The 230,686-nt window shown below is 37.0% G+C and carries 198 protein-coding genes, 4 tRNA genes, 1 other RNA gene and 1 pseudogene (1 of these 204 cut by a window edge); 132 read left to right on the forward strand and 72 right to left on the reverse strand.

What is annotated here, in order from left to right; all coding sequences use genetic code 11:
* Positions 1-21: 21 nt before the first annotated feature.
* The 4 genes from GM552_RS02895 to bfr form a co-directional block, all read right to left on the reverse strand.
* On the reverse strand, positions 22-744 hold the full coding sequence (locus GM552_RS02895; RefSeq protein WP_370533591.1) for a M16 family metallopeptidase: 723 nt from the start codon (positions 742-744) through the stop codon (positions 22-24).
* 32 nt (positions 745-776) lie between these two features.
* Positions 777-2,030 carry a hypothetical protein gene (locus tag GM552_RS02900; RefSeq protein ID WP_155565199.1) on the reverse strand — a complete coding sequence of 418 codons (1,254 nt, stop codon included), beginning with the start codon at positions 2,028-2,030 and terminating at the stop codon, positions 777-779.
* 80 nt (positions 2,031-2,110) lie between these two features.
* The gene (locus GM552_RS02905; RefSeq protein ID WP_155565200.1) at positions 2,111-4,825 is read right to left on the reverse strand and encodes a pitrilysin family protein; all 2,715 of its coding nucleotides are present in this window, start codon (positions 4,823-4,825) and stop codon (positions 2,111-2,113) included.
* A 232-nt stretch (positions 4,826-5,057) separates the two neighbouring features.
* Complete coding sequence (bfr, locus tag GM552_RS02910) at positions 5,058-5,546, reverse strand: bacterioferritin (RefSeq protein WP_110438757.1); 489 nt, start codon at positions 5,544-5,546, stop codon at positions 5,058-5,060.
* Between the two features lie 219 nt (positions 5,547-5,765).
* Here bfr and GM552_RS02915 point away from each other — a divergent pair, with 219 nt between their 5' ends.
* The 3 genes from GM552_RS02915 to GM552_RS02925 all read left to right on the forward strand — a co-directional run bounded on the left by GM552_RS02915 (position 5,766) and on the right by GM552_RS02925 (position 7,476).
* A complete protein-coding gene (locus tag GM552_RS02915; RefSeq protein WP_155565201.1) occupies positions 5,766-5,945 on the forward strand; it encodes a bacterioferritin-associated ferredoxin in 180 nt (59 codons plus the stop codon).
* Between the two features lie 159 nt (positions 5,946-6,104).
* Positions 6,105-6,629 carry a hypothetical protein gene (locus GM552_RS02920; RefSeq protein ID WP_155565202.1) on the forward strand — a complete coding sequence of 175 codons (525 nt, stop codon included), beginning with the start codon at positions 6,105-6,107 and terminating at the stop codon, positions 6,627-6,629.
* Positions 6,630-6,717: 88 nt separating this feature from the next.
* Positions 6,718-7,476: an STM4504/CBY_0614 family protein gene (locus GM552_RS02925; RefSeq protein WP_155565203.1), complete on the forward strand. Its 759-nt coding sequence runs from the start codon at positions 6,718-6,720 to the stop codon at positions 7,474-7,476.
* Here GM552_RS02925 and ccmI read toward each other — a convergent pair.
* The 7 genes from ccmI to GM552_RS02960 are packed head-to-tail and all read right to left on the reverse strand — an operon-like array spanning position 7,473 to position 12,640.
* Entirely contained in the window at positions 7,473-8,201 is a 729-nt protein-coding gene (gene ccmI, locus GM552_RS02930; protein ID WP_196424842.1) for a c-type cytochrome biogenesis protein CcmI, read from the reverse strand. The two genes, GM552_RS02925 and ccmI, sit on opposite strands and share 4 nt — an antisense overlap.
* A 15-nt stretch (positions 8,202-8,216) precedes the next feature.
* Complete coding sequence (locus GM552_RS02935) at positions 8,217-8,675, reverse strand: cytochrome c-type biogenesis protein (RefSeq protein ID WP_155565205.1); 459 nt, start codon at positions 8,673-8,675, stop codon at positions 8,217-8,219.
* A 3-nt stretch (positions 8,676-8,678) separates the two neighbouring features.
* Positions 8,679-9,227, reverse strand: a complete 549-nt coding sequence (locus GM552_RS02940; RefSeq protein ID WP_155565206.1) for a redoxin family protein — start codon at positions 9,225-9,227, stop codon at positions 8,679-8,681.
* On the reverse strand, positions 9,224-11,218 hold the full coding sequence (locus tag GM552_RS02945) for a heme lyase CcmF/NrfE family subunit (protein WP_155565207.1): 1,995 nt from the start codon (positions 11,216-11,218) through the stop codon (positions 9,224-9,226). The genes GM552_RS02940 and GM552_RS02945 overlap by 4 nt, the downstream gene beginning before the upstream one ends.
* A 15-nt stretch (positions 11,219-11,233) precedes the next feature.
* On the reverse strand, positions 11,234-11,728 hold the full coding sequence (gene ccmE, locus GM552_RS02950) for a cytochrome c maturation protein CcmE (RefSeq protein WP_155565208.1): 495 nt from the start codon (positions 11,726-11,728) through the stop codon (positions 11,234-11,236).
* On the reverse strand, positions 11,718-11,858 hold the full coding sequence (locus tag GM552_RS02955) for a heme exporter protein CcmD (RefSeq protein WP_196424223.1): 141 nt from the start codon (positions 11,856-11,858) through the stop codon (positions 11,718-11,720). The genes ccmE and GM552_RS02955 overlap by 11 nt, the downstream gene beginning before the upstream one ends.
* 2 nt (positions 11,859-11,860) lie before the next feature.
* Positions 11,861-12,640, reverse strand: a complete 780-nt coding sequence (locus GM552_RS02960) for a heme ABC transporter permease (RefSeq protein ID WP_155565210.1) — start codon at positions 12,638-12,640, stop codon at positions 11,861-11,863.
* 127 nt (positions 12,641-12,767) lie between these two features.
* Between GM552_RS02960 and GM552_RS02965 the strand changes: the two genes are divergently transcribed.
* Entirely contained in the window at positions 12,768-13,061 is a 294-nt protein-coding gene (locus tag GM552_RS02965; RefSeq protein WP_122123336.1) for a YciI family protein, read from the forward strand.
* 6 nt (positions 13,062-13,067) lie between these two features.
* Here GM552_RS02965 and GM552_RS02970 read toward each other — a convergent pair whose 3' ends face one another.
* The 3 genes from GM552_RS02970 to GM552_RS02980 are packed head-to-tail and all read right to left on the reverse strand — an operon-like array spanning position 13,068 to position 16,562.
* Entirely contained in the window at positions 13,068-13,832 is a 765-nt protein-coding gene (locus GM552_RS02970) for an ABC transporter permease (RefSeq protein ID WP_155565211.1), read from the reverse strand.
* Positions 13,829-14,569: an ABC transporter ATP-binding protein gene (locus GM552_RS02975; protein WP_155565212.1), complete on the reverse strand. Its 741-nt coding sequence runs from the start codon at positions 14,567-14,569 to the stop codon at positions 13,829-13,831. The genes GM552_RS02970 and GM552_RS02975 overlap by 4 nt, the downstream gene beginning before the upstream one ends.
* Entirely contained in the window at positions 14,562-16,562 is a 2,001-nt protein-coding gene (locus tag GM552_RS02980) for a glycosyltransferase (protein WP_155565213.1), read from the reverse strand. The genes GM552_RS02975 and GM552_RS02980 overlap by 8 nt, the downstream gene beginning before the upstream one ends.
* 187 nt (positions 16,563-16,749) lie before the next feature.
* Between GM552_RS02980 and GM552_RS02985 the strand changes: the two genes are divergently transcribed.
* The 3 genes from GM552_RS02985 to GM552_RS02995 all read left to right on the forward strand — a co-directional run bounded on the left by GM552_RS02985 (position 16,750) and on the right by GM552_RS02995 (position 21,578).
* Positions 16,750-18,291 carry an OprO/OprP family phosphate-selective porin gene (locus GM552_RS02985; RefSeq protein ID WP_155565214.1) on the forward strand — a complete coding sequence of 514 codons (1,542 nt, stop codon included), beginning with the start codon at positions 16,750-16,752 and terminating at the stop codon, positions 18,289-18,291.
* A 209-nt stretch (positions 18,292-18,500) separates the two neighbouring features.
* Positions 18,501-19,895 (forward strand): OprO/OprP family phosphate-selective porin, encoded by a 1,395-nt coding sequence (locus tag GM552_RS02990; protein ID WP_155565215.1) that lies wholly within the window; start codon positions 18,501-18,503, stop codon positions 19,893-19,895.
* Positions 19,896-20,075: 180 nt separating this feature from the next.
* Complete coding sequence (locus tag GM552_RS02995; RefSeq protein WP_155565216.1) at positions 20,076-21,578, forward strand: OprO/OprP family phosphate-selective porin; 1,503 nt, start codon at positions 20,076-20,078, stop codon at positions 21,576-21,578.
* Positions 21,579-21,582: 4 nt separating this feature from the next.
* Here the strand turns inward: GM552_RS02995 and GM552_RS03000 are convergent, their stop codons facing one another.
* From GM552_RS03000 to GM552_RS03010, 3 genes are all read right to left on the reverse strand, one after another.
* Positions 21,583-26,157, reverse strand: coding sequence for an AAA family ATPase (locus GM552_RS03000; protein ID WP_155565217.1), 4,575 nt, complete (start codon positions 26,155-26,157; stop codon positions 21,583-21,585).
* Positions 26,158-26,178: 21 nt separating this feature from the next.
* Positions 26,179-26,811 (reverse strand): thioredoxin domain-containing protein, encoded by a 633-nt coding sequence (locus tag GM552_RS03005; protein WP_122123344.1) that lies wholly within the window; start codon positions 26,809-26,811, stop codon positions 26,179-26,181.
* Between the two features lie 153 nt (positions 26,812-26,964).
* Positions 26,965-27,309, reverse strand: a complete 345-nt coding sequence (locus tag GM552_RS03010; RefSeq protein ID WP_155565218.1) for a DMT family protein — start codon at positions 27,307-27,309, stop codon at positions 26,965-26,967.
* Positions 27,310-27,569: 260 nt separating this feature from the next.
* On the opposite strand from GM552_RS03010, the gene GM552_RS03015 reads away from it, so the two are divergent.
* Positions 27,570-28,529 (forward strand): carbohydrate kinase, encoded by a 960-nt coding sequence (locus tag GM552_RS03015; RefSeq protein WP_155565219.1) that lies wholly within the window; start codon positions 27,570-27,572, stop codon positions 28,527-28,529.
* Positions 28,530-28,559: 30 nt separating this feature from the next.
* Here the strand turns inward: GM552_RS03015 and GM552_RS03020 are convergent, their stop codons facing one another.
* From GM552_RS03020 to GM552_RS03040, 5 genes are all read right to left on the reverse strand, one after another.
* The gene (locus GM552_RS03020) at positions 28,560-29,543 is read right to left on the reverse strand and encodes a hemolysin family protein (protein WP_122123346.1); all 984 of its coding nucleotides are present in this window, start codon (positions 29,541-29,543) and stop codon (positions 28,560-28,562) included.
* Between the two features lie 2 nt (positions 29,544-29,545).
* Positions 29,546-30,043, reverse strand: a complete 498-nt coding sequence (gene ybeY / locus GM552_RS03025; RefSeq protein ID WP_155565220.1) for an rRNA maturation RNase YbeY — start codon at positions 30,041-30,043, stop codon at positions 29,546-29,548.
* Positions 30,044-30,057: 14 nt separating this feature from the next.
* On the reverse strand, positions 30,058-31,143 hold the full coding sequence (locus tag GM552_RS03030) for a PhoH family protein (RefSeq protein ID WP_370533584.1): 1,086 nt from the start codon (positions 31,141-31,143) through the stop codon (positions 30,058-30,060).
* A 12-nt stretch (positions 31,144-31,155) separates the two neighbouring features.
* Positions 31,156-32,538: a tRNA (N6-isopentenyl adenosine(37)-C2)-methylthiotransferase MiaB gene (gene miaB / locus GM552_RS03035; protein ID WP_155565221.1), complete on the reverse strand. Its 1,383-nt coding sequence runs from the start codon at positions 32,536-32,538 to the stop codon at positions 31,156-31,158.
* Between the two features lie 275 nt (positions 32,539-32,813).
* On the reverse strand, positions 32,814-33,593 hold the full coding sequence (locus GM552_RS03040; RefSeq protein ID WP_196424843.1) for a 1-acyl-sn-glycerol-3-phosphate acyltransferase: 780 nt from the start codon (positions 33,591-33,593) through the stop codon (positions 32,814-32,816).
* Positions 33,594-34,159: 566 nt separating this feature from the next.
* On the opposite strand from GM552_RS03040, the gene GM552_RS03045 reads away from it, so the two are divergent.
* Positions 34,160-36,091, forward strand: coding sequence for an autotransporter assembly complex family protein (locus GM552_RS03045; RefSeq protein WP_155565223.1), 1,932 nt, complete (start codon positions 34,160-34,162; stop codon positions 36,089-36,091).
* Positions 36,091-40,371: a translocation/assembly module TamB domain-containing protein gene (locus tag GM552_RS03050; protein ID WP_155565224.1), complete on the forward strand. Its 4,281-nt coding sequence runs from the start codon at positions 36,091-36,093 to the stop codon at positions 40,369-40,371. The genes GM552_RS03045 and GM552_RS03050 overlap by 1 nt, the downstream gene beginning before the upstream one ends.
* Before the next feature lie 146 nt (positions 40,372-40,517).
* Here the strand turns inward: GM552_RS03050 and dld are convergent, their stop codons facing one another.
* From dld to GM552_RS03065, 3 genes are all read right to left on the reverse strand, one after another.
* Complete coding sequence (gene dld / locus GM552_RS03055; RefSeq protein WP_155565225.1) at positions 40,518-42,248, reverse strand: D-lactate dehydrogenase; 1,731 nt, start codon at positions 42,246-42,248, stop codon at positions 40,518-40,520.
* Positions 42,249-42,453: 205 nt separating this feature from the next.
* A complete protein-coding gene (locus GM552_RS03060) occupies positions 42,454-43,041 on the reverse strand; it encodes a CarD family transcriptional regulator (RefSeq protein WP_122123352.1) in 588 nt (195 codons plus the stop codon).
* A gap of 94 nt (positions 43,042-43,135) precedes the next feature.
* Positions 43,136-44,017 (reverse strand): bestrophin family protein, encoded by an 882-nt coding sequence (locus GM552_RS03065; RefSeq protein WP_155565226.1) that lies wholly within the window; start codon positions 44,015-44,017, stop codon positions 43,136-43,138.
* A gap of 407 nt (positions 44,018-44,424) precedes the next feature.
* On the opposite strand from GM552_RS03065, the gene GM552_RS03070 reads away from it, so the two are divergent.
* The 3 genes from GM552_RS03070 (at position 44,425) to GM552_RS03080 (ending at position 48,952) form a co-directional block, all read left to right on the forward strand.
* A complete protein-coding gene (locus tag GM552_RS03070) occupies positions 44,425-45,819 on the forward strand; it encodes a site-specific DNA-methyltransferase (protein ID WP_155565227.1) in 1,395 nt (464 codons plus the stop codon).
* Positions 45,820-46,035: 216 nt separating this feature from the next.
* Complete coding sequence (locus GM552_RS03075; RefSeq protein WP_155565228.1) at positions 46,036-46,296, forward strand: hypothetical protein; 261 nt, start codon at positions 46,036-46,038, stop codon at positions 46,294-46,296.
* 10 nt (positions 46,297-46,306) lie between these two features.
* A complete protein-coding gene (locus GM552_RS03080) occupies positions 46,307-48,952 on the forward strand; it encodes a DEAD/DEAH box helicase family protein (protein WP_155565229.1) in 2,646 nt (881 codons plus the stop codon).
* Between the two features lie 94 nt (positions 48,953-49,046).
* On the opposite strand, the gene GM552_RS03085 is transcribed toward GM552_RS03080, so the two are convergent.
* Both GM552_RS03085 and GM552_RS03090 read right to left on the reverse strand, forming a co-directional pair.
* On the reverse strand, positions 49,047-49,766 hold the full coding sequence (locus GM552_RS03085) for a GNAT family N-acetyltransferase (protein ID WP_155565230.1): 720 nt from the start codon (positions 49,764-49,766) through the stop codon (positions 49,047-49,049).
* A gap of 112 nt (positions 49,767-49,878) precedes the next feature.
* Positions 49,879-50,790: an AraC family transcriptional regulator gene (locus GM552_RS03090; protein ID WP_155565231.1), complete on the reverse strand. Its 912-nt coding sequence runs from the start codon at positions 50,788-50,790 to the stop codon at positions 49,879-49,881.
* A gap of 187 nt (positions 50,791-50,977) precedes the next feature.
* On the opposite strand from GM552_RS03090, the gene GM552_RS03095 reads away from it, so the two are divergent.
* The 3 genes and pseudogenes from GM552_RS03095 to GM552_RS03100 all read left to right on the forward strand — a co-directional run bounded on the left by GM552_RS03095 (position 50,978) and on the right by GM552_RS03100 (position 52,916).
* Entirely contained in the window at positions 50,978-52,003 is a 1,026-nt protein-coding gene (locus GM552_RS03095; RefSeq protein ID WP_155565232.1) for an aldo/keto reductase, read from the forward strand.
* Between the two features lie 77 nt (positions 52,004-52,080).
* Positions 52,081-52,440, forward strand: coding sequence for an aldo/keto reductase (locus GM552_RS08995; RefSeq protein ID WP_255487941.1), 360 nt, complete (start codon positions 52,081-52,083; stop codon positions 52,438-52,440).
* Positions 52,428-52,916: pseudogene (locus GM552_RS03100) on the forward strand (aldo/keto reductase). The gene GM552_RS08995 and the pseudogene GM552_RS03100 overlap by 13 nt, the downstream one beginning before the upstream one ends.
* Positions 52,917-53,201: 285 nt before the next feature.
* Here the strand turns inward: GM552_RS03100 and rlmN are convergent.
* The 3 genes from rlmN to GM552_RS03115 form a co-directional block, all read right to left on the reverse strand.
* Entirely contained in the window at positions 53,202-54,407 is a 1,206-nt protein-coding gene (rlmN, locus tag GM552_RS03105; RefSeq protein ID WP_155565233.1) for a 23S rRNA (adenine(2503)-C(2))-methyltransferase RlmN, read from the reverse strand.
* Between the two features lie 35 nt (positions 54,408-54,442).
* Positions 54,443-55,678 carry a bifunctional glutamate N-acetyltransferase/amino-acid acetyltransferase ArgJ gene (gene argJ / locus GM552_RS03110; RefSeq protein ID WP_155565234.1) on the reverse strand — a complete coding sequence of 412 codons (1,236 nt, stop codon included), beginning with the start codon at positions 55,676-55,678 and terminating at the stop codon, positions 54,443-54,445.
* A gap of 251 nt (positions 55,679-55,929) precedes the next feature.
* On the reverse strand, positions 55,930-56,880 hold the full coding sequence (locus GM552_RS03115; RefSeq protein ID WP_155565235.1) for a peptidylprolyl isomerase: 951 nt from the start codon (positions 56,878-56,880) through the stop codon (positions 55,930-55,932).
* Between the two features lie 286 nt (positions 56,881-57,166).
* On the opposite strand from GM552_RS03115, the gene secA reads away from it, so the two are divergent.
* The 16 genes from secA (at position 57,167) to glmM (ending at position 74,873) form a co-directional block, all read left to right on the forward strand.
* Positions 57,167-59,809, forward strand: a complete 2,643-nt coding sequence (secA, locus tag GM552_RS03120; protein ID WP_155565236.1) for a preprotein translocase subunit SecA — start codon at positions 57,167-57,169, stop codon at positions 59,807-59,809.
* 63 nt (positions 59,810-59,872) lie between these two features.
* On the forward strand, positions 59,873-60,622 hold the full coding sequence (locus tag GM552_RS03125) for a YebC/PmpR family DNA-binding transcriptional regulator (RefSeq protein WP_155565237.1): 750 nt from the start codon (positions 59,873-59,875) through the stop codon (positions 60,620-60,622).
* Between the two features lie 5 nt (positions 60,623-60,627).
* Entirely contained in the window at positions 60,628-61,134 is a 507-nt protein-coding gene (ruvC, locus tag GM552_RS03130; RefSeq protein ID WP_198193336.1) for a crossover junction endodeoxyribonuclease RuvC, read from the forward strand.
* Positions 61,131-61,757 (forward strand): Holliday junction branch migration protein RuvA, encoded by a 627-nt coding sequence (ruvA, locus tag GM552_RS03135; RefSeq protein WP_155565238.1) that lies wholly within the window; start codon positions 61,131-61,133, stop codon positions 61,755-61,757. Before ruvC ends, ruvA begins: the two co-directional genes overlap by 4 nt.
* Positions 61,754-62,812 (forward strand): Holliday junction branch migration DNA helicase RuvB, encoded by a 1,059-nt coding sequence (gene ruvB, locus GM552_RS03140; RefSeq protein WP_155565239.1) that lies wholly within the window; start codon positions 61,754-61,756, stop codon positions 62,810-62,812. Before ruvA ends, ruvB begins: the two co-directional genes overlap by 4 nt.
* Before the next feature lie 5 nt (positions 62,813-62,817).
* On the forward strand, positions 62,818-63,282 hold the full coding sequence (locus GM552_RS03145; protein WP_196424688.1) for a YbgC/FadM family acyl-CoA thioesterase: 465 nt from the start codon (positions 62,818-62,820) through the stop codon (positions 63,280-63,282).
* Positions 63,283-63,434: 152 nt separating this feature from the next.
* On the forward strand, positions 63,435-64,160 hold the full coding sequence (gene tolQ, locus GM552_RS03150; RefSeq protein WP_110439004.1) for a protein TolQ: 726 nt from the start codon (positions 63,435-63,437) through the stop codon (positions 64,158-64,160).
* A gap of 5 nt (positions 64,161-64,165) precedes the next feature.
* The gene (gene tolR / locus GM552_RS03155; RefSeq protein WP_110438801.1) at positions 64,166-64,621 is read left to right on the forward strand and encodes a protein TolR; all 456 of its coding nucleotides are present in this window, start codon (positions 64,166-64,168) and stop codon (positions 64,619-64,621) included.
* Positions 64,622-64,646: 25 nt separating this feature from the next.
* Complete coding sequence (locus GM552_RS03160; RefSeq protein ID WP_370533585.1) at positions 64,647-65,648, forward strand: energy transducer TonB; 1,002 nt, start codon at positions 64,647-64,649, stop codon at positions 65,646-65,648.
* Positions 65,649-65,703: 55 nt separating this feature from the next.
* Positions 65,704-67,062, forward strand: coding sequence for a Tol-Pal system beta propeller repeat protein TolB (tolB, locus tag GM552_RS03165; protein WP_155565242.1), 1,359 nt, complete (start codon positions 65,704-65,706; stop codon positions 67,060-67,062).
* Between the two features lie 224 nt (positions 67,063-67,286).
* Complete coding sequence (pal, locus tag GM552_RS03170) at positions 67,287-67,772, forward strand: peptidoglycan-associated lipoprotein Pal (protein WP_155565243.1); 486 nt, start codon at positions 67,287-67,289, stop codon at positions 67,770-67,772.
* 149 nt (positions 67,773-67,921) lie between these two features.
* Entirely contained in the window at positions 67,922-68,860 is a 939-nt protein-coding gene (locus tag GM552_RS03175) for a hypothetical protein (protein ID WP_155565244.1), read from the forward strand.
* 14 nt (positions 68,861-68,874) lie between these two features.
* Positions 68,875-70,155: a tRNA lysidine(34) synthetase TilS gene (tilS, locus tag GM552_RS03180; protein WP_155565245.1), complete on the forward strand. Its 1,281-nt coding sequence runs from the start codon at positions 68,875-68,877 to the stop codon at positions 70,153-70,155.
* A gap of 200 nt (positions 70,156-70,355) precedes the next feature.
* Entirely contained in the window at positions 70,356-72,329 is a 1,974-nt protein-coding gene (ftsH, locus tag GM552_RS03185) for an ATP-dependent zinc metalloprotease FtsH (RefSeq protein WP_155565246.1), read from the forward strand.
* Between the two features lie 118 nt (positions 72,330-72,447).
* The gene (folP, locus tag GM552_RS03190; RefSeq protein ID WP_155565247.1) at positions 72,448-73,467 is read left to right on the forward strand and encodes a dihydropteroate synthase; all 1,020 of its coding nucleotides are present in this window, start codon (positions 72,448-72,450) and stop codon (positions 73,465-73,467) included.
* 50 nt (positions 73,468-73,517) lie between these two features.
* Complete coding sequence (gene glmM, locus GM552_RS03195) at positions 73,518-74,873, forward strand: phosphoglucosamine mutase (protein ID WP_155565248.1); 1,356 nt, start codon at positions 73,518-73,520, stop codon at positions 74,871-74,873.
* A 9-nt stretch (positions 74,874-74,882) separates the two neighbouring features.
* Here the strand turns inward: glmM and GM552_RS03200 are convergent, their stop codons facing one another.
* Entirely contained in the window at positions 74,883-75,578 is a 696-nt protein-coding gene (locus tag GM552_RS03200; RefSeq protein WP_155565249.1) for a type 1 glutamine amidotransferase, read from the reverse strand.
* Positions 75,579-75,708: 130 nt separating this feature from the next.
* On the reverse strand, positions 75,709-76,245 hold the full coding sequence (locus GM552_RS03205; protein ID WP_110438811.1) for a peroxiredoxin: 537 nt from the start codon (positions 76,243-76,245) through the stop codon (positions 75,709-75,711).
* 117 nt (positions 76,246-76,362) lie between these two features.
* Here GM552_RS03205 and GM552_RS03210 point away from each other — a divergent pair, with 117 nt between their 5' ends.
* Positions 76,363-77,280 carry a hydrogen peroxide-inducible genes activator gene (locus GM552_RS03210; protein ID WP_155565250.1) on the forward strand — a complete coding sequence of 306 codons (918 nt, stop codon included), beginning with the start codon at positions 76,363-76,365 and terminating at the stop codon, positions 77,278-77,280.
* Positions 77,281-77,366: 86 nt separating this feature from the next.
* The gene (gene ykgO / locus GM552_RS03215; protein WP_110438813.1) at positions 77,367-77,492 is read left to right on the forward strand and encodes a type B 50S ribosomal protein L36; all 126 of its coding nucleotides are present in this window, start codon (positions 77,367-77,369) and stop codon (positions 77,490-77,492) included.
* Positions 77,493-77,579: 87 nt separating this feature from the next.
* On the opposite strand, the gene GM552_RS03220 is transcribed toward ykgO, so the two are convergent.
* The 4 genes from GM552_RS03220 to GM552_RS03235 form a co-directional block, all read right to left on the reverse strand.
* On the reverse strand, positions 77,580-78,320 hold the full coding sequence (locus tag GM552_RS03220) for an OmpA family protein (RefSeq protein ID WP_155565251.1): 741 nt from the start codon (positions 78,318-78,320) through the stop codon (positions 77,580-77,582).
* Positions 78,321-78,379: 59 nt separating this feature from the next.
* Complete coding sequence (locus GM552_RS03225) at positions 78,380-79,207, reverse strand: inositol monophosphatase family protein (protein ID WP_198184981.1); 828 nt, start codon at positions 79,205-79,207, stop codon at positions 78,380-78,382.
* Between the two features lie 172 nt (positions 79,208-79,379).
* Positions 79,380-79,946 (reverse strand): elongation factor P, encoded by a 567-nt coding sequence (gene efp, locus GM552_RS03230; RefSeq protein ID WP_110438815.1) that lies wholly within the window; start codon positions 79,944-79,946, stop codon positions 79,380-79,382.
* A gap of 86 nt (positions 79,947-80,032) precedes the next feature.
* Entirely contained in the window at positions 80,033-81,064 is a 1,032-nt protein-coding gene (locus tag GM552_RS03235; protein WP_155565253.1) for a lysine-2,3-aminomutase-like protein, read from the reverse strand.
* Between the two features lie 105 nt (positions 81,065-81,169).
* On the opposite strand from GM552_RS03235, the gene epmA reads away from it, so the two are divergent.
* Both epmA and GM552_RS03245 read left to right on the forward strand, forming a co-directional pair.
* Entirely contained in the window at positions 81,170-82,156 is a 987-nt protein-coding gene (gene epmA, locus GM552_RS03240) for an EF-P lysine aminoacylase EpmA (RefSeq protein WP_155565254.1), read from the forward strand.
* A 139-nt stretch (positions 82,157-82,295) separates the two neighbouring features.
* Positions 82,296-83,033 (forward strand): fasciclin domain-containing protein, encoded by a 738-nt coding sequence (locus tag GM552_RS03245; RefSeq protein ID WP_110438818.1) that lies wholly within the window; start codon positions 82,296-82,298, stop codon positions 83,031-83,033.
* 508 nt (positions 83,034-83,541) lie between these two features.
* Here the strand turns inward: GM552_RS03245 and thiE are convergent.
* Positions 83,542-84,177 (reverse strand): thiamine phosphate synthase, encoded by a 636-nt coding sequence (gene thiE, locus GM552_RS03250; protein WP_155565255.1) that lies wholly within the window; start codon positions 84,175-84,177, stop codon positions 83,542-83,544.
* Positions 84,178-84,298: 121 nt separating this feature from the next.
* Between thiE and GM552_RS09045 the strand changes: the two genes are divergently transcribed.
* A complete protein-coding gene (locus GM552_RS09045) occupies positions 84,299-84,673 on the forward strand; it encodes a GtrA family protein (RefSeq protein WP_196424105.1) in 375 nt (124 codons plus the stop codon).
* A gap of 66 nt (positions 84,674-84,739) precedes the next feature.
* Positions 84,740-85,696 carry a glycosyltransferase family 2 protein gene (locus GM552_RS03260; RefSeq protein WP_155565257.1) on the forward strand — a complete coding sequence of 319 codons (957 nt, stop codon included), beginning with the start codon at positions 84,740-84,742 and terminating at the stop codon, positions 85,694-85,696.
* A 73-nt stretch (positions 85,697-85,769) separates the two neighbouring features.
* Here the strand turns inward: GM552_RS03260 and GM552_RS03265 are convergent, their stop codons facing one another.
* A complete protein-coding gene (locus GM552_RS03265) occupies positions 85,770-86,684 on the reverse strand; it encodes a class I fructose-bisphosphate aldolase (RefSeq protein WP_155565258.1) in 915 nt (304 codons plus the stop codon).
* A gap of 112 nt (positions 86,685-86,796) precedes the next feature.
* Complete coding sequence (locus tag GM552_RS03270; RefSeq protein ID WP_155565259.1) at positions 86,797-87,039, reverse strand: hypothetical protein; 243 nt, start codon at positions 87,037-87,039, stop codon at positions 86,797-86,799.
* Positions 87,040-87,342: 303 nt separating this feature from the next.
* Here GM552_RS03270 and GM552_RS03275 point away from each other — a divergent pair, with 303 nt between their 5' ends.
* The 5 genes from GM552_RS03275 to GM552_RS03295 all read left to right on the forward strand — a co-directional run bounded on the left by GM552_RS03275 (position 87,343) and on the right by GM552_RS03295 (position 89,578).
* Entirely contained in the window at positions 87,343-87,618 is a 276-nt protein-coding gene (locus GM552_RS03275) for a hypothetical protein (protein ID WP_155565260.1), read from the forward strand.
* Between the two features lie 39 nt (positions 87,619-87,657).
* Positions 87,658-87,999 (forward strand): cell division protein ZapA, encoded by a 342-nt coding sequence (locus GM552_RS03280; RefSeq protein WP_122124259.1) that lies wholly within the window; start codon positions 87,658-87,660, stop codon positions 87,997-87,999.
* An 8-nt stretch (positions 88,000-88,007) separates the two neighbouring features.
* Positions 88,008-88,164, forward strand: a non-coding RNA gene (gene ssrS, locus GM552_RS03285) — 6S RNA.
* 20 nt (positions 88,165-88,184) lie between these two features.
* A complete protein-coding gene (locus GM552_RS03290) occupies positions 88,185-88,757 on the forward strand; it encodes a 5-formyltetrahydrofolate cyclo-ligase (protein WP_155565261.1) in 573 nt (190 codons plus the stop codon).
* A gap of 2 nt (positions 88,758-88,759) precedes the next feature.
* Positions 88,760-89,578: a TIGR00282 family metallophosphoesterase gene (locus tag GM552_RS03295; RefSeq protein WP_370533586.1), complete on the forward strand. Its 819-nt coding sequence runs from the start codon at positions 88,760-88,762 to the stop codon at positions 89,576-89,578.
* 13 nt (positions 89,579-89,591) lie between these two features.
* On the opposite strand, the gene GM552_RS03300 is transcribed toward GM552_RS03295, so the two are convergent.
* Positions 89,592-90,848 carry an energy transducer TonB gene (locus tag GM552_RS03300; protein WP_155565262.1) on the reverse strand — a complete coding sequence of 419 codons (1,257 nt, stop codon included), beginning with the start codon at positions 90,846-90,848 and terminating at the stop codon, positions 89,592-89,594.
* A 150-nt stretch (positions 90,849-90,998) separates the two neighbouring features.
* Here GM552_RS03300 and GM552_RS03305 point away from each other — a divergent pair, with 150 nt between their 5' ends.
* Positions 90,999-91,667: a DNA-3-methyladenine glycosylase gene (locus tag GM552_RS03305; RefSeq protein ID WP_155565263.1), complete on the forward strand. Its 669-nt coding sequence runs from the start codon at positions 90,999-91,001 to the stop codon at positions 91,665-91,667.
* A 2-nt stretch (positions 91,668-91,669) separates the two neighbouring features.
* Here GM552_RS03305 and GM552_RS03310 read toward each other — a convergent pair whose 3' ends face one another.
* Complete coding sequence (locus tag GM552_RS03310; protein WP_230882743.1) at positions 91,670-92,686, reverse strand: NAD(P)H-quinone oxidoreductase; 1,017 nt, start codon at positions 92,684-92,686, stop codon at positions 91,670-91,672.
* 157 nt (positions 92,687-92,843) lie between these two features.
* Between GM552_RS03310 and ruvX the strand changes: the two genes are divergently transcribed.
* Positions 92,844-93,311 carry a Holliday junction resolvase RuvX gene (gene ruvX / locus GM552_RS03315; protein ID WP_155565264.1) on the forward strand — a complete coding sequence of 156 codons (468 nt, stop codon included), beginning with the start codon at positions 92,844-92,846 and terminating at the stop codon, positions 93,309-93,311.
* Here ruvX and GM552_RS03320 read toward each other — a convergent pair.
* Positions 93,297-93,674 carry a hypothetical protein gene (locus GM552_RS03320; RefSeq protein WP_155565265.1) on the reverse strand — a complete coding sequence of 126 codons (378 nt, stop codon included), beginning with the start codon at positions 93,672-93,674 and terminating at the stop codon, positions 93,297-93,299. The two genes, ruvX and GM552_RS03320, sit on opposite strands and share 15 nt — an antisense overlap.
* A gap of 315 nt (positions 93,675-93,989) precedes the next feature.
* Between GM552_RS03320 and GM552_RS03325 the strand changes: the two genes are divergently transcribed.
* On the forward strand, positions 93,990-95,627 hold the full coding sequence (locus tag GM552_RS03325) for a chloride channel protein (protein ID WP_196424486.1): 1,638 nt from the start codon (positions 93,990-93,992) through the stop codon (positions 95,625-95,627).
* 77 nt (positions 95,628-95,704) lie between these two features.
* Here the strand turns inward: GM552_RS03325 and GM552_RS03330 are convergent, their stop codons facing one another.
* The 5 genes from GM552_RS03330 to GM552_RS03350 all read right to left on the reverse strand — a co-directional run bounded on the left by GM552_RS03330 (position 95,705) and on the right by GM552_RS03350 (position 102,014).
* On the reverse strand, positions 95,705-96,370 hold the full coding sequence (locus tag GM552_RS03330) for a transaldolase family protein (RefSeq protein ID WP_122123392.1): 666 nt from the start codon (positions 96,368-96,370) through the stop codon (positions 95,705-95,707).
* Between the two features lie 357 nt (positions 96,371-96,727).
* On the reverse strand, positions 96,728-98,116 hold the full coding sequence (gene glnA / locus GM552_RS03335; protein WP_370533592.1) for a type I glutamate--ammonia ligase: 1,389 nt from the start codon (positions 98,114-98,116) through the stop codon (positions 96,728-96,730).
* Positions 98,117-98,318: 202 nt separating this feature from the next.
* Complete coding sequence (locus tag GM552_RS03340; RefSeq protein ID WP_110439010.1) at positions 98,319-98,657, reverse strand: P-II family nitrogen regulator; 339 nt, start codon at positions 98,655-98,657, stop codon at positions 98,319-98,321.
* Positions 98,658-98,948: 291 nt separating this feature from the next.
* The gene (locus GM552_RS03345; RefSeq protein WP_155565269.1) at positions 98,949-100,466 is read right to left on the reverse strand and encodes a hypothetical protein; all 1,518 of its coding nucleotides are present in this window, start codon (positions 100,464-100,466) and stop codon (positions 98,949-98,951) included.
* 39 nt (positions 100,467-100,505) lie between these two features.
* On the reverse strand, positions 100,506-102,014 hold the full coding sequence (locus tag GM552_RS03350; RefSeq protein ID WP_155565270.1) for an aminotransferase class V-fold PLP-dependent enzyme: 1,509 nt from the start codon (positions 102,012-102,014) through the stop codon (positions 100,506-100,508).
* A gap of 255 nt (positions 102,015-102,269) precedes the next feature.
* Here GM552_RS03350 and GM552_RS03355 point away from each other — a divergent pair, with 255 nt between their 5' ends.
* Together GM552_RS03355 and GM552_RS03360 are read left to right on the forward strand one after the other, a co-directional pair.
* Positions 102,270-102,824 carry a cysteine hydrolase family protein gene (locus GM552_RS03355; protein WP_196424487.1) on the forward strand — a complete coding sequence of 185 codons (555 nt, stop codon included), beginning with the start codon at positions 102,270-102,272 and terminating at the stop codon, positions 102,822-102,824.
* Between the two features lie 26 nt (positions 102,825-102,850).
* Positions 102,851-104,113, forward strand: a complete 1,263-nt coding sequence (locus tag GM552_RS03360; protein ID WP_155565272.1) for a hypothetical protein — start codon at positions 102,851-102,853, stop codon at positions 104,111-104,113.
* A gap of 2 nt (positions 104,114-104,115) precedes the next feature.
* Here GM552_RS03360 and GM552_RS03365 read toward each other — a convergent pair whose 3' ends face one another.
* Together GM552_RS03365 and uvrA are read right to left on the reverse strand one after the other, a co-directional pair.
* The gene (locus GM552_RS03365; RefSeq protein ID WP_155565273.1) at positions 104,116-105,054 is read right to left on the reverse strand and encodes a GlxA family transcriptional regulator; all 939 of its coding nucleotides are present in this window, start codon (positions 105,052-105,054) and stop codon (positions 104,116-104,118) included.
* Between the two features lie 46 nt (positions 105,055-105,100).
* Complete coding sequence (gene uvrA / locus GM552_RS03370) at positions 105,101-107,965, reverse strand: excinuclease ABC subunit UvrA (protein ID WP_155565274.1); 2,865 nt, start codon at positions 107,963-107,965, stop codon at positions 105,101-105,103.
* Between the two features lie 141 nt (positions 107,966-108,106).
* Here uvrA and ssb point away from each other — a divergent pair, with 141 nt between their 5' ends.
* From ssb to GM552_RS03400, 6 genes are all read left to right on the forward strand, one after another.
* On the forward strand, positions 108,107-108,625 hold the full coding sequence (gene ssb, locus GM552_RS03375; RefSeq protein ID WP_155565275.1) for a single-stranded DNA-binding protein: 519 nt from the start codon (positions 108,107-108,109) through the stop codon (positions 108,623-108,625).
* 377 nt (positions 108,626-109,002) lie between these two features.
* Positions 109,003-111,795, forward strand: a complete 2,793-nt coding sequence (gene gyrA, locus GM552_RS03380) for a DNA gyrase subunit A (RefSeq protein WP_155565276.1) — start codon at positions 109,003-109,005, stop codon at positions 111,793-111,795.
* A gap of 3 nt (positions 111,796-111,798) precedes the next feature.
* Complete coding sequence (gene coaD, locus GM552_RS03385) at positions 111,799-112,320, forward strand: pantetheine-phosphate adenylyltransferase (RefSeq protein ID WP_110438841.1); 522 nt, start codon at positions 111,799-111,801, stop codon at positions 112,318-112,320.
* Between the two features lie 37 nt (positions 112,321-112,357).
* Complete coding sequence (locus GM552_RS03390; protein WP_155565277.1) at positions 112,358-112,843, forward strand: peptidylprolyl isomerase; 486 nt, start codon at positions 112,358-112,360, stop codon at positions 112,841-112,843.
* 97 nt (positions 112,844-112,940) lie between these two features.
* Positions 112,941-113,016, forward strand: a tRNA-Lys gene (locus GM552_RS03395).
* A 443-nt stretch (positions 113,017-113,459) separates the two neighbouring features.
* On the forward strand, positions 113,460-115,151 hold the full coding sequence (locus tag GM552_RS03400; protein WP_155565278.1) for an alpha-keto acid decarboxylase family protein: 1,692 nt from the start codon (positions 113,460-113,462) through the stop codon (positions 115,149-115,151).
* A gap of 69 nt (positions 115,152-115,220) precedes the next feature.
* On the opposite strand, the gene GM552_RS03405 is transcribed toward GM552_RS03400, so the two are convergent.
* Together GM552_RS03405 and GM552_RS03410 are read right to left on the reverse strand one after the other, a co-directional pair.
* Positions 115,221-115,982, reverse strand: coding sequence for an ABC transporter ATP-binding protein (locus GM552_RS03405; protein WP_155565279.1), 762 nt, complete (start codon positions 115,980-115,982; stop codon positions 115,221-115,223).
* Positions 115,983-115,987: 5 nt separating this feature from the next.
* Positions 115,988-116,836 carry an ABC transporter permease gene (locus tag GM552_RS03410; protein WP_155565280.1) on the reverse strand — a complete coding sequence of 283 codons (849 nt, stop codon included), beginning with the start codon at positions 116,834-116,836 and terminating at the stop codon, positions 115,988-115,990.
* A 337-nt stretch (positions 116,837-117,173) separates the two neighbouring features.
* Here GM552_RS03410 and mqo point away from each other — a divergent pair, with 337 nt between their 5' ends.
* Positions 117,174-118,661, forward strand: a complete 1,488-nt coding sequence (gene mqo / locus GM552_RS03415; protein WP_155565281.1) for a malate dehydrogenase (quinone) — start codon at positions 117,174-117,176, stop codon at positions 118,659-118,661.
* A 45-nt stretch (positions 118,662-118,706) separates the two neighbouring features.
* Here mqo and GM552_RS03420 read toward each other — a convergent pair whose 3' ends face one another.
* The 3 genes from GM552_RS03420 to GM552_RS03430 all read right to left on the reverse strand — a co-directional run bounded on the left by GM552_RS03420 (position 118,707) and on the right by GM552_RS03430 (position 121,472).
* Positions 118,707-120,008 carry a multidrug effflux MFS transporter gene (locus tag GM552_RS03420; protein WP_155565282.1) on the reverse strand — a complete coding sequence of 434 codons (1,302 nt, stop codon included), beginning with the start codon at positions 120,006-120,008 and terminating at the stop codon, positions 118,707-118,709.
* A 172-nt stretch (positions 120,009-120,180) separates the two neighbouring features.
* The gene (locus GM552_RS03425) at positions 120,181-121,002 is read right to left on the reverse strand and encodes a fructosamine kinase family protein (protein WP_155565283.1); all 822 of its coding nucleotides are present in this window, start codon (positions 121,000-121,002) and stop codon (positions 120,181-120,183) included.
* On the reverse strand, positions 120,999-121,472 hold the full coding sequence (locus GM552_RS03430; protein WP_155565284.1) for a low molecular weight protein-tyrosine-phosphatase: 474 nt from the start codon (positions 121,470-121,472) through the stop codon (positions 120,999-121,001). The genes GM552_RS03425 and GM552_RS03430 overlap by 4 nt, the downstream gene beginning before the upstream one ends.
* 309 nt (positions 121,473-121,781) lie before the next feature.
* Between GM552_RS03430 and GM552_RS03435 the strand changes: the two genes are divergently transcribed.
* The 5 genes from GM552_RS03435 to GM552_RS03455 are packed head-to-tail and all read left to right on the forward strand — an operon-like array spanning position 121,782 to position 127,916.
* Positions 121,782-124,256: an adenylate/guanylate cyclase domain-containing protein gene (locus tag GM552_RS03435; RefSeq protein ID WP_155565285.1), complete on the forward strand. Its 2,475-nt coding sequence runs from the start codon at positions 121,782-121,784 to the stop codon at positions 124,254-124,256.
* Entirely contained in the window at positions 124,253-125,281 is a 1,029-nt protein-coding gene (locus tag GM552_RS03440) for an ABC transporter permease (RefSeq protein ID WP_155565286.1), read from the forward strand. Before GM552_RS03435 ends, GM552_RS03440 begins: the two co-directional genes overlap by 4 nt.
* 2 nt (positions 125,282-125,283) lie before the next feature.
* Positions 125,284-125,973, forward strand: a complete 690-nt coding sequence (locus GM552_RS03445; protein WP_110438850.1) for an ABC transporter ATP-binding protein — start codon at positions 125,284-125,286, stop codon at positions 125,971-125,973.
* A 45-nt stretch (positions 125,974-126,018) separates the two neighbouring features.
* On the forward strand, positions 126,019-126,975 hold the full coding sequence (locus GM552_RS03450; RefSeq protein ID WP_110438851.1) for an MlaD family protein: 957 nt from the start codon (positions 126,019-126,021) through the stop codon (positions 126,973-126,975).
* Positions 126,972-127,916 (forward strand): hypothetical protein, encoded by a 945-nt coding sequence (locus GM552_RS03455; protein ID WP_155565287.1) that lies wholly within the window; start codon positions 126,972-126,974, stop codon positions 127,914-127,916. The genes GM552_RS03450 and GM552_RS03455 overlap by 4 nt, the downstream gene beginning before the upstream one ends.
* A gap of 17 nt (positions 127,917-127,933) precedes the next feature.
* Here GM552_RS03455 and GM552_RS03460 read toward each other — a convergent pair whose 3' ends face one another.
* A complete protein-coding gene (locus tag GM552_RS03460; RefSeq protein WP_155565288.1) occupies positions 127,934-128,332 on the reverse strand; it encodes a DUF423 domain-containing protein in 399 nt (132 codons plus the stop codon).
* A gap of 409 nt (positions 128,333-128,741) precedes the next feature.
* On the opposite strand from GM552_RS03460, the gene GM552_RS03465 reads away from it, so the two are divergent.
* The 4 genes from GM552_RS03465 (at position 128,742) to mdoH (ending at position 134,091) form a co-directional block, all read left to right on the forward strand.
* Positions 128,742-129,263, forward strand: coding sequence for a hypothetical protein (locus tag GM552_RS03465; protein WP_155565289.1), 522 nt, complete (start codon positions 128,742-128,744; stop codon positions 129,261-129,263).
* Positions 129,263-129,871 (forward strand): NUDIX domain-containing protein, encoded by a 609-nt coding sequence (locus tag GM552_RS03470; protein WP_155565290.1) that lies wholly within the window; start codon positions 129,263-129,265, stop codon positions 129,869-129,871. The genes GM552_RS03465 and GM552_RS03470 overlap by 1 nt, the downstream gene beginning before the upstream one ends.
* Positions 129,872-130,109: 238 nt before the next feature.
* The gene (locus GM552_RS03475; RefSeq protein WP_198193298.1) at positions 130,110-131,666 is read left to right on the forward strand and encodes a glucan biosynthesis protein G; all 1,557 of its coding nucleotides are present in this window, start codon (positions 130,110-130,112) and stop codon (positions 131,664-131,666) included.
* 220 nt (positions 131,667-131,886) lie between these two features.
* Positions 131,887-134,091 carry a glucans biosynthesis glucosyltransferase MdoH gene (mdoH, locus tag GM552_RS03480; protein WP_155565291.1) on the forward strand — a complete coding sequence of 735 codons (2,205 nt, stop codon included), beginning with the start codon at positions 131,887-131,889 and terminating at the stop codon, positions 134,089-134,091.
* Positions 134,092-134,280: 189 nt separating this feature from the next.
* Here the strand turns inward: mdoH and GM552_RS03485 are convergent, their stop codons facing one another.
* Entirely contained in the window at positions 134,281-135,546 is a 1,266-nt protein-coding gene (locus GM552_RS03485; RefSeq protein WP_155565292.1) for a DNA adenine methylase, read from the reverse strand.
* 114 nt (positions 135,547-135,660) lie between these two features.
* Positions 135,661-136,554 carry a phosphoserine phosphatase SerB gene (serB, locus tag GM552_RS03490; RefSeq protein ID WP_155565293.1) on the reverse strand — a complete coding sequence of 298 codons (894 nt, stop codon included), beginning with the start codon at positions 136,552-136,554 and terminating at the stop codon, positions 135,661-135,663.
* Between the two features lie 195 nt (positions 136,555-136,749).
* On the opposite strand from serB, the gene miaA reads away from it, so the two are divergent.
* The 4 genes from miaA to ilvC all read left to right on the forward strand — a co-directional run bounded on the left by miaA (position 136,750) and on the right by ilvC (position 141,299).
* A complete protein-coding gene (gene miaA, locus GM552_RS03495; RefSeq protein ID WP_155565294.1) occupies positions 136,750-137,766 on the forward strand; it encodes a tRNA (adenosine(37)-N6)-dimethylallyltransferase MiaA in 1,017 nt (338 codons plus the stop codon).
* 112 nt (positions 137,767-137,878) lie between these two features.
* Positions 137,879-139,657: a biosynthetic-type acetolactate synthase large subunit gene (gene ilvB / locus GM552_RS03500; RefSeq protein WP_370533587.1), complete on the forward strand. Its 1,779-nt coding sequence runs from the start codon at positions 137,879-137,881 to the stop codon at positions 139,655-139,657.
* Between the two features lie 41 nt (positions 139,658-139,698).
* The gene (gene ilvN / locus GM552_RS03505) at positions 139,699-140,253 is read left to right on the forward strand and encodes an acetolactate synthase small subunit (RefSeq protein ID WP_110439014.1); all 555 of its coding nucleotides are present in this window, start codon (positions 139,699-139,701) and stop codon (positions 140,251-140,253) included.
* 26 nt (positions 140,254-140,279) lie between these two features.
* Positions 140,280-141,299 carry a ketol-acid reductoisomerase gene (gene ilvC / locus GM552_RS03510; protein ID WP_155565295.1) on the forward strand — a complete coding sequence of 340 codons (1,020 nt, stop codon included), beginning with the start codon at positions 140,280-140,282 and terminating at the stop codon, positions 141,297-141,299.
* Positions 141,300-141,376: 77 nt separating this feature from the next.
* Here ilvC and GM552_RS03515 read toward each other — a convergent pair whose 3' ends face one another.
* A complete protein-coding gene (locus tag GM552_RS03515) occupies positions 141,377-143,125 on the reverse strand; it encodes a tetratricopeptide repeat protein (protein WP_155565296.1) in 1,749 nt (582 codons plus the stop codon).
* Positions 143,126-143,364: 239 nt separating this feature from the next.
* On the opposite strand from GM552_RS03515, the gene GM552_RS09000 reads away from it, so the two are divergent.
* Positions 143,365-143,487 (forward strand): hypothetical protein, encoded by a 123-nt coding sequence (locus GM552_RS09000; RefSeq protein WP_255487943.1) that lies wholly within the window; start codon positions 143,365-143,367, stop codon positions 143,485-143,487.
* 525 nt (positions 143,488-144,012) lie between these two features.
* Here the strand turns inward: GM552_RS09000 and GM552_RS03520 are convergent.
* Complete coding sequence (locus GM552_RS03520) at positions 144,013-144,945, reverse strand: DMT family transporter (RefSeq protein ID WP_155565297.1); 933 nt, start codon at positions 144,943-144,945, stop codon at positions 144,013-144,015.
* Positions 144,946-145,219: 274 nt separating this feature from the next.
* Between GM552_RS03520 and rpmI the strand changes: the two genes are divergently transcribed.
* From rpmI to GM552_RS03600, 16 genes are all read left to right on the forward strand, one after another.
* Entirely contained in the window at positions 145,220-145,426 is a 207-nt protein-coding gene (gene rpmI / locus GM552_RS03525) for a 50S ribosomal protein L35 (protein WP_110438865.1), read from the forward strand.
* A gap of 15 nt (positions 145,427-145,441) precedes the next feature.
* Positions 145,442-145,798, forward strand: coding sequence for a 50S ribosomal protein L20 (gene rplT / locus GM552_RS03530; protein WP_110438866.1), 357 nt, complete (start codon positions 145,442-145,444; stop codon positions 145,796-145,798).
* Between the two features lie 88 nt (positions 145,799-145,886).
* Positions 145,887-146,954 carry a phenylalanine--tRNA ligase subunit alpha gene (gene pheS / locus GM552_RS03535; RefSeq protein WP_122123425.1) on the forward strand — a complete coding sequence of 356 codons (1,068 nt, stop codon included), beginning with the start codon at positions 145,887-145,889 and terminating at the stop codon, positions 146,952-146,954.
* 3 nt (positions 146,955-146,957) lie between these two features.
* On the forward strand, positions 146,958-149,417 hold the full coding sequence (pheT, locus tag GM552_RS03540) for a phenylalanine--tRNA ligase subunit beta (RefSeq protein ID WP_155565298.1): 2,460 nt from the start codon (positions 146,958-146,960) through the stop codon (positions 149,415-149,417).
* 115 nt (positions 149,418-149,532) lie between these two features.
* Positions 149,533-150,432 (forward strand): DMT family transporter, encoded by a 900-nt coding sequence (locus tag GM552_RS03545; RefSeq protein WP_155565299.1) that lies wholly within the window; start codon positions 149,533-149,535, stop codon positions 150,430-150,432.
* Positions 150,433-150,513: 81 nt separating this feature from the next.
* A complete protein-coding gene (gene lepA, locus GM552_RS03550; RefSeq protein ID WP_122123428.1) occupies positions 150,514-152,319 on the forward strand; it encodes a translation elongation factor 4 in 1,806 nt (601 codons plus the stop codon).
* A 366-nt stretch (positions 152,320-152,685) separates the two neighbouring features.
* The gene (locus GM552_RS08870; protein ID WP_255487944.1) at positions 152,686-153,051 is read left to right on the forward strand and encodes a DUF2726 domain-containing protein; all 366 of its coding nucleotides are present in this window, start codon (positions 152,686-152,688) and stop codon (positions 153,049-153,051) included.
* 248 nt (positions 153,052-153,299) lie between these two features.
* Positions 153,300-153,390 (forward strand) — tRNA-Ser (locus GM552_RS03560).
* Between the two features lie 158 nt (positions 153,391-153,548).
* Positions 153,549-153,716: an Arm DNA-binding domain-containing protein gene (locus tag GM552_RS03565; protein ID WP_155565301.1), complete on the forward strand. Its 168-nt coding sequence runs from the start codon at positions 153,549-153,551 to the stop codon at positions 153,714-153,716.
* A 272-nt stretch (positions 153,717-153,988) separates the two neighbouring features.
* Positions 153,989-154,786 (forward strand): TIR domain-containing protein, encoded by a 798-nt coding sequence (locus tag GM552_RS03570; RefSeq protein WP_155565302.1) that lies wholly within the window; start codon positions 153,989-153,991, stop codon positions 154,784-154,786.
* Positions 154,787-156,286: 1,500 nt separating this feature from the next.
* Complete coding sequence (locus tag GM552_RS03575) at positions 156,287-157,654, forward strand: glycerophosphodiester phosphodiesterase family protein (protein ID WP_155565303.1); 1,368 nt, start codon at positions 156,287-156,289, stop codon at positions 157,652-157,654.
* A 14-nt stretch (positions 157,655-157,668) separates the two neighbouring features.
* Positions 157,669-158,499, forward strand: coding sequence for a hypothetical protein (locus GM552_RS03580; RefSeq protein WP_155565304.1), 831 nt, complete (start codon positions 157,669-157,671; stop codon positions 158,497-158,499).
* Positions 158,500-159,787: 1,288 nt separating this feature from the next.
* Positions 159,788-160,306 carry a hypothetical protein gene (locus GM552_RS03585; protein WP_155565305.1) on the forward strand — a complete coding sequence of 173 codons (519 nt, stop codon included), beginning with the start codon at positions 159,788-159,790 and terminating at the stop codon, positions 160,304-160,306.
* Between the two features lie 699 nt (positions 160,307-161,005).
* The gene (dcm, locus tag GM552_RS03590) at positions 161,006-162,208 is read left to right on the forward strand and encodes a DNA (cytosine-5-)-methyltransferase (RefSeq protein ID WP_155565306.1); all 1,203 of its coding nucleotides are present in this window, start codon (positions 161,006-161,008) and stop codon (positions 162,206-162,208) included.
* Between the two features lie 58 nt (positions 162,209-162,266).
* Positions 162,267-162,680 (forward strand): very short patch repair endonuclease, encoded by a 414-nt coding sequence (locus tag GM552_RS03595; RefSeq protein ID WP_230882745.1) that lies wholly within the window; start codon positions 162,267-162,269, stop codon positions 162,678-162,680.
* The gene (locus GM552_RS03600) at positions 162,681-163,901 is read left to right on the forward strand and encodes a type II restriction endonuclease (RefSeq protein ID WP_155565308.1); all 1,221 of its coding nucleotides are present in this window, start codon (positions 162,681-162,683) and stop codon (positions 163,899-163,901) included. It abuts the gene before it with no gap.
* Positions 163,902-164,075: 174 nt separating this feature from the next.
* Here the strand turns inward: GM552_RS03600 and GM552_RS03605 are convergent, their stop codons facing one another.
* Together GM552_RS03605 and GM552_RS03610 are read right to left on the reverse strand one after the other, a co-directional pair.
* Positions 164,076-165,341, reverse strand: a complete 1,266-nt coding sequence (locus tag GM552_RS03605) for a Y-family DNA polymerase (RefSeq protein ID WP_155565309.1) — start codon at positions 165,339-165,341, stop codon at positions 164,076-164,078.
* A gap of 28 nt (positions 165,342-165,369) precedes the next feature.
* On the reverse strand, positions 165,370-165,819 hold the full coding sequence (locus GM552_RS03610; RefSeq protein ID WP_110438882.1) for a LexA family transcriptional regulator: 450 nt from the start codon (positions 165,817-165,819) through the stop codon (positions 165,370-165,372).
* 523 nt (positions 165,820-166,342) lie between these two features.
* Here GM552_RS03610 and GM552_RS03615 point away from each other — a divergent pair.
* Positions 166,343-166,492 (forward strand): hypothetical protein, encoded by a 150-nt coding sequence (locus GM552_RS03615; RefSeq protein ID WP_155565310.1) that lies wholly within the window; start codon positions 166,343-166,345, stop codon positions 166,490-166,492.
* Positions 166,493-167,235: 743 nt separating this feature from the next.
* Here GM552_RS03615 and GM552_RS03620 read toward each other — a convergent pair.
* Together GM552_RS03620 and GM552_RS03625 are read right to left on the reverse strand one after the other, a co-directional pair.
* The gene (locus GM552_RS03620; RefSeq protein ID WP_196424844.1) at positions 167,236-168,207 is read right to left on the reverse strand and encodes a restriction endonuclease; all 972 of its coding nucleotides are present in this window, start codon (positions 168,205-168,207) and stop codon (positions 167,236-167,238) included.
* A 420-nt stretch (positions 168,208-168,627) separates the two neighbouring features.
* Positions 168,628-168,714 (reverse strand) — tRNA-Leu (locus GM552_RS03625).
* Between the two features lie 127 nt (positions 168,715-168,841).
* Between GM552_RS03625 and GM552_RS03630 the strand changes: the two genes are divergently transcribed.
* The 7 genes from GM552_RS03630 (at position 168,842) to GM552_RS09050 (ending at position 182,777) form a co-directional block, all read left to right on the forward strand.
* Entirely contained in the window at positions 168,842-169,804 is a 963-nt protein-coding gene (locus GM552_RS03630; RefSeq protein WP_155565312.1) for a complex I NDUFA9 subunit family protein, read from the forward strand.
* A gap of 100 nt (positions 169,805-169,904) precedes the next feature.
* Positions 169,905-171,338, forward strand: coding sequence for an NAD(P)-dependent oxidoreductase (locus GM552_RS03635; protein WP_155565313.1), 1,434 nt, complete (start codon positions 169,905-169,907; stop codon positions 171,336-171,338).
* A gap of 47 nt (positions 171,339-171,385) precedes the next feature.
* A complete protein-coding gene (gene gltB, locus GM552_RS03640; protein WP_155565314.1) occupies positions 171,386-175,906 on the forward strand; it encodes a glutamate synthase large subunit in 4,521 nt (1,506 codons plus the stop codon).
* Between the two features lie 265 nt (positions 175,907-176,171).
* On the forward strand, positions 176,172-178,811 hold the full coding sequence (locus GM552_RS03645) for a cation:proton antiporter (protein ID WP_155565315.1): 2,640 nt from the start codon (positions 176,172-176,174) through the stop codon (positions 178,809-178,811).
* Between the two features lie 48 nt (positions 178,812-178,859).
* The gene (locus tag GM552_RS03650; protein ID WP_110438888.1) at positions 178,860-179,324 is read left to right on the forward strand and encodes a (2Fe-2S)-binding protein; all 465 of its coding nucleotides are present in this window, start codon (positions 178,860-178,862) and stop codon (positions 179,322-179,324) included.
* Positions 179,314-181,479 carry a xanthine dehydrogenase family protein molybdopterin-binding subunit gene (locus GM552_RS03655; RefSeq protein ID WP_155565316.1) on the forward strand — a complete coding sequence of 722 codons (2,166 nt, stop codon included), beginning with the start codon at positions 179,314-179,316 and terminating at the stop codon, positions 181,477-181,479. Before GM552_RS03650 ends, GM552_RS03655 begins: the two co-directional genes overlap by 11 nt.
* A gap of 125 nt (positions 181,480-181,604) precedes the next feature.
* Positions 181,605-182,777 (forward strand): cytochrome c, encoded by a 1,173-nt coding sequence (locus GM552_RS09050; protein ID WP_196424845.1) that lies wholly within the window; start codon positions 181,605-181,607, stop codon positions 182,775-182,777.
* An 18-nt stretch (positions 182,778-182,795) separates the two neighbouring features.
* Here the strand turns inward: GM552_RS09050 and lpxB are convergent, their stop codons facing one another.
* Both lpxB and hisI read right to left on the reverse strand, forming a co-directional pair.
* Positions 182,796-183,965 (reverse strand): lipid-A-disaccharide synthase, encoded by a 1,170-nt coding sequence (gene lpxB, locus GM552_RS03665; protein WP_155565318.1) that lies wholly within the window; start codon positions 183,963-183,965, stop codon positions 182,796-182,798.
* Entirely contained in the window at positions 183,965-184,372 is a 408-nt protein-coding gene (gene hisI / locus GM552_RS03670) for a phosphoribosyl-AMP cyclohydrolase (protein WP_155565319.1), read from the reverse strand. Before hisI ends, lpxB begins: the two co-directional genes overlap by 1 nt.
* Positions 184,373-184,543: 171 nt before the next feature.
* Between hisI and GM552_RS03675 the strand changes: the two genes are divergently transcribed.
* The 17 genes from GM552_RS03675 (at position 184,544) to leuB (ending at position 201,363) form a co-directional block, all read left to right on the forward strand.
* The gene (locus GM552_RS03675; protein WP_155565320.1) at positions 184,544-185,482 is read left to right on the forward strand and encodes a glycosyltransferase family 9 protein; all 939 of its coding nucleotides are present in this window, start codon (positions 184,544-184,546) and stop codon (positions 185,480-185,482) included.
* 29 nt (positions 185,483-185,511) lie between these two features.
* On the forward strand, positions 185,512-186,552 hold the full coding sequence (locus GM552_RS03680) for a glycosyltransferase (protein WP_155565321.1): 1,041 nt from the start codon (positions 185,512-185,514) through the stop codon (positions 186,550-186,552).
* The gene (asnB, locus tag GM552_RS03685; RefSeq protein ID WP_155565322.1) at positions 186,552-188,330 is read left to right on the forward strand and encodes an asparagine synthase (glutamine-hydrolyzing); all 1,779 of its coding nucleotides are present in this window, start codon (positions 186,552-186,554) and stop codon (positions 188,328-188,330) included. Before GM552_RS03680 ends, asnB begins: the two co-directional genes overlap by 1 nt.
* 15 nt (positions 188,331-188,345) lie before the next feature.
* Entirely contained in the window at positions 188,346-189,665 is a 1,320-nt protein-coding gene (locus GM552_RS03690; RefSeq protein ID WP_370533588.1) for a dihydroorotase, read from the forward strand.
* 42 nt (positions 189,666-189,707) lie between these two features.
* Positions 189,708-190,085 carry a hypothetical protein gene (locus GM552_RS03695; RefSeq protein ID WP_155565324.1) on the forward strand — a complete coding sequence of 126 codons (378 nt, stop codon included), beginning with the start codon at positions 189,708-189,710 and terminating at the stop codon, positions 190,083-190,085.
* A 50-nt stretch (positions 190,086-190,135) separates the two neighbouring features.
* Positions 190,136-190,819 (forward strand): tetratricopeptide repeat protein, encoded by a 684-nt coding sequence (locus GM552_RS03700; RefSeq protein ID WP_155565325.1) that lies wholly within the window; start codon positions 190,136-190,138, stop codon positions 190,817-190,819.
* A gap of 2 nt (positions 190,820-190,821) precedes the next feature.
* On the forward strand, positions 190,822-192,198 hold the full coding sequence (locus GM552_RS03705) for a PQQ-binding-like beta-propeller repeat protein (RefSeq protein ID WP_155565326.1): 1,377 nt from the start codon (positions 190,822-190,824) through the stop codon (positions 192,196-192,198).
* An 18-nt stretch (positions 192,199-192,216) separates the two neighbouring features.
* Positions 192,217-193,593, forward strand: coding sequence for a ribosome biogenesis GTPase Der (der, locus tag GM552_RS03710; RefSeq protein WP_155565408.1), 1,377 nt, complete (start codon positions 192,217-192,219; stop codon positions 193,591-193,593).
* Positions 193,594-193,738: 145 nt separating this feature from the next.
* Positions 193,739-194,284: a Spy/CpxP family protein refolding chaperone gene (locus GM552_RS03715; protein ID WP_155565327.1), complete on the forward strand. Its 546-nt coding sequence runs from the start codon at positions 193,739-193,741 to the stop codon at positions 194,282-194,284.
* A 197-nt stretch (positions 194,285-194,481) separates the two neighbouring features.
* Positions 194,482-195,870 carry a signal recognition particle protein gene (gene ffh / locus GM552_RS03720; protein ID WP_198209907.1) on the forward strand — a complete coding sequence of 463 codons (1,389 nt, stop codon included), beginning with the start codon at positions 194,482-194,484 and terminating at the stop codon, positions 195,868-195,870.
* 40 nt (positions 195,871-195,910) lie between these two features.
* The gene (rpsP, locus tag GM552_RS03725; protein WP_155565328.1) at positions 195,911-196,270 is read left to right on the forward strand and encodes a 30S ribosomal protein S16; all 360 of its coding nucleotides are present in this window, start codon (positions 195,911-195,913) and stop codon (positions 196,268-196,270) included.
* A gap of 31 nt (positions 196,271-196,301) precedes the next feature.
* Complete coding sequence (gene rimM, locus GM552_RS03730; RefSeq protein ID WP_155565329.1) at positions 196,302-196,859, forward strand: ribosome maturation factor RimM; 558 nt, start codon at positions 196,302-196,304, stop codon at positions 196,857-196,859.
* On the forward strand, positions 196,843-197,556 hold the full coding sequence (gene trmD, locus GM552_RS03735; RefSeq protein ID WP_110438905.1) for a tRNA (guanosine(37)-N1)-methyltransferase TrmD: 714 nt from the start codon (positions 196,843-196,845) through the stop codon (positions 197,554-197,556). Before rimM ends, trmD begins: the two co-directional genes overlap by 17 nt.
* Before the next feature lie 27 nt (positions 197,557-197,583).
* Entirely contained in the window at positions 197,584-197,970 is a 387-nt protein-coding gene (rplS, locus tag GM552_RS03740) for a 50S ribosomal protein L19 (protein ID WP_110438906.1), read from the forward strand.
* Between the two features lie 127 nt (positions 197,971-198,097).
* Positions 198,098-199,501: a 3-isopropylmalate dehydratase large subunit gene (gene leuC, locus GM552_RS03745; RefSeq protein ID WP_155565330.1), complete on the forward strand. Its 1,404-nt coding sequence runs from the start codon at positions 198,098-198,100 to the stop codon at positions 199,499-199,501.
* Complete coding sequence (leuD, locus tag GM552_RS03750) at positions 199,501-200,136, forward strand: 3-isopropylmalate dehydratase small subunit (RefSeq protein WP_155565331.1); 636 nt, start codon at positions 199,501-199,503, stop codon at positions 200,134-200,136. Before leuC ends, leuD begins: the two co-directional genes overlap by 1 nt.
* Positions 200,137-200,253: 117 nt before the next feature.
* Positions 200,254-201,363, forward strand: a complete 1,110-nt coding sequence (gene leuB, locus GM552_RS03755; protein ID WP_155565332.1) for a 3-isopropylmalate dehydrogenase — start codon at positions 200,254-200,256, stop codon at positions 201,361-201,363.
* 295 nt (positions 201,364-201,658) lie between these two features.
* Here the strand turns inward: leuB and rpsU are convergent, their stop codons facing one another.
* A complete protein-coding gene (gene rpsU, locus GM552_RS03760; RefSeq protein ID WP_084440514.1) occupies positions 201,659-201,862 on the reverse strand; it encodes a 30S ribosomal protein S21 in 204 nt (67 codons plus the stop codon).
* 164 nt (positions 201,863-202,026) lie between these two features.
* On the opposite strand from rpsU, the gene GM552_RS03765 reads away from it, so the two are divergent.
* From GM552_RS03765 to GM552_RS09055, 3 genes are read left to right on the forward strand one after another with little or no spacing between them, the layout of a single operon-like run.
* The gene (locus GM552_RS03765; protein ID WP_162988571.1) at positions 202,027-202,575 is read left to right on the forward strand and encodes a MarR family winged helix-turn-helix transcriptional regulator; all 549 of its coding nucleotides are present in this window, start codon (positions 202,027-202,029) and stop codon (positions 202,573-202,575) included.
* Positions 202,562-203,284, forward strand: a complete 723-nt coding sequence (locus tag GM552_RS03770) for a response regulator transcription factor (RefSeq protein WP_110438910.1) — start codon at positions 202,562-202,564, stop codon at positions 203,282-203,284. Before GM552_RS03765 ends, GM552_RS03770 begins: the two co-directional genes overlap by 14 nt.
* A gap of 29 nt (positions 203,285-203,313) precedes the next feature.
* Positions 203,314-204,714, forward strand: coding sequence for an ATP-binding protein (locus GM552_RS09055; protein ID WP_155565334.1), 1,401 nt, complete (start codon positions 203,314-203,316; stop codon positions 204,712-204,714).
* 2 nt (positions 204,715-204,716) lie between these two features.
* Here the strand turns inward: GM552_RS09055 and GM552_RS03780 are convergent, their stop codons facing one another.
* The gene (locus GM552_RS03780; RefSeq protein WP_155565335.1) at positions 204,717-205,343 is read right to left on the reverse strand and encodes an outer membrane protein assembly factor BamE; all 627 of its coding nucleotides are present in this window, start codon (positions 205,341-205,343) and stop codon (positions 204,717-204,719) included.
* Positions 205,344-205,448: 105 nt separating this feature from the next.
* Here GM552_RS03780 and GM552_RS03785 point away from each other — a divergent pair, with 105 nt between their 5' ends.
* From GM552_RS03785 to GM552_RS03815, 7 genes are all read left to right on the forward strand, one after another.
* Positions 205,449-205,979 carry a DUF177 domain-containing protein gene (locus GM552_RS03785; RefSeq protein ID WP_155565336.1) on the forward strand — a complete coding sequence of 177 codons (531 nt, stop codon included), beginning with the start codon at positions 205,449-205,451 and terminating at the stop codon, positions 205,977-205,979.
* Between the two features lie 227 nt (positions 205,980-206,206).
* Positions 206,207-206,410 carry a 50S ribosomal protein L32 gene (gene rpmF, locus GM552_RS03790; RefSeq protein ID WP_155565337.1) on the forward strand — a complete coding sequence of 68 codons (204 nt, stop codon included), beginning with the start codon at positions 206,207-206,209 and terminating at the stop codon, positions 206,408-206,410.
* A gap of 80 nt (positions 206,411-206,490) precedes the next feature.
* On the forward strand, positions 206,491-207,531 hold the full coding sequence (gene plsX, locus GM552_RS03795; protein ID WP_155565338.1) for a phosphate acyltransferase PlsX: 1,041 nt from the start codon (positions 206,491-206,493) through the stop codon (positions 207,529-207,531).
* Between the two features lie 35 nt (positions 207,532-207,566).
* A complete protein-coding gene (locus GM552_RS03800; protein WP_155565339.1) occupies positions 207,567-208,532 on the forward strand; it encodes a beta-ketoacyl-ACP synthase III in 966 nt (321 codons plus the stop codon).
* Between the two features lie 112 nt (positions 208,533-208,644).
* Entirely contained in the window at positions 208,645-208,950 is a 306-nt protein-coding gene (locus tag GM552_RS03805; RefSeq protein ID WP_155565340.1) for an integration host factor subunit alpha, read from the forward strand.
* A gap of 11 nt (positions 208,951-208,961) precedes the next feature.
* A complete protein-coding gene (locus GM552_RS03810; protein ID WP_155565341.1) occupies positions 208,962-209,516 on the forward strand; it encodes a MerR family transcriptional regulator in 555 nt (184 codons plus the stop codon).
* Between the two features lie 51 nt (positions 209,517-209,567).
* Positions 209,568-209,641: transfer RNA gene (locus tag GM552_RS03815), tRNA-Pro, on the forward strand.
* Between the two features lie 6 nt (positions 209,642-209,647).
* Here GM552_RS03815 and GM552_RS03820 read toward each other — a convergent pair.
* Both GM552_RS03820 and GM552_RS03825 read right to left on the reverse strand, forming a co-directional pair.
* Complete coding sequence (locus GM552_RS03820) at positions 209,648-210,754, reverse strand: AI-2E family transporter (protein WP_198184922.1); 1,107 nt, start codon at positions 210,752-210,754, stop codon at positions 209,648-209,650.
* A 22-nt stretch (positions 210,755-210,776) separates the two neighbouring features.
* Positions 210,777-212,870, reverse strand: coding sequence for a S9 family peptidase (locus GM552_RS03825; RefSeq protein ID WP_155565342.1), 2,094 nt, complete (start codon positions 212,868-212,870; stop codon positions 210,777-210,779).
* 160 nt (positions 212,871-213,030) lie between these two features.
* Here GM552_RS03825 and glf point away from each other — a divergent pair, with 160 nt between their 5' ends.
* Both glf and purU read left to right on the forward strand, forming a co-directional pair.
* On the forward strand, positions 213,031-214,185 hold the full coding sequence (gene glf / locus GM552_RS03830; protein WP_155565343.1) for a UDP-galactopyranose mutase: 1,155 nt from the start codon (positions 213,031-213,033) through the stop codon (positions 214,183-214,185).
* A 322-nt stretch (positions 214,186-214,507) separates the two neighbouring features.
* Positions 214,508-215,386 carry a formyltetrahydrofolate deformylase gene (purU, locus tag GM552_RS03835; protein ID WP_122123480.1) on the forward strand — a complete coding sequence of 293 codons (879 nt, stop codon included), beginning with the start codon at positions 214,508-214,510 and terminating at the stop codon, positions 215,384-215,386.
* Here the strand turns inward: purU and GM552_RS03840 are convergent, their stop codons facing one another.
* Entirely contained in the window at positions 215,387-216,235 is an 849-nt protein-coding gene (locus tag GM552_RS03840) for an NUDIX hydrolase family protein (protein ID WP_155565344.1), read from the reverse strand.
* Positions 216,236-216,360: 125 nt separating this feature from the next.
* Between GM552_RS03840 and GM552_RS03845 the strand changes: the two genes are divergently transcribed.
* The 4 genes from GM552_RS03845 (at position 216,361) to GM552_RS03860 (ending at position 221,662) form a co-directional block, all read left to right on the forward strand.
* Positions 216,361-218,184 (forward strand): ABC transporter ATP-binding protein/permease, encoded by a 1,824-nt coding sequence (locus tag GM552_RS03845; protein WP_155565345.1) that lies wholly within the window; start codon positions 216,361-216,363, stop codon positions 218,182-218,184.
* A gap of 149 nt (positions 218,185-218,333) precedes the next feature.
* On the forward strand, positions 218,334-218,636 hold the full coding sequence (rpmB, locus tag GM552_RS03850; protein WP_110438924.1) for a 50S ribosomal protein L28: 303 nt from the start codon (positions 218,334-218,336) through the stop codon (positions 218,634-218,636).
* 156 nt (positions 218,637-218,792) lie between these two features.
* Positions 218,793-220,880 carry an elongation factor G gene (gene fusA, locus GM552_RS03855; RefSeq protein WP_122124265.1) on the forward strand — a complete coding sequence of 696 codons (2,088 nt, stop codon included), beginning with the start codon at positions 218,793-218,795 and terminating at the stop codon, positions 220,878-220,880.
* Between the two features lie 173 nt (positions 220,881-221,053).
* The gene (locus GM552_RS03860) at positions 221,054-221,662 is read left to right on the forward strand and encodes a GNAT family N-acetyltransferase (protein ID WP_196424493.1); all 609 of its coding nucleotides are present in this window, start codon (positions 221,054-221,056) and stop codon (positions 221,660-221,662) included.
* A 99-nt stretch (positions 221,663-221,761) separates the two neighbouring features.
* Here GM552_RS03860 and GM552_RS03865 read toward each other — a convergent pair whose 3' ends face one another.
* Together GM552_RS03865 and GM552_RS03870 are read right to left on the reverse strand one after the other, a co-directional pair.
* The gene (locus tag GM552_RS03865) at positions 221,762-222,028 is read right to left on the reverse strand and encodes a GlsB/YeaQ/YmgE family stress response membrane protein (RefSeq protein ID WP_155565347.1); all 267 of its coding nucleotides are present in this window, start codon (positions 222,026-222,028) and stop codon (positions 221,762-221,764) included.
* Positions 222,029-222,112: 84 nt separating this feature from the next.
* The gene (locus GM552_RS03870) at positions 222,113-224,938 is read right to left on the reverse strand and encodes a phosphoenolpyruvate carboxylase (protein ID WP_155565348.1); all 2,826 of its coding nucleotides are present in this window, start codon (positions 224,936-224,938) and stop codon (positions 222,113-222,115) included.
* A gap of 126 nt (positions 224,939-225,064) precedes the next feature.
* On the opposite strand from GM552_RS03870, the gene GM552_RS03875 reads away from it, so the two are divergent.
* The 6 genes from GM552_RS03875 to GM552_RS03900 all read left to right on the forward strand — a co-directional run.
* A complete protein-coding gene (locus GM552_RS03875; RefSeq protein ID WP_196424846.1) occupies positions 225,065-226,348 on the forward strand; it encodes a DUF445 domain-containing protein in 1,284 nt (427 codons plus the stop codon).
* Between the two features lie 98 nt (positions 226,349-226,446).
* A complete protein-coding gene (locus tag GM552_RS03880) occupies positions 226,447-226,869 on the forward strand; it encodes an Rrf2 family transcriptional regulator (protein ID WP_110438929.1) in 423 nt (140 codons plus the stop codon).
* 38 nt (positions 226,870-226,907) lie between these two features.
* Positions 226,908-228,395 carry a Fe-S cluster assembly protein SufB gene (gene sufB, locus GM552_RS03885; RefSeq protein WP_155565350.1) on the forward strand — a complete coding sequence of 496 codons (1,488 nt, stop codon included), beginning with the start codon at positions 226,908-226,910 and terminating at the stop codon, positions 228,393-228,395.
* Between the two features lie 8 nt (positions 228,396-228,403).
* Positions 228,404-229,186: a Fe-S cluster assembly ATPase SufC gene (gene sufC, locus GM552_RS03890; RefSeq protein WP_122123487.1), complete on the forward strand. Its 783-nt coding sequence runs from the start codon at positions 228,404-228,406 to the stop codon at positions 229,184-229,186.
* Positions 229,179-230,435: a Fe-S cluster assembly protein SufD gene (sufD, locus tag GM552_RS03895; RefSeq protein WP_155565351.1), complete on the forward strand. Its 1,257-nt coding sequence runs from the start codon at positions 229,179-229,181 to the stop codon at positions 230,433-230,435. The genes sufC and sufD overlap by 8 nt, the downstream gene beginning before the upstream one ends.
* A 12-nt stretch (positions 230,436-230,447) precedes the next feature.
* On the forward strand, positions 230,448-230,686 hold the start of the coding sequence (locus GM552_RS03900; protein ID WP_155565352.1) for an aminotransferase class V-fold PLP-dependent enzyme. It continues 1,009 nt past the right edge of the window; the window shows 239 of its 1,248 coding nt (coding positions 1-239); it begins with the start codon at positions 230,448-230,450; the stop codon falls past the right edge of the window.

The raw sequence follows: 230,686 nt of genomic DNA on the forward strand, positions 1-230,686 counted from the left end.
AAATAACAATAATATATAATTTTATTTCTGGTTAATTGGCCCTTTGGTAATCTGGGCGAGATCATCAATTCTGATCCATGTTTTAAAGGCTTTCCGAATATCGCCGGCACTCATCCGATAATAGATTTGGGCTGATCTTTGTGGTGTGTCCAGGGGCAATCCCAATTCGCTGAAGGTCAAATATTGTGACGCGAGTTTGTCAATGCTGGAACGTTGCAATGGGATGCTCCTCAGCAATGACGCCTTGGCCAGTTGCAGTTCATGTTCGCTGACGGGTTGCGTCTGCATGGCCTGCAAGTCTTTCAGGGCTGCCTTGCGGGCGAGATCAACCTTGTCAGGATCCGCGCCAAAACTGATGTTATATCCCGCACGTGTGCGGGACCAGTCAAAAGAGCTGTTTACGTTATAGACATATCCTGTCTTAACCCGCAAGTCTTTGTAAAACCGCCCTGCAAATCCGCCACTTAATATTTCATTGCCAAGGTTCAGGGCATAATGATCCGGATGGTAAACGTTCAGCGGGATGGATTCAACCAATGCGACGCTGCTTTGCACTGCGCTTTTATCGGGAACATGAATGTAGGAGGTCTTGCTATTTGGACGTTGAGGCAAATCAAGATTGGGCCTGACACCTTTCGCCTTCCATGACCCGAAATATTTTTCAACGGTTGCCTTCGCTTTTTCAGGCGTTATGTTGCCTGCCACAACAATTGTTGCAAGGTCTGGAAGAAAGGATTGCTGAATTTTTTCAGGTCAAAACCGGAAATTACTGATATTTAAATATTATATTTTTCTTTTCTCAATTTTACATATTCATTGATAAGTAATTCTGTATTCATATGAGATTCTTGTGAATAAAAACTTAAATGAGAGACAGTAAAATCGGAAAATAAAGCTGTTTTACGATTTAAATATTGTGGTGTATTGCTTGTTAAAATTTGTTCATCATCGCATTGAAAAGGCAACATCATAAAGCGTAAATCTCTTCCTTTCCAAGATATAAAATTAATTGATAACCTTTTGTCCCATTCTACAATTTTTGATGTTAAAGGTAGGGGCTTTCCACGATTTTTAATGAAATAAGAGTGCAGCTTTTCAGCTTTTTCTCCATTTTCCCATAAACTACCCTTAAAACCGTTAGGTGGAAGTTCAAATTCACCTACCTCATCAGGGATGGATAAATTCTCTTTTTGAAAATAGGCACATACGCCGTTGTTGACAACGTTTGCTGATAACAGGAAATATTCATCATTTCTTCGTCTGAATTCAATAAATTCCTTCAGTTTTTCAAGTTCAATATAAACTATATCATCATCACATTTCAGGAAAACATCATCTTTGAAAAGGTCAATTCTTGAAGCATAATATCGATAGGCATGATAATAGGGATAAGATTCGTTTAAGTTGCCTATGAATTGTTTTATTCTGTCATTGACATAACAGAACTCTAGCCATGCACCAAATCCGCCTTGCAAGTATAGTTTTGGTATATTGTCTCTATTAAGAAGGTTGAATGTTGGAAATTCATATCCGTTGATTGAAATATTTATGTCGTTATCACTTCCCCTGCTGATCGTGAGGATATTATCGCAGTAAGCGTTTAGGAGAGTGAAAAATTCTGTTTTAAAAATTTCCTCTGTATTGTCTCTATTATTGTCATATAAATTTTTTGAATCAACTCTTCTTATTTCCGAACCGGAGTTACCCCATCCACCTATGACAACCTCTGTAAATTTATCCTGGTTTTTTTCTACAAATGCTATATGAAGATCATTTGATATTCTTAAAGGAATGGTAAGTTTAGAATTTTTGGGTAAATCTTTATAAAATTGGTAACCGGCATTATCTTGCATATATGCTATTGGTCCGTAATTGTTTCTGACATATTCTTTATCAGTTTTATTACGGGTAAAATCCCATATATGCCATTCATCTAATAAATTATTGTTTAGTGCATATCGTATATATTGATTTAAATTTTCCATTCTGTCTTGACGACCGGCAAATGTAATTAAAATATTTTTTGACATATAAATTCCACTACTTAATTTTTATAAGATGAAGGGTAAAGATTATAATTTTTAATTCAAAATAACAATAATATATAATTTTATTTCTGGTTAATTGGCCCTTTGGTAATCTGGGCGAGATCATCAATTCTGATCCATGTTTTAAAGGCTTTCCGAATATCGCCGGCACTCATCCGATAATAGATTTGGGCTGATCTTTGCGGTGTGTCCAGGGGCAATCCCAATTCGCTGAAGGTCAAATATTGTGACGCGAGTTTGTCAATGCTGGAACGTTGCAATGGGATGCTCCTCAGCAATGACGCCTTGGCCAGTTGCAGTTCATGTTCGCTGACGGGTTGCGTCTGCATGGCCTGCAAGTCTTTCAGGGCTGCCTTGCGGGCGAGATCAACCTTGTCAGGATCCGCGCCAAAACTGATGTTATATCCCGCACGTGTGCGGGACCAGTCAAAAGAGCTGTTTACGTTATAGACATATCCTGTCTTAACCCGCAAGTCTTTGTAAAACCGCCCTGCAAATCCGCCACTTAATATTTCATTGCCAAGGTTCAGGGCATAATGATCCGGATGGTAAACGTTCAGCGGGATGGATTCAACCAATGCGACGCTGCTTTGCACTGCGCTTTTATCGGGAACATGAATGTAGGAGGTCTTGCTATTTGGACGTTGAGGCAAATCAAGATTGGGCCTGACACCTTTCGCCTTCCATGACCCGAAATATTTTTCAACGGTTGCCTTCGCTTTTTCAGGCGTTATGTTGCCTGCCACAACAATTGTTGCAAGGTCTGGACGAAAGGATTGCTGATAGAAATTTTCCAAATCATTTAAGGTTAATTTCATAACTTTTTCAGGGACTGGCTGACGTAAACTTGGGTCATTAATGGGATTGACCGCTTTTGCAACGGATCTGTCAAAATGATAACCTGGGGACTGGTATAATCCTTTTAGGGACTGCGCTGTTTGTGATTTGACGATATCTAGGTTTTCTTGTTTGAAAGACGGATTTAACTCGCTATCAGCCAATAACTGCATACCACGGTCAAAATAGGGCGTAAGAACAGATAATGAAAAGTCGCTTCCTGTATTGATATCGGCAGCGATGTCATCAATCTGTTTGCGAAAAGCCAGACGATCATAAGTCTTGGTCCCATACTTGAACATCTCATCTGTAATGTCTGAAATACCTTCCTTATCTTTTTCCTCTTGCAGACTTGAGTTCTGTCGAATGGCACCGAATACACTTATGGTATCACTGACATTGATTGGCTGAACAATCAAACGAATACCATTTTTCAGGGTTATATCTGTAGGTAAAGGGGATGCCTTGGGTATATTAAGTTTTTTCAGTGCCTTATCAGCCCATTCAGGCAAGGGGACAGGTCTATCAGGAATTGAGGCAAAGGATTCAGCACCTCCATAACCTTTTTTCGATAGAGGATTTCCGGAATCCTCAGGTGTGAGAATCGCCGTGATCGCTTCTTCCGGTTTTAAAATCCTTTTTGCCAATTGGTTAACTTTTTCTGGAGTGACTGCTTTAAGAGCGGCAATCATATCATCAGGACTATTTAATTCCTGAAAAGCCAAGGCATTTGACCAGCTGCTGGCCAATCCCGTGATACTGTTGGCAGAGAATTTGAGGGATGCAATCTCCTTGCGTTTTGCCGCTTCAACAAGTTCGGCCGGAACACCATTTTCATGAAAATATCTAAGGATTGTCTGAACCTCGTTCAAAAGGGATTGATAATTCCTGTTTTTTGGAAATGCTGCAATAGCCACGCCAAAGCCCGTATTGCCTTTGGGAATATATTCAAAATCAGCTGACAGGGCCTTTCCCTGTGGCACTAAACCATATAACTTTTCCCGCTGGCTTGAAATAACGTCACTCATAATGGTCGCGGCGGCATAATCACTGGATTTTTCCCCAGGCATACGCCATGCCATTGTTATAAGTCCAGCTGGGAGATCCGTTGGAAAATGTAATGTTTTGGCTTTTATTGGCTTTAATTTGAAAGAGGTTTGTTTGGGTAGATTTTTGCGAGGTAGGGAAGAAAAATTTTGTTTGACAGTTGCCAGGGTTTTTTGGGGATCAATATCGCCTGAGATAACAAGGATTGCATTATTGGGTGTGTAGTAAGTTTCATAGAATTCACGTAAATCCTGAACGGTTGTTTTATCAAAAGATGGACGGGTTCCCAAAGCATCATGTTCATATGGGGTGTCCTTGAATAAAATCTTTTGTAATTCAGAAACATATTTATAAATTGGATTGGACAAATCCCTTGAAACTTCTTGTTCAATCGCTCCACGTTCCTTGTCCCAATCCGCGGCATTTAGGCTTAATCCATTCATTCGTAAAGCTTCAATTTTCAGGATAACATCTAAATCTTCGGCAGGAGCTGTGTAATAATACTGTGTGACGTGTTCTGTGGTAAAGGCATTATAGCTTCCGCCCAATTGTGCCCCGATAATTGCCAGCTGATCCTTGTCTAGACCTTTGCTTCCACGAAACATCATATGTTCCAATGCGTGTGCAGTTCCCGGGAATCCCTTTGGCGTTTGGTTGGAACCGGCAAGATAGTTGACTTGCGCCGTAACAACAGGGGCCAAATTATTTTTAATGATAATCACCCGTAATCCATTTTTCAAAGTGGCGCGAATTACCTGCTGTTTTGAAGAAGGTATATTTTTTGATGAAATATGATTGGTGGGAACAGAATAGGCAGGATGAAGAAACCCGCTAAAAGGGGTGGTTGCAAGCAAAGTCAAGCTTAGTGTCAAAGGGGGTAGGATTGATCTCATGTCTTTGATTTCCTGTTCGGGTCTTGTCTATTGAAATATTTAAAACAGGGTTGTTTAATTTGTAAAAGCTAATCTTGCTTAATTACAGAGGATCTGTCAAAGACAATCTATTGTAAGATTGGATGGATATATTAACTTGATTTGTATGAAAAAGGATAATTCGTAATTTTCTTAGAAAGTAAGATAGTAACATCTTACTTTAATAAGATATCCATATTGAATAAAATCTGAATTACGATTCTTGTTCCGTTGCGTGATCGGAATTTAAAGTGATGTATCGACCTATAGAAATTTGTTTGATCAGATCAAATTGTTTGTCAATGAAGTCAATATGTTTTTCTTCAGAATCCAAAATTGAAACAAAAATATGACGAGTCACGTAATCCTGTATCTGTTCACAATAGGAAACTGCCTCGCGTAAATCTTTGCAAGCCTTCATCTCCATCTGGCGATCAGCATGGAGGATCTCTTCAACTGACTGACCAATCTGTACGGTGTTTAGTCTTTGCATATTGGGCAATCCGTCAAGCATGAGAATACGTTCAATCAGCGAATCTGCATGTTTCATTTCCTCAATGGATTCCTGGTATTCTTTTTTGCCAAGAATGGTGACTCCCCAATGACACAGGGTTTTGTAGTGAAGATAATATTGATTGATGGCTGTTAATTCATTTGTAAGTTGAATATTCAAATATTCAATTACTTTTTTATCTTTGATCATTAATGAAATCCTTAGTTGGTGTATGTTTAAATTACTTGATATTATTAAAATAATCTTTGTGATTATTTAGTTAATTATATGTTTTTTTTATAAATAAAAAAAGAAATAAATCCATGATCAAAAAAAGTTTAGATACGTAATAAAAAAATTGTAGACATAGTTATTAAGAATGGTTATTATAATCATTATTAACAACCTAGTTGTGATGGGGCCTTGGCGATGTATATTTGTTCATGTCGTGCATTAACCGACAAGGATATAGGAAATGCTATTAAGGATGGTGCAGACTGTCCAAGCAAAGTCTATAAATCTTGTGGTTCAAAACCCGACTGTGGCCGATGTATTCAACGGATTTTGAGTATGTTGAAAGAACATAGGCAAAACGCGATCCAACCCTAATTTTGTATGTTTGTTTCTTGATATCCTTTAACCCGCTTTTTTTAATTAAAGCGGGTTCTTTTTGCGAAGGTTAAAATATAATTTTTGGAAATGTATATTGTTTGATTAAGCTTGATATAATGCTATAACTTTTTTTAAAAGTTGCTGGATAAAAGTTTCATGTTTTCAAATAATAAACCCCCCGTTTCTGATCGAATCCTCGCTTTTGATCTATGGTTACTGGATCGTTTTTTCCAACCAATTGCTGACCGTCTGCCAGAAAAATGGTCAGCATTGAAAATTGGAATGAGTTTACAGCTCGGATCGCTGGTTTTTTCAGCCGGTTCCCTGATTCTACTTGTTCTTTATTTTGAAATGAGTATTTTTTCTGTGCTTTTTAATGTAATGGCATGGTGTCTTGGCGTGTTATTTTATTTCTCCATTTATCGTATGCAATCCATTATTCGGGTAGGATTTCTCAATCCGTTTCGTATGATGCTGGCAGGCATAAGAATTATCTCGATTCCATTTGCAATCTATTCAATCTATCTAGGAATCGTCGCGGATCAGCGTTTTCAGGAAACATTATTATTGAACAGCATCAGTAATACAATTTTTGTATTTGGCATCTATCTTATCTCCTGTCAGCCCAACCCTCCGCCAGAAAAGAAACGTCAAACCGCTTTTTCATTGAATACAATGTAAAAAATATTTTAATTTCATAAAAATAATTTTTTAAAAATGGTAATCATAAATCTATATTCAAATCGTATTCAATTATTATCCAATAAACATGGATAGTAAACAGTTGTGGATTTTGACTTATGAAATTGTATCAAGGGAATGGGGAAAAAAATTTTTAGACCCTTATTCACCAAGTTTTATTGATCGATTCGAATCTTATATTGTTAGTAATGATAAATATGAACATGTTTTAGATTTAATTGAATGTGTAATTAATATAAGGATAACAATTCTCTTAAAAGTTGATCCTAATTACAAGTTCATTAACGATGAAATCTTAATTAAGTTGATTGAGGAATTGAATAAACGTTTTCTTTATGCAGGCGTAGGGTATCAGATTGATCATCAATATGTTCATAAGGAAATCGTTAAACCTGCATTGGAGATTATTCATAATAAGGCTTTTGAAAAGGTTAATGGAGAATATAGTAATGCACATAAACATTACTGGAATCAATATATCAAGGATTGTATTGTCGCATGTAATCGTGCTTTTGAATCTTTGTTGAAATCAATTTGCAATGAATGTGAATGGGAATATGATCCAAACAATCGGGCCAGTGACCTTATAAAAATTATACACAACAATGGATTGTTTCCTGTTGGGATGGAAAAGACAATCGACAGTTATATCATGACTCTCAAAACAGGGGTGCCAGAATTGCGAAATCATTTTGGTGGTCACGGCAGTTCATCTCAATCTCCATCGCCATCAATTTTTATGGCGGAATATGTTTTACATCTTACCGCGACAAATATTGTTTTTTTATATAATGCTTTCAGAAATTATCAATTCAAACAGAATTAAGGATTGTTTTTCTGATATTCCATGACTCTCTGTTCAGCCATATTTCGCCACGGTGCATCTGAAGGTGCGCGTTGTAGGGCCTGTTGAAAAAGAGTGAATGATTCTTCGGTCATATGACCATTTTTTTGAATTATCAGTTCGGCAATTTGCGCGGCCAGATAAGGGTCAAAACGTTGGTCAAGAGCTGTTTCCCAGGCTTGAATAGCATTGTCTAACTGACCTTGTTCAGCTTCAATCCGGCCTAGTAAGAGGTAACCTTCTATCCGTTTCGGATCATTATAAGCAAGCGTGACAATTTTTTCTTTTAATTGTTTTACATAAGGTACGAGATCTTTATTCTGTTTTTGCTGTTCAGCTATTCTTGTCCATAAGGGTTGAGAAGGCAAGGCAGGTACACCATTAAGCAAATAGAGACCTATGGCGGTCAGGGGAATGCAAATCAAGCCGCACAGAATAAAAAAATGATCATTGGTTGCCGGATCACAAGATATGGAATTATTTTTTTCACTTTGATCGTCAGAATTTAAAAGCCGGCGTTGAATTTCAAGTTTTGCCTGATGATATTCTTCTGGTAAAATCAATTCCTGCCGCAATTCACTTTCCAGTTCTTTAAGTTGTAACTGGTAAAAAGCTATTGAAGGATTATTCGCTATTGAAGGATATTTTTTTTGGTACAGACTTATAAAACAGGGTATCAAACTGATAAGACTGATTAAAATCATCATTATCCATAACATGGATCAAGGTTCTTTCATCAATTTTTCAAGACGTTTTTCTTCATCTTTATTTAAGGGAGATGGCTTCAACCCTTTTTTCCTGAAATTTATGAGAGCTATTAGACACCCTGTCAAAAGGGCAAGTAAAGGCATAAACCACAATAATGCGGTTGCAAGATTAAGGGGAGGACTTAACCGCACGAAATTGCCGTAACGGTCAACCATCCATTGGATGATTTGATCATCGGTTTCACCAGCCTGAACATGTTGGCGAACGACTTTTCTTAGATCCCTTGCCAGTTCGGCATTACTGTCTTCTATGGATTCATTCTGGCAAACAAGACAGCGTAATTGCGAGCCAATTTCTTCGGCTTTTTTTTCCTGCCGTTGGTTTGGCAATATTTCATCAGGGCTGTCGAGACCATAGATGGGAATAGAAAAAAAGTTAATGATTATCAGGACAAGAATGATAACTAATCGCATTGATCAGGTCCCTACAAGTGAAAGCAGGGATGAAACGGCAGTTTTATCCAAAGGTTTGGCATAATGCCAACGTATAATTCCCCCCGGGATAATAAGAAAACTTTCAGGCACGCCAGAAATTCCCCAATTGATTCCAATCATCCCCTCATCATCCTGTCCTAGATATTGATATGGATTTTCATGACGGTTTAGAAACTGGTCTATCGTATTATATTTGTCTTTATAAGCTATGCCCCATATGGAAAGCCTGGTGGAAAGCTGATTCAAAATTGGCATCTCACTGATACAGGGTAGACACCATGAAGCAAAAAAATTGATTAATACGGGTTTGTGCTGTTGCTTTAACAATAGACTGTCAAAATTTTTGTAGGATAATATTGGCTTGAGTTTGAAATTTGGAATAGGTTTGTTCAAATTGGGAAGTTCTATTTTATGCGGATCGAATTTTCCATTTTTTAAACTGGAAAGCATCGTGGCAAACCCTCCACCTGCAAGAACGGTTGCACCCAGTGGTAATCCCCATATCAATCGTCGTCGGGTAATGGATTTCATGATGATTGTTCCATATTTTGCATAGAAAATTTTTTATTGTTCTTATTGGCGCAAAGATCAATAAGGGTGATGATACCTCCTAATATCATAATGAAACCACCGATCCAGATCCAGGGTGCCAAGGGGTTGAAATGTAATCTCAGGACATAGACGCTAGCTTTGTCATGATTGTTCCTGTTATCTCCAAGAACAGCGTACAAATCAGCGATAAAATTGGTATGAATGGCTACATCTGTTATGACCTGTTGCTGGCGAGGAAAAAAATGTCGGGCAGGAAACATCCAGCATATTGTTTTATTATGTCTACTGATTTTAAGAACCGCCTCCTCGGATTGATAGTTGGGTCCATTTTTTTTCTGTACAGATTCCAGGGTCCATTCATAACCCGCCAGATGCAGAGTTGTCCCAATAGGTACCTCAACAATTTTTTGTTGACTATAGGCCATTCCCACAATCCCCAATAAGGTAACAGCAACGCCAATATGAGCAATATAGGCAGCATAAAAGGATCTGGGTAAATTTTTCATCCGGCTGATATTATTTTTGAAAGAGGTATGAAATAAAGATAATTTACCGCTGAAATCTGTGAGGGCACCCATGATTACCCAGAATGAAACCCCTGTCGCAATCGCTGGCAAGAAACGATGTAAATAAATAAAACTTGCGATAACGATAATGATCGTAATAATTCCCATAATGGATAAAGGACGAAGCAAATTTTTTATTTTTGCTTTTTTAAATGCCAACCAAGGTGCAAATGCCATAAAAAAAATAGCAATAAGGGCCGGAGGGATAAAGGTTTTGTCAAAAAATGGTTTTCCAACGGAAATAGTCTCTCCATCAATCATTTGTAAAACAGGAGGGTAGAGGGTGCCAACCAAAATAATGGCAGCCAGGGAGCAGAATAATATATTATTGAGAATGATTGAGCCTTCTCGAGATAAAGGCGCAAATAATGCCGTGAATAAAAGAAGTGGAGCCTGCCACGCAAACAGAACCAAAGCGCCTCCACAAATAATTGTTAGTAATACAAGAATGAAAATTCCACGGGTTGGATCTGATGCAAATGCGTGTACGGAATTTAATATGCCAGAACGCACCAGAAAAGTTCCACATAATGCAAGAGAAAAAGTTATAATGGAAAGAAAAATCGTCCATGCTTTCAGGGCTTCACGTTTTTCAACGATCAAGGCTGAGTGTAATAAGGCAGTTCCCGTCAACCATGGAATTAATGCGGCATTTTCGACAGGATCCCAAAACCAGTAGCCTCCCCATCCAAGAACATAGTAGGACCACCATGATCCAATTGCTATACCAGCGGTAAGAAAAACCCATGCAGTAATAACCCAGGGTCTAATCCATCGTCCCCAGACTGCATCAATTCGTTTTTCCATCAATGCGGCAACAGCAAAGGCGAATGGGATTGAAAAACCTACATAGCCAGTATAAAGAATTGGGGGATGAAACGCCAATCCCGGGTCCTGAAGTAGCGGGTTCATTCCTTGACCTTCCATCGGGGTAGGCCAGATTCGCAGGAAAGGATTTGATGTAATCAGGCAAAAAAGTTCAAAACCAGCTGCGCATCCGCCAAGAATGGCAATGATTTTTATTCTCAATGAAAATGGAAGATGATGACTGAAACTTGAAAAAAGAACCCCGAAAAAGGAAAGTATAAATGCCCACAAGAGAATTGAACCTTCGTGATTTCCCCATATGCCTGTTACTTTATAAAGAATGGGTTTGTCACTTGCACTATTCTGTAAGATATTTTGCACAGAAAAGTCATTATTCAATGCTGCTGTAACCAAACAAATAAATGTTATCAACAGAGTGAAAAACTGTCCCCATGCCAGGGGGGACGCTAGATTCATTAAATGAAAATTATATTTTTTGTTTCCTAGTAATGGCAGAACAAATTGAGCCCCCGCCAAACAGCAGGCAAGTGCCAATGCAAAATGACCAAGTTCGGGACTTAGAAGAATTGAAAACATTTGTCATTCCATTGCTTATTGGGGTTTTATCATGTGGTTCCAGCTGTCTGGATCGGGTGGTGGACCAAAACGCGGATCCCACTTGCCATTTTTGCGCAAAGCGTCGGCGATTTCTTTAGGCATGTAAGTTTCATCATGTTTGGCCAATACTTCAGTGGCGATGAATATTCCTTGAGGATTTAAGTAACCAATGGCAATAACGCTTTGTCCCTCTCGAAATAGATCAGGTAAAATGCCTCTATATTTTACATGAATGGCAGCTTTTCCATCTGTAATATCAAATATAGCGATTGGTGTGTGATGGTCATTCTGATGATGAAGGGAGTTGGCTACAACCATTCCTCCCAATCGTATTGTGGTAGAATTAGATATGGATTGGTTTATGAGTTGGGAAGGAACTTTGAAATAGACTAAATTACTTGAAAAAGCTGATAAAATCAATGCGATTGCAATCGCGAAGCCTATCATGCAAGTTAGGATTATCCATAGACGTTGAGTTTTACGTTTCATGACTAAGTTTTTTCATAATGTCCAGTTTATTTTTTGCCTGGTGAAACCGTCTATAAGTGGTAAGCCATAGAGCCAAAACAGTTAACAGGGTAATTCCATAAGCGGAAATCAAGTAGGGGAGATGCGACATGATCATTGCATTGACAAAGATTGTGAATTGATAAGTAGGCGATGGATCTGGTTTTCAAGAATGGCGGTTCGAATTCGTGTAAATAGTATACCTATAAATCCAAGGGAAAAACCCAGCGAACAGAAAATCAATGGGGTAGCAATGGAAAGAGTGATTGAAGAGGCATGGGTTAAACTGAATGTATTTGGCTGATGTAATGTGTTCCACCATTGAACACTGAATTTGATTATAGGGAGATCAAAAACGCCTGCAAGGGCAAGAATGGAAGCTGCCTTATAACCCTTTTGAGGTTCATCAAAGGCATGACATAAAGTGATATGTCCTAAATAGAGAAAAAACAATATCAGAACTGATGTTAATCGTGCATCCCAAACCCACCAAGTGCCCCACATGGGTTTTCCCCAAATGGACCCCGTTATTAAACATAGGGCAGTTACAATAGCTCCAACAGGTCCAATTTCTTTGGCCGCTAGATCGGCTAAGGGATGTTTCCAGACTAGGGATGAAAAACCGCAAAAAGCAAGTAAAATATAACCGGCACTGGCAAGCATGGCCATGGGAACATGAATATACATAATTCTTACGCTATCTCCTTGCTGCCAATCTGCTGGGGAGATAAAAAGGCCCCATATTATTCCAATGACGATGAAAAACAAAGCAAACCCGTTGATCCAGGGCTGAAGTTTTGTCGTAAACTGAAAAAAAAATTTCGGATTTGCTAATCGATTGATTGAAAAAAATCGATTATTTCTTGGTTTTGATAGAGTTCTTGAATCAGTCATTGAAAAATAATCAGGGTTTATGGAAAATAAGAGGATATTTTATATTTAAAAAACTGGCAAGCTTATCCATTCTTGGTCATAATATGTTTTTTTATTTATGATTTGTAAAGTAGTGATGGGAGAACAAATGTTATTTGTAATAATGTGTAATGACAAACCTTCGTCTCTGGAAATGAGAATGGCTGTTCGCTCTCAACATCTGGCGTATCTTAAAACTTATGAAAAACAAATAAAAATTGCTGGCCCCTTATTGGATAATGAGGGAAAAAGTTGTGGCTCACTCATTATTTTGAATGTAGAAGATCGAGCAGCTGCCGAGGGATTTGCCATCAGTGATCCTTATGCAAAAGCAGGTTTATTTGAAAGTGTCATAATTCGTTCCTTTAAGGAAGTTTGTTCCGAAGGTCAGATGCTAATATAATTAAGTTTATTCATTTGACCAGGGAATTAAGGTTTTCGTTGTTAATGTAACGATTCCCCACAAACTCATTGTCATGAATGATAATATCAAAAGAGCGGCAAACATCAAATCTGTTTGAAAACGGTTGTTGGCGTTTTGCATTAAATATCCCAAACCGGAAGACGCGCCGACCCATTCTCCAATGACCGCACCAATGGGAGCGATAGCTGCTGCGATTTTCAAACCTGACGAAAAAGCGGGTAAAGCAGCAGGAATACGTATAAATAAAAGTTGTCGTAAGGCAGATGTATTCATGGTTTTGCTTAAATCAAGATATCCTTGAGGTGTTCTGTTTAGGCCGTCAAAAAAGGATGAAGTTACGGGAAAAAAAATCATTATAACGGTCATTACAACTTTTGAACTTATTCCGAAACCAAACCATAATACGAGTAAAGGGGCTAGAGCAAAGGTGGGAATTGATTGACTGATAATGATGATGGGCATTAACCAGTGACGGAGAAAAGGAACAAGTATCATAAAAAGAGCAAGAAACATTCCAAAAAAACATCCAATTACCAACCCTATTATGGTTTCTTGTGTTGTTGTAAGCGTGGCTTGCCATAAAAGCTGATGATTATTGTTTAGAGCCTGAACGACCGCTGAAGGTGAGGGTAAAAGATAAGCGGGGACGTAATTGAAAAAACTGATCAACCACCAGATAAAAATCAAGCTTCCGATTAATGAAACAATGCGGATACTTATTAACAAAGATTCATGTAAATGAGTTTTCATGATTGTGTTTTTTCTATCAAAAGAGATAACAAATGGGCTTGGGCCTTTTGTAAGTCGAGATTTTCCAGCGGATGAGGTATAGATCCAGGAACTACCAAAGAATCGTATAGTTTTGCAGGAGTTCCTGCCATAATCTGAATTTGTTCTCCCAATCGACAAGCTTCGAAAGGATCATGTGTGATAAGAATAACTGTTTTACCTTTCAACAATTTTGCCGTATAGGTTTGCATGTTGGTTCGTGTTACACTATCCAATGCTGAAAAAGGTTCATCCATTAAAACGATGGGGCGATTTTCATACAGTGTTCTTGCAAGAGCGATACGTTGACGCATTCCGCCAGACAGTTCGGATGGATATGCATTTGCAACATGGGATAGGCCTACTTGTTCAAGGATATCTAAAGCTTTATGCCGATTTGGTTTTTCACCACGGAGTTTACTGCCTAGGGTGACATTATGTAGTATTTTTGCCCAAGGCATTAACAGATCCTGTTGTCCCATATAACTGATCCGTTTTGATAAAGATTTGTTATCATCCGCTTTTACGCTTCCCAGCTTACAAGGTTGCAATCCTGCAATTATTTTTAAAAGACTACTTTTACCCACACCACTTGCACCAAGAATAATACTGAATTTTCCGGCTGGAAAAACAGTGTTTAGATTTTTGAACAATTGACAATTATTGAAGGTTAATGAAATATTCTCTATCAAAATGCTTGGGGGATTGGAATCAGACATTATTTTCAGTTAATCCAAATGGAATTGAAATGCGAGGGGGAAAGGCAAGCTGGTAATCTCTTCCACGTTGCAGGGAATAATTGGGATTATAAAATGGATCATGATTTATGATTTTAAAATGTTTTTTCTTCAGGGAAAGAATTTCCTGTCGTTCTTTTCCGGCACGTTCACCCTTGTAATGATTTCCGAGTGAAAGAGATTCGTAATGGATCAGTTGTGCATTCTGACACTGGATGATATGATGTTTTTTCTCTCTTAAACGTAAACAGAAATCAATATCGTTATATGCTATTTCAAATGTCTCATCAAATCCATTTACCTCGTTAAAAGCCAGACGACGAATAACCATACAGGCACCCGTCACGGCACTGACCTCATGATCATGCGTCAGGTAAAAATTATCTGACTTGTGAAAACGACCGGCATGTTCACATAAATTAGCGGCACCCATTATAACGCCCGCATGCTGAATATTTTTATCAGGATAAAATAGTTTTGCACCAACAGCACCTACTTTTTCATTTTGCATATGACCCATCATTAAGGATAACCAGTTTTGATCCAGAGGTTCAATATCATCGTTTATTAGGGCTATAAAAGGGTATTTAGAATGCCTGATGGCAACGTTGCAACTTTTCGAAAAATTGAATTGATCCGTTTCAACAAATAGAACTTTTAAATGTTTATGATACTGGAATGAACTGAGAAATTTCTCCTGTTGTTTTGTCAAGGGTTTATTTTGCGAGATGACAAGAATAATTTCTAATCTTGGGTAAGAGGTTTTTTTTATTAGTTTTGTAATACATTGATGTATGGTTTCGGAACCGAGGGTTGTCGGGATGATGAGGCTTACGGGATCTTGATAATTTATATAATTTATATCAAAGGGAAATGTATGGGTATTAACGTTAAATTGCCAATTCAGTTTAGTTTTGAAAATTTTGATGATTTCAATTGTTTCATTTTTATCATGTAATGATATTTTTGCAGTCCTATGACTTAAGATCAGAGGGACATGATAAATAAAATGATTTTTTTTCCATAAATAAAGAGCCAAAGCCATTCTAATGGCATGGATGGAACGAATTGGAGAATCAAATTCTTTTATGAAATCATCAAATATATCTTTTCTGATAATCCATATATCTTGGGTAAGAAAACCTGTCAGTAGAATCGACAAGTTAAAATTTTGCTTGAATACAGGGTTGCTGCGTTCATTCAGATTATTGATTTCATCTGAATCAGCGTAAAGTGCGGCCGGATAATGTTGACGAGCAGCCTGATCGGCAAAAACAGCCAAACTGTGTTCTTCTAAAATTTCATTTGAATTTTTAAGAATGATATAATGTGCTTGGGAAGTGGTTCTTCCTCTAGTATTCGGATGCTGGTAAAAATTGTTCCAGTCAATTTCCATGATTTTACCATAATATGTAAATAATGAAAAAACAGGCCATAGATGAATATAAGTACTTTCATATAGTTTCTTTATCTCGTTACCATTCCAGTTTTCATATAAATTGTACCAATATTTATATGGTAAATTAGGAAAAAATATTTGTTGATTTTGTAATAATCCCATTCGAATACGTTTGTTTAGATGAATGAAGGGATAACAAAAAATTTTTATAAAAGTAAAAGGATTTATAATAATTAATATTAAAGCCGTCGTTAAGCGGCTCAGAGCCCGAATTTTTACTGATGAAACTGATTGTAAAGCGGAATTAAAAATTTTGGCGATTGGATAGATTCGTAAACAGTTCGTTTTCTCAGGAAGATAAACAAGAGATACACGCCAAAAGTTGGGAAGAAACCTACCGGAGACAAGATAAGTTAAAGGTTCAAATGTTGGGTCATCCCTATGGTTTATATATAGATACAATGGGATCGTTTTGGGTAATTTTTTATGTAATTTTACGGAAATCAGGCACCATTTTTTTTGATATTTAGAGGGTAATAACCTTTCAAAATAGAAAAAATCTCGGAAAAGTGACATCTCATCTCACGTTTGTTATTCGACAATTATTTTAAATTATAAAATTATTAAAAACTTAATTTGGTTTATTTTAACATTTTTGAATAAAAATTGAAATATTTGTGAAATTATATTTCAATCTTGAGTGGCTTATAAATGGGTATTGAGCTTATTTTCGTCTAATAAAATTATATAGGGGTCATTGATAATGGTAAACAATATTGAAGCCGTACAAAGTAACCTCTCATATGGACGTAAAAAAGGGTTTTTACGATCATGTACAATGGGTATTCTTTTTTTGAAGATCTCGATTTCATTTTCTTATGCAAATGTCTATCAGACTAACCGATGGAGATCAAATATAACTCCTTTTTTAAATAAAGAAAAAGAAGAAAAAAAAGACAAAGATGAAAATGATCAACAGGCTGAATATATTTGTTATGAAAAATCCATCCGTTGCACAATGTGGAATGCGGATAGGGTCGTAAATGTTGATCCATATAAAGACCTTCATTATCAAGTAGGTTATTCAACGCTTGCCTTTCCAAAGGGAAGACCGACATTTTATTCAGCGAGTAAAAAACTTAGTATCGCTTTTGGTCTTTATATTAATTACGACATTGGGGCTTTATTAGGTCCAAATAAACGAGCAAATGGACCAAAAGTTTCAAGTTATCAAGGAACTTTACGTCGTGGACGTCCGATTATTGTTGTAAAATATACTGATTTCGCCTTAACGGTTACACCAGATATTGGACGTTTTGGACTTGAACATCATGATCTGTTCGGAGCGGATTTGAAATATACAGGTATTAAGAATCTGGTAATTGGAGGGGGTTTACTCCAACCCACTTTATCAATGTTGGATTCTGAAACTTCCAGGGGATTTTTTCTTGCAGAACGACCCATGGTTATCGATATGTTAAGAAATGTTGCCGGAGGGGAACCTCGTGCTGGTTTCAATGTTATTCATTGGGGGCAGCGATACCTTATCAGTGTTGGCTATACAGGGCAACGCGTTGGTAAAAAATTTACCAATTTTCAACAGGGGCAGAAGGGAGGCGTTTTAAGATTGGCGGGTCGTCCAATAGCTTCAAGAAATATTGATCTTCATTTGGGCGTAACAGGAACATTTGCCGTTCATGGTGAAAATAGAAAATATTCTATTGTAAGTTATAATGAATCCCGTCTTTTCCCTTCCGCGGCAGATTTTAAGACAGGAACCATCAATGGTGTCAACAGTATATGGGCTGTAGGTCCTGAATTTGCCTTACGATGGAAAAGGTTGATTTTTCAAGGGGAATATTATTCATTTTTTATGCCAAGGAAGAATGAGGGATATGGACATAATGATAATCTTCATTTTTGGGGATGGTATGGAAGTTTAAATTACGCGATTTTCGGGGCTCATCGTCATTATTTACCCTCTCGCGCTATTTTTGCAGCACCAGAAGGTTCACTGTTTAATCCTGCCGCTGGGGATTGGGGAGCTTTGGAATGGTCAGTCCGTTGGAGTTATCTGAACCTCAATAGTCATGCTGGGGATTATGAAAATAACAAATATGCAGCAGGAGTGCAAGGTGGAAAACAGAAAGTCATAGCAACGGGGTTTAACTGGTATCCGTCACCACATTTCAGGGTGATGATTGATTATAATCATATAATTTCATCACGTGCTAGAAACAATTTATGGCATTTAAGAAAAAAGGATAGCAATCTAATAATTTCACGTTTACAACTAACTTTTTAAGGTTTTGAAGTGCTATTTTTAAAATTTATTTAACATGAAAAATTATTTTTTCTAAATATAATACTATATTTTAACGTAAATAAAAATTTATTACAAAAATATTGTATATATAATCAATACTAGATACATTAATATTTGAAAAAAATAATTGAAAATTCTTTCAAAGATTAAACAGGTCTTTATTAAAGAAAATCCATGGAAATTGTAAAATGCGAAAATCTTATGAAACTTCTATGGCTTTTTCAAAATTCGGGATTTATTCAATATCATTATATTTTTTATTGAATTGGGTTTCAGCCGCGAAAGCCAATGATGATTCTTTATTCCAAACAAATCAGGTTACTTATTTGGATCCATATAAAAATATAATTTATGACATGGGTGATTTTAAAATCAGCTTTCCCAAAGGTAGATTTTTATTAAAATCAATGAATAATCATTTCAGTCTATCAATTGGAACGTCCATTCAATATGATATTGGTGGTTTCATAGGATCCGATAAAAAACATAATCAACCCGATATGGGTGGGTCACAGGCTGTATTGAGGCGTGCAAGATTTATCATAACAATTGCCTATGATAACTTTAAAATTATTGTTGCTCCTGATGTTGGACGTGGTGCATTGGTTAATGATTCATTTCATGAGATTAATCTTAATTATATCGGGTTTTATCATACAGATTTATCCGTTGGTTTGATACAACCATCAGTCACTTTGCTGGGATCTGAAACATCTGCAGGATTTACCCTGGTAGAACGCCCCATGATCATTGATCTTGTAAGAAATATAGCTGGTGCGAATGCCAGAATAGGATTTACAGCCTCTCATTGGGGAAAAAATTATTATATTGGCGCTTCAGTTACCGGACAGCGTTTTGGTAAATTTTATCAGGATTTTCAAAAGAATCAAAAAGGGGGAATTATTCGTGCTGTCATCCATCCAATAGGATCTCAAAATTATGATTTGCATATGGGAGTGAGTGGAACGGTCGCATTTCATGGAGATAATCGGAGATATTCCATGAATGCACTGCCAGAGGCCTTTATCTGGCCGGGGCGTCCCTATATTCGTACCGGAAAAATTAACGGGGTAAACAATGTTTGGGCAATAGGTCCTGAATTCGCCTTTAGATTCAACCGTTTTATTATTCAGTCAGAATATTACTCAATTGATTTGCAAAGAAATTCGGAAAATAATTCACGCCGATCAAATTTAAAGTTTGCTGGATGGTATGTCAGTACAAATTATGTCTTGTTCGGTCAACCAAGACAATATTTTTCCGAACGTGCTTATTTTTCCGCACCAAAAAATGTGCTTTTTAATCCAGCGGTAGGGGATTGGGGAGCACTGGAATGGACAGCACGCTGGAGCACCATGAATTTAAACAGCCATCGATACGATTGGGATAACGGCAAAGTAAAAAATATACATGGTGGAAAACAGCACGTTATCGCAACAGGTTTCAATTGGTATCCAGCTGATCAGATGCGATTTTCGCTTGAATATAATTATGTTTTTGCCACTCGTTCAAGAAATAATTATTACAATAGTGCTGGTCGTAAAAGTAATATTCTCATTTCTCGTATCGAATTTAATTTTTAGAAATTTAATTCTCCCAAGGGCTTGATTTTTAGAGGTAAGGCTTTAAGCTGTTTTTGAGAATATACAAATTTAAAAGGATTTGAATGATTATTCATTACTGAAATGAGACAAAATTTATAAACAGAGCTGCTCTGTTTAATCTTTCTTCAGTTTAAGGCTGTTAATACAGTAGGATCCTTCATGGTTCAAAAAAATCGAATAAATAGTGTAGAGGCCTTATATAGGAATATAAGACCTATTTTGTCATGTTCATTTAATATTATTGTTTTAAAAGCTACTATTTCTTTTGCCTATGCTCAAACAGAACGTGTTTCTAATTCATTGATTTCTGCATTTCCTAATTCCAGAAACAAACAATCCATTTACCTATGTTTGGATCATAAACAGGATTGTACAATGTGGAATGCTGACAAAATTCGAAACATTGATATTTATAGGGATATTTCTTATCAAATAGGTCATTTCAATTTGAATTTTCCCAAGGGACGTCCAACTCTGGTATCCAGTGATCGTCGATTTAGTATCTCTCTTGGGGCAAGTTTACAGTTTGATATTGGTGGAATTATAGGTCCGGATAATAAACGCAATGGATCCAGAATGGATGGTTCACAGGCATTTTTGCGTAGGGGGCGATTTAATGTTGCTATCCGCTATGATGATTTCATCATTAATATAACACCGGATGCAGGGCGCCCAGCATTGGTTAATAATTCCATTTATGAGGCCTATTTAAAATATGTCGGATTTGAAAACACCATTATCGCTATTGGTCTGTTACAACCTCCCATAACTATGCTGGATACTGAAAGCTCAAATGGATTTATTTTGGTTGAACGTCCAATGATTGTTGATCTGGTTAGAAATTTAACAGGATCAGATGCCCGTCTTGCCTTGATGATGACTCACTGGAATAAACGGTATTATCTTAGCGCTTCAGTTACCGGACAAAGGTTGGGAGGAACCTATCAGGATTTTCAAAGAAATGAACTTGGCGGTATTGTAAGAGCGGCGGTAAGACCTTTAGCTATCAATCATTATGATATGCATTTGGGTTTATCAACAACTTTTGTGACACATGGTGATAGCCGAAAATATTCATTAAGTACGGGACAGGAGGGGCAAGTTTGGTTGGGCCGTCCTTATTTGCGAACAGGAACCATTCAGGGTGTAAATAATATATGGGCAATAGGACCTGAATTTGCGGTAAGATTGAATCGTTTTCTGATACAGTCTGAATATTACTCCATGTTTTTGCAACGGGTTGCGGAAAAGTCAGGCAATAGGCCCAATTTGCATTTTTCTGGCTGTTACATTAGCGTCAATTATGTCCTGTTTGGACAACCAAGATCCTATGATGAAAGTAAAGCTGTTTTCACTCCCCCTGTCGGGAGCTTTTTCAATCCTGTCGCGGGAGAATGGGGAGCTTTGGAATGGTCAATCCGATGGAGCAACATGAACCTTAATCATTATAAATATCGTATGAATGAAAACGGTCATTATCTTGGGGTTCAAGGAGGAAAACAAAATATATTTGCAACAGGGTTGAATTGGTATCCCTCGTCACATATGCGGATATCACTTGATTATAATCATGTAATGGCGACACGGTCTAGAAATAATTACTATAATTCAACTGGACGCACAAGTAATCTGATTATGTCCAGGGTACAATTTACATTTTGACAAACTAATAAAGTTCCAGTTGTTCATGTTGTTTATTTTGTTGAATTTTAATAGCATCTTCAAGATCAATTGAAATCAGTTGGCTTATGCCGCGTTCCTGCATCGTAACACCATAGAGGCGTTGCATGTGACTCATGGTAAGTTGATGATGGGTTACAACTAAAAAACGTGTCCCTGCCTGTGACATGTCAGACAACAATTTACAGAAACGTTCAACATTGGGATCATCTAGAGGGGCATCAACTTCATCAAGAATACAAATTGGAACAGGATTACATCGGCTGACAGCAAATACAAGTGATAAGGTTGTCAACGCTTGCTCACCACCAGAAAGTAAAGAGAGCGTTGAAAGATTTTTTCCTGGAGGTTGAGCATAAATTTCCAAACCGGATTGTAATGGATCTTCATGAGGTAAAAGCTTAAGATAAGCTTGTCCGCCATTAAACATACGGGTAAATAATTCCTGAAAATGATGATCCACCTCCTTAAAAATAGCGTTTAATTTGCTTCTTCCCTGTTTATTAAGTTTACAGATAGATTCACGTAACTGTTGGATTGCTGTGGTTAATTCATTGAATTCGTTTTCAAGATGGTTAAGTTCTGTCAGTTTTTCCTGATATTCGAGGTCTGCCCGCAAATTGACAGCTCCAAGTACTTCCCGCTGTGCCTTTAATGATGCAATTGAATTTTTTAATTTTTTTTCTGCCTGATCATCCAGATCATGATCATTTCTCTCGTTTGACAGGTTTTTGATTTCGTCGGTAATGTCGCTATCAAGTTGAGCAAATACAATCTCGGCTTGTTCTTTTTTGGTTTCGGCTTTTATAAGTTGTTCTTGAATTTTATTTTTTTCCAGCTTTATATTTTGTAAATTCTGTTCGGCATTTTTTTTTGCTTGATCATATTCTATATTTCTTTTTTGCAATTCTTGATAATTTGCAGTAGATTGCCGTTCTGCATTTTTAAATTCATTAAGTTTGGATTTTAAGATCTCAGGTAGTTTATCTATATCTTTAAGTTGATTTTCAAGATTCAGTATTTTTTTAAGAATTTGCTCTTTTTCGTTTTGTCTTTCCCTGAAATGTTCTTGCCATTTGTCCAATTGCTGAGCAAGGGATTTTTTTTGAATGTCCAGATTATCTTTTTCTTGAAGAATTAAATGATAGTCAAGCCGTTTTTTTTCTTTTTCTGTTTCATTAATTCCATAGTCCTCTTTCAGTTTTTTTAATTTATTTTCCATTTCTTCACAATTAATGCGATGATTAAGATTATATTCCGCTTGATGAAAAAGAACGGAAATTTCTTTTAGATCGTTTTCAAGTTTCTGACATCGTGGAGTCAGGGCATCCAGCCGGCTTTGCTGCTGAATAGTAATTTCCTTAAGAGATTGATAAGAAAGTTGAGCCTGATTTAATTCAGTTTCCGTTTTTAGAAAAAATTCATTTTCATTATCTAACTTTTTGCTAAGCGTATTGATCGTATCTTCAATAACATGAACAGATTGAAACATTTCTTTAGGATTTTCTGCTTGATTAAGTTGTCTTTCCAAATTATTTAAATTTTTCCTGTTTCTATCAATCTCTATTTCAAGATGTGCAAGTTTTTCCTGTAGAGATTCAATCTGGATTTTGTTTTGTGCATTTTGGTTCAAGCGTTGTTGATATTGTTCCTTGACTAAGGAATATTGATGTTCATATCTATTGATATCCTCTTTTTTTTGCTTAACAATCTGTTCTTTTTCTCTTTCTATACGTAAATATTGATAAATTTTCTCTTTATCTGGCAAGGGTATCTGGGTCTTTTTTTGTGCTTGTTCAAAATATAATTTTTTTGTTTTAAGTTCGTTTTGAGCCTGTTGGACAGCAGGTTCAATGGCGTTAAATTGCGTCTCGGCCATTCTGGCTTCATTTTGCAAAGCGTAAAAATCCTGAGTAATTATTTGTGCCCGTTTTTCAATATCCCTATATTCGCTTTTGATTTGCAATAATTTATTTTTAAATTGTATTTGTGTATTTTTTAATTGTTCATACAACTTTTCTATCTGTGGTGATTTTTGTAAATGACGTTTTAAATCCTCTTCGATATTTTGCAGAAGGTGTTTTTGAACCAATCGTTGTGCAGATTTGTTTTGAATGGCATGTGTTTGGTAATAACCATCCCAGCGCCAGATATCTCCTTGTTGAGTAGCCAGCATTTGCCCTGGTAAAAGATGGGGAAAAAGTTTATTCCCTTCTTCAACTGAATTTACAATTCCAATTTGCTGAAATGCTCTTTGTAAGGGCGGCGGCGGGGAAATAACATCAAACAGGGTTGGCAATGCACCTGTTAATGTTGTCTTGATATTACTTAGGGTAACCCAGCCCCGGGATGCATCAAGACCAGTTGGTGCATCAATAGTGTCGTCAAAAATTGCAGCTATAGTTTTTATCCATTTCTGAGGTATTGATAAAGGATCAAGAACGGCTGGTAATTCAGTATTGATGTTTTCCTCTGATGTTTGTTTAAGGATTTGTGCCAATCCTTGCTGTCTTGCTTCTAAATTACGAATTTTACTTTCATGTTGTTGGACAATGGAAGACTGTTTTTCCAAAGCTTCTGTATTTTTCTTTAGGTCATTTTCAATTTGTTCAATTAATTGATGCTGTTTTTTTAATTGTAAATTAATATTTTCAAATTGTGTTTGTTGTTCCTGAAGATATTCAGGAGCAATTAGCTGTTTGGCCAGATATTCCTGTTGTTTGGTTAAAGTCTCGAATGAATTCTGTGCCTGTTGCAAGTTGGTATGAATTATGTCAAGATTCTTTTTGTTTTGATCATGGATCTGTAATGCTTGATTATAAGAATTTTCCTGTTCAAGGCGTTTTTTTATGGCTGCTTGATGATGCTCGAGTGCCAAATCAATTTCTTTTTTACTTTTTTCAAGAGTAATTTGTGTGTTGATTAACTTTTCCTGAAATTGTTGTTGTTCTTCTGTTGCTAAAGACTGACTTTGCAGTTGAGTGATTTGATTTATAGTATTTTGATAATCATCATTTAATCGCTTTTCTTGTGATTTGATTTGTCTTATTGTCTGATTGAGATCATTATAATTTTTTTCTACTTGTTGGGCATGATAAGTTTGTTTTTCCTTTTCAAATTCCTTGGACTGAATGGTTTTCTGAAGAATTTGACGGTTTGCTTCAATCTCCTCTAGTTTTTTTTCGAGAATATTTAGTTCCTCTCGTTTTTTTTGCAGTTTTTCAGCTGAAGGAAGTTTTTCAAGACAACTTTTTTGTTCGGATAAAAGCTGTTCATATTCGGATTGAAATTTGGTTTTTTCATCATTCACCTGATTAAAATATTGTGTTATCTCATGATTTTTATTTATAGATTCAGACAGTTTTTTTTCATCTTCATGGATTAAATCAAGCAGGATAGCACTTTTTTCTTCTAGGGTTTTAACCTCCTGTTCAATCTGGAGAATTTTTGTTGGATGATGGTCAAGTTTTTCATTAATTGTGTTGATTTTGATTAGAATATTTTCCTGATCGGATTGATTATTTTCAAGATGAGACTGTATGTCAATCAATTGGGTTTTGTTTTCTCTCAGCCGGTCATTCAATTGCTTTATTTCTTGTGTTTTCTGATTGAATTCGTTTTCAAGTCTAGAAATCTGCTGGCGCTGATGATCACAATGAACGCGCGTCTGAATTTCCTGTTGATGCAGGGTAGCAGATTCTTTTTCCATAGCTTCCAGATTGTTGTGCAAATCCAGAATACAATTTTCTTTTTCCCCAATTCTATTTAGAATAATTGAAATTTGCGTTTTAAGATCAAGAAGCTGTTTTTGCGCCCTTTGGTAATAAAGTATCTGCAAATTGGTTTCTTTATCGCGTACAGCTGTAGATATCTCACGGTATCTAGTGGCTTGTACAGATTGTTCTTTAAGTGTTTGGGTTTGATTTGTCAGCTGCTCTTTCAGGTCATTTAATCTGTCTAGATTTTCTTCAGTTGCTTTTAATTTCAGCTCTGCCTCTCGTCGACGGTTATATAACCCAGATATCCCTGCAGCCTCTTCTAGAACCTGTCTTCTTTCCTCTGGTGAGGCGGAAATAAGTTGTGCTATGCGATTTTGACTTATAATTGCTGTTGAACGTGGACCTGATCCAAGATCAGCAAATAGGGTTTGAATGTCCCTGGCGCGTTGTATTTTTCCATTAAGGCGATATTGACTGCCTCCTTCCCGTTCAATTTGGCGGGAAATCTCAATTTGATTTTGGTTATGAAAACAGTTTGGAATAACCTCATCAAACCCGTTTTCGGTTTGGTTTTTAATATTTTCAAGAGTTATTGCAACTTCGCCAATGTTAAAGGCTGCACGTCGTGCAGTTCCTGCAAATATGACATCATCCATTCCTGTACCCCGCAGGGAACGGGCGGAACTTTCCCCCATAACCCAGCGAATAGCCTCTACAATATTTGATTTACCACATCCATTGGGACCAACTATACCAGTTAATCCAGGTAAAATATCAAGTGAAGTCGTATTTGCGAAACTTTTAAAACCAGAAATTTTTAAATGGGTAAAATATATTGGCATATAAGTCTGTTGGTAATGAAATTATGAAGGTACAGTTCTTGTCAACGCATCATTAACTTCCTGATCAAATTTATCAAGCGTTAATTCACCGACAACCTTTTTACCGTTGAAGATAAAGGTTGGTGTACTGTCTATTTTGAAATGTTTTTCAGCGTAATTGCTTTCTTCCAATATTATTTTTTGAATTGCGTCATCATGAGTTACCTGCTGAAAACGCTCTTTGGACATACCAGCCAAAATTGAATATTTTTGCAATTCTTGCAAGGGATCAGCATTTTCATTGAAAGCCCATTGATCAAGATTACTCAGGAGGGCTGTAATAAACGGTTTATATTGATCTACTGGTAGGGAGCGTGCCACAATCGCGGCTTTTAGAGCTACTTTATCCAGGGGAAAATCTTTAAAAATGTAGAAAACTTTTCCAGTATCAATATATTTTTTTTGTATTTGGGGAAGTATATCATGTGCAAAACGTCCACAATGCACACAGGTTAGCGAAAACCATTCTTCAACATGAACTTTTGCATTGGAATTCCCGAGTGTACGAGGAGTTGAAAAATTTTTAGGTATTTCCGCATGAGTCGGAATTTTGGTTGCCATAATAGTCAAAACAGGCAAAACTGAGGCTAGTAAAGAGCGTCGTGTTATGGACATGATATTATTTCCAGTAAAATAAGTTCAAGTATGAGATAAATTTCAATTTAGATAATATCCCAAAGGATTGGTAAAATTATTAATTATTTCTCATTTATAATTTTTATAACAAAGAAAAACCATACAGTTCTGGAAAGCAAGTTAAAAAAATTCTCAACCACCACGAAATATAAAGTATACAGCTCCCATAACGCATAAACCGGCCCATAAATAATCAAGCTTAAAAGACTGATGCATGAAAAATATGCTGAAAGGGATAAATACGGAAAGAGTTATTGCTTCCTGCATGATCTTTAACTCACCAAGGGATAGTTTTGTAAACCCAATCCTGTTGGCAGGAACCTGGATAAGATATTCTCCAAGAGCGATGCCCCAGCTGATTAATGCAGCTATATACCAGGGTTTGCCGGATAATGTTTTCAAATGACCATACCATGCATAGGTCATGAATAAATTTGAGCAGACAAGCATCAATGCTGTAATAAGCCAAACAGGCATATATTTTCCTTATGTTCGTAGGTTTGTTGGTGATATCAATCTTGGAATGATTGAAATGAATAAGGTGTAAAGAGTAATATTATTTCCAATATAATTTATTTAAAAATGAATTTTTAAATAAATTGGGATTGTTATTTGTGTCTCGATTTCTATTTTTTAAAATATTAATACTGGTTTTTTAATTTGTATTCCCTAATATAATGTTGGTAACATCTTGGTGATTCATCAAAATATGCAGTATTTTCAAAAAGGAGATTTGGATGATTATTGTTTGTGGTGATGTTTTAATTGACTTCATTCCCGATAAAACAAAAGATGGTGCAGATTGCTATTGTCCAGCCCCGGGCGGATCTTGTGCAAATATATCTGTTGCAATAGGTCGTCTTGGTGGCGCTGTCGGATTTATGGGAGGAATTTCCACTGATTTTTGGGGTGAGAAATTGATGGAATTTCTCGAGACATCCAACGTTGATGTAAAATATGTTGCCAGGGGAAACCAACAAACAACCCTTGCCTTTGTTGAATTGGGCAATGAAGAACCCGCCTATGCCTTTTATGATGAAAATACTGTATCGAGATTATGGGTTCGTTCACAATCCCCCGGATTTTCCGACGATGTCAATTTGATCCATATTGGTTCTACTTCTCTGATTGAACCTCCTATTTCTGAATCTTGTGAGCAGATGTTCAGAATGGAAAAAGGAAAAAGAATTTTATCAATTGATCCAAATTGTCGACCCAGCAATACACATCATCCAGCTGTTTATAGAGCACGTATGGCACGTCTGACTGCCATGGCGGATATTATTAAATTATCCAAATCTGATCTGGAATTCTTATTGCCTGACACCAGAGTTGATGATGCTGCCAAACATTGGATCAATCAGGGTACTTCCATTGTTATCATTACACGTGGAAGCGAGGGTGTTCTTTGTTATCTGCCAGGTCATGAAGTCATTGAGATTCCACCTGATTATATTGATAATGTAGTGGATTCAATCGGGGCAGGGGATACTTTTATGGCGGCAACCCTGACCTATTTACAAAAAAATGGATTTTTGACACTTGACAAAATTAAGACTATCACGCCTGCTGAAATTACCAAAGCCTTACAATATGCATCGGTTGCTGCGGCAATGATTTGTGAACGGCGTGGAGCCAATCCTCCTTGGGAACAAGAAGTTGATGAACGGATTAAAAAGAAAGCTATAAAATTATAGAGTGATATGAACCCTGTTTGATAACCAGGGTTATATATTGTTTGAATTGGTTTCTGATAGGGTGTCTGAATCGTTGGATGCGGGTAAAGACCAGTTCTGAGGGATATGCATTCGCAGACGACGTATATGTCGCGGGTCAGCCTCCAGAACCCTGAATATCAATCCAGATGGGTGAGTTAATACCTCTCCCTTGGTCGGAATATGTTCAGCCAGATGGAAAACAAGTCCACCCAACGTATCCATATCTGAATTTTTTTCTTCTTCGGTCAAGAATGATCCAATTTTTTCCTCAAGATCTTCAAGATGTGCTCTTGCATCCACATCCAGCGTATTGTTTCCCCGTTCGATAATCATGTTGGCCTCAGGTTCATCATGTTCGTCAGCAATATCGCCCACGATTGTTTCCACCAGATCTTCAATCGTTATCAATCCATCAATGCTGCCATGCTCATCAATTACCAGCCCCAAATGAATCCGGTGTACACGCATTTGTAGCAGGAGATCAAGAACTGGTATTTGAGGTGCGATAAAAAGGGGCTGTCGAATGACTGTACCAAAATCGAAATCTTCACTGTGTCCAATATAGGAAATAAGATCCTTAACGTGCAACATCCCCTGGATATTGTCTAATTCCTGATGATAGACAGGAACTCGGGAATGATTTTCATGCTGCATAATTTCCAGTGCCTGCTTGAAACTGATTGAATCATCAATGGCAAATATATCAGCCCTTGGTATCATTACATCATCAGCCGTTTTATCTTTCAATCTTAATATATTGGAGATCAGTAATCGCTCATGCGGATTGAATTCCTCCTTGTTGTCATCGGGAATTGTAGGTAAATGATTGTTTCTGTCATCTACAAGGTTGACAATTGATTGTCGCAAATTGTGCTGATGTCTTTGATGGAACCAACGTTTAAAAAAAGATTTGTAACGGTTTGGCTTTGTATTTGATTGTGACTGTTCTGATGCGGTATTATTCGGCGCATTATTACCTGGCGCACGAAACATGGCTATATACTCCCAAAAGACGAGTTTTTCCAGGGATTCGGGATCCCGATTTTACCTAAAAGATAGGATTCCTTCATTTCCATGGTTTTTGTTTCATTACATTTAAGGTGGTCATATCCCTCTAAATGCAATAAGCCGTGAAAAATAAGGTGTGTCAAATGATGGCGCATTGGTTTTCGGGCTCGACGGGATTCTTTTTGAATGGTTTCCAGGGCAAGAATAATGTCCCCTCCATAGGATTGGGGATCTGGATGCTCAAAAGTAAGAACATTTGTAGGTTTATTTTTATTCCTGAATTGGCAATTCAATTTTTGTATTGTCTGGTCATTGGCAAAACAAAGCGTGGTTTGTTCAGCAAAAGGTTGCAGGGTATAAATACGGTATATCAATTCCTTGAGATCAGGAATCAGTTTATACCACCTCTTGTCTTGTATAATTATTACTTCACTAAAAAGAAAATCAAGAATTTGATATCGATATTGCCGGAAGAGGAACGTCATCAGGAAATTTCTTTCTAGGATTTATTCTCGGAAGATATTTTTAATTTTGCTGACTGTTTGTCATAAGCCCTTACAATACGATTAACAAGAGGATGTCTGACAACATCTTCTGCCTTGAAACGAAGAATCTCAATACCGGAAACACCCTGTAACGTATCAACAGCATCCTTTAATCCTGATTTGATCATGGGTGGCAGATCAATTTGGCTAAGATCGCCGGTTATGACCATTCGTGAACCAGCCCCTAACCGTGTCAAAAACATTTTCATCTGAGCAGGAGTGGTATTTTGGGCTTCATCAAGTATGACATAGGCATGTTCAAGTGTTCTACCTCGCATAAAGGCAAGAGGAGCCACTTCAATTTCCCCGCTGGTCAGTCTTTTGACAACTTGATCTCCTGGCATCATGGCGTATAGAGCATCGTAAAGGGGACGAAGATATGGGTCAATTTTGTCTTTCATATCTCCAGGAAGAAACCCCAATCGCTCGCCAGCCTCTACAGCGGGACGAGATAGAATAATACGATCAATCTGACCAGATAAAAGCATGGAAACTGCCTGGGCTACAGCAAGAAATGTTTTTCCTGTTCCAGCGGGGCCAATTCCGAAAACCATTTCATTTCTTGCCAGCATTTTCAAATAGTTTGCCTGTCCCGTTGTGCGAGGTGAAATGGTACCTTTACGTACAGAAATTGTTGGAATTGATTCTGGTTGTTTGAGTTCCATGGATTCAGGAGGTTCATTTTGTTTTGATGGATAAAGAATGGATAAGAGTCCGTTATAGGCCATGCGTATGAAATTATTAACGATGGTAGAGTTAATTTCATTATGAGTATATATATGTTGATACAGATTGCTTACTACTGTTTTGGTAAGTTCAACCTGTTGGATATCCCCTTCAATGACCAGATAGTTTCCCCGACAACCCATGTTGACCTGAAGTTCGTTTTCAATCTGAACCAAATAGCGGTCATGATCTCCCAACATTTGAGCCAGTAATAAATTGTCAGGAAATTGCAGGGTTGTTTTTAAAAAAGATTCGTTTTTTACTTCTTCTGATAAAAGAATGGGATGAATCTGTAGGGAAACTTTATTATTCAAAATGGTTCCTTTTTAAACTAATGTTCCTGAAAGCGAATTTGTCAAAGATTTATCAATTCTAACTTGACATTCTCGACCGATTAGCGATGTGTCACCCTGAATGTGAACCGCTTGCAAATAGGGGGACTTTCCCGTTATCTGACCTTGTTTTCGACCTTTACCAACAAAAAGGATGGGAATGGTACGTCCGACCGTATTCTGGTTAAATTGATCTTGCTGTTCTCTTAACAAAGCCTGTAAGGCCTGAAGACGAGCATCTTTTTCTTCTTCCCTAACCTGATGCATGGAAATAGCGGCAGCCGTTCCGGGTCGGGGGGAATATTTAAAGGAAAAAGTTTGTGAAAACTGAACGTCACGGACAAGCTGCATGGTATCTTCAAAATCTTTCAGGTTTTCACCAGGATGACCGACAATAAAGTCTGAAGATAAAGCAATATCAGGACGTGCCTTGCGCAATTTATCAATAATCTTACGGTATTCATCAGCTGTATGTCCACGGTTCATGGCCTTGAGAATACGGTCTGATCCGGACTGAACCGGCAAATGCAGAAATGGCATTAATGCAGGTAAATCACGATGTGCGTTGATAAGGCTGTCATCCATATCCCTTGGATGGGAAGTCGTGTAACGAATACGGCTTAATTCTGGTAATGATGAAAGTTTTTCTGCAAGACGAGCCAGATTCCAAATGTTTCCGTCAGGACCCTCTCCATGATAGGCATTGACGTTTTGACCAAGTAAAGTGATTTCCTTTACGCCAATACTGCAAAGATGAGTAGCTTCATCAAGAATTGCCTGTACAGGACGACTGACTTCGGCACCACGTGTATAGGGAACAACACAGAATGAACAAAATTTGTCACATCCCTCTTGAATTGTTAAGAAAGCACTGTAACCTGTATTTTCCTGAGGTATGGGCAAAAAATCAAATTTGCTTTCAACAGGAAAATCGGTTTCGATTATACTCCCCGATTGCCGGGCCACTTCCAAAATCATTTTTGGAAGACGGTGATAAGTTTGAGGACCTAACACGATATCAACATAGGGAGCCCTCTGAAGAATGATATTTCCCTCAGCCTGAGCTACACATCCAGCCACTGCTATAAGGGTGGGGTTCCCCAGCTGATTGCGATATTCCTTTATCTGTTTCAAACGTCCTAGTTCGGAAAAAACCTTTTCAGTGGCTTTATCGCGTATATGGCAAGTGTTAAGAATGAGAACATCCGCCTGTTCAGCTTTATCCGTTACTTTGTATCCTAATGGACGCAGCAAATCGACCATTCTGTTGCTGTCATAAACATTCATTTGACATCCCCATGTGATTATATGCAGATATCGCCGTGATGTTTCATTATCTAAATTTGCATTTGTCAAAGTAAAGTCTCGTTGAACCATATCAGGATTTGGCCTTGGTATTAGGATATTTTTGAATTACAATAAAATACACTTTTTATAAAAAGACAGGAATAGATACAAGCTATTTATCCATTAATATATGAAAATTAATATTCAAATTGAAGATAAGTAAAAGGTTTTTATTATTTAAATATGAATTAATATTTTGTATATCCAGAAATGTTGCAAGAAAAAATTGAATTAGTTCATTAACATTTATATAATTTAATATAGGTATGATAAATCGTAATTCATATTTTATCAGATAAAAAATATTAAATTATTTTCTTTATTTCATCTTTAGAATGATTTGATCTTAATGCAACAGTACCCTTGGCAATAATATCCCAGGTTTCCTGCGCAAGATGTTTACGGGTCTTGAAATTTTCTGGATATAAAGGATCATGAAAAATAACGGATGCATGCATATCGGAATATTGACTAAGATTCCATAAATGTGGTGCCAATTCCATATCACCATACCAGCAGTAAATGGGTCGGGTGAACCTGTTGACAGGTAACATGTCCAAACGATCATATGTAATTGAAATTGGTTGAATAATGGGTGTTTTATAAGTTATGGTGTTCTTACCATGGGGTTTTGCCAATGCAAAAAAAGAGGACATAAAAGGGTATAAATGCGATCCATCAGAAGAGGTGCCTTCTGGAAATAAGATTAGGCTATCATTGTTTCTTAATCTTGATTGTAGTACAATTTGTTCTTTAGCTGTTGAGTGTCGTTGTCTGCTGACAAAGGAAACGCGGCCAAGTTTACATAAAATACTGATAAGAGGCCAGGTTCCGACCTCCTTTTTTGCAACAAAACATCCAGGCAATAATCCGCCTATAGTGACGATATCCAGCCATGAACAATGATTGGCAATGTATAAGATTGGACGATCCTGTCCCTTTTTTGAGTCCAGGGCAATAATCTTGCCGAAGGTATGAAGGCGTAGCCCCAGTAATTTTCCCACAATATACCAATAATACCTTGCAAAATTGGTTTTTAATTTTCCAGGGAGTTTGACAAAGATTGATTGTACTGGAATAGCCATTCCAGTCCATCCCAAAATGGTGAAGATTCTGAGAATTGCCCTAATTTTTTTCAGAAATTTAGGATTATAGGTATTAACTGCATTTTCATTATTGTCAAATAATGAATTGAAATCTATACGTGACCTATCTCTAATTTTTTTATTATTTGACTGAAAAATAATATTCTTAATTTTGGATAACATAAATAACAAAATTCATAATTTTAACAAAAAATAAAATACAGTTTTCTCAGTATTGTAATATAAAAGTAATAATCACGGGCTTTATAATTGTTATCTGAAAATATGTGTAACGACAAGATTTATTCATAAAGAAAAATTTAAAATAATTTACCAAATTTTTGGCGTTTTTTTATTTTAATGTATTTTTCTTTTGAAGAGTTCCTTTAATTTTTATAAAAGAAAATACTTTTTATAAAATCCAATTTTTATTCAGTATACTATAGGGAATATGCGTTTTGTCATCTTTTTTGTTTTGGTTTGAAAACGAAAAATCCATACAATATAAAGGTGATAATAGAAAATTAGGCATTCGTGATTATTTCATATTTATAGTGTTATTTATTTTGAGCTGTTTTAAGCAGGGAGTGGCTGCAGATCCTCAATATTATAGAGTGAAAATATATTCAATAGGAAATGAGACAATTGATAAAGTTTTGTCAAACACATCCAATTTGGTTACTTTACAAAAAACAAATGCTGTAAATGCGTTTGCGTTGGCTGGTCGAATTAAAAGTGATTATGTCCGTTTTAAAAATGCTATGGACAGTTTCGGATATTATGATGCGAAAATCAGTATCAAGGTTGGAACTGCGGCTGCGTTACATAATCAAAAAAATGTAAAATTGAATAAAAGAGAGCAATCCGATGATATATTCAAACATGAAAAAGATATCATTGCCAATGGAATAATTGATGGTGCAAGTACGGATTTACCAAATTTTATTGATAAAGTGCCTGTCCAGCAGGATGTTATCATTATTGTTCATATCCAAAAGGGATCCCAATATCGCATAGGTCAGTTAGAGTTCAAGAACTTACAAAAAAATGAAATCATCCAGTTATCAGCTAGGCAGCAAAGGGAATTCGGATTGAAAATTGGTGATCCTGCCGTTTCCGCTGATATCGTTGCCGCTCGGGACAAACTGATCAAGGGGTTGCAGGAAGAGGGACATGCCTTGGCTAAAATGGGAGAGCCCGTTGCCTATCTGCATCCAGACAATAAAACCTTGAATGTTGTTTTTGATATGAATATGGGTCCTGTAGTGGACATAGGTGATATCGATTTCAAGGGTTTGAAAAAGGTCAACGCGAAATATATTCGTCGCCGGTTGTTATTGCATGCTGGACAGTTATATCAACCCTCAACTATTGAAAACGCACGCATGGATCTTTCTTCAACTGGTGTTTTTTCGAGTATTGATATGCACGTTGCAGATCATGTTGATCAATCGGGTCGAATACCATTAACCATAACCTTTAAAGAGGCTAAACGAAGAACCGTAAGTGTTGAAGCGGGATATTCGACGGATCTTGGGGGAAGGTTAGGTGCAAAATGGACGCATCATAACATATTTGGTAATGCCGAACAGTTAAAATTGGCAGCCATAGCGACGGGTATAGCAGGAACAGCCCAACGGGGACTGGGATATGATGTGTATGCGGATTTTACCAAACCTGATTTTGGACATCGTAACCAGGATTTTAATGCACGTATTGAAGCTGTAAAACAGAAGCTGTACTCGTATAATCAAACAGCGTTTCTTGCAAAGGTTGGAATGACAAGAAAATTTGGTAAACGCTGGAGCATGTCAGCTTATTTGGGTGGAATACAAGAACATATTATTCAGCGAGGTGAAAGAAACAATTATACCATGATCAACCTTCCACTGGGTGCGGCATATGATGGAACAGACTTGGTCAATCCAATGATGTCTCCAGATCACGGAATGAAAGCGTCTGTATCTATAACGCCGACGGAATCTTTTGGAGACAAGACTATATTTTTTGCAATCATGCAAGGAACAGCCTCTACCTATTTTGATTTAACGCATCTGGGATTAACGAAACCTGGTCGTTCAATTTTTGCATTTCGTGGAAACATTGGCAGTATTCAAGGGGCCTCACGAATGAATCTTCCCCCTGACCAACGTTTATACGCAGGAGGTACTTCAACTGTAAGAGGATTCCGTTTCCAGGGTGTCGGTCCTCAATTTAAGGGGAGTAAATATGCAAAAGGGGGAAAGGCAATGGATACGGGAACGGCTGAATTCCGGCAAAGAATACTTGGACAATTTGGTGCCCAAGCCTTTATTGATGCCGGTCAGGTCAGCAGTGACAGTATGCCTTTTGAGGGGAAGGTTCAGGTAGGTGTTGGTGGTGGATTTCGATATTATACGCCCATGGGGCCCATACGTTTAGATATCGCAGTACCCGTTAAGCGACCATATCGAGGAGATCGGTTCGAAGTTTATATAGGTTTGGGGGAAACCTTCTAATGTCTCAATCTAGTAAGGAACCTGAAAAGAAGCAATCCATCGACAAAGTATCAAGGAATATAAAGGTTAGAAAAGTCAAATATTCTATAATCAAGGGTATATTATGGTTTCTGGCAAGCATACTCATATTGCTTGTAGCTATGGTTTTTGCATTATTCATTTATCTTAATACGCAGAGTGGAAAAGAATTTCTTTCAGATAAAATTGATGTTTGGACCGATCATTCCATAAATGTTAAGGGAATTCACGGGAATTTTCCTAATCATCTGATTGTTGAAGAAATCACGTTGAAAAAATTGCCATCAACGGATAAACCGTGGTTAATATTAAAAAAAGTCAAACTTGATTGGTCTTTTTTTGAATTACTGTATAAAAAATTATTTATTCAAAGTCTTTTGGCTGAAGAAATTGATATTGAGGATTTACCAAAATCCACACAATCACCAGACGCATCATATTCCACATCATCCGATTTGTCATTTTTATGGTTATCTGCCTCGATTAACCATTTACAAATTAATAAATTGCATCTTGCTCAGACAATTTTTTCAAAAACGTTAGATTTAAAGGTTAACGGAAAACTATCGACTTCTAATATATTATTCTTTCTAGATGAATTTAAACTGAATGCATTGCCTGACACAAATCTGGAGCTTGATGGTGAAGAACTTAATAAATCAACAAATCTTTTCTTGAAGTTAACAGTTAAAAATCATCAGGTTTCAAAAGGACAGTTAACTTTTTTGGCAAAATCCAATCCAGATGGAATTCTTGAACGTTTATTAAAGTCCGATCAATTAACTCCCTTATCATTTAATTTGTCGCTTGATGGACCGTTTGATTCATTGAATACAAAAATGGAACTGAAATCAAATCAGACGTATTTAAGGGAAAATGGACATATTGACCTTAATCATTCAAAAATGAATGTTGATTTATCCGGTCATTCTCCAGCAGTGACCTTGAATCCGCAAATTCATTGGGATGGATGGGATCTAGATGCCAGATTGACTGGATTATTGACAAAACCAATCGGTCAGGGAAAATTCAAACTGGTCAATCTAGCGGCTGGTAAAACGTTTTTGAATAATCTTATTGTTTCTTTTTCGGGAGAGCAAAATGATGATTTGCAAGCCATAAATTCAAGGCAAATCGATAGAGCTCATATACATTTAATTGCAGAGGGGTTGCGTGTTCCCGGAAAACATCCAATGATGTTTGCCAAAGTCCCAATTATAGCTGATGCTGTATATGGAATAAATGAACCTGAACAATCAATTGATTTTCGAGTTCAACATGACCTTGTGAAGGCTGTGGGACATATCTTTTTTCACCCTGTCTTAAAAGGATCGATTGATCTGGCTCTACCACATTTAAGTGATATAGCCGAATTGACAGGTGTTAGGTTGGGAGGTCAATCAGTATTCAATCTTGCTTTTACAATGCCAGAGCATGCAGATAATCCAATTGTATTTGATTTGGATGGTCCCATACAGGTTAATCAAGGATTACCTGCAATGGTAAATATGGTTGGATCCAAGGGACATCTTGGTATTCATGCACGTATTTTCCATAAAGAAAAACCTGATATCTATTTGGATAATTTGACAATATCAGGTCAAAATTTATCAATTCAAGGTAATGGACATTTATTGGATCAACAGGTCAGGGCGGTTGTTAATCTTAATATAGATAATCTTATGGCACTTTCCCCGTTATTGACGGGTCAGGGAAAGGCGGTTTTAAAAGCTGATGGATCTCTGGAAGATCTGGGTTTGAGATTTGAAATGGCTACTAAATTTCAAACATCATCAAAAAGAGATTATGTAATAGCGCCAAGCGATTTAAAAATGAAGGCTGAGCTGAATCATTTATTTGCGCTACCAACGCTTTTGGTATCCTTGAATGGAAATCTTGACCGTTCACCGATAGAAATGGAACTGTTGGCAAGTCAAAAGAAAAATACTGATAATTATTATTTTAATTTAAGAAAATTGAATTGGCGATCCTTGAATGGTCTCGCTGATTTTAGTATTTCCGGTAAAAATATAATTCCTAATGGTAACCTTGATATAAAAATAACTCGACTGGCCGATTTTAAAAAACTGGTTCGACAGAATATTGAGGGCAATCTTGCCTTACAAATCCATTCCTCACCGCATACAAACCAAAAATTATTCGTTAATGCAAGCAGCAAAGTGAATATGCCAAATTACAGGTTCAATAATTTGCTTTTAACGGGTTATATTGATCATCCATTAGAGAAGCCCTTAATCAATTTAAAGGCGCAAATTTCGGATTTTCAGCTTCCACAGGCAAAAGGTAATATCCGGTTAAGTGCCAATGGTTTTATCGATAACTTGAAAGTAATGGCAAATGCTGATTTTCCTTCGTTAATGCAAAGTAAAGGTGCATTTGATACGGCACTACTGTTGGATTTGAAGAAAAAAAATGTTTTTTTGCAAAAACTAAATGCATTGGCAAAAGGTGAAAATATACACCTGACTGCTCCAGCCAAGGTGGATTTTGGGGAGAAAATAGCCATAGATCATTTTCGTTTAACCTTGGCTCCTCCAAATGCGCCCTTGGCCATTATCGATTTGGCTGGAGTAATTATGCCAGCATTAAATTTGAATGCTAGTATTCAAAATGTGACTCCTGCCATTTTAAAACCTTTTTTACCTCAGTTACAGGCGAATGGAATCTTAAATGCCCAGGCCAGGTTAAAAGGGACGTTGGAAAAACCCACAGGTTCAATTCAAATTAATGCAACGAATATTAAAATGCTTACAGGAGAAGCCGCCTCTCTACCTGTTGCACAATTGATTTCTCGGACAAATTTGATGGGTAAAAATGCCCAAACGCATACGCATTTACAGATGGGAAAGAAATTTGATTTGAGTATGAATGGTTTAATACCTTTAAATTCAAATGGTAAGATGGATTTGAATCTCGAAGGGAAAATTGATTTGGGATTGGGAAATGCGATTGCGGGTGCCTATGGTCAGCAAGTCAAGGGCAATATCAATCTTGCCATGCAAATTGCGGGTAGTTTTATGGAACCGATTGTTAATGGAACTGTAAAGCTTTTCAAAGGAAGTTTTAGAGATTACGCACAAGGGACAAGTATTCAGGATATACAGGCAAAGCTTGTTGGGAAAAAAGATCATATAACCCTTGAATCACTTACTGCCAAGGCGGGACATGGGGATATATATGCCAATGGACAAATTGGAGTTTTTCAACCGGGTATTCCGGTAAGCTTGCATATGAATATGAAAAATGCCCGTCCATTGGTTAGTGATTTGTTAACAGCCATTCTTGATGGCGATATCGATGTTAGTGGAATGGCAAAATCAAAAATTGATATGAAGGGAATAATTCGGATCAAACATGCCGAGATTAATATACCGCATTCTATTTCAAGTTCTGTTGTTCCATTAAAAGTAATTCGTCCAGGTGACAAGATTGAAACAGAAAGCAGGCCAAATCTTCCAGGACCCATTATCGGTTTGGATTTAACCATTAAATCTGCCGGTCAAATCTTGGTTCAAGGTTTCGGACTGTTTACAGATATGGCAGGCGCATTGCATATCACTGGAACAGCTGATGCGCCTTCAGTTGCGGGGGGAATGAAGATGCAAAACGGTCATATTGATCTTTCAGGAATATCATTGGATTTCACAAGGGGTGTGATCGGGTTTCAGGGAAGTAATGTAGATCGCAAGATTGATCCCTCTCTGGATTTTGAGGTAAAAAAAACGGTTGAAGGAAACACGGCCAGATTATTGATTACAGGTTTTGCAAGTTCACCCAAAATCACGTTAACCTCTTCTCCTCCATTGTCACAAGACAGGGTTCTAGCCATTCTATTATTTGGTGTTGATTCACAAAGTCTTTCGGCAACCCAAATGGCAGAAATAGGATTGGCATTGGCAACGTTGGGAGGACAAAGTGCAGGGATTGATCCCTTGGGTACCGTGAGAAAAAGCCTTGGATTGGATCGACTTTCTTTAGGAGGAGGGAGTCGTAGCAATGAAAATGGAGGCTCCAATAATGGGGCAAGTGTTGCTGCAGGGAAGTATGTGGCAAAAGGTGTCTATATTGGTGCCAAACAATCTACAGGCAATGCAGGTACACAGGCCGAGATGCAGATTGATATCACCAAACACTTGAAAGCTACTGCAGCGGTTGGAACGGGAAAAGACAATTCAAGATTTGTTACCCCAGATAATGATCCAGGTAGTAACGTGGGATTGCTTTATGAATTTGATTATTAAGGCAAATCAGAAAATATAAATTTTAATTTGATATCAATAATTTATACAACCAATCAGGAATTCGCTTATTTAACATTAAAAAGAAGACGATTTGAATATGTTTTGAAACGGTATTATTATTCAAGCGTCTTTTTTTCTTAAAGCTGTTATTCTTTCCAGTTTTTTAATTTGCTAGTTTTTCCAATGCCAGGATTGAAAGCATTGCAAGGATCAAGATCTTTGTAAAAATTCTTCAAAGGATCTTTAGCTGAATAAAGATGACCGACATTATGTTCAGCGGGATATTCCGCTCCTCTTTGATCAAGAATTCTCAACATTTTTTCTTCAAGTGCAAATACATCATATCCTTTTTGAATAATATAATCCTGATGAAAAACGTGACAAAAGAAATGACCGTAATATAATTTATGGAGAATTGGTTCTTCTATTTCTTCAGGCAAATGTTCCACCCATTCTTTATCATTACGACGTAGGGCAACATCAATGGCCAGAATATTTTCAACCGTATCCGTATGGACATTCCTGTAACGAACAGCAGCCCCTGCCACAGCAAAGCGATGCAGGAATGCTTTGCGACCTTCTTCGGTATTGCATTCAAAAAAGCTTCCCAATGTTTTTTCCTTAAAATAAGATTTTAAATGGGAACGAACAGGTTCAATTTCTTCTTTGCCCACTTTCAATAGCAAATGATGTTCATATTTTTTTGCATATTCGTTCATTCGTTCCGGCAAATGCTGGGGAAATAATTTACTAAAAAACTGCATTGCCTTATCACTGAAATGTTTTGGGAAAAACGGGATTTTATTTGTAATAAAATCAAATTTGTTTTTCAGGGAGAATAATTGTGGAATATGTGCAGTACCCAGATAATTTATAAAAATGAATGTATCTTTTCCGTAAATAGCGGCAATATTGTAAGCATCTTGATGGATATACTCACCGGATATGGGAACTATTTTCTTGCTGAGCATATTATATCGAATATTGGTAAGATCATTTGGATCGTTTGTACCGATATAAAAAACTCTTGTTTCCTTTTCCTGTGGAAATGTATCAAGGCGTACAGCAAAAATTGAGAGTTTACCGGCACATCCAGAGGCTTCATATAAATGATTGGGATCGGCATTATAACGGGCGGGTGTAGGGGCATCAACTTCGCAGACATGATCCCTATAATGATGGTCTGAACAGCATTTATCAGATTGTTTTATCAATTCATGATCGAAATTACCGTGATCAAGTCGTCTCAGGATTTCCTCAGGTGTGTTTCCCAACTCAACGCCAAGATGATTAACAAGTTCTAATTTACCATCTTTATTACATTGGGCATAAAGGGCCATCTCGGTATAGGCGGGGCCTCGCTGTACTAATGCCCCACCAGAATTATTGCTTATTCCTCCAAGAACTGAAGCACCGATGCATGATGATCCGATTACAGAATGAGGATCACGATGATAGGGCCTTAATTTTTGTTCAAGTTCATTTAAAGTCGCCCCGGGAAGACATATTACCTGTTCACCATTATTAATCACATAAATTTTTTTCATTTTCATGGTGTTAATAATGACAATGTCACGATCATAATCATTGCCATCGGGGGTAGATCCACCGGTCAGTCCAGTATTGGCGGCCTGCATGATAATTATTACATTTGATTCTATACAGGACTTGACAACATTCCACTGATCCAGAATATGCTCTGGCGTTACAATTGCTATTGCTTTCCCAGATCCATATCGAAAACCATTACAATATAATCCCATTTTGGATGGGTCAGTTATAACGTTTCTGCTTCCAGATATTTTTGTTAATTGAGCAATCAAATTTTGATTGGATGTATTATGAGAGGCAGAAATCGATTTTTTTTGAAAAAACATTTTGTATACGCTTTTGACAATCTAAAAATTATTCAGGTTCTAATAATCTTTATAAATAGTTAACAAGCCTTTTATCATACTCGTTTAATATCAATTGTAAAGGATAACAAAATGTCATTATATATTCATTTATTATAAATAAAGACATGAAAAAAAGGAGAGCAACTCTCCTTTCGTTGTAATTGTAATGATCAATTGATAAATTCTAAGCTGTTTTCATCACGTTTGTTAATTCGTTGAGAACGTCTTCTGGTTTTTTTGATTCCAAAACGGCCACCTCGGTTACAAAACGGTCTTGAGCCGCTTCAAATAGTTTTCTTTCGCTAAAACTGCCATCAAGACTGTCAGCGTTTCTGCGTAGATCCCTTAAAACTTCAGCAATCTGCATCAGATCACCAGAATTGATTTTTTCCTGGTAAACCAAAGCCCGTCTTGCCCACATACCTTTGCTGGTTTGCGGCTTGCTTTTGATAATTGACATGGCTTTTCCGACAATTTCACGGGAAGCAATTTTGCGTAATCCAGCTTTTTTTGCTTTATCTAAAGGGATACGCAGGGTCATCTGATTATCTGGAAAAGAGATCTGGATCATTTCCAGTTTCGTGCCTGCAATCTCTTCCACGCCAATACGATCAATTCGGCCTACACCATGTGCAGCATAGACAATGGCATCGCCTTCTTGAAAAGGAAAAGAGGTTTTACTATTGGATTGTTGTGCGGCGGTTTCTGCGACGGCTGCTTGAGCCATTTCGTCGGTTACACCACCTTTGGAAGAATTTTTCAATACACTCATTTAATATACTATACCATATTCAGGATAAATTGTCATTTGATATTTTAGAAAAAAAATTTTATATAATGTGTATATATAGGTATTTTATTTTAATTTACCATTGAATTCCGTTAATGGAAGGAATAGGGCGTTGAGAAGATTGATTGATTTGTTCAAGCAAATCGATCTCGATGCTGCGTGACATTGTTAACATGGGCAAGGAATGCGGACTTTCATCAAAGGGATCTTGCAAATCATTTCCAATTCGGTCCAGAGCCAAAAATAAGAAACCCACAAGTGCGGATCCTAATGGTGTGATCCACCCAAGTGTATCCACCATTGAAAAAGGAAGAATGATGCAGATAACTTCACTTAGTAAACGGGGCAGGGTGGAAAACTGGATTGATAAGGGTGTATTTTTAATTCTTTCCAAGGCTCCTTGAGCATTGGCCAAGTCAGATAAAATTCTGTCGATTTGAGAGTGAAGGGCGCCGTCAATGTTTTTTTGGCGACTTTCCTGGGTTACCATATAGCCGATCTGAACGAGAATGCCATTAGGCTGGTTGCGCTGATTTTTAATATAGGTTTGAATGGAATGGGGCAATATTTTTTTAACATTATAGCTGGTCAAGGAATTTTTACCTCTTAAATGATAGGATAGACTGTATGCATATCCGGCCATGGCATATATAAGCTCGGGTTTGCTATCGAGAATACTCATGCATTGCCTGGCAAATGATCGACAGTTATTTGTGACTGACCCCCAATGTATACGTGCCTCCCACCATCGATTATATGCCGTATTGTTTCTGAAATTCATAAAAAGGACGAGCACAGATCCAATCAGGGCGGTTGGTAATGCGGATTGATCAAACCAGTGTAGATTAAAAATCTTATATCCAATGACGACTAGCATGTCCCAAATAAATAAAATGAGTAAAGGTTTAAAACTTGTCTGTATAAGAAAAAGAAGTCCACGTTTCGGGTTTACAATCATAGTTTAATTTTCATCATTATAATGGATAGTTATTGATTTTATTAAATAAATTAATGGAAAACTATGGTTTATTTTTGTTGATTGTATTTTTTCTTTAAAAATTGATAAGATTAAAAAAATAGCTGATTTACTTTCAAGCGCATAAAATCACCAAAAACTAGACAAAAAACGAGTATAAACATTTTGAATTGATTCAAATTATCTTATAAAATTATGCTGATTTTAAATCTGTATAATTATAATACTAAAACATGTTTAATTTGTGTTTTGATGCTAAATTAAACTATTTTTGTATGTAGAATTCAAACCGGATATATATTGTAGTAAAAAAATTAGTATACAATCAAGTTTGTTTAAAAAATTCTCCATTCATAAGAAGATTTTTTATTAAAGGGTTAATTATTTAAATGAAGAATTCTTTGTCTCCGCAACAAGAAAAATTAGAACAACTAAAACAATTGCTGCCAGAGGTTTTTACGGAAGGTAGGGTTGATTGGGAAAAGCTAAAATTATCTTTGGGAGAAGATATTAATATTGCAAATGAACGTTATGTTTTGAATTGGGCGGGTAAGAGTAATGCTTATAAAGTATTGCAAGAACCGACATCTAAAACACTCTCCCCAGACAAAAATGAATCCGTTGATTTTGATAAGACAGAGAATTTATTCATTGAGGGCGATAACCTAGAAGCCTTGAAAATACTCCAAAAAAGCTATTTTGGCAAAGTTAAGATGATTTATATTGATCCTCCGTATAACACGGGTAATGACTCTTTTATTTACCCGGACCGTTTCAAAGAAAACCTTGAGGACTATCAAAAAAATGTGGGGGATAAAGACGAGGATGGATATTTAATACAAAATTCTATTTTTAAGAAAAACAGGAAAGAGAACGGACAATATCATAGTAATTGGCTTAATATGATGATGCCACGATTATATCTCGCCAAGAACTTACTGAGAGAAGATGGCGTTATTTTCATTTCTATCGATGATAATGAGGTTCATAATTTACGCCTGTTGATGAATGAAATATTTGGAGAGGAAAATTTTCTGCAGCAAATAATATGGAAAAGACATAGTGGAGGAGGGAATGATGCGAAATTTTTTGCTTTGGATCATGAGTATATTTTGTGTTGTGTTAAAAATATTTCAAAAATAAATAATTTTAGACTATCTTTAACTAGTAAAGAAAAAAAAGAATTCAAATTACAAGATGAATATTTTGATAAATTAGGTTTTTATAAAACAAAATCTTTTAACAGAATGAGACCTGATGATCCTAGACCTGGATTACAATATTTAATTAAATGCCCAGATAACTCCACAATCTTCGGAGAATGGAGGTGGGAACAGGATTTATTTTTAGACGCTTATAAAAAGAATAAAATTCTCATTAAAAAAAATAAAGATCACAAGTGGATAGTTGAATATAAATTATATGAAAAAAATGAAAATGGAGAAATAAGAAAAAAGGTTCCTCGTTCTATGATATTAAATGAGATTGCAAATAGTAAAGGTAAGAGTTTATTAGCAAAAGTTTTGAGCGGTAAAAGTATATTTAATAATCCTAAACCTGTTGAGTTAATAGAGCATTTGATTAGAATAAATGCTTTTGATACAGATTCTATCATTCTTGACTTTTTTGCAGGATCAGGAACAACAGCACATGCGGTGATGCAATTGAATGCTGAGGATAACGGTCATCGCAAATGTATCTCTATTCAATTACCAGAAATATGTGATGAAAAGTCAGAGGCCTTTAAAGCTGGATATAAGACCATTGCTGATATTGCCAAGTAACGTATTCGAAGGGCTGGTAAAAAGATCAAGGAAGACAATAAGGATAAAGAAAATATTGATCAGCTTGATATTGGATTCAAAGTCTTAAAAGTTTCTGATAGCAACTTTAGAGAATGGCGAACCGATATATCCAGTGAAAAACTTGATGAACAATTAGATCTTCACGTTGATCCCATTGCGGAAGATGCTTCAACAGAAAATATCGTTTATGAATTAATGCTTAAAAATGGCAAGGATTTAAATAGTCATATCAAGCATCATAATCATATCTATTCTATATCCGACCAAGAAAATCATGATGAAAACATCCTCGTTTTGCTTCTTGAAGAGGTGAATGAAGATGTTATTGAGAGTGTTCTTCAAGAAAATCCCAATAAGGTTATTGCCCTGGATAAACTTTTCAAGAATAACGATCAATTAAAGACAAATACCGCATTACAAATGCAAGATGCAGATATCAAGTTCGAAACAATCTAAGGGTGTGGTTATGAAGTTAGAATTTGAATCAAATCTAGAGTATCAAAAAGATGCGATATCTGCTGTGGTTGAGTTGTTTAAAGGGCAATCTAAGCATACAGCATGGTTTAACCTATATTCAAATGGAAATAATGATCCAATTAATCCGGTAAAAAATAATTTGGATATTGATCAAGCACAAATCTTTCAAAATTTACAGGAAATTCAAGAAAAGAATGGTGTTGCAAAATCTCGGTCGTTAGACAGTATGGACTTTTCTGTGGAAATGGAAACAGGCACAGGAAAGACCTATGTTTATTTAAGAACGATATATGAACTCAATGCCCACTATGGGTTTAGTAAATTCATTATTGTTGTACCTTCTATAGCTATTCGTGAAGGCGTTCAGAAAAGTCTTGAAATAACACGTGAACATTTCCAGAATATTTATGCAAGAGAGCCTCTGAATTATACTATTTATAATAGTAAGCGACCTGTTGATATCAAAAATTTTGCCCAAGGAAATAATATAGAAATCATCGTTATGAACATTGATTCATTTGCTAAAGATCAGAATGTTATCAATAAAATCAATGAAACAGGTCATAAGCTTATTGAATATATTCAGGCAACCTCTCCTGTCGTGATTATTGATGAGCCTCAGAATATGGAGACAGAAAAGCGGAAGGAAGCGATTAAAAGCTTAAACGGTTTATGTCATCTACGATATTCCGCAACCCATAAGCATCAATATAATTGTGTCTATCAGCTTGATCCGGTAAAAGCTTATGACCTGGGATTGGTTAAGCAAATTGAAGTTGATTCCATTTACAGTGATGCAGCTTATAATGGTGCTTATGTTTTTGTCGGTGATTTTAAGACAGCCAAAACCAGTTGTTCTGTTAAACTTACTATTCATGTGAATGATAAGGTTGGTGTAAAGAAAAAGACCATTTCTGCAAAGGTTGGTGATGATTTATTCGAATTATCCAATCACAGAGAAGTTTATAAAGATGGATACATTCTTAATGAGATGAATGCACAAGATGAAAGCATTACATTTTCTAATGGTCATACTCTCCATAAGGGGCAGGAAAACGGTAATGATGCAAAAGATGCTATTAAAAGATGCCAAATTAAAAAAACGATCATAGAGCATTTGGCTAAAGAAGCCAAATTAAGCAAAGATGGTATAAAGGTCTTATCCTTATTTTTTATAGATAAAGTATCTAATTATCGAGACTATGAAGAGAATCAAGCAGTAAAAGGTAAGTATGCACTTTGGTTTGAGGAAATTTATAGAGAGGTATTCAAGGAATGTTATAAAAAAGATATTTCAGATGAGGAACTTGATCGATTGCATAATGGTTATTTCTCCCAAGATAAAAAAGGAATATTAAAAGATACCAAGGGAAATACAAAAGATGATGATGATACCTATAGTTTGATTATGAAAGACAAAGAGAAGCTTTTAGATATTAACGAGCCGTTACGGTTTATATTTTCTCATTCTGCATTAAGAGAAGGTTGGGACAATCCTAATGTTTTTCAAATATGTACTCTGAATGAAACAACCTCTGAAATGAAGAAACGCCAGGAAATAGGGCGAGGATTGAGATTGGCCGTTGATAAAGATGGGAAAAGAATACGGGGTAAAAATATTAATCGTCTGACGGTTATTGCCAATGAATCTTATGGTGATTTCGCAAAAGCTTTACAAAGTGAGATTGAAGAAGATTGTGGCGTTAATTTTCAAGGCCGGATTAAAGATAGGGCACAAAGAACGAAGGTTATTTATAAAAAAAATTTTCAGGCAGACCCGTTATTTTTAGCAATATGGAATAAGATTAAATATAAAACAACCTATCGTGTTCATTATGATACCAATCAATTAATAGACAAAGTTGTCGAAGCTATCAAAATTTTACCTAAAATAACAGAACCTATTCTTTATATGGAAAAGGTATCTTTGAATATTGATGAGGAAGGTGTCCAGACTAATTATTTGGCAAGTGAGCGTAATAAAACTCAAATAATTGCTAAAAATATTCCTGATATATTTGCTTATATTGAAAATAAAACTCAACTGACGAGGACAACAATTTTAGAGATATTGAAAAAATCTGAACGAATTGGTGATATTTCCAAAAATCCTCAAGATTTTCTTGATAAGGTTTGCGATGTTATTTCTAGAGAAATGCAGGAATTAATGATAAATGGTATTCGGTATCAAAAAGTTGGGCTTACTGAATATGAAATGAAGCTGTTTGATAGTAAAGAACTTGAAATCTATATGAATGACAATTCTTTTCAGGTCATAAATACTGGCAAAACCATTTATGAAAATATAGTTCCTTTAGATTCAGAAACAGAAAATCAGTTTGCTAAAGAGTGTGAGACTAGTGAACAAGTTAAATATTATTTTAAACTTCCAAATTGGTTCAAAATAAAAACGCCTATTGGAAATTATAACCCTGATTGGGCATTAGTGTTTGAAAATGATGCAAAGATATATTTTGTTGTGGAGACTAAAAATACAGGAAATGATGTTGTTGATTTATCAAAACTATCTAAAAGTGAGCTATTGAAAATTAAATGTGGCAAGGCACATTTTAAAATTATGGATGATGTTAGGTATGAGGTTGTAACGAAAGTTTCAGATCTTAGTCATATTTAAAATAATTATTACATCTTGTAATTAGACGGTAATTACAACTCATCGTCTTTTTTTAACAATCGGTATGTTTGTGTATTGATTTGATTACATGTTTTTATTTAACATAATAATTCATCAATTTTTGTAAGGATTTCTTCTGAATTCCTTCAGAATCAAAATTGTCAGGATCAAGCCAGTCATTAAATGCCTTGGAAAGTTTTGGAAATTCAAGGTCAAGAATTGAATACCATGCTGTATCCCGGTTACGGCCATGAATAACCAAAGCTTGACGGAATATTCCCTCGAATGTGAAACCGTAGCGTAATGCCGCAGCGCGAGAGGGTGCATTTAAGGTATCACATTTCCATTCAAGACGACGATAACCAAGTTCCTCGAATGCATATTTCATTAAAAGATAGATTGCCTCCGTGGCCATTGTTGTTTTTTTTAATCGTCCAGAAAAAATAACGCTACCAATTTCTATCACTCCATTTGTTGGATCTATTCGCATGAGAGCAATTGAACCGATTGCTTGATTGGAATTCTTGTCAAGAATGGCATAATGAAATGGATCTTTGATATTTTCTAATTTAAGTAGCCATTCCCGATATTCATTAAAATCATTAAACGGACCGGATAAAAGATAGGTCCATAGCCCTTTATCAGTACCGTTAAAAAAGGCATCATAAAGTTGCAAAGCATGTTGTCTGACATTTATGCGTTCAAGCTGGCAATATTGTCCCGTGATTGTTTCTTTTTTGGGAAGCTTTGCTTTTTTCCATGAAGGAAGAGCTTGACCAATCGGTTGTTGATAAGCATTAAAACGGATCGACATCGTGGACCTTTCTATGAGGAGAATAATTCCAGTCAGGCAAAATTACTGTTAGAAATTGAATAAGCATTTTTTAGTGGAGCTATACGAAAGAATGACATTCTGGAATGAAAAACTATATTTGATTAAAATTTTTTATATCTTTTTGGGGAGACTTGCCAAATATGGCTTTGTAATCACGACTAAAATGTGAGGGACTTTCATAACCAACCTGATAGGAAGCAGTGGCAGCGTTAAGATTATTATTGATCATCAGACGTTTTGCTTCATTAACGCGTAACCATTTTTGATATTGTAACGGGCTTTTTCCGGTTAGTTGGCGGAAATGATGATGCAAGCTTGAGGGACTCATGTTAACAGCACTGGCAAGATGGCTTATTTTCAAGGGTTGAGAATAATTTTGTTTAAGCCATTCGATTGCTTTTCTGATATTAGATCCTGTATTACCAGTTGTTATAATCTGTAAAAGAATTGGGGCGGCATCGCTGGTTAGCAGTCGATAGTAAATTTCCCTGATGACTAACGGGGCAAGAACTGGAATGGTTTCGGGCTCATCCATTAAGGATAGAAGCCTGTACATGGGTTCCAAAAAGGATACATTAACACTGCAAATAGATACACTGCTACATTTCGTTTTGTTTGAATTCCTAAGATCAATTTGTGTACTTAACTCTGCAATAATATTGCGTTCCAAATTTAAGGAAATTCCAAAACAGGGTTTAATAGGGGATGCTTCCATTATTTGGCTGTTCGTAGGGATGTCCAGAGAAGTAATGAGCAAATGATGTTTGTCGTATGGAAAGATATTTTTATCAACGATTATCTGTTTAGTACCCTGGCATAACAAACTGATACTCGGTTGATAAAAACAGGCACATGCTTGACGAGGTATCTCTTTTCTAAAAAGTTTGAGATCTTTAATCAGGGTGGTATGTGCACCCGGTGTTTTTACATGTCGTTCAAGAATATTGATTATTTTTTGATAAAATAATTCGGTTTGACTGTCTGAAGACTGATTGAGTGTCATTATAATGGATTAGACAAATTGATGATTATTCAGATTTTATAACTAAACATAAATTATTTGCAGGATCAGGTAATTATTACGGAATATCAAGATATTATACAACGCTTTTTTTATCGTATTATTTATTTGAAAATCAAACAATAAAAAAGATTTTCGATAATTTTCATATCATATTTGAGATAAAAAAATGAAGTATATAAATCTAGGTCGTACAGGTCTTAAAGTATCGAGATTATATTTGGGATGCATGAGTTTCGGTGAACCCAACCGGTTGCCACAAGCCTGGTCAATTGATGAAACTGCTGCACGCCCTTTTTTTAGACAGGCCATTGAGGCGGGAATTAATTTTTTTGATACGGCAAATATTTATTCTGGAGGCAGTTCAGAGGAAATAACGGGGCGAGCATTGAATGATATGGCACGGCGAGAAGAAATTGTGGTGGCGACCAAGGCTTTTTTCCCTTGGCGGAATTCGCCTAATACAGGTTTTCTATCGCGTAAAGCTCTTTTTCAATCAATTGATGACAGTTTGTCACGATTAAAAATGGATTATGTAGATCTTTACCAAATTCACCGTTTTGACCATGGAACCCCGATCGAGGAAACCATGGAGGCCTTGCATGATATCGTGAAATCAGGAAAGGTTCGCTATATTGGAGCATCCTCTATGGAAACATGGCGTTTTGCCAAAATGCAACATATTGCAAGGCAAAATGGATGGACACGTTTTGTTTCCATGCAGCCTCAATATAATTTGCTTTATCGGGAAGAGGAACGGGAAATGTTGCCTTTTTGTGCGGATCAAGGTATTGGTGTCATTCCTTGGAGTCCAATGGCAAGGGGACGATTGACTCGTGATTTTGATGAAGTTACACGACGTACTCAAAATGATGCTTTTGCTTTGAAAATGTATCAGGATGCAGAACAGCAGGATCGAAAAGTCGTGGAGGTTGTCGCAAAGATTGCCAACTTGCATCATGTCCCTCGTGCATATGTCGCATTGGGCTGGTTATTATCAAAAAAATACGTAACGGCACCTATTATTGGGGTAACAAAGGCTGAACATTTGACAACGGCTATAAAGGCGCTTGATTTTTCTTTAACAGAAAATGAAATAAACAGTCTTGAAGCACCTTATGTACCGCATCCTGTAAATGGAATTATTCCTCCATTGTCAAAGGAACCTATGACGATTACACCGCCCAAGGTTTAGATATTCCAATTCATTTGAATTGCATTATCTGCAAAATCAAAAATATTTAAAATTGCAAACAAAAAGATTGAGCTATCATGAGATATCGATTTTTGGGAAGAACAGGTCTGAAGATAAGTGATTTATGTCTTGGAACCATGAATTCTGGTGATGTCACGGATGAAAAAGAAAGCTGCATGATTATGGATAAGGCAATTGATGCAGGAATTAATTTTTTTGATACGGCAGATGTTTATGGAGGATTACAATGGCCAGAAATTCCTAGGGGATATGGCATTTCTGAAGAAATTATTGGACGATGGCTTAAAAAGAGCGGTCAGAGAGACAAGGTTGTATTGGCTACCAAAGTTTACCAGCCTATGGATTTTGGGCCGAAGGCCGGCATTTGTCAGCTTATCATATTCGAAAAGCGTGTGAAGACAGTTTGCGACGCTTAAAAACTGATCATATTGATCTTTATCAAATGCATCATATTGATCGAGAAACTCCATGGGAGGAAATATGGCAGGCAATGGAGTTATTGGTTCAACAGGGAAAAGTTTTATATATAGGAAGTTGTAATTTTGCTGGTTGGCAAATAGCCACAGCTCAGGGATTGGCCAAGGAACGTCATTTTTACGGACTGGTTTCTGAGCAAAGCCCCTATAATCTGACAGAACGTACAGTTGAGCTGTAAGTCCTTCCATCCTGTCGATATCATGGTCTTGGATTTATTCCCTATTCTCCATTGGCAGGTGGATTGCTTGGGGGTGTCCTTTCGAAACAGAAAAATGGCGAGCGACGTTTTAGAGAACAGGAACTGAAAATAATTGATAAATTAAGATACCAACTTGAAAAATATGAGAATCTTGCTGCTGAACTTAAAATAACTCCTGCAAATATTAGCCCTTGCCTGGTTAAGACATCAACCTGATGTCACAGCACCGATTATTGGACCTCGTACTGAAACACAGCTGGATAATGCTATTGAAGGGCTTTCCATTGCATTGTCAGATGAAATAATACATACTTTAAATGATATTTGGCCCGGTATGGGGGGTGAGGCACCTGAAGCCTATGCCTGGTAGAAATTTTTCAAGTCTATAATTATTGATGATAAATTCATATAATCATGTGAATTAATTTATTTCGAAAAATTGTGAAAATAAGATTAAATAAATTATTTTCACAATTTTTATTTGATTTTAAAACAATGTTGTCAGTCAGAAATTGTTTCGTTATGTTTTAAATTTTTAGAAATTTTGGCTTTTTGGCTTTCAGTGCGTAATTGTCCGCATGCTGCAAGAATATCACGCCCTCTTGGGGTGCGGATGGGCGAGGAATAACCTGCCTGCATAATGATATCGGCAAACTTTTGCACCTGTTCAGTTTTGGAGGGTTTGTAATCACTGCCTGGCCATGGATTAAATGGAATTAGATTAACCTTGGCATGAATACCCTTTAATAGATGCACCAGTTCACGTGCATCTGATTCACTATCATTAATTCCCCTTAACATAATGTATTCAAACGTTATTCGACGTGAATTACTTGCTGCAGGGTATCGACGGCAGGCTGCCAGAACGTCTTTTATAGGATATTTACGATTTAAGGGAACGAGCTCATTTCGTAAATCATCCCTGACAGCATGAAGGGAAATGGCTAGATTAATTGCCAGTTCCCTTCCACATTGATCCATCATGGGAACTACACCGGACGTTGACAAGGTAATCCGGCGACGAGAGATTCCAATTCCCTCATCATCCATAACGATACGCATTGCCTTGGCAACATTGTCATAATTATAAAGAGGTTCGCCCATTCCCATCAGAACTATGGTTGATAGAAGACGGGGTCTTCCAGCGGTCGGGGTTGGCCATTCATTATAACTATCCCTTGCCGCCATGAATTGACCTACGATTTCTGTTGCACCAAGATTTCGAACCAGATTTTGCGTGCCGGTATGACAAAAACGGCAGGACAACGTACATCCGACCTGTGAGGAAATGCAGACAGCACCACGATCTTCTCGACGATCTGGAATATAAACTGTTTCAGCTTCTTGTTTATCCCTGAAGCGAAAAAGAAACTTGCGGGTATCATCTTTTGAGGTTTGTTGCATAACCAGTTCCGGTCGGCTGATCACACAATGTTTTGCCAATTTGGCTTGCAAGGGTTTACTGATTGAACTCATCAAAGAGAAATCGGTAACACCTTTATGATAAATCCAGTGCCATAACTGTTTCGTGCGGAAGGATTTTTCCCCCATATCCATTAGGACCTCTTCCAATTCTTCCCGTGAAAGTCCAACAAGTTCCTGTCTTCCATCTGATAATTTCAAGGACGGAGGACTGAAAAGTGCTGACTTTGCTAGAATTCTTTTTTTTTCTTCTTCAGAAAAATCGGAGATAATAGGGGTATTCATAAAGAAACGATTCAATTGATAATAAATAAAAGAAATTAGGAACGCAGATAAGAGCCGTTAATTTCAATATAACCTTGTGTTAGGTTGCAGCTCCAAATTTTTGCGTGTCCCTCTCCCAGATTCAGGTTGACTTTAATTTTTATGACTTGTTCTTGCATATGCTTGTTAACTTTATCTTGGTCATAATCTGATAAAACCTCACCTTGTTTGGCAACCCAAATATTATCTATTGCCACTGACAAAAGGTCACGGTCGGCTGGTTCGCCGGCTTTGCCTACCGCCATTACAACACGTCCCCAATTGGCATCCTCACCTGTTATTGCTGTTTTCACAAGAGGGGAGTTACCGATTGATTGTCCGATTTTAAAAGCTGATTCATTGTTAACGGCACCTTCAACCTTGATTTCAATCAGTTTTGTTACGCCTTCACCATCCCTAATAACCAAAAGAGCCAATTCTTGTAACAATTTTTCTAAGGCATTTGAAAAATTGCTTAATCTTGGGTCATCAATATCATTGATTTCGGTATTGGGGGTCTGACCCGTGGCAAATAAAAGAAGGGTATCAGAGGTTGATGTATCGGAATCAACTGTTATTGAATTAAAGGTTGTTTTGACTTTTTCATTTAATAATTTTTGTAAGACAGTAGCGGGCAATTTTGCGTCAGTTGTAACAAAACAAAGCATAGTGGCCATATCAGGTGCGATCATACCGCTCCCCTTGGCGATTCCCTGAATAGTGACAGGAATATTGTCAATATCTGTTTTAAGGGAAAAGCCTTTGGCAAATGTATCCGTAGTCAGGATTGCTTGAGCTGTTTCCTTCCATTGATCAGAAGCCAATTTCGAATAAAGTTCTGGAAGATAATTGATGATTTTTTGATAAGGAAGCTGTTCGCCAATAACCCCTGTAGAGGCAACAAAAATTTCTTCGGGTGCGCAGTTTATTGTTTTTGCGGCTGCCTGTGCTGAATATTTAACTGCATCAAAACCTGCCTGACCCGTAAATACATTGGCAATACCGGCATTGACAAGTAATCCCCTGGCTTTACCGCGAGATAAAATTTTTCTGCACCAATCGATAGGTGCACCTGGACATTTGTTTTTGGTAAATACTCCTGCGACGGTTGTGTTCGGAGCGAATTCCATTAACGATAAATCAAGACGTCCAGTATATCGTAATCCTGCTTGAACAGATGCAAGTTTTACACCGGCAACGGGGCAAAGTTCAGGGAGGGTTACGGCAAGCGGAGAAACAGGATAACTCGACATGGTAGACTCTTTTTCAACAATGGAGCAAAATAATGGATACGATAGGATTGATTCATATCCGGTTATAATGAAATATTTATATTTTACTGAAAATGTTTTTTACAAGTTTTCTTTATAAGAAAAAAGGATTTAATGATATGTTTTTTGAACTAAATTCTTTAGGGATATTAATCAATAAACATTCTGAATTTATAAAAGGGAAAATTTATTTTCCCTTTTATAAAAATTTTTAATGATTCGTTCTGTCAGAGTTATTTTTTTTGTGTGGCAGGCATTTGTGTTAAAGAATGAATGGCTTCATCATTTTTGGTAATTTTACTTTGTTTAATTACATTTTCAATAATGGTTTTCATTCTTTGTTGATACAGGTTTTTGCGAATTTCATCTTTTACCTTATCCAATGGTGGTACCGGAGCGTTTCTATAACCAAGAACCTTGATGACATGCCAACCAAATTGGGTTTTCACCGGAGCGGTTGTAATTGTATTTGCTTTCAGTGCAAAGGCTGCATTGATGAATTCCGGTGCAAGAGGGTCATTTTGTTTGACCCATCCCAAATCACCGCCATTTTCGCTACCGCTCTCTTTATCGGTTGAATATTGTTTGGCAAGATTAGCGAAATTTTTGCCTGCATGAAGTTGACTGATGATTTTTACAGCTTCCGGTTGTGTTTTTACAAGAATATGACATATATGCGCCTCTTTAACAGGGGCTGCGTTGGCGAAATGCTGATCGTAAAAAGTTTGAATGGCTTTATCGTCAATTGGATTTTGTTTTAAATTCTTTTCCAATTCAGATTTTTGGAATGTCGAAAACAGGATATCCTTTTGCATGAATTCAATTTGTTGCTTGACCTCAGGGGAATTCTGTAAATTCTGTTTTTCAGCAACTTGTAGCACTGCATTTTGAACAATTAATTGCTGAAGGATTATTGTTGTCAAAACAGGTGCAGGCAGACTTTTATATTGATCGGGCAACATCTTGCGCATGTTTTGGACATCATGATACGTAATATTTTTATCATTAACAGTTGCCAAAACAGTATTTTCATCTATTTTGCTAGGACTTGACTGATTTTGAGCGGCAGGTGCTGACGGGGTAGATGTGACAGCAGGTTCAGCGGCAATAACTGCTGTTGTCAAAAGGCTTGAGGAAAAAAGAAGGGTTGCTGCAAATTTGAATGATTTGTTGTAAAAAGACATATAGTACCTTTATTTATTGAGAGGATTAAAGATAATTTTGAATATGTTTATATCATGGAAAGGTGAAATTGTCCCATTATTTTAATAAAGTTCCTTTCTTGAAAAAAGTTAAACCACTTTTAAAATTTTAAAATGATATTTATGGTGTAAGTAAAGTTGGTTATAATACCGATGAACTTATTTCTATATGTATTTTTCTGTCTGGATTGAATTGTGTTCTAATTTATTTATAACTAGCCCTTTGTAATGACAGGCAGGATTACAAAGCGTTATTTGGAAAACATTGATGTTTGCAAAATTTGCCCGTGTCTTTTTCGGCACCTCTAATGAGCGTTCATTAAAAGCTTATCAAAAGCGACTACCTGAAATCAATCAATTGGAACCTGAAATACAGGCTCTGGATGATGTTGCATTGGCTAATAAAACGGTTGAATTTCGTCAAAGGTTAGCTGATGGAGAAACACTGGACAATTTATTGCCAGAAGCGTTTGCTGTAGTCAGAGAAGCTTCGAAAAGGGTTTTGGGAATGCGTCATTTCGATGTCCAGCTGATCGGGGGAATGGTTCTTCATGATGGTAAGGTTGCCGAAATGCGTACAGGTGAAGGTAAAACATTGGTGGCAACCTTGGCCGTATATCTGAATGCACTATCGGGAAAAGGGGTGCATGTTGTAACGGTGAATGATTATCTTGCCTCACGTGATGCTGCTGAAATGGGCCGGCTCTATAGTTTTCTTGGCATGAATGTCGGAACGATTATCGCGGATTTGAGTGATATTGAACGAAAGGCTGCTTATGCCGCCGATATTACATATGGGACAAATAATGAATTCGGCTTCGACTATCTTCGTGACAATATGAAATACAGTCTTGATGAAATGGTTCAGCGTCCGTTTAATTACGCCATTGTGGATGAAGTTGATTCGATCTTGATAGATGAGGCTCGTACTCCATTGATTATTTCGGGGGTTGCGGATGACAGTTCAGATCTATATCGTTCCGTTAATGAAATTATAAAAGAGATAGTCAAAGATCCTGCCAATTATGAAAAAGATGAAAAATTCCGTAATGTCATTCCAACAGAATTGGGAACCGAACATATAGAGCAGTTAATGCGTGAAAAGGGTGTATTGAAAGAGGGAGGGCTGTATGACACTCATAATATCGCGTTGGTGCATCATATGCAGCAGGCATTACGGGCGCATACCTTGTTTGCCAGGGATGTGGATTATATCGTCCGTAACAATAAGGTCATTCTAATTGATGAATTTACTGGACGTATGATGGATGGACGTCGATATTCCGATGGATTGCATCAAGCACTTGAAGCCAAGGAACATGTGGAAATACAGCAGGAAAACCAGACTCTAGCTTCAATCACTTTTCAAAATTATTTTCGTCTTTATCCGAAACTCGCCGGTATGACGGGAACGGCAATGACAGAAGCCGATGAATTTGCCGAGATTTATAAACTGGACGTTGTGTCAATTCCAACCAATCTTAAAGTTCAGCGTAAGGATGAACATGATGAAATCTATCTGACCGCGGCTGAAAAATATGATGCGGTTAGCCAGCTTATCGAAGAGGTACATAAAAAGAAACAGCCTATCTTGGTTGGAACAACATCGATTGAGAAAAGTGAACATCTTTCAAATTTGTTGAATAAAAAGGGCATAAAGCATAATGTATTGAATGCGCGTTTTCATGAAAAAGAAGCTCAGATAATTGCTCAAGCTGGAGTTCCGGGAGCCATTACAATTGCCACGAATATGGCGGGTCGTGGTACTGACATTAAATTGGGTGGGAATGTGGATATGCTTATCCATCAGCAGCTTTCCCATATCGAGAATGAAGATGAACGCTTGAAACAAGAAACGGCCCTTAAAGAAAAAGTTCAAAAAGATCATGAACTGGTTAAAGAGAGCGGCGGACTGTTTGTAATTGGTACGGAACGTCATGAAAGTCGTCGAATTGACAACCAGTTGCGAGGACGTTCGGGGCGTCAGGGAGATCCGGGAAATTCACGTTTCTTTTTATCCCTCGAGGATGACTTGATGCGGATATTTGGTTCCGAACGCATGGGTGGTATGCTTCAAAAAATGGGCTTGAAAAAAGGGGAGGCCATTGTTCACCCCTGGATCAACAAGGCACTTGAAAAAGCCCAGAAAAAAGTTGAGGCGCGCAATTTCGATATGCGTAAAAACACTTTGAAATATGATGATGTCATCAATGATCAACGTAAGGAGGTATATTCTCAGCGTCGGGAATATATGGCTCTGGAAGATGTTTCAGAAGTGATTGCGTCTATAAGACATGATGTGATCAATATGTTGATCGAAAAATACATACCTGAAAAATCCTTTGCAGAACAATGGCATATTAACGGATTAACCGCGGATGTAAAACGGATATTCAATCTTGATCTACCGATTAAGGAATGGTCTGAAGAGAAAGATATTTCAATTGATATACTTGAAGAGCGCATTACGAAAACCGCTAATGAAATGATGGCCACCAAGGTCGCGAATTATGGTGTTTCAATTATGCGATATGTTGAAAAGCAAGTTTTGCTAACAACGCTTGATGCTGTGTGGAAAGAACATTTGTTGCGATTAGATCAAATGCGTCAGGGTATTGGACTGCGCGCCTATGGTCAGAAAGATCCGCTTAATGAATATAAGAAGGAAGCTTTTGTTCTTTTCAATTATATGCTGGATGAGCTTCGTGAACGGATTACCTCACTTTTGGCCAAGGTTGAAGTCAACGTCTCTGATGATGAAGGGGAAAATTCTTCTTCGGATCTTATAGAGGGGGAAACCCCTCAGACATTATCTGATGCACCAAAAGAGTGGGCAGATACGCCCAGAAATGCACCATGTCCATGTGGTTCAGGCAAAAAATTTAAACATTGTCATGGTCGGTTTGTTTAAAAATCGGGACATGTTTATTAGATTAAGATTGAAATCAAACTGTAAGAATTAAGAGAAAAATTAATGGCAGGACATTCGCAATTTAAAAATATTATGCATCGCAAAGGGGCTCAGGATGCCCGTCGGGCAAAAGAATTTTCAAAAATAATTCGTGAAATAACCGTTTCAGCAAAATCGGGTTTACCTGATCCAGCCGCCAATCCCCGTTTACGTGCAGCCATTGCGGCAGCTCGTGCTGTCAATATGCCAAAGGACAATATTGATCGTGCGATTAAGAAAGCCGCAGGTGGCGCAGATGGAGATAATTATCAAGAAGTGCGCTATGAAGGATATGGTCCATCCGGAGTTGCCATTATCGTTGAGGCATTGACAGATAATCGTAATCGTACAGCTTCGGATGTTAGGGCCGCATTCAATAAATATGGCGGATCCTTGGGGGAAATGAATTCTGTCGCATTCATGTTTGAACGTATGGGTGTTATTACCTATCCCAAAACGGTTGCAAATTTTGATTCAATATTTGAGGCGGCTATTGAGGCAGAAGCGGAAAATGTTGAAGAAAATGATGATGTTTATGAAATAACATGTGCGATGGAAAATTTCTTTGCAGTCCGTGACGCATTGGAAGCCCGGTTTAAAGATCCTGAAAGTGCAAAAATTGAATGGCGTCCATCCAATACAGTTGCATTAGATGAAGATAATGCTCGCACCTTGCTAAAATTAATTGAAGTTCTGGAAGATCATGATGATGTTCAGAATGTTTTTGCCAATTTTGACCTTTCGGACGAGATTGCTGAACGGCTATCGGCTTAAGAGTTGTGGTTAGAATTCTTGGGATAGATCCCGGTTTACGGTTTACCGGATGGGGGATAATTGATGCACGTGACAACCGTCTTACCTATGTGGCAAGTGGTGTCCTGTCTACGAATAGTGATCATTTTGTTCCTCAACGTCTCTGTGTATTAGCATCAGGTTTGGAAAAACTGATTGGTCTTTATCAACCTGAAGAGGTTGCGGTTGAAGAAACCTATGTCAACCGGAATGGCTCTGCCACCTTGAAGTTGGGATATGCTAGGGGGGTGGCATTATTAGTGCCCGCGCAAAAATATATTAATGTTAATGAATATGGTGCTAAAACAGTTAAGCGTGCCGTGGTTGGAACGGGAGCGGCGACCAAAGATCAGGTATCTGTTATGATTCAGCGTTTATTGCCGGGAGCCAAAATTCCAAGAGCTGATGCAGCTGACGCTTTGGCGATAGCGATTTGTCATGCCCATCATCGGATAAGTCAAATTCGTGTTAATAAAGGAACAATAATGGCATGATAGGACAATTGACTGGGCTTTTGATTGACCAAAATGACGGGGATCGTTGTCTCATTGACGTGAATGGGGTGGGATATGTGGTCTATGTTTCAAGCCGGACCTTATCAAAATTGCCTCGTCCTCCAGAAATTGCCCGTGTATTGATTGAAACCATCGTCAGAGAGGATGCCATATTACTTTATGGATTTGCTGATGGAAAGGAACAGGAATGGTTCAGGCTGCTAACAACGGTACAAGGTGTTGGGGTTCGTATGGCGCTGGCGATTCAATCCGTTCTTACGCCGGATGAATTGACTTCGGCCATTATGACAGCTGACAAGGCAAGTTTAATGCGGGCTTCAGGCGTAGGGGCAAGATTGGCTACGCGCATCTTAACTGAACTGAATGGTAAAGTGGCTTCTGGTTCAGATGTGATTAATTCAATTACAATTTCAGGTCAGATAACCGAAAATAATGAGACTAATATTGTTGCAGATGTGTTGCTGGCCCTGGAGGGACTTGGATTTCGTCGAATGGAATCCCAACCAATCGTCGGGCGAGTGATTAAAGGTTTGAAAGAGAAAAATCAACCCCTTCAACTTGATCATATTATTCGAGAAGCTTTACGTGAGTTGGCCCGATGAAGTCTGAAATAAATCGTCCCATAGATGCAACGAAACGTCAGGAAGACACTGTGGAGGTCGCGTTAAGACCTCAATCTTTGGCTGAATTCATTGGACAAAAATCATCACGAGAAAACCTTTCAATTTTTATAGAGGCGGCAAGACAGCGAGATGAGGCGTTGGATCATGTTTTGTTACATGGACCACCAGGGCTGGGAAAAACAACCTTGGCGCAGATTGTTTCCAGGGAGTTGGGGGTTGGTTTTCGTGCAACATCTGGCCCTGTAATTCAAAGGGCTGGTGATTTGGCGGCAATTTTAACCAATTTACAACCAAGGGATGTATTATTTATCGATGAAATTCATCGATTGCATCCTTCAATTGAAGAAATTCTTTATCCGGCAATGGAGGATTTCCAGCTTGATTTAATAATCGGGGAAGGGCCCGCGGCTCGATCGGTTCGTATAGATTTGCCCCCTTTTACGCTTGTCGCAGCAACAACACGGTCAGGTTTGCTTGCCACACCTTTGCGGGATCGATTTGGCATTCCGTTACGGTTGATATTTTATACAACAGATGAACTCAAATTGATTGTTGAAAGAGGGGCCTGTAAGCTAGGATTTGAATTGACTGAAGATGGGGCTGCGGAAATTGCCAGAAGATCTCGTGGGACGCCCAGAATAGCGGGCAGGTTATTACGTCGTGTTCGTGATTTTGCATTTGTCAAGCATAAGAGTGAAAAAGCGGTTGATCGCGAGATTGCTGATGCAGCCTTATCAAGATTGGAGGTTGATCAGCTTGGGTTGGATGCAATGGATCGTCGCTATTTATTGCGTATTGCTGAATTTCATCAGGGTGGGCCGGTCGGTGTTGAAACGTTAGCTGCGGCCTTGGCAGAATCAAGGGATACTCTTGAAGATGTTATTGAACCTTTCCTGATCCAGGAAGGGTTGGTTCTTCGTACAAGTCGTGGCCGTGTATTGGGAGAGAGAGGCTGGCAACATCTTCATCTGAAACCCCCAGCATTATTAAATGCACAATTTGATTTGCTGGATAACGATGTGGTGGAGGAATGAAAATTATGGAGATCATCCCTAGTAATTCATTTGACAAAGGTATATGTAATCCTGCTTTGGTGAAAGAGGAAGTCAAAACTTACCGGTTCAGGGTTTGTTATGAAGATGTTGATGCGGCAGGTATCGTCTATCATGCCCGTTATTTCGGAATTGCAGATCGCGCTCGGACAGAAAGTATACGACGGTTGGGTGGAACAATCAGTGATTTGTACAAGGATTTCGGCTTGGTTTTGGTTGTAAGGGAAGCCGAGATTAAATTTCGAAAACCCTTGTATATTGATGAACTGGTTATTGTAAAAACAAATATAATCACAACTTTGGGGGCAAGTTGTTGGTTATCACAAGTTTTTTTCCGTAATGAAGAAATTGTGACTGAATTAAAAATTCAGCTGGTTTGTCTGAAGAAGGAAACCTATATGCCAGCTCCTTTTCCAGCGGATTGGAAAAGAATTTTTGCTGCCATGATATAGGCAAACCAGTTCGAATAAATTTTTACTCATTATCAAAACAAGATTGTTTTTATTGGAAAAAAAATATATCAAATGGATATTGGAAAATAATAAATAGTCTCAAGTTATATATAAAATTAAATTGAGTGAGACTAATTGTGCAGGAGGCATTTTTGGATCCATCAATTAATGCAGCAAATCTGGCCACACCATCGGCCAGTTTGTCCCCTTGGGCGCTCTTTGTTCATGCGGCGCTAGTAGTTAAACTTGTTATGATCGGCCTAGTTTGTGCCAGTATTTGGGTATGGGCTGTAATTTTTGATAAATATTTTACCCTCCGCAAGGTTAAACGTCAGGCAGATGAATTCGAGGATTTATTCTGGTCAGGTGGGAGTCTTGATGAATTATATGAAAATATTGGGGTGAAACCAACCCATCCCATGGCTGCAGTGTTTAGTGCGGGTATGGGTGAATGGCGACGATCAGCAAGAATTAATGGAATTGAGATGAGCAGTGAGGGAGTCAAACAGCGAATTGATCGTGCCATGTCAATCACTATTACCCGTGAAATGGAACGCCTGGAAAGATGGGTGACCTTTTTGGCAACAGTAGGGCCGGTGGCGCCTTTTATCGGATTGTTTGGAACCGTGTGGGGTATCATGCATGCTTTTGCTTCCATCGCACAATCCAATAACACAAGTCTGGCAGTGGTTGCCCCCGGTATTTCAGAGGCATTATTCGCGACGGCACTGGGTTTGTTGACAGCCATTCCCGCTGTAGTGGCCTATAATTTTGTTAATAACAAGCTTAATTTATTTGCTGAAAGACTTGAAGGTTTTGCGGCTGAATTTAGTGCGATTCTTTCTCGTCAATCTGAAGCAAAAGAAAATCAGGAATAAAATCAATGGGATTTTCTTTAGAGGGTCGAAACAGACGGGGGCGTGGCAGACGTCCACAGGCAGATATTAACGTTACGCCGATGGTTGATGTCATGTTGGTTCTGTTAATTATTTTCATGGTTGCGGCCCCTATGATGACAAGCGGAATCAATGTTGATTTACCAAAAACTGCCGCGAAACCGGTAAATGCAGATACCAAACCGATTACTGTTACAGTCAGGGAAGATGGATCCGTTTATTTGGGAGACAATGTTGTAGATATGAATCAATTGGTGGAGCAGTTGAAAGTCATGTCTCAGAATGATTCTGAACATCGTATCTTTGTTAAGGGAGATCAGCATATCAATTACGGCAGGGTCATGGAAGTGATGGGACGTGTTACAGCTGGAGGATTTACGCATGTCGCGTTACTTGCACAAATGCCTGATACAACATCCAACCCTTCTTCAAAAACGCCATAATTGAGGATTATGTATTTTGCTGGGCATGTACCGTTCTGAGAGAAAAATTTTCAGATGCTCTTTTTTGGCATCAATCGGAACGCATTTTGGGGTTATCGTTCTGGCGATTCTATTATCATGGTTATTTCATTTTGCGCCTCCACCCCCACCCCCTGAAGAAAAACCGGTAGAGGTTGAATTTACAAGCGATAATGCAGGACAAGAAGTTCCCGCTAAATCGGAGCAAGATTCCCCGAACCCGAATGCGCCTGCATTGGAAAAACTGGATGCTCCACCTGCGCCAACACCTACTAAAACTGAACCTGTCGAAGAAACGCCTCCACCTCCGCCTCCACCTCCACCAATGCCCCCTCCACCTGATGCGGTTGCAAAAATGGAAAAACAGGATTCAATTTTACCTAAAGCTATTGAAACCCCCGCACCTGCAGAGGTAACGTTACCACCTACTGTTTCACCATTGGCATCCTCTTCAAATTCTCATGTTCCATCCCCACCATCACCAATGCCTATGCCCACCGCGTTACCTCAGGTGCAGAATTTCTCTCGATTGACAAAAATGGAAAAAGCAAAAAAAGAAATTCCTGATACACATTCACTTGAATCGACGTTGGATGCCTATCAAGCTGACCAGAAACAAACACATCCTCCCAGAGCCAAAGCAAATCCAAGACAGGGAGGGGCTCCTAATGGTGGTGGAGCGAGAAATGGTGATATCACAAGAGGGCTTTCAGCAGGTCAGCAGGGGAAAATAGCGGCATCTATTCGTCGATGTTATGTTGAAGACACAGCAGCAAAAGATTATGCTAATTTTGTGGCACATTTAATTGTAACAATTGATGCTTCAGGAGAGGCTAGAATAGTTAAATTTGATTTAGTGACTCAGGCAAAAATGAATGCTGATTCAACATATAGGGCATTAGCAGAACGGGCAAGGGACGCCGTGTTAAGTCCTGTATGTTCAAAATTACCGATACCTTCAAATCTGTTGGGAAAGACGGGTCAGATTCGTTTTGTATTCCGTCCATAATTATGTCTAAATTTGTAAGTTAATATGCATTATCAATAATAGGGAAAATAGGATTATGCGCTCAATAATTTCTGATAATGATGCTGATATTTTACGGGATGTTTTAATTCCTCGCCGAAAAATTTTGTATGGATGTGTAGCAGGTGGAATTGTGGCAACACCTTTATCATCTGCATTTGCGCAGCAAGCCGGTGGTGCAGATGAAATTACAGTTGATCGGGCAAGAAACGAGCCTATCCCTATTGTTATTCCTGATTTTGGTTCTGGGAATGGCGGTGCCATAACTCAGGTATTAACAGATGACTTAAATAATACAGGGTTATTTCGAGTTATTAGTAGTACATCACCAACCTCTACACCTGATTTTGCCGCCTATAAAGCCATGGGGGCTCGGGCTATCGTGACTGGATCAGAGGTGAATGGGCGAGTTGAATTTCGGCTATGGAATGCGTTGACCGGTGAACAGATTCAGGGAACAGCCTATTCGATTTCCGGGTCAGGTGCCATAAGGGAGGATCTTCGTCGTGTTTCCCATATGATAGGGGACGTTATTTATGAGCGTTTATTGGGGGATAAGGGATATTTCAATACACGAATTGCATATGTTGCACAGACAGGCCGCCGGTCAGATCCCACAAAACGTCTGGCAATCATGGATTATGACGGTGCTAACAGTCGAATCTTAACCAGCGGGCGCTGGCTTGTCTTGACGCCCCGATTCAGTCCTGTTTCTAATCAGATAGCATTTATGTCTTATGTCAATAACCGTCCTCGAGTTTACTTGTTTGATCTTCAATCAGGCAGACAAAGAATTTTGGGAGATTTTTCGGGTATATCTTTTGCACCGCGTTTTTCGCCTGATGGAAGGTCTGTCATTATGTCTGTAACAAGGGGAGGGGGTTCTGATCTTTATTCTGTTGATCTGGGTTCGGGCAGCAAACGTCAATTAACCAGCTCCGGAGCTATTGATACGAGCCCTTGTTATAGTCCTGATGGATCTCAAATTGTTTTTTCTTCAGATCGGGGTGGAAGACAGCAATTATACATAATGAGTGCAAATGGTGGTGGAGTCCGACGTATTTCTTATGGAAACGGTAGTTATGCAGGCCCCGTATGGTCACCAAGAGGTGACCTTATTGCGTTTGTGAGAATTGGCGGCGGTGGATTCTCATTGGGTGTTATGGCGCCTGATGGTACTGGAGAAAGAATTTTAACCCAAGGTTTCACTGTCGAAAGCCCAACATTTTGTTCAAATGGCCGTGTTATGGCGTTCTGTAACCAATCGTCTGCCGGTACGCATGGAAGCGGTTTTTCTTCATCCATCAAGATGATTGATGTTTCCGGTTTTCATGAGAGAAGCATTCCTACATCAACGATGGCGATGGATCCTTCTTGGTCTTCTGGCAACAGTTAAAATAAATTTTGGAAATAAAATAAAATTATTGCGGTAAAAAATTCAATTTTTGCTAAAATCGCTTGTGTATTTAACTTGTTTAGATATAAATGAAAGACTAGAATTGAAATTGATATGTCTTTCATAAAATAAGACTTTTTGGATTTTGATTTTGATTTTTTTAGGCAATATTTACCAACATAAAAGTTGAGAAAATAGAAAGCCGTTTTGTAGGAATACATACAATGAATATAAAGCTTATTAGTGCTTTTGGTGCTGCGTTATTACTAGCAGCATGTTCTGGCGGAGATCATAAAGGTGCGACAACCGGTAATGGTGGTGGAACACAAGCTCCAAGCGTGAGTGGTCCAGTTCCTGGAAGCCAAGCTGATTTAGTTGCTAATGTTGGTGATCGTGTTTTCTTTGAATTCAATTCAAACAAATTAACGGATGATGCCCGTGCAACCTTGAATCGTCAGGCTGATTGGTTGAAAAAATATCCAAATGTCCAGGTCATGATTGCCGGTAACTGCGATGATCGCGGCACAGAAGAATATAATATTGCATTAGGGTCTCGCCGCGCAAATGCAGCTCGGGATTATTTGGTATCCTTGGGCGTTGCATCAGATCGTATGACAACCATCTCATATGGTAAGGATAAACCTATTGCTGAAGGTGACAACGAAGAAGCATGGTCACAGAACCGTAATGCGACTACTTCAGTTCGTTAATTCCTAGCTCGATAACTTTTCAATAAAAGCCGGTAATACGTATATACGTTATGCCGGCTTTTTGTTATGTAATGTAAAAGAACGTAATTTATAAATGGTTAAAGCTTTTTGAATTTATTATCAAATGAAGGATAGTAAAGGGTTTGGCAATGATAACGAAGAAAAAACATTCAAGAATTTCTAATTTACTTTCAATTGATCATCCAAAGGTCAAAGGAAGTATAACAGGTTTATTTCTATCAATTATGATTTGTCCTTTTTACGGTAATGCCCAGGAAAATAACAGTCGTCAGGTTATTGCGCTACAAAACCAGGTCGCACAATTAAAATCGCAAATCAGCCAGCTTCAGGCACAGAATACTAATTTTAATGATGATTCTGATAATTATCGTAAAAAAAGGCATAAAGATAAAGATGAGGATGATAGTTTATCAACAAATAACGGTTTACTTCCCGATTTAGTTAGCCGGATAAACAATCTAGAAGATCAGCAGAGGGTTATGAGGGGCGAAATTGATGATTTGTCAAACCAATTGAAAACTCAAAACGATCTTGTCAATAAGAAAATTGATGATATGAATTTTGCGGCTGGTCGTGGAGGCGCTTCCGATGGTTCTTCAGATGATGTGGTAACTGATTCAAAAAGTGAGGTTTCTAAAAAATCATCAATTTCGGATGATTCAGGAACAATTAAATCTGTAAAACCTGAAACAGGTTCAACCTTGAAAGATGGTCAACAGGCATTGTTGAATGGTAATTTTCAGATCGCAGAATCCATCGCCCAAAAAATTTTATCCACGCCTGAAGGTGCCAAGTCCCCTAGTGCACGATATTTGCTGGCTCAGGCTCAGGCTGGACAAGGAAATTTCAAGGCTTCATCAGTAAATTATTATGCTGTTTATAAAAATTTTCCTAAATCTCCCAAGGCTCCATCTGCTTTGTTGGGTGTAGGATATTTAATGTTAAAAAATGGCAAGGTTCAGGAAGCTTGTCAGGCTGTAAGTCTGCTTCATAGTAAATATCCAAATGTTTCAACCCAGGTGAAATCTTCTGCCTTGAATTTAAGTCGTAAAGCCAAATGTTCCTGATTTGTTAAATCTGTATGGATGATATTTTAAAACCTGTATCTCAAGATGAATTTAATTCTTGTATTGAGTCATTGGGACCTTGGGGTAACGATGATGAAAAGTTGCCACCCATTGTATTGGCTGTATCTGGTGGTGCAGATAGTTTGTGTCTTGCATTGCTGGCATCCCGTTGGCGACGAAATGTATTCGCCTTAATTGTTGATCATGGAATTCGGTCAAATTCGGCTATAGAGGCAGCTCTCACACAAGAAAGATTGAAGGATCTTGGAATTGAATCAAAAGTTCTGACATTAGATAATCTAAAACCTGGAGCCGCATTGGAAGAAAGAGCGCGTATTGAGCGTTACAAAATATTAATTCAGACATGTTGTAAAATGGGAAGCATAGATTTGCTTTTGGGTCATCATGCTGGGGATCAGGCGGAAACTGTACTGATGCGAATACGTGCCGGAAGTGGTGAGGATGGGATTGCCGCTATGGCTGCTATTACGGATTTGCCGCAGATAAGGTTAATAAGACCTTTACTATCGATTGCACCACAACGTTTGAGAATAACCTTAAGACAGGAAGGGATTATATGGGTCGAGGATCCATCCAATCAGGATCTAAAATTTCAGAGAAATCAGGTGAGAAAGGAATTGTCATCGGCCTGGGCATCTTCAGGATCTGTCTCAATACTATTACATCGCTCGCGGGAAGAGAGTAAAAAAAGAATGAAAAAAGATCAGGATCAGGCTGTTTTTGTTACAGAAAACATTTTGATCAGATCAGAAGGATTTGCTTATTTTTCCACCAAAGGTATGGATGAAAGAACGTTGGGTGCTTTAATCAGAACAATTTCCGGTTCTGTGTATGCACCCTTGAAGAAATCAATTAATCGGCTTGTTCAATCAATGCGCAAAGTTACTCTTGGTGGCGTACAAATTATGCCAGCTGGAAGGTTGGGAAATGGTTGGTTGATGATTAGAGAAACAACTGTTATTGAAAAGGCAAAAATGGCCCGGCCAAATACGATTTGGGATTATCGTTTCCGAGTTATTATGCCAGAATATGATATTAGTGATAAAGTTACGATTGCTGCATTGGGTAAAGCTTACAAACAATTTTCATGTAGAGAGGGATTGCCTGTTTGCATTTTGAAAACATTACCCGCTTTTTGGCATAATGATAAATTATTGGCTATACCTCATTTGGGAATATATTCGGACGAGTCCGTTAAAGAATGGGATATTGTTTTCCAGCCTAGACAATCCTTGACACAAAGTCATCTTTTTTCGACCACAAAATTAGCTTAATTATGTAATTATGTTTATAATAAATCGGTTTAAATTCAATATTTTTAAGGAAAAATATTTTTTAGGGTAGGAAAGATTTGTTTCAGTTCTTATGTTATTAAGTAAGAGATAAATTGTAATATGAAGAATATAAAATGATATATATTAAATATTCTTTTTTAAAAACGTGTTTATCCTAAAACATGGAAATATAAAGTAGAATGAAAAATTTTGGGCGTAATTTAAGTTTATGGATACTCGTTATTGTATCAGTAATGTTAGTGATTGGATATTTTCGACCAAGCAGTAATGTTGTTGTGGACAATCAAGTTAGCTATTCTAAATTCCTAGGCGATGTTAACGCTGGAAATGTTAAATCAGTTGTCATACAGGACCGGTATTTAACTGGAACAAGTCAGGATGGCAAGAAATTTCAAACCTATTTGCCAACACAGGATACTTCGCTTTTATCAACCCTCACTGACCATAAAGTTACGATAGAGGTTAAACCTGTTGATAATCATCCAAATCTTTTTTGGCAGCTTGTATTGAATTTATTGCCAACCTTGCTGATTATCGGTTTATTTATTCTTCTCATGCGCAATATGCAAAGCGCAGGGGGAAAGGCAATGGGATTTGGTAAATCCAAGGCCCGTTTGCTGACTGAAAAACAGGGACGTGTCACGTTTGCGGATGTGGCGGGAATTGATGAAGCTAAAAGCGAGCTGGAAGAAATTGTTGAATTCCTCAAAGATCCACAAAAATTTCAGCGGCTGGGTGGCAGAATACCAAAAGGGGTCTTGTTGGTTGGCCCTCCTGGAACAGGGAAAACCTTATTGGCGCGTGCGATTGCTGGTGAGGCAAATGTTCCATTTTTTACAATTTCAGGTTCTGATTTTGTAGAAATGTTTGTTGGAGTGGGGGCTTCTCGTGTTCGAGATATGTTTGAACAGGGTAAAAAAGCTGCTCCCTGTATTATTTTTATCGATGAAATTGACGCTGTTGGACGTCATCGTGGTGCCGGTCTCGGTGGTGGTAATGATGAGCGAGAACAGACTTTAAATCAGATGCTGGTTGAAATGGATGGATTTGACAGCAATGAAAGCGTAATTCTCATAGCCGCAACGAACAGGCCTGATGTTTTGGATCCAGCATTGTTACGTCCAGGAAGATTTGATCGTCAGGTTGTCGTGCCTAATCCTGATGTCGGGGGTCGTGAAAAAATCCTTCGCGTACATATGAAAAAGGTTCCGTTAGCATCTGATGTTGATCCAAGAGTAATTGCCCGTGGAACACCAGGTTTTTCTGGTGCTGATCTTGCAAATCTTGTTAATGAGGCGGCTTTGTTGGCTGCACGGTTAAACCGTCGAACAGTATCGATGCTGGAATTTGAAAATGCCAAAGACAAGGTCATGATGGGTTCAGAACGTCGTTCACTGGTCATGAGTGAAGATGAGAAAAAAATGACCGCTTATCATGAAGGCGGGCATGCCATTTGCGCATTATTTACTCCTGGATGTGATCCAGTACATAAGGCTACAATTATTCCACGTGGACGCGCATTGGGAATGGTGATGAGTCTACCGGAAGGCGATCGCTATTCAAAAAGCAAATCGAAATGTTTGGCTGAACTGGTTCTTGCCATGGGTGGACGTTGTGCCGAATCAATGATTTTTGGTCCGGAAAATGTTTCAAACGGTGCATCTGGCGATATCAAAATGGCGACGGATCTTGCACGACGGATGGTTACTGAATGGGGTATGAGTGAAAAAATTGGACTTGTTTCTTATGCTGAAAATGAACAAGAAGTTTTTCTCGGTCATTCCATGGGACAAGGTAAAAATATTTCTAGTGAAACCGTTCATGAAATAGAAGCCGAAGTTAAACGTTTGATTGATGATGCGCATAAACGTGCAACAGCGTTGTTAGAAGAGCACAGGGAAGATCTTGAAAGATTGGCTCAGGGTCTTTTGGAATATGAAACTTTAAGTGGAGAGGAAATCAGACAGGTTCTTCGCGGTGAAAAAATTGAACGTAGCCTTGTTGATGACACGACAAAAAAATTGAGATCATCAATCGATGTGGCTCATCATTCAGGTGATAATTTTGGTTCTGATAAAATAAAAAAGGATGATGCTGGTCATGTTGATAATCCTGTTCCTGCAACAGGTGTTAATTTTGAGGAACATAACTAGGGTTTTAATTTTTATGGATTAAAACTATTTTTTAAGTGAAAAGAATAGATTCTTTTCACTTATTTTATTTGAGATTGATATTAGATGACAGTGTCATGGTTATAGTGTTAAGAATGATATGATTATAAATCCTACAGGATTTTTATTTGGAAATTCAGCCCAGTTTGCAATCAAAAATGAGCTTGCATTACCTTTTGCAGGTCAAGAAAAAAAAGTTGCCTTTTCAATGATTGAGATAATTGAGAATCAAAAACTGGAAATTGGGTATGTCAAAGATTGTTTTCATTCACCCTTATATTCTAATCAGATAAGAAAAATAACAACTGCCTCGCCTCTGGCTGGATTGCCTGAAGGTTCTCTAATTATGGGTATACTGAATGTAACGCCTGATAGTTTTAGTGATGGTGGCAAACATTATTCAAGTTCAACTGCTATTCGGGCCGCTCATAAAATGGTTGAGGATGGTGCGACAGTAATCGATATTGGTGGTGAAAGTACACGACCTGGCTCTCAACCTGTGTCAACTGAAGAGGAATGTAGTAGAATTGTTCCTGTTGTCAAAGCATTAAAAGGATGTGGTGCCTATTTGTCTGTTGATACGCGTCATGCTGAAACAATGAAATATGCCTTAGATGCAGGAGCTGATTTAATTAATGATATTTCTGCTCTTGATGATAGGGAAAGTGCACAAGTTATTTCTCAGGCTCAATGCCCTGTGATTTTGATGCATATGCGTGGAAATCCCCAGACAATGCATCAATATAAGAATTACAACAATGTTTTGGTTGATGTTTTTGCAGAGTTGCAAAGAAAAATTCAAAAAGCGGTAAATGCAGGTATTCGTCGTGAAAATGTAATACTTGATCCAGGTATAGGTTTTGCAAAGAATAATTTTCAAAATATGGAACTTTTAAAAAAATTCGCCGCTTTTGCTAACTTAGGTTGCCGTTTGCTTCTAGCAGTCTCCAGAAAACGTTTCATTAGGGAAATTGCTGGAGAAATGAATTTTGAGGAATATGATGCCGCTACCATGATAGCGTCATCTCCAGCATTTTATTTTGGAAATTCAATTATTCGTGTTCACAATGTGCCCGCTGCGGTACAAAGCATGAAAATGTGGCAGACTTTATATGGTTGATTTCTGTCATATCAATTGTGATGTTTTATTGTTTAACATGGGAAAAGTTAATGAAAAATCATAGATTACTTTTTGGAACAGATGGAATTCGTGGTACAGCCAATAGTGATCCTATGACGGTAGAAGTGGCACAGAAGCTTGGTCAAGCTGCAGGATTGATGTTCATGGCTGGAAAAGACCATAGAAGACATCAAGTTTTGATCGGCAAAGATACACGTTTATCAGGCTACATGATTGAAAGTGCCTTGGTTGCCGGTTTTTTATCGGCAGGAATGGATGTGATTCTGGTTGGTCCGATGCCTACGCCAGCGATCGCAATGTTGACTCGTTCCTTGCGTGCTGATCTTGGAGTTATGATTTCTGCATCACATAATCCATTCCAAGATAATGGAATAAAAATTTTTAATAGAGATGGATTTAAGCTTTCCGATGCACAGGAGCTTGAAATTGAAGCCATGATTAGATCTGATTTGTCAGGTCAATTGGCTGGTAATGAACATATTGGTCGGGCCGTACGTCTGGATGATGCGGCAGGTCGCTATATTGAGCATGCAAAGGCTTCTTTTCCCCGTGGGTGTCGCCTTGATGGTTTGAAAATCGTTATTGATTGTGCAAATGGTTCCGCTTATCATGTGGCCCCCAAGGCATTGTGGGAGTTGGGCGCAGAAGTTATATCGCTTGGATGTAAACCGAACGGTTTAAATATTAATAAAAATTGTGGCTCAACACATCCAGAAACGTTAATCTATTCTGTGTTGGAGCATAAGGCTGATTTGGGAATAGCCCTCGATGGTGATGCTGATCGTATGCTGTTGGTTGATGAAGAGGGCAAGCTTATCGATGGTGATCAGATTCTGGCTTTAATTGCATCTTCCTGGGATAAAAAAAAGATGCTCCAAAATCATTCAATTGTAGCGACAGTGATGTCCAATATGGGACTCGAGCAGTTTTTGAATGATACCGGAATTCAATTAACGAGAACCTGTGTAGGTGATCGTTATGTTGTTGAAAAGATGCGTCAACTTGGATGTAATGTTGGAGGGGAACAGTCTGGGCATATGATCCTTTCTGAATTTTCAACGACCGGTGATGGTCTTATTGCTGCATTGCAAGTATTGGCAGTTATTATTGAAGAGGGTAAAAAAGCAAGTGAAGTATGTAGAATGTTTATGCCGTTCCCTCAAAAGTTATATAATATTCGTTTTAACGGAAAAAACCCTTTAAATACTGAAGCAGTTAAAAAAGTCGTAAGGGATGCGGAATTGAAATTGGGTAAAGAGGGAAGGGTCCTTCTAAGGAAAAGTGGGACAGAACCCTTGATTCGTATTATGGTTGAGGCAAAGGATAATCAGCTTGTGGATCTTGTGTTACAGAAATTAAAACAAGTGATTGAAAATAATATCTAGGTATTGACTTTATGTAGTTAAATATGAAAGCAGGTTGTCTATTATTTGATGATTTATTGAATAATGTTCCTTTGGGACAGAAAGTATCTCTTTTATGCTTTGAACGAAAGGAGAGAGGGTTTTATCCTGATCATAACAATTTTCAATCATGTTTTGAATCATTGTTAAAGTCATTTCCGGATGGAACTGTAATCCAATTACATTATTCTTTATCATAAAGGCCTGATGTGGGCAACCTTGACTAAATGCGAGTAATTTGGCATGTGCTGGAATATCAAATTGTTCACCATGCCATAAAAATGTGACAAAATTTTCAGGCCATTTGATTTTCTTACGCTCCTTGGATTGAATTACCTGAATAGGAAACCAACCAATTTCTTTATGCTTAGCGATTGTAATATGGGCATTATAAATGTCAGCAATTAATTGAGCCCCCAAACAAATGCCTAGAGTTGGAATATTTTTATTTATTAAGTTTTTAATTAATTGTTTTTCTTTTGATAACCATTTATATTTTTTTTCATCATGGACACTCATGGGACCACCCATGATAATTAAAAGATTGATGTTATAGGAAAGAGGAATGTTTTTTTCATCCATTTCGTACAATTTCAAAATAATTGTTTCATATTGATGTATTTTTAGCCAATCAAGAATATAACCCGGTGTCTCAAAAGAAGCATGCTGCAAGATTAAAGCCTTCAAGATTGTTTCCTTTGGTATGAATGTTTATGTTAAAAATTTTGAAGAATTATAATAATATTATTAGCAAATTGAAATAAAAAAGCCTCTTGATATGAGATCAAGAGGCTTTGATAATTTATCAATGGATAAACTAAAGAGTTTTATCCCCTTTGTGCCAGCTGCAAGGACAAAGACCCCCGTTTTGCAAAGCATCAAGAATGCGAAGGAATTCTTCTGGATTGCGACCAACAGACAGGTCATTTGCACTGACGTGACGGATAATCCCTTCTGGATCAACAATATATGTCGCTCTTAAATCAACACCAGCTTCATAATGAAGAATACCTAATGCTGCAGAAAGTTCGCGCTTGTTGTCAGCCAGCATTGGAATCTTCAGATTTTTTAAAGTTTCATTATGAAGACGCCAGTTTAAATGAACATATTCAGAGTCAATCGATACACCGTAAACAGCAGTGTTACGTTCTGAAAATTCTGTTTCCATGTCGCTAAAAGCCGCGATTTCCGTTGGGCAAATGAATGTGAAATCCATAGGCCAAAAGAAAAATAATTTCCATTTACCCTTGTCGCTTTGATTATTGATCGTTATAAATTCTCCATTCAGTCCATCAGGACCAGCAGGAACAGTTGTAAGACTAAAAGATGGAAATTGATCACCAACAGTCAACATATTATTTTCTCCTAATAAAATAACATTATAAAATTTTTTTTGGTTCCTCTATTAATATGTGTAAAAAATGCTAATATTTCAAATGAAATATTTAGTAATGAATGATTGAAAAAAACGATGGAAGCACTCCCTTCGCCGCAACAATTACGTTATCTTATTGCATTGTCAGAATTACATCATTTTGGTCGTGCGGCAAATGCCTGCTCTGTTACACAGTCAACATTATCTGCAGGAATTTTAAGTTTAGAACGTCAGTTGAATGTCTCTATATTGGATAGAACAGCGGGAAAAAGGGTTGTATTTACACCATTGGGACAGGAAATAGCTGAACAAGCAAGAATTGCATTACAGGGTTTGGAAACGGTTCGTGAAATGGTAAGTTTTGCGCATGAACCACTTTCCTCTTCTTTGAGGCTTGGAATCATTCCCACAATTGCTCCTTATATTTTATCTTTTTTGGTTAGGGAAATTCGGAAAACCTATCCAAAACTAACTTTGACTATTCAGGAAGATATAACTGAAAATCTAATGGAAAAATTATTCATTGGATATCTCGATTTATTGATTATTGCAATGCCATGTTCCTGTGGAGGTGCGGATACCTATGCGCTTTATAAAGACAAATTCTATTTAATAACACCCAAGGATCATGTCTTAGCCTCTTTGGATAGGGTGTCATTACATCAGATTGATCCAAAAGAAATTATAATGTTGCAAGATGGTCATTGTTTACGCGATCAGACCATTGATATGTGTCGACAAAGTCAGACCATGAAAGCGGTCAACGATTTCAGCAACAATTTTGTCGCCTCTTCTCTGGATACGGTAATAAGTATGGTTGAAGTCGGTTTGGGAATTGCATTTATTCCCGAAATGGTTATTAGATCCGGTGTAATAGTAAACAAGGATGTAGCTGTCTGTTCTTTAGAGGGAAATCCAGCCTGGAGAACAATTGGCTTGGCCTGGCGTAGAAATTCATTGAGATCGGCAGAATTCAAGCAATTTGAAAAAGTTTTCCAAAAGCTTAAACTTTAGAAAATAATCGCTTTGCATTTGACATTTTTTAATTTTTCTTTATATAAAAAGGGACTTTTGTATTTATTGCCTGGGATGAATTAATTATGAAAATCAGAAATAGTTTACGTTCTGCGAAACTCCGCGATAAAGATTGTCGCATTGTTCGCCGTCATGGAAAAGTATATGTAATCAACAAGAAAAATCCGCGAATGAAAGCACGTCAAGGTTAGTTCTAAATTTGTTTTACTTTTTACAATCCTCTGTTTAAGAGGATTTTTTATAGAATATACAATTCAAACAATATGCGTTTAAAAAAGTTATTTTTTGTCTTTTACTAAATCTGAACGTACCATTTCAACATAATCTGGATTTGCATTTGTATTTGATTCCGGTATGCCTTTTGCAATCAAATAAATGCGAGTTGCCGGAATACCCTGATTAATTAAGACAGCACGTATAGTAAGCCCACGATTTAGGGCGTTTCTTCTTGGTGTAGATATATCATCAACAGTTCCATGACTATATGCATTAAGGTAAATCTGAACGTTAGGATTCCGCTTAAGTACATTAGCCATATCCATTACCGTTTTCATCATTATTTCGTTTAATTCAGATTCATCTCCCTTAAAATTAATGATGGTGTGTTGATCATTAACCACGACATTTCCTTGGGCTTTAGGATTAATCTTAGGCATGGCAGGAGAGGCTGGTGGATGTAAAGGTACGTTTATTTCTGGATCTCTAAAAACAGGGTTAGGAGGTGGGGAATTGGGAATTGGCGGGATGGCAGCTTGTGTTTGTTTTGGTTTTGACTGCGAAATTTTGGCAGGATTTGTTGGTTGTTTTGTGTGTTTGGAAATAGAAGTTGCTTTTTTATTTTTTGTCGATTTTGGTTGGATATTTTTTGCAGGACCTAGATTATTCAAGGCTGAATTATTGACACTAACCTGGGCAAAAATCATGTTATTCCAAGAGGAAAACAATACGGTTGAAAATATGGTCAAATAATAAAGATGCTTTTTTTTTAGTGCCGGTGCAGAAGATGATAAAAAAAACATTTGATGAATTCTCAACCTGTTAGAATAAAAGAATAACTAAAATTAATTATCATTTATTATCAAGGTTTGGAAATGTTTTCTAATATTGTTTCCCTAATTTTAGGAAAAAGCGCTGCATTTCCTGCAACAGTATTAACAGACATTTTTAGATCATCTAATGGATTTCCTTCAGGATCGGTTACATATCCGCCCGCTTCCTTGACCAGTAGAATTCCTGCGGCAACATCCCAGGGTTTTAAATCCATTTCCCAAAAACCTTCATAACGGCCTGCTGCGACCCATGCTAAATCAAGGGCAGCGGCACCATAGCGTCTTATGCCTGCAATTTTTGGCATGACTGATTTAAGGATTTTTACAAATTTTTCCTGTTTATTAATGTCGGAAATGGCAAAAGGAATGCCAGTGGCAAGTACAGCCTGAAACATGTCTCGTCGAGAGGAAACGCGAAGGCGACGTTCATTCAGAAAAGCGCCGACACCCTTTTCAGCCCAAAACATTTCATTGGCAACCGGGTTATAAATAACGCCGGCAACGATTTCAACCTGACCTTTATCATTACGTTTCTGAAGGCCTATGGAAATTGCCCAATGTGGAATTCCATGTAAAAAATTAGTTGTTCCATCAAGAGGATCAACAACCCAGCGCCAGTTCCAGTTATCTCCCCCTGAGGCACCGCTTTCTTCCATAAGAAAGGCATATCCAGGTCTCGCTTTACTGAGTTCTGTTTTAATAGTCGATTCGGCCTTTAGGTCTGCCTGTGATACGAAGTCCCCGGGACCTTTGACACTCACTTGCAACATCTCAACTTCATTAAAATCACGAAGAAGCGTGCGTGCAGCTTTTTGTGCTGCATTCTGCATTACGGTCATATGAGGGGAAAGTCGAATCGCCATTAATTTTTCCTAGAATTTACAAAAGGCATTTGAATTTTTCAGTTAGTATTTAACCTAACTTAATAATGCAAATTTAAAAAGATGTCTTTCTTAATTGACTAAGATTTGACATCTTTTCTTTAGATCAAAATAAAAATGGTTTAGGTTTAAAACTATAAAAAAAAGCCTAATTTTTTGCTCTTTCAACATAGCTGCCATCTTCTGTTCGTACAACGATTTTTTCTCCAGCCTCGATAAAAGGGGGAACCATTGTTTTTACACCATTGGATAACATGGCGGGCTTATAGGAAGAACTTGCTGTTTGACCTTTTACCACAGGTTCGGCCTCAACAATTTCCAAGGTTACCTGAGGGGGCAATGTGACGGAAATGGGATCGCCCTCAACCAAGTTGACTATGACCTTCATATTATCCTGCAGAAACGCAACCTGATCCCCAAGTATATCTTTTGGCAACATAAATTGTTCAAAAGTTTCCGGATCCATGAATACAAGATTATCACCATCTTCATAAGAGTAATTATATTCTTTGTCTTCGGTTAACAGACGTTCGACGGTATCGGCAGTACGCCAACGTTCATTGGTTTTGTTGCCTGTTTTAAGATCACGCATTTCGACTTGAATAAAGGCACCGCCTTTACCAGGTGTGATGATTTGCTGCTTAAGGACAGACCACCGACGTCCATCATGTTCAATAACCTGACCTGCACGGATTTGGTTTGCCTGTTGTTTCATAATACTCTCTGATGATTAAAATACTAAAAAGACGGTTTATTGTTCTTTTTATATAAAATGGACTAGGCGTTGCTGCAAGATATAATTTAAATTTTATGATTATGATTTTTAGGGTCAAGAATCGAGGATGGTTTTTCGGGATCATAATAGTCTGGTCCCAATGGAACTTTTCCATACCCTCCAGGAATATCAAGAACATAGGTAGGCCAAGCTATACCTGTAACGCGCCCTCTTAATGCACGAAGTAATTCCTGTCCATTATTAATGGGTACATAAAATCGATTGGTGCCAGGCGCTTTATCCAGCTGATGTAAATAATAGGGCTTTATCCGCCATTCAACAAAAGATCTCAATAGGTTTTCCAGCGTTTCAATATTATCATTCACATTTTTCAATAATACGGATTGGCTAAGAAGAGGTATCCCTCTCGAGAGCAAACTGCGAATGGCCTTGAATGCGTAAGGGGTGAATTCAGCTGGATGATTGGCATGAACGACGATCCATAGCGCCTTGTTTGTGTCCAGGCTTTCAATAAAGATTTTGTTCATAAGAGAGGGTGCGGAAAAGGGGACACGTGTATGAATCCGTATGGTTGAAACATGCGGTATGTTATTTATTTTTTGTATAATCAGTTTCATTCGGCGTGGCGAAAGAATAAAGGGGTCGCCCCCTGAAAGAATAACTTCACGAATTTTGGAATGTTTTTCAATCCATTGAAGTGCTGCAATCAATTCCCTGTCATTGAGTAAACCGTGATCTGGGCCAACATGTTCCCTGCGGAAACAGAAGCGGCAATAGACAGGACAAATCTGTAGAGGTTTCAATAATACACGGTCTTCATAACGATGAACAATCCCTTTGATTGGTGACAATGCTTCATCTCCAATGGGATCATGCATTTCATCTGGGGTAATTTTCAATTCATCAGGATGAGGAATGTATTGTAGACCGATTGGGTTGGGGGCATTCTTTTCAAAATCATGAATAAGATTCACCATTTCAGGAGAAATGGCGGTGGCATAAAACTGTTCCAATTCTTGCAGAGGTTTTCTAATGGTTTGATCAATTAGCCTGGAATCAATTAAATCCTGAACATTTCGAAGTGTTTTTGATGTCATGAATTTTTTCTTGCTTTGAAGAGGAAAGCTTTTATTTAATTTAAATTGTTACATATTTAAAGACATAAATAAATTTCTCAACATAATAAGGAACCCTGCAATATTATGTCTGATCTTAGAGTATCGATAGCCGATCGTTTACCTTTATTGAAACGTCGTCAATGGATCATGAAATCCATTCGCAGTTTTTTTGATGCTCGAGGATACATGGAAATTGAAACGCCTTATTTGGTCAAAACTCCTGGGGAGGAAGTCCATTTACATCCGTTTCATTCGGTATATGAAACTCCCCAAGGGGAAAAATACAATCTCTTTCTTCATACCAGTCCAGAATTTTCCATGAAGAAGATAATGGCAGAAATTCATCAGCCTATTTTTCAATTGGCACGGGTTTGGAGAAATCAGGAGGGAGGTAATATTCATTCATCAGAATTCACGATGTTGGAATGGTACAGACCAAACTGTTCCCTTGGTGATCTTATGGATGAATCAGAATTGCTGTTAAAGAGGTTATTGCCACCTTATATTGATTATAATCATTACAAGCTTGATTTTACCAAACCGTTTCAACGTCTGACAATTCAACAAGCCTTTGAGATTTATGTTGGTATTGACTTGCTTGATCTTCCTGAAGATGTTGCCTTATTGGCAAAGGCGGCAAAGGTTGATGCAAGGAATAATGAAACATGGGAAGATTTGTTCTTTCGTCTTCTATTGGAAAAAGTCGAACCGAATATAGGAAGACAAAATCCAACATTCCTGACCCATTGGCCTTTAAGCCAAGCAGCCCTGGCAAAAAAGGATCCCTTGGATCCGCGGGTGGCTTTGCGATTCGAATTATATGCAGGAGGTCTGGAACTGGCAAATGCATTTGAAGAATTGACCGATCCACTGGAGCAGAGAAAAAGATTTGTTTACGATCGTCAGCGTCGTTCTGAATTATATCCTGAAATGAAATATTGGGAGATGGATGAGGAATTATTGCTTTCACTTGAAAAATTACCTGTGTGTTCGGGAATTGCCATGGGTGTAGATCGATTGGTCATGTTGGCAACAGGTGTGACCAATATACAGAATATATTATGGGTATGAATAACGTAGTTTTATTGATAGAAATAAATGATTGAATGCTTGTCGAAATGTTTATTACAAGTTAAATCATAGAGATATTATGTCTAATGTTTATTAAACGCTGGCAAGAGTAAGAATTTAATATAAGGATTTTGACAGGATGAGACATTTAAACGGTGGTAATTGGGCTGATAAAAATTATTTAAAAAAAATTTCAATTCAAATTTGTGGTTTTATAGGACTACTCTCATTAGTTAATTGTTCCAATAGTGGTGTCCCCGAGCATGAACGAGAATGTCAATGGCATGGGAGCCCATCCTGGTATTGCCGTCATACTGCCAAAGTTGATACATATTATACGAAAGGGAGCACAAAACTTTATTTTATTCCTTCTTACAATAATGTTAAAGAATTTCCAGTGCCCAATATGCCTGTTTATGCTGACGAATCATTGGATCAAACAGTGAGAGCCTCTATCGTGTTGGCGGATTATACGGCGGCATTGCGGAAAACAGGTCTGTTATCGATTATTGAACGTCGGGGTCCCTATACGCTTTTTGCAGTACCAAATGCACCAATGGAAAAGCCTAAATTTTTTGTGAATGGTTCATTGATGGACGTTCAGAATGAATCTTATTTGAAAAGATTGATGGGGTATACAATAGTGTTTGGAAGTTATTCACCTGAATATCTTAAAAAACTGGTATTGCAACATAATGGAACTTACACTCTAACAACCTATTATAATGATCCATTATATATTTCCTTGGACGATACCAAACAGCAATTGATAGTTAAAAACAAGGTTGGAGAGAGAAATAAAATCTGGGTAAATGGTATTCCCCAGGCCAATGGTTTCATATATGTGACTCAGGATTTACTGAATGTTGTTCCATAATTGAAAGAAATTTTGTAAATCGCAATAAAAGGGATGAAAGTCATTTTCAAATATAGGTTCGTATTATTTTTCTTATATAGTTTTCCATATTTCTATCCCTTTCATTGCGTGGGCATACCAGAATCAAATCGATCGTGATATACGTTAAAAAATTAAACAGATAAAACATAATACTCGTTTAATCATTTTTGGCAAAAAACAGCAATTGATCAAGTTTCAGCATTGTATTTAGCAGTTCATAATTATGATTTCAGAAATGATTTAATCCGTATTGGATATTCTTCCTCTTAAAAAACTGGATGTTGCTTATGTCGGTATTATTAAAGAAAAAACAACGATTTTTTTAGTAACGCATGTGTACCTATAGATGGATACAAAGTTATCGATTCCCGTTTTAAAGCCTGTAGTAAAAACAAACCTAGTATTATCGTTTTAAGAAATTTTTTTTAGTTAATAATTTTATCCAAGATAATTGCAGATTTATTATTATTACCAATTATAGGAATGGTTATTCTTGCTCAGCCTCATTTATAGATTTTAACATTTCTTTGATTCCTTGGGCTGGACCTTCAGCATGTCCCCATACAGCATTTATAACAGCAAGAAAATCTGCGCCAGCCTTTACAAGGGGTTTGCAATTTTTAGGTGTAATGCCGCCAATTGCAACTACAGGAAGTTCCATTAATTCTGACCACCATTTTAAGAGTTCAACAGGAGTGCGAATTTCTGTATTTTTGGTTGGTGAAGGAAAAAAGGCGCCATAGGCAATATAATCAGCGCCGCTTTCACCAGCTTGCATTGCCAAGTCTTTACTGTCGTAACAGGAAACACCTAATTGTAAATGATCCCCAACAATTTGTCGGGCTTGTTGGATAGGCATATCTTCTATACCTATATGAACACCGTCACATTCAAATTTTTTTGCCAGATCTGGACGGTCATTAAGTATAAAAGCAATATCACGTTCCTGAACGACAGGTTTAAGAATTTCAATTGCTTGGCATATTTCAAGGTCCGTGACGTTTTTTAAGCGAAGTTGAACAGCTGCAATAGGTCCGGCTTCAAGGGCTTCAACGAGTAAGGGTTTAAATTTTTCTGGATTAAGTTGGGGTGGTGTTAATAGGTATAACTGGCAATTAGACATTATCTTGTTAATTCGATATTGGATTGTTTTTGATAAAAAGATAGGTTAGAACCTGTTTAATAAAAAGATATAGATATGTATAGAGAATAAATAATGTTCCATTTCTGTTTTAATGAAAATAATGTTGGTCACTTTTACTAAATATGTCGTTGTTGGAATAGCGAATACCCTATTAACTTTAGGTATTAGTTTTATTCTTATATATTTTAAAGTCAATTTGTATTTGGCTAATATTATTGGATATATTTTTGGATTTATTTTAAGTTTTATTTTAAATTCATTATTTACTTTTTCAGTACAATTGACTGTTTTAAGGTTTTCAAAATTTTTTATAACTTTTTTACTTTGTTATTTTTTAAACCTCTTAGGGATGAAAATATTCTTAGATTTTATTTTGATCTCTTCTAATTTAAAAGCCTATTTTGCCCAATTGATTGGAATGGTCGTTTATACTTTGAATAGTTTTTTTATTAATAAATTCTGGGTCATGAAATAAATAATACATTGATGTTATTGTATGAGAATGGAAGATAAAAGGGATTTTTATAAAGCGGGGTGAAATATGGACAAAGAAACAATTCCCTCATTAGCTCTGATCGTGCCTTGTTATAACGAATCGGAGATATTTAAACATAGTTTAAATATTTTAAAAAACTTTCTCAATTGCCTGGTTGAAGAAAAAAAAATCAGGGAAAATAGCTATATTCTTTTTATTGATGATGGAAGTGAAGATGATAGTTGGCAGCAAATTATACTGGCTTCACGTGAATTATCCTGTGTAAGAGGAATAAAATTATCCAGAAATTGTGGGCATCAAGTTGCACTGATAGCGGGTTTATCTTCGGTTGATACGGACATATGTATCAGTATCGATGCAGATTTGCAGGATGATATACAATGTATAGATAAAATGGTTGAAAAATATAAACAGGGATTTGAAATTGTTTATGGCGTCAGAAAGGATCGTTCCACGGATACTGTATTCAAAAGAGGAACCGCAATTTTATTTTATCAATTAATGGAAAAAATGGGGGTTGAACAAATTGCCAACCATGCGGATTATCGTCTGTTAAGTTATCGTGCTTTGCAGAGTCTGCTGAAATTCAAAGAACGTAATATATATATACGTGGTTTGATACCTTTACTTGGTTACAAACAAGCCAGGGTCTATTACACAAGAAGTGAACGTCTGGCGGGTGAATCAAAATATCCATTGAAGAAGATGTTGGGACTTGCACTAGAAGGGATTACCTCTTTTTCAATAATACCGTTGAGAATAATTTGTTTTATTGGATTTGTAACTTGTTTTATTTCACTAATTGCAATTGGCTATATATTGACTGAAAAAATGATGGGCTATGTTGTTCAGGGTTGGGCTTCTGTTCTTATATCAATCTTTTTTTTAGGTGGAATGCAACTTTTTTCTTTGGGAATTATAGGTGAATATATCGGAAAAATTTATATGGAAGTAAAAAAGCGTCCCAAATTTTTTATTGAAGATACTATAATGAAGGAATAATAAATTATTAATTAAAAAAAAGCGTTTTAATTATGTAATAAAACGCCTTTATATTATATGCAAACTATAGTTATTATTTTTTAAAGATATCAACAAGTTTATTTAAAATTTCTAAGGCTTCATGACGTGGGCGCTGAAAGACATTACGTCCAATTATAGCTCCGTTTGCACCGCCATCTTTTAGTGATTGATATGTTTCTAAAAGATTTTTTTCCGAGGTATGGGTTCCGCCTGAAAAAATAACCAATCGACGTCCGGCAAAAGCGGATTGCATGATATGTTCAGTGCGTTTGGTTAAACTGGAAATGTCAATTTTTTCTTTTTCATACACTTTTTTGGCTTCAGGCAAATGTAGATGAGCCGTGGGTGGCTTAATTTTAATAATATGGGCACCCATTTGAGCGGCAATATGTGCGGCATAGGCACAGACATCAATGGCGGTTTCACCATCTTTATCCAGTGAGGGGCCGCGTGGATAACTCCAAATGACTGATATTAATCCAACAGATTTTGCTTCCTCAATAATTTCCTGAAGATTTCTCATCTGATCATAAAAATAGTCACTTGCGGGATATATTGTATATCCGATACCGACACAACCTAAACGGAGAGCTTCCTTAACTGAACCTGTTATTCCCTGATTTTTTGCATTGTTCAGGCAATTTGCATTGTTAAGTTTAAGAATGGTTGGAATTTGATGGGCATAGATGCCGGCCCCACATTCCAACGCTCCCAATGGAGCAGCATAAGCGTTCAATTCTGCGTCAATGGCAAGTTCATAATGATAATGAGGATCATAGGCCGCTGGATTGACAGCGAATGATCTTGCTGGTCCATGTTCTACCCCTTGATCAACAGGGAGAATAATAAGTTTGCCTGTTCCCGATAGTTTACCGTGCATTAACAACCGTGCAAGATTACGTTTTGTTACCGGGCTATCACTTTCGTAATTATTAAGAATATGTTTAATTTGAGGGGTTAGTTTCATTGTTAAACCTAAAAACAAATCATTAGAGAAGTGAAAAATTATAATATTCTTTTCCAGAAAGGATAGTAAAATTAAGTTTATGTGATTTTTTGTAATATGAAATAGTCATTACTTAGAAGTAAGAGAATCTTAATTCGGTCAAGTCAAAACTTTCTGAACGTTTGGTTAAAATAATCGCTTGAAGTGAGTCCGCACGATTTTTGAGGAGGTTAAACTGTTTTGATTTTGAATTAAAGAGTATTTTTTTTTGGCCAAGTCTCAAAGCCGCCAATGCCAATCCGGCATTATCGAAGCAATCGAGTGCATCATCAATTGGATTTGAAAAAAGTTGTTTGCCAAATTTTATAAGTTGCATCCACCAGCGTACACCCATATAAGCAACAGCATTCTGGGGAGAGATGAAAGTTATAGGGCAGTAATTATTTTTAATATGTGAATTAATAAAGTAAAATTGGGATAAATGATTGACGGTAAAAAAGTATGCATTTGTATCAGTAGTGTATTTATTAAATGAGAAAATTATATTTTTTTGTGATATAAAAGTGAATTTATGGGCTTGCATTTTGGATAAGTGTCTTTTTTTAAGTATTTAATCGATAATTACCTTTAAAAAATAAAAAGGTTTTTATTATTTGGATATCATATAAGGTGTAATAACATGGAAACGCATGAAGTCATTAGTACAATTGAATCTGATAATAAAAACAATTCAGAAAAAATAAATATATTGTCCATAAACAATTCTGAAGAGGGAAATAATCAGGATTCATCAGATAAAAAGCTTGAAAAGGCCTTTGATAAAATAGAATTTTTTTTAGACAAAAAATTATCTTCACCTGATTCTATAATTTCAAATAAAAATGCAGATAAAATTTTAGCAAATTTAGACATTTTAATTACCCAGGTAAAAGATGTATTATTAAAAGTGGATTAGTTGGAAAATAAAATTAACAAGATCGTTAGAGATGAAAGAATGGCGCAAGTAACAATTTCCATTAATGGTTTTAATTATACAGTTGGATGTGAGGACGGGCAGGAAGGTCATTTACAGGCAATGGCCAATATTGTTGAACAACATATAGATATGATACGAAAGATAGGGGGCCAGAGTGGTGAGGGACGCTTGTTGGCTCTGGCAAGCCTGATTATGGCGGATAAGCTTCATGACATAACTAATCAATTGAATGCATTGGAAAAAAAACAAAATGAGCATGAGATTGAGGTTTTAAGAAACAAGAACCGTGAATTGCAAGAACAATTAAAATATTTCTCCGAACGGGCGGAGACTATTGCAGACAGGATTGAAATAGCCTAAATATATAATGGAGGCTGCTTGGTTCGTTAGAAAGTTCATCTCCTGGGCCGATAATTTCTTCCAAGGGAGCTGGCGCTGACGTAATCGTGGTTTCGTTATTCTGGCACCCACCTGTATTTGCAGGTCCGGAAGAGCTGACAGTTCGACGGCTATGGCGGCTTCTTTATTTTTATTAAAAGACATAGATGCAAAATATTTCAAATCAAAAAAAAATGCTGCGACAAAAAATGCGGCAATTGAGAATTGAAAATCAAATTTTACAGCAAAAAAAAAATAAACAGTTAAATCGAAATATTGTTCAGTATATTCATAAAAAACATTTTCGTAGTCAGAAAATTGCGTTTTTTTGGCCTCTTGAATTTGAAGCGGACATACGGGATAGTTTGCATGAATTATATCGGCAGGGATATCGTATTCTATTACCCGAAACGCCACCGGTGGGATTGGCCTTGCAGTTTCACTTATGGTATCCGGAAGTGCAGTTGAGGCCTGGACGGTATAAAACCTTATATCCAGATACGGAAATCATGCACCCCCAGATAATTATGCTACCCTTACTGGCATTTGACCGGAAGGGTAACCGATTGGGTTATGGTGGAGGGTATTATGATAGAACATTGGCTGTTTATCCGACGGTTAAAACCGCTGGTATTGCTTTTTCCTATCAAGAGGTATCAACCGTACCGGTTGAAAAATTTGATTGTTCTTTACAAACGATCATTACTGAAACAGAAATTATTCACAGTCAGAAGGATTAAAGGTGCGTATTGCTTTTCTAGGGGATATAGTAGGTCGTAGCGGTCGAGAAGCCGTTATAAAAGAATTGCCCATGTTAAGATCTAAACTAAGTTTGGATCAGGTTATTGTAAATGCAGAAAATGCAAGTCACGGATTTGGGTTGTCTCCTATTATCGCACAGGATCTTTTCAGGGCGGGTGTCGATGTTATTACCTTGGGTAATCACAGTTGGGATCGTAAAGACCTGATTGCCTATATCGCACAGGATCCACGTATAGTCAGACCTATTAACTATCCCACTGGGACTCCGGGGCAGGGTTATCATATCTCCTTTACAAAGGATGAAAAAAAAATATTGGTTATCAATGCAATGGGTCGTCTATATATGGATCCGCTTGATGATCCTTTTAAAATGATTGAAACTCTTTTGATATCCTATCGGTTGGGTGAAACAGTAGATGCCGTATTGATAGATATACATGCCGAGGCTTCAAGTGAGAAAATGTCTCTTGGATATTATCTGGATGGAAAAGTTTCTGCGGTTATAGGAACGCATACGCATGTTCCTACCGCTGATTATCGGATTTTGCCGTTGGGTACTGCTTATCAAACGGATGCGGGTATGTGTGGGGATTATAACAGTGTCATCGGTATGCAGAAAGAAGCGGCCATTAACCGTTTTGTTACAAAAATGCCTGGATATCGTTTTCAGCCAGCTGAAGGATCAGCCACTATTTGCGGATTATTCATTGAAACAGATGATGTAACGGGATTGGCAAAACGTACGTTTCCCATTCGTTTCCAGGGTGAACTGGACACTTTTTTGCCTGATATAAAATAAAGCAGAATACAACTCATTGTCGCAATAAAATATAATTGATCTTTAAATCCATATCAAAATGATCTGGAAGATCCGGAGGGATTTTGGGTAGTTGTGCATTTCTGAACATTCCAAGGATTGCCGCATCCAGAGCGTCAGAACCTGAGGAGTTGGTGAGATTTATCGAGAGAACCTGTCCATCCCGGCTGATAACGACATGAACGGAAGGACTGCCATCTTCTCCTTTACGAATAGCATCAGGTGGATAATACATATGTTGTTGGATCCAGGCTGCAATTAAATCACTGTAATCGGAACTTACCCCTTTAATGGTAAATTTATCTGCATATGGAGTATTGATTTTACCATTTTTGACTAGAGGACCAGTGGACATATTAATGGCTGAACGTGACCCCTGGGGTCTTATTTTTGCCATTCTGCGATGAGAAGCGTTTGGATTTTCATTAAAATCCAGGTTTGTCAGGTTTTCAAAAGGCGATTGAGATCTTACGGGATGAGCAGTTTTTCTTTTGATCCGTGGAGGAATATTTTTATAAAAATATTTATGTTCTTGATTTAAATTGATTTTCCTGTTTTTGTGTCTCGATTTTTCTTTTTTGGATGGTATTGGTTCTGCATCGGGTTGTGGAATTGTTATTCTGTTTTCAGATGGGTTTTCATCTGGTTTTGGAACTGAGGCTATTTTTGGAGGTACAGGAAGCGAATCAGGAATGGGAGGGGGAGAAATCGCCTTGCTTGGGGCCGGTTCCCCATTATATCCTTCACCTTTTAATCCTGATTGTCCTGTTGATCGAGGTAGAAAAACGACATCTACTGGTTTACCCTGACTACTATTTCCATATGGATTGGTATTTTTGTGATTTATATAGAGGCTTCCCACAAAAATAAGAATTACAATAATTCCATGAAAAAAAAGGGAAGTGGTAAAATATAAAAAAAAAGGATGTTTTTTTGATTGGTCAGGAACATGAAGACAGGTATTTTTATCTATTGAATAGTGTAAAAATCGACTTGTTATAATTTTCTCAAGTTTATTGTCAATATTATCAAAAAGTCTAAAATTGCTATTGAAAGGTTCTTTGCGAAGAAGTTTGAAGCCTTTCAATAAATGGTTATAATTTTTAGGGCGATCCAGCAGGGAAGGTTTTAAATGGCATACCGATTGATGATGAATTACTGATCGATCTGATTTTTGAACCAAATTCCAATATAAATGACGTTTGCCTTTTCGTCTGCCAGATATTGGGGAAGGGTGTCTACCAATGTTCATTCGACTGTAATTTTCTTCGGATGGAATGTTTATTAACTAAAACCTTATCTATTTAACATAATGTAATCTAAAAAAGAATAAATCTTCGATTAAAATAATAATTAATATTATTTCTATATATTATCGTGTCATTAAACTGGATATGAGATAATGACTATTTTAATGATCAAATCATCATCTGACATTGAACAGGGAATGCGGTTTCTTGAAAAAACAGATCAAGATCTGGCAAAAATTATTGATAAAGAAGGACCTTGTCGATTGAAAATCGATAGGAAAACGCCTTATGATGCCTTATTACAGGCCATAGCGGGGCAGCAATTGCACGCAAATGCAGCGAATGCTATTTTAAACAGGTTGAAATTGGCTAATTCAGGAGCTTTGCCAGATCCTAGAGCTTTGTTAAAATTAAGCCCGGATCAATTACGAGATTGCGGCTTTTCATTCCGCAAGATCGATTCCCTATACGCTCTGGCCATGGCTACCCTGGATGGTATTGTTCCAGACTATGAAGAGGCTTTAACTTTATCAGATCAAGATCTTATTGACCGTATAACCGTTCTGCCGGGAATTGGATGCTGGACGGTTGAAATGCTTTTAGTTTTTACACTTGGTCGTATGGATATCATGCCAAAAGATGATTTTGGAATTAGGGAAGGCTGGCGCATTTGTAAAAATCTTGCACTGCAGCCTAAACCCAAACAACTGGAAATTGCCACCAGGATATGGAGTCCATTCAGGACAATCGGGGCATGGTATTTATGGCGAGCAGTTGAGCAATCAAAACCTTTGAATAAACGTAATCCTTTAACATTATAAAGTTAATCAGAAAATTGTGATAGATCCAGAACAATTTTTCCGATATGCTTATTGCTTTCCATCAATTGATGCGCCTTTCTGACTTGTTCAAATGGAAAAATCTTGAAAACTTGAGGTTCAATAATTCCGGTATCTAAAAGTGGCCATACATGTTTATGTAAAGCGCGCGCGATTTTTCCCTTAAATTTTGTATCACGAGGTCTTAAAGTGCTGCCTGTAACAGTAACACGCTTCATGGCGATCAATCCCAGATTCACATTTTCCGCCTTTATACCTCCTTGGAATGATATGATAACCAAACGTCCTTCTTCACTGAGAGATTTAATATTATCACTGAAATAAGAAGCGCCCATAATATCTAAAATCAGATTAACACCTTGTTTATTCGTAAGCGATTTGATTTTTTCATAAAAATTATCTTTTTTGTAATTTATAAAGTCTGTTGCGCCCAATTTTTTACAAAAACTCCCTTTCTCTTCAGTGCCAACAGTCGTATAAATGGTTGCTCCAAAAGCTTTGGCCAATTGAATTGCGGTAGTGCCTATTCCGCCACTGCCGCCATGGATCAGAAGGGAATCATTCGGTTTCAGATTGCCGATTGCAAAAAGGTTTGTCCAAACTGTAAAAAAAGTTTCAGGTAAAGCCGCCGCTTTTATAGCGTTATATTGTTTGGGCCATGGAAGACACTGTACGTAGGGAACAGAACAGTATTGTGCATATCCACCACCATTTGTTAATGCACAAACTTTGTCTCCGATGGAAAAATGGGAATTTGACGGGGATGAAACAATTTCTCCTGCTATTTCTAGACCCAAATGTGGATTTGCATTTTTGGGAGGCGGATAATTGCCCTGTCTTTGAACGATGTCAGGACGATTGATACCGGCAGCTTCAACCTTTATTAAAACTTCATTTCTTCTTGGTACGGGAATGGGAATACTGGATAATTTCAAAACGTCTGGATTACCCGGTTGATCAAAGGTTACCGCTTGCATCATAGAGGGAAGAGAAATGGACATATATTAATGCTTTCATGAATGAGGAGTAATTACAGTTTATTTGACCATAAAAAGGAATATTTTATAATAAAATGTAATTTACATTGGAAAAGATAGATGAAACTCTGTAGATTTATCTTTTCAATTCACCCTTATATTTCTCTAACATATTGATTACATGCTTTATAACAGTTTATCTGATTTAGTGGCCGGTTTACCCAGACATTATCGTTTATTGGGAATAGATCCTGGTAAAAAACAAATTGGGTTAGCCTTATCCGATATAACCCTGATGCTTGCTTCCCCTTTTTCTGTTGTAAAAAGAGGGAAACTATCAGTTTTTGCTCAGTACTTGAAAGAATTATCTATAAAAGAAGAAGTTGGGGGTCTTGTTTGCGGATTACCTTTGTCGCTGGATGGTGACTTTGGGCCTGCAGCACAAGCAGCTAAAGATTGGATTATGGCTGTTTCTAATATGAGTGGTCTTCCGGCCTGTCTGTGGGATGAACGGTTGTCTTCCAGCGCAGTTAACCGCTTTTTGATTGATGAAGCGGATTTAAGCAGGAAAAAAAGGGATGAAATTGTAGATAAAATGGCTGCGAGTTATATATTACAAGCCGCTCTTGATACTTTAAAACCCAAGTAAATTATCTTTTGTTGCAGAAGTGGCGCCCAATGCATTGAGATATGATCGATAGATATCAAGCCTTTTTTTTGATTCTTGAATTTCGGCTTGGGGTAGGGGCTTTGTTTTGTCATATCTTGATCGAAGGTTTATTATAGATTGATAAGCCTCATAACGATACCGTTTGAGCCGTTCAAATGAGGCTGGATCGGCTTTACCATAAAAATTGTGCATATAACGCTCATTCAAGTTAACTATGTTTTTATATTCATTTTGGACATGCTCGAGAATTGATTGCTGTTTTTTGGATGCACATGCAAATAAAAAAGGAAAGCAGATGAAAAAAATGAAATATTTAACATATCGTTTTGGCGTTTGTGTCATATGAAATTAATTCTTCATGAAATATGGCCGATTAAAAAATGGATCAATCATCAATACAAGATGTATATCTATAATTATACTAGGCATGAATGATCAAGATGAAAATAGTTATAAATAAAAATCAACTGTTCGTTCATTATAATATATTCGTATAATAAAAAATTTTCCTTTAAATGACAAATAATGATGATTAACGCAAATAACCCATATTTAAAACAAGTTAAGCGATTAATATTCAAGCAAAATGTATATTTTTTTATTCTTGCGTTTTGCAGTGGACTCATTGGGGCAATTTCAGTTCAGCTATTAAATATTATGTCCCTTACTCTCCACAAATTCTTATTTCATTTGGATGGAAATGGTCATTTGTCGGGATTAAGTTACGTTAATCCATGGTATTGTATATGTATTCCCCTGATCGGAGCGATAGGTTTATTCCTTGTCCGTTATTATATGGGTCAATTTTTCAGTGCAAAAATTGCAGATATAATTGAAGCAAATGCATTATACGGTGGTAAGCTTTCTGTCAAAGACAGTTTTTATTTAACGCTGCAGACCCTTTTGTCCAATGGGTTCGGTATTTCCTTGGGATTGGAATCTGCCTATACACAGGTTAGTGCCGCAGCAGCATCCAAAATCGGACGCTTCTTTAAAATTAGACAGAATAAATTGAGAATACTTGTTGGCTGTGGAGCGGCAGGAGCCATCGGTGCAGCCTTCAACTCGATTTTAGGAGGGGCTTTTTATGGATTTGAAATTGTTTTAGCCTCATATAATTTTATAAATTTCCCCTATATCATGATTGCTGCAATGTCTGGATATATAATGATTCATTGTTTGGGTGGTGCAGGACCCGTTTTTCATATTGTTCCGGATTCTATCCATTATATTGATTATGGAATTGTATGTATTTTTTCACTGATTTGCGCAATCATTGCCATTATGGTCATGTATGGTGCGACACGTATTGAAATTTATATAAATCAGTTGAGAATTCCGAAAATTTATGGACTGGTTGCTGGAGCCCTGATGGTGGGAGGGATGGGTATCCTGACCCCTGCTGTATTGGGATCTGGTCATGGTTTTCTCTGGGTTGTCTTGGATCATGGTATTGCCTTTAAATTGGCAGTTTTTATTTTGTTTTTAAAGGCAATCGCCTCATCCGTTTCCCTGGGAGTGGGATTTAGGGGAGGATTGTTTTTTGCTTCAATGATGCTTGGTGGAACAGCGGGAATTGTCTATGGCAATATTGTATTATATCTAGGGATTCATACATTTTCCCCTCTTGTATATGCGGCAATAGGGATGGCGGTCATGTCGGCGAGTATTATTGGCGGTCCCTTAAGCATGATGTTTTTATCTCTTGATATGACGCAAAGTTATTCTATGACAAGTGTGATTATTTTAGCTGTTATTGTGGCTATCGTTACAGTGAGAAAAATATTTGGATATTCCTTTGCAACCTGGCGTTTCCATTTAAGTGGAAAAAAAATTCGCTCAGCTTTGGATATCAGTGGATTGACGAGAACGACCGCACAGACATTGATGAAACCTGTTGATTTTACGCTTGATTATAATTTACCTCTTAATCAGGTTATACATTCGCTGCAATTTCATCATAAAGAGTTATTAATATTAAAGAATGAGGAGAATGAATATGCAGGATTGGTCGAATTAAAAGATATATTTGAGAATTTAGTTCATTATCAAGAACAAATCGGGGAACTTGCAATCAGAAAAAATCGGGTTTTGACCCCGGGTATGAATATCAAAGAAATGATGGATGGTTTTGATGACATACATGAATGCCCATGGCTAATTGTTGTGCGTGGAACCGACAATTATGAAATAATGGGTATTGTAAATGAGGATGATGTTCTGAATCGATATAATGAAATTCTTGAAAGACAAATAAAAGATCTGACAGGAATGAAATTATATAGAGAGCTATAATAATGATATAAGGCACTCAATAAAGTGCCTTATAAATGAAAATTGTGCCAGATCAATGAAATAGAAAGTTATTTGTACTAGTCAAGTGTGTGACGGTTAAAAGCCTTGAACCATTGGTTGCCAAATTCAGTTACAGCGGCAAGAACTGCTGGATCAGCAATGAAAAGATCAAAAATGCTTGGTGGCAGGGTAATACCAGCAGATCCGATCATCATGCATTCTAATGCCTGACGGGGGCTTTTGAAGCTTGCATTAACGATTTCAACATCTGGTTTGTGTTGGGAAATCAAGTTTTGCAATTCTTTAACGGTTTCGGGGCCATTTCCACCTTGTGCATCAATTCTGCTGACATAAGGGGAAAGATATTTGGCACCTGCCAAAGCCGCCATAAATCCTTGAGCGGCACCATAGATTGAAGTTCCCAGGGTTGGGATGCCTTCCTTGGTTAATTCTTTGATGGCAACCAGACCGTTAGGGGTTACAGGAACCTTAACAATAAGGTTTTCTACACGAGAGGTCAGTGTATGAGCGTCTTTGATCATACCTTCTACAGTTGGAGAGATAACTTGAGCAAGCAACATTCCCTTTCCACCCATTGCATCACGGATGGCTGGTAACAAATCGAAAACGGACTTGCCACTTGCTGCAACAATACCGGGATTGGTTGTAACACCATCAACAGGTACCATCGCACAAATTCTTTTAATGTCTTCTACATCAGCTGTATCAAGTAAAAATTTCATATTTTATACACCTTTTTAGAATTATTTAAATGATTTAAATTCATTATATGATAAATAATATGTGAACATTAATAATGCTAGTGTAAAAAATGATTTTTGTTAAGTTTTTTAATAAAAAAATCAATTTTTTGTGATATTTATTTGATTCAATTTATAATTGAACAGTTTTAGGGCTCTAATTGGTAATAAAATTACAAAAATTGATAGAATCAGTTATTATTTTTAAATTGTGATTTTATTTAAATTTTTAAAATAATAATTTTTTAATTGACATTTAAAAATTTAATAGTTCGTTTTTTTTATATCCTTGCTGTAGGAATGACTGATTAAAGATCAGCAAGGATATTTATTTAAATTTTAGACTGAGTAATACATATCAAATTCGACAGGGTGAGGCGTGTGTTCGAAGCGATATACTTCTTCCCATTTGATTTTGCAATAACTGTCAATCTGGTCCTGAGTAAATACATTTCCCGCCAATAGGAAATCATGATCAGCTGCAAGAGCTTCCAATGCTTCACGTAAAGAGCCACATACGGTTGGAATTTCTTTAAGTTCTTCAGGAGGTAGATCGTAAAGATCCTTGTCCATTGCATCACCAGGATGAATTTTGTTTTTGATGCCGTCAATTCCAGCCATTAGCATTGCCGCAAATGCGAGATACGGGTTTGCTGTTGGATCGGGGAAACGGATTTCAACACGTTTTGCTTTAGGACTGGTCACATATGGAATGCGACAGGAGGCGGAACGGTTGCGAGCCGAATAGGCTAACAAGACAGGAGCCTCAAATCCTGGAATCAATCTTTTGTATGAATTGGTGGATGGATTTGTAAAAGCGTTTAACGCTTTTGCATGTTTAATAATTCCACCAATATAATACAGGGCTTGATCTGAAAGGTCGGCATAGCCATTTCCTGCAAAATTTGGAGTGTTGTTTTTCCAGATAGATTGATGGACATGCATACCAGTGCCATTATCACCATAAATTGGTTTTGGCATGAATGTTGCAGTTTTGCCATATGAATTTGCAACATTATGAACGCAGTATTTATAGATCTGCATAAAATCAGCGGAACGTACTAGGGTGGCAAAAGCCACTCCCAATTCGTGTTGAGACTGGGCAACCTCATGATGATGTTTTTCGATAGGCAATCCCATCTCACCCATCGTGCTAAGCATTTCTGCACGCAAGTCATTTTCCGTATCAACAGGTGGAACAGGAAAGTAGCCTCCCTTCACCCGAGGACGATGTCCCATGTTTCCTTCGGGATAATCTTTTAGGTTTGCATCAGGGCCTTCTATACTATCGAGTTGATAGATACCATAATTGGAACCGACACCGAATTTGACATTATCGAAAATGAAGAATTCTGCTTCTGGCCCAAAATAAGCCGTATCGCCAATTCCTGTTGATTTTAGGTATTGTTCAGCCAGTTTCGCAGTGGAACGAGGATCACGATTGTAAGCGGTTCCCGTTGCAGGATCAATGATATCACAAATAAGAATAAGCTGGGGTTTCGCCGTAAATGGATCCATAACTGCTGTAAATGGATCAGGCATTAAAATCATGTCACTTTCATTAATCGCCTTCCATCCGGCGATGGAAGAACCGTCAAACATAATGCCATCCTCAAAAATATCAGGCTCTATGGTTGATACATATTGTGTGGTATGATGCCATTTTCCCCGTGGATCCGTAAAACGGAAATCAACAAATTCTACAGAATTTTCCTGAAGCAGATCCATAATTTTGGCAATAGCCTCTTCTTTGGAAACTGAAGAAGAAATCAATTGGTCGGCCATGTACTATTAGTCCTTATTATATGATAGAAATTTATGCATTCAAAAACGTAACAGTGTCATCCATAAAGATAATATTTTTCGTCCCATATGGTTATAACTCTCAAAGGGATACTTCATTTTGTCAAAATGAAAAAGATAAAATTGATTATAAAGCTTCAACCCCACTTTCACCTGTACGAATGCGAATGGCATTTTCCACAGGAATAACAAAAATCTTTCCATCACCGATTCGGCCAGTTCTTGCTGTATTGAGGATGATGTCAATTGCACGTTCGACGATATCCGCACTACAGACAAATTCGATTTTAACCTTGGGCAAAAAATCAACGACATATTCAGCACCACGATAAAGTTCGGTATGGCCTTTTTGGCGGCCGAACCCTTTTACTTCTGTTACCGTAATTCCTTGAAGGCCAATCTCTTGAAGCGCTTCTTTAACCTCATCGAGTTTAAAAGGCTTAATAATGGCTTCGATTTTTTTTATCATCTTGTTTCTCTATATTCATCAAATAAAAATTATATAGCGATAATACTGTTACTGTTTACGATAACAATATTAAAGAATGTTTGGAAAGTTCTGTCCAGTGTAAAGATATAGAGAATTTTTAACAATGAATAGAACAATTTAATAAAAAATGTCTATTATTTAAACATTATGCCTATTTTTTATATTATTTATTTAAAATTGCTATAAAATAGACAATGATTTGTAGGGGTTATGTAATTTTTTTGCCTAAATTTTTATCATAAAAAATTTTAATTCATAAATTGCAAATTATTGTTTTTTATAAATTAAAGGCGTTTTTCCCACATCTGTTCGATATATCATGGAAGATTCTTTTTCAACAAAATGAATATTGAATTGGCATTTATGTTTCAATTTTTCAAAAAGGGAATGTGATAGAGTGTTTTTTTTATCAGATTCAATCAATGATCGTATCATTATATCGCAAATTTTGTCTTTATGTTTATCATATTGATTTTTCATTTCATAAAGATTTGAAACCGCAATTATTAAATTTAAGGTTTCAGTATTTTGGTTTATTTGGAATTGAAATTCCTCAGCAATTTTGTTGAAGCTAAAAATGGAATCAATCTCCAGTTTCTTAGATAATAATGTCAGGAAATGTGGAACATAAAATTGATGATTTATCAAAGAGATAAAATCGTCACTGCGGCCTACATATTCAAACTGTATCGAATTGAGAAATCGACTGGTATAATTTGGACGCCTTATGACGCGATCCCCCAATTTATAACGCAAGACAGGGGCTTCATTTGCAAATAATCTTGTGACGACAAGATCTCCTTCTTCGTTTTCTTGAACCCATTTTCCGTTTTTATCGACAATTTCTATCAGATGTAAACCGGGAACAGCTGTTAGGATTGAACTTTCCGGATTGAGTTGTAAACCTATAGTTTCGGCTTGTGTGGCAGCAAAAAAACTCAATATGATTAAATTCTGATAGATATCTTTTAGATCAGATTTAATTTTTTCTGGAAGACATCCACTGCCATATAGAGCTATTCTCAAACTACCCTTTTGTTGATCATTTAATTCACTTGCATAAGGAACGAGCATGGCGATGTCGCGGACAATGCCCATGAAACTTTTTTGTCCCGGATTTTGCATAATACGTTGATAAATTTTAGCGGACATGGGTCCGATACCAAGATAATTAACATTTGGAATTTCTTGTAAAACTCCACCAACCATGGTTCCGCTGCTCCATAATTGACTGTCAGAGAGAGTGGTGCCAATCCATTTGGCCTGTTGTTCTTCCATATAACGTGAAATAATATGTTTTCCGATAAAATTTCCTGCCCATCTGTAAGTATCCCTTAATTCTTTTTTTGAAAATACGATTTCAGAAGATCTTCCTGAGGCGGTACCTCCACTGTTGGCAATTTGAAAATTACCATTTTCGATTGGGACAATCATACCTAGACGTTTGCCAGAAAATAAATCTGTATAAATTTCTTTATCAGTAAGCGGAATGGCGGAGAAAGTTTCAAAATCGTTTAATTTTTCCTTGCCAATCGCTTGATTAATACGTTCTTTCCAAATAGGGTTGATTCGACATATCTCGATCAGCTGTTTTAATCTTTTAAGGATAAATTCGTTCTGTATTTCAAATGGAATTGCATCAAAATAAGTTTCCGTTAACCGTTCAAAATAGCGAATGGTTGATAAAAACGTTGGAAATTGAGCAATATTTTGGATTGATTGTGGATTAAACAAAAAATCAGGAAAAACAGTTTTCAGTAATTCCTTGTTTGGATGGATATGCAAGATAGGGACTCCTTGGGTAAATATGGGAATGGAATGAATTTAAAAGGTTTTAAGAATGGAATTTGCTGCGGTTTCAATATGTTTGGTCAGATCAGCGATATCATCCATTGAGATTTCATGATTCATGATAACGATACGGAGGGCGGTGATATGATCTAGATCCACTTTTGAAATGAAATAGCGTCCTTCATCACGGATTTTATCTCTTATTTTTAATTGTAAATAATTCAGTTTTTCTTTCGATAGTTTTTTTTCATTTGGTAAATATCTGAAGCAAAGAATGTTGGATTCAGGTTTGTGCAAGGTTTCAAAATCATCTAGAGTTTGTAGATATTTGTATGCTTGAAAGGTGGTTTTGACTAGAAGGTTTAATTTGGTTGCAAAAAATTGTTGACCGTATAAAGACCAAACAACCCATAAATTTAAAATGGAAGGCCGTTTGGTACATTCGAAATTTTTAGTTCCACTTTCGAATTTTGTTATTTCATCTTCAAATTCCTCTGTAACATAACTGGCTTGAATCGGAAATGTAAGCTTTGTTTTATCACCATTTTTATAAAATAATAATGTACAAGCCGCAGGAACAAATAATGTTTTATGAGCGTCAAGACAAAAAGAGTCAGCGTATGTTAAGCCTGCTACTCGGTTTCTTAATTGATCGGAAACTAGAAAGGATCCGCTATGTGCTGCATCAACATGAAACCAGGCTTTATATTTAATGGCGAGTTCCGACAATTCTTTTAAGGGATCAATAGCCCCAATGCTTGTACTACCTGCAGCAGCGATAATACAGAAAATATCTTTTCCGTTTTTATGGGCTTTATTTAAAATTTGCCTTGCTTGTTTTATACAGATTTGTCTTTGAGCGTTCAGGGGTAATAAAATGATATTGTCTTGACCAAGACCAATAATGCCAGCAATCCGGCTGACAGAAAAATGTGCATCCGTTCCTATAGCTATGGTAGGTACAAGGTTTTTTTGACCAGCATTTCCTTTTTTCCAGATATTTGGGTATTTGTTATTGCGGGCGGTTATTACCGCGGTTAAATTGGCCAAACTTGCTCCAGAGGTTGAAATCATGCCATAATTACTATTTTCCCATCCCAAAAATTTAGCAAATTTTTCCGCAATTATTTTGTCTGCTACATTAGGTAGGGGGCCGCATTCATAAAATGATGCTGGCTGGGGGCAAAGAGAATTTACAACATCATAAATGGCTGAAACAGGAATGACCGATGAAAATTGTCTGGCCATATATCCTGTAGAATTTACTTTGATTGCAGTATTGATGTGTAAATCAACAATCTGGTTCAGTCGTTCAATAATTGACTCACCGGATTTGTGATCTGTCAGATGAAGGGCAATATTGAGGAGTTCATGCGGAGTTATACAATGAATTCCTTTCTTGGTTTTATCTTGAAGCAATTTATAAAGTTTTTGTTGAATTTTTTCAAATAAAAATGAAATATTATTTGGGTTAAAAGCATCATATAATATTGAGTTATTTTTATTTATAATTTTATTACTGGATACCTTATAGTTATTCATTGAAATACTTTCTTAATATTTATAATTCAATTTTTAGGTTGTATATTATCCATAATAAAATAAGTATTACATAAATTAAAAAGACAAATAACAGTCAAAAAAAGAAAAATTGTTTAGAAATTACTTAACAGGATTATTAATAAATTATTTATATTTTGTCTGAAATACATTGATATTTGTCAATTTTACTTATTATTAATTTACCTAATTGGACTGTATTTTAATAAAGCCTGTTATTGCATGGAATTTACGTTGATGAAAAATACAGTTCTTATCATTATAGACTTACAAAATGATTATTATCCAAATGGAAAATTTCCATTATTTAATATGAATTCTGTTGGTAAAAGCAGCATGGAAGTTTTAGCTGCCGCACGGCAACATCATATTCCAGTCATCCATATACAACATCAGTTTCCCATGAAGGATGCACCCTTTTTTGTTCAGCATACTGAAGGGGTGAAAATTAATAAGGATGTAAAACCATTGGATAATGAAATATGTATTACAAAAAATTATCCTAACGCTTTCAAGGGAACGGAATTGAAGTCCGTTCTTGATAGACATAATTATAAAAATCTTATCGTTATAGGTGCCATGTCCCAAATGTGCGTTGATGCGACAGTCAGGACAGCCTTAGATTATGGATATCAGGTGACATTGATCCCTGATTGTATTGCGTCAAAAGAAATAACCTTTAACGATGTTGAAGTGCCTGCGCCAAAGGTTCATGCTGCAATGTTATGGATATTATCTTTTGCTGGTGCCAAAATAATGCCCAAAGATGAATTTTTGGCACATCTATCTTAAATGAAAATGAATTACGATATATTATTATGTTTGACCGTTATCTAAATACGATTGAAACAGTGATGGCTAATAATCATGCTGTTTTTATGGGAACATCTCAAGCAGTAACTTTGCTCTATCTGGATTATAAAATTTCATCAAAACAATTTAAAATTGCTTTGGAAAATTACATAAATAAAAATCCATTACTGCAACAAAAACTGGTCATTCAGAATAAAAAATGGTGTTTGCAGAAAAATTCTCATCCCGTTTCTAATTTTGAAGTTTATAGATACGAGGACAGAATTAAAGATTTTGATTTGATTCTTGAAAAAGAAGTTAATAACATTCTTGATTATAATCAAGTTTTATCAAAACTGAAAATTATCTATCCTGTCCAGAATAAAGGTTGCATAATTATCCTTACTCAACATCATGCAATCATGGATACCTATTCAGCAAAAAAAATTCTTAAAGATTTAATAGATTCAATTTCTATTGACGAAGAAGAAAAATATTATGAGCATTTTCCTGTATGGAAATATTTCAATGCAAAAGAGGTGGCCGATTGCGATATCCGTCAAGTTCATAAACCTGACAATGATTTTTCACAGGCTTTGAAAATCTTTGATAATCCCTTGCCTCTAAAATGGACCGCTGTTGATACATGGATCATTAACCCATCGCTCTTATCATCCATGGAATATTATGCGAAGAAATTGGATTGTAGACTTAATTCCCTTTTGACTGTCATTTATTCAATTGCTGTAATGAAACTTTTAAATATTAATAACATTAATACTTATAGTGCAGTAACCTACCGTAAAAATAACGATTTGATGAATCAATTGGGTTGTTTATTGGATGTTGTGAATATCAATGTAAAAATCTGGGATATTGATGATTCAGTCAGGAGATTTGAAAGGGAAATAAGTTATATTAAGAAACACTTATCCAAGGAACTGGAAACAACCAGCCAGATTCTTGCGGATGCAAAAAAACAAAAGCTGTCTTTTCAAAAGGCTGTAAGATTGTGCGAAGGATTGGGATTCACCAATAGTGGTAGAACAGATACCTTAAAGTTTGAAAATGATATAAATGTTCTTGCCTATCGGTCCGTTGCCAATCGCACATCTGGTGCATTGTTATTTACGTATCATATGTCATTTCATAAGGGAAGTTTGATAACAAGTGTTTTAACATCGCAATTGTTACTGGATAAAAAATCCATTCAGTTATTTATTCAAAATATCAATAAATACATTAAAATAATTGATCAGAGAGTGAAGTTGATGAAAGCTCAGGATTAAATCTATCTTGAACGGATTTTATATTTGTTTCGATAATCTCTTGGGGTGAGACAGGTGATCCTAATAAAATTTTTTCTGAACGAACTTGAATTAGCATAACCAAGATTCCATGAAATTTGTTCAATAGGCATATCGGTTGTTTCAAGAAGGCCTTTGGCATATTCAATGCAAAAATTCTGTATGTAATTTTTTGGAAGCAGTTTGGTGGCTTTTTTAAAACGTCTTAAGAAAGTTCGTTCTTCAAGCCCCGATTGAATAACAAGATTTTTGACGTTTATATCATGAATATCTGCATTCATGAGCCAATATTGCGCCTTAAGGATAGCTGTATCATTATGATCCAGTTTTGGAAAAAAAGACATATATTGATTTTGAAGATCTCTTGGTGGATCAACATTCATGAATTGAGTCGTTTTTAGCATTATATGATGGCCAAAAAATTTTTCTACAATATATAATCCAATATCGACCCAGGACATGATTCCACCACTAGTGATAAGAGTTTCGTTATCAACCAGAAGTTTGCTTTTATTTACAATGATTTTTGGAAATTTTTTTTTAAGGGTATCAGCATATAACCAATGGGTTGTGGCTTCCTTTCCATTCAACAATCCCGTTTCAGCTAGAATAAATGTTCCAACACAGATTGCCGCAATTATGGATTGTTGAGAATGATGATGTCTAATAAAATTAATTATTTCGCCAATATTATCCGGTGTATGGATTCCGCTCATACAGGGAGGAATAATGATCACGTCTTGTTTGGCTAGAAAATTTGTAAAATCGTGATCGTTGGAAATTACCTTGACCTGAATTTTTTTAAATGAGTTACACGCATATTCTGCCAGATTAAATAAATCAATCAAACCGTTGATAGCTGTCTGTTGATGATCTGAATAGGAAATAATTACAATTTTTAAGTTAAATTGATTCGTCATCATGGATTAAAACCAAATTTGTAGGGTATCAATTACCCTACAAAATAAATTATTGATTTAAAAGTGGTTTTAAAAAAACGCCTGTATAACTATTTGGTGACTTGGCAATTTGTTCTGGTGTTCCTGTTGCCACGATTTCACCACCGCCACTTCCACCTTCAGGTCCGAGATCAATAACCCAATCAGCGGTTTTGATAACCTCCAAATTATGTTCGATAACAATAATGGTATTTCCCTGATCAACCAGTGTATGTAAAACCTCCAGTAATTTACGTACATCTTCCGTATGTAGTCCTGTTGTGGGTTCATCAAGAATGTATAGGGTTCTTCCCGTTGCCCGTCTTGCCAGTTCCTTGGAAAGTTTGATACGCTGTGCCTCTCCTCCTGAAAGGGTGGTGGCCTGTTGTCCAAGATGAATGTAGCCAAGTCCAACCTGTTTTAGTATGTTTAGACGATCGTAAATTCTGGGAGCGGATGAAAATAATGGTATGGCTTCATCTACTGAAAGATTTAGGATATCGGCAATGGAGTGGCTCTTGAATTTGATTTCCAACGTTTCCCGATTGTATCTTGCTCCTTTACAGGTATCACAGGTAACGAACATATCTGGAAGAAAATGCATTTCAATTTTTATGACCCCATCTCCTTGACAGGCTTCACATCGTCCGCCCTTTACATTAAAGGAAAAGCGTCCTGGCTTGTAACCTCGTGCACGACTTTCCGGAAGCTCTGCAAACCATTCTCTAATTGGTGTGAATAAATCTGTATAGGTTGCCGGGTTGGAACGGGGGGTGCGTCCAATGGGGGATTGGTCTATGTCAATGATTTTATCAAGTAGTGGAATATTCTTGATGGATTTATATGGAGAGGGTACAGCATTCGAACCCATCAATTGTCTGGAAAGGGCTTTATAAAGCGTATCAATGATCAGGGTGGATTTTCCACCCCCCGAAACACCTGTTACGGCGATAAAGGTTCCAAGGGGAAAATCAACAGTAACATTTTTTAAATTGTTACCTGTTGCGTTACACAGTGTTAATATTTGTTTTTTATTCATTTTCCTTCTTTTTTTGGGAATGGCAATGAATTTTCGGCCACTCAGATAATCGCCGGTAAGGCTGTCCGGATTTTTTTCCACTTCCTTGGGTGTACCCATGGCAACGACATGTCCCCCCATGATGCCAGCCCCGGGTCCCATATCAATAAGATAGTCAGAAGCCTTGATCGTGTCTTCGTCATGCTCAACAACGATCAAGGTGTTTCCAAGGTTTTTTAAACGATCAAGAGTGCCGAGCAACCGTTCATTATCCCGCTGATGTAATCCGATTGACGGTTCATCCAGAACGTATAAAACCCCTGTCAGTCCAGATCCAATTTGACTGGCCAGACGAATGCGCTGGCTTTCACCTCCAGATAGTGTGGCTGAACCTCTGGATAATGTAAGATAATCAAGACCGACATCATTGAGAAATTTCAAGCGATCAATAATTTCTCGCAGAATTCGATGGGCAATTTCTGCTTTTTGAGGGGATAGAGTTTCTTCAACACTGGAAAACCATTTTAATGCTTGATGGATGGGATAATCTGCAATTTCTGCAATGTTTTTATTGTTTATTTTGACACATAAAGCTTCGGGTTTAAGTCGGGCGCCATGACAAGCGTGACAAGGATAATCCGCCCGAAAGCGATTGAGATCTTCCCTAATGATATGACTGTCAGTTGAATGATAGCGTTTATCAAGATTTTTGATCACCCCTTCAAAAGGTTGAGTTACAGTATAGGATTTTTTTTCATCATGATAGCGAATCGGAATTTTTTCATCTGTACCATATAGAATGGCATGTTGAATTTTTCCAGGAATTTTTTCCCATGGCGTGTTGATTTTAAAATGAAAATGTTCGGCTAGACTTGCCAAAGTTTGTTGATAATAGGGCAGTGAAGTATTTTTCCATGCTGAAATAGCCCCTTGTTCCAGTGAAAGTGCAGGATTGGGAATGATCAGGTCTGGGTCGAAAAAGCTTTCAGTCCCGATACCGTCACATACTGGACATGCACCTTGGGGTGCATTGAAGGAAAAAAGTCTTGGTTCAATTTCTTCAAGAGTAAATCCGCTTTCAGGACAAGAATAACGTGATGAAAAGCTTAAATGAATTGATTTTCTTTTTTCATCTTTACGTAAGATCTCCTCCACTTGTGCAAGACCATCGGAAAGGGATAAGGCTATTTCAAAACTATCTGCCAATCGATTTTCTATATCCTGTTTAACGATAATGCGATCAACAACTACCTCGATCGTATGTTTAAGTTTACGATTCAATTCCGGCGCTTCTGAAATGTCATATAGTTTCCCGTCAATTTTAACCCGTGTAAAACCCTTGCGTTGAAGTTCCGCAAGCTCTTTTCTGTATTCCCCTTTACGACTTCGTACAATGGGGGATAACAACATCAATCGGGTGCCTTCGGACAATTCCATCACTCGATCAACCATCTGGCTGACGGTTTGTGCTTCAATTGGTAATCCCGTAATCGGTGAAAAAGGGGTTCCTGCGCGTGCCCATAACAGGCGCATATAATCATGAATTTCAGTAATGGTGCCAACTGTTGAACGTGGATTGCGGGATGTTGTTTTTTGTTCGATTGATATCGCGGGAGACAGCCCCTCAATGGATTCAACATCGGGTTTCCCCATTAATTCCAAAAACTGGCGTGCATAGGCTGAAAGGCTTTCAACATAACGTCTTTGTCCTTCCGCATATATAGTGTCAAAAGCTAAAGAGGATTTTCCCGATCCGGAAAGGCCCGTGATAACCGTCATCTTGTTTCTGGGAATATCAACATCAATATTATGTAAATTGTGGACTTTTGCTCCACGCACTTTAATATGGGTAAGCGCAGTCGGTGATTTATTTTTCATGATATGATTGTTATATGGTTTTGTATCTTGTGATTACTGTTTTAAAAAAATTACAGGATGGTATAGAAAGAATATAATTCTTTTAAAGATGGAAAAAAAGTAAAGATATAGCATTTTTTACTATAAAGAAATGAGGATAAAATGGCAGGAAGTGTTAATAAGGTGATTTTGGTTGGAAATCTTGGACGAGACCCTGAAGTTAGAAGTGCGCAAACAGGTGCTAAGATAGTTACTCTCGCAATTGCCACAAGTGATACATGGAACGATCGTCAGACTGGTGAACGTAAGGATCTGACAGAATGGCATAGAGTGGTAATTTTTAATGAGCGTCTTGCTGATGTTGCAGAAAAATATTTACGTAAGGGTCGCAAGGTTTTTATTGAGGGTATATTGAGAACCCGGAAATGGACTGATCAGCAAGGTGTTGAACGGTATAGCACAGATGTGGTTGTTGACCGATTTAGAGGAGAACTGGTTTTATTGGATAGCGCGCGAAGTGGTGGAGATTCAATGGATAATTATGGTTCGGAATCTTCATTTACACCACCACCTGCTGCGGCCCGTCCAGCCAGTAATGCGTCATCTGGTAATAGATCCAATTCCAGTTGGGATGCTTCCATGCCTGGTAATAATGATTTGGATGATGAAATTCCCTTCTAAGTCTATCGATGAAGTTTTGATCACTGGAATATTATTGATGTCATTGGTTTGATAATAACTTGTATATTTTTAGTGATCCGCACTCTAACTAAATATAAACAGAATGTTATAAAAAAAGATACGATCTTATTATCGTGACGTGATAATATTAGATCTAAATAGTAAATCCTTTTGTATTTTTGTTTTTAGCAAGCTTTTGATCATAAAATTATTTATTTTCTTTCCACTATAAAACTTATAAGTTTTACTCTATATTATAGGGATATTATTATTTAAGGGTTATTTTGCAAAGATCATAAGACATTCTTACGTTGTAACCTGATTTAAAGTTATTTGTTTGTAGATTAGTTTATAATTAATTAAATGATGGATCTGCCTTGACCGATTTACCAGAAAATACTTCATCCTTTTCAACCGATATTACCCCTGTTACCGTTGAAGAGGAAATGCAAACCTCTTATCTGGCGTATGCCATGTCTGTAATTGTCAGTCGTGCTTTGCCGGATGTCAGAGATGGGTTGAAACCCGTTCATCGTCGAATTTTATATTCAATGTTTGAAAGTGGTTTGACCCCTGATAAACCTTATCGTAAATCTGCCCGTGCTGTTGGGGATGTGATGAGCAAATATCATCCGCATGGGGACTCATCAATTTATGATGCCATGGTAAGAATGGCACAGCGTTGGTCTATGCGGGTAGGTCTGGTTGACGGTCAGGGGAATTTCGGGTCTGTTGATGGCGACTCTCCAGCAGCTATGCGTTATACAGAGGCACGTCTGGGGAAACCTGCCATATTTTTATTGGAAGACATAAATCAGGATACAGTTGATTTTCAGCCAAATTATGATGAAAGCGAGCAGGAACCTGTTATCTTGCCCGCAGCCTATCCAAATCTCTTAATAAACGGTGCCTCGGGTATTGCGGTGGGAATGGCGACGAATATACCGCCTCACAACCCTGGAGAAATTATCGATGCTACCTTGGCATTAATTGCCAATCCAGACATGGATCTTGCACAATTAATGCAAATTGTACCTGGTCCAGATTTTTCCACTGGCGGTATCATTCTTGGACGTTCAGGTATTCGTAATGCATTTGAAACGGGACGTGGATCAATACTGGTGCGGGGACGTGCCAGTATCGAGGAAATTCGCAAGGACAGGCAGGCCATTATTATCACCGAGATTCCCTTTCAGGTAAACAAAGCGACTTTACAAGAGAAAATTGCGGAGCTTGTACGTAATAAGCAGATTGAAGGTATCTCCGATATCCGTGATGAAAGTGATCGTTCTGGTATGCGGGTGGTCATTGAAATCAAACGTGATGCTACCGCGGAGGTGGTCTTAAATCAATTATACCGCTTTACCCAGCTACAGACGACTTTTGGTGTGAATATGCTTGCATTAACCAATGGAAAACCTCAGTTGCTGGGATTGAAAGATGCGTTAAATGCCTTTATCTCCTTCCGTGAGGAGGTGATTTTGCGTCGGGCGCGATTTGAATTAAGAAAATCTAGGGATCGGGCGCATCTATTGTTGGGTCTGGTTATCGCGGTTGCTAATATAGATGAAGTTATCGCTTTAATCCGCTCGGCTCCGGATACGGTAACAGCTCGTGATCAATTATTGAATCGGTCCTGGCCTGCGGAAGATATCCAAAGTCTTTTAAATCTTATCCAAGATGAAGGTAATACATTAAAAGACGGAAGGGTTTATCTCAGTGAAGTGCAGGTTCGCGGTATTCTTGAGTTGAGATTGCAACGGTTAACCGGTTTGGAACGTGAAAAAATTCAAAGTGAACTAATGGAAGTTTCAAAACGGATTGAGGAATTGCTAGAAATTATTGCGAGTCATTTGCGTCGTATGGAAATTATGCGTGATGAACTTGTTCGTGTAAGATCTGCAATTGCCTGTGAAAGAATGACCGATATTGTCGATTATGAAGGCGACCAAACTGATGAAAGCCTGATTGAACCAGGACAGATGGTTGTAACCATAACACGTGATGGATTTATCAAGCGTACCCCACTGGACACTTTTCGTTCTCAAAATCGTGGGGGTCGTGGCAGAACTGGGGCCGGAAGACGTGGAGATGATATAATTACACGATCCTTTAACGCGCATACACATCAATGGGTAATATTTTTCTCTTCTGGAGGAAAGGCGTACCGTGCAAAAGTTTGGCATTTACCAGAAGCCAGCCCAACGTCAAAAGGTAGAGCATTAGTCAATTTATTGCCTGATTTAGGAAATGATGAGGTGACAACAGTATTACCTTTGCCTCAGGATGAGGAATTGTGGTCAGACTTGCATCTTGTGTTCGCCACCTCATCCGGAAACGTCAGGCGTAATCGCCTGAGTGATTTTGGAAATATACGTTCTTCCGGTTTGATTGCCATGAAACTAGATGAACATGAACGGCTTATAGGGGTTGCTACCTGTCAGGAAGGTCAGGATGTTCTTTTGGCCACCAATAAAGGTCGGGCTATACGTTTCCAGATTACCGATAGTTCTTTGCGCGTTTTTTCCGGACGTGGAAGTACCGGTGTTCGTGGTATCAAATTGGCTGATAATGATGAGGTTATTTCCTTAACTGTCTTAAATCATGTTAATATTTTAACTTCTGAACGACTTGATTATTTACGTTACAGTAATGCGAAACGACGTGCGGAAAATGCCGAAACCAGTGATGATGAAACGATTGTTGAAAGTGAAGATCCATTTGAGGACGAAGTTGAAAATAATGAATCTGCTGTAGAGTTGACAACAGGACGCTTAAGCGAGCTACAACGGTCTGAGGAAATTCTTCTGACGGTAACCAATGCCGGTTTTGGTAAACGGACTTCCGCTTATGAATATCGAGTAAGTGGTCGAGGCGGATTGGGTATTGCTAATATAAATCTGACGGGCAAGAACGGGGATGCCGTTGTTGCAACATTTGCGGTGTGGGAAAATACAGATGTAATGATGGTGACGGACAAGGGACGTTTGATTCGCGTGCCAGTTAACCAGATACGGATTACATCAAGAACAGGAATGGGGGTAACTTTATTCCGTATTGATGAAGGGGAAACGGTCAGTAGTGTTTTTCCTGTGATTGATAATTCTGATGACAGTGATGAAAATCAGACAGACACCGATTCAGCCTTATCAGAAGATAAGGATGAATAGGGAATGCCGAGAATAGGATTTTATCCAGGCACATTTGATCCTATAACGAATGGTCATATTGATATTATTAAAAGGGCCGTTCGTATTGTGGACAAATTAATCATAGGGGTCGCTTTAAATGCAAATAAGCAGCCCTTATGGTCTTTGGAAGAGCGTGTGACATGTATTCATGAAGCCCTGATTGAGGAATTTGGTGAAGTCTGCAAAATCTTAAACCATAGCGGATGCGATATTGATGTTATCGGCTTTGACAATCTTCTAGTTGATTGTGCAAAAAAATATAATGCGCAAATTCTTATACGCGGTTTAAGACAGGCAACAGATTTTGATTTTGAATTCCAGATGTGTTTAATGAATCAATGTTTGGATCCAAACATCGAAACGATTTTTTTAGTTGCCACTGAACAAAATCGGAGTATAGCTTCAAGATTTGTAAAAGAAGTGGCTTTGTTGGGCGGGGATATATCATCCTTTGTTCCAAAATCTACTTATAACAGGTTTCAGAAGATGTTCTTGAAATCGTGAAATAACAAATTATTCATGTAAATAAAGTGAAAAAATAATGGAAAATGATAAAAAACTATCAGCAGATACAATTCATATGAAATTGAAGGATGGAACGGTCATTATAAAATTGCGTCAAGATCTTGCACCATTGGCAGCGGAACGTTTGGTCGCGTTGACGGAAAGTGGATTTTACGATAATACCCCTTTCCATCGTGTTATAGAGGGTTTTATGGCTCAGGGAGGCGATCCAAGTGGTACAGGTACCAAAGGGAGTGACTTGCCAGATTTGCCCGCTGAATTCACAAAAAAAGAGGGTTTTCGTCGTGGTACAATAGGCATGGCACGTACAATGGATCCAAACAGTGCCAACAGTCAGTTTTTTATTATGTTTGAAGAGGCACCGCACTTGAATGGTCAATATACCATTGTTGGCGAAGTTATCGAGGGAATGGAATATGTAGATCAGATTAAAAGGGGAACCGGGGCAAATGGTATGGTTCAGGATCCGGACCGTATTGTTCGAATGGTTACAGTTTCATAACTAAATTTTTTAAAGAAAATGAAAAATAGTGGTTGACTTCTTTGCGAATAACCACTATTTCAATGCTCACACCGCAAGAAAACAGCGGACTTTCTAAGAGCCGGTAGCTCAGTTGGTAGAGCATTCGACTTTTAATCGAATGGTCGAGGGTTCGAATCCCTCCCGGCTCACCATCAAAGAATGATGGATATCAAATCCCCTTATAATTCAGTATTTTAAACGTATGTAAATATAATACAAATATATGTTTATGACGTTGTCAATATTTTCACAACAATTTTAAAAAATATTTTAAATTAATTTTTTTAACATAGATAAATAGATAATTTCTTTAATATGGTATAATTTTTTGTATTATATTATTTTCCTTTTGAAAAAAGAAATAATAGTTAAAAAAGTATATTTTTTCTAGTTTTTGTAAGGCTTAATGCATCCAGATTTGTAAAGTTTGGATTGATCTGCCTCTTGCAGTATGATAAATTGGTAACAATTATTTGATAGTGCTTCAGTCGAGTTCTTTGTTCTTTCTTGAGGCACATATTAAAAAAATTGATAGCAAAAGTATTGGATATAATTTTTGCAAATAAATAGTTAAATCATTATCAGGAGAAATTCATTGGTATACACTGTTGGTCAATATCTTGCCACACGGCTTGCCCAACTTGGGTTAAACCATGTTTTTGCAGTAGCGGGTGATTATAACCTTATACTATTAGATGAACTGGAAAAAGTTTCAGAATTAAAACAGGTTTATTGCAGCAATGAGCTTAATTGTGGATTTGCAGCCGAAGGGTATGCTCGTTCACGTGGACTGGGAGCTGCCGTTGTAACTTTTAGTGTTGGTGCATTTAGTGCATTTAACGCTGTTGGGGGTGCTGCAGCTGAGAATTTGCCTTTAATCTTGATTTCTGGTGCACCTAATAACAATGATTATGGCAGCGGACACATTTTACACCATACAACGGGTCATTATGACTATTCATATCAGCTTGAAATGGCCAAATATATCACGGTTGCGGCTGTCTCAATAACACATGCCGATACAGCGCCAGCCTTGATTGACCATGCAATTCGTCAGGCTTTATATCATCAGAAACCTGTATATATCGAATTATCTTGTAATATTGTTAATTTGCCTTGTGCAAGACCGGGACCAATCACCAGTCTGACCTATGAGAAAAGTAGTGATGTTGATTCATTGGAGGCTGCAGCAAAAGCTTGTCTGGAAAAAATCAACAATGCCAAAAATCCTGTTATTGTAGTTGGCAATAAAACACGTGCTGCAGCTGCAGAAAAAGAAGTGATTGCATTGGCCAAACATTTAGGATGTCCTGTGGCCACTATGGCGCATGCGAAAAGTTTCTTCCCTGAGGAAGATCCTCATTATATTGGAACTTTCTGGGGTGAAATCAGTTCACCTGGTGTCGAGGAATATGTTAAGAATTCCGATTGTCGTATTTATGTTGGCGCGGTATTCAACGATTATTCAACGGTTGGATGGACTTCCCATTTATACGATGAGGATAAGGATATTCTATTTTCTCCGCATCATTTACGTGCAGCAAAAACAGAATTCAGCGGTTTCAAACTAAAAAACATTCTAAAACACATCATACCTCTTATCAAAAAGAATTCAACTGCATTGGAAGCTTTCAAGGCTAAGCATCATGCTGAAAAAGCTGCTGTCGTTGCAGAAGGTAATGCACCTTTAACAACAGTTGAACTAACCCGTCAAATTCAAGGAATTATTGACAATAATACAACGATTTTCCTTGAAACAGGGGATTCATGGTTCCATGGTATGCATTACAAGCTTCCTAATGGAGCTCGTGTTGAATCAGAAATGCAATGGGGACATATTGGCTGGTCTGTTCCGGCAATTTTTGGTTATGCAGTCAGTGCCCCTGAACGTCGAAACATTGTGATGGTCGGTGATGGTTCATTTCAATTGACAGCTCAAGAAGTTGCTCAAATGATTCGTCATAATTTGAACGTCATTATTATCTTGATCAATAACCAGGGTTATACGATTGAGGTCAAAATTCATGACGGTCCTTACAATCGTGTTAAAAATTGGGATTACGCGAATATCATCAACACGTTTAATGCCGAAGATGGTCATGGACTTGGTTTGAAAGCTAAAAATGGCGCAGAATTGGCTGATGCGATGAAAACAGCGCTTAATCATAAACAAGGTCCGGTTTTAATCGAGGTTGCTATTGATCCTCAAGATTGTTCTCCTGATCTTGTTGTTTGGGGCAAGAAAGTTGCCAAGGCGAATTCAAGACCACCACGTGAAAAAAAATAAAATCATCAAATAATTTAGTATAAAACCTTTTCATGATTGTTTAATGAAAAGGTTTTCTTGTTTAGATATTTACCTAAAAAGTTCGTCCACAGGCTTGTTAAGATAGACCGGTAAAACCTCCTGTGGGGTTCCATCCATTTTCAAAAATCCCTGTTCCAACCATATGATCCGATTGCACCATTTTATAAGAATTTGCGGCGAATGAGTTGAAATAATTAAAATTTGTGATTTTTTTACGATATTTTCCAATCTGTGCGTGGCTTTGAGCATAAATCCTTCATCACCTGTCATGAACCATTCGTCCATTAATAGGATTTGTGGATCAATTGCAGTGATGAGACCAAAACCCAATCGCAAATTCATGCCAGAACTGTAGGTTTTTACCGGTAAGTCAATGTAGGGTCCTAATTCAGAGAATTCAATGACCTTTTCTTCGATTTCATTCATCTGCTTACGGGGAACACCATCAATATAACATCTTAATCGTATATTTTCTCTTCCTGTTAATTCAGGATTCATTCCAACTGATGGATCTAATAATGAGCTAATATGACCTTCAATACGAAGATGACCGCTTACCGGTTCATAAATTCCTGACATCGTACGTAAAAGAGTTGTTTTTCCGGCACCATTTGTACCGATCAAACCTACTCTTTCTCCACCCTTAATGCTAAAGCTTATATCGCGTAAGCTTTGAACATAAATTTTTCTATGTTTGTCTTCGCTAAGACGTCCAGAAAGGAAAATATTGGTGATTTTTCGTAAATTACGCATATTTTCATGATATAAAGGAAAAGATATATAAAGATTTTTTACGGTAATACTGGGCATGATATCTAAATCCAGTAGGGAATGCGAAAACGTGTTTTACTGAAAATGAAAATTGCGGTTACCCATAATATCAGGCTGTAAACAATCGCAGCAAACCAGATAGATGAAGACACATATTCTCCAAGAATGGGTGCGCGCACAATTTCAAACAGAGGGTAAAGTGGATCCAGAAGCATATAGTTTTTGTTGAAATGAATGAAATTAATCTTCCAGATAATGGGAGTTATAAAAAACAAAGCTTGCATTATACTGGCTATAATAGGTGGAACATCTTTGAATCTGGTGCCTAGAATACCGATCAATAAACAAATAGCCAAACTATCCAGTGTCCATAATATACCAGAGGGAATTAAAAGATATAGGGTATAGGGCACGACCTTTAGAATGCAGAAGACAATTACAATGACTAATAGGTTATGGATAAGGATTAGGAAATTACTGATGATACTTCGCCATGCATATACGCTGTAGGGTAGACGTGTGGATAAAATCAATTTCTCAGAATTGGTAAATATTGTGCAGCTATCAATTGTTAAAGTGCTTATAAAAGTCCATAAAACCACGGAAAGGGAAACATAGGGAAGATATTCATGAATATTAATGTGTAAAAGATATGCATAAAGAAAACCAATAGTCGCAATTTTGCTTCCCATTATAATGGTGATCCAAAAAGGTCCCAGAATTGATCCCCGATAGCGTAATTTAATATCTGTCCAACCCAATTTACAATTTAACCTCCATTTCATAAATCCTTCCAGAATATCCAACACGGCAAGTTTGATATTTTGTGAAAACTTTACAGGGCCAAGATCAAGGATCGGTTCTTTTGGTAAAATCTGATTATTATTTGACATTGCAAAGTCCGTATATTCATTGGCGATTAAATAATAAATAAAATTAAAATATAGTGTTTAAAATTGCTTTTCAAACAAAAAAACAGCATTGATCGTCTTCAAAATAATTGCATCAATACTTTATAATACTTTTTATTTATGAATATATTTAATGATTATTTATAATAATTGTTAATATTGTAACAATAATAATTTAAATTTAATTTGAAATAATTTCTGCATTATTTGATTTGATCAGTTCTCGAAAATATTATCATAAATTAATAGGTTATTTAGATAACGTGTCGTATAAATAAAAATAGTGAATAATTTTCAGTTATTAAAATATGTTGATCAAATGAAAAATATATCTATGCATGAAGTCAAAGATGCTGTCCTTGTTGGTGCTGGCATTGTAAGCTCTACGTTGGGCACATTATTAAAAGAATTTAATCCTGATTATAAAATTACCATTTTAGAAAGATGTTCCGAAGGTGGCGATGAAAGTTCAGCGGCATGGAATAATGCGGGAACAGGTCATGCTGGTTTGTGCGAATTGAATTACACTCCCTTTATTAAGGGGGAGGAAATAAATTTAACCCGCGCAATTGTCACGAATTCCAGATTTGAGACTTCACGCTTGTTTTGGAGCTATTTAGTCGAGCAAGGGAAATTTACAACGGTTCGGGATTTTATAAATCCAGTACCTCATTGCAGTTTTGTTTATGGGGCTGATAATGTTGCATTTTTAAAGCATCGATATGATAAAATTCGTGAATTTGCAGGATTTGCAAAAATGGAATTCACTGAAGATCATCAAAAAGTTAAGGAATGGGCGCCGCTGGTTGGTAATGGTCGAAATGCAAGTGAAAAAATTGCATTGACACGTGTGAAGGGCGGTACAGATGTCAATTATGGTGCCTTGACACGTAAATTATTGGCACAACTTGAAAAATATGATGACGTTTCCATTCAATATGATGAGCAGGTTGTTGATATAAAACGGGTTAATGGTGTTTGGGAAATAAAATATAAAAATCGGATAAGTGGTTACGAAAATATTGTTTTATCAAAATTCGTTTTTATAGGTGCAGGTGGCGCAGCACTATTATTGTTACAGAAATCCGGCATACCTGAAGGACGTGGACTGGGTGGATTTCCAGTAAGCGGTCAATGGTTACGATGTGATAATCCCACGATTGTAGAACAGCACCATGCCAAGGTTTACAGCCTATCCATGGAAGGATTGCCTACTGTTGTGGCACCGCATTTGGATACACGTGTCATTGATGGTAATAAATCAATCCTATTTGGTCCATTTGCCGGATTTACAACTAAATTTCTAAAAAAGGGTTCATATTTTGATTTCCTTTCATCGGTTCGTTTGGAAAATATTGAACCTTTATTATCTGTGGCGATACATAATATCGACTTTATTCGATATCTTATTCGCCAGAGTACACAAACGATGGACGACCGTATTAATGCTTTACTCCGTTTCTATCCCCAGGCAAAAAAATCAGATTGGAAACTTCAGGTTGCTGGACAGCGTGTTCAAATTATCAAAAGAGATCCATATGGTAAACCAATCCTGCAAATGGGTACCGAGGTTATAACATCCAGTGATAAATCCCTTGCCGCTTTACTGGGTGCCTCTCCTGGTGCCTCTGTATCAGTTTCAATTATGGTGAACCTGATTAAAAAATGTTTTCCTGAGCAAGTCCAGGGAAAATGGGCCAAGAAATTGCATGAGATATTCCCTGCTGAAGAACAGGAACTTCAAAAAGATGCAGGAACTTATAACAAATTGCATGATTTTTCTGATAAAGCGTTACAATTAACTTAGGGTTTTATCTGAATAGTTTTAAATACCCATTTTAAATGGGTATTTTTATTTCAAATCTTTGATAAGTCGATCAAAATTATTATTTCCTTTGTTTACTCTTTCTTGCATTTTTGAAATAATTTTGCATGTCGCATATTGACGCCATAAATTACAAAGAAAGAATCCCAATACTCCTATAAAAACACCAATTGCTACGTAGAGCATGTTATCTTGTGGCAAAAGACCCATGATCCAGCTGCTTAATGCACCAAGGATGAATTGAATGGTTCCCAATAATGCGGACGCACTTCCTATTTTTCTTCCATGTAGGGTAAAGGCAAATATGGTACAATTAGGAAAAATAAATCCTAGGCATCCCATGATTATTACAATTGGAGAACAAACAAATATAATGCCTAGCCAATTATGAGGTAGTGGTAAAAAGCAAAGAATAATAAACAGGATTGAAACGATAAATGCTACATTTACCGCACAGTTTGTCAAAAAGCTTGGTTTAAATTTGTTGATTAGAATACCATTAAGCTGATTACAACCGGCAATTACAGCGGAATTGATACCAAACCAAAGTGCTAGCTGCAATTTAGAAAAATGCATAACATTACTCAATATGTCAGGTGTACCGCTCAAATAGGCAAATATCATGAAAAGTCCAAAACTGGTTATCAAAGTGTTTGAACTAAAGACAGGTTCTTGAACAATGCGAATATATCGCCATAAAATTGATCGGATAGAGGATTGAATGCGGTATCTAATGGGTAAAGTGTCAGGAAGCATTATTATTACTGAAACAGTACCCAAAAAGCCGTAGATTGTCATTATCCAGAATAGGACGCGCCAGGGAAATTTGGCAACAATGAGACCACCAAGTGTTGGTGCTGCAATAGGAACAATCGCACCAACCAATGCCAGTTGTGCCATTATTTTAATGCCTTTCTTTCCGGTGGCAATATCCCTTACCATGGCTCGAGGAACAACCATGGCGGTTGAACCTCCTAGCGATGAAAGAAGGCGGCATAAGCAAAAAAGATAAAAATTTGAAAAGATTGCACAACCTGCCGAACCTAAAGTGAAAAGTAACATGCCTAAAAATAGAGGAGCCCGACGTCCGTATCGGTCAGATATCGGACCAGATGTAAATTGACCAATGGCTAAGCCGATAAACCATACCGTTAAGGTGATCTGGGCTGCACCATTGCCATAACCTGCCAAATCTTGACTGATCTGAGGAAAGGCGGGAAGATACATATCTGTTGCAAGGGGACCAATCGCAGTCAACAGGCCAAGTATGACTATAATCCACCAGGATAAGTCTATAGTGTTTAGGTTATCTTGTTTCAATTTATTCATAGTTTCGTATTTAAATTTATTTTATGTTAGTAAATAGATTATTAATGAATTAATTCAATATAAATTAAATGTTACGTATAAAATATCGGTTTAATCAGGCTGATGATTTTACCATTTACACCTTACGGATTTTTTGTGCATATGATGGAATAAAAGATAAAAACATCTGAATTTATATTTTTAGATCATCAAGAATCTTGTTTAGCATTCGTAAATAATAATTTCCAAAAAGAATGTAATGAATAATCAAAGGGAATATTTGATAAATTGCCAAACGTTTTTGCCATCCTTTCTCAAGAAGATTATAAGATTGATAAAAAATGTCATAAGGATTACCAAAAAGGTTTAACATGGCAATATCAACTTCATTATGGCCATAATAACAGGCTGGGTCAATTAAATAGGGTTGATTGTAATGGGCAAGGATATTACCGGTCCACAAATCTCCATGAAGGAGGCTGGCTATAGGATGATCAGGCAAAAAGTCATCAAGTTTGATAACAAGATGTTCTATTTTTTTGGCAGTTGTTACCGGTAAATGGGACAGGTAACATGCCAAACGCCATTCACCCCAAAATTTTACCCAACTAGATGAAGGTGTATTGATAACATTGATTGTTCCAAAAGCATAATTGTCCTCCCAGCCATAATTGGAGTTATGGATGTTATGAAGTTTGGTTAACATTTTTCCAAGATTGGACCATGTTTCCAAGGAAAAAGAATTTGTTTCCTTAATTCTTTCCAAAATTAAAATTTCTGAATTGGCAAGAATGACCTTTGGAACATCAATGCCATTACTTGCAAGAAATTTAAGCATTTTTCCCTCACTTTGAGGAGATGCACCATTTTTGATCACATAATTTTTCTTGTTTTTTGTTATGATATGGAATGTTTCGGAAACATCACCCTGGGTTAAGGGTTGTGCTTGTTCTATCTTGTCATTAAGATATTTTTCCGCAATAGAAATGAGGGCAGAGGGAGGGTAAATATTCATGATATTTGCTGTTCAAAATAATTTGCCAGATTATGACAAGCCTCGTTTATTTGAGACCATGTTAGTGAAAAAGCATCTTGATTTTTGTAATAGGGATCTGAAATTTCTTCATTCTGATGATTGGGAATATAATCAAGCAATAATTTTATTTTACTATCTGTATCATATGGTGCCAATTTTTTTAATTGAACGATATTTTTATGATCCATGCCAATTATATGTGTAAAATCATGAAAATCCTGTAGCTGAATTTGCCTTCCAAGATAATGGCGAATGTCTATTCCATGTTTCATGACCTCATGTATGGTACGCGGATCTGGGGGTTGATCAATATGCCACGCTCCTAATCCAGCAGAATCAACAGAAACTGGCAATTTTCTTTTTTTGACTTCTAGACTGAAAGCAGCTTCAGCCATGGGGGAACGACAAATATTACCCAAACAGACAAACAATACTGAATATAAAGCCATACAAAACTCAATGTTATGATAATAAATTGTTGAGAAATATATTGATTTTGCAAATCTATTTTTATGTTAAAATACTTTTGCTATCATGACAATGCTAAGCTTCATAAGTTTTTTAACTGTTTTAATAAGCAAATTTGGTAATTTATGCAAACTAATATATAGTAACAGCTATAATTATGATGATTCATAATATCAGTCTATTATAATTTATTTTATGTTAGTTATTTTTTCATATAGAATATGGATTTTGCTAACTTAATTATTTAAAATAATAAAAATTTTGAATGGTTTAAATCAAGGGGATGATAGGTGCCTGCTGGTGAAATTGTTGATCCAACCAAAAATCCAGTAAATCGTTTGTGGCGTTTTTTTCTGCGAATTGGTATTCCCGTGCTTGGGGTTATTTTGGTCTCTTTTGTTGTGGTTGGGGTGACCCTTCATTCTTATCACACGACAAAAGCTGGGATTTCAAAATTATCACATGTGATTTTGCGGACCGAACAATCCAGGATTTCCGAAGAAATATTGTCTTATCTCAATCCAGCCACCAAGGGTGGGGGATTGGCGGTTGATATGTTAAGTCATATTCCATCCGAATATAAATGGGGAATGTTTTATAGTTATGCGATGAGCAGTTTACATCGTACGAAACAGGCTGAATCTTTTTACTTGGCTGATAGTGACGGTCGTTTCAATATGGTTGAACGTGTTCCTGATCATCCTGACCAAGTAAGGGTTATAACATTGGAGCCAGATCAAAAAGGTGGACGTTTTTTAGAGGAATATCACGTTTTTGACAGTAAAAAGGTTATTAAAACACGTTATATGCCAGCCAACGCCTATGATCCTCGTTTACGTGCCTGGTATCATACAGCTGTTGAAAATAATAAATTGACTTGGTCATCACCTGTTTTGATGCCAACAAAAAAAGGCTTGGCGGTGACAGCATCTATACCTTTTGTGGATAAAGATGGGAAAAAAAATGTTTTTGCAATGAATATCTCCTTGCAAGAATTGACGAAATTTTTGGCTTCCATAAAACTGAGCAATAATGCGCGGATCATAATCATTGACAATACTGGTCATATTATTGCCTCTCCCAATCTATTGACCTATTTCGTTGGAAATGAATGGAATCCCCAAGATTCAAAAATAAATCCTGCGGTAAATCCCGTGATAGCTAGGGCATATGATCAATTTCAGATCCAAGGTTCTGGTATTCATTCCTTTAAAATGGAAAAAAAACCTGATCTTGGTCAGGGACAGGATCAGAAAAAAAATTCAAAAAATATTATTGATAAACAGAAACAAGTCGCTGGCAATTATATTTGCGTAACTTCCAGATTACCTGATTCAATACAGAAATGGGTTATCATGATTGTTATACCAGAAAAAGATTTTTCTGGTTTTGTAGCTTCAGGTGCAAAGCAGAATCTGCTTTTTTCCTTGTTGGTTGTTGCATTGGCCGCATCAATGGCGGGATTACTAATTTATCAGGGACATCGTATGGATAAACTTGGTCTGCGTTTCCAGCACATTCAAAATGTGGTTGAACAGGAAAGTGATGCTATCGAGATGGTAGCCTCAACGCCGGAAGTTTTTGACCCCAGAAATGAAGCGCTTATTCTTACCGAAAAACTTTGCAAGCTGGTTTCTGCACATCGAGTCAGTATTTGGCATTTTTCAACTGATCATAAATCCTTGATTTGCAATGATATATATGATCGGACAGAAGATAATCATGCTGGTGGATATGAATATTCTATTTCGGAATTACCCAATTTTTTTGAATTGCTTGATGCAGGTGAAACAGTTGTTGTGGACAATGCTGAACATGATCAGAGAACGGCTGCATTATATCGACTGTTTATGAGCTCTGTTTCTAATCGATCGCTGATGATTACCCCTGTTTTAGGTAAAAATGGAACAATAGGGGCAATTCTGGTTGAGGATACGCCTTATCTTTATAATATAAATCATATCACAAAAATTTTTGCTGGGCTGGTTACAATGCGTTTTGTTGCGGCCCAAGTTGAATTTGACCAGATTGGCAAACACCAAAGACTACACTATGAAAATGGTAAAGTTTCTTCTCAGAAAGAATTTTTGAAAAAAACGGTCAAAGATGATTTGGAAAATACGGAAAAAGATATTAATCATGATTATCTGATAGATCCGGGTCAGTTTTCAAAAAATAAAATTGATTTCGGTCAATTTGATAAACAAGGCGAACAAACCATATATCCTGCTGTTGCGATGATGGATATTTCATTTAGTGGGTTTTTGTCTTCTGATATTCAGCATACGGTGGAATTAATCAAACCTGTCAAAAATTTAGTCATTGTATTGGAGAAAATCGCACAGAAATATGGTATTTTCTACGTAAGAATTATGGGCGGTCATCTGATTGCTGTGACGGGATGTTCAAAGGAGCCAGACATCACCGCCCCGATCAGATTGGCCCAAGCGGCAATAGATATGCGAGAGGCCTGTCTGGAGATTATCCCCCATAAATATACAAGTTCTACATTTGGGATTGGAATAGATGTTGGTCCAGCAATCGGGTCCTGGTTTGGCAAAGACGCAAAAACTTTTGCATTATGGGGGCCCGTGGTCGGAATGTCTTCATTGATGGCACAAATGGCTAAAGATGATGCAACGATTCAAGTGACACAAGAAGCCTATGCGGCTTTAAGAAACGATTTCCTGTTCAGATCAAGAGGAAATTTCTTTATTCCTGATATGGGTGTTGCTGATATATTTATTCTTGCTGGCAGACGATGAACGATTATCAAAATAATAATGACCAGTATGCCAAAAGGGAGAGTGCTCCCAGATCGGATAAACAGGTCGAAACGATTTTATCGAGCTTGAATTATAATGGTATTCATGATGTCGATCGATATATGGAATCCATTCGTATTCGTGAAGCTGAACAGGAGCAAACATTATATCAACGTTTGAAAACTGTAGAACCGGGTTTCTTTTCGATTTTCAGAAAAATCGGAATTGTTATTTTCTGGTACATGCAGCCTGTTCTGAATGTAATTGGTTCAGCAACGCGCAGTTATTTTCGGTTTCTTTTGTCTGTTCTGGCAGTTTCATGGGGAGTGCTGGTTGAAAGCATCTCTCCTCTAACATGGCGCAGGACAGTAAAGTATGAATTCAAAAGAATGGTAGGGTTGGCCATTGGCGGTGGATTTTTCAGCACTTTCTTTACGGCTAGTCTTGCGGGTTTGGCTGTGGTTTCTCAAGCGATTTTATGGCTTGGCGCAGCAGGGCTAACCAAAATGACTGGACCCATCCTGGTTACAGTTCTGGTTCGAGAACTGGCCCCGGTGCTGGTGGGAATGATTTTATTAGGAAGAAATGGCATTCTGACCGTAACGGAATGCAGTTTACTAGCAATGGGCGGACAGCTTAAATTTTTTACGTCTATGGGAATAGATGCTTTTATAACCATTGTAGTGCCAAGAGCCTGGGCTTTTACTATTGCCAGTTTTACCCTGGGAATGGTTTTTGGTATTATCTCGTTATTCATGGGTTACCTGGTAACTTATTTTATGGGGACAATGCATGATTCCATTTGGATGTTCTACAGTAATATCCTCGCCGCAATGACGGGATGGGATTATATTCTGGTACCCTCAAAATTTATCGTTATGGGTTTTTTGATTGGTGTTGGTTCTTGTATCACTGGTATGAATGTCAAAGTTACAGATGATCCTGCAACGTTATTGCCCAAAGGTTTTACGCGCGGTATTTTGCTCATCATGGTGGTTAATATTTTATTTACAATAGGATTTTAGTGATGGTGGATAAAATATTATTGAATATAGATAACGCCAAACCTTCATTTGAAGAAAGCGCGTTGCCTTATGTGCCATACAATTTAAAATTGCGGGCAGGCGAATGTATCATTGTTGAAACGGGCAGTATGGAGTTATCAACTGCTTTAGCGGATTTATGTAGTGGTATTGTCAAGTTAGATGAAGGAAGTGTCAAATTTGAGGGGATGGAATGGTCCTCTCTGAATGAGCCAAGATTATCTGCCTTAAGGGGAAGAATAGGTCGTATATTTCAACAGGGTGGTTGGGTTGATATGTATCCTGTCGCAATCAATATCTTGATGCCAATGTTGCATCATTCCTCTTTAGCTATCGATAAATTGACCAAGCAGGCTTTGACACTATGTCGAATTTTTGGTTTGCCTGGTCTTCCCATGGATACGCCTCGCCATATGATGCCGGTAGATTTACATAGGGCTGCATGTGTGAGGGCCTTGTTGGGAAACCCTGATCTAATTTTATTGGAGCACCCTTTTGAAGGATTTTCAGAAGATTTGTTATTCCCACTGTTTGAAATGTTGAATACGGCACAAAATAAAGGGGCCGGTGTTATTTGCTTTACACAACAGTTTTCTTTGTGGAATTATTATAGGGAACGGGTGACGCATTGGATGCGGTTGCAGGAAAAAGGGTTAACATTGGAAAATCAATAAGAATATTTATCCTTAATTGCATGAATGATACGGTTATAAAATAAAATGTTTAACAGCAAACGATACACAAAAGCGCGACAGTTATTTCAGCTAAGATATGCCAATGAGTGGACAGGTGGTCTTGTTCTTTTATGCTTATTGGCATTTATTGGTGCAATTATTGAAGCTGGTGTATTACGGGACTGGCTTACCCCTGCGGCACAACTGAATATTATCCTGCCACAAACAGGTGTTGACAATCTATCGGTTGGAGATGATGTGGAGGTGTTCGGTATTAATGCGGGGACAATACAAAAAATCAATGTCAATTCTGATGGTGGTTTAACAGCAATCGCAATGCTGGATCCTCAGATCAGAACTTTTATCAGACGAGATAGTACAGTCACCATCAAACGTAAATTTGCCGTAGCAGGTGCCGCTTTTGTTTCTATAACAAGAGGGTATAGTACGCCGCTAAATTGGCGTTATGCTGTTTTGTCGGCGAAGACAGAACCCAATCCTGCAGACCAGATTTCACAAATGGTATTGCAAATTCATAAACGTATTGTTCCAATTATGGATAGTGCAAAAAATATGATGGCTTCACTTGAAATGACAGTTGAGGGAATTCAACAGGGGCGTGGAACAGTCGGTCGTTTGGTTAATAATGATGAATTAATCAGAAGGGCTGAAAATATGGTTCAAACAATCAACAATGTTATTGAACAATTGAAACCGATTGAAAATAATATTAATCATGTTGTTAAAAATTCTGATAAGGTCATGGTTAATTTCAAAAAGGTTTCCAGAGATTTAAGTAAGGCTTCACCTTCTTTGAAACCGATAGCTAAAAATGTTCAAGATGCAACGGCAGAGTTGCCGGATATGATGATTCAATTGCAATCAACAATGGGTGATTTACAACGATTGATTATACAATTGAAAAGTATGTGGATATTGGGTGGAAATGGAAAAGCGCCTCATAAAACAAAACGTCTACACGCAAGAGAGGTAAGACCATGATAGGAAATTTAGAAAAGATTCCGTTTTGTCTTACAGGTTTTTTATTTCTGGCAGCATGCGGCGTTACACAAAATGATCCACCTAGAGATGAGCCTTTGCAACGAACTATGGACGTTGCCAAACAGGGAGTATTTTATAATCGGTTAAAACAGGCTGAAATGAATTATCTAAAATCATATCAATTAGCTTTAACCCGTGATGATCAGAATGATATTGAAAATGCAGGTTATAATTTGGCTGTTGTTCAGTTGGATATGAATAATATGCAGAAGGCTTATGAAACTGTTCAGGCTGTCCGTAACGAATTATATATTAGAGACGAAAAAAATAGTCCTCAACTGGATTTAGTTGAAGCAGCCATTTTATATCGGTTGCATCGTCAAGACGAGGCTTTGAGACTTTTACAAAATGCGGTACAAACGTCGCAAGATGATATACGGGAACGGGCTTATTTTTTCATAGGATTGATTGCTAACGATCAAAATAATATTTCCTTGTTGGTTAAAGCTTCTCAAAAGCTTGATCAATTAATTCTAAAAGATAAAAATGCAAGAAAAGAGGATAGTTGGAAAGCGGATCAAGGTGAATTGCATGCATTGTTGAATTATAGAAATGGGAAATATGATGATGCTATTACCACGTCAAGATTTGTAGAGGTAAGCCGTCGTCAACAAATTGAATATAGAGCAATGGTTAGGGCGCTTGTTATTCAGGCTATGGCTTATGAATCAAAAGGTGATCGGATTCAGGCAGCCAATTTATATATAAGGGCTGGCAAAAGTGCCCGATTTTTAAAAGAATATACAGATGCCAAGAATTATTTGTATAAAGCTGTTGCATTACAGGCTGATCAAATAACTAATAATTTGGCATCTCATGAATTATCAACTGTGAGACAAGAAGAATTTAAAATGAAAGAAAATTCTTTAGATAAAAATTAATGGCAATAATAATAATTTTATTTAAGAAATAGAGCTAAAATCGCTAAATATAGCCAACCAAAAATAAGAAGAGTACCTCCGATTGGTGCTATGGGTAAAAATGGATGAAAACCGGTGAAACTGATGTAAAAGACACCTGAGCAAAACAAAGTTAATCCTAGCGTAAATATACATCCGATTAGAAAAAAATGTAAATTCAGTTTCCATATTTTTTGTAATATGGAAACTGATATCAAGGCTAATCCGTGAATGAATAATATATTATCCGCTATTCGACTCATATTTCTGCCATCATTAATGAAATATTGATCTGGTAAATGGGAGGTAAGTGAAGAAAATATAACTGCCAGTAAACAGTAAAGTGCCCCGAAGGCGAGAGAAATATTAATAAATAAAAATTTTCTTTGGAATTCCATTTTTCACCTTATTTATACGATTTAAAGAGTTGAAAAAAAACTATTTATGAATTAAGTATAAAAAAATAATATAAAGATTTAAGATGGCAAAGAGGTTAAAAGAATAATAAAAAAATTGTGTATTATTAATTATAAAACAAAATTATATTAAAAGTATTTTATAAATATTGCAAAATATATTAATTTTTTAGGCAATACTAAATAAAAACGTGTAAGTCAAAAAATAATAATTAAGTTTATTAATTCATTGTAAATAGCGAAATAAACTTGAATATTTGTTTAAAAAATCGAAAATATTAATTTTTCTAGAGATTTATCTCTAGAATTTATCACTTAATAACCAATATAAACCAATAAAAATATTTATACTTAATAATAAGCATGATTTTTAAAGTGGGAATTTTTTTTAATGAGAACTGATAATAAAGAAGAAAAATTTTCGAATATAACTGATATAGATGCTGTTAAAAGGGCGTTGGAAAGTATAGGGGATTCTACAAATAAAAAGACAGTGAAAGAAAAAGGAAATGATAATTTTCCTAAAAGACGGTTTATTAGGGATCAAGGAGTAATTGTTAAAAAACAGAATTTAGAAAAATTTTCTAGAAAAACATATTTTCAAGATTTTTCTGTTGATGATAAACTGTCAAAATATAATCGAAAATTATCGATAACAAATGAAAAAGATGAAAATAGTTTCAAAACCATTCTTAAACATATTGAAATGCTTGTCGAGAAAATGGCATTGATGCAAAAACAAGTCGAGAATTTGGAAAAATTGAATATTCAACTTTCAGAACAATTCAAGAGTGTGACATCCAGTTTTAATAAACCAAATGAAATTGAGACTGTTGAGATTATGGAAGATGATGATATTGTTGATGAATTGGGACAAAAACCGGTCAAATGGTGGATTAGAAAGCTTGACTAATGTCCAAACTTATTGTTAAACGTTATGAAAATTTATGGAAAGGACATTTTAAACTTGATAGAGCAGAAGCTGTTCAGAAATATTCGGATGGTAATGAAAAGTCTATCAAGCGTGAAATATTAAGAGTAAATGACAGTGTTGCGGTTTTATTATTTCGTCATGATAATGGAAACATTATTTTAACTTCACAATGGCGGGCACCTGTTCTTGCAAGAGGTGACGATAATAATCCGGTTATAGAAGTATGTGCAGGCAACATAGATTTATCAGATTATGATCCCTTAAAAAAAAATCCATTGGAAGCGGCTTATCAAGCTGCTTATCGAGAGGCAAAAGAAGAGACAGGTTGGCATATAAATCAGTTGTACCATTTATTTGCCTTGTATAGTTCGCCAGGAATCACAACAGAAAAATTATATTATTTTATCGCTTCCGTGGATAAGCAAGATCAAAAGGGTGGTGGATTACGACAGGAAGGCGAAAATATTGAAATATTGGAAATGAAATTGACGTTGGCCTTTGAATGGATCAAAGAAAATAAAATTGTTGATTTGAAAACGGTATTTTTGTTACAGTATTTCGGTAATAATATTAATCTATTTATGTAAGACCAAATATTTAGATGTAATTCAAATAATTTTTTGGCTGAAAAATCAATATAATCATATCAGTCTGCATCATGTTTTGTAGAAAAAAAGTCGTGCAGACGAAATATTTTTATATTTACCTATCTATACGGTTATATTGTTTTTAATTGTAATTAGTGTTGATTTTAACTAGTATTTACTCGTTTATAAATTTAAAACGTGTAAAGATAATTTGTAACAGAAGAATAAGGAATAAGTCGTGGTATTTCGTCGGGATCTTTTGCGTACTACAGCAGGAGCCTCCTTGGTTGGAATAGTTGGTGGAATAACAAATATTTCCCCAGTATCTCTTGCAAAAGCAGATGAACATAATTCTGTGGATCAGGGAAAACCATTTGATCAAACTACGGTAAGACAATTGGCAAAATCAATGGCGCAACGTGCGTATAAGGCACCTGATGATCATTTGCCAGATGTGATTGACAAACTAGATTTTGATGGATTTAGGGGAATTGAATTCCGCCATGAAAGAGCTTTATGGAATAATGAAAATTTAAATTTTGCTATTGAATTCTTTCCGAGAGGTTTTTTATATCGACCACGTATAGATATTTACGAGGTAATTGATGGGGTTTCCAAGCCTGTTCAATATCATTCTGACATGTTTTCCTATGCGGATCCTAAACACAAAATTGATCAGGATTTAGGATTTTCTGGCCTGAAATTGATGACCAAACTCAATCAATCGGAAACGATGGAAGAATTTGCAGTATTTTTAGGTGCATCCTATTTCAGGGCGATAGCCAAAGGTCAACAATATGGTTTGTCTGCGCGTGGTTTTGCTAAGGGAACCGCGGATCCACAAGGAGAGGAATTTCCTCTATTTCGGGCGTTCTGGATTGTCAAGCCTAAAAACGGCATTGAATCGTTGGTTATATATGCATTGCTGGACAGCCCTTCATTAACCGGGGCATATTGCTTTACAATTCGCCCAGGTAACATGACAATATTCGATGTTGAAACCCATATCTATCCCCGTAAATTAATTTCTAATGGCGGAATTGCCCCTCTGACTGGTATGTTTTATTTTGATGCCAATGATCGTAATCATATTGATGATTGGCGTCCTGCCGCCCATGACAGTGAGGGTCTTCTTATATGGACGGGTACAGGACAACAAATATGGAGACCTTTAACCAATCCCGTTGATTTACAATATTCTGTTTTTGTTGATAACGCGTTAAAGGGTTTTGGCCTAATTCAACGTAAACATGCCTTTAGCCAGTATGAAGATCTGTCTTTGCATTATGAATTAAGACCAACCGCTTGGGTTGAACCCGTGGGTGAATGGCAAGCGGGTAGTGTCAATTTGGTGGAAATACCTTCCCCCAGTGAAGTCAATGATAATATTGTGGCATTCTGGCGCCCCAAAGAAGTTTTTAGAGAAGGAAAAGAATATTCCTTTACTTACCGTTTATATTGGGGATGGGATAATCCATGGACAACATCTTTATCTCGTATTGCTGCAACCAGAATAGGGGCAGTTGTTGATAAACCGGATGTAAGATTTATTTGTATAGATTTTTTTGATGGTCCATTGAACGGCTATTCATCGGATAAACAATTGCATGTCAATGTATCCTCTTCCACGGGTCAAATTAGCAATATAAGCATGTATTCAGATACAAATTTGCATAAATGGAGAACGACTTTTGAGTTCGATCCTAAAGGAGCTAAAATGGCTGAATTGAAATGTGTTTTAATGGATGGGGATCAACCAATTTCCGAACAATGGACCTATCGTTGGACACCGTAACATATTTGTGAAATTTATTGTTTAATAACCCAAGCATGAAAAGCTTGGGATTTTTTTAGGTAGGTATAAGAAACGGTTATTATTTTCAAAAATCATTTATCCATGTATGAGTAAATTGATTTTATAATCAACTTCTTGGATGCATTTGTTTCCAGTCTATTGAAATATTTATATTTGTAAGTTAGGCTTCGGGTATTTTAAATAGGAGAAAAAAATACTTATGGTTGAATTAAAGGTCAATAATCATTGTCATCTGCAAAATGATTTGAATGAAATCAAATTTCAGGACTTAACAGCTGACAAATTTGAATTTGCTGCCCTTCCTCCAGAATCTCCTATTGAAATGCCTGTGCAAAATTTATTTTCAAGGCCAAATATTCATAATCGATCTAAAAGAATGAAAACTGAACCAAAGACAATTTTCTTTAGAAGATTGTTTGTTTTTTTATTATCTTTTTTATTAACGGCGTACGCCTCCTACGAAATGAATCTAGTGTTTAACAGCACAGGCATGAATTCCCTTGGCGTTATTATTCTGATTATTTTTACAGTATTGTTTTTATGGATTGCCTTTTCTTTTGTTTCATCACTTGGAGGATTTTTTGAGCAATTGAAACAAAAGGGAGGTCTTTCGCTAAATATCGATCCCAAAGCACAAATTCCTAATTTGCGTAATAAGACAGCAGTGCTAATGCCTACCTACAACGAGGATCCACATCGTGTTTTGGCTGGTTTGAAAGCAATCTTTAACAGTCTTCAAGCGACTGGTCAGGGTGATCACTTTGATTATTTCATTTTATCGGACACTACCGATCCGGATGTATGGGTTGAGGAAGAGGCAACTTATTTACGCCTGATTGAAGAAACAAAGGGTCTAAATAAGATTTTTTATCGACGCCGTTTTGAAAATACCGATCGTAAGGCTGGAAATTTGGGGGAATGGGTTCGACGTTTTGGTGGGGCCTATGAACATATGTTGACTCTTGATGCGGATAGCCTGATGGAAGGGGACATGATAGTAAGAATCTGTGCGGCCATGGAAGAAAACCCAGAAGTTGGATTGATTCAAACTTTACCGGTTATTGTCAATGGCACAACGTTGTTTGCGCGGTTGCAACAATTTGCCGGACGGGTTTATGGTCCTACTATCGCTTATGGTTTAGCATGGTGGCACGGGTCAGAAAGTAATTATTGGGGACATAATGCAATCATACGGATCAAGGCTTTTGCCGAGCAGGCTGGATTGCCCCATCTTCCGGCAGTGAGAAAACCTTTTGGTGGCATGATCATGAGTCATGATTTTGTTGAGGCGGCTTTGATGAGAAGGGGGAGATGGGCCATTCATATGGTTCCTGCATTACAGGGTTCCTATGAGGAAAGTCCGCCTTCCTTGACTGATATTGCTATCCGTGATCGTCGTTGGTGTCAGGGGAATTTGCAGCATGCCATGATAATTCCAACAAAAAAGTTGAGCTGGATAAGTCGTATACATATGATAACAGGTATTGGAGCGTATGTAATGTCACCATTGTGGCTGTTATTTTTGCTTGCGGGTATTCTGGTATCACTACAGGCTTTATTCATGAAACCGGAATATTTCAGTACAACGGATCGCGTATTATTTCCTCATTGGCCCCAGGTTGATCCAGTTCAGGCTGAATATGTTTTTATTTTAACTATGCTTGTTTTGTTGGCCCCTAAATTTTTAGCGTGGATTGCCCTTTTGGCCAATCCTTTTTTAAGAAAAGGATGCGGTGGAGAAATCAAGGCTTTGTTCTCCATTGTTATTGAAACGCTTGTTGGTGGATTGATTGCACCTGTTGCGATGTTGATTCAAACCGCGGCGGTAGCGTCAATATTGTTGGGATATGATTCAGGATGGAATGCCCAACGTAGAGATGTCGGTTATATTCCTTTAAAAGATGTTATTCGGGATTATTGGCCACATACAGTTATTGGTATTTTAATGGGTGCAGCTGCTTGGGCAGTTTCTTTTTCTTTATTTTTATGGATGACACCTGTATTGCTGGGATTATTATTGGCAATTCCTCTAGTATGGATGACTTCAAGTCAGAAAATCGGAATTTTATGTCGCAAATTGGGTTTGCTAATCATTCCTGAAGAAGTTAATCCGCCAAATATTTTACGACTTGATAAAAAAGAAAAAGAAAAAATTGCAAATTTGGAAGTTAAAAATGCCTTTCACAATTTAGATAACAGTAAGCTAATTCAATTTCATTTGGCTCAGCTCCCTCAGGAACGGAATAAAGGGGAAGCTATTAATGCAAATGAATTGGTCAGTATTGTTAAAATTGAGGAGGCAGACAATCGTCAGCAACTTTTGGAGAATTTAACAAAAGCGGAAAAATCGGCTGTACTAGCTTGTAAAAAAGCTCTCATCAAATTTTTTAAAGTGCCATTATAAAGATTATAAAAAATGAGCTAAAATCTTTAGAGATTGTCTTACTTCTATGCTAGGAAGTAAGACTTAAAATAAATCATATAATTTTTTATAGTTTTTCATTTTTAAAAATTAATTCAGAATGTAATTTGTTGAATAATCAACGATTTAGTTAAATAGATTAGATAATGATTATTATTTAATATTCGTTTTTCAAAAACAATAAATGGTTTTGTTTTTATCTCTATTGTTCGATAAACGCATGTTTTTTTCCAATTCAAAAATTTTTTCTGTCAAAATTTTACTGGATTGATTTGTTTTTTTTCCTTTTTTGGTTAAAATTACAAACTCTACGTTATTGGCTTTATGAGAATAACGCTGGCTGCTGACACGATAACGTTTATAAATTTTTGCAAAAATTGATACACGGCCAATTGTACAGTTTTGGCGTATCATTTCCTCCAAAGGTATAAAACCATCTGTACTATAGCTAGTCATTATCCATTGTGTAGGTAGAGTCTGAAGAAGTGTATTATAAGCATCACTTGCCTGTTTGCGAATGGTATAAGCACTTTTTCGGTCTTTTCTCCAATCCTTACGAATTGCAGATTTATCCCGGCAGGAAATTTTGTTGGATATATTAGGCTTGTCCCACAAAGTAATACTGTTCAGGACATGATAATTGGATCCGTATGGATGCTGGTTATAGGGTGGATCTAAATAGGCAATTGAGTAATCGGGTAAATTCATATTTTGTAATTTTTCAGCAAGAAGTTGCGCATCCATTTGAAAAATTAAATTTTCCTGATGATTGTTAAAAAATTGTATAGGTTGTAGCTTTAAATCTCCCGCAATACGATAAAGGGCGGTTTTTGTTTGTCCGCCCCATCCCTTATGAAAGCCTTTGAAAACGCCACTTGTATTTGCATGATAACACGCACAATAAAGTAGTGGAGCAAGCAGGCAGGCAAATTGAATTTCGCTAAGTTTATCTTTTTGTTCCCATTCGAATATTTTTTCACGTATTGCATCAATTTTTAAACCGTTTTTTCGCATGTAAAAAAGCCGGTCTTTGGATAAATCATATTGGTCATCATTTTCAGGACATAAATGAGAGGTTACCCAATTTTGTATCGGTGGCAGATTATTTAGATACAGCAAAATATCTTCATAGGATTGTTCATTGAAGAATTTGGGAGAAGATTGTATCTGTATTGAAGCAATATTGAGGATTCGGCTATAAGGTTCCCAATCATTGGAAAATACGCGATAGCCTATTTTTTTTGCAAGGCGGCTGACTACGCCGCTGCCTGAAAATAAATCTATAAACAATCCATTTTTTGGCGAACCTTTAGTTTTAGACATACCAAGATGAATTAAATCCAATAATTTTCGTTTATTCCCTATATAGGGTATAAGTTGATTAAATAAAAAGTTATCAGTTTGATAAGCTGAATGTTTTTCTTTATTCCACTGCATTTAGTATATTAAACTTGTATGGTTTACTTGTCACGATCATGAAGGAAGAGAAATACAAAATTATCATAGAGTAAATTTGATCAAAAATTTGTTTTGTATGGAAAATGTTACATTTTATAATGACGTAAATTCATTACGTTTGTAACCTTGAACGAATAAAGCGGATAGTAACGAGGTATGCTGAATTTTATTTATAATTTTTTCAGCAACAATCGGTTTGGGATAAAAACCGATACCTAATCCTGCAGAACTCAACATGGGCAGGTCGTTGGCACCATCGCCAATTGCCATTGTTTCATCATTGGACAAGGAAAGTTCTTTTGTAAGGCGTTGAAGATGATTCAATTTAGCTTCTTTTCCAAGAATTGGAGGAATAACCTTTCCATCAAGCATATTATTCTGAAAACTTAATTGATTTGCATGATTTTCATCAAATTGACAAATCTGGCTTACTTTTTCGGTAAAATAGGTGAATCCTCCGGAAATTAAAGCTGTATGCGCATAATGGTTTTTCATTGTAGCTACAAGAATTTTTGCCCCTTCATTGAGTTTTGTTTTATTCCAGGTTTTTTCCAAAAAATTTATAGAAACGTTTTTCAACAAGGCGATTCTTTCTTTTAGGGCTGTTTCAAAATCAAGCTCACCATTCATGGCACGTTCGGTTATTGCAGAAATGCGATTGCCAATTCCTGCTTCGGCAGCCAGGTCATCAAGTGTTTCATTTTTCACGATAGTACTGTCCATATCAGCTATTAAAAGCCTTTTTTTTCTGTGCGTGGAACAGGTTATAAAAAAATCTGCCTCATCAATATCCAGCGATTTTTTTATATCTTGATAAAGTGCCAGAGCTCCGGTTAGATTATTAATGGAAGCTGGAGCGATAAAATCTATCGCTTCTTCATGAGAAAGCCATTGATAATTCAGATATGAGAATTTCTGTCTAACTCGATCTATAATTGATTGATTAAGCAATGAGGGTGGTGTTACCAAAGTAAAAATAAAGGACATAAAATTATCCGTGATAAGATTGGGGCTTTAACATAATGAATTCAGATCAATTTGATTTTGGTTAACTTTTAATGATATTTCTCATAAAAACAAGAACTTCTGAAATTTAATTATATAAAGCGGTTTTCAGGGAACTGTTTTATAACTAATTAGTGATTCAATTATTATGAATAAACCAAAACATGGATTATGCTTATGGAACAGGCGGTGCTTCAATCACGGTCTTTAAATAATGAATTGCGGCAGGGAAAAAAAAATTGGGCGGTTGTTGTTGCCGGTCCAACATGTTCAGGTAAATCTTTCCTCGCTTTACAGCTTGCACAAAGTTTAAATGGATCAATTATCAATGCGGATGCAATGCAATGTTATGCTGATTTACGTATCATAACCGCTCGTCCCTCTTTTGAGGATGAAAAACAAGTTCCACATTATTTATATGGGGTGTTGCCTTGGTATAAAACGGGTAATGTTGGTTGGTGGCGACAACAGGCACTTAATCAGTTGCAGAAAATATGGGAAAATCACAAATTGCCTGTATTATGTGGTGGAACAGGCATGTATTTTCATTCCTTAATTCATGGTATTGCCACGATACCTGAACCAGATCCGTCAATAAGGAAACAGGCACGTCAGTTAGTCAATGATGGAAAACTAGCGGATTTATATAATGAATTGGCCAAAGAAGATCCTGAATCGGTCGAGGAATTAAAATCTAATGATTCTCAAAGAATTGCTCGAGCATGGGAAGTCTGGAAATCAAGTGGGAAAGGATTGAGATATTGGCAAAAACATGCGCATTTACCTGGTGCAGATTGTAATTTTATTGTTATTCGCCTTGCACCTGAGCGTTCTGTTTTACGTCAAGCCGTAGCTAATCGTTTTGGATTGATGATTGATGAAGGTGCACTGGAAGAGGTTAAACTTTATGCGGAAAAAAAACCGTCTTTGTCATGTCCTTTGTCCAGAGCTCATGGAGTTCCAGAGTTTATGGCTTATCTTAATAACAGGATTTCTATTAAAGAGGCCGTTGAACAGGCTGTAAAGAATACACAACGATACATTAAGCGTCAGGAAACATGGTTTTCACATCGAATTTTAGCGCCAGTGCAGCAAACTTGTATTTTTAATTCAAGAATAGACAAAAATACGCAATATTTGCAAAGAATTATTAAAAAATCTGAACTTTTTATTAATAGTTTTATTGACGAATAATCATTTATTGATTAGGGTAATTTCAATAATAATTTATAAGATAAGATTAAACTGCAAATCATTTTATTTGGTTTAAATTTATAATTCTATTAATACCAAGGATTAATTGAAAATGACAGAGGCTATGCAAAAGAACGGTAATAATGCTCTTAAAGAAAAAAAAAATTATGATATGACTGGAGCAGAAGTTCTTTTACAGGTACTCGTTGATCAGGGTGTGGATATTATTTTTGGATATCCGGGTGGGGCTGTTCTGCCCATTTATGATGTTTTATTCAAGCAAAAGAAAATTCGCCATATTCTAACACGCCATGAACAGGCTGCCGTGCATGCCGCAGAAGCCTATGCCCGTTCAACGGGAAAGGTAGGTGTTGTTTTGGTTACCAGTGGACCGGGCGCAACCAATACCGTTACTGGGTTGGTGGATGCCTTAATGGACTCCGTTCCCATTGTTTGTATCAGTGGACAGGTCTTCAGAAGTTTGATTGGTAATGACGCTTTTCAAGAAGCGGACACGGTTGGGATTACTAGGGCCGCGACTAAATTTAATTATCTGGTTAAGGATACGGAAAAATTGGCTCAGAAATTGCATGAGGCATTTTATATAGCCAAAACAGGTAGGCCCGGACCTGTTCTTGTCGATATTCCAAAAGATGTCACTTTAGAAAAAGCACCCTATATTAAGAAAAACAAAGTCGAACCTTATCCATCTTATAGACCGGTTACTGAACCCGATGAAAATCAGGTTGTAAAAGCGGTAGATGCAATGAAAAAGGCAAAGCGTCCCTTATTCTATATAGGAGGTGGGGTTATTAATGCTGGAAAAAAGGCATGTGAATCGTTAAAGAAATTGGTTAATTTAACCGATTTTCCGTGTACTGCTACGTTAATGGGTCTTGGTGCATTTCCTGGTTCAGACAAGCATTTTCTCGGCATGTTAGGAATGCATGGAACTTATGAAGCAAATATGGCCACCCATGATTGTGATGTCTTGATTGCTTTGGGTGCGCGATTTGATGACCGTGTTACAGGCAGTGTAAAACATTTCTCACCGAATTCCATTAAAATACATGCTGATATTGACCCTTCTCAAATTAACAAGATTGTAATTGTTGACATACCTATTGTCGGGGACGTGGCCAAAACGATCGAGTTGATGATCAAGCTATGGGACAAAAGGGAAGATCAGAAAAAAGATTTGAAAAACTGGTGGAAACAAATTGAAGCATGGCAGTCAATAGAGTGCCTGAAATATGATCAGGATAAATCAAAGGGCAGTATTGTAAAGCCCCAGCATGCCATTCGTTCACTTTACAAAGCGGTTAAAAAAAGAAAAAAAGAGGCATATGTAACAACAGAAGTCGGTCAGCACCAAATGTGGGCAGCTCAATATTATGTTTTTGATCAGCCTAATCATTTCATGACATCTGGTGGATTGGGTACCATGGGGTATGGATTACCGGCTTCTGTAGGAACACAAATTGCGCATCCCGAGGATCTTGTTATAGATATTGCGGGCGAGGCCTCTACCATGATGAACATTCAGGAACTGGCCACAATCAAACAATATCGTCTGCCAGTGAAGATTTTTATCTTGAATAACCATTATATGGGTATGGTGCGACAATGGCAGGAATTGGTTCATGGTGGACGTTATTCTGAAAGTTACAGTGAAAGTCTACCTGATTTCGTTAAATTGGCGGAAAGTTTTGGCATTAAGGGATTGAGAATAGAAACGATTGATGACTTGGATAATGTCATTGATGAAATGCTTGATGAGCCGGGACCAGTGTTGGTTGATGTTTGTGTTCAGCAAGAGGAAAATTGTTTTCCAATGATTCCAGCGGGTGCACCCCACAATCAGATGATATTGGGACCAAATAAAAAATAAGGCTTGGCATTTTTTATTTTATTTTAATGTTGGGAATAAAAATGGGCAATCAACGTAATAATGTATCGTTATCGGAAGTCATCGAAGATAAAGATAATTTTGTTAAAGCTGTTTTTTCTTTGATTGTTGAAAATGAAAGTGGTGTTCTGTCCCGTGTTATAGGTCTGTTGTCGGGACGCGGGTATAATATTGAAAGTCTTACTGTCGCACCTGTAAATAAGGATGAAAAGAAATCCAGAATCAATATTCTGACTTCTGGCACTCCCATGGTGATTGATCAAATCAAAGAGCAGTTAAGTAGGCAGGTTCCTGTCTATCATGTTGTTAATTTATGTGAACAGAGTTCATATGTTGCACGCGAATTAGCATTAATTAAGGTTGTTTCCAAAGGAAATGAAAGAACAGAAGCGTTAAATTTGGCTGGTGCATTCCGGGCACAGGTTGTTGATGCAAGTATTGACTCCCTTGTGTTTGAACTGACTGGTAAAACCGAAAAAATAAATGCTTTTGTGGATTTATTACGTCCATTGGGTTTGGTAGAATTGTCCAGAACAGGTATTGCCGCCATTGGACGTGGTTGTCATACAATTTATTAAATTGAAAATTTGTAAGGATTATTAAGATGCGTGTTTATTATGATCGTGACGCAGATGTTAATTTGATCAAGAACAAAAAAGTTGCCGTATTGGGCTATGGCAGCCAAGGTCATGCCCATGCAAACAATATGAAAGATAGTGGGGTAAAAGATATTGTAATTGGTCTTCGTCCAGGTTCCAAGAGTGCACAAAAAGCAGAAGCGGCTGGTTTAAAGGTTATGAGTGTCGCAGATGCTGCCGCCTGGGCTGACGTTGTTATGATTTTGACTCCAGATGAAGCACAAGGGGATTTATATCGTGAAGAACTGGAAAAAAATCTTAAGCAAGGAGCCGCAATTGCTTTTGCACATGGTTTAGCCATTCATTTCAAGATTATTGAACCTCGTCCTGATCTGGATGTTTTCATGATTGCTCCTAAAGGTCCAGGCCACACTGTTCGTTCAGAATATCAGCGTGGTGGAGGGGTTCCATGCTTGGTTGCCGTTCACCAGAATCCTTCAGGTAATGCCCTAGAGATTGCGCTTTCTTATGCCGCCGCAATAGGTGGTGGCCGTTCTGGCGTTATTGAAACAACCTTTCGTGAGGAATGTGAAACAGATCTTTTTGGTGAACAGGCGGTATTATGTGGTGGATTGGTAGACTTGATCCGAAATGGGTTTGAAACGCTTGTTGAAGCAGGCTATGCACCTGAAATGGCATATTTTGAGTGTCTTCATGAGGTTAAGTTGATTGTTGACCTTATTTATGAGGGAGGGTTTGCCAATATGAACTATTCAATTTCAAATACAGCGGAATATGGAGAATATGTTTCAGGTCCTCGGGTTATTACAGAAGAATCTCGTAACGCCATGCGGAATATTTTAAAAGATATACAGGATGGAACCTTTGTTAATAAATTTATGATTGATAATAAGGTTGGACAAATAAGTTTAAAAGCACGTCGCCAGCAATTGAACAATCATCCAATTGAACAGGTTGGTGGAAAATTACGTGAAATGATGCCATGGATTACAAAAAACCGTTTGGTTGATAAAAGTAAAAACTAGTTTTTTAATTTTTTCGTTTTAAAAAGAGCTATGACTTAATAAAAAATCATAGCTTTTTTTGTGCAAAAAATAGAAAATTACCAGCTTATTGAACGATCCAGCTGTTTGTTCAAGGCATTGGTTTTATCAAGGATATTGGCAATGAATTGATCTTTTTCACTCGCTTTGAAATAATTGAAAATATCCTGTATTGTATTGAGTGCTGTATATCCCCGGTTATTCTTAAACAACTTTTCAGCATGGTCATACATACCCTGCGCAATTAGTCGTTTGATATTGATATTTTGATCGTCAATATAAAAATTAATCAGTTGATCATATGTTTGTTTAATTTCAATACCTTTATGTAACATAATTTGAAGCTTTGCTTTTTTTAAAATTGCATCGGCACCATTATAGCGGGTTTTTGGATTATTTTTATGATGGGCAACAGCGATAAATTCTGTATAAGTTGTAAGAGCCTGATCATATTGCTGTAAGTTGATTTGAAGTTCAGCCTTGGTTAGATAGGCATTGCTGATTTCATAATATAATTTTTCGTCTTGAGTATCCTTATAAAGTTTTATTACGTCGGTTAAATATTGCAAGGCGAATTTGCTCTGTTTCTGTTTTTCCAAAATAATGCTTTTATTGATATATGCCTTGATAATTATGTCATTCAAGTCATATTGTTTTGAATCATGAACTGATTTATATTTGTTCAAGATCTGATCGTAGACAGAAGAGGCCTGGTTCAAGCGGTTAAGATCAGTGAGGATATTGGCTTTGGTAAGCAGTGCCATAGCAACGATCTTCCTGATTTTAGGGTTGGTAAATTGTGAAAAATCATCATGAATTTGGTTGCATAGAGCTAACGCTGTATCTGTATCATGTTTACTGTTTAAAATCTGCGTTTTACCTAACAGGGCAATGGATTTGTAATATGGCAAATCTTCATCTTTGTTTGTAGAGGCATTGATTTTTGCCAGAATTTCATCATAGGTTTTTAATGCGGCGTTTTGTGGATCATTGCCAAATAAATCTTTTTGATTTTCAGGAATGTGAACTACGCGATGAAGTATTTCGGCTCGATATAACAAATTTTGCAAAAGAAATTTTTTGATCTGAGGATTGGGATCATCATGATATAACCGAATAAATGCATTGCTGTTATAAAGTGCTATTCCCCATTCTTTACGGTCAAGACGGTTTTTGGTTCTGGCCATAATGGATCGGGCAGTGATTAACCGAAGGGTTGGATCTTTGTCTTTGACAAATTTTTCTACAATTGATGAATGGATGTTGAGGGCTGTATCATGATGCCCAGTTTCGTTCAGAATTACAGTTTCATTATACATAACCTGAGCAATCATGCGCTTAATATCAATTTTCTGATCAGATCCATATGTGGAAACCAAATATGAAAAGGCTAGCATGGCTTCATCATATTGTTTTTGTTGAAGTAAGAGGTTACCTTGGTTAAACCGCGCTTTTGCCACATCATACCGTATTTTTTTATTGTTGCTGCCCATGTAGAGGTTGCTGAGTTGTTCATAGGTAATGACGGCTCCTTCAATATCATGAAGATTGGTAAGGATTTCGGCTTTTTTTAATAAACCCTTGGCTACAATTTTCTGAATTGTCTTATTGTGACGATTACCGTAATATTCTGACAGAAAACTAAAGTCTCCCATAGCCTGTAATGGTTTGTTATTTTTCAGATATAAATATCCAGATTGCAAGGCTGCATCCGCATGATTTTCGCTTTGCACCTCATAGCGATAATATATTCCAATACCAACACAGGTTAAGAAAATGAAAGCATATAAAATTATTTTTTTACGCATGAATATTACTTTACCCTTAATTTAAAATATTTGGGGATAATCCTGACTATTCTATCGTTTTTTTTGAATAATTACACTTTATTTAAAAATAAAATATTTTTCACTCGACAATGAAGATTCTATTTTCTGTTAGGATTAACAATTATACCATAATTGTAATCTATTTATAAGATGAATAGCCAGAAATTCATAACATATTGTAATTAATTATATGTTATTTAATTTTCAGGAAAGAATATATGAAAAAAAAGAATTTTGGCAAAACAGGGCTGCAAATTGATATTATAGATCTTTATCAATCGAATTGGATGGATGAAAATATAGCTTTAAAGAAACGCTCTTTGCCTATGAAAAGCTTTTGAAAGAAGGAAAGATCCGTGCCATAAGTGCATCAAATCCCAATTTGAAACAATTGTCAAATTCGATACGGGTTGTCCACAAAGCAGTAATTACCAATATACGCAATTTGATGATACATTACGTAATCTTGTGATCAGAAAAAAATATTGGGGTAATTATTTATTATAGTCTTAATTCAGGATTTTTAACGGGGAAATATCGAAATTATGAAGATATGATCACAGTGCGAGAAATGACAAGATTGCCACATATTTGAATGATCAGGGCATGCGGATTTTGAAAAACTTTAGATAGGATTTCAGTCAATCATCATGTTAGTCAGGCATTTATAGCTTTGGCATGGTCGCACGCATAAAAAGAAGTTGCCGGCCTCTATTGCAAGTGCGACAAGTATCAAGTCAACTAAAGGATTTAATTAATTTCTTAATGTTAAATCTATTACTTGCTGAATTATCTGAACTGGATCAGGCAAATATGAAACAGTGGCAATTAAATGGTTCAAGAGATTTTTAGACTTGGATTTTACCCTAGACCTTTTTAACTGCTAAAATAATAATCATGCTGATAATACAGGCAGTTCCTAGCCAGTCTATTAAGGTAAATTTCACATTTAAAAGGAAAACAGAGAAAAAAACAGCTGATAACGGTTCCACCGTTGCTAAAATGCTACCTTTTGTGCTGCCCAATAATTTTATTCCTATAAGATAGAAAAGAAAACCAAACATTCCTCCACCAAAAATAACTATCATCAGTTCAATCCAGTTAACAAAATTTAGATTTACCTCTAGATGCCAGAAAGGGTAGAAAAAATTGAGAATGATCCCGCCGATTAACATACCCCATCCCGCAATGGTTGAGGTATTATATTTTTGGAGAAGGGGGATTGGATATAATGTATAAATTACCGAACTAAGAATACTGATACCACCGTATAACAAAGCTTTTGGGGGAAGGGTGATTTCATAAATCGAACCGTTTGTAATGATACAGAATGTTCCTGTAATTGCTAAGATAATGGATAGGATAACATATAAAGAGGGAGGTTTTCTCAAATAGATAGTCAATATGACTGCAATGACGATTGGATATAAATATTGCAATATTGTTGCTGTTGCCGCATTGGAATATTTAACGGTTAAAAAGTAGCAGAGTTGTGAAACAAGAATGCCAAAAATTGAAAAATTCACCAGGTAGATAATGTCTTTTCTGTTTTTTAAGGGAAGAAAAATATTTTTCCCGTATTTGCGATAACAAAGTCCTAACAGGATTGTTCCAGGTAACCACATGCGTATCGCGATCATCCAGGCTGTATCAATATGAACGGTTTGCAAAAGATATTGTCCGATTACACCACTCAATCCCCATAGGCAGCCAGCAAGGATGGCAAAAAACATTCCTTTTGTTTGATCAGAGAATTTGAAACGGTATGGGGATTTATCCGGGGAAATTGTATTGTTCATGTTTGAATACTTCATGAAAATATTTAAGTGAATTAAATTCACTATTAAAAATATTTGGATGACTCAATAAATGGCTAAATGCTTATTTAATAAACTTTTTTGAAAAATAAAGTTTAATTTTGGTGAGATTGGTAGATTTTTCTTGAGCTTAACTTAAATAGTGTTTATATAACACACTACGTTTATGGGTTGGGCTTGGAAAATGGGCTGCCCTTCTTATGACGTAAGTTTCGATGTTAGCAATAACGTATCCAGAATTTTTAAGGAGTATGAAATGCCCAAGATCAAGACCAAGTCATCGGTCAAGAAAAGATTTAAGATCACGGCAACAGGTAAGGTGCTGGCTGGTCCAGGTAACAAACGTCACGGTTTGATTAATCGTACCCAAAAAGCAAAACGCAGCAATCGCGGGACACAGGTATTGGAACCACAGGATGGTCGTACAATTAAACAATGGGCCCCATACGGTCTGCCACGCTAAGGAGTACAAAGAACTATGGCAAGAGTTAAAAGAGGTGTTACCACACACGCCCGTCATAAAAAGGTATTGGATCAATCCAAGGGTTTTCGCGGTCGTTCGTCAACCAATTATCGCATTGCGCTTGAACGTTTGGAAAAATCTTTACAATATGCATATCGTGATCGCCGCGTTAAAAAACGAGATTTCCGTTCATTGTGGATTCAACGTATCAATGCCGCTGTTCGTGAACATGGATTGACCTATAGCCGTTTTATCAATGGTCTGAATAAGGCTGGTATCGAGCTGGATCGTAAAGTGTTATCTGCAATTGCTTATGATGATGCAGCAACCTTTGCAGAAATCGTTAAAAAGGTTCAGGCTGCACTTGCTTAACTTTTTATGAGATTAATCTGTTCATGAAAATGAATGGAATAGAGAGGGTTGTCTGATGACAGCCCTTTTTTGTTTATTGAGGGGTTAGATGGATAAGGATCTTGAAATCATAAAGCAGGAAACGCTTCATGCTTTAGATCAGGCACAGGATTTGCGTGCATGGGACAGTGTTCGGGTATCAGCGTTGGGGAAATCAGCCCCGTTGGTACAGAAATTGAAAGAATTGGGAAAGGTTGAACCTGAATTACGTAAAGAGCGTGGTCGTGTTTTAAATGAATTAAGAAATGAGCTGACCAAAGCAATTGAAATACGTAAGGCCATTCTTGAGGAAAAAGCGTTAAATGAAAAATTGAATGCGGAGGCAGTTGATGTCTCAATGCCTGTTTCTGTTGTAAAAGGTACATTGCATCCCTTGCAACGAACAATCGAAGAAATTGTTGCCATTTTTGCGGCAATGAACTTCAAGGTTGCAGAAGGGCCTAATATCGATACGGATTGGTTTAATTTTTCTGCGTTGAACATTGATGAAAACCATCCCGCGCGTGCTGATCATGATACGTTCTATCTCCCCTCCAAATCTACAGATGAACAGCAACTATTATTAAGGACTCAGACTTCAACAGTACAAATTCGCACGCTTTTGGAACAGGAACCTCCCATACGCATCATTGCACCAGGTCGTACCTATCGTGCAGATCATGACGCAACTCATTCACCGATGTTTCATCAGTGCGAGGGTATGGTTGTAGAGAAAAATATCACTTTGGGTCATTTAAAGGGATGTCTTGTAGATTTCCTTAGAGCTTTTTTTGGAATACCAAATTTACCCGTTCGTTTTCGTTCGTCCTATTTTCCGTTTACTGAACCTTCCATGGAAATCGATATCGGCTGGAACCGCAAAACTGGAGAATTGGGTGGTGGTTCGGATTGGCTTGAAATTCTCGGCGCAGGGATGATGCATCCACGTGTATTGGCAAATTGCGGTGTTGATCCTCGTGAATGGCAAGCTTTCGCTTTTGGTGTCGGTATCGAACGTCTGACGATGTTAAAATATGGAATTGCTGATTTGCGGTCATTTTATGAAGGTGATGTACGTTGGCTGCGTTATTACGGGTTTTCCCCTTTCAAATCCCCAAGCATTCATGAAGGGATATAGGAAATGAAATTTACACTGTCTTGGCTTCATGATCATTTGAATACAAATAGATCTCTTGAAGATATATGTGCAGCCTTGAATAAAATCGGTTTGGAAGTGGAAGGGGTCGAGGATCCTGGTAAAACACTGGCACCTTTTAGGACAGCCCAAATTATTTCTGCCGAACAGCATCCCAATGCTGACCGTCTTCGTGTTTGTCATGTTGATGCTGGTAAAGGATTTGAAGATATTCAGATTGTTTGTGGTGCACCCAATGCCCGTGCTGGGCTAATAACGGTTTTGGCACCTGTTGGTACCTATGTGCCTGGAAGTGATATTACAATCAAAGCGGGTAAAATCCGTGGAGAGCAAAGTAATGGCATGATGTGCTCTTCCCGTGAATTAAATCTGGGAGATGATCATGATGGTATTATGGAATTGCCAGTTGATACTCCAATAGGTGTATCTTATGCAGAATATGCCCAGTTGAATGATCCAGTCATTGAAATTGCTATCACTCCAAATCGTGGTGACGCATTATCAATAAGAAATATAGCCCGAGATTTGTCTGTCGCCGGTATGGGAACACTGAAACCACTGAAGGTTCCAAAAATACAAGCGCAATTTTCATCAGCTTTGAGTTGGAATAACCAATATGGAGACGCCTGTCCCTGGATTCTGGGTAGAACAATTCGAAATGTTAAAAATGGTCCAAGTCCCGAATGGTTACAGAAACGCTTAAGAGCTGTTGGAATAAGACCAATTTCATGTTTGGTTGATATAACCAATTATTTTGCCTTTGATCTTGGGCGTCCATTGCATGTTTATGATCTGGACAGGATTGCAGGCAAGCAGCTAACAATATGTCGTGGCAATGGTGAAAAATTCCTGGCCTTGGATGAGAAAGAATACCAAGTCACTGACAAAGATTGTGTCATGATAGATGAAGCCGGTGTTCAATCCTTGGCAGGATTGATGGGTGGTGAAAAAACAGGTGTCAGTGAGAATACAACAGATATCTTTCTTGAATGCGCTCTTTTCGATCCTGTTTTGATTGCCTTGAGTGGCCGACGTCATATGATCGTGACTGATGCGCGACAGAGGTTTGAACGGGGCGTTGATCAGGCTTTGTTACCAGATGCGATCGAATTGGCTACGCAAATGATTATCAAATTGTGTGGGGGGCAGGCAAGCGATGTGGTTCATGCAGGTCAAGAACCCAAATGGCAGCGTACTGCAACCTTGCATTATAATCGTTTGAAAGATTACGGGGGATTGACAGTATCGGAAAATAGGGTTTCGGAAATACTGACCAATCTTGGTTTTGTGATTGCAGAAAAAAATTCGGAATGGATAAGGGTTGATGTACCTTCATGGCGTAATGATATCGCAATGCCTATCAAAATGGCCTATAATTCCAAGTTGGATGTGGTAAAAAAAGACAAACTGCTTGATTCTGTAAGAGCCCAAGAGGGTGAAGCAGATTTGGTGGAAGAAATATTGCGTATAGAGGGATTGGATAAAATTCCTGCCTGTTCAATGCCTTTGATTCAACCCGTTCCTTCACCTGCATTGACAACAGATCAGGAGCGTTCTATTCTTTGTTCCCGTATGCTTGCTGCACAAGGTCTGATCGAAACAGTAAATTTTTCATTTGTAGATCATGAAATTGCTGCACGGTTGGGGGAAGCATCTGAATCTTTACGTTTAATGAATCCAATTTCAAATGATATGGATCAATTACGGCCGACCCCTCTGGCTTCGATCCTGCCTGTTATGCAGCGTAACATAGCACGGGGTATTGGTGATATTGGACTTTTCGAAACTGGTCCTGCCTTTACACGAAATCAGGAACGCCTTATTGCAGCCGGTGCACGGTACGGACATATGCACCGTCAATATGATGGTAAAGCACCAAAAGTTACTTTATGGGATGTAAAAAAGGATGTTTTAACGGTTCTCGATGGACTGGGCATTTCAATTGATTCTTTAAAAACGGTTGGTGAAACACCGAATTATTATCATCCCGGACGCTCTGGCAGGTTGAGTTTGGGGCCAAAAAATATATTGGCTTATTTTGGTGAGTTGCATCCTTCTTTGGTAAAAGAATTTGGTTTTGATCAGGCTCCCATGATTTTTGAAATTATGCTTGATACAGTAATTCCAAAGAAGATTATCAGGAAAAAGGCACCTGTACTTTCAATCTTTCAACCCTTAAAGCGTGATTTTGCCTTTGTTTTAAAAGACGGGATCCCTGTCGAGCAGCTTTTACAGGTCGTTAAACAGGCTGATCGCAAATATATAAATTCGGTTGAATTGTTTGATGTTTATAGAGGAGATAAAGTTCAGGCAGATCATAAATCCGTCGCTGTTCAGGTAACTATCCAGCCAAATGACCGAACATTGAAAGATGAGGAAATAGAGGCAATCTCCCAAAAAATTATCAAGGAAGTTGCACGTTTGCTTGGTGGAAATTTAAGATAAACTTAGTCTGTTTGTATTAAAGCCCATGTAAGAAGCCGTTACATGGGCTTTTTAAATTCCGCGATATATTTATATATTTACTATTTCACTCTTAATTTTGTCTGGTCTAAATATTATGCCTGTGACGAATAAATCCTTGGGGAATTTTTCTTTTAATCTGTTTGCGACCCTGTCAGGACTTTTGACGATTTTGTTATGGTCAAGTCTGGCCATCATGACAACTTTTGTAGCCTCAATACCCCGATTTGAGCTTCTATGGTTTGGTTTCGGTTTGTCTTTTGTTATTGGAACATTGATTCTGGTCCTAACGGGACGTTTAAATGAAATGAAACAGCCATTAAAACCCTGGATCACCGGATTTAGTGGAATTTTCTTTTTTCATTTGTTCTATTTTTTGGGATTGGCTTTGGCACCGCCAGCGCAGGTAACCTTGATGTCATATCTATGGCCAACAATGCTGGTTGTTTGCAGCGCTTTTTTAAGTAAGCGACAGTTTCATATAGCATATTTGATTGGCGTTCTGATGGGATTGGCCGGGACTGTTTTTTTAATGTATGGAGGAAAAAATACAGTAATTACCCCGTGGGTTTTATCAGGGTACTTTCTTGGTTTTTTATGTGCCATCGTATGGACAATCTATTCATTGGTTAATAGAAAATATGTAAATGTTCCAGCCGGCATGCTGATTGGTGTTTGCGGTGGAATTTCATTGGTAGCCATGCTGATTCATTTCAGTATTGAACCAACAGTCATCCCATCCCTGAAAGAAATGATAATCTTGATCTATATGGGTTGCGGTCCGATGGGAATTGCCTTTCTTGCCTGGGATTATGCCTCAAAAAATGCTAATATGTCGTTATTGGGAGGCTTGGCCTATTTGGCACCTTTACTATCCATGGTATGGCTGGTGGTGGCCGGTAAGGCTCCAGCAACATTTGGATTGGGAATGGCTGTTATTTTAATTGTGGGGGGGGCAATAGTTGCAACTTACCCTTTAAAACATGTAAAAGAATAGCAATCTTTGTAAAAAATCTATAGATATATAATTAAAGTTAAACTTGATTTATTGAGACAGTCTTATTGATATTGGTGCACCATGACAGATACGCCTTTGGAATCTATTCGTAATTTTTCTATTATCGCTCATATTGATCATGGGAAATCCACCCTTGCTGATCGTCTTATCCAGGCATGTGGTGCATTGACGCAAAGGGAAATGCATGCCCAGGTTTTGGATAATATGGATATTGAGCGTGAACGTGGCATTACGATCAAGGCGCAAACTGTAAGACTGCATTATAAGGCAAATGATGGAAAGACCTATATCCTTAATTTAATGGATACACCGGGTCATGTGGATTTTGCCTATGAAGTAAGCCGTTCTCTTGCCGCTTGTGAAGGATCGTTGCTGGTCGTTGATGCCTCTCAGGGGGTAGAGGCGCAAACCCTGGCAAATGTGTATCAGGCCATTGATGCAAACCATGAGATCGTTCCAGTTTTAAACAAGGTTGATTTACCAGCTGCGGATGTTGAAAAAACCAAGGAACAGATTGAGGAAATCATAGGCATTCCGGCAGATGATGCCATTGGCGTCTCGGCAAAAACAGGTTTGAATATTGATGCGGTTTTAGAAGCATTGGTGACCCGTCTACCTTCTCCCAAAGGGGATTTGGAGGCACCTTTGCAAGCTTTGTTGGTGGATAGCTGGTATGATACTTACCTTGGCGTCATTATTTTAGTGCGTATTAAAGAAGGTCGCCTTAAAAAGGGGATGCGTATTCGCATGATGTCAAACAACAGAACATATCATGTTGAACAGGTGGGTGTTTTCACGCCCCATATGCGCGAGGTTGAATCCCTGGGGGCTGGAGAGCTGGGTTTTATCAATGCCGCGATTAAAACCGTGGCAGATTGTCATGTGGGTGATACGATTACCGATGATCGCCGACCTGCGACCGAACCTTTGGCTGGATTTAAGCCATCAATTCCAGTTGTTTGGTGTGGATTATATCCAATGGATGCCGATGACTTTGAAAAGCTGAGAGAAAGTCTAGGTAAATTGCAGCTTAATGATGCATCATTTCATTATGAACCAGAAACTTCCGCTGCGTTGGGATTTGGTTTCCGCTGTGGATTTCTGGGATTGTTACATCTTGAAATTATTCAGGAACGGTTAAGTCGAGAATTTGACCTTAACCTGATAGCTACAGCACCCTCGGTTGTTTATCATTTATACAAACGGGATGGGACGATTGAGGATCTTCATAATCCTGCTGACATGCCAGATCCCACCCTGATTGAAAAAATAGAGGAACCATGGATAAAAGCCTCCATTATGGTTCCTGATGAATATCTGGGAGCTGTATTGGGTTTATGTACAGAGCGCCGTGGTCAACAGGTTGACCTGACGTATGTTGGGGCAAGGGCAATGGTTGTTTATCGCCTGCCGTTAAATGAGGTTGTCTTTGATTTCTATGATCGCCTCAAGTCCGCGACACGAGGATATGCCAGTTTTGACTATCATATGGATGGCTATGAAGAAAGTGATTTGGTTCGAATTAGCATTTTGGTAAATCAGGAACCTGTTGATGCCTTGGCCTTTGTTGCTCACCGTTCCGTAGCGGAATCACGCGGACGGGCAATCTGTGCCAAATTGAAAGACTTAATTCCGCGTCAACTGTTCAAGATTGCCATCCAGGCAGCAATAGGGGGACGTGTCATAGCTCGTGAAACCATTGGGGCCCTATCAAAGGATGTTACTGCCAAATGTTACGGAGGTGACATTTCTCGAAAACGTAAACTGCTTGAAAAACAAAAAGAAGGTAAAAAACGTATGCGACAATTTGGTAAAGTTGAGATTCCTCAATCAGCCTTTTTAGCAGCATTGAAAATTGACCGATAATTTTTGATACAAGATTTTCATTATTACTCTGACCTATTTGATTTTTTGAGAAATATCAAATAGGTTTTTTATTGTTGATTTGTCTGAATGCTAGCGTTTCTTTTAATTTGTACTTTAATCTATTTTTCTGTTTTTTTTTATTTTTTGGGTAAAAATCAAATTCCTTTAAAAAAAGGGTTTACATTTCTTTCCAGTCGTAAAAATAAAAATCATATTAATTATAAAAATTGTAAACATGAATTATTTTCCGCTGACGATTTTATTTATAAACGATATGCAGAACAAAACACTAACATTAACCGATGTAATCTATATCCTGTAATCCCCGTTAATTTCGAATCCATTTTCATATTTAATTGTCTGCAAATGTGGTTGATCGATAAGAGATTGCATTGGTATATAGGTTTTGAAGTGTCAATGGGGGCGTTCATTAAGACTGATTCTTCCTTGCCTCAGGAAATTCAAGATCAAGCTTTTTGGGCCTATAATAATAAACGTGTTGATTTTTTACTGGTTAATTGCTTCGGAACACCCAAATTGGTAATTGAATATCATGGTTCTGGTCATAACCTTTCAAGGGATGCAGAGGACCGTATGAAAATCAAACGGGCTATTTTATACAAAACAGCCATTCCTTTGCTTGAAATTAGTTATACGATGTCTAAAAATGAGATTATTTATTGGTTAAATCAGTTTTACAAGGAACATATCAAAAGTGATGAGAGGGGTTGAAATCGAACCTACAGTTAAAAATTCATAAAGTTTTCAAAACCATATTGAATTCGATATAAAAGATCAGTTTAATATCTAAATATATGAAAATTATATATGAATCATTTTTTGAAATTTATTTTAATCTTTATTGTTAAAGGGTTTAATTTCAGTTTTAAATTTTTTCAGAAATTATCTTTGTTTTTTATGAAATTTTTCTTGCCTAATATGAAAAAATTGTTATCTTTCATTTTTAGCTAACCTTTTACGGAGAGATGGCCGAGTGGCTTAAGGCGCACGCTTGGAAAGCGTGTGTACGTGAATAGCGTACCGTGGGTTCGAATCCCACTTTCTCCGCCATTAAATAAAACATTATCCCACATTACCTAACATTTCCCGCAGAAAACTGGCGTTTTTAAGTAAATTACCAAACATTATCCCACATTATAAAACATTTGAACGCATTTAATCTTGGGGTATATTCTAGGGTATATGATTTTTCATCTTGGTGTATATAAATGTTAACGGATAAAGCCATAAAAACAGCCAAATATCAGGAAAAGGGTAGAAACAAGCTTTATGAACGCGGTTTATACCTGGTTATCACAAAAGCAAACTCCAAGATATGGCGTTTCAAATACACTTTCACAAAAAGTGAAATGCTAACATTTGATTCTTATGCTTAAACACCATTTGCAAACACGAGAGTAGCAAAATATGGTTAAAGCTATCGATCTTGGAATTGCTAATTTACAATAAAAATTTTTTCAATCTATACAGCAAGAAAATATATTTAAATAATATTTTAATGATTGGTTGATTCAAATAAAGATAAGTATTTGAAGTTTATATATAATCTTTAAATGTAATATTATTTCTAAATTTGAAATTAATATCGCATGCATACTTCTAAAAGAAATAACATACAGGAAAAAAATGACAGAAAAAAATAATATTCTTGAGTCATATCTCTGAAGAAAAAGAATTGGCAATACTATTAAAAAAAAATATTAAAGAATTGCTCCTATCTTCAGTTGATGTTTTTGTATCTAGCGACGATCAAAGTATAACATTTGGCAATAAGTGGCTTGAAACAGTCAGTAACAATCTAGAAAAGTGCATTCTAATCATTGTTTTGTGTAGTCAAGAAAGCATTAAAAAACCATGGATAAATTTTGAATGTGGAGTTGGATGGTCGCGAAAAATACCAATTATACCTATCTGTCACTCTAATTTAACAGTTGCCAACTTGCCCATTCCATTAAATCTATGGCAAGGATTTGATATACAAAAACAAGGTAAATTAACAGGATTAATATCCAGAATAGCGAAAGAAATAAATATTGATACACCAAAAAAAGTAGATGAAACATCTATATTACAAGAAATAGAAAAATTTGAAAAAAATTATCAGATAAATTCTAAAATAAAAAACGAACTAAAGGAGATAGAAGAAAACACCCCATTTTTTTATAAAATCCTGAAAGATATATTCGTTAGTGGTCAAATTAATTCATCGAATTGTAATATTTCTATAAATGGATTTACTCAATCATTATTTGATGACATTAAACAAAATCTAAAAAATTTACAAAAAAATCAACTTTTAGAATTTCAATATAAATCTGGTGGAGGAATAGAAATTAATGTAGGAGAATCAACGAATATAATGGGAACACTTTATTTAAATTTTAAAGACTTTTATAACATTTACAAACAATATTTAACTTCAAATCCTACAAAATCATCCCTCTAGACTGATTTTGTTCTTTTTCTTAGTTTTCATGAGCATATTTTTGAATCTTTACTCTAAATTTTTCGATCATTCTAGATAATAAAAATTCTGAAGAAATCTCAAAAAATATAAAGATCAATTTTCATATTGCATTGGAGAAAATTATGCTACTTTAATTTTATGGAAAAAGTGCAATGAAATAAAATAATAGAATTGACAATTTTAACACTACATGTTAAATTATTATTTATAATGGAATATTTGTAATTTTTTATTAAAAGCGGTGGCTTATTTCAGTTTAATTAAAATATATCAGATTTTTAATAGGGATAGGATAGTTGTGTTTTTCACAGAATCCATATATCGAAGGTAATTCGCTAGTGCGTTTCATCGGTAGCTATTAAGATTTTTTGGTATATATATTTTTTATAAATTAATTATTTGTTGAGAAATTGAGGAATTTTACGGGTGTAAACCTGATAAATTTTAGTTTCCAGATAAAATTTAAAAAATACCAATCAAGCTGCTGTTTTTATATTTATAGGTTATACTTGGGTTCCTTTAGATTTCATTATGATTATGTTTGAATAGCAGCTGATTAATTTCACATATAATGGCAATGATTAGTATTAGTGCAGCTTCAAGGATTGCTGGGACTTGCAGTTTTTTGTCACCACGATTTTGAGTGAGATATTCGAAGATCGTGGTGAGAATGCATTGTCAGAACTCATCTTGGCAAGACGTACTGAAATATAATTTGTTGAAGTTCCAAAGTGTGTTGACCTACTAATTGACAGCTGATGAAGTATACGATGATTGTAAAGGGCTTGAAATTGTTGGTTAAAGACGTAATCAAGAACGATTGTCAATTGTTCATACTGTGATTTATGAGGATCCTTACAACCCAGCTTTATGGACAGATTCTTTTTGCCATTTTCCAGAATGTATGAAAGCTTAAATATTCTCCGTTTCTTATCCTAAAGGAACGAGTGTTGGAACGGGTGAATATAGCAAACCATTTACAGTTAATTTTCTAACAAGTTTAACTGGAAGGTTCAAATATGTTTTGAAACAAGTAAGCAGTAATATATCTTATGTTATTGCCGCAAATGATTATTAACAATAATTAACAACGTTTTGTATTTATCAATCAGAATAATGATTATTGGTTTGTGATGTAAAAATAGATTTCTTTTCTTTGGGATATTATTAATGGAAACAATGGAACAGATGGAAGGTTTTAGGATTATTAAGAATCTGTTCAAGAAATATCTATAAAAAATCAAGTTATTTCTACATTAAATGAAGATAAAGATCATGTATTAGCCATTTTTAATGAAGCAACTGCTGTCATGTGGGTTGATTTATATGAAAAAATTACAGGCTATTATTGATAGCAACGATGTCAAAAATATAAAGCCACCAATGTCGCCATAATATTATGGGTATGGGCATTGTTTTATAATATCAATTTAATAAAAACCGTTCTTGTGAACGGTTTTTTTTATTAAGGATAAATAGATGAATAATTATTTAATTAATAATAATGAACCAAAGATTTTACCGGTGAATGAAACTCAATGTAAATCGCAAAAAAATAATATTATTGAACAAAATGATCGTGAAATATTTGAGTTGCCTAGCGGATGTTTGAGTGGAACAATACTGCGTTTATCTTGCAAGGGACCAACAGAGCAAAAATTTTATAGTTTTTCTATAAAAAACCGTATGCTTGAAAATGATACAATCGCAACTGTTAGGTTTAGTCCAACAAGCGATAGTAATGTTACGGCGGATAGATATTCGCTTCAGGAACAAACTTTTACAGTTCGTTTCAATGGAGGGGAACTTAATAAAGATGTCCCCTTGAAATGTGAAGTCAAGACAGAAAAAGAGGAGATTTTAGATTTTGTCTGTATTCTTCCAATTCGTGCGGAGGGTGTGCTGTATGAGAATAATGATGGTCTTGTCGTCATTATGGGGGCTACAGGTCCAAAAGGGGAAAAAGGTGATAATAATTTAAACGATGAAACAACAGATTTACATGTTAAATCAATCAATTCCTCAGCTCTCGTTCCAACAAAAGCCGCCCCTTCAGCCTCACTTTTTTCAATAGTAAATAAGGTATATGAAACACGTTCATTTAATCTGCCAAACAGACCAATTGAAATTACAATGCATAGAGGCGGGAAAGCAAGAATTATAGAAAATACAGTATATAATGCTGTAAATTCTTATCGTGCCCATCAAGAGATATCTTTTGAATTTGATATTCAGTCAACCGCTACGGATGGAAAGTTCATTATATGGCATGATAATAAAACAAATAGACTGCTTGATTATAGTTTAGAATTACGAACATCAACCTATGAAGATCTAAAATCTTTACGTTTTTCTGACTTTAAAAATACACCTTATTATGATGTTGTCAAATTAAGTTCACTGGATGAATGGTGTCAGTTTATAGCAAAAGTCAATCGTCCATTTTATCCTGAAATCAAGAGATTTGAAACCATAGATCAAGTTACGCAAATTGTAAAAACTATTCAATCTTATGGGTTAAGTCATCTGGCGACTTTTCAAAATGGTGTTTATTCAGTATTGGAACATGTTCGTTCTTTGGATTCAAAATGTCGTGTAGGGTATTTACAATTTGGAGAAGACAACAATATCGATTCAGCTATTAAAAAAATGCAAACCTTGGGAAACGGGGTTTTGTTATGGCAAATTGACACTGTTTCGCAAGATCCCTCAATTGTACAAAAATGCATTGATGCCGATGTTGGATTGAGTGTTTGGACTGCTGAAAATGATAGAAATTTTTTGAAAGCACTTAAAACGGGGACGACTTCAGTAATGTGTAACAATTATCCTGTCCAAGCGTTTTAATTAAGGGGTTGAAAATGAAAGATATTCTAATAGCGGGTCGTGAACTGTCACAATTTCCAATAAAAATAAATGGAACATCAACAATTGACAAGAATAGTGATGGGACATGGACATTTAAATCAATAGATACGAACAGTAATGCTTATGGATATTATAATGTTCCTGCGATATTTGGTGAAACAATTAGTATTACAGTGACGGCAGTATCCTTTGAAGAAGCTGAAAACAATCAAAAATACTCTTCGATTGCTGTACGTTGGATATCAGCTAATGGAGTATGGAAACAGTCATCAGAAAATTATGTAAATTCAACAATGGTTGGAGTATATACGGCTGAGTTGACCATCAATGAACCTGTTGATCCAGGTGATATCATTCAAGTTTCATTTGGTCATTTCCGTCCGTCCATGGCATCTGGAAAATTTTTTGATGCACAAGTTAATATATCAAATAGTATGTATCCAGTTGTAAGAAAAATGTTTGCCTCGACATTAACAATCGAAGCGAGTAAAGCCGGTGAATTTCCCTATTTTTCTTATAAAACCCAATTCCAACAGTTAAATTTGAATATGATAAAGTGGGATGATAACAGCACCTTAATATTGCAGGATGATCAGCTGAAAGTGGCAAATGCAGAAAATAATCTTTGGTACGTTAATCCGAAAATATTGATGTCCTTACCAGAACTTAGTGATTATTCTACAGTTAATGTTTTTCATGGAATGTATGATTGGACTGGTGGAAGTTTCAAGTTGACTTTTGCAGATACAAAAACTGGAAAATTAATTGATTTTAAAACTGATGCTACAAAAAAATTGGTAATACAATATGAAATAAATATATGATGGAATACTTGATTATTAATTAAAATGGATAAAGGATGCATTGGAGATTATTTATAGGAATAATATATAATGCATCTTGTTAAAGAAATTTTTTTATATTTTCATAAATATTGAATTTTACTGCATTATAATTGTAGTGCTCTTGGAGAGTAATAATTATGGCTGTATGCCCATATCTTGTTGGGACATAGATATTTCATTTGATATGCGTATTGAAGAAAGAGTTGGCTTATATGGTGGTTATTATTATGGATTGGTTGGAGTTTATAATTATTCAGAATTATGTCAAAGCAGCATCCAAGGGTTAAACTTGGACCAGCGGCAGTTTAAATATTATATGTAGCTTGAATATTTTTATTTATTACGTATTAAAAATAATATTAGTTCAAGAAACTAATATTGATGGATAAATTCGTTTTATTGTTATAAAATATCACGTAATGTTGTAATGACATCCAATGTTATTTACTGTCAGTAAAATTATACCTATCCAAATTATTAATTTAATTCATTTTTAAATAAAGATGTGGATTTATGGTACATTCTGCAGTTTCAGTTGAGAATGAATTTTTCTGTCTCGCAAAAGATGAAGATAAGTCAATTACAAATATGAAATTTCAGAAATTGCCTTACATTGCATATAATTGGAGTTTAGCTTTACTAAATCAACCTTTAATTTCTTCACGTGTATGGGTAACATTTTGTAAGTTTCCTTTTAGAATTTTATCAGAAAAAGGAGCGTCATTATTTGATTGTATATTGATGTTGTATTTTGAAATAATGGTTTGTAAAAGTTTGTTTATGGTGCCTCTTTTTTTGGTCTTCATTTAAATCAGATTTGAAAATCTTGTTAATTTATCCTATTAGGAACTGATTATTCCGTAAAAGTTGCCGCCTTGCATCAAGCTTATGTTTGGTTTTTAAAATAGATGAAGAAATTTCTTTTCTTTTGGTCAAGGTAAAATTCTTTATTCAAATATGGTCTTTCATGCCAGCTATGTGATTGTCAGGATTTGGCGAAAAACTCTTGATGTGTCAAGAAAACGGTTTAAAGGAAAGCAAACCTAAATTATTGAATAAAGTCTTAAACTTTTATATGAATAAATTAGGTTATGAAAAAAATGAATTAGCCAAAGTAATACAATGCAATATCGACGACCTGGATCAATTGATAAGGTTGAATTCATATAATTAAAATTATTATTTTACAACAGTAAAACTTCAGTCACCCACCCATTGCGGTGGGTTTTTTATTATCCGCTTCTCGTTTTAAAAAGGAAAAACCAGTATGACAAAAACCACAGGTGGAATTTATCTTAATCATTTGAAACATGAGGTGATAACACCAGCACTGAACTATATAAATCTTGGTGGACAGAGGGCGATCAATCAGGTAACGGGAACTTTTCTGGTGGAGGGATATGCATGCAACTATACATATCTCAGGCAGCTTGGCAAGGGGCCCGCGTTGGGGCCATGTCAGATGGAACCCGCGACCTATCACGATATCTGGGACAATTATCTCAACAATGCGAGAAGGCAACCTCTAAGAAGTCTTTTAATGCATATCGCGGGTGATTTTAACCTGGACAACAGGGGGATACCGAAACCCGAGACATTGACAGGAAACCTTTTCTTTGCCGCGGCCATGTGCCGCGTTTTCTATATCCGGATCAGGGAGATACTGCCAGATTCCAAGAATGCAACAGCGATGGCCCAGTATCACAAGAAGTACTACAATACGGCGTTGGGAAAGGCGGATTGGCAAAAGAATATCGACCGTTTCCAGCAGGCCATTGATTGTTAGGAATTATATGTTTTATTCTTCAAATAAAGAAGCATTTATAGGCTTCTAAAATATCTTTAAAATAAAAAAACAAGCTTTTTCATTTCGCGGTATAATGTTGGGTATAAATAAGATAAAAATATTAAATTTATTTTATTTATCAAATTGTTATTTGTTTAATTCGTCGGACACCTTCTCCGCCATTCAATAAGTTATTCTGTATAATTTACATTTCCCAAAAATATTGAGTTTTTTTGTAATTTTATCATGTTTTGATATTATGAAAAAATTATCAGTTAATAAAAAAGAAATTTATATCTTTTGTTTTATTTTGTTACAATTCTTTAGATTAGCGAGTTTTTATTATTATTGCTTCAATTTCAAACAAAGTATCATCCCAAAAAATTTACAAACCACTTTTGTTGATCCATCTAAAACTATCTAATTCATTAATTTGTTTTTCTATCTTTTTTTATTTGTCAACCTTGTCATATTAATGGGTGGTTTTTAAGGATTATTTAAAAAAACAAATAAATTTTTTAAATTTACAATATATTATCAATGTTCTGCTTAGTATAAGACTTGGTGATGTTATCATGATTATTGATGCCATTTTTAAAATAGCCAAGGTTTTGCAGGGAAGTTATTGACGCTTTTATTTTTGAATATTTTATGACATAATGTCAATATTATTTCCAAATAAAATAATGTTGGATTAAAATGTTACGTACAGAATTCGCACAATTACGAGAACAGGCTGGGATTTCCATTAAAGATTTGGCTAATGAGGCAGGTTTTACACAAAGAACATTATATAGATGGGAAAAGGGTGAAGCCGTTCCGCGTAAGGCTGTTATGACATTATTACAAAACAAGATAGCCATTGCGGGAAATGGGCAATGCAAATTCAGGTTCATTGATCTGTTTGCGGGCATAGGGGGGTTGAGACGTGGATTTGACCGGATTGGCGGTCAATGTGTGTTTACAAGCGAATGGAATATGTATTCGCAAAAAACCTATAGGGCCAATTACGCATGCAATCATGAAATTGCGGGTGACATAACCAGGATAAGTGAGCGGGATATACCTGATCACGATATCCTGCTGGCGGGTTTTCCATGTCAGCCATTTTCAATTGCCGGCGTGTCAAAAAAAATATCCCTGGGATTGAAGCACGGGTTTGCATGTGAGACACAGGGCAACCTGTTTTTCGATGTCGCGCGTATTATCAGATATCATCGTCCAAGGTGTTTCCTGTTGGAGAATGTGAAAAATCTTGTCAGTCATGACAAAGGAAGAACCTTTTCAATCATTCGCAATGTGTTGGAACATGAGCTTGGGTATTGCCTGCACTGGCGTATCATTGATGGAAAAGGGTTTGTTCCCCAGCATCGTGAGCGTATTTTTATCGTCGGGTTTCTGGATAAAAACGATTTCAGTTTTGACACATTATCCTTGCCCGATCCGTTGTCAGGGCCCCGCCTCTCGGCAATCCTGCACCCTGAAAACGGTAGTGAAAAACCGGAAAGCCACTATACCGTGGGAAAAAAGGCCGCTGTTTCCGAAAAATACACGTTATCCGACAAATTATGGAAATATCTGCAAAACTATGCTGACAAGCATAAAAAGGCGGGAAACGGTTTTGGTTTTGGACTGTGCGATCATGACAGTGTGGCCAGAACATTGTCGGCACGCTATTACAAGGACGGATCTGAAATCCTTGTCTCACAGGGATGCGATAAAAACCCGAGACGGTTGACCCCGAGAGAATGTGCGCGGCTGATGGGGTTTGACAGGCCTGGGCAGTCAGATTTTAAAATTCCCGTTTCGGATACCCAGGCATACAGGCAATTCGGAAATGCGGTCGTGGTTCCTGTTGTTGAGGCTATTGCCAGTCATATACTTCCCCATTTGCTAAATTGATGGATGTTTCATTATTAAAATGATCGATATTGTTGATCAGAAAACCAGAAGTAGAATAATGTCGTGTATTCGTTGTAAAAATACAGCTCCTGAAATGTTTATACGCAGAATATTGCATTCACGAGGTTATCGTTACAGGTTGCATGATCATAAACTGCCCGGCAAGCCAGATATGGTTTTTCGAAAATATAATGCTGTAATTTTTATTCATGGCTGTTTTTGGCATGGGCATGACTGCCATTTGTTTAGGATGCCTTCATCAAGAGTAGAATTCTGGAAAAATAAGATAGAGACAAATAAGAAAAGGGATATGACTGCCATTTGTAATCTTAGGGAACTTGGTTGGAGGTCGATGATTATATGGGAGTGTGCCATTAAGGGGAAAAAAAAGGTTTCTGTAGAAGACCTGGTGTCTATTACCGATTACTGGTTTCGTAAATGTAATGATAATATGCAAGTTAGAGGAAAGTAAATGGCCTCATTAAATGAACTTTCTTATTGGCTGAATGAACAGAGAAGAATGGATAGGGTCTGGTATGTAAAACGTCTTTCAGCCAATGATACTTTGGCATCAGGATCTCATCAGGCTGGTCCTTACATGCCTAAAAAGCTGCTTATGGATCTTTTTCCATCATTGCAATATAGTGGTAAAAAAAATCCAAGGGTTACATTCGAACTGCGACTTGACAGTTGTCATGATATCAGGGATGTAACGGCAATATGGTATAATAACAAATGGCATGATGGTGGAACTCGAGATGAAGTGCGTATAACAAACTGGGGAGGTCAGCATTCGGCTTTGCTTGAACCTGAAAATACGGGTTCTTTGGTCATTTTTTCTTTTCAAAGACAACAGGGACGGGATGTTTCTCTTTGTAATGTGTGGGTGTGTGATCATGTAACAGAGGAAGATTTGATTGAAAATCTTATAGGAGTTATTATTCCCGGGAAACATATTATTCGATCTTGGGATAGGAATTGCTTTGAAGAAAAGAACAAAAACAATTCTTGTTGCTTGTCACCAGAGAATATACCAGAAGATTGGAGAAACAACTTTCCGACAACTATAGATATTTTAAAAAAAGTGATTGAGTTAATACCTGATATTGGTGATACTGTCGATGAGCGTCTTATTAGACGTAGAAATTGTGAATTTGAGCTTTTTAGAAATATTGAAAAAAATATAGAGTTTTCTTTTATTCGGCAGGGATTTAGTACGATTGACGCATTTCTTGAAACAGCAAAAAAAATTTTGCAAAGAAGAAAAGCACGGTCAGGTCGTTCGTTAGAGCTTCATCTTAGAGAGATTTTTTTAGAAGAGAAATTAAAGGAAGGATTAAATTTTTCATATCAACCAGAGACGGAAAATGGTAAAAGACCAGATTTTGTTTTTCCATGTGAAAATGCCTATAAAAATAAACATTTTTTATCAAAACAATTGAGAATGCTGGCTGTTAAAACAACATGTAAGGATAGGTGGAGACAAATATTAAATGAAGCGGATCGTATCCCAGTTAAACATTTGTTCACATTGCAAGAAGGGGTTTCGGTAAATCAGTTTCAGGAAATGTGTGAATCAAATGTTAGATTGGTGGTGCCAAAACCTTTAATAAATAAATATCCTTTGGAAATTCAAGGATATCTTCAAACCCTAGAATCTTTTGTGGGAGATGTGCGTTTATTGTCCAATTAATATAGATGCGAAAATTTATCGTGGTAGTTTTCTGGTAAACTTATATCTTTTAAAGATAACTTATCAAAAGCGGGTGTAATTTATATATTGTGATTGCCATCTTCTCCGTTATTTAATAAATTTTTCAAGATAGAATAATAATTATTCTCAGAATCAATTTACTCAATAAGAATTTTAAATTCGTAATTTCAATATTTCATCCCATCGTGTTGTATAGCGTTGGCTCAACTGTTCCCGTTTAAGGTGCCATCTTGCCTTTTTTCTCTGTCCACCTATAAGAATTGTATGGGATCCCATTTGTTGATTAATCCTGTCGATCACTTGCATAAGACTATTATTGCGCTTGATTGATTGGTCATTTTGGGTATGGGTGAAAAAATCGAGCTGTCTTTGATTTTTATGGATGATATCCAAAAGCATTATGCCTGCTTTATGATAATGGTATTCAGCCCTGAAAATATTACGAAGCCCTTTTTGAGCAGCCCTGATGATTTCTCGGCTATCATCTGTAGGATATGGCATGGATATGGCAAAGGAAGGGTTGTATTGTAACGATTGATCGTGAAAACGGTTGGTTCTTAAAAAAACCAGAACAGCATGGGTAATGGAATGCTGTTTTCTTAATTTTTCGGCAGCTCGGCAAGTATGCAAGCGAATGGCTTCCTCAATATCAAACAGGTTGTTGGTACTTTGACCAAAACTTCGAGAAGCGACTATATTTTTTTTTGGTGTACGAAAATCTGTCAGTTCAATACAGGAAATTCCTTTTAATTCCAGAACAGTACGTTCCAAAACAACTGAAAAATGCTGTTGCATAAATTTGGGGCTGCAATTTTTTAATTGCCAGGCATTTTCAATACCCATTGCGATCAGTTTGGCATTTAAGCGACGGCCGATGCCCCATATTTCAGAAATTGGTAAATTTTCAAGAATATGTCTAAAATCAGGACCATGAATATCTAGGCAGAAAATACCTTCATGTTTTTTATCTTTTTTAGCGATATGGTTGGCTATTTTTGCAAGAGTTTTGGTGGTTGACAGACCAATGGAAACAGGGATTCCAGTGTTTTTTTTAATGATTTTTTGAACATGGCGACAATAATTATTGGTTTTCTGATCCCCATTTAAATGAATAAATGCTTCGTCAATAGAATAAGGCTCAACATGATAAAAATAATTCTGAACTGTTTCAAAGACACGTTGGCTCATATCACCATAAAGTTCGTAATTGGAACTTAATAAAGTGATTTTCTCTTGTAAATCCGAAGGAATTTTAAATGCCGGCATTCCCATGGGGATGAAAGGTTTAAGCTCGTTAGAGCGGGCAACAACACATCCATCGTTATTTGAAAGAATACCAACCGGACGATTTTCCAATTTTGGATTAAAAACACGTTCACATGAAACGTAAAAATTATTACAGTCAATTAATCCAATCATTATTTTATTTATTATGGTTGAACAGTTTTTAACGATTGCGGTTTCTGAAAGAATGGATTGTATGAATGACCACTCCCCAGATCATGGTTTCTTTGTCCTTGATTTCTATAGGGGGGTAATTGGGATTGCCAGATTTCAAATAAGGGATATTGTTTTTAATTGCCAAAGCTTTACAGGTTAACTCTCCATCAACAGAAACAATGACAATATCACCCTGACGGGGATCTAGCGATCGGTCAACCACCAAAAGGTCATGATCGAAAATACCGTAATCAATCATGGAATCTCCAGAAACCCGTATGTAATAAGTTGCAGAAGGATGATCAACCAAATGTTCTGTGAGCTCCAGTTTCCCTTCAAGATAGTCATCTGCAGGAGAGGGGAAACCCGCTTTCACCAGCATTTCAATGTGAGGTAAAAAATATCTGCGTGTGTCAGGATGGACAGGGTGAATAGAAACTATTTCTGTCTCAACCATAATTTGATCTCCATAAATAATTTTTTGGCCGACTATAAAAGTTAATTTTCTATTAATCAATGAAAGAATAAAAATTTTTATAGTTCTTTGAATGACTTATTTGGTTGTGTTATCAAATTTGAGATATGGGATCATTTAGGATAAACGAATTAATTATTTAATTAGTCGGAATAAATTTTAAAGTCCGAAAAATTGCAATCTAGATATTGAGTAATTATGACCGATATAAATCGTTAAAGTAATGAATATGTTATTTATACCATGAATTATATATAAATCATATGGTTATCTTTTGAGGTTGGAGTATATTCAGTAATTTATTTTAGTTTTTATTAGGTTAAATTACGAAATTTAGATTTATACAGACAATTTTTATGGGTATATAATTATAATCTTGTTATATCGCTTGTATATGTTGCAGGTTCTTAAATGAAACCTATCATCGATATGACGAAATCATTATCAAAAAGGAATTATAACATATTGACAGATTCTTCCATTGAGGTATCTCAATGGAAAATCAATGACCAAATATCAAGCTTTAGATGGATCAATTGTAAAGTGTCCATTAATCAGGTTTGTTTCAGATAGTCAATCTATGTTTACATTGGGACAGCAAATATTACAGCTTGGTGGTGATATGGAAAATTCCCATTGGTGCGAATATACATGATATTAATGGATATTATGAGAAGTTAGTAATTTTGCCTGATTAAATTACGACACCAAAAATTATGGAGCATCAAATAATTAGGTCATTCTTCCGCTTCTTATTCTTTCACTGCACCATATATGTTAGGTGAATTTAAAAGATGATATAAATTATCATCATGTTTGTGTAGTGGCCAATCACTGGAAAAAATTTATATTATCATATTTTTAACTAAAAGTAATAATGTTGAAACAAATGGTAATAAAGATGGTAAATAATCCTAATATTAGTAAATTGAAAATGAAGAAATTTTTTCTTTGAAGATGCGGTAAAACATTACTAAATATAATGTTTAGAATTATAGCCACCCTACGGGGTGGTTTTTTTATTAATGTATTTATATATTCAAAAAATCAATTATTCGTTTTATTATATATATTTAATGAATTATTTTAAATATTAAAATAATATTTTTTAAATGCAAAAAAAATTATTAATTTTTAAAATTGAAAACTAATATGTAATGATATATAATAAATATGTTTTAAAAAGCCGAAAAATAGAATGAGAACAAAAGGTGCTTAAACAAGTTTTCAATTCTATTTTCCGGAAGCGAAATGTATTATATGGAATGATATGAAGATATTCAATACTTATTATTAAAAAATTAACTGTTTTTTTATATTTTAATTATAAAATTATTAAAAAGCATTGAAATTCAAATAAAAATTGAACTAATAAATTTTTGTTGATTTGTATAAAAATCAAAGTGATTTTGATTTTGTTTTCAGCGACAGTTTTTTGGCAAATTGTTGCAATAATTCGTGATGCAACAAGGCAACTTGAACTGAACTTGCCAATTGTCGGGCTGAAACAGTATAAGAAGCATTGGAAACAACGGCGGCATAATCAGCGTAATAAAATTCTTTTGCTGATAAAACTTCTTGCACTGCTTTGTTGCCAACCGGTTTGGTATACAATTTGCATTGTAAAATTAATGTCTTGTTGTTTTTATAGGCAATGACATCGGCTCCCTGATCGCCACTAGCGTTTGTCACCTTAGCATCCCACCCAATCTGTTGCAGTAAATTTGCACAAAATGCTTCATATTCCAGAGGTTTTAGAGAATTGGCGTTATTAATATTTTGTTTTTTTTCTAAATTTGTTTGTTCAACAATTATATGAATATGTTTGACTAGTTGTTTTTTGATTGATGGTAACAAATCAACAAGATTTTTTTTTGTCAGACGCGGACGAATTCTAGTCTTAATAAATCGTTGTATTTCTTTGAACCATCTATCTTCGATAATGGAGCCATAATCATCTTTATAACAAAGTTGTTCTCTTTTAAGTGTTAATATTTTCCGATGACGTTTTATTTCATTGATTGCCAATTTCATAGCTCTTTTTTTACGGTAAAAGCTTGTAAATTTCAGGAATGAATTTCTAAGTGTAAATTTCTTGCGGATAGTAAAGATAGTTATAAAAACAATAATAAATATGAAAATCCATTGATATGGATATGTAAATATTAAATTTTTAAAATTATATAAAATAAAAAAAGTTGTATTATTTGTATAAGAATTTTTTTCCTCGGAAATAATTTTCAAAGCCGTATTGAACATCGATGTTGTTCCTTGTAAGGAAAGTTCGATAGTTTGATTGGGAAATGTAATGTATGCGTTTTTTTTTGTAATAATTTCTTTTACAAATATATTGCTTTGGTCCGTATTCAATGAGGTTTCATATATGAATGGATGTGTATTTTGCTTTTTTTTTAAATAGTAAGAGTGATGATCGGTTTTGAAAACAATTGAGGGTTGCTTATTAAATTGATTATCGAATTGAATAAGGGCTAGCTTGATCAATATGGGTTGATTGGTCTTTAAATTGATAAAAAAATTAAATTTTTTTTCTTTTTTTTTAATAATTATTTGATTGTTGGTTACAGATTCTATTTGCCAATTATTGGTTGCAGCTTGTGATGCAAAAGGATAAAAAAGATAAAAACTGAAAAATAATAAGTTAAAAGCAAATTTAGATAGCATAAACAAATGAATAGGGGTTTCGTGAGATATTTTTTTAATAATTTATAAGAAAATTGACAAAGATTTATATTATTTTATACAATTCAATAGTGCCAAATATCATTTTTATGGTGCCCAAAAGAAGACTCGAACTTCCACAGCCTTGCGGCTACAGGTACCTGAAACCTGCGCGTCTACCAATTCCGCCATTTGGGCTCTTAAATATATTGATACTTCTTACTGATGTTCTTATAGTTGGTCAATGGAATTTTTGATTTTTTTAATTTTTCAAATGAGAATAAACACTATTCGATAAATTTGATTATGAAGCTGGGAAAGTTTGATGCGTAAAATAGCAACGATTATTGGTGGTAATGGATTAATTGAAAATTACCTTGTTGAGCGGTTGGTTAAGCAGGGATATGTGATAAGATTGGCAGTACCTTTTCCTGCACATACGAGAGAACAGAAAATATTTGGTAATGTTGGACAGGTTACTCCATTGTTTTGTTCATTTGATCAAGAAAATACTATTGTTCGATCCATTGAAGGTGCAAGTGTCGTTATTAATCTGGCAGAAGCTTTTGTTGGAAAAAGCAAGGGTAATCTTGAAAAAATAAATGTAAAAATCGCTGAAAAAATAGCAAAAATCGCAAGTGCAGCAGGTGTCAAAAATTTATTGCATTTTTCTGCTTTGGGTGCTGATTCCACAAGTCCTTCCTCTTATCTGGTCAGCAAGAAAAAGGGGGAGGAAACCGTATTGAAAACATATCCTTCTTCAACGATTGTAAGGGTTGGAATCAGTTTTGGTCCAGAAGATCAGTTTTTGAATAAGTTAGGATTTCTATCAACTTTTTTCCCTATTATGCCAGTTTATAATGTTAATACACGTTTACAACCTGTCTATGCAGGGGACATTGCTGATGCTGTTATTAAGATTGTTGAAAATGAAGAAAATAATGGGGAAATTTACGAGTTGGCGGGTCCTGAAATACTTACTAATCGTGAGTTGATTTCCAAGGTTTTAGAAATAGTTCATCGAAAAAATGATGTAAGCGGGTTATGTCTAGGTTTTATAAAATTAATGGCTTATTTCCTGGAATATATGCCAGGTTCCTTAATGACCGCACGATTGGTTAATTTAATGAAATATGATTCTGTTGCTGGTCACAAGGGTAAAAATTTTGAATTTCTAGGTATTGTTCCATCTTCAATTGAAATGATCGCTCCCGCTTATCTATATTGTTACAGGCCTGCTTGCGACTTTGAAGAATTAAAAAAATTACAAAAAGAAGTCTATATTTGAAAAAAAGTTATGAAAGGTCAGTAGTACTGTCTTTTTATTAAAAACGGAATAGGATAGAAAGTTTAGGTGTAATCTGCCTTAAATATTAAGGAATTTAATTATGCCTAACCTAATGCTTAAATTTGTTAATTTAGATCAGCAGCAGCCTGAAAAACGTAATGCTGTTGAACGCAAACATGATTTTAACGAGATTTATCGACGCTTTTCAGAGGAACAAGCCAGAATTCAGGCCAGTCGCTGTTCACAATGTGGTATTCCATTTTGTACAACGAAATGTCCATTATCAAATTATATTCCTGACTGGTTGAAACTTACGGCTGAAAATCGTTTGGCAGAAGCTTATGCACTTTCAACTGCAACCAACAGTTTTCCTGAAATCTGTGGGCGCATCTGTCCACAAGATCGTTTGTGTGAAGGCAGTTGCGTAATTGAGGAGGATTACAAAAGTGTTACGATTGGAGCGGTGGAAGCATTTATAACCGATCATGCATTTGATCAGAATTGGGTCACACCTATTATGCCTTTGGAAGAACTATCGCAATCTGTGGGAATTATTGGTGCCGGACCTTGCGGTTTGGCTGCAGCGGTTGTTTTACGAAAAAAAGGATATCAAGTCCATGTATATGATCGCTATGATCGGGCTGGTGGTTTAATGGCTTATGGTATACCTACCTTTAAACTTGAAAAAAATATTGTAACTCGTCGTCAGGAATGGTTAGAGAAATCAAATGTGATTTTCCATTTCAATACAAGTGTCTCAGATAAAACAGCTGAGTATTCCATCGCTTTTGAGGATCTAAGAAATAAACATGATGCGGTATTGATTTCAACGGGAGTTTATAAAAAGAAAGAAGTAAGCCTTTTTGGTTCAAATCTTAATGGAATTGTGCAGGCACTGGATTATCTGATTGATTCTCAAACGCAAAATAACGATAAAAATGAAATGAATGCAAAGGGTAAAAGAGTTGTCGTTATTGGCGGTGGTGATACTGCCATGGATTGCCTAAGAACTGCAATTCGTCAGGGGGCGACCTCGGTTCAATGTTTGTATCGTCGAGATAGGGCAAATATGCCTGGCTCTATGCGAGAGGTAAAAAATGCAGAAGAAGAAGGTGTGGAATTCATTTGGCAGGCAGCTCCAGACGCTTTTGTAGGTGAAGAAAAAGTGGAGGCAATTCGCGCATTAAGAACCGAATTGGGTTTGCCAGATGCTGGTGGTAGACAAAAAATCAGAATTATACCTAACAGTCATTTCACCCTGCAAGCGGATATGGTTATCAAAGCACTTGGATTTGATCCTGAACCATTGACCACCCTGTGGGATAATGACCAATTGGATACAAATGAATCTGGTACCATAAAATTGAATCATCATAGTCGTATGACTTCTTTACCTGGCGTTTTTGCAGGCGGCGATATTGTACGCGGGGCAAGTCTTGTTGTATGGGCTGTCAAGGATGGGCAGGATGTGGCGGAAAAAATTGCCCATTGGCTTGAACAACAAAATAATAAACAGAATGTTTCTGCTGCTTGAAAACAGATATCCAGAATTGAATGTATTCATTACGGTAGGTTAAGAAAATGAATAATTATTCCTTTGTTGAACAAAGAAAAAAGAATGAAGCGATCCTAAAAGATGTTTATTCCACCGAACAAGAACATGATGCTTGTGGTGTAGGATTTGTTGTGGCTCTTGATGGTCAAAAACGCCGAGATGTGGTTGAGGCCGGTTTGGCAGCTTTAAAAGCCCTATGGCATCGTGGCGCTGTTGATGCTGATGGTAAAACAGGAGATGGTGCCGGTATTCATGTTGAAATACCACAGGATTTTTTCTTGCAATCCATTCGTAGTGGTCATCATGCGGTAAAACAGGGGCAGCTGGCTGTAGGAATGATCTTTCTTCCTAAGAATGATTTAGCCAGTCAGGAGCGCTGTCGACAAATTATCGAAACCGAAATTATGGGGTTTGGCTATTCAATTTATGGTTGGCGTCAGGTGCCAATTGATACGAACTGTATCGGTGAAAAAGCGAATGCCACACGTCCTGATATTGAACAGATTCTTGTCATCAATACACATCATCATTCAGAGGATGTTTTTGAACGCAATCTTTATATTATTCGACGGAAAATAGAGAAAAAGGCTGTTGAAAGTCATGTTGATCTTTATATTTGTTCAATGTCCTGCCGTTCGATAATTTATAAGGGCATGTTTTTGGCGGAAAATCTGTCCGATTTTTATCCGGATCTGTTGGATGAACGATTTGTCAGCCGTTTTGTGATTTACCATCAACGTTATTCAACCAATACCTTTCCGACATGGAAACTTGCGCAGCCGTTTAGACGCATTGCCCACAATGGTGAGATAAATACATTATCAGGTAATATAAACTGGATGAAAAGTCACGAAACAAGACTTTCCCATCCGGATTTGGATGCCTATATGACAGATTTGAAACCGGTCATTCAATTCAATGGATCTGATACCGCGGCGTTGGACAATGTATTTGAGCTATTAACGTTTGCGGGTAGGGATGCCCCTACGGTAAAGGCCTTGATGATTCCACCGGCCCTGGGATTGCTGCAGGATATTACCCAGGATGTGAAAGATATGTACAGCTATTCCAACGCGGTAATGGAACCTTGGGATGGACCTGCCGCTTTATGTGGAACCGATGGTAAATGGATTATTGCCGGATTGGATAGAAACGGGTTACGTCCTTTACGTTATACGATAACAGCTAATGATTTGATGATTTTGGGATCAGAAACAGGAATGGTGCATATTCCTGAAGACCAAATTCTTGAAAAAGGCAGATTAGGACCAGGAGAAACAATAGGTTTTGATATGGATAATTGTCTTTTTTATCGCCCTGAAGATATAACACAGCTTCTAGTTAAACGTCATAATTATAGTGATTGGATTACGAATACGCAGCAAATTACTTCCATAGTAAAAGATCAGGATAATGAGCCTGTCTTATTCGCAGAGGATGAATTACGTAAAAGACAGCTTGCTGTTGGAATGAGTATTGAAGATCTTGAAACAGTATTGCAGCCTATGGTTGAAAATTCTGCGGAAGCGATCGGTTCAATGGGCGATGATACGCCCTTGGCGGTACTTAGTGAGCATTATAGAGGATTATCGCATTATTTCCGTCAACGTTTCAGCCAGGTTACCAATCCACCGATTGATAGTCTGCGAGAAACCCAAGTTATGACGTTGAGCACTCGTTTGGGAAATTTGGGTAATGTCTTGGATCAGTCTTCCGAACAGTGTCAGTTATTACGTCTAAGCAGTCCGGTTTTGACGAGCAGTGAATTTATAGCATTGAAACAATATTGCGGTAAAACCGGGTGCAGTATTGATTGTAACTATAAGGTCAATGATGGTGAAAAAGGGCTTCGTCAAGCATTGGCAAGAATTTGCAGTGAAGCTGAAGAGGCTGTTCGATGTGGGTGTACACATATATTCCTTAGTGATGACAAGCAAGATAGGGATTATGCCAATATTCCAATGATTTTGGCAACGGCTGCCGTACATACTCATCTTGTTCGTCAATCCCTGAGAACCTTCACTTCTGTTAACGTGCAGGCGGCAGATTGTCTTGATGTGCACTCTATTGCGGTCTTAATCGGGGTTGGAGCTACGACAGTCAATGCTTATCTTGCTCAGGAATGTATAGCGGATCGTCATAAAAAAGGGCTTTTTGGAAATATTACATTAAGACAGGCTGTTCAAAACTATTGTAAAGCCGTAGATAAAGGCTTGTTGAAAATTATGTCCAAGATGGGAATTTCTGTGGTTTCTTCTTATCGAGGTGGATATAATTTTGAAGCGATTGGCCTGTCCCGGGCATTGGTTGCTGAATTTTTTCCGGGAATGTCTTCCAGAATTTCAGGGATAGGTTTATCAGGAATTGCACAAAATATAAAAAAGTCCCATCAATTGGCTTGGGATCCCAATGTGAAATTGTTGCCGATCGGTGGGTTTTACAAATGGCGTCAACAAGGTGAGAAACATGCTTTAAGCAGTTCTGTCATTAAACTGATTCAGCAGGCTGTGGAAAAAGACAGTTGGCCATTGTACCAACAATATGTCCATGAAATTCACAGACAACCTCCAATGGCTCTAAGGGATTTATTCGATTTTCAATCGACAAATAAACCGGTCCCTGTTGAATCGGTTGAGAATATTACAAAATTGAGAAAAAGATTGATTTCCCCCGGAATTTCTCTCGGTGCGTTAAGCCCCGAAGCACATGAAACTCTTGCGATTGCCATGAACCGGATTGGAGCCCGTTCAGATTCCGGGGAGGGAGGAGAAGACGCGGTTCGGTACAAACCCCGTGAAAATGGGGATAATGCATCGTCGGCAATTAAACAGGTTGCATCTGGAAGATTTGGGGTAACCGCTGAGTATTTGAATAATTGTCGTGAAATTGAAATCAAGATTGCCCAAGGTGCAAAACCGGGTGAGGGTGGACAATTACCAGGATTTAAGGTTACGGAATTAATTGGTCGTCTTAGACATGCCGTCCCAGGAGTTACTTTAATTTCTCCGCCTCCTCATCATGATATATATTCGATCGAAGATTTGGCGCAACTTATTTATGACCTCAAACAAATTAATCCAGAGGCAACTGTGGGTGTTAAGCTGGTTGCGGCTTCAGGAATTGGAACAATTGCTGCCGGTGTAGCTAAAGCCAAGGCTGATACAATATTGATTTCAGGTCATAATGGCGGAACGGGTGCCTCTCCATTGACTTCCATTAAATATGGTGGAATTCCTTGGGAAATGGGGTTGGCGGAAGCGCATCAGGTGTTGATGTTAAATGGTTTGCGTGACCGGGTGGTTTTACGTGTTGATGGTGGTATCAAGACTGGTCGGGATGTTGTTATTGCTGCCATGCTAGGAGCGGAGGAATTCGGTATTGGTACACTCAGTCTTATAGCAATGGGTTGTATCATGGTTCGTCAATGTCATTCCAATACCTGCCCCGTTGGGGTTTGTACCCAGGATGAAAAATTGCGTGCAAACTTTGTTCAGGATGGGGCTGAACGTGTGATCAATCTGTTTTCTTTCATTGCTGAAGATGTAAGAAACATTCTCGCCACACTTGGATTTACATCTTTGACAGACATAATCGGGCGAACAGATCTGTTACGTCAGGTTTTACGTGGTGCATCTTATCTGGATGATTTGGATCTGAATCCATTATTGGCACGAGTGGATCCGGGGATGCATGCTGGTTATTGTGTTCGTGAAGGGCGTAATGAGGTGCCTGAAACATTGGATGCACAAATGATTGTTGATGCTCAGCCATTATTCGAACATGGTGAAAAAATGCAATTGCGATATAATGTTTATAATACATATCGAGCAATTGGAACAAAAATTTCATCAATGATAACCCGTCGGTTTGGTATGAAAGGATTGGCGCCGGATCATCTGACTGTTCGTCTTAATGGATCAGCAGGCCAATCGTTGGGTGCGTTTGCAGTTCAGGGTTTAAAACTTGAGGTTTTTGGGGATTCCAATGATTATGTCGGGAAAGGGTTGTCAGGAGCCACCATTATTGTGCGTCCTGTACCAGAAACAAAACTTGTTTCAAATCATAATGTGATTGTTGGCAATACAGTCTTATATGGTGCAACGGCCGGATATCTGTTTGCGGCCGGAAAGGCAGGTGAGCGTTTTGCGGTTCGCAATTCGGGTGCCACGGCTGTGGTTGAGGGATGCGGTGCCAACGGATGTGAATATATGACTGGGGGAACAGTGATCATTCTGGGTGAAACAGGTCCTAATTTCGGGGCCGGTTTCACAGGCGGAATGGCCTTTGTCTACGATCCCCACCAACAGTTTGAACGTCGTGTCAATGCGTCAACTTTGCGATGGCAGCGTGTGATTGATAAAAAATGGGAAGACAGGGTCAAAAACCTTATTGAAAAGCATATTGAAGAAACAAAAAGCCGATATGCTGCGCATCTTTTACATGAATGGCAGAATACAATAAAACATTTCTGGCATATTGTTCCCACAGAATATGCTCGCGTTATAAATTTTGAATTTAATGAAGATATTTTGAAAGAAACTGCATAATTTAGAACGGTATTACATCAAATTATGGATGGGCAATAGGATCAATTTCATAAAAATTTATCCTATTTTCAAAGATTTTATCATTTTATTTTAATGAAAATATGTTAATTATAATGCAGTAAAGCTTTCATAACGGTCTAAGATGAATTCTATATTTTTTTACGAGGAATTTTTTTAGTTATATTGACTTAAGTTGATATCCCATCCGTATTAGGCTTGATATATAAAATAATTCTAATTTTGTTTATAGCGGAGAGACATCAATATGCCAGTTACAGGCCTGGCCACTGTTTTATTAGCGACAGCTATATTATTGGTCATTGTAAGCGCCGTTCAGCCATTGGCAAAACGGCTGGAATTATCTGAAACTGTAATACTGGCTATTGTTGGGGTTGTTCTTGGTGGAACAGCTGATTTGATTTTACACAGCTCCCACATACATGTTTTTGATACAGCCGCTGAAATATTACTTGATTTTCCAATAAACAGCGAAGGTTTTTTGTTAATATTTCTGCCCATATTGGTTTTTCAGGCGGCATTGGCTATTGATGTGCGTCGTTTGGCCCATGAAATCGGCACGGTTCTTTTATTGGCCATTGTTGCGGTCATTGTCTCTACTGCCACTATAGGTCTGGCCTTATATCCCTTTTCGGGAATGCCTCTGACAGTTTGTCTGCTGGTTGGAGCGATCGTTGCAACGACGGATCCCTCTGCTGTTGCTGGCATATTCAGAGAAATTGGGGCGGCAACTCGTCTTACCCGTTTGGTTGAAGGCGAAGCTTTATTGAATGATGCTGCAGCAATTTCCATTTTTTCGACTTTGGTTGCCGCTATTATTGCGCATAAAGAGGTACATTTATTTAGTTCAGCTCTAGCAATTTTTCTTTCTTTTGTCGGGGCATTGATTGCAGGATTTTTCTTTGCACGTTGCGCTTTGTGGATGATTGTAAGTTTGGGTTCAAATACAGGTCGATCTGCGGAAATTACTTTAACGGTTGCCTTACCATATATTTCCTATATTGTTTGTGATGACTTGTTGCACTGTTCCGGTGTTGTGGCAGCGGCAGCGGCAGGATTGACCTTATCCGCTTATGGTCCCTCGACATTTAGACCTCAAACATGGCGATTTTTGAATGAGTTATGGCAACAAATAATATTTTGGGCAGGATCGCTATTATTTGTGTTGGCTTCTATGCTTGTCCCCCGTTTATTGATTGGTATGACAAAATGGGATTTTATTCTTATTTTATTGGCGACAATTGCCGGGTTGCTGGCACGCGCAATGGTTATTTTTGGGATGTTGCCTTTACTTGCAGCTACAAAACTTTCACCTCCAGTGCCGACGCCATTTAAAGCGACAATGGTATGGGGTGGATTAAGAGGTGCCATTACACTGGCCCTTGCATTGGCGGTAACGGAAAATGAATTGATACCAACACCGATTTCCCAGTTTGTAGGTATTGTTGCAACGGGTTTTGTATTGTTTACCTTGTTGGTTAACGGAACAACGTTAAGAGCGGTGGTAATTTATTTTCGGCTAAATGAACTTACACCCATTGACCAGGCTGTGCGCCACCAGATCCTAGGAATTGGATTGGGTAATGTTAAGGACAAGGCTCGTCGCGTGGCAAATGAATTTGGATTTTCAAATGTCATTACCAATTATACGCTTGAAGAGATTGACCGTCGTATTAATGAGGAAAGAGAAGCAAATAGTTTTGATACAATGTTGACTGATCGTCAACGTATTTCACTGGCTTTGATTACAATAGCTGCACAAGAGCGGTCAATTTTACTGGATCTTTTCCGTATGCAGGGTTTGCCACGAAGAGTGATGGAAACTCTTTTGCGCTCAGCGGAAGCTACGCTGGATGGTGCATGGACCGAGGGAAGGTATGGATACGTAAAAGCGATGCAGAAAAGATTGCATCCTCCTTTTCGATTTCGTGTTGCGCAATATATACATCGAAAATTGCATATCGATCGTCCCTTGATGTACTGCATGATGGAACGGTTTGAAATATTGCTGGTATCCCGATTTGTATCGATTTCCTTAACACGTTTTATGAAAAGGCGTATAGAACCGACATTGGGTGTACGAATTGCCGAAATTGTTTCAGAAGTTCTGGATAGGCAAAATCGTATGTTGGATGATGCGCTGGAAATTATGCGCATTCATTACCAGGGATATATTGAAGCTCTTGAATCAAGGTTTTTGAAATTGGTCACTCTCAGATTAGAAAGTGATGAATATAACAGTCTTTGGGCTGAATCCCTGGTTAGTGATGAGCTTTATTCCGAACTGGAAAAAAATGTTGAAAAGCGTTTTGAACGTTATAATCGTCGTCTAAAATTCAATCTCAAAAGTGGATTGGAAGAGCGCGTGAAGGAATTGCCATGTTTACGCGGTGTGCCACAGGCTGTTTTATATGATATAAGTATGTCTATGTCGGTCTATTTTGTATTTCCGAGTGAAAAAATCCTTCATCGTAAACAGAAGGTTAAAAATGTCTATTTTGTCAGTAGCGGATTATTTGAAACCCATTCTGCAAGTAAAAGTCTAACATATGGGATTGGTGATATTCTTGGTGCATCAGAACTTATTGCGGGTAAAAGAATTTATGCAAATTATCGTGCATTGAGGTTTGGATATTTATTGGTGATGCCAGCCGATGTATTTAAACGGTTAATTCAAGATTATCCTATTGTGGCCTATAATCTTTCAAAAATTGACGAGGCAAAAGATCGCCCTAATTCTCAGGATGACGATTTCATGATGTTGGGATATACACGACGTATAGCCAATAAGGAAAAACAGTTGATGTTGGGGTATGAGTCCAAGGAAATCAATAATTTAAAAAATGAGGGTAACATTGAAAATAATGATAAACAAAATAAAAACTGATAATTTATTCTTTTTGAATTAAAAATAGAACAGCAATCAGAACCAGATATGATTTCCATCACAGTTAATAAAAAGAAAATAGAACTGGATGTTCCATTAGATATGCCATTACTTTGGGTTTTGCGGGATATTGTTGGATTAACGGGTACGAAATATGGATGTGGTATTGGTTTATGCGGATCATGCACCGTTCATCTAGATGGTAAAGCTGTAAGATCTTGCTCCATTCCTGTTGGTGATATCGGGAATAGGGAGATAGTTACTATCGAGGGGGTTGGGGAAGACTCAATATTTCAAAAATTATTGGCGGCCTGGAAAGAGACGGAACCAACGCAGTGTGGTTATTGTCAACCTGGTCAGATCATGACGGCTTTAGCCTTGTTAAAAGAAAATGATAAACCTGATAAAAACGAGATTATAGAAGCTATGACAGGTCATATCTGTCGATGTGGAACATATCAACGTATTTATAAAGCTATTCAAATTGCTGCAGGTATAATGGATGAAGCATAAAAAAATTTCCCGTCGTGTTTTTTTGGGAAAAACGGGTGCTTTGCTTTTTGGGTTCATGTTACCTGTAGGGGGCAATGCACAAAATGATCAGTTAGAGAAAGATTCAGATTTTTCCGAGCGAAAAAACAGAAAAAAACAATATTTAAATGCTTTCATAAAAATAAAAGCAAATAATGAAATCACTTTTTTCATACCCGATATTGAAATAGGGCAAGGGATTTTAACGGCTGCCTCAATGATTTTGGCCGAGGAATTGGATGTTGATTTAAAATCGGTTTCAATTGAAACCAAAATGATTGAAAATGAACAAATAAAAAATATGAAACCAAATGAGGATTTAAATCTGACCTATGGTTCAGGTTCTGTTGCGAAAGATTGGTTCCCTCTCAGACAGGGTGCGGCCGAATTACGAATGATGCTTTTACAAACAGCAGCTGCGGAATTGAATATAGATAAAGGACGATGTCATACTGAAAATGGATATGTTATTTGCCCTGATAATCAAACATTCTCGTACGGAATGCTAATTTCAAAAATTATGACACTTGATATTCCAGAATCTGTTCAATTTAAAAATAGATTAGATTATAAAATTATTGGCAAACCACAACCAAGGATTGATACGGATAAAAAAATTAAAGGTCAGTCTGTTTATGGTATGGATATTAAACTTTCCGGGATGAAAACGGGTTATATTATCAGCTCTCCTATTGAAGGGGATCAAATCCATCAAATTGATGATAGACAGGCCAAAAATGTTCCTGGAATTCAGGATATTTTAAAAAATGAAAAGTCAATATGTATTATTGCTGATAATTTTTGGCGTGCCCTGAAAGCGGCTGAATGTCTTGTAATAAAATGGCAGGGTGATAAAAATATTCAACTGAATACATCAATGATTTATGAGAATTTAAAAAAGGGTATATCAAAACCTTCCACTATGCTTTTTTATAATAAAACTGCTTCAGTATCAGTTGAAATGGAAAATGAAAAAAAACTGTTTCAATGGGATTTTTTTCAGCCTATGCTTTTGCATGCGGCATTGGAACCTATAAATTGCACAATATATTTTCACGACAATCAATGTGAGTTATGGATAGGTTCCCAAGCTCCATCAATGTTAAAGGGGCATATTGCTGAAAAATTTCATCTTTGTAAAGAAAATGTAATTCTTCATTATAATGAAATTGGCGGTAGCTTTGGTCGTAGATTGGACCAAAAATACATTCTTGATGCAGCTGAATTCGCACGACAGGTTTCATATCCGGTAAATTTTATATGGTCAAGGGAAGCCGACTTTCAAAATGATGCGTTACGTCCTCCATATTATGACCAGTTAAAGATAGGCGTAAATAACAAATTGGCGATTACCTCTGTTCATCATAAAATGATGACTTTTATTGACGATACAGACAAGAGGAATCCATCCAGTCCGAATTACCTTTTGGGGTTGGATACAATGCCTTATCATATTCATGACTATAAGTTTGAATATTCTGTATGTGATGCTCCAAAATTGAATTTCGGATCTGGACAGGGTAGAGAGGCAACTCGTAATGTTTTTGTATTGGAAAACATGATTAACAATCTGGCATTATATACACGTATGGATCCGATCGAATACCGTAAAACTTTGGGTCTTGATGATCGTGCAAAAGCAGTTGTTGATTTGTTATTGCAAAATGTCGAATGGAATAAATTCAAATCTGGAGACATTCGGCAAGGTTTCGCCATGGCACATGTATTTGGCAGTTATATCGCTCTAATTATAGAAGCTGAAATTACAACCAGTTCAGTCATTCTTATACATCGTGCTGATGTGGCGGTTGATTGTGGTTTGATTGTAAATCCAGAACAAGTTTGCGCTCAAATTGAGGGTTCAGTTGTTTTTGGATTAAGTGACGCTTTGTATGGTGAAGTGCAAATAGAAAACGGACAAATTAAACAGCGGAATTATAATCAATATCGAGTATTGAGAATGAATGATATGCCTAATGTCAAGGTTCATATGGTTAACAGTAATGAATCGCCGTCAGGGGTAGGTGAATTGGGAACAATAGTGGCAGCACCAGCACTGAGCCATGCCTTGGGATTGATTCAGGGTAAATTTTTTCATTCATTGCCTTTGGCGAAGCAGGTATTTCAGCATAAATAAGAATTTTCATGATTAAATTCATCAATTCCTTAATTTTTTTTAAGAAAAATTATCGTTTATTCATAATTTTATGTATTAATTTTTCCAGCTCATCATTTGGCATATTGATCGGTCAGGCAACTGATGTGAAGAAGGACCAAATGGATAAAGGAGAGTATCTTTTTCACGCATCAGGTTGTGAAAGTTGTCATACAGCTGATCATGGACCAAGACTGGCAGGGGGAAAACCTTTTTATATATCCAAACAGGGAACTGTTTATTCTTCAAATATTACCTCAGATGTGAAAACAGGAATTCAGCGTTATACAGATGATGAATTTATAAGTGCATTACAAAAAGGAATTGGTCATAAAGGAAAATATTTGTATCCCATAATGCCCTATACTGCCTATCGTGCCATGAGTCGTGATGAAATATTGGCAATCAGACGCTATCTTGAAAAACAACCTGCCATTGAAAATAAAGTTCCTGATAAAGAAATGGCTTTTCCCTACAATATGCGATGGGCCATTCGTTTTTGGCAGATCATAAATTATACGGGCAAGCATTTCGAGTATAACAATCAGAAATCACAATCATGGAACCGGGGAAAATTTTTGACTGAAGGACCAGGTCATTGTTCATATTGTCATACTCCTGAAAATTGGTCCAATGGTCGCTTTGTTGTAAAAGATTATGCAGGGGGCGGTCATAAGGGATGGACAGCATATAATATTACCGCTGATGAGGATACGGGAATTGGTTCATGGAGTGACACTGATTTGGAAAAATATTTATCCCGGGGATATGTTTCAAGTCATGGAGCTGCATCCGGTCCCATGGCAGATGTTATAAATACGCAACTATCTTATTTAACACCCCAAGACATTCATGCAATTGTAATTTATCTACGTTCTTTACGTCCCGTGGAAAAGCAACAAGGGGCAGCCAAGATATCTGTTGAAGAATTGGAGGTTACTGAACAAAGTCATAGTCATGGAAGCCATCTTTATTCTTCTGTTTGTTCAAATTGCCATCTGGAAAATGGTCAAGGAAGACAAGGGGAATATGAAAGCCTTTGGGGTTCGAGAACAGCAACGATAACGGGTGGTAATAACCTTGTTAAGGTTATTTTAAAAGGATCAAACCTTAAAGATCCTAAGCTGGGTAATTATATGATGCCTTCTTTCAAGGATATTTTCAATGATCAGGATATTGCAGATATTGCCAATTATGTTATTTCCCGTTTCGGAGGAAGAAACGGGCATGTAACCGCTGAACAGGTTAGAAAAGAAAGGGCACTGTTAAATAAAGAATAAATAGTGTAAACTAAAATATTATTCATTTTTATTCATTAATTCTAATATCTCTTTAGCTGCTTCATAAGAGGGTGGTTGATGATGTGGTGCTTTTAAAGCGTTTAGAATTTGAATAAAAGCTTCTTTTTGTTTTTGAACCATATTTTTATCATCTAAAAATTCGATAACCTTTTCAGCCAATTTTACGGGATTACAGTTTTCTTGCAAGAGTTCAGGTACAACCTCTTTTTGGGCTAGAAGATTAACCATTGCTACAAAAGGAACCTGAATCATGTGTCTGGCAATCATTGCCGTGATGGGATGGACCCTATAGGTTACGATCATGGGTATATGGGCCAATGCAAGTTCCAAGGTTGTGGTTCCGGATTTTGTCAGGGCGATTTGTGCTGCTGCATAGGCATTATATTTATCCTTTTTTTCATGAATAACCAGTGCTTTTACAGGCCAGTCTTCAATGATTCTTTCAACATAATGTCTGGCGAGCGGAGAGGTGGGTAACACGGCAATGAGTTCTGGTTTTGTTTGTTTTAATAAAATTAAAGTTTTTTTGAATACGGGCATAAGCTTCGGCAATTCTGACCGACGACTGCCAGGCATTAAAAGTAAAATCGGTTGAAGTGGATCTATATGATGTTCAGAGCGAAAATCATCGGCATTTGCATGATGAATTTCTGTCTCGATAATGGGATTGCCAACAAATTGGGCTTTTATTCCATGTTTTAAAAAAAAGTTTTCTTCGAAAGGAAAAAGGCAAAGAAGTTTTTCCCATAGTCCAGGAAATTTTTTTACTCTATTTTCATGCCATGCCCAAACCTGGGGCGCAACATAATGAACTCTGGGAATTGATAAAGATTGGACTTTTTTTAATAATCGTAAAGAAAAACCGGGACTGTCAATTGTTACAATGATATCTGGATGAATTGTTTCAATATGTTTGACAGCTTGGTTAAGGCGTTTTGACAAGGTCCATATTTTGGGAAGGACTTCAACCAATCCCATCACGGCAAGATCCTGCATGGGAAAAAGGATTTTCATTCCCTGTTCTTGCATTCTTGGCCCCCCAACACCTAAAAACTGCAGATCGGGGTTAAAATGACGCAAAGCTTTAATTAGTTTTGCTCCCAATTCATCACCACTGGTTTCACCAGCCAAGATCCATATTATTGGTGGATTTTCTGATTTGTTCATTATTTATGATTATTTTGATATAATTTTTCAGGATTAATCAGGGGACGGCTTATTTCATTGATAGATCCGTTTTGCCACGCATTATAAAAGCAACTTTTACGACCGGTATGGCATGCCACGCCTTTCTGATCGACAAAAAGCAGCAGTGTGTCGCCATCACAATCAAAAAGGAAATTCACCAATTTTTGTGTCTGACCTGAAGTCTCACCTTTATGCCATAATTTTTTACGGCTGCGAGAATAATAACAGACCTGACCAGTGGAAATAGTTTCAATAATTGCTTCCTGATTCATCCATGCCATCATTAAAACTTCCTTACTATCAAATTGTTGGGCAATAGCTGGAACCAAACCATCCTGATTGAATTTTATCTTGGCCAATAATTCATTGAAATTGGAACTGTGCATTATAATTTTTTTTCGTTGTTAAAACCATATTGTTAGAATACAGTTTGTTCATTGAGAATATCCATCTTAATTATCATTTAATTAATTAAATGATAAATAGCTTTGAATTAAACTGTTTTAAATTGCCAACTTATATATTATTTAATTTGGATTGAAAGAATAAGGGTTTGCATGACGGTATCTTCAATCAGGAAAATTCTGTTTATTACCTCTACCCGATTGGGAGACGCCGTAATTTCAACGGGAATACTTGATTATTTGTTACAAACCTATCCACAAGCAAAGTTTACAATCGCTTGCGGACCAGTGGCAGCTGGTCTTTTCGATGCAATGCCAAGGCGTGACAAGACATTGGTTATGAATAAATACCGCTTTGATTTTCATTGGTTATTATTATGGTCACAATGTGTGATGCAATCCTGGGATTTGGTAATTGACCTTCGTGGTTCAGGAATAGGCTATTTTTTAAGAACAAGAAAAAAATGCATTGTACGTGGTGGAAGGATTAAGGAACATCGCGTGCATTATTTGGCCAGGTCATTATCATTGTCCTATACACCTTTACCAGTAGTATGGATTGATGAAAAAAATAAAAAAATGGCTGCAGAAAAATTGCCCGCCGACCATTATATTGCCTTGGCACCAACCGCAAATTGGATTGGCAAGATTTGGCCAATTGAACGGTTTATTCAAGTGGCAAAAAAACTTTTGGTTTTTAATAAGGATTATGAATTTGTTCTTTTTTATGGGCCAGGAAGTCAAGAGTTTAATCTTGTGGATCCATTGAAAAGGACCAGTCTGCCAGTTATAGATAGTGGTGGTCAAAATACTTTAACAGAAGTTGCAGCTTTATTATCACGTTGTAAAGGTTTTATAGGTAATGATTCAGGTTTGATGCATTTGGCCGCCGCTTGTCAAATTCCAGTACTTGGTTTGTTTGGACCAAGTAAATTGTCAGAATATGAGCCAGCCGGGAACCATGCTCAAGGGTTGTCAGCGTCAGGCGGAAATGGAATGGCAAATATGGAAAACTTAACGGTTGATGAAGTTTATAATGCTTTTCAGAATCTTTTGGAAACCTATAATAAACAAGATAGGCAAAATGATTAAAATGTAATTTAGGAATAAGTTTTGTAAATATGAGCAATCCATCAAATTTCCGTATTGCACACATTATGGCGGGAGCGGTTAATGGTGGGGCAGAATTGTTTTTCGAGCGATTATGTATTGCCCAGCATCTTCAAAAATTGTCTGTATTACCTATTATACGGAAAAATTCCGATCGTAAACGGAAATTTACCGAGGTTGGTTTATTCTCCCATGAATTACGATTCGGTGGGTTGTTGGATCTTTCAACGAAGTATGAACTAAAAAGAATTCTAAAGGATTTTTCACCAAGAGTAGCGGTGGCTTGGATGAACAGGGCGGCCTCTTTTATGCCAAGGGGTGATTGGATAAACGTGGGACGTTTAGGCGGGTTTTATGATTTAAAATATTACAGGCAATGTGATCATCTGGTTGGAAATACCAAAGGAATTGTAGAATGGATCAAAAACCAAGGATGGCCGGAAAATCGCGTTCATCATGTTCCCAATTTTGCAAGAACATTTCCCGATGCATGTGCAAGACGCCCCTCTTATATTCCCAATAACGCACCGTTTTTACTGGCGTTGGGTAGACTGCACGTTAATAAAGGATTTGATATCCTTATAAAGGCGATGCCTAATCTTGCAAATACCCATTTGCTTATAGCTGGGGAAGGTGAGGAGCGTCAGAAGCTTGAAAATTTGGCAAGATTCTTAAAGGTTCAAGATCGTGTCCATATGCCGGGTTGGATTGCGGATATATCAGGTATTATCCAGGCTTGCGATATTCTGGTTTGCTCCTCTCGTCATGAACCTTTGGGTAATATAGTTCTAGAAGGTTTTTCCGCGACTAAACCGGTGGTTGCATTGGCTGCGCAAGGACCTGTGGAATTGATAGACAATGGGAAAAATGGTCTCCTAACCCCTCTGGAAGATGAAACAGCCTTATCAAAGGCTATCGCGTCCTTGACAAATGATGCGGCATTATCTCAAAGAATTGCAATTGCAGGACGTCAAAAATTCGAAAGGGAATTTAGTCAGGCGACTGTTTTACAAAAATGGTATGAATTTTTAACGAGAATTGAGAAAATCTGATGTGCGGAATAGCAGGAATTGCCTTGAAAGATGGTCACAGCATTTCTGAACATCAAAAAAAGATCTTATTGGAGGCTTTGCATCACCGGGGTCCTGATGGAAACGGATCATGGGAAAATAGTCATGTTGTTTTGTTGCATTCGCGTCTTTCTATTATTGATATAGAAGGGGGAAAACAACCTCTATCCAATGACAGTCAACAGGTTTTGATTGCAAATGGTGAAATATATAACAGTCTTGAATTACGCCATCTTTTTAAGAATTATATTTTTAAAACGGGAAGCGATTGTGAGGTAATCCTTCCCTTATGGCAGAAATTTCATGCCGATTATGTGAATTCCCTACGTGGCATGTATGGAGTTGCCATGGTTGACATAGATGAAAAAACGCTTGTTTTAAGCCGTGATCCCTTTGGTATAAAACCTTTATACTATGCTAGTGTAGAACAGGGTGTTGTATTTGCTTCTGAAGCGCAAGCAATTATCAAGGCAGGTTTTGTTAGGCATGATGATATAAATCAGTCTGCAGTCGATACATTGTTGCAATTGCAATTCATACCGGGCCATAAAACAATCTATAATAATATTTATCGGATTTTACCTGGTGAAACCCTGATAATCCGAAATGGTGAAATTATTCATCGGCAAACACAGTCTTGTTTTCCAAAAACAAGGTCTATGATTACAGATGAGAAAAAAGCTTTAAATCAGCTTGATAGTCTTTTGGAAGATTCGATTCGTATTCATGAACGTTCTGATGTGCCATTCGGACTTTTTCTATCAAGTGGTGTCGATAGCTCAATTATATTGAAAATGATGCAGCGTCTGGGACGAATTAATCGTCTTCATGCCTGGACAGCCCGTTTTGAGATAAATAATGATTCTGGCTATGTTAAGGATGAAGCATTGCAGGCGGCATTATTGGCAAAGGAAATAGGTATTCAACATCATTGCGTCACCATAAATCAGCAGGATGTTTTCAGACATTTACCTAAAATTATTGCTTGTATGGATGATCCTGTTGCCGATTATGCAATTATCCCAACATGGTTTCTTGCAAATGAGGCCAGATCCATAGTTAAGGTTATTTTATCTGGTGAGGGTGGTGATGAATTATTTGCAGGTTATGGACGATATCGTAAAGCGGCAAAATCTGTTTGGCTAGGCGGTAAAAGACTTTATCGCAAGGGTATTTTTGAACGAGACAATTTTTTCCTTCATTCCGTTTCCAGCGAATGGCAAGATTATTTCAGATTACAATATAAATTGCAGGATAAAAATGATTCACGCCTGAAAAATGCTCAAAAAATTGATATGAATGATTGGTTACCCAATGATCTTCTAATCAAGCTTGATCGTTGTCTCATGGCTCATTCTATTGAGGGAAGAGTCCCATTTCTGGATAAAAAAATTGCAGCATTCGCCTTCAATCTTGAAGATCATTTGAAAATAAGAAATGGCCAAGGGAAATGGATATTACGCAAATGGCTTGAATGGCAGTTTCCTCTAGCACAACCTTTTGCCAAAAAATCTGGATTTAGTGTTCCAATTGGTTTGTGGATCGAACAGCACGCCAATGAATTGGCCCAGGCGGTTTTTTGTCAGACAGATATTGGTAACAAAATTTCCTTATCAAATGTGAGATCTTTATTTGAAAAGGCATCTGGACGCAAGGAACGATTTATGGCTTGGAATATTCTATTTTATGCAATATGGCATCAGGTGCATATTGTTGGGAAAAATCCGCTGGGAAATGTTTTAGAAGTTTTAATGGATTGATAAAGGATTTTGCTTGTGCATTACGATCTGATAATTAAAAATGGTAATTGTGTTTTACCATGGGGACAATATGAAACCGGTATTGGTGTAATCAAAGGGCGTATTCAATCCCTGTCTGTTCAATCAAGTGATGCTGCTGAAAAGATTATTGATGCGAAGGGTCTTTATGTTCTTCCAGGTTTGATGGATTGTCATGTGCATTTTCGCGAACCGGGAAATGCCATGGTTGAAACAATTGAAACCGGGACAAAAGCGGCAGCGATGGGTGGATTGACCACTGTTTTTGATATGCCCAATACAAATCCTCCCACAGCGGATAAGGAAATGATCATATGGAAACAAGAAAGGGCAAGGGAGACAAGCTGGGTTAATTTTGGATTTTACGTTGGTGCCACACGGGAAAATACGCAAAACCTATCCAAGCTCGAAACGATGAGAGGGGTGTGTGGTATCAAGGTTTACGCCGGCTCTTCAACCGGTTCCTTAATGGTGGAAGATGATGAAAGCCTTGAAAATATCATGCGGTATGGTCATCGTCGAGTATGTTATCATGCCGAGGATGAATATCGTTTACAGACTAGGAAAAAGTTATTCTGTGAAGGTATGCCTTACGAAAATCATCGTTTGTGGCGTGATGAGGAATGTGCATTTCTTGGAACACGACGTATCATAAAATTAGCCCGTAAAACAGGTCGACCCGCGCATATCTTGCATACAACGACACAGGAAGAACTTGAATGGTTGGTTGATTATAAAGATATCGCAACCGTTGAAGTGCTAGGAAATCATCTAACCCAAATCGCACCGGAATGTTATGAACGGTTAGGAGGTTTGGCGGTGATGAATCCTCCTATCCGTGATAAAAGACACTATGATGCGTGCTGGAGAGGGATTGAGAATGGTGTGGTTGATATCGTTTCCTCGGATCATGCGCCCCATGATCCAGAAGCCAAGGCAAAACCATGGCTATGCTGTCCATCAGGAATGCTGGGTGTACAGACTCTCGTGCCACTCATGTTGAATCATGTAAATGAGGGACGATTATCGCTTGGTCGTTTGGTCGATTTAATGGCATCTAATCCGGCAAGAATATATGGCATGCCTACAAAAGGACGAATTCAGGTCGGTTATGATGCGGATTTCACCCTGGTTGATATGAAAACAAATCGTCGTATCACCAATGACTGGATCGTTTCACCTGCAGGTTGGACACCTTATGATCAAATGGAAGTGACAGGATGGCCTGTTGCAACAATCGTAAAAGGTAAAATCGTGATGCAGGATAATGAAATTTGTGGGAAACCTGACGGAGATTTGGTAGATTTTCTACCATGAGTCTGCATCATATCTAACTTTATCATCGAAAGGAAATATCCGATGAAAAAATTCATTTTGACCGCTATGATTGGATTTTCTCCAATACCCGGCGTGGCTGCTTTTGCACAGGATTGGACTGCATCCTGTGGCAATGAACCCAAGTCACCAGTGATAAACGTAAGCAATGTTACCAAATACAATGCCAGTGTTGAGCAGTTTAATAATTATAACAAGGCTGTTCATGTGTATTATGCATGTATTTCAAAACAGGCGCATGCAAAACAGGTTGCCATTAGCCAAAAAGCAAAAAATGAAATGGAATCGATCCAAAAAGTTAGCGCTGAAATGAATGCTAGAATTACTGCCAACCTTACTAAAATGCGTGCCACGATTGTCGATGGAAGTAAAAAATTAAAAAATGCAACAGGTGGAAAATAAAAAAACTGCCAAATTCAAGTAATAATAAACGCACAAAGGAGAAACTGTAAGTGTCAGAAGACCTGTTTAAAGAAATAGATGAAGAATTACGGACAGAAAAACTGCATTATTTTATGAGACGTTATGCTAAATTGGCAATAGTTGTTATTATTGCTGGTCTGGCCGTATTTGGTCTTTTACAGTTTAATCATTGGCAAAAGCATAAGAAAATTGTAAATGCATCAAATTCTTATATGCAGGTCATGCAAAAAACAGTACAGTTATCTCCTCAATCCAAAGATGATAAGATGGTTGACCAGATCATTGGTGAATTCAACCATATATCCAATCATTCTCCCCAATCTATACGGGCATTGGCACAATTAAAACAAGCATCATTACTACTGGATCAGGGAAAGCTTAAAGAGGCATCCGCAATTTGGGAAGCTTTGAGATTTGATAAAACTGCATCGCCTGATTTTCGTAATCTGGCTAATTTATTGTGGATTGAAAACCATCTTGATAATGTAGATCCAGGTGAATTACATAATCGTATCAGAGAATTGTTGGATCACAAGACTCCCTGGTATGCTTTGGCACGAGAGTGTGAGGCGATTTTGGATCTTAAAACTGGTAAAGTTATAGAGGCGAAACAGGTTTTTGGACGTTTATCTACGGATATGAATGCCAGTCCAGAACTACGGAAAAGGGCAAATGTGATGTTGCAGGTTATTGCAGCGAATAAAAGGGTTTAACGATGCAAGATATTCTACCTATAAAAAAGAAATTTTCACGTCGATCGATTCTTGCGACAACCGCAACTGGAATGGCCTTGGCAGCTTGCGGGCATAAGGATAATAAACCTGTTATTATTGGTAAACGAATAGACGTTTTTAGTACTGGTGCCGGACTGATGGTCGATCATAGTGACAAAACTCCAATCACTATTCCATCACCAGTTATCGACGAGAAATGGATGCTTGAGGGAAGAACGGCTGATCATGCCTCAATTCACAGTGCGATGGGTGGCGTGCGTAGAATGTGGAGTTGCAGTATCGGATCAGGAAATTCCGAACCAAGCCCTTTATCCTATATTGCGCTGGGATCAAAAGGCCAGGGCATCATCAATACAACTCCGGTTATAGATGGCAATCATTTTTTCACAATGGATGCTGTGGGTAAGGTAACTGCGTTTGATTGGCAATCACGTAAGTTGCTATGGCGGCTAAATCCCAAAAAGAAAAAGTCAAGATCAAGTAATTTGGGAGGTGGTATTGGATTAACCGAGGATGCTTTATATATTGTGGATGGCGTGGCCGAAACTTTGAGGGTGGATCGGGAAACGGGAAAGGTTGTATGGCGTGTGGATGTTGGTACACCTGGTCGTTCCGCACCAACAATCGTAAACCAGTTATTGTTTTTTGGCACCATTGATGGACGGTTATTTTGTTTGGATACAAAAACGGGAAATCAGTTATGGTCCTATAGTACAGGCAGTGTTCAAACAAAATTATTTGGTCAGCCAGCACCAGCCTATTCAGAAGGCATTCTTGTCGCAGGCTTTGGATCAGGAGATTTGATTGCGTTGCGGGCAAATACCGGGGAGCAGATTTGGACTGATACGCTGGGTCGAAATGGCCGTAATGCTTTTGTGGATTTTGCGGCAATCAGTGCGCTTCCTGTAATTGTTGATGGTACGGTATATGCTATAAGTATCGGCTCAATCTTGGTGGCACTGGATTTAAGGTCTGGTCGACGTATTTGGGAACGTGAAGTTTCAGGTCAAAATTCAATGGTTGTTATTGGCGATTGGTTATTTGTTCTTTCCCTTGATCAGCAACTGGCTTGTCTTGACCGTGTAACGGGTCGGGTTCGTTGGGTCACTCAACTGAGACGTTTCAAGAATATGGAAAAATATAAAGATTCCATTGCTTGGTATGGTCCTGTATTGGCAGGCGGACAACTTATCTGTATCAGTGATTTTAACGATATTGGACTGGTAACCTTCAGTCCGGCATCAGGTAAAATAACCAATATTGTTAAAACAGGTATAACTCCCGCTCTAGCTCCGGTGGTTGTAAATGAGCGTTTGCTGATTCTGGGGCAAGATGGTAAGTTAACTGCTTTTGGTTAGGAAATAAAATACGTGACATTGGCTAAACACAAATTGCCTGTTATTGTGATCGCGGGTCGTCCTAATGTCGGTAAATCGACATTATTCAATCGGCTGGCGGGAAGACGCTTTGCAATTGTAAGCGATCAGCCGGGGGTGACACGAGATCGGAAATCAGTTGACATTCTTCTAAACGATCGCCCCGTTACCTTAATTGATACGGCTGGATGGGAAGAGGATGATCCCGAAACTGTTCATGGTCGTATGCGTATATCCTCCGAACGGGCGGTTGATATGGCAGATGTGATTCTTTTTTGTGTTGATGCCAGAATGGGCATAACACCTGTTGATGAACATTTTGCTCAATGGTTGAGAAAACAGGGGCGTAAAATTCTTTTGGTTGTGAATAAGGCCGAAGGTCATTCCGGAAATGTAGCCGCCTTGGAAATGTATAAATTTGGTTTGGGGGAACCCATTCCTGTTTCTGCAGAGCATGGTGAAGGTATCATGGATCTTGTAGACCGGATTGAGGTGGAGCTTCCAATTGAACAGTTCCAGGATAATTCGGCATTAAATATATCATTGGAAAACTCTGAAGATAAACCATTGAGATTGGCAATTGTGGGACGTCCCAATGCCGGCAAATCAACTCTGATCAATCAATTGATAGGGGAGCAGCGTGTAATTACCGGGCCGGAAGCTGGATTAACGCGGGATTCAATTTCAGTATCCTTTCATGATGAAAAAGGGGAAATTGAATTGGTTGATACCGCCGGATTGAGGAGAAAAGCCAGAATTGATGAGACACTTGAAAAAATGTCTGTCTCTGCCAGTATTGAAGCCCTTAAAATGGCCGAAGTGGTTGTCTTGGTTATTGATGCTGAATTGGGCATTCATGAACAGGATTTACAAATTGCCCGTCTAATTGAAAGAGAAGGACGCTGTTGCGTTATTGCGCTTAATAAGTGGGATATTTTAAAGGATAGCGTGGCCACCCGCCAGAGTATAAGAGATAGAATTGAGATGTCGCTTTCACAAATGCATGGCATTCCTATCATTGCTTTTTCAGCTCTTACAGGTCGAGGGGTTCATAAATTAATACCCGCGGTTCGAAAAGCCTATGATGTTTGGAACAAACGTATTCCGACAGGGGAATTGAACCGTTGGTTTGAAGAGGCTATTTTGAGGCATGCCCCTCCCATGATTGATGGACGCAGATTAAAATTACGTTACATCACGCAAGCCAAGGCCCGACCACCAACCTTCATATTATTTGGAACTAGAACTTCAAAACTTCCCCTGGATTATCAGAGATATTTGATGAACGGTTTGCGTGAAATTTTTGATATGCCTGGAACGCCAATCCGTTTGCAATTCAGAGATAGCAAGAATCCATATATTCATGAAAAACAATGAAACTCAAAAAACACATTTTTAAAATTATTTTGTAATAAATATAAAAAATCTTCATACTTTTGCCTAAAACTTTGATAAAATTGAACTAAGTGATAAAAGAGTCCAAACCTTTTATTGCTTTTCAATAAAGAAAGGATGGCTTTTTATGTTTAATAAGAAAATGTTAACCTCTTTGGCTGTTGCCGGCGGTCTAAGCCTTGGCAGTATGGTATCCGCAATGGCCCAACCTGTTGGAATGGCACCTCCACCTCCCGGTGGCATATTTGGGCCTGCGGTTGGTCCATTGGGATACATGTTCGAAAATCTTAATCTTAGCGCCGAACAACAGGCAAAAGCCAAGGTAATCGTCGATAGTGCTCGATTAAAGGAAGAAACCACTCGTCAGCAAGTTGAGGCTGTACATAGAGATATGGCAAATGCTTTATTGGCACCTGGTAAAGTAACAAAAGGAAATCTTGATCCATTTGTGGATAAATTGGAAAAACTTCACAGAGAAACTGCTGAAAATCATACCAAGACATTACTTGCCCTTCGTAACATTTTGACGCCAGACCAGTTGGTTCAGTTAAAAGCGCGTATCATCAAGATGAAGGACATTCATGGTCAAATGCAGTTATTGCGTGGACAGATGCGTCAAACAGCAACAAATGGAACCGCAGCACCAATGGTTGCGCCTAACCAAGCTCAATAATAATCAATAATTAGCTGAAGCTTTTTATAAGAAGCATGGTGACAGATAGAATTGAACAACATGCTTCTTATTAAACAATTATTCAATTGACAACTAATTAAAAATCAGGTTAATTCTATTTTCTAGATTAAGAAACGTTACCTCACGAAGGCTCGTGCAGTAACGCGTTATTTATTGTGTAAATGTAGGAAAAAAACGTGTTTAACCGTTTATCTGGTAAACTTTCTGGTGTATTTGACGGACTTTCGAAACGGGGGGCATTGTCTCAGGAAGACGTTAATGAGGCCATGCGTGAGATCCGTTTGGCAATGCTTGATGCTGACGTTGCTTTGCCTGTCGTCAAGGAATTTGTTAAAAAGGTTCAGGAAAAATCTGTTGGTCAGGAAGTCTTGCACAATATTTCACCTGGTCAGGCAATTGCCAAAATTGTAAATGATGCATTGATTGATGCATTGGGTGGATCAGGTGCTGTACCTCTTGCATTGAATGCTGCGCCACCTGTTCCTTATTTGATGGTGGGTTTGCAAGGATCTGGTAAAACCACGACTTCGGCAAAGATTGCATATTTCCTAAATCGTCGTGAACGCAAGAAAATATTGCTTGCCAGTTTGGATACCTATCGTCCTGCCGCCCAATTGCAATTGCAGCAATTGGCCAATCAGATACGCGTAACTGCATTACCAATTATCGAGGGACAAAATCCATTGCAAATTGCCAAACGGGCCATGGAGATCGGTCGTTTAGAGGGATATGATATTGTTATCCTGGATACAGCTGGACGTTTGGCGATTGATGATGTTTTGATGCAGGAGGTTCAAAATATCAGAGATGCGGTTCAGCCTGTTGAAACCCTTCTTGTCGTTGATGCTATGACAGGGCAAGATGCGGTTAACACAGCCAAGCATTTCAATGAGAAAGTTGGGATTACGGGTGTTGTTATGACCCGTATGGATGGGGATGCACGAGGTGGTGCCGCATTATCAATGCGGGCAATTACTGGCGCCCCAATCAAGCTGGTTGGTATGGGTGAAAAGGTTGATGCGTTACAGGAATTCTATCCCGAACGTGTCGCCAGCCGTATTCTGGGATTGGGAGATATAGCGGGGCTGGTTGAAAAAGCTTCTGAAACTCTCGATACAGAGGAAAATGAACGTCTTGCCAAGAAGATGCTCAAGGGAAAATTTGATTTGAATGATTATTCGACTCAAATTTCACAGATAAATAAAATGGGATCAATTTCCAACATTATGGACATGATCCCAGGTATGGGAAAAGTTAAAGAAAAACTTGGCAATAAAGAGATAGACACCTCGATTCTTAAACGTCATCAGGCCATTATTTCATCAATGACTAAGGCCGAACGTAAAAAGCCTGATATTATTAAGGCATCTCGTAAAAAAAGGATTGCGGCAGGATCGGGGACAACAGTTCAGGAAGTCAATCGGTTGTTAAAACAATATGATCAGATGGCTTCCATGATGAAGCGGTTTAACAAGCTGGGCGTTAAAGGTTTAATGCGACAGGGGTTATCTGCTCTTTTACCTAAAGGAATGACGCCTCCACCTGGTGGTGGGATGATGCGTTAGTTTCTTTCATTAATGGCTAGAATCTGGAGAAAAAGAATCAATGAGCCTTAAAATCCGTTTATCCCGTTCAGGGTCAAAAAAACGTCCATACTATCACATAGTTATTGCTGATAGCCGTTCACCTCGGGATGGACGTTTTATTGAAAAAGTGGGTTCTTATAACCCCATGCTTCCTTCCGATCATGCTGAAAGAGTTCGTTTGTTTAATGAACGGATTAGTTATTGGTTGACAAAAGGGGCACAGGCAACCGATCGTGTTGCACGTTTTTTGGCAAATGCTGGTTTGGCGGAAAAATTTGTCTATAACGAACAGCCTCAGAAGTCTGCGCCGAAGAAAAAGGCCCGGGAACGTGCTGAAGCCGCAGCTAAGAAAAAAGAAGAAGCTGAAGCTGAGGCTTAATTGTTGATTATTGAATAAGGTTGCCCCTTTGATGAAAAAACAGTTGGTTCATGTTGCAACGATCGGGAAACCCCATGGCGTTAACGGGCTGGTAAGGGTTTATTCGTATCTGGAAAAGGCAGCAGATCTACAAAATTACAAGGAACTGATTGATAATCATGGGGAGCGCTGGTCTTTAATCTGGAAAAATGAACCAATTGCCATCCTTTATGATGGAAATAAAAATCCTGTTGATTCCAGAACAAATGCCGAACATCTGACAAACCGTAAGTTATACGTAACAAGAGATTCTTTTTCAGATTTGGAAGAAGAGGAATTCTATTTGGTAGATTTAATTGGTTTGCAGGCTCGTGTTCAGAAAATCAATCAGCAAAAGGAAGCGTTTGGTATCATTGATCATGTCCATGATTATGGTGCGGGTACCAGTCTTGAAATCAAACTGGATTCCAAAGAAATCATTATTGTTCCTTTTACAAAGCAATGTGTACCGGTAATTGATCTTGAAGCGGGATGGGTAAAAATCTGTTTACCTCATTTTATTGAGGTTTCACCTAATGAAGGTAATAAGGGAAATGTGTTGGCAGATTGAATTGTTGACTTTATTTCCTGAGATGTTTCCCGGCTTTTTGGAATTTTCCCTGGCGGGCAAAGCATTAAAAGAGGAAAAATGGACTTTGAAAACGCATGATTTGCGTCAGTTTGGTCATGGCAAACATAAGGCTGTTGATGATACGCCGTTTGGTGGTGGGGCAGGAATGGTTATTCGAGTGGATATACTTGATGCTGCCTTACAGGCTACTTTACCGCAGGATGATCGTCCAGTTGTTTATTTTTCGCCGCGAGGACGTGTATTGCAACAAAAAGATATTCTGCGGTTTGTATCAGGGAGTGGTTTATATTGTATTTGTGGTCGCTATGAGGGGATTGATGATCGGATATTTCAAAAATATTCAATAGAGGAGATTTCTATTGGAGACTACATTCTTTCTGGTGGTGAGCCTGCCGCACTTGTTTTAATGGATGCCTGCATACGTCTGTTACCTGGTGTTATGGGATCTGATACCAGTGGGGAAGAAGAAAGTTTTTCTGAAGGTCTTTTGGAATATCCGCATTATACGAAACCTGCCAAGTGGCAGGGATATGACGTGCCCGAGATTTTACTTTCAGGACATCATGGGGCAATTGCTGCATGGCGTCAAGAACAGGCTGAAATGGTGACCAGAATGCGCAGACCAGATTTGTGGGACAGTTACCAGCGTAACAGTAACCTTAAAAATAATGACTGAATTTATATATTGTTAAAGGAAAAGATGATGGATATTATTCAAAAATATGAGGTTGACGAAATTGCTCGTTTAACAGCAGATCGTGCCATTCCTGAATTTTTCCCTGGGGATACAGTACGAGTTGATGTTCGTGTTGTTGAAGGGGAACGTAAACGTGTTCAGGCTTATGAGGGTGTCGTAATTGCACGTTCAAATAAGGGACTAAATAGTAATTTTACCGTTCGTAAAATTTCAAATGGTGAAGGAGTGGAACGTGTGTTTCCTCTTTATTCTCCAACAATTTCTGCGATTACGGTTGTCCGTCATGGTCATGTTCGTCGCGCAAAACTATATTATTTGCGTGGTCGTAGCGGTAAGTCAGCCCGTATTGCAGAACGTAATCGCGATGTTAATAAAAAAACAGAATCTGTTTAACAGGTTGAACTGATTTTTTATTTTATATTCTGATAATTTATAAAAATTATCAGAATAAATTATTTTAGTTTCTTGATATTTTGGATATATAAACTTATTGAATATAAAATTTTAAAAGGATAAAAAAATGAAAGCTCGTACTTTGTTTGATAAGTTGTGGGATAGTCACGTGGTAAAACAACTTCCAAATGGTACGGCACTCCTTTATATTGACCGTCACTTAATTCATGAGGTTACTAGCCCGCAGGCATTTGAAGGGTTACGGTTGGCTGGACGTAAAATTCACAGTCCGGAAGCGATGATGGCAGTTATTGATCATAATGTTCCCACAACAGATCGGGATAAACCGATGGAGGAAGGAGAAAGTCGTCATCAGATAGAAGTTTTAGAGAAAAATGTTAGGGAATTTGGTGTCCCATTCATTCCATTAAAATCTGCCCGTCAGGGGATCGTCCATGTTGTTGGACCCGAGGAAGGGATAACATTACCAGGTATGACTATTGTTTGTGGTGACAGTCATACTTCTACCCATGGTGCATTTGGTTCGCTGGCTTTTGGTATCGGAACTTCAGAAGTTGAACATGTGATGGCAACTCAAACCTTGCTACAGAAACCAGCCAAGAATTTTAAGATTAATATTGAAGGTAAATTAAAACCAGGTGTAAGTGCGAAAGATATTATTCTTGCTGTTATAGGAAGAATTGGTACAGCTGGTGGAACAGAACATGTAATAGAATTTACTGGTTCAGCGGTCAGAAATCTTGATATGGCAGGGCGGATGACCTTGTGCAACATGGCTATTGAAGCTGGTGCCAGAGCCGGGATTATAGCACCTGATAAAGTTACTTTTGAATATATTAAGGGGCGTCCATTTGCACCAAAAGGGAAAAATTTTGATGACGCTGTAGCTTACTGGAAAAGTTTGGCTTCTGATGATGGGGCGCATTATGATAAAGTTGTAGATATAGACGTCAACAATCTTGATCCTATGGTAACATGGGGAACAAGTCCAGAAGATGTGATATCTATTAAAGATAAAGTGCCAGATCCAGAAAAATTGAAGGATGAATCTCAACGTAAAAGAAAAAAACGCATGTTGAACTATATGGATCTGAAAGTTGGTCAACCGATTGCCGGTACAAAAATTGACGCTGTTTTTATTGGCTCTTGTACAAATAGTCGTATAGAAGATTTTCGGGCTGCGGCATATATTCTTAAAGGGCATAAAATTGCAGATCATGTCTGGGCATTGGCTGTACCCGGATCTGGATTAATTAAGAAACAAGCTGAATCCGAAGGATTGGATAAAATATTCAAAGAGGCAGGTTTTGAATGGCGTGAAGCTGGTTGTTCCATGTGTTTGGCAATGAATCCAGATCGTTTGGAACCAGGACAAAGATGTGCTTCCACATCCAATCGTAATTTTGAAGGTCGTCAAGGTCCTGGCAGTAGAACACATTTAGTATCTCCAGCCATGGCTGCCGCTGCTGCAATCAAAGGTGAATTAACGGATGTAAGGGATATGATGTGATGGAAAAATTTGACAGTTTGACAGCAATTGCAGCTCCATTACCCGAAGAAAATATTGATACTGATAAAATAATACCGGCTCGTTTTCTCAAAACGACCAAAAGAAGTGGTTTGGGTAAATTCGCTTTTTATTCTTGGCGTTATGATGATAATGGAAATGAACGAAAAGATTTTATACTTAATCGTGACCCGTATCGTCAGGCGAAAATTTTAATCAGTTATGAAAATTTTGGTTGTGGTTCGTCCAGGGAACATGCGCCATGGGCTTTGCTTGATTTTGGAATACGATGTGTAATTGCACCTTCCTTTGCGGATATTTTTTTTAATAATGCATTTAAAAACGGAATATTGCCGATAAAGGTGCCTAGGGAAATTTGTGAACAATTGGTTGAGGATACCAAAATGGGAGCAAATGCTCGTATATCGGTTGATTTGGTACATCAAGAAATTATACGACCTGATGGTGAAAAAATTAAATTTGAAATTGATCCATTACGCCGTCAATTGCTTTTGGAAGGTTTGGATGATATTGGTCAAACCATGCAACATGTTGAATCAATTAAAAATTTTGAAAACAACAGAAAAGAAAAGCAACCCTGGTTTCCTGAGATAGTAATTGATGAACATAATATATAATTAATTCTATTCATAAATGGTTCATTTATTTAACTGAGCCATTTTTCATATGTAATTAATTTCAAAAATAGGTATTAGTTTTTAGATTGAATTATTTTTATTATTGCGAGAATTTTTATGACAAAAGAAAAAAAAATTTTGGTATTGCCAGGGGACGGGATTGGTCCAGAAATCATGGAACAGGCTGTAAAAGTACTTGAATGGGCAGATAAAAACTCGACGTTATCTTTCAAGCTTGAATATGAAGTGGTTGGAGGTGCATCCATAGATCAAAATGGAATACCATTAACTCAAGAGGTTATTGAAAAAGCAAAAAAAGCTGATGCGGTTCTTTTTGGAGCTGTTGGTGGACCGAAGTGGAATAATATTGATTTTAATAATCGACCTGAATTAGGGATTATTGGTTTACGTAAAGAACTTGGTTTATTTGCCAATTTACGTTCAGCGATTGTTTTTGATTCTCTGATTGAGGCCAGTTCAGTTAAACCTGAGATCATTAAGGGTTTGGATTTAATGATTGTTCGCGAAAGCACAGGAGGCGTTTATTTTGGTTCTCCCAGAGGAATTGAAACATTACCTGACGGAACTCGTAAGGGAATCAATACAGAAGTTTATACAAGTAAAGAAATCGAAAGAATTGCCCGTGTAGCTTTTGAGTTGGCTCGTCAACGCCAAAATCATGTTTGTTCTGTTGATAAATGTAATGTGATGGAAAGCGGTCTTTTATGGAAGGAAGTGGTGACAGAGATTCACCAAAAAGAGTATCCAGATGTCAATTTATCTCATATGTTAGCAGATAATTGTGCAATGCAATTGGTCCGTCAACCCTCACAATTTGATGTTATTCTGACCAGCAATCTTTTTGGGGATATTCTGTCAGATTTGGCTGCAATGCTGACGGGAAGTTTGGGTATGTTGCCTTCAGCTACACTAGGGGAGAAACAGTCAAATGGGGTTATTCCAGCATTGTATGAACCAATTCATGGCAGTGCTCCAGACATAGCTGGACAAGGAAAAGCCAACCCCTTGGCACAAATTCTTTCTTTGGCGATGATGTTGAAATATTCATTTAATGAACAACAAAATTCACGGAAAATCGTAAATGCATGTAAATTGGTATTAAACCAAAATTATCGTACACCGGATATTATGAGTATGGGAAAAAAAGAGGTTAACACGCAAGAGATGGGAAAACTTATTCTTGATCATTTAAATGGAAAAAATTAAAAATATTGAATATAAAGTTTTTAACATAACTTTTGATAAATTATTATTCATTAAATGAATAAGATCAATTACAACGATATGTAAGGTTATGTTCAGCATAGGAAATGCTGGTAATCAACATTATCAATATAATATTTTGGGCAAATTTAATTCGTATCTAATATTATTTGCTCAATTTAGATTAATGGATTTTTGGTGATAAGAACTGATATTGTAAAATGTAAATTTACTTTAGAATATATCTTATAAAAGAAATATCATTTAATTTCTTTTATAAGAATAAAACTTTTGCGGTTTAAAAACCTTCACGTTCCAAACGTTTACGTTCCATTTTACGTGCACGTCTTACAGCTTCTGCAGCCTCACGGGCACGTCGCTCAGAGGGTTTTTCATAATGGCGACGAAGTTTCATTTCACGGAAAATTCCCTCGCGTTGCATTTTCTTTTTTAAAGCTTTCAAAGCTTGATCAACATTATTGTCTCTAACCAAAACCTGCACTTGGTCATCATCTCCTGTTAAAGTTAAAAGTTAAGTAATAAGGTATATAGTGTATATCAATGTTTATAATTGTTATAAGTTTACCGCAAACATACTCTATTTTATTTAAAAAGAAAATAGATTATTATTGTCTCACGGTTTTCAACTTATATAAAGTTTTTTATTTGTCTCGTTCTATAAATTTTGATTTACCTTTATACAAAGCTGGTGAAGAGTTATTATTTCTGCATGAAGATAAAATTCGATTTATGCAGGATATATTTTTTTTTATCCATCATGAAGCCATGTCTATCGTTGAACCAATATTAGATGAATATAGAATTGGGTTGGCTCATTTTCGATTGATGCAATTTATCTGTCATTATCCTGGGATTTCGGTAGGTGAGCTATGTTCAATGCTTGGAATTACAAAACAAAGTTTGAATCGCGTATTAAGAGAGACGCTTGAACAAGATTTTGTCTATTTTCAGCAAACTCCAACAGATCGCAGGAAAAAAGTGTTATTCTTGACAAAAAAAGGGAAAAAACTAGAGGAGGAACTTTTTAGTCTTCAACGCAAACAATTTGTTCGCGCTTTTAGAGAGGTTTCCAATAATACATATATAGAAGGATTCCAGCGTATATTATATGGTATGATCAGTAAAAAATCCAAAAAAATGCTAGAAAATCTTACCATTCGTAAAATTAAAGATAAAAATAATGTCGGAAAATAACAAATCACCAAACGAAAAAGATATTTTACATATTTTAGTTATTGATGATGATCCGCGTTTACGCCGGTTGTTACAGCGTTATTTAAGTGAAAATGGTTTCCGGATCAGTGGAGCGGAATCAGCATATGAAGCGCGTCAAATGTTAAAGTTTTTGCAACCTGATGCATTGGTACTGGATGTTACAATGCCAGGTGAGGATGGTTTGCAATTGACACATTCCCTTCGGGAGGAAGGCAAGGATATGCCGATCATCCTTTTGACAGCCAGGGGAGAACCGGAAGATCGCATAGCTGGATTGGAAGCTGGTGCAGATGATTATTTGGGAAAACCTTTCGAACCCAAAGAGTTGTTGCTTCGGCTGAAAATTCAGTTTCGCCGATTGACGCAACCCATTGCAGCGGAAAATATACGTTTAATTCGTCTTGGAAATATGGAGTTTGACCCTGTTCGAAATTTGTTATGCGATAAAAATGGCATTATTCATTTAACAGGGGGGGAGATAGCCTTGTTAAGGGTATTGGCGGCGCAACCTAATGAGATTTTATCCCGTGAGGAAATCGTTCAAAAAATTGGAATGGAGGAAATTGGTGAGCGTGCCGTTGATGTTCAAGTAACAAGGTTACGAAGACGTATTGAGACGGACCCTCGACAACCGCAATTTTTACATACCGTAAGGGGTAAAGGGTATGTTTTAAAACCTGGATATTGAAAAATTAATTAATAACAGAAAATATAATTGTGAAAAATTCATATACGAATTTAAAAATTCCAAATTATTTTATAAATCGTAAATTTATTGTTGAACGCACTGTACGACGAATTTTGCCGCGCTCTTTATTTAGTCGTTCACTTTTGATGATTTTAATTCCATTGATTGTTACGCAAACAATTTCACTGGAATTGTTTTATGGTAATTATCTTAGTACTGTTTCTCGTCGTTTGACAGATACTGTTGGCAGTGAGGTTGAGTTCATCGTCAATCAGTTTAACCAAACTAATTCGAGAGTAAAATGCAATCAAATTATTGAGGATGCACAAAAATATTTTCAATACTCGATTACCTGGCGCAAAGGTCAAATATTCCTTGGAAACTCAAGAAAAAAATCGAATATTATCGGACCTGTTGATGAGCTTCTCAATCAAACCCTGACGGATCGACTTGATGAACGGTTTGTTGTTGACTGGTTCAGTATAAAAGATCAGGTCAAGATATCCATAGAATTAAAACAAAGTGTAGTGGACATTCTAATACCCAAAAAAAAATTAACGGCTGGTAGTGTTTGGCTTTTTATTTTCTGGATTGTGGGAAGTGCCTTGGTTTTGTTTATAATGACTTCTGTTTTTGCGTGGATACAGTTCAGGGCCATTCGAAGATTATCCAGATCTGTTGAAAAATTTGGTAAAGGGATTGATCCAGGTAATTTACATCCTGATGGTTCAAGAGAACTAAGGAATGCAGCAATTGCCTTTAATGTCATGCGTGAAAGAATTTTAAGATATGTCAAACAACGTACTGTTATATTGGCAAGCGTTTCTCATGATTTGAGAACGCCTTTGACTCGATTAAGGCTGAGTTTAGCCATGCTCCCTCAAAAAGGAATGTTTAATGCTGAGGAACAGGTTCAAGATATCTTGGAAATGATTACCGACATTGAGGAAATGGAACAAATGATTTCTGCTTACCTTTCCTTTGCAAGGGGTGAAGGAACGGAAGAACCGGTTCTAACAGATGTTTCTCAGTTAATTAAAGATTGTGTTGCAGCAGCATCTCGGGCTGATACACGATTTTTGTCAGTTGAAATTGATCATGACCTGCCAGATTTGATTATTAGACCTCATAGCATACGCCGAGTTTTTTCCAATATTTTAGATAATGCTAAAAGATATGGGGGGGATGTAAAACTAAGGGTTCATATGAAAGGAAAAGGAATACAGTTCATCATCGATGATGACGGTCCAGGAATTGAAATCGAAAGAAGGGAAAGTGTATTCACGCCATTTGAGACAGGTAATAGACAAAAAGGGACCGGATTGGGATTGTCTATTGCGAAAAATATAATTCAGGGACATGGTGGTGATATAAAATTAGAAACCAGCCCATTGGGAGGGCTGAGAGTAATCATATTTATACCCAGATAGTTTTATGGCAATGTATTTCCTGAGCTGCCAGGTCCACCCGTTGTAAGTGGATTGCTTGAGAAAGGACCACCGTTACTGTTCGGTCCGAAGGTACTTCCAAGTCCCATTGCACTTAGTGGAGAGTATTTGCCAATATTTCCTAATAATTGCTGGAAAAAATTAGTTTTTGTTCCAGGAGTTGGAGTTACCTCTGATACCATGCTGACATTTTTAGCGTCTCTTTTACCCAATTCTTGAATTTTTGTTAATGTCCCACTTTCATTAAAATATAAGGAGAGCACTTTTTGTTTTTTTATTCCTGGATAGGAAAGCGGGACAAGATGAGTCATCATCGATATGTAAATCCAGTTATTATTATTAAATGTCGCGTAGGTTGTAGGAGATCCCAAAATGTCGATAACATCTGATTTACTGGTACTGTTAACTTTTAATGCAGAAAGGTCATTTTTTTCAATTATTGTTCCTCTTGGCATTGGAGGGGGGGAGAGAACTGAGCAGGCGGAAAATAATAGGCTGCAAGAGATTAAGGAACCTAAAATAATATTCTTGCTTGTTTTTTGCTTAAATTGAGGACAGGATTTATCTTTAAGAAGGGATACAAGAGGTTTTTTGTTGAAGCTGGAAGGCATAATGAATACATGATCCTCAAGTTAAACGAAAAATTAATCTTATAATTAAAGAGGTATTGTAGTTTAAATTAAACTGCAACAAAAAAAAACATTAGAAAGAAAAAAATGAATAACTGTTGCGAGTTTTCAAAAAAAATATTTATCAATCAAATACAAAAAAAAGAATTCAGGGTTACCATTGAAGCAAATAAATCAGAAAGAAAGGCTTTGGCTGAGCGGTTTTCAATTCCTGAAATTCTTTCTTTGTCATGTTTTTATAAATTGGCTTATTTTCATGGTGGGCATATAAGGGCGCAGGGAATACTGAAAAGCAGCATAATACAAAATTGTGTTGTTTCCCTAGAGGATTTTCCGGTTGATATCGAAGATGGATTTGAGTTGATTTTTATACCTTTGTCTCAAGTTTCAAGTGAACTGGAGGAGCTGGATGATCCAGATATCATTCCTTATGATAATGACTATATTGACATTGGAGAAGTAACCGCACAGCAACTAGCATTATTACTGGATCCTTATCCTCATAAGCCAAATGTTGAAAAAAAACTGATAATCAAAGAGAAAGATTTGGAAATACAAGGGACTAAATGTAAAAAAGACAGTCCATTTAAAATTTTGGAAAAATTGAAAAAGGATTAAAAATTATTTTTTTATAATATATTTGTATATTAATATTCTTGTTATTTTAATCAATTAAAGTATATTGTTTTTCAAAAGTGTTAGGGAAACCTTGATACGCTTTTTCAAGCTTGCTTAAAAGCCGATATTCTGTTAGACAGGTTGCTTCAATTTGAAAGTTCAATCATGTCGAATGAAATTGGTTATACTGGTTAAATTATTAGATAAATTAGGATAGGAGGGATCCCATGGCTGTTCCAAAGAAGAAAACGTCACCATCACGTCGTGGAATGCGTCGTAGTCATCATGCTTTACGCACTGAGGCTTATGGTGAATGTGCAAATTGTGGTGAACTGAAACGTCCACATCATGTATGTAGCCACTGTGGCTATTATGATGGTCGTGAAGTCGTCGCTGCCGGAGATGCTTTGAAGACCGCAGTACATCAATAAGACTGGAAAGCGTATTATAAATACCGATAACAACATTTTGATGTTAAGTTTAATGGTTTTTATAAATTGTAACTGTATTTATGACTGCAGAATCAGATATTCAAACGAAGCCTCAATATGATCTTGCGATTGATGCAATGGGGGGGGATCATGCCCCTGAAATTGTTATCAAGGGTCTTGAGATTACAGCCGTTAGACATCCAGAAGCAAAAATACTGTTAATCGGAGATAAAGAAAAATTGTCTCCGTTACTGAAAACATATTCCAAGGCAGCCAAAATATGCGATGTTCAGCATACAGACGTGGCTGTTCCAATGGAAATGAAACCTACTTCCGCTTTGAAATTACGAAATTCATCTATGCGTCTTGCCATGCAAAGTGTTGCATCGCAACAAGCCAAAGGGGTTGTTTCTGCCGGAAACAGTGGTGCAATGTTAGCACTGGCACAGGTTATCGTTAAAACGATGCCTGGTATTGCACGCCCGGCAATGGCTGCGATTACTCCAACAGCTAAAGGTGATATTGTAATGTTAGATCTGGGGGCGAATGTTTCCTGTGACAGTCGAAACTTGGTTGATTTTGCCATAATGGGTAACGCTTTTGCAAAAGCTGTGCTTGGTTTGCCTAAACCCACAATTGGACTTTTAAATGTTGGTTCAGAAGAATTGAAGGGTGATGATCGTCTTAGAAATGCAGCCGAAGTGTTGCGGAATAGCCCTTTGTCCGGACAATTTTATGGATTTGTAGAGGGACACGATATAACGGCAGGTACAACAGATGTTGTTGTTACAGATGGATTCACTGGAAATATTGCATTAAAAACAGGTGAGGGTGCCCTCAAACTCGTTTTTCACCTTTTAAAACAAGTTTACAGTTCTGGCTTGCGAGGAAAGTTGGGCTATCTGTTTGTTCGACCCGGATTGGAACGTATGCGTGAATGGCTGGATCCCAAACGTTACAATGGGGCAATTTTCGTAGGTCTAAACGGGGTTGTTGTGAAATCTCATGGAGGTACGGATGAAGAAGGTTTTGCATATGCCGTGGATGTTGCGATGGATATGATCAAGCACGGATTTTATGAAGAAATCCTTACGGGTTTATCACAGGTAAATCCACAGTAATAGCGGTTATATTAAATTAAAGGGTTTCTATAGGAATGATTTATCGTTCACAACTTGTTGGATTTGGTGGATATTTACCTAAGCGTATCTTAACAAATGATGATTTGACATTGATGGTAGATACATCTGATGAGTGGATTCGTGAACGTACAGGTATTCGCGAACGTCATATTGTCTCGGAAGGTGAGACATGTGTTTCCATGGCTGTTGAGGCCGCAAGGCAGGCAATTGAATATGCAGGGATGAGTGTGCAGGATATTGATGCAATTGTTGTCGCGACTTGTACACCTGACAAAATATTTCCAAGTACTGCGGTTGAAATTCAAAAAGCGCTTGGAATAAAAAAGGCTTTTGGATTTGATGTTTCATCTGCCTGTGCTGGATTTGTATTTGGATTATCAGTTGCAGACAATTTTATTCGTTGTGGACAGGCAAAAAATGTATTGCTGATAGGTAGTGAGGTGTATTCTCGAATTCTTGATTGGAAGGATAGAAGGACCTGCGTTTTGTTTGGTGATGGTGCGGGTGCTGTTGTTTTAAGTGCTGTTAACACGGAGACCGAGAGAGGAATTCTTGGATGCTATCTTCATACGGATGGTCAATATGCGGATTTATTATATGTGGAAGGCACACCAGCAAAATTTCAAGATCAATGCTTTTTACGTATGAAAGGACAGGAAGTTTTTCGTCATGCAATAACAAAACTATCCGAGGTTATTGAAGAAGCGCTAAATGATCACAATCTAATATATCGTGATATTGATTGGTTGGTTCCACATCAAGCAAATTTACGGATTATTTCACGTATGGGTGCAAAAATCAAATTACCCTCTGAAAGGGTGATTGTAACTGTTGATCGGCATGCCAATACGTCTGCGGCATCCATACCGTTGGCCTTGAATGAAGCAGTGAGAGATAATCGTATGAAAAAAGGTGATTTAATCGTAATTGAAGCAATAGGAGGCGGTTTAAGTTGGGGGTCTGCATTGGTAAGATTGTAAATATATTTTTAAAAAATTAATTTAAAAATAATTCAGAATTTATTTGGTAACACTATTGAATAAATGGTGTTAGACTTGTCATTTCAGTAACGGATTGTAATTATTTTAGACTATGCAAACTTTAACTCGTGCAGGATTAATTGAAAAACTTTATAGTCATATTGGCTTATCCCGTAGTGAATCAGCTCAATTGCTAGAAACGGTTTTGGAAAAAATCGTTACAACCTTGGAAAAGGGTGATTCGGTTAAAATCAGTGGATTTGGTACTTTTTCTGTCCGAAGAAAAGGAAACAGAATTGGGCGTAATCCTAAAACAGGTGTCGAGGTTGAAATTGAACCCAGATATGTTTTGAGTTTTCGCTCCAGTCAGAAATTGAAAAAAAATGTTAATGAGGGTATGATTAAAAAATCTTCTTGAAAGGATAAATAATGACCCAAGGTAACTCTGCTCAGATTATTAGTCAATCGAATGAAAAAGTAGATCCTGATTCAGAAGATAATGGAGTTACCAAAAAGGAACCTGGGGCTTTCCGTACTATTAGTGAAGTGGCTGATGAAATTCATGTACCCCAACATGTTCTGCGTTTTTGGGAAACGCGTTTTCCTCAGGTACAACCAATAAAACGAAGTGGTGGTCGTCGTTATTATCGTGTTGAAGATATAACGCTTCTAAAGTATATATCTGAACTTTTATATATCCAAGGATATACGATAAAAGGTGTTCAGCGTCTTTTACAAGAAGAATTATTGAATAATAAAGTTTCGGATAATGAACAATTAAATTTTAAATCGGAATCTGATATATCGATAACAAATGAATCTCAATCCCCAAATGATGATCTGACAAATACAGCTGAAAATAATCAGCAAGATTTACGTAAGGAATTGGAAAAATTGAAAAATGAAAAATCAGTGCTGATTGATTCATTAAAAAATGTTTTGGTTGAGTTGCAAGAATTAAGAAAAATAATAGCTAAGGCTTAATTTTATATTGATCCAAATAAAATTGACTGCTATATGGCTGTATAGATTTGACGGGCAGTAGCGCAGTCTGGTAGCGCATCAGTCTGGGGGACTGGGGGTCGTGGGTTCGAATCCCGCCTGCCCGATATTCGTTAATATTTTCTTTTTTCAGCTGTCCAATTATTCCATAACATAATTATGGCGGCCATTATCGCTGGACCGATAAATAAACCAATCATTCCCCAAGATTCCAGCCCTCCCAAAATACCGATTAATACCCATATAAATGGTAATTTTGTTGAGCCACCAATCAAAGCTGGTCTGATAAAATGATCTGCAATAAAAATAATGATGCAGCCAACAATCAGTATAGTTAAAGCGATCAAATAGGAAACTTGAAAAAAAGCGATAAACGCAACTATACCAATGGCAATCAGGGGGCAAAAGGGGATCATTGCAGCCAAGGCTGTCAATATGCCCAACAATGCCGCATGCGGTATATGCAGAAAATAGTATAGGGTTCCGAGAATGATACCCTGTCCTAGCCCGACCAGAACTAGTCCCGAAACTGTTCCATGAACTGATGAGATCATTTGTTGAGCAATTGTTTCCCCTTGTTTGCCAAACAATCGTCTCGAACCTGATTTGCATTGATGAATAATTGATTCTCCATCTTTAAAAATAAAAAATAAGGTTAAAATTGAAAAGAAAAACAGTAAACCTCTATGAAGGATTTGTGATCCTATTTTTTGTGTAACATATACTCCATGACTTAGATGCAAATTGGAAATTAGTGTCGAGGCAGAAGATGGATCTTCAAGGTTTTCTTTCCACCAGTGAATGATATTATTGTTTATAACTGGGATTTTATTAAGCCACTCGGGTGGTGGTAAACCCTCACGACTAATTTTTATGACCCAACTTATGCCTGTTTGCAAATCTTTTGTCGCCTCAAGTGCTATAAAACCCAGGGGAAGAAGAAAAACCAGGGTAATAAAACAGGAAAAAATAAAGGGTAGTATAAAATTAAATCGTTCATAGGGCCATTTTTGCTTGACAGTTTTGTAAAATGGCCAGCATGCTATGGCAAAGATAATTCCCCAAATCAGGGAAAACAAAAAGGCTTTGATGGTATATAGACCAAATAGTATCAATACGATACTTAAACAACTGTGAGCGATAGTTTGATTATGGATTTGCTCTGCCAGTGACAATTGGCGCGAAATTTTTCTATTGATTATATGATCATCTTGGGACACGTTAATTATTCCCCAATATCCGTTATAATTCTTTTTTGATAATGGAAATGGCGAAGGCCTGAATGAAGGCGGCCTCTTTTAAGGCTGTATATCGACCTGCAGCTCCCCCGTGCCCTGAATCCATATTTATTTTCAAAAGCAAGGGATTGGACGATATATTGTGATCTCTTAGTTTTGCAATCCATTTTGATGGTTCCCAATAGGTAACACGGGGATCAGTCAGGCCTCCCATTGCAAGTATGGCAGGATAGTCTTGTTCTTTTATATTATCATAAGGTGAATAACTGGCTATATATTGATATGCTTTTGAATCTTTGAGAGGATTGCCCCATTCTGGCCATTCTGGAGGTGTGAGTGGTAAAGTAATGTCTGACATTGTGTTTAATATGTCTACAAAAGGAACAACGGCAATGATTGCCGCAAAAAGATCAGGGCGTTCATTGGCTATATATCCCATTACCATACCGCCTGCTGATCTTCCGTCAGCAACGATTTTTTTTGGCTGTGTATAATTTTGTTCAACAAGATAATCGGCACAGCAAATAAAATCGGTAAAAGTGTTTATTTTGTTGAAGCGACGCCCCTCCATAAACCAATTCCAACCTTTTTCTGATCCGCCACGAATATGGGCTATGGCATAAATCCACCCTTGTTCGATATAATTCAGTGCTGTTATGGAAAAAACAGGGTCAATGGCATATCCGTATGATCCGTAACCATAAAGAAGGGTTGGGTTTTTACCGTTTAATTCAATATCTTTACGATAGGTCAAGGTCATGGGAATTTTTTCACCGTCGTTTGCAATAGCCCATATCCTTTTTGATTCGTAAAGGCTTGAATTATAACCGCAAGGAATTTTCTGCTGTTTAATGATTTCTTTTTTACCAGTTGGAATATGAAAACGATTCCAGCAACGTGGAGTTGTAGGGGACTGATAACTGTATCGTAACCATTCTGTATCATATTCAAGCGTTTCATCCAGGGAAAGAAGGTATGCATCTTCATCACCTGAGATAATTTCATTTTCATCGTTTGTATTGGTGATGATTATTTTTGCATTAACCTCATGACGTTCCAATCTTATAAAATAATTTTTAAACGCCTTGAATTCCATTAGGTAAATATCAGGATTATGATTAATCCAATTTTGCCAATTTTTTCTTTCTATTTTATCCTGTATAAAATTATTCGGTATGGGCAATCGCATGAGTTTAAAATTGTATGCATTATCTTCATTTGTATAGATTATAAAATGATTGTTCCAATCTGTTATTTTGTAAAAAACACCTGTTCGTCTTTTTTTAAAACATATTGCTGCATGTGTGGGGTGTTGTCCCGATATGATCCAGACCTCGCTGGTATCATGATTATTGGCTGTTATATAAATCCATTGGTTGGAAAGACTACGCTCAATATTAATAAAAAAGCCTGAATTTTTCTCTTTATAAACTAGAGTATCTTGAGAAGTGGCTATATGATGTCTGTAAATTGCAGTAGGTCTGCCTTGATCATCGCGATAGACCCAAAATATATACTGACTGCATGGTGAAAAACAGTAAGATCCAGAACAGGGTGAAATGGATTGTGGTAATATATCACCTGTCTCCAGATTTTTAATTTTTAAATGCCAAATTTCTGAGCCTTGGGTATCTTCAATATAGGCAAAGTATTTATGGTTGGGGCTGTGTGAAACCGAGCCTATTTTATAATAGTCAATAGTACTTGCCTGAATATTTGGATCAATAAGCAATTGTTCTTCAAAATCATGAATTGATTTTCGATAAAAACACTTATGCTCTTTTCCCTCTTCAAATCGTGAATAATATATCCAGCTACCGTCAGGAAGTTCAGGGCTGCTTTCTTTATCAGCCAATTTTGATTTCAAGGAAAGAAAAAGTTTGTTTTGTAACGGTTTAGTCTGCTGCATTATTTTATTAGCATAATTATTTTCCTGTTCAAGATATTGTTTTATCTCTTTTTTTAGTTTTGAAGGATTGGACAAGACTTCCTGCCAATTATCATCTTTTAACCAGGCATAAGGATCAGTTCTTGTAAATCCCAGTTGTTTTATGATTTTCTCTTTTTTAGGTGCTTTTGGCGGAAGAATTGATGACATAAGCTAGAACATTTCCTCTTTTTCAAATAATTTGCATAAGAGTTAAGACTATCATATTTTATCTGGATTAATGAAAAAATTAATTATTAGAAAATTGATAATTTCAGATTGATAATGTAAATTCTGTATATTTTGATAAATAGTTTTGAAGGTGGTATGAATGTCAGAAAAAAGAGTTTTAATTGTTGGTGCCGGTTTTTCCGGTGCTGTGATTGGCCGTATTCTTGCAGAAAATGACTGGAATGTGCATATTATTGATGAACGATCCCATACTGCTGGAAACTCATACTCTAAACGGGACAAAGATACAGGAGTCATGGTACATATTTACGGTCCCCATATATTTCATACAGATAATGAAGACGTATGGAATTTTGTAAATAAATATTCAGAAATGATGCCCTATGTCAATCGTGTGAAGACCACAGTTAAGGGACAGGTTTTTTCATTACCGATTAATCTGCACACGATTAACCAATTTTTCCAGAAAGCATTATCTCCTGATCAAGCAAAAGAACTTATTGCCGAAAAAGGTGATAAGTCAATTAAAGAGCCTGAGACATTTGAAGAACAGGCTTTGAAATTTGTTGGTAAGGAATTATATGAGGCTTTTTTCAAGGGTTATACCCTTAAGCAATGGGGACTGCATCCCTCTGAATTGCCAGCATCTATCTTAAAGCGTTTACCTGTTCGTTTCAATTATGACGATAATTATTTCAGTCACAAATTTCAGGGAATGCCAAAAAGGGGCTATACAGATTTGGTCGATAATATTCTTGATCATCCTGGAATTAAAATTTCTTTGAATACAGTTTTTGATAAGGAAAAAGCAAAAAATTATAAACATGTATTTTATAGTGGTCCATTGGATGGTTATTTTCATCATCAATATGGTCGTTTAGCATACCGCACCCTGGATTTCGAAAGATTCACATATCAGGGTGATTTCCAGGGAACTGCTGTAATGAATTATGGAGAGGAAAGCGTTCCATATACCCGTATAACAGAGCATAAATATTTTGCTCCTTGGGAAAGTCATGAAGGCTCGGTTTGTTATAGAGAGTATAGCCGTTTATGTACAGAAAAAGATTTGCCTTACTATCCAATACGTCTTGTAGGTGAAATGAATCAGTTGGATCAATATATAGAATTGGCCGAAAAGGAACCTGATATTACATTTGTTGGACGACTGGGAACCTATCGTTATCTTGATATGGATGTAACCATTGCAGAAGCAATGAAAACAGCAAGATTATTTTTGAAATCCATTGAAAATAATGAAAAAATGCCAGTATTTACAGTCAGTATGAAGTAATTCATATTCATATTGCCTAAATCTATCTAAAAAATAATCGCTATTTCAATGTTAAATCGACTTGCTTTAATTTTAGCGATTATAAATTATTCTAATCAAAAATATTTATAGTAAATGGCAATAGTTTATCAAATTTTTTATAATAATTCGTAATTTACCTTATCTTTCGTTATTTATAAAATTTACGTAAAATTGTCTAGATTTATAATTTTTTAGAATTTAAAAAATTTTGAAGAATTCGTAACAGCTTTTGTTTGATTTTTTAAAGTGCTCTATATAGGTTCTTTTGAAGACATACATTAACTATATAGTTTTAAAATCGATGAGTGATTCAATAAAATCAAAACAAAATCAATATGTTTTAACACTTTCTTGCCCTGATAAACCAGGTATTGTTTCCGCAATTTCCACAGGATTATTTGAAGCTCAAGCCAATATTGTTGAGTCGCAGCAGCATGATGCTCTTTCGGGTTATTTTTTTATGCGTGTTGTGTTCACCCTAGAGAGCAATAAAAAAAATTATCAATGGTTATATTCCAGATTGGAGGCTATTGCTGCCCAATTTAAAATGACATGGTTCTTGCATGATCGGGAACGTAAAAAACGTGTGTTGTTGATGGTATCAAGATTTGATCATTGTCTGGTTGATCTTTTATATCGATGGAGAATAGGGGAACTGGCAATAGAACCCAGTGCAATTGTTGCAAATTATCCATATGAAGATTATGGTCATATTGATATGCAAGATGTACCATTTTATTATCTTCCTATTCTTAAGGATACCAAAAGGGAACAAGAAACGAAATTGTGGGATATTATTAAGGAAACCCGGACAGAGCTTGTTGTTCTTGCGCGCTATATGCAAATTCTGTCTCCTGAAATGGTAAAAAAATTGGCGGGTCAATGTATAAATATACATCATTCCTTTTTACCCGGCTTTAAGGGTGCAAAAGCCTATCATCAGGCTTATGAACGAGGGGTTAAATTGATTGGTGCAACAGCACATTATGTAACCGAGGATCTTGATGAAGGTCCAATTATAGAACAGGACGTTGAACGGGTCAGTCACAATGACACCCCTCATGACCTTATCCGTAAAGGAAGGGATATTGAAAGACGAGTTCTGGCAAAAGCCGTGCGTTATCATATTGAAGACCGTGTTCTTTTAAATGGTCACAAAACCGTTGTATTTTCGGATTGATCAGGGAAATAATTTCCCTCTCAATCCAGTTTTTATGCGATGGGCATACTGAGAATTCTTTGCGATGATGCCCATGCGAATAAAAAGATCGATTAATACAAGATTGACATTAAATTTGAAATCATCTGTTTCGCACACTTGATGGTAAACATCTTCTAATTTTTTTAATTGGAAAGATTCAACCTCTCCATCATTAGGAACCGGTTGAAACTCTTCCGGCAACCATAGATCATAGCAATACAACACATCTCGCCGTAACCCTTCAGGTCTGATCATGCTATAAGTAATCAGTGATTTATATTCCGCATTTATCATGAGGGCGTTCGGAATGCTTGCTTCTTCACGTGCTTCTTTTTCTAGAGTGTTGTTATGGGTAAATCCTGCTGGTATACCTCCCGCGACGATATGATCCAGTTTTTCAGGATCAAGCCGTTTATACTTTGCCCGTTTCGCGATCCACAAATAAATTTGATTTCTTTTCTTAACCAAACCATTGAGATGAACTCCAGTTCCAATCAGTCCAAGATCAGGAATAACGGCACGATCAATTTTTCCAACCGGTTTAGCATATGGTGAGGGATAGACATCAAAAAGTTCATTCATGGAGCGAACCATATTATTTTCAATTAGTTGATTACCCAGCATCTCGATTGAATATTGTGCTGGTAAAGTACAAATATTATTTTCTTCCATAACAACATGATGTTTTTGGAGAGTATCCATAAATGAAGGTCGAACCCATCCTATGATCTGATTATGCGCCTTGAAAGGTAAAAAATCTTTTTGTAACTTGGCGGTGTTACAATTTTTTATATGACGAAATAAATTTTTAAATTCAATATGTTGCATTAAAAATCTCTTATATTGCTTTAATAGTTTTTTTATTTCAAAGTTATCTATTTTTGTATTTTTTCATTTTTAGGGTAAACACTTCATGTATATTGATAAAACAATTACAATCTTTTGAAAATAACATGTCACGATATTCCAAATTTTCCTATGTCGACAAAGAAAGCACTCGTTCAGGATGGTCAACTTTACTAGAGCTCTTGACCTATTTGTGGCCTCGTCAGCATATGACGTTGAAAATTCGCTTTATCTTTGCGATGTTTTTGATGATTGTTGCCAAAATCATAGCCTTGGGCGTTCCTTATCTTTATAGCAAGATTGTGGATTATTTTTCCCAGAATAATCATGAAATAATTTATGTACCGATTTATCTTATTGTTGGATATGGATTGGTTAGGATTTTTTCCAGCTTATGTTCGGAATTGAAAGACACGGTTTTTGCGCCATTGCGATTTCGGGTGATGCGTATAATAACCCTACAATGCTTCGAGCATGTTCAAAAACTTTCACTAAAATTTCATTTAAATCGACGAACCGGAGCAATTACACGGGCTATTGAGCGAGGTGGTGAGGGAATTGAAACAATTTTGAGAGTGGGTATATTCAGTATCGTTCCAACAGTGATTGAAACCTTGATGGTTCTCGGTGTGATTGCTCATTTGTATAATGGATATTATACACTTGTTGTCTGTCTTGCAATATTAGCCTATTTTTTCTTTACGATTTGGTTTACATCTCGGCGTATCAAGATTCGTCGAAAAATGAATGAAATTAATAATGAAGCCAATAATCGTGCCTTGGACAGTTTGCTGAATTACGAAACTGTTAAATATTTTTGTAATGAAGCCCATGAAATAAGACGATATGATGAAGCATTGGCACATTATGAAAAAGCTTCCATTAAAACACAAATAACGCTCAATATCCTGAATTTTGGTCAATCTTTCATTATAGCCATTGCATTGACATTTATTATGTTAATGGCAGCACGTGACATTGTCAGTTATCATTTTACTGTCGGAAAATTTGTCTTGATTAACACCTATTTGATGCAGCTTTATCAGCCCTTGAATTTTCTTGGCAGTATCTATTCTAATTTGCGAAAATCAATTGTTGATTTGGAAAATATGTTTTCTCTTTTGGCACAGCCAATGGATATCAATAATCAAGAATGCGCCAAATCACTTCCAACTGAATTGGTGAATGCGGGGCCTGCCAAAATTGAATTTAAAGATGTTTTTTTTGGTTATGATCCCTCTCGGGAAATTTTGCATCATGTAAGCTTCCTGGCGGAACCAGCCCAGCAAATTGCCATTGTTGGTCCAACAGGGGCCGGGAAATCAACAATTAGCCGTTTGCTGTTCCGTTTTTATGATGTTACATCCGGTGCTGTATTAATCGATAATGAAGATATACGGTCTTATAAACAGGATGATTTGAGAAAGGCCATTGGAGTTGTACCTCAAGATACGGTTTTGTTTAATGATTCAATCGGTTACAATATTGCTTATGGTAAATTAGGAAGCTTACAAGCAGAAATTGAAAAAGCAGCAAGGCTGGCTCAAATCCATGATTTTATTGTTGGTTTGCCCGAGGGATATAATACTCAGGTGGGAGAAAGAGGGTTAAAACTTTCCGGTGGCGAAAAACAAAGGATAGCTATTGCAAGAACGATATTGAAAAATCCAAGGATTTTAATCCTGGATGAGGCAACAAGCGCGTTGGATAGTCAGACAGAAAAAGAAATACAGCAGGCTCTTTTCCAGGTTTCTCAGGGTAGAACCGTGATTACAATAGCTCATCGTTTATCAACAATTATTCATTCGGACATGATTCTGGTTATGATGGATGGGAAAATATGCGAACAGGGAACTCATGAATTCCTGCTTGCAAAAAATGGTTTTTATGCCAATATGTGGTCTATACAGAGTCAACATTCTGATAAATAGGCTAGAAATAGTGAAAATTTTTAATTTTGAGGTTTAAAATTTGGATTTTTACTTGACTATTTCGTGAATTTTAGTCATAGGGCTAAACTAAGTATTTTTTATTTGCCAAACATTAAGTCTTGGCTTTCACAATCCGAGGATGAAAACAAATGTCTCGCCGTTGCCAAATCACAGGCAAAGGTGTGTTGACAGGAAATAATGTCAGTCACGCCAATAACAAAAACCGTCGCCGTTTCCTGCCTAATCTGCAGGATTATTCCTTAAGGTCCGATATTTTGGGTCAACAAATACATTTACGCGTCACAACGCATGGTCTCCGTACCATTGAACATAATGGCGGTTTAGACAATTTCCTGCTAAATACACCGAATCGTAAGCTTACAGAAGAGGCTTTAGTGATTAAACGCCGTATTCTTCAGGCTCAGGAAAAAAAATCAGCAGTAGCTGCTTAAATTTTTAAAAAATTGATTATCTAGTAATTAAATAACTTCCTTGATTTAATCTTAAGGGAGTTATTTTGAGTTAAAAAAGGAAATTATTCTTTTAATCTTATGATTTGATGAATATATTTTCTGAATATTTTTCTATCGTTTGTGGAGGTTTTACTTTTGTCCGACCATTCTGATCTTTCTAAAATCCGTAATATAGGTATTACCGCGCATATCGATGCGGGTAAAACAACGACAACTGAACGTATTCTATATTATACAGGTGTCTCCCATAAGATTGGTGAGGTCCACGAAGGGAACACCACTACTGACTATATGGCACAGGAACGCGAAAGAGGGATTACCATTACTTCCGCTGCCGTTACCTGTGAATGGAACAAGCATCGTATCAATATTATTGATACTCCGGGCCATATTGACTTTAACATTGAAGTTAACCGTTCATTGCGCGTACTTGATGGTGCGGTTTTCATTATCGAGGGTGTTGCTGGTGTCCAACCTCAGTCTGAAACGAATTGGCGTTTGGCTGACCGTTACAATGTCCCTCGCATTATTTTCATTAACAAGTTGGATCGTACAGGTGCAAATTTTGAATATGCTTTCAGCACTTTAAAAGATAAGCTGGATATTGTCGCTATCCCTCTACAGCTTCCGATTGGTGCGGAAGAAAATTTAAAGGGTGTTATCGACCTTGTTAATATGAATGCCATTGTATGGGAAGGTGATGATCTTGGTGCCAAATACAATATTGTTGAAATCCCTGCTGAATTAAAGGAAAAAGCAGAAGAGGCACGTCAAAATCTTCTGGACACCGTTTTGGCTGTTGATGATGCGGCTATGGAAGAATATTTTGAAAAAGGTGATGTTTCTGTCGAGGTTTTAAAGAAATGTATTAAAAAAGGTACCATTTCTGGAGAGTTTCGTCCGGTTCTTTGCGGTTCTTCTTTCAAGAACAAAGGTGTTCAGCCTTTGTTGGATGCAATTGTTGATTACCTTCCTGCTCCTGACGATGTGGAAGGAATTCGTATTGCACCTCCTGAAGATGAAGAGGTTGATGAAAATAAATTACCAATCATTCCCGTTGATCCAAATGGCAAATTTGCCGGTTTGGCTTTCAAAATCATCAATGATAAATATGGTTCTCTAACTTTTGTACGTGTTTATCGTGGTATCTTACGTTCTGGTGACACGGTTTTGAACACAACCCATGGTCATAAAGAGCGTATTGGACGTATTTTCCAAATGCACGCTGATAAACGTATAGAAATCAAGGAAGTGCATGCTGGTGATATTGCCGCTTTTGTTGGATTGAAGGATACGAAAACAGGGGATACTTTGGCAGATCCGGCAGATCCGGTTGTCTTGGAACGTATGCAATTTCCAGTACCTGTTATCGATATTTCTGTCGAACCAAAAACCAAGGAAGCGGTCGAAAAAATGACCCTTGCGCTTCAGAAATTGGCGGCAGAAGATCCATCTCTACAGTTAAAGACAGATCAGGAAACGGGGCAAACAATTCTTTCAGGTATGGGTGAGTTACATCTTGATATCATCATTGACCGTTTACGTCGTGAATATGGTGTTGATGCGAATATTGGCGCACCACAGGTTGCATATCGTGAAACCATTACTCAGTCTCATACAGAAACCTACACCCATAAAAAACAGTCTGGTGGTGCGGGTCAGTTTGCTGAAGTCAAAATTATTTTCGAACCAACTGAACGAAATGAGGGAATTATATTCGAAAATAAAATTGTTGGTGGTGCGGTTCCCAAGGAATATATCCCAGCTGTTGACAAGGGTATCAGAAACCAGGCATCTACCGGTGTATTAGCGGGATTTCCAACTGTAGACTTTAAATTTACGCTTGTTGATGGTAAATATCATGACGTTGACTCTTCTGCATTGGCGTTCGAGATTGCCGGTAAAGCCTGTTTCCGTGAAGGAATGAAAAAAGCTGGTCCAGTCATTCTTGAACCTATCATGGATGTCGAAATCACCACACCCAATGATCATGTTGGTGATGTTGTTGGTGACTTGAACCGTCGTCGCGGAATGATTCAAAGTCAAGAAACTTCTGGAAGCACTGTCATGGTTCGCGCTTTCGTTCCATTGAAAGAAATGTTTGGCTATATTTCTGATCTTCGTTCAATGACCAAAGGTCGTGCATCCTTTACAATGCAATTCCATCATTATGATCCAGTTCCCCGTAATGTTGCGGATGAAATTATTAGTCAATCTGCCTGATTTTAAATAACAATTTGATACGATTCAAAACAGCCTTTTATATAAAAGGCTGTTTTTTTATGAAATGTATGTAATGAAATAAATATCTTCGGTTTTATTTGTATAATTTAAAAAATTATATCATGATTGATTTCTATCAAATAATTTTTGAAATTTTATGGGAATTTATCAAAGTGAATTTTCTTTCTCTTTTTTCAAATCAAGATATCAAAATTGGTCAAAATGGGATTCGATTAGAACCGTTGACTTATTTTCATACAAAAGGATTGCAGGCGGCAAGTCAAGAAGGTGATTTATGGAAACTTCGTGTTACTGTTATTCCTCATCCTTCTAAAGTTAAAAATTATATTAATGAAGCTTTGGAGGCAAAGGAACGTCAAGAGCGTTACCCTTTTGCCGTTATTGATGAAAATACAGGGAAAGTTTTGGGTACAACTAGCTTTTTTGAAATTGTCCCCGATGTGCGACGTTTGGAAATTGGCTATACATGGTATGCAAAATCATTTCAAAGAACTCATGTAAACACAAATTGTAAATATTTATTGCTAGAATATGCTTTTGAAAAATTGCAAGCCAACACCGTCGTTTTACGAACTGATATTTTTAATTTCAAAAGCCAAAGAGCAATTGAACGACTTGGTGCAAAAAAAGATGGAATTCTACGTGGTCATATTCTTAGACAGGATGGTACTTTGCGCGATACCATTATTTACACCATAATTTCAAGTGAATGGACAAACGTCAAAGTACATATATCCGCTTTGTTAAATAAGTTATATTAATGAATATTCACATATTAGAAGTATTTTAAATCAGATAAAAATAAGTGAGAGGCAATATTGATATGAGAGTTAAATATTGCCTCATGTCAAATAATATTTTTAATAACTGGTATTCCCTTTATGTTCCATAATTCTTTTATAAATAAAAAGAATGATAACAGCTCCTACAATTGAAAATAATATTCCAGCTTTTTCTCCATCACGATAGAAGTGAAGAAGCTCACCTAACCAAGTTGCCAAAGCGGAACCGGCAATTCCTAAAAGAACGGTGATAATAAATCCGCCTGGCTGTTTTCCAGGCATAAGTAATTTTGCAATACCACCAATAATAAACCCAACAATAATAGCGCCAATTAAAGAAAACATAAGTTACTCCCTTGAACAAAACTATCTTGTTGTATAGTGTAAACGATTTTTTACTAAAACAATAGATTTATTATTATCTTTTATTTATCCGAATGCATGTAATCGATGAATGAGAGCGATTGAAATTTCCCTGACCAAATCGAAATTATATTGCATGGGTTTAAATATTTGACGGTCATCCATTGCATATGCACCTTCATTTCTTGGACCTTTTGGTTCATAAAAATATAGATCGGATACATGTTCAGATGCTTGTGGAAAGATATGATTGACGAGCATATGCAAAACCGAGGGTATTTCCAAACACAAGATTTTAATATCCAAATGTTCTCTGTTATAACCGTTAAATGGAGAGAAATATGGAATCTTGGTTGATAACATCCAGATTTTTTCAATTAATGCCAATCGGATAGCATGTAACAGGATTTCCTTATCATCCATGATTGGCGTATTTTTCCAAATTGACAGAAGAATAATATGATCTTTCTGTATGCGATGAAAAGTTGCCTGGGTACTCGACCAGCAATCTAGTCGTTGCAATCCGTTTGCCAGCGCCATATAGGATTCCTGTATCACAGGATTTTTTTCAGTTGCAGCCCGATCTAGCCAGATGCCGGGATCAAGCATATAGATTCCGGCTCTCAAGACAGATGCATCGGAGTGCTTAAGGGCATGAAAGGCAAAATCGAGGGATTGCCTGAACCGTTTGCTGTTTGTCAACATTTCTTCAAATGTATCGGGGTTGGCCGACATTGCGGTCCCCAAACCTTGAAGTACATTAGCACACCAACCCAATTGTTGTAGAATTGCATTGTTAGGAATAGCACGCAATTCCCTAGGATGTTTTATGTAACTTCTTCCCGCTGCTGTATCATTTTGGCGAACTGCCGGTCTTGACCCCGTTTGATCAATGAGGGAGGGACCAAATGTGCTTAACAAGGTTCCATATCCCTTGTCATTAATCAATTCATTCATGGATGCGTTGATTGTTGAAAAAAAATCTGCATTAAAATCTTTTTCATCATAGATGGGATCATGGTCAACCTTATCAAAATCGTAGATATGCTCTGCTATGATACTGATTGTGGCATTGGCCAGCAATTGTGTGCCAAAAAGTAAATATCCGTCTCCACCTTGAAAAGCCGTTTCTTGTCTGCTTCGTATACCAAGTTTATGAAAATATTGCTCAGTAATTTTTGGGGATAGATATTCCAGACGATCTTGCATGCTGAATGGATGACCACCACGACCGATACTTTCGCCATGTGTATCGAATAGAATAAGTTGAATATTTGATAATTGATATTTAGCCAAAAGTTTTGCAATTTTTTTTCGTAATTTTTCAATCTGATATGTGGCTGCAATTTGACCAATAAATCTGCCGGAATCAGAATACCCAAATTGCAGGCATAACTTGCCCGTTTTTTTCAAGTAATTACGCCAATGCGGTGATCGCAGGGCTTGTTCAATAATCTTGTCGCCATGATTGAGGGCATAATCTGTTTCAAATAATGGCGAAATCTCGATATTTTTCTCAATCCCAAATAATCTTGCAAGCCAAAGGGCCATAAGTAATGTAAAACCGCTTTCTGTTTCGGCAATTAAAAAGCGAATAGGGGTTTTGCTATCAATATGTTTGAATATCTGGGTTAACAGCATCATTAATATGCTTGCCGAGGCTTTTTCTGTTAGCAAAGCACCGAAATCCACAGGAACAGGGTCAATTTTATCCAAGGCTGTATTTATCGTATTAAAAAGCGTTCTTGTATGAGAAGGATTTTCAGGATTACTGGTTATTCCCAATCGTTGACGGGCCATATTGTGAATTTGGGTGGAATTAAGTCTAACATGGGAATGTGAAAGACTTAAACCATGAGTGACAAAACCCGCCTTCGCGATCAATAAATCAATAATGAAATTATCATCAACATCGTTTATGGCTTGATCAAAAAGAGGAAGAAGCTGATCGTGTGAAAGAATTGATTCATGACGGTTTTCAATCAATAATCGGGAAAAATTTGAAAACTGATCAGGGTCAGGCTTTAAAGGACAGTTATGAATTTGATCCTTGACATGGTTTAGGGCAATTGCAACAGTATTTTTTAATTGGTCGACACCATTTGGGATGTTGTCTAATTGCTGATATAGACGTTCCAATTGTAGTTTTTTCATCTGTAGGCGTATGAGTAAACTATCCCACCAGCCTATGTCGCTTCGGCCATCCGTATCATATCCTACCCAACTGCTCAGTAAAATTGGACTGGGATTCAGATTGGTCCAATGGTCAGGCCAATATTCCTTCGCTGTCTCAAAAAGTGTATAATTGAACAGATCTAAAGCGTTTCGTCCCCTAATAATAGCATTATTTGCAAGTTGAAGTTCCTCTTTCAAATCAGGGGGGGCAGATCGTCTGTGAGTCGTAAAAAAGGGAATATCTGTGTCATCATCTATAGGATGACTGGCCATATCTGCCAAGGCTGTGTAAACTGGATTTGCAAGGGAAAAGGTTGGATGTGCCGTAAAAATTGCGGCGAATTTGGTAGTTTCAACTAATTTCTTGAAATTTTCAAAACTTGTTTCCTTATTTTTTTCGTTTGCGTAATCGGATTGCTGGATCAATTTTTTTATGACGGTTTCGATACGTTGCCGAATATTATCTTTAGTGGGATTGTAAAGGTATTTTTGCAGATGTTTGGCATGTGACAAAAAAGCGGAATCTCTTAATTTCTGGATTATTTCTTTGAGATTTTCTGTAGTGAGATCATTTGACTCTAATTTTTGGTTAATTTTCTGTGCTAAGGTCAGGACAGGATTTTCTGTTGGTTGGTGATCTTTTTTTGATCTCAATTGATTGGTTAACTGCAGCAGCTCATCAAGTATCTGGGAAGAGGAGTTCGTTGATTCCGTCATGATCCAAAATTATCCATTACTAGTTTCATATAATTAAATCTGTTTTAATATGATTAATTATTATAAAGAGAAATAAAAGGTATAAATTCACGATAACAATAATTACACGAAAAAATGTTGAAGGCGATGAATAAAGTTTCAAGTTCGGATGACCACGTAAAAATAATTTTCCTACGCTATCATCGATTGGCAACTTTTTTGCTGTTAATCATGGGATGTATAACTTTATTAGGCTATTATCTGACGACTTATACAGAAATCAAACATAATTTCTGGGTTGAATTGATTTTGGCTGGTAGCCAGGCTGGATTTATTGGTGGATGTGCTGATTGGTTTGCGGTGACAGCATTATTTCGACATCCCATGGGTTTGCCCATTCCTCATACCGCAATTCTACCAAAACAAAAAAAACGTCTAGGATACGGGTTGGGATGGTTTATAGCTCAGTATATTTTTACTGAAAAAGACATCACACTTATTTTGAAAAAAATGGATCTTCCAAGTTTTTTGGGAAAATATTTGGACAAAACAGAGAATATTGAATATCTGAGCAGTATTTTGTTGAAATCTCTTCCTGATTTTCTTGATCGGATTGAAGATGGTCGGATCAGCAACTTAATAACAAAAATTATAAATCGTCTTTTGAGTGGAGAATCAATCTCACCTTTTATCGGTAGAATCATAAGAACAATGCTTGATATTGATCAGCATCAAGACATAATTTCATTCATTTTGGAAATTCTTAAAAAAACGCTTAAAGAAAAGGAATCAAGTCTCAGGGAAATGATTCATAGTCGAGTGGAAGAACAGGGTGGTCGTTTTCTGGGATGGATGATCGGTGATTCAATTGCGACAAAAGTTTTGGTCGCTGTAAATAAGGAAATGGATCGGATAGATCCACATAATGATGCTGTAAGAGAAAAAATCGGCCAGTGGATAAAGGATGAAATTGATAAAATTGAGAATGACCCTGAACGTATCAAAAATATATCTGAAGCTTTTAGACAAATTGTAAATCATGAAAGTATACAGGAATGGCGTGAAAATCTTTGGAAAAAAATTAGAAAATTTATTCACGATGATGCCAGGAATGAAGATGGATGGTTTAGGAACGTGATTATTGATTCAATTCATTATTTTTCTGAACTGCTACAAAAAGATCCCAAAATCAGAAAAAAAATAAACAAGGCGATATTGAAACTTATTTCAAGATCATTACCAAATTTTAAGGAAGGGTTGATCCGTTTTACTGAAACTGCTGTTTCACAATGGGACAGTCAAGCGTTGGTTGATCGACTTGAATGTCGAATAGGCAAGGATTTGCAATATATACGGATAAATGGTTCTATTGTAGGTTTTTCAATCGGAATAATCTTTTTTTTATTTGTTAAACTGTTTTTTAATCCTTAAACTGTTGTATTATAAAAAATAAAAAAAACTTTTAAATCGATAAAAATGGACTTATATAGTCCTATATAATATGTTTTATTTGATCGAATTGATAAATTATGTTGAAACTATCCAAACTTATTGATTATGCAACGATTATTATCATAAGCCTTGATCAATATAAAACTGTTGTCTCTTCATCCACACTTGCTGCGAGAACACATATTCCTGAACCTACTGTGGCCAAGATACTGAAAATGCTGACCAGGGCTTCCTTGACAAAATCTTCGCGAGGACCGGGAAGTGGATATTATCTATTGAATGAGCTTAGTGAAATTTCTCTTGCTACGGTTGTTAGAATTATTGAGGGACCCATTAAGTTGGTTGATTGTAAAAAGGATGATTGTCGTATTGAGAATGAAGAGTGTATTTTATATGGAAAATGGGAAATATTGAATTATCAAATAAAAAATGTTTTTGAAACTTTAACTTTGGCAGATTTAAAAAAGAGTTCTGCCAGATTTGACTTAAATAAGAATTAACAAATTCAAGAAACGAACATTTAGAAACAGAGCATATTATGAATAAACATGTCCAAGATGAGGCCTTGTTGAAGCAGCTTAAGACAGATACCTACAAGTGGGGGTTCGAAACGGATATTGAAATGGATATCCTACCCAAGGGACTTGATGAAAATGTTATCCGTTCAATTTCTGCTCGCAAGAATGAGCCTGATTGGATGCTGGAATGGCGTTTGAAAGCCTATCGGATGTGGATGACCATGGAGGCTCCAACATGGGGTAAGTTCAAACATCCTGAAATTGATTTCCAGGACTTGCATTATTATGCAGCCCCAAAAAAGAAAAAAGGACCAAAGTCTCTGGACGAGGTTGATCCCGAATTGTTAAAAACATATGCAAAATTGGGTATACCCTTAAGAGAACAGGAAATTTTGGCGGGGGTTGAAAAACCGGAAAATGGAGAGACTGTACCTGTTGCCATTGATGCAGTTTTTGATAGTGTCTCTGTTGCCACGACGTTTAAAGAAACTCTTGCGAAAGCGGGAGTGATTTTTTGTCCAATTTCAGAAGCTATACAATCTTATCCAGATTTGGTTAAAAAATACCTTGGTAGTGTGGTGCCACAGGGAGATAATTTTTATTCAGCCTTGAATTCCGCTGTTTTTACGGATGGTTCATTTGTATATGTTCCGAAAGGTGTGAAATGCCCTATGGAACTTTCAACCTATTTTCGTATAAATGCAAAAAATACCGGACAATTTGAACGTACGCTCATTATTGCTGATGATGCTTCTACCGTATCATATTTGGAGGGATGCACAGCTCCTCAACGGGATGAAAATCAATTGCATGCTGCTGTTGTAGAACTTGTGGCCATGAGTGAGGCTTTTATAAAATATTCCACAGTCCAAAATTGGTATCCGGGTGATAAAAATGGTAAGGGGGGAATTTACAATTTTGTTACCAAGCGTGGTGCTTGCCGTGGTGTACGATCACGTATCTCATGGACACAGGTTGAAACCGGATCGGCAATTACCTGGAAATATCCTTCCTGCATTTTACAAGGGGAAGGATCAATCGGGGAATTTTATTCTGTAGCGGTAACAAATGGATATCAGCAGGCTGATACCGGTACAAAAATGATTCATATAGGAGCTAATTCACGTTCCACCATTTTGGCAAAAACCATTAGTGCAGGAAAATCTGACAGTACATATCGTGGATTGGTTAGAATGATGCCAAAAGCCCGAAACAGTCGCAATTTCACTGAATGTGACAGTTTACTGATCGGAAATAATTGCGGTGCACATACAGTTCCCTATATTGAAAGTAAAAATAGTTCCGCCAAAATTGAACATGAAGCGACAACTTCGAAGATTTCCGAAGAACAGTTATTTTACTGTCAACAGCGTGGATTAACCAAGGAAGCGGCAATCGGATTGATTGTGAACGGGTTTTGTAAAGATGTTTTAAAAGAGCTTCCAATGGAATTCGCTGTAGAAGCGCAACAGCTTTTACAGATAAGTCTTGAAGGAAGTGTGGGTTAGTTTAAACTATGAATATGTTATTAGAAATAAAAAATTTACATGCATCCGTTATTGATGACACTGTTGAAAATGGATCAAAGCAAATTTTAAAAGGTGTCAATTTATCAATTCCCGCTGGTGAAACTCATGTTATTATGGGACCTAACGGTTCTGGTAAGTCAACGCTTTCCTATGTCTTGTCTGGTCATCCCAGTTATAAAGTGACATCTGGTCAGGTATGGTTTAAAGGGGAGAATCTTCTGGAAATGTCTCCTGATGATAGAGCCGTGGCGGGATTGTTTCTTGCCTTTCAGTCTCCCGTGGAGCTGCCTGGGGTCAATAATGCCAATTTTTTACGTACAGCAACCAATTCCGTTCGTAAGGCGCGAGGACAGGAAGAACTTGACGCGGTGTCATTTCTTAAACTGGCCCGTCAGTTGGCAAAAAAGCTTTCATTTCCAACAGACATGCTTAAACGCAATGTAAATGTCGGTTTTTCTGGAGGTGAGAAAAAACGAAATGAGGTTCTGCAAATGTCCTTACTGCAACCATCTTTTGCAATATTGGATGAAACTGACAGTGGGTTAGATATTGACGCGCTGCGTATTGTCGCAGAAGGAGTTAATACTCTTCAATCTCCAGAATTTTCCTCTTTAATTATCACTCATCATCAGCGTTTATTAGATTATATCAAGCCTGATTATATCCATATTTTAGCAAGGGGTCGCATTATCCATACTGGAGGAGCTGATTTATCACTTCAGCTTGAAAAAGAAGGTTACGGACGGTTTTTGGATGAAATTGATGAATAATGTCACCGCGATGAACAAGCGTGAAAATTGGTTGGAAATATTAAATAGGTTGTCTTTATCTGAATATTTACAAGACAAGAGAAATATTGTTGATAAATTGCTGACTCTTCAATTCCCGACACGTAAAACTGAAGCTTGGAAATACAGCGATTTGAAATGGTTGCAAAAAACAGATTTTTCGCGTGATTTTGTCATTGATGAAGCGTTTGTTCATAGGGCCTTAGAAGAAATATTAACCGTAGATTTGCTAAATTTACCTAGAATAATCACCTATAATGGTCAATATCTAGAGACTTTTTCAACAATTAGTCTTCATTCAAACGAATTTTCTTTAAATAAGAATTTCAAAAGTGGTTGGTCAATTCCGAACGATGATTTTTTGACGGCATTGAACAAAGTTGTTGAAAATCCCGTTTTGCAATTTAATTGTAATAAAAATTTCAATGATCAGACAATTTTATGTATTAATCTAGGGAAAGCTGAAACAACTGAAAAACTGTTTTTTTCACCAAAGTATTCATTTTATATTGAGAAAGAAAATAAATGTTCTGTAATTGAAATAAATTATGGAAAAGGTGTTTATTTTGCAAATTCCGTTCATGAAATAGAACTGGGAAGAAAGTCTAAACTAAACTATACCATTATCAACCATACATTATCAGAAAGCTATAATTGTTCTAGTAATTATGTTAAATTGTCTGATCATGCATGTTATCAGCAATTTTTGTTAAATAAAGGTTCCAGATTTTCACGTTATGAACTGAATATTGATTTGGCCGGAGAATGGAGTAAGGCAGATTTTGATGCTGTCCAGATTTTGTCAGGTCAACAGCATGCCGATATTGCATCAAAAGTGGTTCATAGTGTTCCACATTGTCAATCCAATCAGAATGTTAAAAATATCCTATCTGATAACAGTCATGGGGTTTATCAGGGCAAGGTGCTAGTCAATCGTTTAGCCCAGAAAACGGATGCACAGCAGCAAAACCAAGCCCTATTATTGTCAGATAAAGCGGAAATAGATACTAAACCTGAGCTTGAAATCTATGCAGATGATGTTAAATGTTCCCATGGTGCAGCAATAGGGGCATTGGACCAAGAACAATTGTTTTTTTTAATGTCTCGTGGAATTTCTTATGAATTGGCCAGAGAAATGTTGATTAATGCATTTGTTAACGAGTCTATTGAAAAGATCGAAGATACCCTATTGCAGAATTTATTATATTATTACGTAACCGCCTCAACTTGAAAAGTGATTGCGATGTCTAACCCTGTCTATTCTTTTAATATTGAGCAAATTAGAAATGATTTTCCAATTTTAAAACAAAAAATTCACGGTAAAGATTTTGTATTTTTGGATAGTGGCGCATCAGCCCAAAAACCAATACAGGTTATTGAAGCGATGCAAAACGCCGCATATACGCAATATGCAAATGTGCATCGAGGCATTTATGCCATGAGTGAGGCTGTTACAGATCAATATGAATCAGTCCGAAAAAA

This window comes from Commensalibacter sp. ESL0382, assembly GCF_009725775.1.
Classification (GTDB): Bacteria; Pseudomonadota; Alphaproteobacteria; order Acetobacterales; family Acetobacteraceae; genus Commensalibacter; species Commensalibacter melissae.

Coding starts and splice junctions, on each gene's coding strand:
- GM552_RS02900 (WP_155565199.1), bottom strand. CDS start 2,030: ATGTCAAAAAATATTTTAATTACATTTGCCGGTCGTCAAGACAGAATG.
- GM552_RS02905 (WP_155565200.1), bottom strand. CDS start 4,825: ATGAGATCAATCCTACCCCCTTTGACACTAAGCTTGACTTTGCTTGCA.
- bfr (WP_110438757.1), bottom strand. CDS start 5,546: ATGATCAAAGATAAAAAAGTAATTGAATATTTGAATATTCAACTTACA.
- GM552_RS02915 (WP_155565201.1), top strand. CDS start 5,766: ATGTATATTTGTTCATGTCGTGCATTAACCGACAAGGATATAGGAAAT.
- GM552_RS02920 (WP_155565202.1), top strand. CDS start 6,105: ATGTTTTCAAATAATAAACCCCCCGTTTCTGATCGAATCCTCGCTTTT.
- GM552_RS02925 (WP_155565203.1), top strand. CDS start 6,718: ATGGATAGTAAACAGTTGTGGATTTTGACTTATGAAATTGTATCAAGG.
- ccmI (WP_196424842.1), bottom strand. CDS start 8,201: ATGATGATTTTAATCAGTCTTATCAGTTTGATACCCTGTTTTATAAGT.
- GM552_RS02935 (WP_155565205.1), bottom strand. CDS start 8,675: ATGCGATTAGTTATCATTCTTGTCCTGATAATCATTAACTTTTTTTCT.
- GM552_RS02940 (WP_155565206.1), bottom strand. CDS start 9,227: ATGAAATCCATTACCCGACGACGATTGATATGGGGATTACCACTGGGT.
- GM552_RS02945 (WP_155565207.1), bottom strand. CDS start 11,218: ATGTTTTCAATTCTTCTAAGTCCCGAACTTGGTCATTTTGCATTGGCA.
- ccmE (WP_155565208.1), bottom strand. CDS start 11,728: ATGAAACGTAAAACTCAACGTCTATGGATAATCCTAACTTGCATGATA.
- GM552_RS02955 (WP_196424223.1), bottom strand. CDS start 11,858: ATGTCGCATCTCCCCTACTTGATTTCCGCTTATGGAATTACCCTGTTA.
- GM552_RS02960 (WP_155565210.1), bottom strand. CDS start 12,640: ATGACTGATTCAAGAACTCTATCAAAACCAAGAAATAATCGATTTTTT.
- GM552_RS02965 (WP_122123336.1), top strand. CDS start 12,768: ATGTTATTTGTAATAATGTGTAATGACAAACCTTCGTCTCTGGAAATG.
- GM552_RS02970 (WP_155565211.1), bottom strand. CDS start 13,832: ATGAAAACTCATTTACATGAATCTTTGTTAATAAGTATCCGCATTGTT.
- GM552_RS02975 (WP_155565212.1), bottom strand. CDS start 14,569: ATGTCTGATTCCAATCCCCCAAGCATTTTGATAGAGAATATTTCATTA.
- GM552_RS02980 (WP_155565213.1), bottom strand. CDS start 16,562: ATGTCACTTTTCCGAGATTTTTTCTATTTTGAAAGGTTATTACCCTCT.
- GM552_RS02985 (WP_155565214.1), top strand. CDS start 16,750: ATGGTAAACAATATTGAAGCCGTACAAAGTAACCTCTCATATGGACGT.
- GM552_RS02990 (WP_155565215.1), top strand. CDS start 18,501: ATGCGAAAATCTTATGAAACTTCTATGGCTTTTTCAAAATTCGGGATT.
- GM552_RS02995 (WP_155565216.1), top strand. CDS start 20,076: ATGGTTCAAAAAAATCGAATAAATAGTGTAGAGGCCTTATATAGGAAT.
- GM552_RS03000 (WP_155565217.1), bottom strand. CDS start 26,157: ATGCCAATATATTTTACCCATTTAAAAATTTCTGGTTTTAAAAGTTTC.
- GM552_RS03005 (WP_122123344.1), bottom strand. CDS start 26,811: ATGTCCATAACACGACGCTCTTTACTAGCCTCAGTTTTGCCTGTTTTG.
- GM552_RS03010 (WP_155565218.1), bottom strand. CDS start 27,309: ATGCCTGTTTGGCTTATTACAGCATTGATGCTTGTCTGCTCAAATTTA.
- GM552_RS03015 (WP_155565219.1), top strand. CDS start 27,570: ATGATTATTGTTTGTGGTGATGTTTTAATTGACTTCATTCCCGATAAA.
- GM552_RS03020 (WP_122123346.1), bottom strand. CDS start 29,543: ATGTTTCGTGCGCCAGGTAATAATGCGCCGAATAATACCGCATCAGAA.
- ybeY (WP_155565220.1), bottom strand. CDS start 30,043: ATGACGTTCCTCTTCCGGCAATATCGATATCAAATTCTTGATTTTCTT.
- miaB (WP_155565221.1), bottom strand. CDS start 32,538: ATGGTTCAACGAGACTTTACTTTGACAAATGCAAATTTAGATAATGAA.
- GM552_RS03040 (WP_196424843.1), bottom strand. CDS start 33,593: ATGGCTATTCCAGTACAATCAATCTTTGTCAAACTCCCTGGAAAATTA.
- GM552_RS03050 (WP_155565224.1), top strand. CDS start 36,091: ATGTCTCAATCTAGTAAGGAACCTGAAAAGAAGCAATCCATCGACAAA.
- dld (WP_155565225.1), bottom strand. CDS start 42,248: ATGTTTTTTCAAAAAAAATCGATTTCTGCCTCTCATAATACATCCAAT.
- GM552_RS03060 (WP_122123352.1), bottom strand. CDS start 43,041: ATGAGTGTATTGAAAAATTCTTCCAAAGGTGGTGTAACCGACGAAATG.
- GM552_RS03065 (WP_155565226.1), bottom strand. CDS start 44,017: ATGATTGTAAACCCGAAACGTGGACTTCTTTTTCTTATACAGACAAGT.
- GM552_RS03070 (WP_155565227.1), top strand. CDS start 44,425: ATGAAGAATTCTTTGTCTCCGCAACAAGAAAAATTAGAACAACTAAAA.
- GM552_RS03075 (WP_155565228.1), top strand. CDS start 46,036: ATGCTTAAAAATGGCAAGGATTTAAATAGTCATATCAAGCATCATAAT.
- GM552_RS03080 (WP_155565229.1), top strand. CDS start 46,307: ATGAAGTTAGAATTTGAATCAAATCTAGAGTATCAAAAAGATGCGATA.
- GM552_RS03085 (WP_155565230.1), bottom strand. CDS start 49,766: ATGTCGATCCGTTTTAATGCTTATCAACAACCGATTGGTCAAGCTCTT.
- GM552_RS03090 (WP_155565231.1), bottom strand. CDS start 50,790: ATGACACTCAATCAGTCTTCAGACAGTCAAACCGAATTATTTTATCAA.
- GM552_RS03095 (WP_155565232.1), top strand. CDS start 50,978: ATGAAGTATATAAATCTAGGTCGTACAGGTCTTAAAGTATCGAGATTA.
- GM552_RS08995 (WP_255487941.1), top strand. CDS start 52,081: ATGAGATATCGATTTTTGGGAAGAACAGGTCTGAAGATAAGTGATTTA.
- rlmN (WP_155565233.1), bottom strand. CDS start 54,407: ATGAATACCCCTATTATCTCCGATTTTTCTGAAGAAGAAAAAAAAAGA.
- argJ (WP_155565234.1), bottom strand. CDS start 55,678: ATGTCGAGTTATCCTGTTTCTCCGCTTGCCGTAACCCTCCCTGAACTT.
- GM552_RS03115 (WP_155565235.1), bottom strand. CDS start 56,880: ATGTCTTTTTACAACAAATCATTCAAATTTGCAGCAACCCTTCTTTTT.
- secA (WP_155565236.1), top strand. CDS start 57,167: ATGTTTGCAAAATTTGCCCGTGTCTTTTTCGGCACCTCTAATGAGCGT.
- GM552_RS03125 (WP_155565237.1), top strand. CDS start 59,873: ATGGCAGGACATTCGCAATTTAAAAATATTATGCATCGCAAAGGGGCT.
- ruvA (WP_155565238.1), top strand. CDS start 61,131: ATGATAGGACAATTGACTGGGCTTTTGATTGACCAAAATGACGGGGAT.
- ruvB (WP_155565239.1), top strand. CDS start 61,754: ATGAAGTCTGAAATAAATCGTCCCATAGATGCAACGAAACGTCAGGAA.
- GM552_RS03145 (WP_196424688.1), top strand. CDS start 62,818: ATGGAGATCATCCCTAGTAATTCATTTGACAAAGGTATATGTAATCCT.
- tolR (WP_110438801.1), top strand. CDS start 64,166: ATGGGATTTTCTTTAGAGGGTCGAAACAGACGGGGGCGTGGCAGACGT.
- GM552_RS03160 (WP_370533585.1), top strand. CDS start 64,647: ATGTACCGTTCTGAGAGAAAAATTTTCAGATGCTCTTTTTTGGCATCA.
- tolB (WP_155565242.1), top strand. CDS start 65,704: ATGCGCTCAATAATTTCTGATAATGATGCTGATATTTTACGGGATGTT.
- pal (WP_155565243.1), top strand. CDS start 67,287: ATGAATATAAAGCTTATTAGTGCTTTTGGTGCTGCGTTATTACTAGCA.
- GM552_RS03175 (WP_155565244.1), top strand. CDS start 67,922: ATGATAACGAAGAAAAAACATTCAAGAATTTCTAATTTACTTTCAATT.
- tilS (WP_155565245.1), top strand. CDS start 68,875: ATGGATGATATTTTAAAACCTGTATCTCAAGATGAATTTAATTCTTGT.
- ftsH (WP_155565246.1), top strand. CDS start 70,356: ATGAAAAATTTTGGGCGTAATTTAAGTTTATGGATACTCGTTATTGTA.
- folP (WP_155565247.1), top strand. CDS start 72,448: ATGATTATAAATCCTACAGGATTTTTATTTGGAAATTCAGCCCAGTTT.
- glmM (WP_155565248.1), top strand. CDS start 73,518: ATGAAAAATCATAGATTACTTTTTGGAACAGATGGAATTCGTGGTACA.
- GM552_RS03205 (WP_110438811.1), bottom strand. CDS start 76,245: ATGTTGACTGTTGGTGATCAATTTCCATCTTTTAGTCTTACAACTGTT.
- GM552_RS03210 (WP_155565250.1), top strand. CDS start 76,363: ATGGAAGCACTCCCTTCGCCGCAACAATTACGTTATCTTATTGCATTG.
- ykgO (WP_110438813.1), top strand. CDS start 77,367: ATGAAAATCAGAAATAGTTTACGTTCTGCGAAACTCCGCGATAAAGAT.
- GM552_RS03220 (WP_155565251.1), bottom strand. CDS start 78,320: ATGTTTTTTTTATCATCTTCTGCACCGGCACTAAAAAAAAAGCATCTT.
- efp (WP_110438815.1), bottom strand. CDS start 79,946: ATGAAACAACAGGCAAACCAAATCCGTGCAGGTCAGGTTATTGAACAT.
- GM552_RS03235 (WP_155565253.1), bottom strand. CDS start 81,064: ATGACATCAAAAACACTTCGAAATGTTCAGGATTTAATTGATTCCAGG.
- epmA (WP_155565254.1), top strand. CDS start 81,170: ATGTCTGATCTTAGAGTATCGATAGCCGATCGTTTACCTTTATTGAAA.
- GM552_RS03245 (WP_110438818.1), top strand. CDS start 82,296: ATGAGACATTTAAACGGTGGTAATTGGGCTGATAAAAATTATTTAAAA.
- thiE (WP_155565255.1), bottom strand. CDS start 84,177: ATGTCTAATTGCCAGTTATACCTATTAACACCACCCCAACTTAATCCA.
- GM552_RS09045 (WP_196424105.1), top strand. CDS start 84,299: ATGTTGGTCACTTTTACTAAATATGTCGTTGTTGGAATAGCGAATACC.
- GM552_RS03260 (WP_155565257.1), top strand. CDS start 84,740: ATGGACAAAGAAACAATTCCCTCATTAGCTCTGATCGTGCCTTGTTAT.
- GM552_RS03265 (WP_155565258.1), bottom strand. CDS start 86,684: ATGAAACTAACCCCTCAAATTAAACATATTCTTAATAATTACGAAAGT.
- GM552_RS03270 (WP_155565259.1), bottom strand. CDS start 87,039: ATGCAACTTATAAAATTTGGCAAACAACTTTTTTCAAATCCAATTGAT.
- GM552_RS03275 (WP_155565260.1), top strand. CDS start 87,343: ATGGAAACGCATGAAGTCATTAGTACAATTGAATCTGATAATAAAAAC.
- GM552_RS03280 (WP_122124259.1), top strand. CDS start 87,658: ATGGCGCAAGTAACAATTTCCATTAATGGTTTTAATTATACAGTTGGA.
- GM552_RS03290 (WP_155565261.1), top strand. CDS start 88,185: ATGCAAAATATTTCAAATCAAAAAAAAATGCTGCGACAAAAAATGCGG.
- GM552_RS03300 (WP_155565262.1), bottom strand. CDS start 90,848: ATGAACATTGGTAGACACCCTTCCCCAATATCTGGCAGACGAAAAGGC.
- GM552_RS03305 (WP_155565263.1), top strand. CDS start 90,999: ATGACTATTTTAATGATCAAATCATCATCTGACATTGAACAGGGAATG.
- GM552_RS03310 (WP_230882743.1), bottom strand. CDS start 92,686: ATGTCCATTTCTCTTCCCTCTATGATGCAAGCGGTAACCTTTGATCAA.
- ruvX (WP_155565264.1), top strand. CDS start 92,844: ATGCTTTATAACAGTTTATCTGATTTAGTGGCCGGTTTACCCAGACAT.
- GM552_RS03320 (WP_155565265.1), bottom strand. CDS start 93,674: ATGACACAAACGCCAAAACGATATGTTAAATATTTCATTTTTTTCATC.
- GM552_RS03325 (WP_196424486.1), top strand. CDS start 93,990: ATGTCCCTTACTCTCCACAAATTCTTATTTCATTTGGATGGAAATGGT.
- GM552_RS03330 (WP_122123392.1), bottom strand. CDS start 96,370: ATGAAATTTTTACTTGATACAGCTGATGTAGAAGACATTAAAAGAATT.
- glnA (WP_370533592.1), bottom strand. CDS start 98,116: ATGGATCTGCTTCAGGAAAATTCTGTAGAATTTGTTGATTTCCGTTTT.
- GM552_RS03350 (WP_155565270.1), bottom strand. CDS start 102,014: ATGAATAACTATAAGGTATCCAGTAATAAAATTATAAATAAAAATAAC.
- GM552_RS03355 (WP_196424487.1), top strand. CDS start 102,270: ATGAAAAATACAGTTCTTATCATTATAGACTTACAAAATGATTATTAT.
- GM552_RS03360 (WP_155565272.1), top strand. CDS start 102,851: ATGTTTGACCGTTATCTAAATACGATTGAAACAGTGATGGCTAATAAT.
- GM552_RS03365 (WP_155565273.1), bottom strand. CDS start 105,054: ATGATGACGAATCAATTTAACTTAAAAATTGTAATTATTTCCTATTCA.
- uvrA (WP_155565274.1), bottom strand. CDS start 107,965: ATGAAAAATAAATCACCGACTGCGCTTACCCATATTAAAGTGCGTGGA.
- ssb (WP_155565275.1), top strand. CDS start 108,107: ATGGCAGGAAGTGTTAATAAGGTGATTTTGGTTGGAAATCTTGGACGA.
- coaD (WP_110438841.1), top strand. CDS start 111,799: ATGCCGAGAATAGGATTTTATCCAGGCACATTTGATCCTATAACGAAT.
- GM552_RS03390 (WP_155565277.1), top strand. CDS start 112,358: ATGGAAAATGATAAAAAACTATCAGCAGATACAATTCATATGAAATTG.
- GM552_RS03405 (WP_155565279.1), bottom strand. CDS start 115,982: ATGCCCAGTATTACCGTAAAAAATCTTTATATATCTTTTCCTTTATAT.
- GM552_RS03410 (WP_155565280.1), bottom strand. CDS start 116,836: ATGTCAAATAATAATCAGATTTTACCAAAAGAACCGATCCTTGATCTT.
- mqo (WP_155565281.1), top strand. CDS start 117,174: ATGAAAAATATATCTATGCATGAAGTCAAAGATGCTGTCCTTGTTGGT.
- GM552_RS03420 (WP_155565282.1), bottom strand. CDS start 120,008: ATGAATAAATTGAAACAAGATAACCTAAACACTATAGACTTATCCTGG.
- GM552_RS03425 (WP_155565283.1), bottom strand. CDS start 121,002: ATGAATATTTACCCTCCCTCTGCCCTCATTTCTATTGCGGAAAAATAT.
- GM552_RS03430 (WP_155565284.1), bottom strand. CDS start 121,472: ATGGCTTTATATTCAGTATTGTTTGTCTGTTTGGGTAATATTTGTCGT.
- GM552_RS03440 (WP_155565286.1), top strand. CDS start 124,253: ATGAACGATTATCAAAATAATAATGACCAGTATGCCAAAAGGGAGAGT.
- GM552_RS03445 (WP_110438850.1), top strand. CDS start 125,284: ATGGTGGATAAAATATTATTGAATATAGATAACGCCAAACCTTCATTT.
- GM552_RS03450 (WP_110438851.1), top strand. CDS start 126,019: ATGTTTAACAGCAAACGATACACAAAAGCGCGACAGTTATTTCAGCTA.
- GM552_RS03455 (WP_155565287.1), top strand. CDS start 126,972: ATGATAGGAAATTTAGAAAAGATTCCGTTTTGTCTTACAGGTTTTTTA.
- GM552_RS03460 (WP_155565288.1), bottom strand. CDS start 128,332: ATGGAATTCCAAAGAAAATTTTTATTTATTAATATTTCTCTCGCCTTC.
- GM552_RS03465 (WP_155565289.1), top strand. CDS start 128,742: ATGAGAACTGATAATAAAGAAGAAAAATTTTCGAATATAACTGATATA.
- GM552_RS03470 (WP_155565290.1), top strand. CDS start 129,263: ATGTCCAAACTTATTGTTAAACGTTATGAAAATTTATGGAAAGGACAT.
- mdoH (WP_155565291.1), top strand. CDS start 131,887: ATGGTTGAATTAAAGGTCAATAATCATTGTCATCTGCAAAATGATTTG.
- GM552_RS03485 (WP_155565292.1), bottom strand. CDS start 135,546: ATGCAGTGGAATAAAGAAAAACATTCAGCTTATCAAACTGATAACTTT.
- serB (WP_155565293.1), bottom strand. CDS start 136,554: ATGTCCTTTATTTTTACTTTGGTAACACCACCCTCATTGCTTAATCAA.
- miaA (WP_155565294.1), top strand. CDS start 136,750: ATGGAACAGGCGGTGCTTCAATCACGGTCTTTAAATAATGAATTGCGG.
- ilvB (WP_370533587.1), top strand. CDS start 137,879: ATGACAGAGGCTATGCAAAAGAACGGTAATAATGCTCTTAAAGAAAAA.
- ilvN (WP_110439014.1), top strand. CDS start 139,699: ATGGGCAATCAACGTAATAATGTATCGTTATCGGAAGTCATCGAAGAT.
- ilvC (WP_155565295.1), top strand. CDS start 140,280: ATGCGTGTTTATTATGATCGTGACGCAGATGTTAATTTGATCAAGAAC.
- GM552_RS03515 (WP_155565296.1), bottom strand. CDS start 143,125: ATGCGTAAAAAAATAATTTTATATGCTTTCATTTTCTTAACCTGTGTT.
- GM552_RS09000 (WP_255487943.1), top strand. CDS start 143,365: ATGAAAAAAAAGAATTTTGGCAAAACAGGGCTGCAAATTGATATTATA.
- GM552_RS03520 (WP_155565297.1), bottom strand. CDS start 144,945: ATGAACAATACAATTTCCCCGGATAAATCCCCATACCGTTTCAAATTC.
- rpmI (WP_110438865.1), top strand. CDS start 145,220: ATGCCCAAGATCAAGACCAAGTCATCGGTCAAGAAAAGATTTAAGATC.
- rplT (WP_110438866.1), top strand. CDS start 145,442: ATGGCAAGAGTTAAAAGAGGTGTTACCACACACGCCCGTCATAAAAAG.
- pheS (WP_122123425.1), top strand. CDS start 145,887: ATGGATAAGGATCTTGAAATCATAAAGCAGGAAACGCTTCATGCTTTA.
- pheT (WP_155565298.1), top strand. CDS start 146,958: ATGAAATTTACACTGTCTTGGCTTCATGATCATTTGAATACAAATAGA.
- GM552_RS03545 (WP_155565299.1), top strand. CDS start 149,533: ATGCCTGTGACGAATAAATCCTTGGGGAATTTTTCTTTTAATCTGTTT.
- lepA (WP_122123428.1), top strand. CDS start 150,514: ATGACAGATACGCCTTTGGAATCTATTCGTAATTTTTCTATTATCGCT.
- GM552_RS08870 (WP_255487944.1), top strand. CDS start 152,686: ATGTGGTTGATCGATAAGAGATTGCATTGGTATATAGGTTTTGAAGTG.
- GM552_RS03565 (WP_155565301.1), top strand. CDS start 153,549: ATGTTAACGGATAAAGCCATAAAAACAGCCAAATATCAGGAAAAGGGT.
- GM552_RS03575 (WP_155565303.1), top strand. CDS start 156,287: ATGAATAATTATTTAATTAATAATAATGAACCAAAGATTTTACCGGTG.
- GM552_RS03580 (WP_155565304.1), top strand. CDS start 157,669: ATGAAAGATATTCTAATAGCGGGTCGTGAACTGTCACAATTTCCAATA.
- GM552_RS03585 (WP_155565305.1), top strand. CDS start 159,788: ATGACAAAAACCACAGGTGGAATTTATCTTAATCATTTGAAACATGAG.
- dcm (WP_155565306.1), top strand. CDS start 161,006: ATGTTACGTACAGAATTCGCACAATTACGAGAACAGGCTGGGATTTCC.
- GM552_RS03595 (WP_230882745.1), top strand. CDS start 162,267: ATGTCGTGTATTCGTTGTAAAAATACAGCTCCTGAAATGTTTATACGC.
- GM552_RS03600 (WP_155565308.1), top strand. CDS start 162,681: ATGGCCTCATTAAATGAACTTTCTTATTGGCTGAATGAACAGAGAAGA.
- GM552_RS03605 (WP_155565309.1), bottom strand. CDS start 165,341: ATGATTGGATTAATTGACTGTAATAATTTTTACGTTTCATGTGAACGT.
- GM552_RS03610 (WP_110438882.1), bottom strand. CDS start 165,819: ATGGTTGAGACAGAAATAGTTTCTATTCACCCTGTCCATCCTGACACA.
- GM552_RS03615 (WP_155565310.1), top strand. CDS start 166,343: ATGACCAAATATCAAGCTTTAGATGGATCAATTGTAAAGTGTCCATTA.
- GM552_RS03630 (WP_155565312.1), top strand. CDS start 168,842: ATGCGTAAAATAGCAACGATTATTGGTGGTAATGGATTAATTGAAAAT.
- GM552_RS03635 (WP_155565313.1), top strand. CDS start 169,905: ATGCCTAACCTAATGCTTAAATTTGTTAATTTAGATCAGCAGCAGCCT.
- gltB (WP_155565314.1), top strand. CDS start 171,386: ATGAATAATTATTCCTTTGTTGAACAAAGAAAAAAGAATGAAGCGATC.
- GM552_RS03645 (WP_155565315.1), top strand. CDS start 176,172: ATGCCAGTTACAGGCCTGGCCACTGTTTTATTAGCGACAGCTATATTA.
- GM552_RS03650 (WP_110438888.1), top strand. CDS start 178,860: ATGATTTCCATCACAGTTAATAAAAAGAAAATAGAACTGGATGTTCCA.
- GM552_RS03655 (WP_155565316.1), top strand. CDS start 179,314: ATGAAGCATAAAAAAATTTCCCGTCGTGTTTTTTTGGGAAAAACGGGT.
- lpxB (WP_155565318.1), bottom strand. CDS start 183,965: ATGAACAAATCAGAAAATCCACCAATAATATGGATCTTGGCTGGTGAA.
- hisI (WP_155565319.1), bottom strand. CDS start 184,372: ATGCACAGTTCCAATTTCAATGAATTATTGGCCAAGATAAAATTCAAT.
- GM552_RS03675 (WP_155565320.1), top strand. CDS start 184,544: ATGACGGTATCTTCAATCAGGAAAATTCTGTTTATTACCTCTACCCGA.
- GM552_RS03680 (WP_155565321.1), top strand. CDS start 185,512: ATGAGCAATCCATCAAATTTCCGTATTGCACACATTATGGCGGGAGCG.
- asnB (WP_155565322.1), top strand. CDS start 186,552: ATGTGCGGAATAGCAGGAATTGCCTTGAAAGATGGTCACAGCATTTCT.
- GM552_RS03695 (WP_155565324.1), top strand. CDS start 189,708: ATGAAAAAATTCATTTTGACCGCTATGATTGGATTTTCTCCAATACCC.
- GM552_RS03705 (WP_155565326.1), top strand. CDS start 190,822: ATGCAAGATATTCTACCTATAAAAAAGAAATTTTCACGTCGATCGATT.
- GM552_RS03715 (WP_155565327.1), top strand. CDS start 193,739: ATGTTTAATAAGAAAATGTTAACCTCTTTGGCTGTTGCCGGCGGTCTA.
- rpsP (WP_155565328.1), top strand. CDS start 195,911: ATGAGCCTTAAAATCCGTTTATCCCGTTCAGGGTCAAAAAAACGTCCA.
- rimM (WP_155565329.1), top strand. CDS start 196,302: ATGAAAAAACAGTTGGTTCATGTTGCAACGATCGGGAAACCCCATGGC.
- trmD (WP_110438905.1), top strand. CDS start 196,843: ATGTGTTGGCAGATTGAATTGTTGACTTTATTTCCTGAGATGTTTCCC.
- rplS (WP_110438906.1), top strand. CDS start 197,584: ATGGATATTATTCAAAAATATGAGGTTGACGAAATTGCTCGTTTAACA.
- leuC (WP_155565330.1), top strand. CDS start 198,098: ATGAAAGCTCGTACTTTGTTTGATAAGTTGTGGGATAGTCACGTGGTA.
- leuD (WP_155565331.1), top strand. CDS start 199,501: ATGGAAAAATTTGACAGTTTGACAGCAATTGCAGCTCCATTACCCGAA.
- leuB (WP_155565332.1), top strand. CDS start 200,254: ATGACAAAAGAAAAAAAAATTTTGGTATTGCCAGGGGACGGGATTGGT.
- GM552_RS03770 (WP_110438910.1), top strand. CDS start 202,562: ATGTCGGAAAATAACAAATCACCAAACGAAAAAGATATTTTACATATT.
- GM552_RS03780 (WP_155565335.1), bottom strand. CDS start 205,343: ATGCCTTCCAGCTTCAACAAAAAACCTCTTGTATCCCTTCTTAAAGAT.
- GM552_RS03785 (WP_155565336.1), top strand. CDS start 205,449: ATGAATAACTGTTGCGAGTTTTCAAAAAAAATATTTATCAATCAAATA.
- rpmF (WP_155565337.1), top strand. CDS start 206,207: ATGGCTGTTCCAAAGAAGAAAACGTCACCATCACGTCGTGGAATGCGT.
- plsX (WP_155565338.1), top strand. CDS start 206,491: ATGACTGCAGAATCAGATATTCAAACGAAGCCTCAATATGATCTTGCG.
- GM552_RS03800 (WP_155565339.1), top strand. CDS start 207,567: ATGATTTATCGTTCACAACTTGTTGGATTTGGTGGATATTTACCTAAG.
- GM552_RS03805 (WP_155565340.1), top strand. CDS start 208,645: ATGCAAACTTTAACTCGTGCAGGATTAATTGAAAAACTTTATAGTCAT.
- GM552_RS03810 (WP_155565341.1), top strand. CDS start 208,962: ATGACCCAAGGTAACTCTGCTCAGATTATTAGTCAATCGAATGAAAAA.
- GM552_RS03825 (WP_155565342.1), bottom strand. CDS start 212,870: ATGTCATCAATTCTTCCGCCAAAAGCACCTAAAAAAGAGAAAATCATA.
- glf (WP_155565343.1), top strand. CDS start 213,031: ATGTCAGAAAAAAGAGTTTTAATTGTTGGTGCCGGTTTTTCCGGTGCT.
- purU (WP_122123480.1), top strand. CDS start 214,508: ATGAGTGATTCAATAAAATCAAAACAAAATCAATATGTTTTAACACTT.
- GM552_RS03840 (WP_155565344.1), bottom strand. CDS start 216,235: ATGCAACATATTGAATTTAAAAATTTATTTCGTCATATAAAAAATTGT.
- GM552_RS03845 (WP_155565345.1), top strand. CDS start 216,361: ATGTCACGATATTCCAAATTTTCCTATGTCGACAAAGAAAGCACTCGT.
- rpmB (WP_110438924.1), top strand. CDS start 218,334: ATGTCTCGCCGTTGCCAAATCACAGGCAAAGGTGTGTTGACAGGAAAT.
- GM552_RS03865 (WP_155565347.1), bottom strand. CDS start 222,028: ATGTTTTCTTTAATTGGCGCTATTATTGTTGGGTTTATTATTGGTGGT.
- GM552_RS03870 (WP_155565348.1), bottom strand. CDS start 224,938: ATGACGGAATCAACGAACTCCTCTTCCCAGATACTTGATGAGCTGCTG.
- GM552_RS03875 (WP_196424846.1), top strand. CDS start 225,065: ATGAATAAAGTTTCAAGTTCGGATGACCACGTAAAAATAATTTTCCTA.
- GM552_RS03880 (WP_110438929.1), top strand. CDS start 226,447: ATGTTGAAACTATCCAAACTTATTGATTATGCAACGATTATTATCATA.
- sufB (WP_155565350.1), top strand. CDS start 226,908: ATGAATAAACATGTCCAAGATGAGGCCTTGTTGAAGCAGCTTAAGACA.
- sufC (WP_122123487.1), top strand. CDS start 228,404: ATGAATATGTTATTAGAAATAAAAAATTTACATGCATCCGTTATTGAT.
- sufD (WP_155565351.1), top strand. CDS start 229,179: ATGAATAATGTCACCGCGATGAACAAGCGTGAAAATTGGTTGGAAATA.